At 73.4% G+C, this 164,930-nt stretch carries 148 protein-coding genes and 1 tRNA gene; 70 read left to right on the top strand and 79 right to left on the bottom strand.

From position 1 onward, the window contains the following. Window positions 1-46: 46 nt before the first annotated feature. Window positions 47-127, bottom strand: a tRNA-Tyr gene (locus tag ACIRST_RS25080). Window positions 128-344: 217 nt separating this feature from the next. On the opposite strand from ACIRST_RS25080, the gene ACIRST_RS25075 reads away from it, so the two are divergent. Beyond that, window positions 345-833 (top strand): YajQ family cyclic di-GMP-binding protein, encoded by a 489-nt coding sequence (locus tag ACIRST_RS25075; RefSeq protein WP_350521529.1) that lies wholly within the window; start codon window positions 345-347, stop codon window positions 831-833. A 123-nt stretch (window positions 834-956) separates the two neighbouring features. Here ACIRST_RS25075 and ACIRST_RS25070 read toward each other — a convergent pair whose 3' ends face one another. Both ACIRST_RS25070 and ACIRST_RS25065 read right to left on the bottom strand, forming a co-directional pair. Continuing rightward, entirely contained in the window at window positions 957-1,586 is a 630-nt protein-coding gene (locus ACIRST_RS25070; protein WP_402804431.1) for a hypothetical protein, read from the bottom strand. Between the two features lie 106 nt (window positions 1,587-1,692). Further along, a complete protein-coding gene (locus ACIRST_RS25065; protein WP_396549101.1) occupies window positions 1,693-2,181 on the bottom strand; it encodes a hypothetical protein in 489 nt (162 codons plus the stop codon). Window positions 2,182-3,006: 825 nt separating this feature from the next. Here ACIRST_RS25065 and ACIRST_RS25060 point away from each other — a divergent pair. From ACIRST_RS25060 to mug, 4 genes are all read left to right on the top strand, one after another. Next, complete coding sequence (locus tag ACIRST_RS25060) at window positions 3,007-4,395, top strand: dipeptidase (protein ID WP_402804429.1); 1,389 nt, start codon at window positions 3,007-3,009, stop codon at window positions 4,393-4,395. 98 nt (window positions 4,396-4,493) lie between these two features. Then, window positions 4,494-5,573 (top strand): aminopeptidase P family protein, encoded by a 1,080-nt coding sequence (locus tag ACIRST_RS25055; protein WP_402804435.1) that lies wholly within the window; start codon window positions 4,494-4,496, stop codon window positions 5,571-5,573. A gap of 190 nt (window positions 5,574-5,763) precedes the next feature. Further along, window positions 5,764-6,684, top strand: coding sequence for a phosphatase PAP2 family protein (locus tag ACIRST_RS25050; protein WP_402804428.1), 921 nt, complete (start codon window positions 5,764-5,766; stop codon window positions 6,682-6,684). Next, window positions 6,681-7,259: a G/U mismatch-specific DNA glycosylase gene (gene mug / locus ACIRST_RS25045; protein ID WP_402804426.1), complete on the top strand. Its 579-nt coding sequence runs from the start codon at window positions 6,681-6,683 to the stop codon at window positions 7,257-7,259. The genes ACIRST_RS25050 and mug overlap by 4 nt, the downstream gene beginning before the upstream one ends. Here the strand turns inward: mug and ACIRST_RS25040 are convergent. Beyond that, window positions 7,181-8,206, bottom strand: coding sequence for a LysR family transcriptional regulator (locus ACIRST_RS25040; protein ID WP_402804425.1), 1,026 nt, complete (start codon window positions 8,204-8,206; stop codon window positions 7,181-7,183). The genes mug and ACIRST_RS25040 overlap by 79 nt on opposite strands. A 145-nt stretch (window positions 8,207-8,351) precedes the next feature. Between ACIRST_RS25040 and ACIRST_RS25035 the strand changes: the two genes are divergently transcribed. Further along, the gene (locus tag ACIRST_RS25035) at window positions 8,352-9,356 is read left to right on the top strand and encodes an NADP-dependent oxidoreductase (protein ID WP_402804423.1); all 1,005 of its coding nucleotides are present in this window, start codon (window positions 8,352-8,354) and stop codon (window positions 9,354-9,356) included. Between the two features lie 136 nt (window positions 9,357-9,492). Here ACIRST_RS25035 and ACIRST_RS25030 read toward each other — a convergent pair whose 3' ends face one another. Beyond that, a complete protein-coding gene (locus ACIRST_RS25030) occupies window positions 9,493-10,479 on the bottom strand; it encodes a sigma-70 family RNA polymerase sigma factor (RefSeq protein WP_402804422.1) in 987 nt (328 codons plus the stop codon). A gap of 74 nt (window positions 10,480-10,553) precedes the next feature. Between ACIRST_RS25030 and ACIRST_RS25025 the strand changes: the two genes are divergently transcribed. Continuing rightward, window positions 10,554-11,243: an NAD(P)H-dependent oxidoreductase gene (locus ACIRST_RS25025; RefSeq protein WP_350521536.1), complete on the top strand. Its 690-nt coding sequence runs from the start codon at window positions 10,554-10,556 to the stop codon at window positions 11,241-11,243. Window positions 11,244-11,293: 50 nt separating this feature from the next. Here ACIRST_RS25025 and ACIRST_RS25020 read toward each other — a convergent pair whose 3' ends face one another. The 3 genes from ACIRST_RS25020 to ACIRST_RS25010 form a co-directional block, all read right to left on the bottom strand. Continuing rightward, window positions 11,294-12,268 carry a M48 family metalloprotease gene (locus tag ACIRST_RS25020; protein WP_402804420.1) on the bottom strand — a complete coding sequence of 325 codons (975 nt, stop codon included), beginning with the start codon at window positions 12,266-12,268 and terminating at the stop codon, window positions 11,294-11,296. 3 nt (window positions 12,269-12,271) lie between these two features. Continuing rightward, the gene (locus ACIRST_RS25015; RefSeq protein ID WP_350521538.1) at window positions 12,272-12,697 is read right to left on the bottom strand and encodes a BlaI/MecI/CopY family transcriptional regulator; all 426 of its coding nucleotides are present in this window, start codon (window positions 12,695-12,697) and stop codon (window positions 12,272-12,274) included. Window positions 12,698-12,865: 168 nt separating this feature from the next. Further along, window positions 12,866-13,774: a DMT family transporter gene (locus tag ACIRST_RS25010; protein WP_402804418.1), complete on the bottom strand. Its 909-nt coding sequence runs from the start codon at window positions 13,772-13,774 to the stop codon at window positions 12,866-12,868. Between ACIRST_RS25010 and ACIRST_RS25005 the strand changes: the two genes are divergently transcribed. After that, window positions 13,773-15,227, top strand: a complete 1,455-nt coding sequence (locus ACIRST_RS25005) for a PLP-dependent aminotransferase family protein (protein ID WP_402804416.1) — start codon at window positions 13,773-13,775, stop codon at window positions 15,225-15,227. The two genes, ACIRST_RS25010 and ACIRST_RS25005, sit on opposite strands and share 2 nt — an antisense overlap. A gap of 99 nt (window positions 15,228-15,326) precedes the next feature. Here ACIRST_RS25005 and htpX read toward each other — a convergent pair whose 3' ends face one another. The 11 genes from htpX to ACIRST_RS24950 all read right to left on the bottom strand — a co-directional run bounded on the left by htpX (window position 15,327) and on the right by ACIRST_RS24950 (window position 26,619). After that, window positions 15,327-16,190 (bottom strand): zinc metalloprotease HtpX, encoded by an 864-nt coding sequence (gene htpX, locus ACIRST_RS25000; protein WP_350521541.1) that lies wholly within the window; start codon window positions 16,188-16,190, stop codon window positions 15,327-15,329. A gap of 214 nt (window positions 16,191-16,404) precedes the next feature. Further along, complete coding sequence (locus tag ACIRST_RS24995; protein ID WP_402804414.1) at window positions 16,405-17,973, bottom strand: NADH-quinone oxidoreductase subunit N; 1,569 nt, start codon at window positions 17,971-17,973, stop codon at window positions 16,405-16,407. Window positions 17,974-18,029: 56 nt separating this feature from the next. Further along, a complete protein-coding gene (locus ACIRST_RS24990) occupies window positions 18,030-19,610 on the bottom strand; it encodes an NADH-quinone oxidoreductase subunit M (RefSeq protein ID WP_350521543.1) in 1,581 nt (526 codons plus the stop codon). A gap of 53 nt (window positions 19,611-19,663) precedes the next feature. Continuing rightward, a complete protein-coding gene (locus ACIRST_RS24985) occupies window positions 19,664-21,724 on the bottom strand; it encodes an NADH-quinone oxidoreductase subunit L (RefSeq protein ID WP_402804412.1) in 2,061 nt (686 codons plus the stop codon). Further along, complete coding sequence (gene nuoK, locus ACIRST_RS24980; RefSeq protein ID WP_396549074.1) at window positions 21,721-22,095, bottom strand: NADH-quinone oxidoreductase subunit NuoK; 375 nt, start codon at window positions 22,093-22,095, stop codon at window positions 21,721-21,723. Before nuoK ends, ACIRST_RS24985 begins: the two co-directional genes overlap by 4 nt. After that, the gene (locus ACIRST_RS24975; protein WP_402804410.1) at window positions 22,095-22,847 is read right to left on the bottom strand and encodes an NADH-quinone oxidoreductase subunit J; all 753 of its coding nucleotides are present in this window, start codon (window positions 22,845-22,847) and stop codon (window positions 22,095-22,097) included. Before ACIRST_RS24975 ends, nuoK begins: the two co-directional genes overlap by 1 nt. Further along, window positions 22,844-23,416, bottom strand: a complete 573-nt coding sequence (locus tag ACIRST_RS24970) for a NuoI/complex I 23 kDa subunit family protein (RefSeq protein ID WP_402804408.1) — start codon at window positions 23,414-23,416, stop codon at window positions 22,844-22,846. The genes ACIRST_RS24975 and ACIRST_RS24970 overlap by 4 nt, the downstream gene beginning before the upstream one ends. Further along, on the bottom strand, window positions 23,413-24,372 hold the full coding sequence (gene nuoH, locus ACIRST_RS24965; protein WP_402804406.1) for an NADH-quinone oxidoreductase subunit NuoH: 960 nt from the start codon (window positions 24,370-24,372) through the stop codon (window positions 23,413-23,415). Before nuoH ends, ACIRST_RS24970 begins: the two co-directional genes overlap by 4 nt. Then, window positions 24,369-25,532 (bottom strand): NADH-quinone oxidoreductase subunit C, encoded by a 1,164-nt coding sequence (locus ACIRST_RS24960; protein WP_402804403.1) that lies wholly within the window; start codon window positions 25,530-25,532, stop codon window positions 24,369-24,371. The genes nuoH and ACIRST_RS24960 overlap by 4 nt, the downstream gene beginning before the upstream one ends. Next, window positions 25,529-26,212, bottom strand: a complete 684-nt coding sequence (locus ACIRST_RS24955) for an NADH-quinone oxidoreductase subunit B (RefSeq protein WP_396549066.1) — start codon at window positions 26,210-26,212, stop codon at window positions 25,529-25,531. The genes ACIRST_RS24960 and ACIRST_RS24955 overlap by 4 nt, the downstream gene beginning before the upstream one ends. Beyond that, window positions 26,203-26,619 carry an NADH-quinone oxidoreductase subunit A gene (locus ACIRST_RS24950; RefSeq protein ID WP_350521727.1) on the bottom strand — a complete coding sequence of 139 codons (417 nt, stop codon included), beginning with the start codon at window positions 26,617-26,619 and terminating at the stop codon, window positions 26,203-26,205. The genes ACIRST_RS24955 and ACIRST_RS24950 overlap by 10 nt, the downstream gene beginning before the upstream one ends. A 316-nt stretch (window positions 26,620-26,935) precedes the next feature. Between ACIRST_RS24950 and ACIRST_RS24945 the strand changes: the two genes are divergently transcribed. Continuing rightward, window positions 26,936-28,159 (top strand): sensor histidine kinase, encoded by a 1,224-nt coding sequence (locus tag ACIRST_RS24945; RefSeq protein WP_402804401.1) that lies wholly within the window; start codon window positions 26,936-26,938, stop codon window positions 28,157-28,159. A 162-nt stretch (window positions 28,160-28,321) separates the two neighbouring features. Here the strand turns inward: ACIRST_RS24945 and ACIRST_RS24940 are convergent, their stop codons facing one another. Further along, window positions 28,322-29,398 (bottom strand): S1C family serine protease, encoded by a 1,077-nt coding sequence (locus tag ACIRST_RS24940; RefSeq protein ID WP_402804434.1) that lies wholly within the window; start codon window positions 29,396-29,398, stop codon window positions 28,322-28,324. A 221-nt stretch (window positions 29,399-29,619) separates the two neighbouring features. On the opposite strand from ACIRST_RS24940, the gene galE reads away from it, so the two are divergent. Further along, complete coding sequence (gene galE / locus ACIRST_RS24935; protein WP_350521550.1) at window positions 29,620-30,606, top strand: UDP-glucose 4-epimerase GalE; 987 nt, start codon at window positions 29,620-29,622, stop codon at window positions 30,604-30,606. Window positions 30,607-30,691: 85 nt separating this feature from the next. Here galE and ACIRST_RS24930 read toward each other — a convergent pair whose 3' ends face one another. After that, the gene (locus ACIRST_RS24930; RefSeq protein WP_402804398.1) at window positions 30,692-33,064 is read right to left on the bottom strand and encodes a PQQ-binding-like beta-propeller repeat protein; all 2,373 of its coding nucleotides are present in this window, start codon (window positions 33,062-33,064) and stop codon (window positions 30,692-30,694) included. 424 nt (window positions 33,065-33,488) lie between these two features. Between ACIRST_RS24930 and ACIRST_RS24925 the strand changes: the two genes are divergently transcribed. Continuing rightward, the gene (locus ACIRST_RS24925; RefSeq protein ID WP_030055725.1) at window positions 33,489-34,136 is read left to right on the top strand and encodes a TetR family transcriptional regulator; all 648 of its coding nucleotides are present in this window, start codon (window positions 33,489-33,491) and stop codon (window positions 34,134-34,136) included. Window positions 34,137-34,379: 243 nt separating this feature from the next. On the opposite strand, the gene ACIRST_RS24920 is transcribed toward ACIRST_RS24925, so the two are convergent. The 6 genes from ACIRST_RS24920 to ACIRST_RS24895 all read right to left on the bottom strand — a co-directional run bounded on the left by ACIRST_RS24920 (window position 34,380) and on the right by ACIRST_RS24895 (window position 40,363). Further along, window positions 34,380-35,324 (bottom strand): beta-ketoacyl-ACP synthase III, encoded by a 945-nt coding sequence (locus ACIRST_RS24920; RefSeq protein WP_402804396.1) that lies wholly within the window; start codon window positions 35,322-35,324, stop codon window positions 34,380-34,382. 140 nt (window positions 35,325-35,464) lie between these two features. Further along, window positions 35,465-36,793 carry a L,D-transpeptidase family protein gene (locus tag ACIRST_RS24915; RefSeq protein ID WP_402804394.1) on the bottom strand — a complete coding sequence of 443 codons (1,329 nt, stop codon included), beginning with the start codon at window positions 36,791-36,793 and terminating at the stop codon, window positions 35,465-35,467. Between the two features lie 127 nt (window positions 36,794-36,920). Then, window positions 36,921-38,084, bottom strand: a complete 1,164-nt coding sequence (mqnE, locus tag ACIRST_RS24910; RefSeq protein ID WP_350521554.1) for an aminofutalosine synthase MqnE — start codon at window positions 38,082-38,084, stop codon at window positions 36,921-36,923. Window positions 38,085-38,135: 51 nt separating this feature from the next. Continuing rightward, window positions 38,136-39,098, bottom strand: a complete 963-nt coding sequence (locus ACIRST_RS24905; RefSeq protein WP_402804391.1) for a threonine/serine dehydratase — start codon at window positions 39,096-39,098, stop codon at window positions 38,136-38,138. 3 nt (window positions 39,099-39,101) lie between these two features. After that, the gene (locus ACIRST_RS24900; protein ID WP_030055719.1) at window positions 39,102-39,560 is read right to left on the bottom strand and encodes an Lrp/AsnC family transcriptional regulator; all 459 of its coding nucleotides are present in this window, start codon (window positions 39,558-39,560) and stop codon (window positions 39,102-39,104) included. A gap of 119 nt (window positions 39,561-39,679) precedes the next feature. After that, window positions 39,680-40,363 carry a UbiX family flavin prenyltransferase gene (locus ACIRST_RS24895; RefSeq protein WP_350521556.1) on the bottom strand — a complete coding sequence of 228 codons (684 nt, stop codon included), beginning with the start codon at window positions 40,361-40,363 and terminating at the stop codon, window positions 39,680-39,682. Between the two features lie 67 nt (window positions 40,364-40,430). Here ACIRST_RS24895 and ACIRST_RS24890 point away from each other — a divergent pair, with 67 nt between their 5' ends. The 6 genes from ACIRST_RS24890 (at window position 40,431) to ACIRST_RS24865 (ending at window position 47,506) form a co-directional block, all read left to right on the top strand. After that, entirely contained in the window at window positions 40,431-41,183 is a 753-nt protein-coding gene (locus tag ACIRST_RS24890) for a cyclase family protein (RefSeq protein WP_350521557.1), read from the top strand. 75 nt (window positions 41,184-41,258) lie between these two features. Next, window positions 41,259-41,975 (top strand): MOSC domain-containing protein, encoded by a 717-nt coding sequence (locus ACIRST_RS24885; protein ID WP_402804389.1) that lies wholly within the window; start codon window positions 41,259-41,261, stop codon window positions 41,973-41,975. 188 nt (window positions 41,976-42,163) lie between these two features. Next, window positions 42,164-42,550: a glycine cleavage system protein GcvH gene (gene gcvH / locus ACIRST_RS24880; RefSeq protein ID WP_350521559.1), complete on the top strand. Its 387-nt coding sequence runs from the start codon at window positions 42,164-42,166 to the stop codon at window positions 42,548-42,550. 70 nt (window positions 42,551-42,620) lie between these two features. After that, the gene (locus ACIRST_RS24875) at window positions 42,621-43,376 is read left to right on the top strand and encodes an alpha/beta hydrolase (protein ID WP_350521560.1); all 756 of its coding nucleotides are present in this window, start codon (window positions 42,621-42,623) and stop codon (window positions 43,374-43,376) included. A gap of 359 nt (window positions 43,377-43,735) precedes the next feature. After that, entirely contained in the window at window positions 43,736-46,168 is a 2,433-nt protein-coding gene (locus ACIRST_RS24870) for a HelD family protein (RefSeq protein ID WP_402804386.1), read from the top strand. 102 nt (window positions 46,169-46,270) lie between these two features. After that, complete coding sequence (locus tag ACIRST_RS24865) at window positions 46,271-47,506, top strand: MFS transporter (RefSeq protein ID WP_402804384.1); 1,236 nt, start codon at window positions 46,271-46,273, stop codon at window positions 47,504-47,506. 62 nt (window positions 47,507-47,568) lie between these two features. Here the strand turns inward: ACIRST_RS24865 and ACIRST_RS24860 are convergent, their stop codons facing one another. The 7 genes from ACIRST_RS24860 to ACIRST_RS24830 form a co-directional block, all read right to left on the bottom strand. Then, complete coding sequence (locus ACIRST_RS24860) at window positions 47,569-48,519, bottom strand: hypothetical protein (protein WP_350521563.1); 951 nt, start codon at window positions 48,517-48,519, stop codon at window positions 47,569-47,571. Window positions 48,520-48,557: 38 nt separating this feature from the next. Next, window positions 48,558-48,974 carry an aspartate 1-decarboxylase gene (panD, locus tag ACIRST_RS24855; protein ID WP_402804382.1) on the bottom strand — a complete coding sequence of 139 codons (417 nt, stop codon included), beginning with the start codon at window positions 48,972-48,974 and terminating at the stop codon, window positions 48,558-48,560. Between the two features lie 94 nt (window positions 48,975-49,068). Continuing rightward, window positions 49,069-49,710 carry a methyltransferase gene (locus tag ACIRST_RS24850; RefSeq protein ID WP_350521565.1) on the bottom strand — a complete coding sequence of 214 codons (642 nt, stop codon included), beginning with the start codon at window positions 49,708-49,710 and terminating at the stop codon, window positions 49,069-49,071. A 31-nt stretch (window positions 49,711-49,741) separates the two neighbouring features. Beyond that, window positions 49,742-51,073 carry a hypothetical protein gene (locus ACIRST_RS24845; RefSeq protein WP_350521566.1) on the bottom strand — a complete coding sequence of 444 codons (1,332 nt, stop codon included), beginning with the start codon at window positions 51,071-51,073 and terminating at the stop codon, window positions 49,742-49,744. Then, window positions 51,070-52,251 (bottom strand): hypothetical protein, encoded by a 1,182-nt coding sequence (locus ACIRST_RS24840; protein ID WP_350521567.1) that lies wholly within the window; start codon window positions 52,249-52,251, stop codon window positions 51,070-51,072. Before ACIRST_RS24840 ends, ACIRST_RS24845 begins: the two co-directional genes overlap by 4 nt. 55 nt (window positions 52,252-52,306) lie before the next feature. Further along, entirely contained in the window at window positions 52,307-53,665 is a 1,359-nt protein-coding gene (locus ACIRST_RS24835; protein WP_402804380.1) for a DUF6002 family protein, read from the bottom strand. Between the two features lie 383 nt (window positions 53,666-54,048). Continuing rightward, on the bottom strand, window positions 54,049-55,092 hold the full coding sequence (locus ACIRST_RS24830; protein ID WP_350521569.1) for a methyltransferase: 1,044 nt from the start codon (window positions 55,090-55,092) through the stop codon (window positions 54,049-54,051). Between the two features lie 266 nt (window positions 55,093-55,358). Here ACIRST_RS24830 and ACIRST_RS24825 point away from each other — a divergent pair, with 266 nt between their 5' ends. The 14 genes from ACIRST_RS24825 (at window position 55,359) to ACIRST_RS24760 (ending at window position 71,761) form a co-directional block, all read left to right on the top strand. Continuing rightward, on the top strand, window positions 55,359-56,510 hold the full coding sequence (locus ACIRST_RS24825; RefSeq protein WP_350521570.1) for a glycine amidinotransferase: 1,152 nt from the start codon (window positions 55,359-55,361) through the stop codon (window positions 56,508-56,510). 107 nt (window positions 56,511-56,617) lie between these two features. Beyond that, entirely contained in the window at window positions 56,618-57,748 is a 1,131-nt protein-coding gene (locus tag ACIRST_RS24820) for a cytochrome P450 (protein WP_350521730.1), read from the top strand. 23 nt (window positions 57,749-57,771) lie between these two features. Further along, window positions 57,772-57,969, top strand: coding sequence for a ferredoxin (locus tag ACIRST_RS24815; protein WP_350521571.1), 198 nt, complete (start codon window positions 57,772-57,774; stop codon window positions 57,967-57,969). 44 nt (window positions 57,970-58,013) lie between these two features. Then, window positions 58,014-59,156, top strand: coding sequence for a glycine amidinotransferase (locus ACIRST_RS24810; protein ID WP_350521572.1), 1,143 nt, complete (start codon window positions 58,014-58,016; stop codon window positions 59,154-59,156). A 39-nt stretch (window positions 59,157-59,195) separates the two neighbouring features. Further along, complete coding sequence (locus ACIRST_RS24805) at window positions 59,196-60,494, top strand: cytochrome P450 (protein ID WP_350521573.1); 1,299 nt, start codon at window positions 59,196-59,198, stop codon at window positions 60,492-60,494. Beyond that, window positions 60,491-63,580, top strand: coding sequence for an amino acid adenylation domain-containing protein (locus ACIRST_RS24800; RefSeq protein ID WP_350521574.1), 3,090 nt, complete (start codon window positions 60,491-60,493; stop codon window positions 63,578-63,580). Before ACIRST_RS24805 ends, ACIRST_RS24800 begins: the two co-directional genes overlap by 4 nt. After that, window positions 63,577-64,326, top strand: a complete 750-nt coding sequence (locus ACIRST_RS24795) for an alpha/beta fold hydrolase (protein ID WP_350521575.1) — start codon at window positions 63,577-63,579, stop codon at window positions 64,324-64,326. The genes ACIRST_RS24800 and ACIRST_RS24795 overlap by 4 nt, the downstream gene beginning before the upstream one ends. 62 nt (window positions 64,327-64,388) lie before the next feature. Then, window positions 64,389-65,801: an enoyl-CoA hydratase/isomerase family protein gene (locus ACIRST_RS24790; protein ID WP_402804378.1), complete on the top strand. Its 1,413-nt coding sequence runs from the start codon at window positions 64,389-64,391 to the stop codon at window positions 65,799-65,801. A 121-nt stretch (window positions 65,802-65,922) separates the two neighbouring features. Further along, window positions 65,923-67,047 (top strand): pyruvate dehydrogenase (acetyl-transferring) E1 component subunit alpha, encoded by a 1,125-nt coding sequence (pdhA, locus tag ACIRST_RS24785; protein WP_402804377.1) that lies wholly within the window; start codon window positions 65,923-65,925, stop codon window positions 67,045-67,047. Window position 67,048: 1 nt separating this feature from the next. Next, complete coding sequence (locus ACIRST_RS24780; RefSeq protein WP_402804375.1) at window positions 67,049-68,065, top strand: alpha-ketoacid dehydrogenase subunit beta; 1,017 nt, start codon at window positions 67,049-67,051, stop codon at window positions 68,063-68,065. Continuing rightward, window positions 68,062-69,348: a dihydrolipoamide acetyltransferase family protein gene (locus ACIRST_RS24775; RefSeq protein WP_402804373.1), complete on the top strand. Its 1,287-nt coding sequence runs from the start codon at window positions 68,062-68,064 to the stop codon at window positions 69,346-69,348. Before ACIRST_RS24780 ends, ACIRST_RS24775 begins: the two co-directional genes overlap by 4 nt. Before the next feature lie 88 nt (window positions 69,349-69,436). Continuing rightward, entirely contained in the window at window positions 69,437-70,525 is a 1,089-nt protein-coding gene (locus tag ACIRST_RS24770) for a branched-chain amino acid aminotransferase (RefSeq protein WP_402804372.1), read from the top strand. Then, on the top strand, window positions 70,522-70,773 hold the full coding sequence (locus ACIRST_RS24765; protein WP_402804371.1) for a hypothetical protein: 252 nt from the start codon (window positions 70,522-70,524) through the stop codon (window positions 70,771-70,773). Before ACIRST_RS24770 ends, ACIRST_RS24765 begins: the two co-directional genes overlap by 4 nt. Window positions 70,774-70,954: 181 nt before the next feature. Beyond that, a complete protein-coding gene (locus ACIRST_RS24760; protein WP_402804369.1) occupies window positions 70,955-71,761 on the top strand; it encodes a nucleoside-diphosphate sugar epimerase in 807 nt (268 codons plus the stop codon). A gap of 39 nt (window positions 71,762-71,800) precedes the next feature. Here the strand turns inward: ACIRST_RS24760 and mqnP are convergent, their stop codons facing one another. Together mqnP and ACIRST_RS24750 are read right to left on the bottom strand one after the other, a co-directional pair. Beyond that, window positions 71,801-72,697, bottom strand: a complete 897-nt coding sequence (gene mqnP / locus ACIRST_RS24755) for a menaquinone biosynthesis prenyltransferase MqnP (RefSeq protein ID WP_350521583.1) — start codon at window positions 72,695-72,697, stop codon at window positions 71,801-71,803. After that, entirely contained in the window at window positions 72,694-74,151 is a 1,458-nt protein-coding gene (locus ACIRST_RS24750; RefSeq protein WP_402804368.1) for a menaquinone biosynthesis decarboxylase, read from the bottom strand. Before ACIRST_RS24750 ends, mqnP begins: the two co-directional genes overlap by 4 nt. A gap of 92 nt (window positions 74,152-74,243) precedes the next feature. On the opposite strand from ACIRST_RS24750, the gene ACIRST_RS24745 reads away from it, so the two are divergent. From ACIRST_RS24745 to ACIRST_RS24730, 4 genes are all read left to right on the top strand, one after another. Continuing rightward, on the top strand, window positions 74,244-74,663 hold the full coding sequence (locus ACIRST_RS24745) for a PLD nuclease N-terminal domain-containing protein (RefSeq protein ID WP_350521585.1): 420 nt from the start codon (window positions 74,244-74,246) through the stop codon (window positions 74,661-74,663). A gap of 452 nt (window positions 74,664-75,115) precedes the next feature. Beyond that, a complete protein-coding gene (locus ACIRST_RS24740; protein ID WP_350521586.1) occupies window positions 75,116-76,717 on the top strand; it encodes an acyl-CoA carboxylase subunit beta in 1,602 nt (533 codons plus the stop codon). A 73-nt stretch (window positions 76,718-76,790) separates the two neighbouring features. Then, complete coding sequence (locus ACIRST_RS24735) at window positions 76,791-77,000, top strand: acyl-CoA carboxylase subunit epsilon (protein WP_350521587.1); 210 nt, start codon at window positions 76,791-76,793, stop codon at window positions 76,998-77,000. Between the two features lie 223 nt (window positions 77,001-77,223). Beyond that, window positions 77,224-77,835 carry a ScbR family autoregulator-binding transcription factor gene (locus ACIRST_RS24730; RefSeq protein WP_402804365.1) on the top strand — a complete coding sequence of 204 codons (612 nt, stop codon included), beginning with the start codon at window positions 77,224-77,226 and terminating at the stop codon, window positions 77,833-77,835. 106 nt (window positions 77,836-77,941) lie between these two features. Here the strand turns inward: ACIRST_RS24730 and ACIRST_RS24725 are convergent, their stop codons facing one another. After that, entirely contained in the window at window positions 77,942-78,577 is a 636-nt protein-coding gene (locus ACIRST_RS24725; protein ID WP_350521589.1) for a ScbR family autoregulator-binding transcription factor, read from the bottom strand. A 349-nt stretch (window positions 78,578-78,926) separates the two neighbouring features. Between ACIRST_RS24725 and ACIRST_RS24720 the strand changes: the two genes are divergently transcribed. Beyond that, window positions 78,927-80,024 carry a ScbA/BarX family gamma-butyrolactone biosynthesis protein gene (locus ACIRST_RS24720; RefSeq protein WP_402804363.1) on the top strand — a complete coding sequence of 366 codons (1,098 nt, stop codon included), beginning with the start codon at window positions 78,927-78,929 and terminating at the stop codon, window positions 80,022-80,024. A 79-nt stretch (window positions 80,025-80,103) separates the two neighbouring features. Here ACIRST_RS24720 and ACIRST_RS24715 read toward each other — a convergent pair whose 3' ends face one another. The 7 genes from ACIRST_RS24715 to hemL all read right to left on the bottom strand — a co-directional run bounded on the left by ACIRST_RS24715 (window position 80,104) and on the right by hemL (window position 87,298). Then, window positions 80,104-80,511, bottom strand: coding sequence for a hypothetical protein (locus ACIRST_RS24715; protein WP_350521591.1), 408 nt, complete (start codon window positions 80,509-80,511; stop codon window positions 80,104-80,106). Between the two features lie 125 nt (window positions 80,512-80,636). Continuing rightward, window positions 80,637-81,770, bottom strand: a complete 1,134-nt coding sequence (gene ccsB / locus ACIRST_RS24710) for a c-type cytochrome biogenesis protein CcsB (RefSeq protein ID WP_350521592.1) — start codon at window positions 81,768-81,770, stop codon at window positions 80,637-80,639. A gap of 3 nt (window positions 81,771-81,773) precedes the next feature. Beyond that, on the bottom strand, window positions 81,774-83,570 hold the full coding sequence (locus ACIRST_RS24705; RefSeq protein ID WP_402804360.1) for a cytochrome c biogenesis protein ResB: 1,797 nt from the start codon (window positions 83,568-83,570) through the stop codon (window positions 81,774-81,776). Window positions 83,571-83,572: 2 nt separating this feature from the next. Next, window positions 83,573-84,346, bottom strand: coding sequence for a cytochrome c biogenesis protein CcdA (locus tag ACIRST_RS24700; RefSeq protein WP_350521594.1), 774 nt, complete (start codon window positions 84,344-84,346; stop codon window positions 83,573-83,575). Continuing rightward, the gene (locus ACIRST_RS24695; protein WP_350521595.1) at window positions 84,343-84,960 is read right to left on the bottom strand and encodes a TlpA disulfide reductase family protein; all 618 of its coding nucleotides are present in this window, start codon (window positions 84,958-84,960) and stop codon (window positions 84,343-84,345) included. Before ACIRST_RS24695 ends, ACIRST_RS24700 begins: the two co-directional genes overlap by 4 nt. 302 nt (window positions 84,961-85,262) lie before the next feature. Beyond that, window positions 85,263-85,913: a histidine phosphatase family protein gene (locus ACIRST_RS24690; RefSeq protein WP_350521731.1), complete on the bottom strand. Its 651-nt coding sequence runs from the start codon at window positions 85,911-85,913 to the stop codon at window positions 85,263-85,265. Window positions 85,914-85,975: 62 nt separating this feature from the next. Beyond that, window positions 85,976-87,298 carry a glutamate-1-semialdehyde 2,1-aminomutase gene (hemL, locus tag ACIRST_RS24685; RefSeq protein ID WP_402804358.1) on the bottom strand — a complete coding sequence of 441 codons (1,323 nt, stop codon included), beginning with the start codon at window positions 87,296-87,298 and terminating at the stop codon, window positions 85,976-85,978. Between the two features lie 466 nt (window positions 87,299-87,764). On the opposite strand from hemL, the gene ACIRST_RS24680 reads away from it, so the two are divergent. Next, complete coding sequence (locus tag ACIRST_RS24680) at window positions 87,765-88,247, top strand: hypothetical protein (RefSeq protein WP_078589103.1); 483 nt, start codon at window positions 87,765-87,767, stop codon at window positions 88,245-88,247. A gap of 151 nt (window positions 88,248-88,398) precedes the next feature. On the opposite strand, the gene ACIRST_RS24675 is transcribed toward ACIRST_RS24680, so the two are convergent. Beyond that, a complete protein-coding gene (locus ACIRST_RS24675; protein WP_350521597.1) occupies window positions 88,399-88,887 on the bottom strand; it encodes a MarR family transcriptional regulator in 489 nt (162 codons plus the stop codon). A 63-nt stretch (window positions 88,888-88,950) separates the two neighbouring features. Next, window positions 88,951-90,246, bottom strand: coding sequence for a glycosyltransferase family 39 protein (locus tag ACIRST_RS24670; RefSeq protein ID WP_402804356.1), 1,296 nt, complete (start codon window positions 90,244-90,246; stop codon window positions 88,951-88,953). Window positions 90,247-90,405: 159 nt separating this feature from the next. Here ACIRST_RS24670 and ACIRST_RS24665 point away from each other — a divergent pair, with 159 nt between their 5' ends. Beyond that, window positions 90,406-90,993 (top strand): DUF4291 domain-containing protein, encoded by a 588-nt coding sequence (locus ACIRST_RS24665; protein ID WP_402804354.1) that lies wholly within the window; start codon window positions 90,406-90,408, stop codon window positions 90,991-90,993. 19 nt (window positions 90,994-91,012) lie between these two features. Here ACIRST_RS24665 and ACIRST_RS24660 read toward each other — a convergent pair whose 3' ends face one another. Next, window positions 91,013-92,656 (bottom strand): RICIN domain-containing protein, encoded by a 1,644-nt coding sequence (locus tag ACIRST_RS24660; protein WP_402804352.1) that lies wholly within the window; start codon window positions 92,654-92,656, stop codon window positions 91,013-91,015. Between the two features lie 262 nt (window positions 92,657-92,918). Then, window positions 92,919-93,158 carry a chaplin gene (locus ACIRST_RS24655; RefSeq protein ID WP_350521601.1) on the bottom strand — a complete coding sequence of 80 codons (240 nt, stop codon included), beginning with the start codon at window positions 93,156-93,158 and terminating at the stop codon, window positions 92,919-92,921. A gap of 574 nt (window positions 93,159-93,732) precedes the next feature. Here ACIRST_RS24655 and ACIRST_RS24650 point away from each other — a divergent pair. The 3 genes from ACIRST_RS24650 to ACIRST_RS24640 all read left to right on the top strand — a co-directional run bounded on the left by ACIRST_RS24650 (window position 93,733) and on the right by ACIRST_RS24640 (window position 94,851). Next, window positions 93,733-93,975 (top strand): chaplin, encoded by a 243-nt coding sequence (locus tag ACIRST_RS24650; protein ID WP_350521602.1) that lies wholly within the window; start codon window positions 93,733-93,735, stop codon window positions 93,973-93,975. Window positions 93,976-94,084: 109 nt separating this feature from the next. Continuing rightward, entirely contained in the window at window positions 94,085-94,354 is a 270-nt protein-coding gene (locus tag ACIRST_RS24645; RefSeq protein ID WP_350521603.1) for a chaplin, read from the top strand. 116 nt (window positions 94,355-94,470) lie between these two features. After that, complete coding sequence (locus ACIRST_RS24640) at window positions 94,471-94,851, top strand: hypothetical protein (protein WP_402804350.1); 381 nt, start codon at window positions 94,471-94,473, stop codon at window positions 94,849-94,851. A gap of 109 nt (window positions 94,852-94,960) precedes the next feature. Here the strand turns inward: ACIRST_RS24640 and ACIRST_RS24635 are convergent, their stop codons facing one another. Beyond that, complete coding sequence (locus tag ACIRST_RS24635) at window positions 94,961-95,680, bottom strand: hypothetical protein (protein WP_350521605.1); 720 nt, start codon at window positions 95,678-95,680, stop codon at window positions 94,961-94,963. A gap of 298 nt (window positions 95,681-95,978) precedes the next feature. Between ACIRST_RS24635 and ACIRST_RS24630 the strand changes: the two genes are divergently transcribed. From ACIRST_RS24630 to ACIRST_RS24620, 3 genes are all read left to right on the top strand, one after another. Then, on the top strand, window positions 95,979-96,323 hold the full coding sequence (locus tag ACIRST_RS24630; protein WP_350521606.1) for a rodlet layer protein: 345 nt from the start codon (window positions 95,979-95,981) through the stop codon (window positions 96,321-96,323). 82 nt (window positions 96,324-96,405) lie between these two features. Further along, complete coding sequence (locus tag ACIRST_RS24625; protein WP_350521607.1) at window positions 96,406-96,750, top strand: rodlet layer protein; 345 nt, start codon at window positions 96,406-96,408, stop codon at window positions 96,748-96,750. Window positions 96,751-96,962: 212 nt separating this feature from the next. Beyond that, on the top strand, window positions 96,963-97,229 hold the full coding sequence (locus ACIRST_RS24620; RefSeq protein ID WP_350521608.1) for a hypothetical protein: 267 nt from the start codon (window positions 96,963-96,965) through the stop codon (window positions 97,227-97,229). Between the two features lie 70 nt (window positions 97,230-97,299). Here the strand turns inward: ACIRST_RS24620 and hemB are convergent, their stop codons facing one another. The 7 genes from hemB to ACIRST_RS24585 form a co-directional block, all read right to left on the bottom strand. Continuing rightward, a complete protein-coding gene (hemB, locus tag ACIRST_RS24615; protein ID WP_350521609.1) occupies window positions 97,300-98,280 on the bottom strand; it encodes a porphobilinogen synthase in 981 nt (326 codons plus the stop codon). A 76-nt stretch (window positions 98,281-98,356) separates the two neighbouring features. After that, window positions 98,357-100,006: a bifunctional uroporphyrinogen-III C-methyltransferase/uroporphyrinogen-III synthase gene (locus tag ACIRST_RS24610; protein ID WP_350521610.1), complete on the bottom strand. Its 1,650-nt coding sequence runs from the start codon at window positions 100,004-100,006 to the stop codon at window positions 98,357-98,359. Beyond that, window positions 100,003-101,010, bottom strand: coding sequence for a hydroxymethylbilane synthase (hemC, locus tag ACIRST_RS24605; RefSeq protein WP_350521611.1), 1,008 nt, complete (start codon window positions 101,008-101,010; stop codon window positions 100,003-100,005). The genes ACIRST_RS24610 and hemC overlap by 4 nt, the downstream gene beginning before the upstream one ends. A 41-nt stretch (window positions 101,011-101,051) precedes the next feature. Beyond that, window positions 101,052-102,395 (bottom strand): glutamyl-tRNA reductase, encoded by a 1,344-nt coding sequence (locus ACIRST_RS24600; protein WP_402804345.1) that lies wholly within the window; start codon window positions 102,393-102,395, stop codon window positions 101,052-101,054. Between the two features lie 25 nt (window positions 102,396-102,420). Then, window positions 102,421-103,317: a redox-sensing transcriptional repressor Rex gene (locus tag ACIRST_RS24595; protein ID WP_350521732.1), complete on the bottom strand. Its 897-nt coding sequence runs from the start codon at window positions 103,315-103,317 to the stop codon at window positions 102,421-102,423. Window positions 103,318-103,424: 107 nt separating this feature from the next. Then, window positions 103,425-104,171 (bottom strand): exonuclease domain-containing protein, encoded by a 747-nt coding sequence (locus tag ACIRST_RS24590; RefSeq protein ID WP_402804343.1) that lies wholly within the window; start codon window positions 104,169-104,171, stop codon window positions 103,425-103,427. A gap of 161 nt (window positions 104,172-104,332) precedes the next feature. Continuing rightward, on the bottom strand, window positions 104,333-104,608 hold the full coding sequence (locus ACIRST_RS24585) for a glutaredoxin family protein (RefSeq protein WP_402804341.1): 276 nt from the start codon (window positions 104,606-104,608) through the stop codon (window positions 104,333-104,335). A gap of 112 nt (window positions 104,609-104,720) precedes the next feature. Between ACIRST_RS24585 and ACIRST_RS24580 the strand changes: the two genes are divergently transcribed. The 3 genes from ACIRST_RS24580 to ACIRST_RS24570 all read left to right on the top strand — a co-directional run bounded on the left by ACIRST_RS24580 (window position 104,721) and on the right by ACIRST_RS24570 (window position 108,727). Then, entirely contained in the window at window positions 104,721-105,758 is a 1,038-nt protein-coding gene (locus ACIRST_RS24580) for an HAD family hydrolase (protein ID WP_402804339.1), read from the top strand. Window positions 105,759-106,282: 524 nt separating this feature from the next. After that, on the top strand, window positions 106,283-107,161 hold the full coding sequence (locus ACIRST_RS24575) for an ECF subfamily RNA polymerase sigma factor, BldN family (protein WP_402804337.1): 879 nt from the start codon (window positions 106,283-106,285) through the stop codon (window positions 107,159-107,161). A gap of 270 nt (window positions 107,162-107,431) precedes the next feature. Continuing rightward, a complete protein-coding gene (locus ACIRST_RS24570; RefSeq protein WP_402804335.1) occupies window positions 107,432-108,727 on the top strand; it encodes a DUF5667 domain-containing protein in 1,296 nt (431 codons plus the stop codon). 119 nt (window positions 108,728-108,846) lie between these two features. Here the strand turns inward: ACIRST_RS24570 and ACIRST_RS24565 are convergent, their stop codons facing one another. The 5 genes from ACIRST_RS24565 to ACIRST_RS24545 all read right to left on the bottom strand — a co-directional run bounded on the left by ACIRST_RS24565 (window position 108,847) and on the right by ACIRST_RS24545 (window position 113,054). Next, a complete protein-coding gene (locus ACIRST_RS24565; RefSeq protein ID WP_402804333.1) occupies window positions 108,847-109,854 on the bottom strand; it encodes a lysophospholipid acyltransferase family protein in 1,008 nt (335 codons plus the stop codon). Window positions 109,855-109,861: 7 nt separating this feature from the next. After that, complete coding sequence (locus tag ACIRST_RS24560) at window positions 109,862-110,971, bottom strand: NAD-dependent epimerase/dehydratase family protein (protein WP_350521734.1); 1,110 nt, start codon at window positions 110,969-110,971, stop codon at window positions 109,862-109,864. Between the two features lie 151 nt (window positions 110,972-111,122). Continuing rightward, complete coding sequence (locus ACIRST_RS24555) at window positions 111,123-111,221, bottom strand: 30S ribosomal protein bS22 (RefSeq protein ID WP_003948845.1); 99 nt, start codon at window positions 111,219-111,221, stop codon at window positions 111,123-111,125. 190 nt (window positions 111,222-111,411) lie between these two features. Further along, the gene (locus ACIRST_RS24550; RefSeq protein ID WP_045699258.1) at window positions 111,412-111,621 is read right to left on the bottom strand and encodes a helix-turn-helix domain-containing protein; all 210 of its coding nucleotides are present in this window, start codon (window positions 111,619-111,621) and stop codon (window positions 111,412-111,414) included. Between the two features lie 236 nt (window positions 111,622-111,857). Further along, window positions 111,858-113,054, bottom strand: a complete 1,197-nt coding sequence (locus ACIRST_RS24545) for an acetoin utilization protein AcuC (protein WP_350521618.1) — start codon at window positions 113,052-113,054, stop codon at window positions 111,858-111,860. A 178-nt stretch (window positions 113,055-113,232) separates the two neighbouring features. Here ACIRST_RS24545 and ACIRST_RS24540 point away from each other — a divergent pair, with 178 nt between their 5' ends. Then, on the top strand, window positions 113,233-113,763 hold the full coding sequence (locus ACIRST_RS24540; protein WP_402804329.1) for a hypothetical protein: 531 nt from the start codon (window positions 113,233-113,235) through the stop codon (window positions 113,761-113,763). 58 nt (window positions 113,764-113,821) lie between these two features. Here the strand turns inward: ACIRST_RS24540 and ACIRST_RS24535 are convergent, their stop codons facing one another. Then, window positions 113,822-115,021, bottom strand: a complete 1,200-nt coding sequence (locus ACIRST_RS24535) for an MFS transporter (RefSeq protein WP_402804327.1) — start codon at window positions 115,019-115,021, stop codon at window positions 113,822-113,824. Window positions 115,022-115,136: 115 nt separating this feature from the next. After that, window positions 115,137-115,964: a pyrroline-5-carboxylate reductase gene (gene proC / locus ACIRST_RS24530; protein ID WP_350521621.1), complete on the bottom strand. Its 828-nt coding sequence runs from the start codon at window positions 115,962-115,964 to the stop codon at window positions 115,137-115,139. Window positions 115,965-116,228: 264 nt separating this feature from the next. Between proC and ACIRST_RS24525 the strand changes: the two genes are divergently transcribed. Both ACIRST_RS24525 and ACIRST_RS24520 read left to right on the top strand, forming a co-directional pair. Further along, window positions 116,229-116,678, top strand: coding sequence for a hypothetical protein (locus tag ACIRST_RS24525; RefSeq protein ID WP_350521622.1), 450 nt, complete (start codon window positions 116,229-116,231; stop codon window positions 116,676-116,678). Window positions 116,679-116,812: 134 nt separating this feature from the next. After that, on the top strand, window positions 116,813-118,141 hold the full coding sequence (locus ACIRST_RS24520) for a hypothetical protein (protein WP_350521623.1): 1,329 nt from the start codon (window positions 116,813-116,815) through the stop codon (window positions 118,139-118,141). 28 nt (window positions 118,142-118,169) lie between these two features. Here ACIRST_RS24520 and ACIRST_RS24515 read toward each other — a convergent pair whose 3' ends face one another. The 9 genes from ACIRST_RS24515 to ACIRST_RS24475 form a co-directional block, all read right to left on the bottom strand. Continuing rightward, on the bottom strand, window positions 118,170-118,736 hold the full coding sequence (locus tag ACIRST_RS24515) for a hypothetical protein (RefSeq protein ID WP_350521624.1): 567 nt from the start codon (window positions 118,734-118,736) through the stop codon (window positions 118,170-118,172). Window positions 118,737-118,829: 93 nt separating this feature from the next. After that, window positions 118,830-120,674: a dihydroxy-acid dehydratase gene (gene ilvD, locus ACIRST_RS24510; protein ID WP_350521625.1), complete on the bottom strand. Its 1,845-nt coding sequence runs from the start codon at window positions 120,672-120,674 to the stop codon at window positions 118,830-118,832. A 214-nt stretch (window positions 120,675-120,888) separates the two neighbouring features. Further along, window positions 120,889-121,659: a class I SAM-dependent methyltransferase gene (locus ACIRST_RS24505; RefSeq protein ID WP_350521626.1), complete on the bottom strand. Its 771-nt coding sequence runs from the start codon at window positions 121,657-121,659 to the stop codon at window positions 120,889-120,891. Window positions 121,660-121,708: 49 nt separating this feature from the next. Next, window positions 121,709-122,512, bottom strand: coding sequence for a sugar phosphate isomerase/epimerase (locus ACIRST_RS24500; protein ID WP_350521735.1), 804 nt, complete (start codon window positions 122,510-122,512; stop codon window positions 121,709-121,711). A gap of 679 nt (window positions 122,513-123,191) precedes the next feature. Further along, entirely contained in the window at window positions 123,192-124,154 is a 963-nt protein-coding gene (locus ACIRST_RS24495) for a Ppx/GppA phosphatase family protein (protein WP_350521627.1), read from the bottom strand. Window positions 124,155-124,310: 156 nt separating this feature from the next. Next, complete coding sequence (locus ACIRST_RS24490) at window positions 124,311-125,588, bottom strand: SUKH-4 family immunity protein (RefSeq protein WP_402804323.1); 1,278 nt, start codon at window positions 125,586-125,588, stop codon at window positions 124,311-124,313. A gap of 792 nt (window positions 125,589-126,380) precedes the next feature. Continuing rightward, window positions 126,381-126,851 carry a DUF5959 family protein gene (locus ACIRST_RS24485; RefSeq protein ID WP_402804322.1) on the bottom strand — a complete coding sequence of 157 codons (471 nt, stop codon included), beginning with the start codon at window positions 126,849-126,851 and terminating at the stop codon, window positions 126,381-126,383. Between the two features lie 105 nt (window positions 126,852-126,956). Then, window positions 126,957-129,863 (bottom strand): toxin glutamine deamidase domain-containing protein, encoded by a 2,907-nt coding sequence (locus tag ACIRST_RS24480; RefSeq protein WP_402804320.1) that lies wholly within the window; start codon window positions 129,861-129,863, stop codon window positions 126,957-126,959. A gap of 26 nt (window positions 129,864-129,889) precedes the next feature. Next, window positions 129,890-130,345 (bottom strand): hypothetical protein, encoded by a 456-nt coding sequence (locus ACIRST_RS24475; protein ID WP_402804319.1) that lies wholly within the window; start codon window positions 130,343-130,345, stop codon window positions 129,890-129,892. Between the two features lie 266 nt (window positions 130,346-130,611). Here ACIRST_RS24475 and ACIRST_RS24470 point away from each other — a divergent pair, with 266 nt between their 5' ends. Further along, entirely contained in the window at window positions 130,612-131,601 is a 990-nt protein-coding gene (locus ACIRST_RS24470; protein ID WP_402804317.1) for a hypothetical protein, read from the top strand. 7 nt (window positions 131,602-131,608) lie between these two features. Here the strand turns inward: ACIRST_RS24470 and ACIRST_RS24465 are convergent, their stop codons facing one another. Together ACIRST_RS24465 and ACIRST_RS24460 are read right to left on the bottom strand one after the other, a co-directional pair. Further along, window positions 131,609-132,778, bottom strand: coding sequence for an NADH-quinone oxidoreductase subunit D (locus tag ACIRST_RS24465; RefSeq protein WP_350521632.1), 1,170 nt, complete (start codon window positions 132,776-132,778; stop codon window positions 131,609-131,611). A gap of 37 nt (window positions 132,779-132,815) precedes the next feature. Next, complete coding sequence (locus tag ACIRST_RS24460; RefSeq protein WP_402804316.1) at window positions 132,816-133,808, bottom strand: SAM-dependent methyltransferase; 993 nt, start codon at window positions 133,806-133,808, stop codon at window positions 132,816-132,818. Window positions 133,809-133,937: 129 nt separating this feature from the next. On the opposite strand from ACIRST_RS24460, the gene ACIRST_RS24455 reads away from it, so the two are divergent. The 15 genes from ACIRST_RS24455 (at window position 133,938) to ACIRST_RS24385 (ending at window position 152,074) form a co-directional block, all read left to right on the top strand. Then, on the top strand, window positions 133,938-135,170 hold the full coding sequence (locus ACIRST_RS24455; RefSeq protein WP_350521634.1) for a sensor histidine kinase: 1,233 nt from the start codon (window positions 133,938-133,940) through the stop codon (window positions 135,168-135,170). A gap of 28 nt (window positions 135,171-135,198) precedes the next feature. Next, entirely contained in the window at window positions 135,199-135,888 is a 690-nt protein-coding gene (locus ACIRST_RS24450; protein WP_350521635.1) for a response regulator transcription factor, read from the top strand. Between the two features lie 150 nt (window positions 135,889-136,038). Then, on the top strand, window positions 136,039-136,968 hold the full coding sequence (locus ACIRST_RS24445; protein ID WP_350521737.1) for a DUF2520 domain-containing protein: 930 nt from the start codon (window positions 136,039-136,041) through the stop codon (window positions 136,966-136,968). Next, the gene (panC, locus tag ACIRST_RS24440) at window positions 136,968-137,873 is read left to right on the top strand and encodes a pantoate--beta-alanine ligase (protein WP_402804314.1); all 906 of its coding nucleotides are present in this window, start codon (window positions 136,968-136,970) and stop codon (window positions 137,871-137,873) included. Before ACIRST_RS24445 ends, panC begins: the two co-directional genes overlap by 1 nt. Before the next feature lie 54 nt (window positions 137,874-137,927). After that, window positions 137,928-138,389 (top strand): aspartate 1-decarboxylase, encoded by a 462-nt coding sequence (gene panD, locus ACIRST_RS24435; RefSeq protein WP_350521637.1) that lies wholly within the window; start codon window positions 137,928-137,930, stop codon window positions 138,387-138,389. Between the two features lie 3 nt (window positions 138,390-138,392). Further along, window positions 138,393-140,066, top strand: coding sequence for an L-aspartate oxidase (locus tag ACIRST_RS24430; RefSeq protein WP_402804313.1), 1,674 nt, complete (start codon window positions 138,393-138,395; stop codon window positions 140,064-140,066). 4 nt (window positions 140,067-140,070) lie between these two features. Next, window positions 140,071-141,039 carry a carboxylating nicotinate-nucleotide diphosphorylase gene (gene nadC, locus ACIRST_RS24425; protein WP_402804311.1) on the top strand — a complete coding sequence of 323 codons (969 nt, stop codon included), beginning with the start codon at window positions 140,071-140,073 and terminating at the stop codon, window positions 141,037-141,039. Window positions 141,040-141,086: 47 nt separating this feature from the next. Next, the gene (locus ACIRST_RS24420) at window positions 141,087-141,872 is read left to right on the top strand and encodes a type III pantothenate kinase (protein WP_402804310.1); all 786 of its coding nucleotides are present in this window, start codon (window positions 141,087-141,089) and stop codon (window positions 141,870-141,872) included. A 155-nt stretch (window positions 141,873-142,027) separates the two neighbouring features. Beyond that, the gene (locus ACIRST_RS24415; protein ID WP_350521641.1) at window positions 142,028-142,777 is read left to right on the top strand and encodes a hypothetical protein; all 750 of its coding nucleotides are present in this window, start codon (window positions 142,028-142,030) and stop codon (window positions 142,775-142,777) included. A 95-nt stretch (window positions 142,778-142,872) separates the two neighbouring features. Continuing rightward, window positions 142,873-144,429, top strand: a complete 1,557-nt coding sequence (gene lysX, locus ACIRST_RS24410) for a bifunctional lysylphosphatidylglycerol synthetase/lysine--tRNA ligase LysX (protein ID WP_402804309.1) — start codon at window positions 142,873-142,875, stop codon at window positions 144,427-144,429. 305 nt (window positions 144,430-144,734) lie between these two features. Continuing rightward, window positions 144,735-145,205 (top strand): BlaI/MecI/CopY family transcriptional regulator, encoded by a 471-nt coding sequence (locus tag ACIRST_RS24405; protein ID WP_350521643.1) that lies wholly within the window; start codon window positions 144,735-144,737, stop codon window positions 145,203-145,205. Window positions 145,206-145,214: 9 nt separating this feature from the next. Beyond that, window positions 145,215-145,751 (top strand): amino-acid N-acetyltransferase, encoded by a 537-nt coding sequence (locus ACIRST_RS24400; RefSeq protein ID WP_350627584.1) that lies wholly within the window; start codon window positions 145,215-145,217, stop codon window positions 145,749-145,751. 91 nt (window positions 145,752-145,842) lie between these two features. Continuing rightward, window positions 145,843-146,193 (top strand): Lsr2 family protein, encoded by a 351-nt coding sequence (locus tag ACIRST_RS24395; RefSeq protein WP_350521645.1) that lies wholly within the window; start codon window positions 145,843-145,845, stop codon window positions 146,191-146,193. A 673-nt stretch (window positions 146,194-146,866) separates the two neighbouring features. Continuing rightward, window positions 146,867-149,386, top strand: a complete 2,520-nt coding sequence (locus ACIRST_RS24390) for an ATP-dependent Clp protease ATP-binding subunit (protein WP_350521646.1) — start codon at window positions 146,867-146,869, stop codon at window positions 149,384-149,386. Window positions 149,387-149,728: 342 nt separating this feature from the next. Continuing rightward, entirely contained in the window at window positions 149,729-152,074 is a 2,346-nt protein-coding gene (locus tag ACIRST_RS24385; RefSeq protein WP_402804307.1) for an immune inhibitor A domain-containing protein, read from the top strand. Window positions 152,075-152,211: 137 nt separating this feature from the next. On the opposite strand, the gene ACIRST_RS24380 is transcribed toward ACIRST_RS24385, so the two are convergent. Continuing rightward, on the bottom strand, window positions 152,212-153,399 hold the full coding sequence (locus ACIRST_RS24380; protein WP_350521648.1) for a beta-eliminating lyase-related protein: 1,188 nt from the start codon (window positions 153,397-153,399) through the stop codon (window positions 152,212-152,214). 375 nt (window positions 153,400-153,774) lie between these two features. Between ACIRST_RS24380 and ACIRST_RS24375 the strand changes: the two genes are divergently transcribed. Continuing rightward, complete coding sequence (locus ACIRST_RS24375) at window positions 153,775-154,833, top strand: M23 family metallopeptidase (RefSeq protein WP_402804305.1); 1,059 nt, start codon at window positions 153,775-153,777, stop codon at window positions 154,831-154,833. 7 nt (window positions 154,834-154,840) lie between these two features. Here the strand turns inward: ACIRST_RS24375 and ACIRST_RS24370 are convergent, their stop codons facing one another. Continuing rightward, entirely contained in the window at window positions 154,841-155,671 is an 831-nt protein-coding gene (locus ACIRST_RS24370) for a TetR/AcrR family transcriptional regulator (protein WP_402804303.1), read from the bottom strand. Between the two features lie 223 nt (window positions 155,672-155,894). On the opposite strand from ACIRST_RS24370, the gene ACIRST_RS24365 reads away from it, so the two are divergent. Beyond that, a complete protein-coding gene (locus ACIRST_RS24365; RefSeq protein ID WP_350521651.1) occupies window positions 155,895-157,487 on the top strand; it encodes an MDR family MFS transporter in 1,593 nt (530 codons plus the stop codon). 83 nt (window positions 157,488-157,570) lie between these two features. On the opposite strand, the gene ACIRST_RS24360 is transcribed toward ACIRST_RS24365, so the two are convergent. After that, window positions 157,571-158,500, bottom strand: a complete 930-nt coding sequence (locus ACIRST_RS24360) for an A/G-specific adenine glycosylase (protein ID WP_402804301.1) — start codon at window positions 158,498-158,500, stop codon at window positions 157,571-157,573. 308 nt (window positions 158,501-158,808) lie between these two features. On the opposite strand from ACIRST_RS24360, the gene ACIRST_RS24355 reads away from it, so the two are divergent. After that, a complete protein-coding gene (locus ACIRST_RS24355) occupies window positions 158,809-159,687 on the top strand; it encodes a hypothetical protein (RefSeq protein WP_402804299.1) in 879 nt (292 codons plus the stop codon). A gap of 221 nt (window positions 159,688-159,908) precedes the next feature. On the opposite strand, the gene disA is transcribed toward ACIRST_RS24355, so the two are convergent. Both disA and radA read right to left on the bottom strand, forming a co-directional pair. Then, window positions 159,909-160,967, bottom strand: coding sequence for a DNA integrity scanning diadenylate cyclase DisA (disA, locus tag ACIRST_RS24350; protein ID WP_350521739.1), 1,059 nt, complete (start codon window positions 160,965-160,967; stop codon window positions 159,909-159,911). 201 nt (window positions 160,968-161,168) lie between these two features. Then, window positions 161,169-162,704, bottom strand: a complete 1,536-nt coding sequence (gene radA / locus ACIRST_RS24345) for a DNA repair protein RadA (RefSeq protein ID WP_350521653.1) — start codon at window positions 162,702-162,704, stop codon at window positions 161,169-161,171. A 150-nt stretch (window positions 162,705-162,854) separates the two neighbouring features. Between radA and ACIRST_RS24340 the strand changes: the two genes are divergently transcribed. Further along, on the top strand, window positions 162,855-164,855 hold the full coding sequence (locus ACIRST_RS24340) for a sigma-70 family RNA polymerase sigma factor (protein WP_402804297.1): 2,001 nt from the start codon (window positions 162,855-162,857) through the stop codon (window positions 164,853-164,855). Window positions 164,856-164,930: the final 75 nt, after the last annotated feature.

Here is a 164,930-nt window from a genome sequence, read left to right as displayed (position 1 = left end):
GCCCCTGATCTGCGTTTCCGCAGATCAGGGGCTGTTTTCTATCCTGTGGCTGGTGCAGGGTTCGAACCTGCGTAGCTTGCGCGACAGATTTACAGTCTGCTCCCTTTGGCCGCTCGGGCAACCAGCCAGGATGTTCGTCGTCCGGGGTGTTCGCCCCGTTCGACTTGGTAAACCATACCCGATGCCGGGGGGTGCTTCGCCACTCGGTGGATCACCCGACGATCAAGGAACACCGGGCAGTCGTCGCGGGCGAGGGCGGGGTGGCGCTGGATAGGCTGGGGCGGCGGGCGCCCGGTGGGGCGGGCCGTGTCAGTGAAGCCAGAGCATCAAGGAGACCAACACCCATGGCCGACTCCAGTTTCGACATCGTCTCGAAGGTCGAGTGGCAGGAGGTCGACAACGCGATCAACCAGACCTCCCGTGAGATCGCGACGCGCTTCGACTTCAAGGGCGTGGGCGGCGAGATCAGCCGCTCCGGCGAAAAGATCGAGATGAAGGCCAACGGCGAGGAGCGCGTGCGCGCCATCCTCGACGTGCTGCAGACGAAGTTCGTCAAGCGCGGCCTGTCGCTGAAGGCTCTGGACGCCGCCGAGCCGCAGCTCTCCGGCAAGGAGTACAAGATCTTCGCCAACGTCAAGGAGGGCATCACCACGGAGGACGCGAAGAAGGTCGCGAAGATCATCCGTGACGAGGGCCCGAAGGGCGTCAAGGCTCAGGTCCAGGGCGACGAGCTGCGCGTCAGCTCGAAGAGCCGCGACGACCTCCAGGCCGTGCAGGCCCTGCTCAAGGGCAAGGACCTGGACTTCGCGATCCAGTACGTGAACTACCGCTGATCGCGGACCACGCCTGACCACGGACCACGCCCGGTCGTGGTCCGCCGTCGGCCTCCGGCCGGCGGGACGAACGGTACGGCCCCGCTCCCGGGTTCGGGAGCGGGGCCGTTCGCGTCGCCGGAGTCAGCCGGCGGCGGGGTGGGTACGGGCCGCCGCGGTCAGTGCCTGGGCCCGGGCCCGGAGGGCGTCGAGCTGCTGCTGCACGGTGGCCGCGGAGGGCGGGGTGGCGGTGTCGGGGAGCCTGGACGGCGCCGGGGCGGGCAGCGACGGGAGGGCCGGGAGCTGCCCGATCAGGCCCTGCAGGGCGGCCTGGAGAGCAGCGATGAGCTGCTGGAGGGCTCCGAGGTCGGGAACGGCGGAGGTCACCGTCGAGAGCAGGTCGGTGACCAGCTTGACGATGTCGTCCACCGCCCCGAGCGCCGCGCTCGGGTCCGGTGTCGCGGGGAGGGCCGGGAGGCTCGACGTGTCGGGGAGCGCGGACTTGGCGGGGAGGGCCGACGTGGCCGGGGCCGCCGGTTCGGAGGCCGGGAGGGTGCTCGGCAGGGCCGGGACCGTCACGGGGGCGACGGACAGCGCGGACAGGCCGAACAGGCCCGGCACGGCGGACAGACCGGGCACGGCGGGCACGGCCGCGCCGGGAACGGTGGTACGGGTGGCCGCGGCTCCGTTGCCGGCGGCGGTGGCGGACGACGTGGCGACAGTGGTCAGCGCGAACGCTGCGGTCAGCACGACGGCCATCCGGGTGGCACGCATGGGTACTGCTTCCTCTCGCTGTGGATCAGGCGAGATCGCCTGATCACACGGTCGGGCAGTCCTCGGGACGCGGCCACCGCGCCTACGCCGAACGGTGCGTGACGGCTCAGTCGATCCCGGCCCACCCTCCGGTGCTGCGGTACGCCCCCAGGCCGACCGAGTCGAACTCGTCCACCCGGCCCTCCTCGGTGCGCACGCCGAGCCGCCGAAGGGCTTGGGAGATCGGTGTGTCGGCCGGTGCGGGCTCGAACTCGCCGATGGCGAGCGGGCCGAGGACGATCCGGCCGTTCTCCCAGACCACGGCGCGCTGGGTGCCGCTGCCGCCGTAGTACTCGGCCTCGACGCAGGCGATCGGGCCGGCCTTCGACCAGGCGGCCAGCCGGAGTTCGAAGCCGTCGGAGTGCCAGCCGAATCCGGATCCGCCGACGGGCTTCAGCACGCTGCCGTCGCCCTGGAGCGCGGCGAGGACCCCGGAGGTGACCGGTATCAGCGCCATCCCCTGCGCCAACGCCACCACCCGGGCCGCCGGAACCTCCGCCGCTGCCACCCTGAGCAGCTCCAATGTTCCTATCAGCGCCTGGAGTTCGTAGGACATGCCGGTCATGGTGTCCCACCGCACCGACAGTCGGCCCGGAATTTATGATTCCGTGCCCGGTCGGAGACCGTAGAGCAGACTGAGCACCGTCAAGCACCGGGCCGCGGCGCCGAACGCGCCGACGCCCGCGGCCGGTCACCCGCTCGGGCGCGTGCCGCATGCGGCGGCCCCGGCATCCGGATGGACTGGCCGGGTACGGCCCGCCACGGGGCCCTTCCCCCGGCTCCCGCGCCATCGGCCGACGCCTACCGCCACCGGCCGACGACGACCGACGACCGACGACCGACGACCGACGACGGCCGCAGTCTGCCGCGGCCCGGCGTGGGCGGCCGCTTCCACCCGCAGTCGAGCGCAGTCGAGCGGGGCCGTACCGGAGGAGGATCGGATGAGTTCCACGGACGCGACGTCCTGGGTGCTGCTCGCGCTCGCGGCGACCGCTTCGGTGGCCGCTTCAGTGGCCGCTTCTGTGGCCGCTTCGGTGGCCGGTCTGCGCTCCGCCCCCGCCGCGGCGGTCCCCGGCCTGGCCCGCGCCCTCCTCCGCCCCGTCCCGCCGGTCGGGTTCGACGACCGCGGGGATCGCGGGCGGCGGTCCGCCGGTGCCCGGCCCGCTCGCGCACCTCTTCCGCCCGCCGCGCAAGCCGGGTCGGCGCTCTCCGGACACGACCAGGGGCACGGCAACGGACACCGACAGGACCACGGGCACGGCCACGGTCGCCGGACCGGCGGCGCAGCGGGCGTACGGACCGCGCGGCCCCGCGGCGACCCGGTGCGGGACCGGACCCGACAGGCGACACCGCCCGCAGCCCGACCCCAGGGAGCCTCCGCATGAGCAACACCGCGCACACCGGCCCGAGCAGCGACGACAGCGACGAACTCGCGCGCCGGATCGCCGGGTTGATGCCCCGCGCGCGGGATGACCTGGCCGAGCTGGTGGCCATCCCGTCGGTCGCCGACCCCCGGCAGTACCCGCCGGAGAAGTGCCGCCAGGCCGCCGAGTGGGTCGCCGCCACCTTCACCGAGGCAGGCCTGCGCGACGTCCACCTGGAGGAGACCCCGGACGGCAGTCTCGCCGTGATCGGCCACCGCCCGCCGCCGCCCGGCGCCCCGACCGTGCTGCTCTACAGCCACTACGACGTCCAGCCCCCGCTGGACGAAGCCGCCTGGGACTCACCGCCGTTCGAGCTGACCGAGCGCGACGGCCGCTGGTACGGGCGCGGCGCCGCCGACTGCAAGGGCAACATCGTCATGCAGCTCACCGCGCTGCGCGCGCTCGACGGGGACGTGCCGGTCGGCCTCAAGCTGGTGGTCGAGGGCTCCGAGGAGCAGGGCACCGGCGGTCTGGAGCGGTACCTGCCGCCGCACGCCGGGGAGTTGCACGCGGACGCCCTGCTGATCTGCGACACCGGCAACGCGGCCGTCGGCGTCCCGACCGCCACCACCTCGCTGCGCGGGGTCACCGAGGTGGTGGTCACCGTCCGGACGCTCGCGGGCGACCTGCACTCCGGCATGTTCGGCGGCCCGGCCCCGGACGCCCTCGCCGCGCTGATCCGGATGCTCGACTCGCTGCGCGACGCCGACGGCGGCACCCGGATCGACGGACTGGACCACGGCGGGACGTGGAGCGGCGTCGGCTACGACGAGAGCGCCTTCCGCACCGACGCCGGTGTCCTGGACGGCGTCCGGCTGACCGGCTCCGGCACGGTCGCCGACCGGCTCTGGGCCCGCCCCTCCGTCACCGTGCTCGGCATCGACTGCCCGCCCGTGGTCGGCTCGGCCGCCGCCGTCCCGGCCGCCGCCCGGGCCCGGGTGAGCCTGCGGGTGCCGCCCGGCACCGGGGCCCGCGCCGCCCAGGACGCGCTGGTCGCGCACCTGGAGGCCGCCGCGCCGTGGGGCGTGCTGGTGGACGTCGAACGGGAGGGCGCCGGATCGCCGTTCCGGGCCGCCACCGGCGGGCCCGCGTACGCCGCGCTCGACCGGGCGATGCGGGAGGTCTACGGCGCACCGGTCTCCTTTCTGGGCCAGGGCGGCTCGATCCCGCTCTGCGACGTCCTCGCCACCACCTACCCCGACGCGGAGATCATCCTGATGGGCGTCGAGGAGCCGCGCTGCCTGATCCACGCGCCGAACGAGAGCGTCGACCCGGACGAGATCGCGCACATGGCCCACGTCGGGGCGCTGTTCCTCCGGCACTTCGCCGACTCCGGGAGGCGCTGAGGGAATTCGAGGACGATGGAGTCCCAGCAGCGCCCGTCCGCCCCCGAGGAGGAACCGCCGTGCCCCGACCCTTCACCGTCGAGGACCACACCGCCCGGATGACCCGGGCCGCCGCCGAGGCGGCCGCCGCCGGGCTGGCCGGCCTGGTCGTCGCCCCCGGCCCCGACCTCTCCTACCTGTGCGGCTACACGCCCACCGCGATCACCGAGCGGCTGACCGCCCTCGTCCTCACCGCCGGGCGCGAACCCGTCCTGGTCGTCCCGAGGTTGGAGCGCCCGGACGCCGAGAAGGCGGTCGGTGCCCGGGCCGTCCGGCTGCTCGACTGGTCCGACGGCGAGGACCCGTTCGCCACCGCCGGCCCGCTGCTCGATCCGGCCGGGCGCTACGGCGTCTCCGACAACGCCTGGGCGATGCACCTGCTCGGTTTCCAGGCGGCGCTGCCCGGCGCCTCGTTCACCTCGCTCACCGAGACCCTGCCGATGCTGCGCGCGGTCAAGGACGACGAGGAGCTGGACCGCCTGGCCGCGGCCGGCGGCGCCGCGGACGCCGCCTACCGCGGGATCCTGGAAGTCGACTTCGCCGGCCGCCGGGAGACCGACGTGGCCGCCGACCTCGGCGCGCTGCTCATCCAGTACGGCCACAGCCAGGTGGACTTCACCGTGGTGGGTTCCGGCCCCAACGGCGCCGATCCGCACCACGAGGCCGGTGACCGGGTCATCCGAACGGGTGACACCGTGGTGCTGGACTTCGGCGGTCTCAAGGACGGCTACGGCTCCGACACCACACGGACGGTGCACGTCGGTACGGACGTCCCGACCGAGGTGCGGAAGGTGCACGAGCTGGTCCGGCGCGCCCAGCAGACCGCCTTCGACGCGGTCCGTCCCGGTGTCGGCTGCCAGGAGATCGACCGGATCGCCCGGCGGGTGATCACCGAGGGCGGCTACGGTGAGCACTTCATCCACCGCACCGGCCACGGCATCGGCACCACCACGCACGAACCGCCGTACCTGGTCGAGGGTGAGGAACGGCCGCTGGTGCCCGGGATGTGCTTCTCGATCGAGCCCGGGATCTACCTGCCCGGCCGGTTCGGGGTGCGGATCGAGGACATCGTCACCGTCACCGCGGCCGGCGGCCGCCGTTTCAACAACACCCCGCACGAGCTGGGCATCGTGGCGTGAACGCGATGCCCAGGACGACGCCGACAACGGCGCCGACCGGATCTGACGTTCTTACGATCTGGTCATATTTCATCCAGAGTCCTCCAAGTTTCGATTGCTAGTTTCGGTGCGCATGACCAAGACCCTCCCCCCGGCCCCGCCCCGCGCGCGGGCCGGGCGACCGCGCCCGGTGCCTCGACCCCGCCCCCGCGTGACGGGCTGGTCGAGACTCCGCTTCCTGGCCTGGCCGCTCTACCTCACCGGCCTCCTCTGGTTCCTGAGCGACGAGGGCATCCCGGCCGCCAATGACGTGCTGTTCCTCTGGCTGATCGGCGCCCTGCTCACCGGCGCCGTGCACAGCGGGCACGGCCCCCGCGGCTTCGTCCTGGTCCTGCGCGACTGGGTGCCGGTGATGGCCGTGGTCTGGACGTACTCCCTGCTGCGCGGCTACGGCGCGCACACCCCGTGGGCCCCGCACTGGCTGCCGCAGCTGCGCTTCGACGAGGTGCTCGGCTTCGGCGAGACCTGGACGGTCCGGCTCCAGCACGCCCTCTACACCCCCGGCTCACCGCACTGGTACGACTACGCGGCGGTGGGCGTCTACCTGTCGCACTTCTTCGTCGTCTTCCTGCTGCTCGCGGTGCTCTGGCGACGCGCGCACCACCGGTTCCGACAGCTGCTCGCCTGCTACCTGACGCTCACCTTCGCGGGCTTCGCCACCTACCTGCTCTACCCGGCCGACCCGCCGTGGCTGGTCGCCCAGCAGGGCAACCTGCCGCAGGTGTCCCGGGTGGTCTGGGAGGTGATCTCGGTGAGCGGGCTGCCGCAGGCCGACTCGCTGCTGGAGAACGGCAGCCAGTTCGCCAACGACGTCGCCGCGATGCCCTCGCTGCACTCCGCCTACCCGGCGATGCTGCTGTTCTTCCTCTGGCCCACCGCCCGTCCCTGGCTGCGGGCGGTCCTGGTCGCCTACCCGCTCGCGATGACGTTCACCCTGGTCTACGGCGCGGAGCACTTCATCATCGACGTCTTCGTCGGCTGGGCGTACGCGGCCGTGGTGGTGTTCGGCCTGCGGTGGCTGCGCAGCCGCCGCACGGCACCGGCGGAGGGCACGGCAGACTTGGCCGGGTGAAGCCGCACCCGCCGACGAAACCCACCGCCGAACAGCTGCTGGCCGCCGAGGACGCCACCATCCCGGACGTCTCCGGGCCGGGGCTGCGGGTGCTGTTCTGCGGCATCAACCCGGGCCTGTGGTCCGGCGCCACCGGGCACCACTTCGCCCGGCCCGGCAACCGCTTCTGGCCCGCGCTGCACCGCTCCGGCTTCACCGGGCGCCAGTACCGGCCGGACGAGCAGGAGCAGCTGCTCGCACTCGGCCTGGGCATCACCAACGTCGCCCCGCGCACCACGGCCAAAGCGGACGAGCTGAGCGCCGAGGAACTGCGCGAGGGCGGGGCCGCGCTGCGCGAGCGGGTGCTGCGGCTGCGCCCGCGGGTGCTGGCCGTCCTCGGCATCGGCGCCTACCGGACGGCCTTCGGGCACCGGCGGGCCGCCATCGGGCGCCAGCCGGAGGGCATCGGGGACACCGAGGTGTGGGTGCTGCCCAACCCCAGCGGCCTCAACGCGCACTACACGCTGGACGCGCTGGCCGGGGAGTTCCGCAAGCTCCGGGAGGCCGTCGAGGGCGAGCCTGCGGCCGGGGACTGAGTCGGCGTCGAGGACGGGCCCGCGACCGGGGGCCGAGCCGACGCCACAGGCCGGGCAGGTGCCAGTCCCGCCGGCAACCGCACCTCGCGCAGCTCGCGGATCACCGCCCGGACGGCGGCCGTCCCGGCCAGCTCGGGCGTGGTGACGTACCCGACCGAGCGGCTCGGCGGGCACGGCCCGAGATCCGCGACGGCGAGGCCGGGCGGGGCGCCGAGCAGCGCCGTCCGGGGCATGATCGCCATGCCGAGGCCCTGGGCGACCAGCGAGAGGGCCACCGTGTCGTCCTCCACGTCCACGGTGGCGGGCGGGATCCAGTCCTGCCGCTGCCACCAGTCCCGGGTGTACGAGCCGCAGTTCTCGTCCCAGTCGACCAGCGGGAGCTCACGCGGCGCCGGGTGGCCCTGCGGGTGCGCGAGCGCGTACGACTCCTCGTACAGGCGTACCGCGACCAGGCCCGGGACGGGCGGCGGACCGCCGGCGTCCAGGGTGGCCAGCCCGAGGTCGGCGCGGCCGTCGGCGACCTCCCCGGCGCTGCCGCGACCGATCTCCCGGACGATCCGGACGTGCGTGGCGAGCCCCGGGTGCCGCTCGGCGAGCCGGGCCAGGACGGGCGGCAGCAGATGGGCGGCGGCGCTGCGGAAGGCGGCGATCCGCAGCGTGCCGGTCAGCGGGCCGTCGGCGCCCGCGCCGCGCACCTCGGGACCCATCGCGTCCAGCAGCCGCAGGATCCGACGGGCGTACGCCACGGCCCGGGCGCCGGCATCGGTGGGGCGTGCGCCGTGGCGCCCGCGGTCGAAGAGCACCGCACCGAGCTTCCGCTCGCAGGCGCGCACGGCGTGCGAGACGGCGGACTGGGTGGTCTCCAGGCGCGTGGCAGCCGCCGTGAAGCTCCGCTCCTCGTCGACGGCGACCAGGATCCGCAGCTCGTGCGGGGCGAGATCGGTCATGCGCCCGAATCTAGTCCCGGACGTGTCGATCCATCGATCCGGCTCATGGAAGCCGCCGTTCCATCGACCACGGCCCCTGCCCGGCCGCTCCCCCGCTTCCTACGGTGATCACGTCCCGCCCGTCCTCACCCGTCCGGAGCACCCGATGTCCCGCCCCACCGCCCACGCCGTCCACCTGGTCTCCCGCCCCGACGGCGCGCCGACCGCCGCGAACTTCGCCTTCGTCGAGGAGACCGTCCCGGCGCTCGCGGCGGGCGAGGCCCTCGTCGAGAACCTCTACCAGTCCGTCGACCCGTACATGCGCGAGGAGATGGACGAGGGCGGCTGGGCGCTGCACGCGCCGCTGGAGGGCCGCACCCTCGGCCGGGTGGTGGAGTCCCGGGCCGACGCCCTGCCCGTCGGGGCGCTCGTCCACCACCGCCAGGCCTGGCGGACCCACTCGGTGGTCACCGCCGAACGGGCGAGCCTGCTGCCCGACTTCGCCGGGGTCCCGCTCAGCGCCCACCTGTCGGTGCTCGGCGGCACCGGCCTGTCCGCCTGGGTCGGCCTGACCCGGATCGCCCGCCTCCAGCCCGGCGAGACCCTGTTCGTCTCGGCGGCCGCCGGCGGCGTGGGCACCGCCGCCGGACAGCTCGCCCGACTGCTCGGTGCCGGACGGATCGTCGGCAGCACCGGCTCCGCCGCCAAGGCCGCCCACCTCACCGAACACCTCGGCTTCAACGCCGCCTTCGACTACCACGACGCCCCGATCGCGGAGCGCCTGCGCGAGGCCGCCCCCGAGGGGCTGCACGTGTACCTCGACAACGTCGGCGGCGACCACCTGGCGGCCGCCATCGGCGCGCTGCGCGACCACGGCCGGATCGCCTGGTGCGGCGCCGTCGCCCAGTACGACCACCCGCAGGCCCCGCCGGCGGCACCGCGCAACCTCTACGACGTGGTCGGCAAGAGCCTGCGGCTGGAGGGCTTCCTGGTCCGCAACCACCTCGACGCCCGGCCCGAGCTGTACGACTTCCTCGTCCCGCACCTGCGGTCGGGCGCCGTCGTCCCGGACGAGACGGTGGTGGACGGCTTCGAGCACGTGGTGGACGCCTTCCTCGGCATGCTGCGCGGCGCCAACACCGGGAAGATGCTGGTCCGGATCGCCGACTGACCCGTTCGCCGACTGACCCGTTCGCCGTCCGACGCGTACGACGAGCGGCCCGTCCGACGGCCGACCCGTCGACGACCGGACGCATCCGCCGACCGGGCGCGCGTCCGACGACCGGACCGCGCCCGGTCGGCGAAGGTCACCCCGGCAGCACGGCCAGGTCGAGGGCGGCGAGCCGGGCCGGGTCGGCGACCACCTCGTAGCCGGCCACCCGGCCGTCCGCCACCGCCACCCGCAGCACCAGCCACAGCCGCCCGCCCGGCGCGATCAGGATGCCGGGCACCCCGTCCACCAGGGCCACCGCACCGTGCCGGGCCCGGCGGCCGAGGACGGTGGTCTCCCGGGCGACCGTCGCCGCGCCCCGGGCCACCGGGGAACGCCCGGGCGGCAGCGCCGCCGGATCGGCCCGGCGCACCACGTCCGGGGCCAGGACGGCCAGCAGCCCGGCCAGGTCCCCGTCGCGGGCCGCGGCCAGGAAGGCCTCCACCACCCGCCGGTGCCCGGCCAGCGGCTCCGGGGGCAGCGCGGCCGTGCCGCGGACCCGCTGCCGGGCGCGGCTGGCCAGCTTCTTGGCGGCGACCGGGGTCCGTCCGACGATCGGCGCGATCTGGTCGAAGGGCACCGCGAAGCCGTCGTGCAGTACGAAGGCGACCCGCTCGGCCGGGCCCAGCCGGTCCAGCACCACGAGCAGCGCCCGGCCCACCGACTCGACCAGCAAGGCCTCCCGTTCCGGATCCGCGCCGCCGCCCGCCGCGTCCGGCAGTGCCTCATCGGTCGGCTCCTCGCGGCGCGCGGCGCGGGCCCGCAACAGGTCCAGGCAGATCCGGGAGACCACGGTGGTCAGCCAGCCGGGCAGGTTGTCGATCTCTACCGGGTCGGTCCGGACCAGCCGCAGCCAGGCCTCCTGCACGGCGTCCTCGGCCTCACCGGTCGATCCGAGCATCCGCCGGGCGATCGCCAGCAGCCGCCCGCGCTCGGTCTCGAACCGCGCCGCCGTCCCCTCGGGCGTCGCCCCGCCGGCGCCCGTCCCCTCCGCGGTCGGCCCCTCTGCGGTCGGCCCCTTCGCGCCCGGCCCCTTCGCGGCTGCGCTCTCGGGGGTCGCTCCCGTCGTCCCGTCCCGGTCCATCGGTCACCTTTCCTCGGCCCGGCCCGTCACCGCTATGACGATCCGTCCGCCCCCGAGGTGACAAGGAGACCGCCATGACCTCCGCCACGCTGCTCCACCTGGACTCCGGCATCAGCCCGACCGGCTCGGTCAGCCGCGCCCTGACCGACCGCTTCGCCACCGCCTGGCGCGCCCGGCACGGCGACACCGCCCGGCTCCGGTACCGCGACCTCGCCGCCGACCCGGTGCCCGCGGTGGGCGCCGCCTACGAGACCCTCGGCCGCCGGACCGAGCGCAAGGGCCCGCTCCCGCCGGAGGACGTCGCCGCGCTGGCCGAGAACCCGGACGAGGCGCGCGAGTGGGCGCTCAGCCGCCCGCTGATCGAGGAGCTGCGGGCCGCCGACACCCTGCTGCTCGGCAGCCCGATGTACAACCTCACCGTCTCGTCCGGCCTCAAGGCGTGGATCGACCGGGTCTCCTTCCCCGGCGCCTACGTCGATCCGGGCACCGGCGAGCGGCTGCTGCGCGACACCCGCGTGGTGGTCGTCGCCGTCCGCGGCGGAGGCTACGGGCCCGGCACCCCGCGCGAGCACGTCGACTTCCAGGTCCCGTACCTGCGGGCGTACTTCGGCAACCTCGGGGTCACCGCGCAGCACCTGCACGTCGTCACCGCCGAACTCACCCGGGCCGCGGACGTCCCCGCGCTGAACGGCCTGGAGCCGCTCGCCGTCGAGTCCCTGGCGGCAGCCGAGGCCGCCGTCGACGAACTGGCCGCGGCGCTCTGAGCCGCACCGGCCCGCACCGGCCCGCACAGCCCGCACGGCCCGCACCGGCCCTACAGCGGGGTGACGGCCTTCAGCACCAGCAGCAGGGCCACGGCGGCGTTGAGCGCGCACAGCGCCGACGCCGCCGTGCCGACGGCGGCGACCATCGCCGCCAGGCCCGCCGGGGTCTTGGCCGGCGGCCAATTGCGGGAGGTCGGCACCGGGCCGAGCAGTGCGGCGACCCTGCGCGGCACCGGGCCGGCCGCCGCAGCAGCCGCGGCCGGGGAGGTCGGGGAGGCGAAGGCCGCGAAGCCGGGCGCCGGGGCCGCGTGCGAGACCAGCGCCGCCCGGGCCACCGCCCGCGCGGTGATCCGGCGGTCCCCCACGGCCTGCGCCGAGTCCTCGTCCGCCCACCGCTCCGCGCTGTACGCGACCGCCGACTGCAGCGGCCGAAGGAAGGGGTTGACGCAGGCGGCGAGCTGGGTGGTCAGCAGGTACCGGTGGTGACGGTGGCGCAGGTGGGCCCGCTCGTGCGCGAGCAGCGCCTCCCGTTCGTCCGCCGCCAGACCGTCCAGCATCCCGGTGGAGACCACCACCCGCCCGGGCGAGCCCGGCAGCGCGTAGGCGTACGGGCTGCGGTCCGGCAGCACCGCGAGGTCACCGACCGTCTCCGGTCCTTCGGGCAGCCCGGACAGCGCCCGCCGGGCCCGGGCGCGCACCCGCAGGTGCCGGACGACCGTCCGGGCGCAGGCGAGGCCCACCAGCGCCAGCAGCCACATCGCGGCCGTCCCGACGCTCTCGTGGTAGGGCAGCGCGGCCCGCACCTCCGGGTCGGACCAGCTGTCCGGCAGCGGGTTGCCGGGGATCTGCGCGGTGCCCACCACGCCGATCAGTCCGAGGCAGAGCACGCTGCACACCGCCATCACCGCGCTGATCGCGGTCATCAGCCGGGCCGCGCCGCGCGGGTGCAGGTGCTGCTCGGTCAGGCGCGCGATCGGAACCGCGGTGAGCGGCAGGACGAGCGGGAGGAAGACGAAGAAGCCCACGGGTCAGCTCTCGCGGTCGGTCGCCGTCGGATCGGCGGAGGCCGCGTCGAGCAGCGCCCGCAGCAGGTCCTCGTCGTGCGGCAGCAGCGCGCTGACGAAGCTGGCCAGGACGGCGTCCCGGTCCGCCTCCCCGTCGAGCATCCGCCGCATCCGCAGCGCCGCCAGCCCGGCGGCGTCGGAGGAGGCCTGCCACAGGTAGGACCGGCCGGAGCGGGAGCGCGAGACGGCGTTCTTGGCGTGCAGCCGGGACAGGATGGTCATCACGGTGGTGTACGCCAGGTCGCCCTCCAGGCGCTCCTGGACCCACCCCGCGGTGGCCGGGCCGGGCGCCTGCTGGAGCACCGCCAGCACCTGCGCCTCCAGTTCGCCCTGGCCGCGTCGTCGGGCCGGCGCGTCCCCGGCCGCCGGGGCGTGCCTCTCGTCTGCCATGACGGCCCACTCCCTCCGGATGCCGCGCCCGGACCGACGGGCGCGGCTTCATCCTAACGAGCGCAGGACTGCTCCGAAGCGGTCGGCGCGGGGGTTCGGGGGCGTACGGTCGGCCGCGTCCGGGCCTCCCGTCCGCCGTCCCGTCCGCCGTCCCGTCCGCCCTCCGGATCAGGCCCGGGCCCGCTGGGTCACGGCGATGCAGACCAGCACCACCGCCGCCGTGACCGGTGCGGCGGCCGGCAGGTCCTCACCGAGCAGCAGCACCGACCAGACCAGCGTCAGCAGCGGCTGACCGAGCTGCAGCTGACTGGCCCTCGGCACGCCGATGGCGGCCATCCCCCGGTACCAGAGCACGAACGCGCCGAACTGCGACACCGCCGCGACGTACGCCAGTCCGACCAGCGCCTTCGCGCCGAACCGCACCGGCTCGGTGGCCAGCCCGAACGCCGAGGTCAGCAGCATCACGGGGAGCGCGGCCAGCACCGCCCAGGCGATCACCTGGGCGCCCGGGAGGTCCCGGGAGAGCCGCCCGCCCTCCGCGTACCCGGCCGCGCAGACCACCAGGCCGACGAACAGGTAGAGGTCGGCGAGGGACGGCCGGCCGTGGCTCTGCAGCAGGGTGAACACCAGGACGGCCGCCGCCCCCGCCAGCGCCGCCGCCCAGAACGCCCGGGACGGCCGCCGGCCGGTCCGCAGGGCCGAGACCACCGCCGTGGCCAGCGGCAGCACCCCGATCACCACCGCCGAGTGGGCGGTCGAGGAGGTACGCAGGGCGAGCGTGGTCAGCAACGGGAAGCCGAGGACGCAGCCGCCGGAGACGACCAGCAGGGCGGGCCAGTGCCGCCGCTTCGGCAGCGGGGCCGCGGCGGCCAGCAGGTAGAGCGCCGCCAGCACCCCGGCCAGGACACCGCGCAGGCCGGTCACGGACCACGGGCCGAAGCCGGTCAGGGACCACGCGGTGGCCGGGAAGCTGAGCGAGAAGGAGGCCACCCCGAGGGCGGCGAGGGCGGTGCCGGAGGCCGCGGCCTGCTTCGGTGCTATCGCCCGAGGAAGAGTAGCGCTATCTTGTACCGTCATGAATGAGCGTAGCAGTGTGGCCGAACTCGCCGATATCCTCCGGCGAGAGGTCGAGCGCTACCCGGAGGGACGGAAGCTGCCCGCCAGTCGGGCGCTGACGGAACGCCACCAGGTCAGCCCGGTGACGGTCTCCCGGGCCATCGCGGTGCTCGTCGCCGAAGGACTGGTGGTCTCCCGGCCCGGCGCCGGGGTCTTCCGGGCGGCGGCCTTCGCCGCGGCTCCGACCGCCCCCGCCGCACCGCCCGGGCGCACCGGCGACCTCTCCTGGCAGGAGATCGCGCTCAGCGCCGAGTCCGGCCCGCGCGACCTGCTCGCCGCCCCGGTGTTCGCCACCCTCCGGGTGCCGCCGCCCGACGTCATCGACCTCAACAGCGGCTACCCGCACGCCTCGCTGCTGCCCGAACGCCTGCTCGCCACCGCCCTCGCCCGGGCCGGCCGGCGCCCCGGCGCCTGGGACCGCCCGCCCGTCGACGGCCTCACCGAACTGCGCGGCTGGTTCGCCCGCGACATCGGCGGCCACGGCGGCCCGATCGGCGCCGGGGACGTCCTGATCACCGCCGGCGGCCAGAGCGGGCTCACCGTCGCCATGCGCTCGCTGGCCGCACCCGGCTCGGCGGTCCTGGTGGAGTCACCGACGTACCCGGGCATCCTGGCGGTCGTCCGGGCCGCCGGGCTGCGGCCCGTACCCGTCCCGATCGACGCCGACGGCGTCCGCACCGACCTGCTGGCGGACGCCTTCGCCGCCACCCGGGCCCGGGTCTTCGTCTGCCAGCCGCTGTTCCAGAACCCCACCGGCGCGGTGCTCTCCCCCCGGCGGCGGGAGGAGGTCCTGCGGATCGCCCGCGCGGCCGGGGCGTTCGTGATCGAGGACGACTTCGCCCGGCTGCTGGCCCACACGGACGCCCCGGCACTACCGCGCCCGCTCGCCGCCGACGACCGGGACGGCGTCGTGGTGCACCTGCGCTCGCTGACCAAGGCCGCCTCGCCCAACCTGCGGATCGGCGCCCTCACCGCCCGGGGCCCGGCCCTGGCCCGGCTGCGGGCCACCCAGGTGGTGGACAGCTTCTTCGTGCCCCGCCCGCTCCAGGAGGCGACGCTGGAACTGGTCGCCGACCCCGCCTGGGCCCGCCACCTGCGCACCCTCGGCGCCGAGCTGCGCGACCGCCGCACCGCCGCCGTCGCCGCCCTGCACCGCGAGCTGCCCGGACTCCTCACCATCCACCGCCCGGGCGGCTACCACCTGTGGCTGCGCCTGCCGGACGGCACCGACGACAGCGCCCTCGTCGCGGCCGCCCTGCGCACCGGCGTCCAGATCACCCCCGGCCGGCCGTACCACGCCGCCGAACCCCCGGCCCCCCACCTGCGCCTCAGCTACGCCGCCGCCGAGAGCCCCGCCCAGGTGGCCGAGGGCATCCACCGGCTGCGCCTGGCCTACGAGGAGACGACGAGCTGACAACCGGGGCGACGGACCACGGACGGCTGACGGCTGACGGCTGACGGCTGACGGCTGACGGCTGACGGCCCGAGCGGCGCGCCCCGGGCAGCGGACCGCCTACCGCCCGTGACCCGCCATCCGCTCCAGGCGGGCGATGCGCTCCGCCATCGGGGGGTGGGTGGAGAACAGCCTGGCGCCGGCCTCGCCCGGGCGGAACGGGCTGGCGATCATCATGTGGCTCGCCGTCTGGAGCTGCGGCTCGGGCGGGAGGGGGAGCCGACGGGTGCCGGCGTCGAGCTTGCGCAGGGCGCCGGCGAGGGCGAGCGGGTCACCGGTGATCCGGGCGCCGTCGGCGTCGGCCTGGTACTCGCGGGAACGGCTGACCGCCATCTGGATCAGTCCGGCCGCGAGCGGCCCGAGGATCATGATGGCGAGCATCCCGAACAGCCCCGGCCCGTCGTCGTCGTCGGAGCGGCCGAAGGGGATCAGCCAGGCGAAGTTCACCAGGAACATCACGACCGAGGCGAGTGCCCCGGCGACCGAGGAGATCAGGATGTCCCGGTTGTAGACGTGGCTCAGCTCGTGGCCGAGCACGCCCCGCAGCTCCCGTTCGTCCAGGATCTGCAGGATGCCCTCCGTGCAGCAGACCGCCGCGTTGCGCGGGTTGCGGCCGGTGGCGAAGGCGTTGGGCGCCGGGGTCGGGGAGATGTAGAGGCGGGGCATCGGCTGACGGGCGGCCGTGGAGAGCTCGCGCACGATCCGGTACAGCTGCGGAGCCTCGAACTCGCTGACCGGCCGGGCCCGCATGGCCCGCAGCGCGAGCTTGTCGCTGTTCCAGTACGCGTAGGCGTTGGTCCCGAGGGCGATCAGCAGGGCGATGATGAAGCCGGTGCGGCCGAAGAAGCTTCCGATCACCAGGATCAGCGCCGAGAGGCCGCCGAGCAGGACGGCGGTCCTCAGTCCGTTGTGCCGGCGGTGCACGTCAGGCCCTCCAGTGGTGCGGTGGGGAAGCCCTTTCTGCCTCGTCCCTCTTGCCCCGTCAACGGGCGGGGCCGGGGACCTTGTTCCCTTGTGACCGACGCGACACCGACGCGGTACCGCAGCACAGCCCCGGCGCACCGCGCCGCCGGTGCCGGGCGCCGATGCCGGCGCCGCACCACGCCGTGGGCACCGGCCGGCCCACCCGGGTGCGGGCTCAGAACAGCGAACCGCCCGCGACCTGCAGCACGAGCTGCGGTGCCACCGACAGGACCACCGCCGCCGAGGCGGTGAGCCCCAGGGTCGCGGACAGGCTGACCGGCAGCCGGCGCTCGGTCTCGACGGCGACGCCCGCCGGCGCCTCGGCCGCCGGGGCGAACAGCCGCGCCGTCCACAGCAGGTAGTAGTACAGGGCGACGACCACGTTGACGGCCATCACCACGGCCAGCCAGCCCAGCCCGGCGTCGACGGCCGAGCGGAACACCACGACCTTGCCGAACAGGCCGATCACGCCCGGCGGCAGCCCGGCCAGGCAGAGCAGGAAGAAGGCGAGCGCGAGCGCCGTCCAGCGACGGCGGGCGAAGAGGCCGCGGAAGTCGTCCACGCTGGTCCCGGCCCGGCGGCCGACCGCCGCGACCACCCCGAAGGCACCGAGGTTCACCACGCCGTAGATCAGCGCGTACGCGGCGGTGGCGCCGAGCTGGTCGGCCCCGGTCGGCGCGTAGCCGGCCGCGGCGAGCGGCACCAGCAGGTACCCGGCCTGGCCGACCGAGGACCAGGCGAGCAGCCGGACCGCGCTGTACCGGGTGTCGAAGCGCTGGCGCAGCGCGCCGACGTTGCCGACGGTCATGGTGACGGCGGCCAGCACCGCGAGCACCAGGCCCCAGGTGTGCGCGTAGGGCCGGAAGGCGACGGTGGTGGCGAGGGCGAGCCCGGAGAGGCCGGCCGCCTTTCCGACCACCGAGAGGTAACCGGCCACCGGCAGCGGGGCGCCGGTGTAGGTGTCGGGGACCCAGAAGTGGAACGGGACGGCGGCGACCTTGAACGCGAAGCCGACCAGGGTCAGCACCGCGCCCGCCTCGGCCAGCGGCTTGAGCTGTCCGGGGGCGTGCTCCAGGCCCTGGGCGACGGCGCCGAGGTGCAGGCTGCCGCTCGCCGCGTAGACGAAGCCGATGCCGAGCAGCATCACGGCGGTCGCGGTCACGGAGGAGACGAAGAACTTGAGCGCGGCCTCCGCGCCCCGGCCGTCCCGGCGCAGCGCGACCAGGGCGAAGGCGGGCAGCGAGGCGACCTCCAGGGCGATCACCATGGTGGCGAGGTCGCGGGAGGCGGGCAGCAGGGCGGCGCCGGTGGCGCTGGAGAGCAGCAGGAACCAGTACTCGCCCCGGGGGAGCTTCTCGTCGTCCACCGTGTGGATCGACAGCAGCGCCGCGATCAGCGCGCCGCCGAGGGCGAGCAGCTGGAACACCAGCGCGAAGTGGTCGGCGACGTAGGAGCAGCCGGCCGCAGCGGCGCCGATCGGCGGAGTGTCAGTGGCTCCTGTTACGTTCTGCACGCAGAAGGTCGCTCGGGGCGACCCACCGGTGAGGGGAAGGAGCGCGATGAGGGCGAGGGCGAGTCCGGCCGCGGTGAGGCGGCCGAGCCACTTCTTGTGCCGCTCGGGCAGGAACAGGTCCGTGACCAGCACGGCGAGGGCGGCCACGGCGGCGATCAGCGGGGGCGCGATCGCCACCCAGTCCACGGACTGGATCAGGCTGCCCGGGTTGGCTACGGCGAGGGAGGTCACAGTGTGCTGCCCCGTGGAGTGAGGTCCGAGTGCGGCGGTCTGGGCTGCGAGCACGGTCAGCCACCCCCGAGGAGGTGCTTGACGGCGGGGTTCGAGAGGCCGAGCAGCAGCGCGGGCCAGAGGCCGGCGAGCAGGGTGAGCGCGGCCAGCGGCGTCCAGCTGACGGCCTCGTACGGGCGCACGTCGGCCACCTCGGCCACCGGCGCGGGCTGCTCGGGGTCGCCCATGCAGACGCGCTTGACCATGATCAGCAGATAGGCGGCGGTGAGGAGGGTGCCGAGACCGGCCAGGACCATGTAGGTGACGAAGGCGGGGCGCGACAGGCCCTCGGCCGGGTCGAACGCGCCGAACATGGCGAGCACCTCACCCCAGAAGCCGGCCAGGCCGGGCAGGCCGAGGCTGGCCACGGCGGCGAAGGCGAGCAGTGCGCCGAGCCGTGGCGCCCTGCCGTACAGCGCGCCGCCGGTGGCGCCGGCGAGGGTGTCGAGGTCGGCCGTGCCGTAGCGGTCCTTGAGCGCGCCGACGACGAAGAACAGCAGGCCGGTGATCAGGCCGTGGGCGATGTTGGCGAACAGCGCGCCGTTGACGCCCACCGGAGTGAGGGAGGCGATGCCGAGCAGCACGAAGCCCATGTGGCCGACGGAGGAGTAGGCGATCAGGCGCTTGAGGTCGCCCTTGGCGCCGGGGCGGGCCAGCGCCAGGCAGGCCAGTGAGCCGTAGACGATGCCGACGGCCGCGAACGCGCCCAGGTAGGGGGCGAGCGTCGTGGTGCCGTCCGGCACGATCGGGAGGAGGACGCGGACCAGACCGTACGTGCCCATCTTCAGCAGCACGCCGGCGAGCAGCACCGAGCCCACCGTCGGGGCGGCGGTGTGCGCGTCGGGGAGCCAGCTGTGCAGCGGCCAGGCGGGGGCCTTGACCGCGAGGCCGAGCAGGATCGCGAGCCCGGCGATCACCTGGGTGGTGTGGCTCATCCCGCTGCCGTGCGCGGCGGCCAGCGCCTGCATGTCGAAGGTGCCGGTCCTGGTACCGATCAGCAGGAAGCCGAGCAGCATCACCGCCGAGCCGAGCAGCGTGTAGAGGATGAAGCGGTTGGCGGCCGGGGCCTTCGCGCCGCTCCCCCAGCGGGCGATCAGGAAGTACATCGGGATCAGCACGATCTCGAAGGCCAGGAAGAAGAGCAGGAGGTCCAGCACCGCGAAGGTGGCGAGCATGCCGACTTCGAGGAGGAGGAACAGCCCGACGAAGGCCTGCGCGGACGGACGGGGCTCGTCAGGGGCTCCGCCCCGGGCGTCCCCGTTCGGCAGCCGCTTCTCCGAGTACAGCGCGCAGAGGAAGGTGAGCAGCGCGGTCAGCACGATCAGCGGCAGCGAGACGCCGTCCACGCCGAGGTGGAGGCGCACGTGCAGGGCCGGGATCCAGGACACGTCGGTGGTGGCCTGCATCCGGGCGGGCTCGTCCTGGTCGAAGCCGGCCGCGAGGGCGATGGCGAGCAGGAGCGCCACGCCGGTGACGACGGTGTTCAGCCGCAGCGCCCGGCGGTCGGCGACGGCTCGCTCCGGGCCGAACACCGGCGCCAGGGTGAGCGCGGCGCCGAGCAGCGGCAGCACCAGGAGGGCGATGAGGACTGCGTTCATCGGGGGCTCCTACGTGCGGCGGTCGAGGGGACGGGGGTGAAGGACAGCACCGGCTACACCGCCACCAGGACGGTCAGCAGGACGACGGCGGCCAGCAGGGCGCTGAGGTAGGTCTGCGCGTTGCCGGTCTGCGCGAGCCGGACGGCCCGGCCGAGCAGGTTGGCGCCCACGCCGCTGCCGCGCACGTAGGTCTCGATGACCTCGCGGTCGAGGAAGCGGACCAGTCGGGCGGCGGCGACCACCGGTCGGACGAACAGCACGTGGTACAGCCGGTCGACGCCGAAGCCGTGCCTGGCCGGTCCGAACAGCGGGCCGAGCAGGGTGCGCCCGGGGTCGGCGACGATCACCTCGACGGCTGGGGATCCGGCCTGCTCCGGCACCCGGCCCGCTGCTGCCGGGGCGGGCCGGCCGGCGCCCAGCCGGGCGGTCGCCGAGCGCCAGGCGCCGTACGCGGCGAGCATGCCGACCACGGCGAGCGTGGTCCCGGTGACGGCGGTGACCCCGGAGGGCCGCAGCGAGCCGCCGTCCAGCAGCGCGGGCAGCCAGTCCGTGCGCAGGCTGGTGACGCCGAAGGCCATGGTCGGGACGGCCAGCACCCAGAGCGGCCAGCGCATCGCGGGCGGCTCGGCGGTGGCCGGGTCGGCCTCGTCCAGCTCGGGCGAGTACGGCGCGTCCGCCTCGTGGTCGGCCACGACGGTGGCCCCGTCCGCGGCGGGCAGCACCTGCGGTGCGGCAGCGGCGGCACCGGCCGGGCTGTGGAAGGCGACCAGGAAGAGCCGGGTCGCGTACGCGGCGGTGAGCAGTGCGGTGAGCGCGGCGGAGATCAGCACGACCCACCCGGCCGCCTCCGGCACCGCCGAGGCCGGGCCGAGCCCGTTGGTGAGCGCCTCGCCGTTGGCGGCGTGCTCGGCGGCGGTCAGCACCGCCTCCTTGCTGAAGAAGCCGGAGAACGGCGGCAGCCCGATCAGGGCGACCAGCGCGATGCCCATCGTCCAGTAGGCGTCCGGGACGCGCTTGCGCAGCCCGGGCATCCGGGACATCGCGGAGATCGAGTTGGTGTGGGCGGCGTGGATCACCACACCGGCGGCCAGGAACAGCAGCGCCTTGAACGCGCCGTGGCTGACCAGGTGGAAGACGGAGGCCTCGCGGTCGCCGCTGGCCAGCGCGCCGGCCATGTAGCCGAGCTGGCCGACGGTGGAGTAGGCGAGCACCCGCTTGAGGTCGTCCTGGGCGAGCGCGCACAGCGCCGAGCCGATCATCGTCACGGCGGCCATCACCGCGAGCACGACCAGCGCCGCGCCGGACAGCAGGAAGACCGGCAGCAGCCGGGAGACCAGATAGATGCCGGCCGCGACCATGGTGGCGGCGTGGATCAGCGCGGAGACCGGCGTCGGGCCGGCCATCGCGTCCGGGAGCCAGGTGTGCAGCGGGAACTGCGCGCTCTTGCCGGCGACCCCGCCGAGCAGCAGCAGTGCGATCAGCGTCGGGTGGCCGAGCCGGCCCTCGGTCGCGGCGGCCAGCACGTCGGTGATCCGGAAGCTGCCGGCGTCCGCGCCCAGCAGGAAGATCCCGAACAGGAAGGGCACGTCGCCGAGCTTGGTGACCAGGAAGGCCTTGAGCGAGGCCGAGCGGGCGTCCTCGGTCTCCCAGTGGTGACCGATCAGGAAGTACGAGCAGACGCCCATGACCTCCCAGCCGACCAGCAGCACGATCAGGTCGCCCGAGTAGACCACCAGCAGCATGGCCGCGGTGAACAGCGAGACCAGTGCGGCGTACGAGGGGTAGCGCGGGTCCTGCTTGAGGTACGCGGTCGAGTAGACCTGGACGCAGGTGGCGACCAGGCCGACCAGCACCGAGATCAGCGAGCTGTAGCCGTCCAGGTAGAAGCCGAGGGAGATGTCCGGGCCGCCGGTCGGGGTGAGCCGGGTGGCCACGTCGAGGGTCTGGCCGGTGCCGAGCTGGAGGGCGACCACCAGCGCGAGCACGGCCGAGACGGCGACCGGGACGATCGCCAGCGGCCGGGCCAGCCCGGGCGCCTTCTTGCCGGTGGCCAGGGTCGCGGCCGCGCCGAGCGCGGGCAGCGCGGGGACGAGTGCGGGCAGGGCGAGGTTCATGCGGCGGCCTGGCCCTTCAGCGCCTCGGCTCCGTTCGGCGCCTCCTCGACGGCGAGCGACTCGGCCGGATCGCCGAGCGCGGTGGCCCGGTCGATGTCCGCGGTGCCCCGGGCCCGGAACAGCAGCAGGACGATGGCGAGCCCCAGGCCGATCTCGGCGGCGGCGACGGTGATGGTGAACAGGGTGAGCGCCTGCCCGGCGTGCAGCGAGTCGCGCAGCCAGGCGTCGAAGGCGACCAGGTTGAGGTTGACGGCGTTGAGCATCAGCTCGACCGACATCAGCACCAGGACGGCGTTGCGCCGGGCGAGCACGCCGTACACGCCGACGCTGAACAGCAGCGCGGCGAGGACGACGGGGTAGGCAAGGTGCATCAGCTCTCCTCCGGCGCGGACGGCGCGGACGGCGCGGGCGCAGCGGCTCCCGGAGCGGCGGCCCCGGCGGCAGTCCCCGGAACGGCGGCCTCCGGCGCGGTACGGGGCGCGGTCGCGGCGACCGTCCCGTTCGACCCGACCGGCCGCCCGGCGCGCAGCCTGCCCGCCCGGGGCGCCGGCACCCGCCGCTTGTCCCCGCGCGACAGCACGATCGCGCCGACCAGAGCCGCCAGCAGCAGCACGGACAGCGCCTCGAAGGGCAGCACCCAGTGCCGGAACAGACTGGCCCCGGTGACGGCGGCCGAGCCACCTCCCGTACCGAGGTCGATCCAGGAGGTCCGGAAGGCGTCGACCACCAGGGTGACCAGCGTCCCGGCCGAGGCCAGCGCCACGACCAGGGCGACCCAGCGGTTCTTGGAGTCGGCGTCCGGCGAGCGCCCGATCGGCGCCTTGGTGAGCATCAGCCCGAACAGCACCAGGACGACCACCGAGCCGAGGTAGATCAGCACCTGTACCCAGGCGATGAACTCGGCCGTGAGCAGCAGGAACTCCACCGCCAGCCCGCCGAGCGCGACGACCAGCCAGAGCGCGGCGTGCACCAGCTGCTTGGTGGTGACGGCGACCACAGCCGAGCCGAGCACGGCGATGCCGACCAGCAGGAAGACGATCTCCTGGCCGGTCGGGGACAGGAAGGAACGGGCGGCCGGCTCCAACGAGCCGGTCGCCGCGAGAAGCGTGGCGGCGGTGCTCATGCGTCGTCACCCTTCCCTTCCGATTCCGGTGCCTGCGGTGCCGCGGCCGCGGCCGCGGCCAGTTTGTCCGCGGCCTTGCGCGCGGTGGTGATCTCCTTGGGTTCCTCGGCCGCCGGGTCCAGCGCCGGCGGCGCCGGGACGGTCCACATCCACTCGCGGAGCTTCTCCCGCTCGTGGGTCAGCTCGTGGATGTCCGTCTCGGCGTACTCGAACTCCGGCGACCAGAACAGCGCGTCGAAGGGGCAGACCTCGATGCAGATCCCGCAGTACATGCAGAGCGAGAAGTCGATGGCGAACCGGTCCAGCACGTTGCGGGTGCGGGCCCGGGCGTTCGGCTCGGCCGCCGGCAGCGTCTCCTTGTGGGAGTCGATGTAGATGCACCAGTCGGGGCACTCGCGCGCGCAGAGCATGCACACCGTGCAGTTCTCCTCCAGCAGCGCGATGACGCCGCGCGAACGCGGCGGCAGCACCGGCTGCACGTCGGGGTACTGCGCGGTGACGCTCTTCTTCGTCATCGTCCGCAGCGTCACGGCCAGGCCCTTCGCCAGGCCGACACCGGGAAAGCTCATGAGATCGCCACCTTGATGATGCCGGTGAGGGCCAGCTGGACCAGGGCGAGCGGGATCAGCCCGATCCACGCGAAGCGCATCAGCTGGTCCTCGCGCAGACGCGGGTAGGTGACCCGCAGCCAGATGACCACGAAGGCCAGCGCGAAGGTCTTGAGGAGCATCCAGAGCCAGCCGAGCTGGTCCGACATCGGCCCGTGCCAGCCGCCCAGGAAGAGCACCGCGGTCAGCGCGGAGATCACCAGGATGCCCACGTACTCGGACAGCAGGAACAGCGCGAACCGCAGACCGGTGTACTCGGTGTACGCACCGAAGATGATCTCCGAGTCGGCGATCGGCATGTCGAACGGCGGGCGCTGCAGCTCGGCCAGGCCGGCCGTGAAGAACACGAACGCGCCGATGATCTGCCACGGCAGCCAGTACCACTGCCAGGAGTCCACGATCCCGGGCAGCGACAGCGTGCCGGCGGCCATCGCCACCGAGGCCGCCGCCAGCACCATCGGCAGTTCGTACGACATCAGCTGCGCGGCCGTGCGCAGACCGCCGAGCAGCGAGAACTTGTTCGCCGAGGCCCAGCCGGCCATCAGCTTGCCGATCACACCGACGCCCATCACGGCCAGCACGAAGAACAGCCCGGCGTCGATCGCCTGACCGACGAAGCCGTTCGGACCGACCGGGATCGCCAGCAGCACGAAGAGGTACGGCAGCAGCGAGACGGCGGGGGCCAGCTGGAAGATCCGGCGGTCCGCCCCGGCGGGGACGATGTCCTCCTTCTGCGCGAACTTCACGCCGTCCGCGACGAGCTGCGCCCAGCCGTGGAAGCCGCCGGCGTACATCGGGCCGAGCCGGCCCTGCATGTGCGCCATGACCTTGTGCTCGGTCTGGCCGATGACCAGCGGGAACACCAGGAAGACGACGAGGGTGGCGACGCAGCGCAGCACCGTGTCGAGCAGGTTCACGCGCCGTCTCCGTCCCGGTCGGCCGGGGCGGCCGCCGTCTCGTCCTTCTGCTCCGGTTCGGCCGGCTGCTCCGCGGGCCGGTCACCCGACGGGGCCGCGGGCTCGCGGCCCGGCGTCTCCTCGTCGTGGGCCGGCACCGGGTTGTGCCAGGGCGCGTCGGAGGACGAGGGCCGCGCCGGAGCCGGACGCTCCGGTTTCGGCTCGTCGGCGGTCTGGCTGACCGACCCGTCGGAGACCGACCTGGTCCGCCGCGGCCGGTCCGCCCGCACCGCCGGCGCACCCTCGGCGGGAGCACCGGCACCCGCAGCAGAGGCACTGGCGCCGGAGGCACCGGCAGCGGAGGCAGCGGAGGCAGCGGAGGCAGCGGGCGCCTCGGCGGGAGCCGCCTGGCTCGCCGAGCCCTCCGCCACGGAACGCGTCCGCCGCGGCCGGTCCGCCCGCACCGAGGGCGCGCCCTCGGCGGGGGCACCGGCAGCAGCGGCACCGGCAGCGGGGGCCCCGGCGGCCGCACCGGCGGCCGCGGCCGCCCGGGGCGTGCGCGCCGCCGCGCCCGCCGCCCGTGCACCGCGCGCGGGCCGCTCGGCGACCGGCGGCAGGGTGCCCTTGAGCGGCCCCCACTCGTTCGGGTCCGGCACACCGGCCGGCTGCATCTTGCGCCGGGCCGGCCCGCCCCCGTGGTCGGACTCGCCCGGCTCCTTGGCGCCCGGCCAGTCCTTGGCGACCCGGGCCGCGAGCACGAACTCCTTGCGCAGCGGGTGCCCCTCGAAGCCGTCCGGCAGCAGCAGGGTGGCCAGGTAGGGGTGCCCGGGGAAGTCGATGCCGAACATCTCGTGCGTCTCGCGCTCGTGCCAGGCGGCACCGGCGTAGACGGGGACGGCGGTCGGCAGCGCCGCCTTGTCGCGGGGCACCCTGGTGCGCAGCGCGAGGTGCCGGACGCCCGGCGCCTCGACGGCGGCCAGGTGCGCGACCACGGCGAAGCCCTCGCCGAGCTCGTCGACGGCGCTCAGCCAGTCGAAGAAGCCCAGGCCCAGGACGTCCCTGGCGTTGGTGAGCGCCTCGATCCAGTTCTCGGCCGGGACGTCGACGGTGATCAGCCCGTACGCCTCGGCGCCGGTCGCCCACTCCCCGACCGACGCCGCGTACTGCTCCGCCGTGGTCACGAGACCCCTCCCTCACTCGAAGACCCGGCCGCGGACCCGGCCGCGGGCCCGGCTGCGGAATCCGCCGACGGCCCCGCCACCAGCGGACGGCGCAGCGCCGCCGCGGGCGCGGCGTAGCGGCCGGGCAGGGACTCCTCGGCGATCTTCTCCTGCAGCTTGAGGATGCCCTGGAGCAGCGCCTCGGGCCGGGGCGGGCAGCCGGGCACGTAGACGTCGACCGGGATGATCTGGTCCACGCCCTTGGTGACCGAGTACGAGTCCCAGTAGGGCCCGCCGGAGTTGGAGCAGGCGCCGAAGGAGATGACGTACTTCGGCTCGGGCATCTGCTCGTAGAGCCGCTTGACGGCCGGCGCCATCTTGTCGGTGACCGTCCCCGAGACGATCATCAGGTCCGCCTGACGGGGGCCGGGCGCGAACGGGATGACGCCCATCCGGATGAAGTCGTGCTTGGCCATGGACGCGGCGATGAACTCGATCGCGCAGCAGGCCAGGCCGAAGTTGAAGCACCAGAGGCTGTAGCGGCGGCCCCAGTTGAGCACCACCTTGACCGGGTCCGGCGCGAGCCGGGCCAGCGGTCCGAGGCCGCGGCGCTCGACGGCGCCGGGGCGTGCGGGGTCCGGCAGCCCGAGCGGGACGGGACCGCCCTGGGCGCCGTGCGAGTGGGAGTGCGTCACGTCCATTCCAGAACGCCCTTCTTCCAGGCGTAGAGCAGCCCGACCGCGAGGAAGCCGATGAAGAGGAACATCTCGATCAGCGTTCCGGTGCCGTACCCGGCGGCGGCGAAGACGGTCGCCCACGGGAACAGGTAGATCGCGTCGACCGCGAAGATCACGTACAGGAAGGCGTACACGTAGTAGCGGATCTGGGTGTGCGCCCAGTCCTCGCCCACCGGGTCCACGCCGCACTCGTACGCGAGGAGCTTCTCGGGTGAGTGGACCACCGGCCGCAGCAGGCGGTTGGCGGTGAACGCCACGGTCACGAAGAGCACCCCGACGACGGCCAGCAGGCCCATCGCGGCGTACGCGTCGAAGTAGCCGCTGCCGACCGCCGGGTCGGCCACGACGGCAGCCGCCTGCTGCCCCTCCATGCCCTTCGCCTCCACCTCGGCCGTGAACCAGCCCCTCAAGGCAGTTCTACGACGTTTCCTCGCGCGGTCATAACCACGGTCACAACCACGGCCACAACCATGGCCAATGCGTGAGTCTAAGGGGACGGCTCCGCTCCGCCCGAACCCTGCCCGCTCCGCAAGACGTCCCGTGGACACCCCGGTGAACACCCGGCGCCCGGGACGGGGGGTGGGGATAACCCCCGACCGGGAAGATGTATCACCCCCATGGCATCCACCGCCCCCGGTTCGGGAAGCTTGCTCCCGTCACACGAACCGAGAGGGACGGTAGATCCGGATGAAGCCGCTGCACCGCCGCGCCGTGGGCGCCGTCAAGGAGCAGGACGCTCGGATGGAGCGCCCGCCGCTGTACGGCGCGCGGATGTGGCACCGGGCCGGGCACCTGCTGCTCAACCTGCCGCTCGGCATCGCCGGGTTCGTCCTCGCCGTCACCACGCTCTCGGTCGGCCTGGGGCTGTCCGTCACCGTGGTCGGCCTGCCGCTGCTGGCGGTGGGGCTGGCCGCCCAGCGTTCCCTGGGCGCGCTGGGCCGCCGCCGGGCGCGGGCGGCGTACGGCTCCGGGATCGACGAGCCGGGGCCGGTGCGCCCGCGCCGCCCGGGTGTGGTCGGCTACACCATCGCGCACCTGACCGACCTGCTGAACTGGCGCACCGCGCTCTACAACGTGCTGATGCTGCCGTGGGGCATCCTCAGCTTCACCCTGACCCTGGTCTCGGTCGTGGTGCTGTGGCCGGTGCTGCCCTGGGTGATCCGCGGCATGGCCGCGACCGACCGGATCCTGATCGAGTCGCTGCTCTTCCCCGGGGCGCTGTCCGAGCGGGTGCGCGAGCTGGAGGACGACCGCGGCACGGTGGTCGACACCGCCGCCGCCGACCTGCGCCGGATCGAGCGCGACCTGCACGACGGCGCCCAGGCCAGGCTGGTGGCGCTCGCGATGGACCTCGGCATGGCCAAGGAGCGGCTGCGCGAGGTGGAGACCGAGCAGGACGTGGCGGCCGCCGCGAAGATGGTCGACAACGCCCACGGCGAGGTGAAGCTGGCCCTGCAGGAGCTGCGCGACCTGGCCCGCGGCATCCACCCGGCCGTGCTCACCGACCGCGGCCTGGACGCCGCGCTGTCGGCGGTCGCGGCCCGCTGCACCGTCCCCGGCGGGGTCAAGGTGAACGTCGACCTGACCGGCCGGGACGGCGAGCCCGAGCGTCCGGACTCGGCGGTCGAGGGCATCGCCTACTTCACCGTCAGCGAGTTGCTGACCAATGTCTCCAAGCACGCCGGCGCCCGTACCGCCTCGGTCGACGTCTGGCGCTCCGACCACCAGCTGATGGTGCTGGTCCAGGACGACGGCAAGGGCGGCGCGGCCCCCTACCCGGGCAGCGGCCTGGCCGGGCTGGCCGAGCGGGTCCGCGCGGTGGACGGGGTCTTCCTGGTGGACAGCCCGGACGGCGGCCCGACCACCGTCACCATCGAGCTGCCCTGGCACACCCGCACCGCCCGCCGCTGACCTCGCGCCCTGCCGCCGATCTGCCCGGCCCGCCGCCGACCCGCGGACACGGCAAGGCGCCGGGCCCCCGTCGAGGCAGTGACGGGGGCCCGGCGCCGGTCCGGTACGGAGGCGGCCCGCGGAACCCTTGCGCGGCGTGCGGCCCGGCGCGCCGTACCGGGGCTACGGGGACTGCAGCGTGCCGAGGGTGACGTCGGCGGTCTGGGTGTTGCCGTCCCGGGTGTAGGTGACGGTGGTCTTGGTGCCCGGAGTGAGCGAGGCCAGCGCGGTGGTCAGCGCGTTCAGCGAGTCGACCGGGGTGTCGCCGATCTTGGTGATGACGTCGCCGGGCTGCAGTCCCGCCGAGGCGGCCGCGCCGCCCGGGCTGACCGCCACGATCACCGCGCCGGCCGGCTGGAACTGCTGGTTGAAGGTGGTCCGGGCGGTGATGCCGAGCGCGGCCCGGCCGGAGTTGGTGACCTTGCCCTGCTTGATCAGCTGGTCGGCGATGTTGGTGATGGTGGACGCCGGGATGGCGAAGCCGATGCCGGGGGCGGCCGCGCCGTTGGTCTCGGGTTCGGTGGCGGCGAGCGTGTTGATGCCGATCACCTGGCTGTCCAGGTTGACCAGTGCGCCGCCGCTGTTGCCCGGGTTGATCGCGGCCGAGGTCTGCACCATGTTGCCGATGGTGGCGCCCGGCGAGCCGCCGCCCTGGGGCTCGGCGACGGTCCGCCCGGTGGCCGAGACGATGCCCTGGGTGACGCTGCCGGCGAGCCCGAGCGGGCTGCCCATGGCGAGGGTGATCTGGCCGAGTTCGACCTTGCTCGAATCGCCGAAGACCGCGGGCTTGACGGCGCTCGGCGGGCTGTTCAGCCGGATCACCGCGAGGTCGGAGTCGGGGTAGCTGCCGACCAGGCCGGCGTCCAGCGCCTTGGTGCTGTTGGCGAGGGTGACGGTGAAGGTGGTCGCGGAGCCGACCACGTGCGCGTTGGTGACGATGTCGCCCTTGTCGTCGTAGACGATCCCGGAGCCGAGGCTGTCGCCGGTGACGATCTGCACCACCGAGGGCAGCACGTCGGCGATCACCTTCTGGTACGCGTCCTGCAGCTGGTTCCCGCTCTGCGCGGGGGCCGGGGAGGCCTGCTTGGAGGCGGAGGAGGCGCCGGCCGCGGGCGAGGACGGGGCGGAGGAGGACGAGCCGCCGCTGCACCCGGTCAGGGCCAGCGCGGCGGCCACCGCGACCGCTCCCGTCGCCGGCAGCCGGGTGTGCGCGGCCTTGGGGCCGGTCGGCCGCGGCCCGGCGGGGAGGGGTCGGGTGTGTTCCTTCTTGCGGCTCACCTGGCTGCCTCCGATTCGTCACCACGCCGGGAGCGCGGGTGTGGGAGCACGGAAATCTTTGTCAGCATTTCACCGGTTTGTCCGGTTCGCTGGCCGGACTCGCCCGGAAGGCCCACCCGAACCGGGCGCCTAGGATTCGCCGCATGACTTGGTTGATCACCGGCGGTGCCGGATACATCGGCGGGCACGTCGTCCGCCAGCTGCTCGATGCCGGTGAGCGCGTCGTCGTCCTGGACGACCTGAGCACCGGCGACGCGTCCCGCCTCCCGGCCGGTGTTCCCCTGGTCCAGGGCTCCACCCTGGACCGCGCCGTCCTGGACGCCGCGATCCGCGAGCACGGCGTCCGGGGCGTCCTGCACTTCGCCGCCAAGAAGCAGGTCGGCGAGTCGGTCGAGCAGCCGTTCCTGTACTACCGCGAGAACATGATCGGCCTGCAGACCGTCCTGGAGGCCGCCGCCGGGGGCGGGGTCGAGCGCTTCCTGTTCTCCTCCTCCGCCGCGGTCTACGGCATGCCCGACGTCGACCTGGTCACCGAGTCCACCCCCTGCGCCCCGATGAGCCCGTACGGCGAGACCAAGCTCGCCGGCGAGTGGCTGGTCGCCGCGGCCGGGAAGGCCCACGGCATGTCCACCGTGGCCCTGCGCTACTTCAACGTGGCCGGCGCCGCCTCCCCCGAGCTCTCCGACGCCGGGGTGTTCAACCTGATCCCGATGGTCTTCGAGCGGCTCACCGCCGGCGAGGCCCCGCGGGTCTTCGGCGCCGACTACCCGACGCCGGACGGCACCTGCGTACGCGACTTCATCCACGTCGCCGACATCGCCTCGGCCCACGTGGCGGCCGCGAAGCGGCTGGCCGCGGACCCGGCCGGGGCCACCGCGCTGGTGCTCAACATCGGCCGCGGCGAGGGCGTCAGCGTCCAGGAGATGCTGGCGGTGATCGGCAAGGTCACCGGCTACGACACCACCCCCGAGGTGACCCCGCGCCGCCCCGGCGACCCCGCCCGGGTGGTGGCGTCCGCCGACCTGATCCACCGCGAGCTGGGCTGGAGCGCGCGCCACGGCGTGGAGGAGATGGTCGCCTCCGCGTGGGACGGCTGGTGCAGCCGCCACCCGGAGGCCCGCAGGGCCTGACGGGCCCGGGGCCGAGCTGCCCCGAACAGGCGTGCCGGTGGCGGCGGGGCAGGTGCTCCGCCGCCACCGGCACGTGTGCCCCGCCTCAGCGGGCGGGCACCGCCGTGCCGTAGAAGGCGTCCAGCGCGTACACGCAGCGGTCCTTGGAGCCGACGAAGACCCGCCCGCCGACGGCCACCGGCGAACCGGTGAGCTCGCCCTTGGTGCCGAGCTCCCAGCGCAGCTGACCGCTCGCCAGGTCCAGGGTGTGCAGCGAGTGGTCCCGGCTGCCCAGGTGCACCAGGCCGTCGGCCACCGCCGGGGAGCCGACGATCTCGCCGCGCGCGGTGTAGCGCCAGCGCTCCCGCCCGGTCGCCGCCTCGAAGGCGTACAGCACCTCGCCGCTGCCGACCAGCACCATGCCGTCGCTGACCACCACGGGCTCGCCGCCCTGACGGCTGCCGGTGACCCCGCGCCAGCGGTCCAGGCCGGTGGCCGCGTCCAGCGCGTAGACCGTGCCCAGGTAGTCGGCGACGTAGACGGCGTCGGCGTCCAGCGCGGGCGGGGTGAACAGCACCACCGGCGCCTCGAAGCGCCAGCGCTCGGCCCCGCTCGCCGCGTCCAGCGCGTACACCCGGGTGCCGGCGGTGACGTACAGCACGCCCCCGCGCTCGACCGGGTGCGAGGGCACGTCCTCGCCGACCGGGAAGGACCAGCGCAGGCCGGCGCCGCGCGGGTCGATGCAGCGCAGCCGCCCGGCGCCGTAGTAGTAGGCGGCGCCGCCCACCAGGACCGGGCCGGACTGCGGGTTCTCGTAGTCCTGCTGGGCGTCGTCGGCGCGCCACAGCTCGGCGCCGTTGGCCGCCGAGCGCAGCTGGACGCCGCCGCCCCTGATGCCGCAGCAGAGCACGCCGTCGGCGGCCGAGAGCGAGTAGACCCAGCCGTCCAGCGAGGTGCGCCAGCGCTCGGTGCCGTCCGCGGCGTCCACGGTGTACAGGTGCGGGCCGTCCGCGGCGTGCACCCGGCCGGCGTCCACCGCGAGCGCCCAGGCGACGTCCCGGGTCTTGTAGCGGCGCTCGCCGGAGCCGATGTCCAGCGCGTGCACCTCGAAGCTGGAGACGAAGAGCGTGCCGTCGGCGACCACCGGGGTGCCCCAGACGTCGTTGGACATCCGGAACCGCCAGGGGCGCCAGCGGGCGGCCGGAACCGGCGGGGGCGGCGGGGTGGGGGCCGCCCGGCGGACCCAGTCGGTCGCGGCCGGGGCGGTGTTCGGGCCGGGCTGCTCGTGCTCGGCCCGCGGCCCCGGGCCTATCCGCACCGAGGCGCCGGAGAGCTGCACCTCGACGGCGCCGGCCGGCGCGCGGTGCCGGTTCGGGGAGGCGATCTTCGCGGTCGGGATCTCGGCGTCGGAGGCCTGGCCCGGCCGCGGCGAGGCGTGCACCGGCCCGGCCGGCGGCTGGGCGTGCCGGCCCGGGTTGGTGCGCGGGTCGGCCGGCCCGTGGGGCTGCGGCGGGACCTGGGGGTGCGGCGGCGGGGGCGGCTGCGGCGGCTCCGCCGGGCCCTGGGGCGCGCGGGCCGGCGGGGCCGGGCGTCGGCCGCGCTTGCGCTCGATCAGCTCCAGCGCGTTGGCCGGCAGCCAGTCCCCGGCCTCTCCGGAGGCGTCGTCCCGGGAGAAGAGGTGCGGGGCCAGCTCGGCCTGGATCTGTGCCGGGGTGGGCCGGTGCTCGGCGGCCTGCTGCATGCAGGCGCGCACCAGGTCCATCAGCTCGGGCGGCATGCCGGTCAGGTCCGGCTCCTCGCGCAGCAGCTGGAACACCGTCTCGACCGGGTTGGAGCCGCGGTACGGCGGGTGCCCGGTGGCGCAGAAGACCATCAGCGAGCCGAGCGAGAAGACGTCGCTGGCACCCCGGACGGTCCGGCTGTCCCGGGCCTGCTCGGGGGACATGTAGGCGGGGGTGCCGACGGCGACGTTGGTCATGGTGAGCCGGGTGCTGGAGACCCCGGCCGCGATGCCGAAGTCGATCACCTTCGGGCCGTCCTCGACCACCAGGACGTTGGAGGGCTTGAGGTCGCGGTGGATCAGCCCGGCCGCGTGGATGGACTGCAGGGCCTCCGCGATCCCGGCGACCAGCCATCGGGTGGCCTCCACCGGCAGCGGGCCGCACTCCTCGACCAGGTCCTCCAGCGAGGGCGCCGGGATGTACGCGGTGGCCAGCCAGGGCACCCGCGCGTCCGCGTCGGCGTCCACCACGGCGGCCGTGTAGAAGCCGCCGACCGTCTTGGCGGCCGCGATCTCCCGCGCGAAGCGGACCCGGAACAGCTCGTCCTCGGCCAGCTCCCCCCGGACGGTCTTGATGGCCACCCGTCGCCCGGACGCGGACCGCGCCAGGTAGACCAGCCCCATCCCACCCGCGCCGAGCCGCCCCAGCACCTCGAAGGGCCCGATCCGCCTCGGATCGTGCGCCGTCAGCTGGTCCACTCCGCTGCCACCTCCCCGTTTCCGCACCCGCCGCGTGGTGCCGGACCCGATTCTCCAACGCCGCCCGGCGCATCTCCAACCTCCCCCGCCCGGAGAGCACCGTCGAGCGCCCCCGGGCCGGCGGGAACGGAACGGCCGGATTCTGACGCCCGCTCCGGCTGCGGCTTGCGCTCGGCGCCCCGGACCGTCCACTTCGGAACGATTCAGGACGCACCCCGAGTCGTCACGCTCCGTCACCCGACCACCCCTCAGCGGACTCGCCGTCACGCTGTGAGATCAAAGGCACACGGGGGGGCTTCAACAGGGGCTTCGGAGCCCGGTGAATATCCGTCCGAAGTGGTTCATGCCGCTATAGCGACCCCCGTGCGGAGTAATAGTCGCATCACCGAATCGCGCCAAGATCGTGCCACGGTAAGCTGACGGCATGACAGGACAAGTTCGCACCGTCGACGGTCGCGTCGCCGGGCGACGCGGACAGGAGACGCGGCAGAAGCTGCTCGACTGCCTCCGCGAGATGCTCAGCACGTCGCCCTATCGGGACGTCAAGGTCATCGACGTCGCCCGTATGGCGGGTACCTCCCCCGCGACCTTCTACCAGTACTTCCCGGATGTCGAGGGCGCAGTCCTCGAAATCGCCGAGGAAATGGCCAAGGACGCCGACACCCTCAAAGAGCTGGTGGCCGGAAAGTCCTGGGCAGGGAAGTCCGGACCGACCACTTCGGAAGAACTGGTCGACGGATTCCTCGCCTTCTGGCGCAAGAACGACGCCATTCTCCGAGTGGTCACGCTCGGTGCCGCCGAAGGGGACAAGCGGTTCTTCAAGATCCGCATGACGGTCCTCAACGCGGTCGCCAAGCCGCTCGCGGAAGCCGTCAAGGAACTCCAGGCGAAGGGTCAGGCCGACAAGTCGCTCGACCCGAACGCCGTGGCCGGGGCCCTGGTCTCGCTGCTCGCTTCGGCGGCCGAGCACCAGAAGGCCTTCACTTCCTGGGGCGTCAAGGTCAAGGACCTCAAGCCCAACCTCGCTCCCCTGGTGTACCTGGGCGTCACCGGCAAGAAGCCGCCCAAGTAGACCGATCCCCACACCCACCATCCGCTCCGCGCGCAGCCCCGGCCTCCTGTCCGGGGAACGACGGACGGCGGCCGTGTCCTCGGGGGAGGTCCGCCGACGTACCGCACCGCGCGCCAGACATGCCGGTGGGCGGGCACCCGTACGAGGGTGCCCGCCCACCGGCATTCGTCGTTCGCGGAGCCTTCCGGCCGTGGCCGGGGCCCCGTCTTCGGGACCCGGGCCTGCGGAGGCTTGAGAGGGGTCTCAGGGGCAGCGCACGACCTGTCCGGCGTACGCCAGGCCGCCGCCGAAGCCGAAGAGCAGGACCGGGTCGCCGGGCGAGAGCTCGCCGCGCTCGACCAGCTTGGAGAAGGCCAGCGGGATGGAGGCCGCCGAGGTGTTCCCGGAATCGACCACGTCCCGGGCCACCACCGCGTCGGCGAGGCCCAGCTTGCCGGCGATGGCGTCGATGATCCGCAGGTTGGCCTGGTGCGGGACGAAGCCCTTCAGCTCGGCCGGGTCGATCCCGGCGCGCTCGCAGGCCTGCCGGGCGAGCGGGGCGAGCTGGGTGGTGGCCCAGCGGAACACCGACTGGCCCTGCTGGCTGATCACCGGGTCCCAGCCGGTGATCACCACGGCGTCGCCCTTCTCCGGCTCGGTGCCCCAGACCACCGGCCCGATACCGGGCTCGGCGCCCTCCTCCTGGGCCTCGACCACCGCGGCGCCCGCGCCGTCGCCGAAGATCACGCAGGTGGAGCGGTCGGTCCAGTCGAGCGTGTCGCTCATCCGCTCGGCGCCGATCACCAGCGCGCGGCGGGCCGCGCCGGCCCGGATCGCGTGGTCCGCGGTGGCCAGGGCGTACGAGAAGCCGGAGCAGACCGTGTTGATGTCGTACGCGGCGGGCGAGCGCACCCCGAGCCGGGCGGCCACGGCGGCCGCGGTGTGGGGGCTGCGCTCGATCGCGGTACAGGTGGCGACCACCACGAGGTCGATCTCCGCCGCCGTCCGACCGCTGTTGGCGAGCGCCTTCTGCGCGGCCTCGGCGGCGAGGTCGACCAGGCTCTCGCCTTCGGCGATGTGCCGGGTGCGGATGCCCACCCGGCTGCGGATCCACTCGTCGTCGGTGTCGACCAGCGCCCTCAGGTCGTCGTTGGTGAGGACCTTGGGGGGCTGGTAGTGCCCGAGTGCCACAATGCGCGAACCGCTCATGCTGCCATGGAACCGGGTTACCCGCTGGTCAGCGGGGCACGACCGGCGACAGGATCCGCGCTCATGATCTGTAGGGGATCGACAAGGACCGTTGGGGGGACCGGGTCCGGTCCCCGCGTCCGGGCGCGGACGGCGGGGGGTCAGGTGGCCAGGGTGGCGGTGTCGCCCATCACGATGACCGGGTGGGCGGCCGGGTCCAGGGTACGGATCAGCTGGGCCATCTTGTCCTCGGGGATCGACACGCAGCCGTGGGTGGGGCCGTCGTGGTCCACGTGGAGCCAGATGCCGCCGCCCTTCTTGGCGCCCATCGGGCGGCGCGCGTCGAGCGGGGAGTTACCCGCGACCCGGTTGTAGTTGATCGCGACCACGTAGTCGAAGGATCCGGCCAGCTGGTCGCCGAAGAAGCCCGTGCCGGAGACCACGAAGCTCGGGTCCTTGTCGTACGGGAGCTTGCTGCCCGGGTCGGCCAGGCGGCCGCCCGCGTCGCTGAGGCCGAAGACGCCGATCGGGCTGCGCAGGTCGCCCTCGTTGTGGTCGGTGGTCCAGCCGTTCTTGCCGTTGTGGCCCTGCCAGGTCTCGCCGGCCAGCCAGCGCCCCTCGGGGGTGCGGGTCCACAGGACGACGGTGTTCTTGTCGGTGTTCTTGTCCGCGCCGGAGGCGACCACGACCTGGTTGGTCTCGGCGGGGATCTTCGCGGTGAAGGTGGCACCGAGGCCGGGTATCGCGGCCACCGAGGCGTCCGGGCGGGCCTCGCCGCGGGCGGCGGCCTGGGGCGCTGCCTGCCGGGCGGAGGCGGCCTGGACGGCCGCGGGGGCCGGGGCGGGCTGGTCGGGCTTGCTGACGCCGTCGGGGCCGGGGCCGTCGGCCGCGGCGAGGCCGGGCTTGGCGCCCTCCTGGCCGACGGTGTACCAGCCGGCGGCAGCCGCCACCAGCAGGGCGGTGCCGGCCATCACGGCCTTGCCGTGACGTTTCTTCTGCTTCGCCTTGCGCCGTCGGCCCCGGGCCGCCGCCCGACCGCCCGCGACGGGCGTGGCAGCGGGCACCACGGGCGCGAGCGGCGCGAGGGGCACGGCGGCCGACTCCTGGACGGCCGGCTCCTGCACCGGCTCGTACGGCCCGAACGGCTGCGCGTACGCCTCGGAGTACCCGTCAGCGGTCTGCTCGTAGGACGAGTCGTACGGCTGCTCGTGGACGTGCTCGCCGGACTGCTCGTACCCGGGCTCGTAGGACTGCTCGTAAGGCTGCTCGTAGGACGTCTCATACGACTGCTCGTAGGACGTCTCGTACGGCTGGTACACGCCCTGGCCGTAGTCCTGCCCGGCGGGCTCCGGGTACACCTGCCCGACCGGCTGCGGGTACGGCTCGTACGTGCCGTACGGCGCCTCCTGCGACTGCTGCGGCACCCCGTACACCGGCTCCTGCATCGGCTCGTACGGCGGGTACTCGGTGGCGCGATGAGAACCGGACATGTCGTCGATCCTGCCAAACGGCATACCGGTTGGTAAACCCGGGTCGCGTGCGGAGGCCGTGAAGGCACCGCCGCCCGGGCCGGAGTGCGGCCCGGGCGGCGGGGAAGTGCGCAGGTCGGAGGGTGCGTCAGAGACGCATCGCCTGCGGCGACTCACGGCGCATCGGGTCCGGGCCCTCGTACTCGCGGATGATCTCGTAGCGGGTGTTGCGCTCGACCGGGCGGAAGCCGGCGTCGCGGATCAGGCCCAGCAGGTCGTCACGGCCGAGCTTGTTCGGGGTGCCGAAGTTGTCCGCGTCGTGGGTGATCTTGTACTCGACCACCGAGCCGTCCATGTCGTCCGCGCCGTGGCTGAGCGCCAGCTGCGCGGTGGTGACGCCGTGCATCACCCAGAAGACCTTGACGTGCGGGACGTTGTCGAAGAGCAGCCGGGAGACGGCGAAGGTCTTCAGCGCCTCGGCGCCGGTGGCCATCTCGGTGCGGGCCATCAACCTGTTGCGCACGACGCCGTCCTTGGAGTCGTGGAAGTCGTGCTGGTAGCGCAGCGGGATGAAGACCTGGAAGCCGCCGGTCTCGTCCTGCAGCTCGCGCAGCCGCAGCACGTGGTCGACCCGGTGGCGGGGCTCCTCGATGTGGCCGTACAGCATGGTGGCCGGCGTCTTGAGGCCCTTGGAGTGCGCGAGGCGGTGGATCCGCGACCAGTCCTCCCAGTGGGTGTCGTGGTCGACGATGTGCTGCCGGACCTCCCAGTCGAAGATCTCCGCGCCGCCGCCGGTCAGCGACTCCAGGCCGGCGTCGATCAGCTCGTCCAGGATCTCGTCGGCGGACAGGCCGCTGATCTTCTCGAACCAGTGGATCTCGGTGGCGGTGAAGGCCTTCAGCGAGACGTTCGGCAGGGCCGCCTTCAGCTCCCGCAGCGAGCGCGGGTAGTAGCGCCACGGCAGGGTCGGGTGGAGGCCGTTGACGATGTGCAGCTCGGTGAGGGAGTCGACCTCCATCGCCTTGGCGAGGCGGACGGCCTCCTCGATGCGCATCGTGTAGGCGTCCTTCTCGCCCGGCTTGCGCTGGAACGAGCAGTACGCGCAGGACGCGCTGCACACGTTGGTCATGTTGAGGTGGCGGTTGACGTTGAAGTGGACGACGTCGCCGTTCTTCCGCGTCCGCACGTGGTGGGCCAGCCCACCCAGCCAGGCCAGGTCGTCGCTCTCGTAGAGCGCGATCCCGTCCTCGCGGGTCAGCCGCTCACCCGCGTAGACCTTCGCCTCCAGCTCGCGCTTGAGCCCTGCGTCCATGCGGTGCCCCGCCTCCTCCGACTTCGATTCCTTGCCGGAACGAGGTTACGCCTATGCCGAGAGCAGCTCCGCGAGCAGTGCGGGTTCGATGTTCCCGCCGCTGACCACGGCCGCCACCGACTGGCCGCCGGTCTCGGCGGCGCGGTGGAAGTACGCGGCGGGGGCGACCGCCCCGGAGGGCTCGGCGACCAGCCGGCCGCGCCGGGCCAGCAGGGCGACGGTGGCGCGGATCTCGTCCTCGGTGACGGTGACGATGTCGTCCACGTAGGCGGTGATGTGCTCGTACGGCAGCACGCCGACGGACGGCGTGCGCAGGCCGTCCGCGATGGTGCGGTAGGTGTCGGCGACCGGCCAGGAGAGCCGTCGGCCGGCCCGCAGGCTGGCCTGGGCGTCCGCCGCCAGCTCGGGCTCCACCCCGATCACCCGGATGCCCGGGCGGGTGAGCTTGAGCGCGGCCGCCGTGCCGCCGATCAGGCCGCCGCCGCTGACCGGCACCAGGACGGTGTCCAGCCCGGCCGGGGCGTCCTCGGCGATCTCCAGGCCGACGGTGCCCTGGCCCGCGATGATGAACGGGTCGTCGTACGGGGGGACCCAGACGTAGCCGTGCTTCTCGGCGAGCTCGCCGGGCAGGGTGTCCCGGTCCTCGGGCGACACCAGGACCACCTCGGCGCCGAAGGCCCGGGTGGCGTCCACCTTCACCGCCGGCGAGGTGTCCGGCATCACGATCACGGCCTTGATGCCGAGCAGCCCGGCCGCGTACGCCACCGCCTGCGCGTGGTTGCCGCTGGACTGGGCGACCACGCCGCGGGCCCGCTCGTCCGCGGTGAGCGCGGCCAGCCGGTTGTAGGCGCCGCGGGTCTTGAACGCACCGGTCGGCTGGAGGTTCTCGGGCTTCAGCCAGAGCTGCCGCTCCCCCTCGGCCGCCCAGGGGGCGGGAACCAGCGGGGTGCGCACGGCGACCCCCGCGATCCGCTGCCGAGCCGCGCGCAGCTCCTCCAGTCCGACCAGTGCCATGCGTCACTCTCCTACAGGAGGAAGTTCACTCACCCGGTTCTCCCACTTCGTGGAGAGTACGACCGTGGTGCGGGTCCGGGCCACGCCTTTTGTGCCCGAGATCCGCTTCACCACCGACTCCAGGCCCGCCACGTCGGCCACCCGGACCTTGAGCATGTAGGAGTCGTCACCTGCGATGAACCAGCAGTCCTCGACCTCGTTGAGGTCCTTCAGCCGGAACGCCACGTCCTCGTGGTCCGCGGCGTCCGTGAGCTGCAGGCCGATCAGGGCCGTGACGCCGAAGCCGAGCGATGCCGGGTTGACCGTCGCCCGGTAGCCGGTGATGACCCCGGCCTGCTCCAAGCGGTTGATGCGGTCCGTGACGCTCGGGCCGGAGAGTCCGACCAGCCGGCCCAGCTCGGCGTAGGACGCACGGCCGTTCTCCCGGAGCGCCTGGATGAGCTGTCTGTCCACCGTGTCCATATACCGTCCGCGTCCTTCCGAACCTCTCCAGACCCACAGATCATTATCCGGATTCAAAGGCGCTGTGCGCCGACCGACCCGGATATCGCAGAGAACATACTCTCCCGCCCTCGGTCTCCTTACTCCCCCTCAGCCGGAGCGCCGTCCCCGCCGCCGGTCCGGCGGGCCGCCGCCCCCAACTCCCCTTCCCAGCGCAGGTACAGGGAATGCGGTACGCCGACGGCGTCGAGCACCCGTCCGGCGACGAAATCCACGAGTTCGCGCACGGTGGAGCCGCCGGCGTAGAAACCGGGCGAAGCGGGCAGGACGACCGCGCCCTGCGCGTCGAGTTCCACCAAGTGCTTCAACGTCACCCCGTTGAGTGGCGTCTCGCGGACGCACACGACGAGCGGCCGGCGCTCCTTGAGGGTGACGCTGGCGACCCGCTGCAGCAGGTCCTTGCTCAGCCCCAGGGCGATCCCGGCCACCGCACCGGTGGTCGCGGGCACCACCAGCATGCCCTTGGCGGGGTACGAGCCGCTGGACGGGCCGGCCGCGAAGTCCCCGGCGGGCCAGTAGCGGACGTCGCCCAGGCCGTCCTCGGGGCCCTCGACGCCCAGCCAGGCGGCCAGGTCGGCGCGCCAGTGGGCGTCCCGGAAGGAGATGCCGGTCTCGTCCAGGATGGTCAGCCGGGCGGCCCGGCTGACGATCAGGTCCACCGCCTCCCCCGCGGCCAGCAGTCCCCGGATCACCGAGGCCGCGTACGGCGTCCCCGACGCGCCCGAGACCCCTACCACCCACGGTTGACGCTTCGCATTTCCCATGGGGCATTTCTATCCGGCTTCCCCCGGTCCGGCCGCATCCGCGGTCGCCCCTGGAAGGATGGGGGCCATGGCAGCGACCCTCGTCGACCTCACCCATCAGGTGACCACCGCGATGCCGGTCTACCCCGGCGACCCGGCCGTCGTGCTGACGCCCGCGCTCACCACGGCCACCGCCGGGGTGAACGTGCTGGCCCTGCACCTCGGCTCGCAGTCCGGGACGCACGTGGACGCGCCGTACCACGTGGACGTCACCTGGCCGACCCTGGACGGGCTGCCGCTGGAGCGGTTCACCGGCCCGGCCGTGCTCGCCGACCTGCGCGGGCTGGAGCCCCGGGCGGCCGTCACCCCCGAGTTGCTCGCCCCCGCGCTGGAACGGGCCGCGGACTCCGGCGAGGGCACCGTCCTGCTGCTGGCCACCGGCTGGGCCCGGCACTGGGGCACCGACGCCTACCTCGCCCACCCGAGCCTGACGCCGGCCGCCGCGGAGGCCATCGTGGCCGCCGGGGTGCGCACGGTCGGGGTGGACGCGCTCAGCGTGGACCCGACGCCCGACCCGGGGCCGGGTGACCCCGCGGTGGCCGCGCTGCTGGCCGACCTCACCGACGAGCACGACCCGGACGCCGCCGACGAACCGTCGCTCGCCGCGCACCGGGTGCTGCTGGGGGCGCCCGGCGGCGGAGTGATCGCCGAGAACCTGACCGACCTGCGGGCGCTGCTGGAGGCGCAGGAGGCCGGCCGCCCGGTGACCGTCTCGCTGTTCCCGCTGCGGCTGGTCGCGGCCGACGGCGCCCCGGTACGGGCGGTGGCCCGGCTGGGCTGAACCGCGCCGATCGCCGCCGCCCGTACGCCACTTGGTCTAGACCATCCCCCGGTGGCGGCAGTACGCTGTCCGCCCATGGCTGAGATCATCGGAGTGATCGAGCGACTCTGGCGCTACCCCGTGAAATCCACCGGCGGCGAGCGGCTCGACTCCGTCGAGGTGGACCGGCGCGGCCTGGCCGGCGACCGCCTCTACGCCGTCCGCGACGCGACCGGGAAGCTCGGCTCCGGCAAGAACACCCGCCGCTTCCGCCGGATGGATGGCCTGCTGCGCCTCTCCGCCCGCCTCGGCCACCGGATCGACGGCCCCGAGCTCTTCGACCCGCTCGGCCGCCCGGTCGACCGGCCGACCGCCTTCCTGCGGGCCTACCTCCAGCGCGCGGACGTCGAACTCGCCCGCGAGGACGCCGTCCCGCACTTCGACCGGCTGCCGGTCAGCCTGCTCACCACCGCCACCCTGGACTGGGTCCGCGAGACCGTCCCCTTCGCGGTCGTCGACGAGCGCCGCTTCCGGCCCAACATCGTGCTGCGCACCCCGCCCGGCACCCCGCCGTTCGTCGAGGACGCCTGGTTCGGCCGCCGGGCCCGCGCCGAGGCCCCGGGCAGCGCCCGGCTCGCCTTCGTCACCTCCAGCGAGCGCTGCGCGATGACCGGCGCCCCGCAGCCGGGGCTGCCACACGCGCCCGAGATCCTCAAGGCCGTCGTGCACGCCCACGACGGCCGCCTCGACGCCCTCGCCGAGGTCGCCACCCCGGGCCGGCTCCGGGTCGGCGACCGCCTGGTCCTGGACTGACACCGACTCACTTCGCCGTGCAGGGAGGTCCGATCGGGCAGAACGGGTGTCCGGCCGGGTCGGCGCGGCGCAACGCCCGATTCTCACTCTTTCGGGTGACCGTCACGGCGGCGGACGTCGGGCTGTAGCAGGCTGAAACACCGGAACTGACGATTCGTCAGTCGAACGCCGATCCCACGGAGGCCGCGATGTCCGCAATCCCGAACAACCTCAAGTACACCGAGGATCACGAGTGGGTGGACCTCTCGACGAAGGGCAAGGCCCGCATCGGCATCACCGACTACGCGCAGAAGCAGCTCGGTGACATCGTCTTCGTCGAACTCCCCAAGAAAGGGCAGAAGTTCACGAAGGGCGACGCGTTCGGCACGGTCGAGTCGGTCAAGTCGGTGAGCGACCTGTTCGCACCGATCCCCGGGACGGTCGCCACGTTCAACGAGGAGCTGGAGAGCGATCCCGAGCTGATCAACAGCGACCCGTACGGTGACGGCTGGATCATGGAACTCACCCTGGACGGGTCCGCGGCGCCGACCGAGCTGCTCACGGCCGCCCAGTACAAGGCCCACCTCTCCGAGTAGCGGGCGAGCGGACCGGACGCCCCGCGAACCGGCCGTTCGGGCGGGCGGGCCGAGGGGAACGACCCATGGCATGACGATCCCTCACCGCACGACCGGCACCGGCGACCACCACGTCCTGGTCCTGCACGACTGGTTCGGCACCAGCGCGGGCTGGGGCCCGTTCCTCGACTACCTCGACGGCGGCGCCTTCGGCTACGCCTTCCTCGACTACCGCGGCTACGGCGAGCGCAAGGACGTGACCGGCGACTACACCCTCGCCGAGATCGCCTCCGACGCGCTCGCCCTGGCCGACCAGCTCGGCTGGGACCGCTTCTCGGTGGTCGGCCACTCGATGGGCGGCAAGGCGGCGCAGCAGGTGCTCGCCGAGGCGCCGCTGCGGGTGCGCAAGCTGGTCGGCCTGGCCCCGGTGCCCGCCGGGGCCTACCCGCTGGACGAGGCCGGCGAGGCGCTGTTCCACGGCGCCGCCGGGGACCGGGAGAAGCGCCTCGCGATCCTCGACCTGGTCACCGGGCAGCGGGCCGGCCGGGTCTGGCTGGACCGGATGGTCGACCAGTCCCTGCACCTGTCCACGCCCGAGGCCTTCGGCGGCTACGTCCGCGACTGGACCACCGCCGACCTGGAGCGCCGGATCAGCGGCAACCCGGTGCCGGTCAAGGTGATCGTCGGCGCGCACGACCTCGCCCTGACCGCCGACGTCATGCGCGCGACCTGGCTCACCCACTACCCCAACGCGGAGCTGGAGGAGCTCGGCGGCAGCGGCCACTACCCGATGTACGAGACCCCGGTGGCCCTGGCGGCGTCCCTGGAGGGCTTCCTGCACGACTGACACCCGCCGGCGGCGCGCGGGAGGTCGGCCGGGCCGGCTTCCCGCGTCCGGCCCGGGGAAGCCGCCCCGAACAAGTCTGCTATACTGCCCGCAGGTTCGTGATCTCCGAACCGGCTTCCCGAGGCGCTGCACGGTGGCTCCGCCACCCCGCCTCTCCCGCTCGCTCCCCGGCTCGACGGGTGCACCGCGGCGGACCGCAGGACACAGCACAGCAGCCCGACGACGCGATTCCCGGCCTCCGGGACCCACGATCGTCGACCCCGACACCCTCCAGGCCACCGGCCGGGAGGGTGTTCGTCGTTTTCCGCCCCCGTCACCGGCGCGCCACCGGGCACGCCGGCCTTCGCCATGGAGCCGCTATGACGTCTTCCCCACCGGAGCACCCGGCCGAGCCGGCCGAGCTCCACCGTGAGCAGAACCAGCTCGACCTGCTCTACCGTCAGATGGACGTCCTGCGCGAGGAGACCGGCCGGGAACTGCGCGACGTACTGCACGAGTCCACCGGCACCGCACAGGCGCGGGTGGAGCGCGGGGCCACGGCGGCGCGGCTCGGCCGGCGGCTGGCCGCCCTGGAGGCCGCCGAGCACGGCCTGTGCTTCGGCCGGCTCGACCGGGCGGCCGGTGACCGGCTCTACATCGGCCGGATCGGCGTCCCGGGCATCGGTCCGGACGACGACCCGCTGCTCATCGACTGGCGCGCCCCCGCCGCCCGGCCGTTCTACACCGCCACCGCCGCCGCCCCCCAGGGGGTCCGGCTGCGCCGCCACCTGCTGACCCGCAACCGCCGGGTCCTGCGGGTGGACGACGAGGCGTTCGACGACCTCGCCACCGTTCCCGACGACACCCTGCAACTCTCCGGCGAGGCCGCGCTGCTGGCCGCCCTGCGGCAGAGCAAGACCGGCCGGATGAAGGACGCCGTCGCGACCCTCCAGGCCGAGCAGGACCGCATCATCCGCGCGCCGCACGCGGGCGTCCTCGTCGTCCAGGGCAGCCCGGGCACCGGGAAGACCGTCGTCGCCCTGCACCGCGCCGCCTACCTGCTCTACACCCACCAGCGCCTGGAGCGCACCGGAGTCCTGGTGGTCGGTCCGAACCCGGTCTTCCTCGACTACGTCGGCCAGGTCCTGCCCGGCCTCGGCGAGACCAGCGTGCTGCTGTCCTCCGTCGGCGGGCTGTACCCGGGGCTCTCGGCCGTCGGCGAGGAGCCGCCGGGCGCCGCCGAGGTCAAGGGGCGGCTGGCCATGGCCGACGTCCTGGCGGCGGCCGTACGGGCCCGTCAGGCGGCCGTCACCGAGCCGGTCGAGGTGGTGGTCGGCGGCGAGTTCATCCGGCTGACCCCCGAGTTCCTGGCCGAGGCCGCAGCCGGTGCGATCGGGGACGGCGTCCAGCACAACCTCGCCAGGCCCGCGTTCCGCGAGGCCCTGTTCGACGAACTGGCCGACCGGCTGGCCCGGGTGATCGGCGAGATCGAGGCCGGTTTCGAGGACGTCCTGGCCGGTCAGCTCGACGTCTCGGCACTCGACCGGTCCATCCAGGAGGACCTCGCGAGCGTCTTCGGCGAGGGCGTCGCCGCGTACGACCTCAAGGCGCAGGAGCCGGTCGAGTTCGCCGAGCGGAAGGCCCACTGGCTGGACGCGCTGCCCCGCGACCCGGTGGCCCGCAAGCTGCTGGACTCGCTCTGGCCGCTGCTCACCCCGGAGCAGCTGCTCACCGAGCTGTTCGCCGACCCCGGCCTCCTCGCCGAGGCGGCGCCCCGACTCGGCGACGCCGAACGGGCCCTGCTGCGACGCCCTCCGGCGGCCCCCTGGACCCCCGCCGACGTCCCGCTCCTCGACGAGGCGGCCGAACTGCTCGGCCACGACGACCGGGCCGAGACCGCGCGGGAGGCCGCCCGGCGGGAGGAGCAGAACGACTACGCCCAGGGCGTCCTGGACATCGCGCGCGGCTCCCGCGACCGGGACGGCTCGGCGGAGGACTCCGAGCGGCTGCACGTCTCCGACCTGCTCAGCGCCGAACAGCTGGCCGCCTGGCACACGGAGGCCGATTCGCGCACCATCGCGGAACGGGCGGCGTCCGACCGCTCCTGGGTCTTCGGCCACGTCATCGTCGACGAGGCGCAGGACGTGTCGCCGATGACCTGGCGCCTGCTGGTGCGCCGCTGCCCCACCCGCTCGTTCACCATCGTCGGGGACGTGGCGCAGCGCAGCGAGGCCGCCGACTCGGTCTCCTGGCAGCAGGTCCTCGAACCGGTCTTCGGCACCCGCTGGCGGATGACCGAACTGACCGTCAACTACCGCACCCCCGTGGAGATCATGGCGGCCTCGCACCGGGTGCTGGCGGCGATCGCCCCGGACCTCACCCCGGCGCACGCGGTCCGCGACGGCGCCGAGCCGCCCCGGTACGAGCGCACCACCCCCGAGGAGTTCCCGGCCCGGCTGGCCGAGGTGGCGGCCGGGGCGGCCCGCGGCAGCGCGGGTGCGCGGGTCGCCGTGATCGTGCCCACGGGCGAGCTGGAACGGCTCGCCACGGCCGTCGCCGCGGCGGTCCCCGGCGCCTCCTGGGGCACGGACCCCGACCTGCAGAAGGACGTCGCCGTCCTGAGCGTCCGGCAGGCCAAGGGGCTGGAGTTCGACTCGGTCGTGGTGGCCGATCCCCAGGGGATGCTGGACGGCTCCCCGCGCGGACTCAGCGACCTCTACGTGGCACTGACCAGGGCCGGCCGGAGCCTGCACGTGCTGCACCCCGGCCCGCTGCCGGCCGTCCTGGACCTCCGCGACCGGCAGCCCTCCTGACCGGCCCGCCGGCGCCCGCACCCTCCCCCGCCCCTCCGTCCCCCTGCCCCTCCGTCCCCCTGTCCTCCGTACGCCCGCCCGGATAAGGAATCCACCAACGACATGTCGACCACGCTGACCGTCCCGCTCCGCCAAGTCGCGGGGTTCCGGAACTTCTGGCTCTCCCGCGCGGTGTCCGGCCTCGGGTCCGCCATCACCACCGTCGCGCTGCCCGTCCTGGTCTTCCAGGAGAGCGGCTCGCCGCTGCTGGTCTCGCTGGTCGCGGCCTCCGCGACCCTGCCCTACCTGGCCTTCGGCCTGATCGCCGGGGCGGTCTCGGACCGGGTGGACCGCCGCACCCTGATGATCGTCACCGACGTCCTCAACGCCCTCTGCATCGGCTCCGTCCCGCTGGCCTGGGCGATGGGCTGGCTGACGGCGGGCCACGTCGTCGCGGTGGCCTTCCTGTCGTCGAGCCTCGCCCTGTTCTTCGACGCGGGGGTGTACGGCTTCGTGCCCGACATCGTCGGGAAGGAGAGCCTGACCCAGGCCAACAGCGCGATCTACGGCGCGGAGACGGTCGTCCGCATCGCCGGCAACGCGGTGGCGGGCGGGCTCATCGCGCTGTTCCGCCCGGCCGGCACGCTCGCCCTGGACGCCCTGAGCTTCGCCGTCTCGGCGCTCTTCATCCGGGCCGTCACCAGTGTCGCGGCCCGGATCGCACCCGCGGGCACGCGGCCGGGCTTCAAGGAGTCGATCAGCGAGGGCCTGCGCTTCCTCGCCGGCCACCCCACGCTGCGGGTCATGACGGTGGTCGGCACCCTCCAGTCGTTCTCCGGCGGTGCCATCGTCGGCCAGCTGGTGGTCTTCGCCGACCGGGTGCTGGGCATCCACGGCTCGGACGGGCGCATCGGCCTGCTCTACATGGCGTGGAGCGCCGGCGGCATCGGCGGGTCCATGCTGCTGCCCCGGCTGCGGCGCCGCTTCGACGCCTTCCCGCTGCTGCTGTGGGTGCTGCCGGTCGGGGCGCTGCTCGGCCTCGTCGTCGTCCTCACCACCGACTGGCGGATCGCTCTGGTGGCGCTCGCGGTGTGGGGCACGGCCTACCTCGTCGTCCTGGTGAACACCATGACGTACTCCCAGGAGGTCACGCCGTCCGAGCTCCAGGGCCGGGTCAACACCACCCGCCGGATGCTGTCCTCGGGCCTGGGCGTCCCGCTCGGCGCGCTGGTGGCGAGCACCATCACCCTGTCCGTCGGCATCCGGGCCGGGATGGCCACCGCGGTCGTCTCGATCACCCTCGCCGCCGTGGTCGTGTGGGCGGTGCAGCTGCGCCGTCGGCTGAGCCCGGCGCAGTGAGCAGACGGAGGCCGCGCCGCCCAAGAGGGCGGCGCGGCCTCGTCATCGTGGCCGGAACCGGTTCACCGGCCGGGCTGCTCCTCGAACCGGCGGCGGATCCAGCCGAAGAAGGCGTCCGCGACCTTGCCGAGCTCCGGCTCGGGCATCATGGTGAAGCCGCCGTGCGCGGTGCTCCACTCGTTGAGCACCGGGCCGGATTCGGTCATCAGCCAGTCGATGCACATCCATTCGGCCCGCAGGTCCTGCGCCATCCGGCCGCAGAACTCGGCGACCTCGAAGTGGTCCTCGTTCACCTCGATGCTCCCGCCCTGGCTGACGCTGGCCAGGTAGCCGCCGGGCCGGGGACGGCGGGTCAGGGAGGAGACGACCTTGCCGTCGGCCACGAAGACCCGCATGTCGCCGAGGTGTTCGATCAGGGGCTGCACGATGTAGCCGGAACCGGCCTGGGCGGCGATGTCGATCGTCGCCGCGAGCTGCTGGTCGGAGTCGACCCGCAGGACACCGAAACCACCGGTCATCTCACGCGGCTTGACGACGTACGGTCCGTCGCCGAGCTCCCGCCGCACCTCCTCGATCGCCCGGCGGGCGTACCTGCCGGGGGGCACGGTGACGGTCGGCGCGGTCGGTATGCCCAGGCCGGCGGCGTGCTGGAGCTGGGCGAGCTTGTCGCGCTCCAGGTAGTCGGGGCCGTCGAACGAACGGTTGAGCAGCACCGATCCACTGGCCTCGATGGTGCGGTAGACGGCGCGCAGCGCCTGCAGGCCCTGCGGGTCGGTGGCCATGTCCTCCACGATGAAGCACTGCCGCTGCTCCAGCAGGTCCTCACCGCCGTGGCGCAGGACGGGTCGGCCCACGCAGGACGGCACCAGCTCCGTCGCCCTGATCACCCGGAAGTCGAAGCCGCGGGGCTGCGACAGCACCGAGTAGCGCCGGGTGATGCTCTCCTCGAACGCCTCCACCTCCGCCGGATCGGAGTCCTCGGACTGGTAGATCCATGAGATCACCGGGTTCATACGCGTGAGTCCTTCTCTCGCTGGTGAGTGGGCCACCGCTACCGGGACACCCGGTTGCCGGGCGTCAGACCGAAGCCGGCCGGGACCTGCGCCGGGTCGCTGTCCTGGCTCACGATCCGGTTGTCGCCGTCCACGAAGACCACCCGGGGCTTGAGGTCCCGGGCCTCGTCGTCGGTGACCGTTCCGTACGCGATGAGGATGACCAGGTCCCCGGGGCTGATCAGGCGGGCGGCGGCACCGTTGATGCCGATGACCCCGGAGTCGCGGGGGCCCTCGATGACGTACGTGCTGAGCCGGGCCCCGTTGTCGATGTCCACGATGTCGACCTGTTCGCCCGGGAGCAGGTCGGCGGCCTCCATGAGGTCGGCGCTCACGGTGACCGAGCCGACGTAGTGGAGGTCCGCCTGGGTCACGGTCGCGCGGTGGATCTTGGACTTCATCATGGAACGCAACATGATGCGGTCTCCTTGCATGGTGTCTTGGGGGTGAACTGCCAGGGCCCGTCTTCAAGCCCCCGCCTGCGGGGCGACGGGGGTCTGAACACGGGTCCTAGACCGGTTCGGGCAGTCGGGACCAGACGAAGTAGTAGTCCTCGTAGCCGTCGCCGCACTCGAAGGCGCCGACGACCTCCAGGCCCGCCTTCTCGGCCATCCCGGTGAAGTCCTCCGGGGCGGAGAACCGGTGGTTCTCCTGGACGACGACGGACCCGCCGGGCCGCAGCCGCTCCGCCGCCGCGTCGTAGAACTCCCGGTGGATGGCCCAGTCGGTGTCCTTCCAGATCAGCGGGGAGTGGCTGTGCTGGTACTCCGAACCGGCCGCGACCGCGTTGACGTGCGGCGGGTTGCCGATCATCAGGTCCCAGCGAAGGTCGCCGGGCACGTCGTCGAAGCCGTCCGACAGGTGGAACCGCACCTTCCCGTCGAGGTCGTTCGCCTCGACGGTCCGCGCGACCGCCGCCCCGGCGTCGGGGTTCACGTCGCCCAGGTCGAGGCGGTCGCAGAGACCGGCCGCCAGCAGGGAGAAGCCGATGAATCCGGGGCCGGCACACCACTCGAAGACCGAGCCGACCCGGCCGAAGCGGGACCGGACGAACGGCTCGTAGGCCCGCCCGAAGGCGTTGCCGCCACCGTCGAGTTCGGCCGTGTAGGACACCGAGAGCGGTCCGTACCGGGCCTGCGCGTAGGTCGTCATGCCATCCTCCTGGGAAGGGTTCGGGTGCCGGTCACCGGAGGGCGAGCGCCACGTTCGACAGGGCGCCGTGACCGTGGATGCTGACCACGCCGTCCCGGTCCGGCGGCAGGTAGCGCACCATGCAGCCGGCGTCCCGCCGGTCGAACAGGAACGGGCTGAACACCGGGACCACGTCGGCCTCGTGGCCGCCGGATCCGTCCGGCCCGGCGAACTCCATGCGGTACGGCACCGGTTCCACCAGCTCCTGCGCGATGTGGTCCTCCGCCGCGACGGCCGCGGCGACCACGGCCCGCCAGGTCCGCGGCGGGCACGAGCGGCCCACCACGACCTGGGCGCCGCTCATCCCGATGGCGGGCTTCAGCACGAAGTCCTCCTGCCGGTCCAGCAGCAGCTCCGGCAGCGGCACGGTACGGCCGTGCCGTTCGACCGGACGGTCCCCGACCACCCGGGTCCACGGCAGGTAGCGGGCGACGACCTCCCGGTCCCGGTCCGTCATCCACGGCCGCCCCTCGGAGACCCAGCCGAGCACCTTCTTGTTGGCGATCAGGTAGGCCGTCTGGCTCGCGATCAGGTGGACGCCGGCGTCCAGCGCGGTCCGCACCGGCGCCAGGTCGATGCCGTGCTCGCGCCATTCGAGGATGGTGAAGTGGCGCAGGCCGAGCCGGAAGCGGGGTTCGCCGGGCAGGCCGAGCCCTTCCAGCAGGTCCTCGGGCTCGAACACCTCGGCCGCCAGGCCGCGCCGGCGCAGCGACTCCGCCTGGACCTCGAAGTAGCGGCCGTTCCCCCCGACGTCGCGCAGGGTGCCGACGATCGCCACCGCGGGCGGGACGCCGAGGTCCCGGACGGCGCGGACGAAGAGGTCGTCGCGCACCGCGAGCGGGTCGACGGCGTCGAAGGGCATCCGCCCGGGGCCGCCGAACGCCGCCACCCAGGCGGCGGTGTGCAGGGCGGTGTCCACCACCCCGCCGATGCCGGACCCGATGTTGAACTCCACGAACTTGGGGCCGTCCGCGCCCACCATGACGTCGGGCCGGGCGATGCAGGTGGCGTAGTCCTCCTCCACCGGGCCGGCCGTGAACAGGGGGTACATCCGCTCGTCGGCGCCGAGGGCGGCGATCCGCCCGGCCGCCGTGGGTGCGCGTTCCAGCAGGGTCCGCCGCAGCAGGCCCAGCAGCGCCGCGGTGGCGGTGAACAGTTCGTCGTAGGAGGACCGCGGCAGCAGGACCGGCCGCAGCGATGCCGTGGAGGCCACCACGTGGGCGTACTCGCCGTCCGCCAGCCGGGCCAACTCCGCTTGCACGGCGGCCGGTTCGGCCCGATTGCCGAGCGGCAGCGGCTCGCTGCCGTACCACCGGACGGTCACGAGCCGGCCCTTCCGGTGCGCCGGCCCGCCACCGGGGCGAGGAACCGGTCGAGGTCCACCTCGCGCACCCCCGCCACCCCGGGGGACTTGGCGGAGTAGTCGAGCCGTGGGGCGCGCTGCGCGTCGTGGAAGTAGACCGCCTCCAGGGAGCCGTCCGGGGCCTCGGCGAGCAGCGGGTTGGCGACCAGGTAGTCCCGCACCTCGGGGGTGTCGCTGCGGACCTGGAACCACAGCCGCTTGTGGCCGAAGTGGTTCGGCGGCAGGACCACGCTGGTGCCGAAGCGCCGCTTCCACTGGTAGGTGCCCTTGCTGAGGAAGGGCTCGGTGCCCTGGAAGTCGAGCCGGCGCACGCCGTGGCGGGCGCACCAGTCGATCAGGAGGTGGTAGATCGCCTTGAACGCGCCGCTGTCGTAGTGCTGCTGCGCGCCGTCGGCCACGCCCAGCAGGCGCAGAGTCATGGTGCGGGAGGCCCGGTCCCAGTGGCAGAGCGCCCCGCCGATCCGCTCGCCGCCCTCGGAGAGGACGAACATCCGGCCGTTCCGGAAGAGGCACTCGTAGGAGACGTCCCTGGTCTCGGTGCGCTCCCGGGCCCCGTGCCGCTGGAACATGGTGGGGCGGTAGTGGCCGTCGTAGAAGCGGTCGAACCAGGCCGGGTCGCGGTCGAGGCCCCAGGTCCAGTCGTGGCCCTTCAGGTCGCGCCGGAACTGCTGGCGCTCCCGCCTGGAGATGCGCTGCTGGGCGCTCTCCGGGTCCCCGTCGAAGTCGATCACGAAGTGGACCCGCATCGGCACGACCAGGGAGGCGGCCGCCGGCAGTTCGCGGGCGTGCGCGGCACTCGTGCCGACGATGACGATGTCCGCGTCCGGCAGCCGCTCCGGCGCGCGGAGGGCCGCGCCGGTCAGCCGGCCGGTCCGGCGCGCGGCCCCGAGCCGGTCGGCGTCCCGCCGCAGTTCGGTGAACTCCAGGGTGTACGCGAGGCCCTCGGCCAGGCCCGCGTAGCTCACCGACAGGCCGCCGACCTCGGAGCGGACGGCCGGGACGCCGGCACCGCCCCGGACGTCCCACGCGGCCCGCGCGGTCGCGAGGACGTGGTTGCCGCTGTTGCGCCAGTGGTAGCCGGCGTGCATGCGCAGCCGCTGGTGCAGCGGGGAGCGCGGGGGCGGGACGGCGGGAAGCACGTCGGATCTCACCTCGGCAGGTCGTCGGTTCGTGCGGGCGGTACGGGAGCGGCGGTCACGAGGAGGACGTGGCCTTCAGCACCACGTTCTTGAGGTCCTCGGCGTCCTCCACCGGGTGCAGGTCGCGGACGGTGAGGTGGCCGTAGTCCCGGGCCGTGTAGCTGCCGGACCCGTGGACCAGGATGTCGGTCTCGGTCACCAGCCCGCGGTCGACCGCGTTCAGGACGCCGGTCACCGCCATGGTCAGCGACCACTCGCGCAGCTCGGTGGGGTTCGCCGGCAGCTGCACCCCCGCCGCGCCGAGCATCGCGCGGACCTGCCCGTAGCGGCTCAGGCACTCGGCCAGCGAGACCACGATGCCGGCGCCGCCCTGGCTGTGGATGATCTCGTTCATCCGCGGGGAGGTCGGCGGGTTCCGGGTGTAGAAGGTCGGGTCGAGCGTCTCGCCCGGGTCGAAGGTCGTGGCCGGGTAGTGCGGGTCGGCGCCCTGGGCGTACAGCCCGGTCTCGGCGTCGAGGGCGTACGCGGGGAGGTTGGCGGTGTCGGTGGAGCCGTCGTTGTACAGGCTGAGCACCATGTCGGGCGCGCCCAGGTGCTGGACCAGGAGGTAGCGCGGCGGCAGGGTCCGCGCCCGGACGTCCTCGGGGAGCCGGCTGCGCCCGTACGCGTGGCCGAGCAGGCCGTACGCGCTGGACACCGCGTGGACGTGCAGCCGGGCCTCGTCGGGCGCCGAGGGGAACAGCTCGGCCTCGGCCAGCGCCCTGACCACGTCCGCAGCCAGGTAGTTCTCCAGCTGCAGGGTGTACCAGAGGTTGGTCTCGCCCTCCTTCTCCACCTGGCCCCGGAACTGCTCGGCGAGCCCGAGGGCGATGGTCTTCACCGTGCCGGGCGCTTCGCCGCCGTAGACCGCTATCGGGTTGCGCGCCCGCAGGGCGGGGTCGGTGAACAGCTCCGAGGAGCGCAGCTTGGCCACCGAGCCCTCGGGGACCACCGTGACCACGTTGAGCCGGTCGGCGTCGACCAGGCCGGTCCGGATGGCCCGCAGCACGGCGTCGCGCATGGCGATGGCCTTGTTGGCGGAGGACGGCGTGACGATGGTGACCCGCCGGCCGGTGTCCTGGATGAAGCGGATCGCCCTGGCGACGATGACCAGCGACGCGAAGGTCTTGGTGGTCATGGTGGCCGGGTTGCGGGTGAGGTCGAGCAGTGCGAGGCGCCGGCCCCGGTACGACGGCATTCCGACGTGGCCGAGGGCGGAGACTGACAGGTACTCGCGCATGGCGGGGGTGAGTTCGGGCAGTTCGACGCCCGGGGTGAACCCGTCGGTGTCGTTGTCGTCCCGGTCGCCCAGGAGGTCCCGCAGTGTCGCTCGGATCTCGTCGTAGTACTGGACAAGAGCGTTGTCGAGAACCACTTTTCCGTACCTTTCGGATACTGTTCCCGGCCACGGACCGGCATGTTCGGCCGACGAGTTCTTCGTCCGTGACGGGGTGGACGTCCGCAGTCCGCGCGCGTGGTCGCCGCCTGCTTGGCTCGGCCGTCGTGGTCGACCGCCTCACGCGCCGGACCGTGCCCTGGGGGAGGCCGCGAGCGCCAGGCGCCGGTGGGCGCCGGGCCACGGCAGCGGACGCGCGTTCATGGTGTCGCAGACCGGACGGACCACCGAACGGCCGACGTGCGGCGGGGGGGCGGCCCACGGAATTCCACGTCGCCGCTGTTTCCCAACGCTCCGCGAGACGGTGGCACGGCCTGCTCCCGGAAGCCTCAGCAGGTCGTGCCACCCGTTTTACGCGTCTACTACGGCTTGACGCCGATGTGGAAGCCGTGCTCGTAGTCGAGTTCCCCGACGGTCCTGACGTCGACGAATCCGACCTTGCTCAGCCAGCCCTCGAAGTCCTCCGCGGGATAGGCCATTCCCGTACCGCTGGCGAGAATGTTGAAGTAGAGGCCGAGCCGCGCGCCGTAGATTCCGGTGGTCTCTTCATTCGTGACGTTGTAGTCGTAGATGAAGATCCGGCCGCCGCTGGGCAGCACGTCATAGGCCTTCTTGAGAAGGGTGACGATCTGCTCCGGGGAGAAGATGCCCAGCACGTGGCTGAAAAGCACCGAATCGGCACCCTCGGGGAAGGGGGTGTCGAAGAAGTCGCCGGTGACCAGGTCGATCCGGTCGATGAAGGCCTGTGCTTCCTTGCCGTGGGCGAGCTCCGAGACGCTCGGCTGGTCGAAGACCGTCGAGCGCATGTTCGGGTAGCGGGCGAGCAGGCGGGCCGTGGTGGTGCTGTCGCCGCCGCCGATGTCCAGCAGGTGGCTGACGGTGCCGAACTCCTCGCGCTCCACCAGGTCGTTGATCGACGCGAGGGTGAAGGCCGCCATCGCCTTGTGGAAGACCGCTTCCAGCTCGGGGTTGCGGGTCAGCCGCTTGTAGAGCGTGGGCTCGTCGCCGGGGTAGCTCTCCAGCGCGGTGTTGGTGCCGGCCTTCAGGGCCTTGGTCATCTGGCCGAAGGCGGGGTAGTAGATCTCCTTCCAGCCGATGAGGGTGTGCGCCCAGCTGTCGGGCTCGTCGGACGCCAGGAGGTCCTCGGCGACGGCGGAGTTGCGGTACTTCCCGTCGGTGCGCTCCATCAGACCGGCCGCGCAGATCCCCTGCAGCAGCACGCGGAGCTGGTGGGCCGGGACGCCGGAGAACTCGCGCAGCGCCTCGAAGTCGGAACCCGGGTTCTCCGACAGGTAGATGAACAGACGCAGCTCCGCCCCGGTCGCGGCGGCGTTGAAGAGCGCCGGCGCGTTCATGAGGAAGTCGAACTGCTGATAGTCAGGGCCACTCTTTTGCTGGCTTGGCATTGCCTCTGAGCCTCCGCACCGGAACTCTCGTGAAGATCCGGATGGTTGGGTGGATTCGCGCCATCTGATGACGTAGCAGCTACGCAAACCGGAGTATTGATCGATTGCGTGGACACCGTCAACCACCCGCCGATGTGACGCAGGTTACACCGACCCGCCTCACGGGTGACGTTGCGTCACAGAGTTCACTGTGCTTAGCATGACAAAAGTTTGTCGTGTAACTTGCCTTCCCTTTCGGTCAGTGCACACATATACGGGGAGCGTCAGTGCGGCTGAATAGCTTTGATGAATGGTCACCCCTGAGGGAAATAATCGTAGGCTCGGCCGAGAACTATGTTTCACACGAGCGTGAGCTTTCTTTTGAACTCTTTTTCCATGACAACATCGCCGGGGACAACCGCTCCGAGTGGTACTACCCGCGCCTGACGTCCCGCAGCGGCGACCCGACCGCCGGCGGCACCCGGATCCCGGTCAAGCAGCGCTACGTCGCCGAGCTGAACGAGGACCTGCAGGGCCTGGTCGACACCCTCACCTCCCTCGGAGTGACGGTGCACCGGCCGACCGACGTCGCCCCGGAGACCGCAGAGGTGCGGACCCCGGCCTGGTCTGCCTCGGTGGTCCCGCCGCTGAACCTGCGCGACAACACCCTGATAGCCGGGGACGAGATCATCGAAACCTCGCCGATGATCCGCTCCAGGTACTTCGAGACCCAGCTGCTGAAGCCGGTGTTCCAGGAGTACTTCCGGCGCGGCGCCCGCTGGTCGACCATGCCCCGGCCGCTGATGACCGACGCCTCCTTCGACCTGTCGTACGCGCGCTCCAGCAAGGCCGGCGGCCCGATGGAGCCGATCGAGGACCCGCAGTCGTCGCCCTACGACGTCGGCCACGAGATGCTCTTCGATGCCGCGCAGTGCCTGCGCCTCGGCCGGGACATCGTCGCCAACATCGCGACGGAGAACCACGCCCTCGGCGTCGACTGGCTGGAACGGCACCTGGAGGGCCGCTTCCGCATCCACCGCGTCCACAAGCTGAGCGACAGCCACATCGACAGCATGGTGCTGGCCCTGCGCCCGGGCACGCTGCTGTGCCGCTCGCAGGCCGTGGTCGACCTGCTGCCCAAGCCCCTGCGCAGCTGGGACGTCATCATCCCGCCGGCTCCGGAGACCTACAACTTCCCCGAGTACGCGGACGACGACCTGATCCTCACCAGCCCGTTCATCGATCTCAACGTGCTCTCGGTGAGCCCCGACACCGTCCTGGTCAACGAGGCGTCCCCCGAGCTGATGCGCGAGCTGGAGCGCCACGGCTTCACCGTCGTGCCGGTGCGCCACCGCCACCGCCGGCTCTTCGGCGGCGGCTTCCACTGCTTCACCCTCGACACGGTCCGCGAGGGCGGTCCCGAGGACTACCTCGACTGATCGACCGGCAGCGCCTCTCACACGAAAGGAGGTCGACCGTGCCCACGGACCCCGTGCCATCCCATCCGACCGAGCGCGTCCGTCCGTTCGATCCGCCCGTGGACCTGATGCAGTGGCAGGCCGACGAGCCGCTGCGGCGGATGAGCTACCCGGACGGCCACGTCGGCTGGGTGGTGACCAGCCACCAGCTGGCCCGCCAGATGCTCACCGATCCCCGCTTCAGCGCCCGTTCCGAGTTCAAGCGGGCGCCGGTGTACCGGCCCGGCGCGGATCCGTTCTTCGGTGTCCCCGCGCTGCCCGGCTGGCTGGTCGACATGGACCCGCCGGAGCACACCAGGCTGCGGCAGCAGCTGGCCGGCCAGTTCACCGCGCGCCGGATGCGGGAGATGCGGCCGCAGATCGACCGGATCGTCGACGAGCTGCTGTCCGGCCTGGAGCGCTCCGGCCCCGGGACGGACCTCGTCGAGGCCTTCGCCCTGCCCCTGCCCTCGCAGGTGATCTGCGAGCTGCTCGGTGTCCCGTACCACGAGCGCGCGGAGTTCCAGCACAACAGCAAGCGGCTCTTCGACCTGGAGTCCACCGCGGCCGAGACCTCCGCCGCCATGGACCAGCTGTACGCCGTGGTGCGCGAGATCGCCGCGGGCCGCTCGAAGGACGAGACCCCCGGTCTGCTCAGGTCGCTCGCCGAGGACGGCACGCTGGACACCGAGGAGATCGCCGGCGTCGGGGTGCTGCTGCTGACGGCGGGCCACGACTCCACCATGGGCTCGCTCGGGCTCAGCGTCCACGCCCTGCTGTCCCACCCCGACCAGCTGGCCAGGCTGCTCGCCGACCCGTCGATCGTGGACAACGCGGTGGAGGAACTGCTCCGCTACCTGACGATCTTCCACTTCGGTGTGCCGCGGACCCCGCTGGAGGACCTGGAGTTCGGCGGACAGCACCTCAAGGCCGGCGACTCCGTCACCGTGTCGCTGTCCGCGGCCAACCGGGACCCGAATTGGTTCCAGGACGAGGCCGACCGGCTGGACCTCGGCCGGCGCACCACCGGCCACCTCGCCTTCGGCTACGGCATCCACCAGTGCCTCGGCCAGAACCTCGTCCGCATGGAGATGCGCGCGGCACTCCCCGCGCTCTTCCACCGCTTCCCGACGCTCGAACTGGCGGTTCCGGCCGACGAAGTCCCGCTCGCCACCGACCGGAGCGTGTACGGCGTGCACCGCCTGCCCGTCACCTGGTGACGCCGACCGCACCGGAGGACACCATGCGCGTATCCGTGGACACGCACACCTGCATCGGAGCGGGCCAGTGCGCCATGGCCCTGCCCGAGGTCTTCGACCAGGACGACACGGACGGCCTCGTCGTCCTGCTGGACGAGACGCCGCCCGAGGATCTGCACGACGCCGTGGACGAGGCGGTCAGGCGCTGTCCGGTGCAGGCGATCACGACCACCGACTCCTGACCGCCACCCCTGACCGCCACCCCGCCGAGAAGGGCACCGCTCCCATGCGACTCAACAGCTTCGACGACTTCACCCCGCTCAAGGAGATCATCGTCGGCTCCGCGGACGGGTACGCCGACCGCATCCGCGACCTGTCGTTCGACATGTTCATCAGCGACAACCTGTCGGGCACCCGGGGCTACTTCCCGAGCCTGTCGACCTGGCGCGACAGCGAGGCCCGCCGGCTGCGCAACGAGCCCGACCGCCTGGCCCTCAAGGAGCGCTTCCTCCGGGAGCTCATCGAGGACGTGGAGGGCGTGGTCGAGCAGCTGGAGGCCCTGGGAGTGACGGTGCACCGCCCGCTGGAGCCCGCCGCCGACCTCACCCGGGTCACCACCCCCGCCTGGGACGCCGCGGTGGTGCCCCCGCTCAACCTGCGCGACAACACCCTCGTCATGGGCGACGAGATCATCGAGACCCCGCCGACCCTGCGCGCCCGGTACTTCGAGAACCAGTTCCTCAAGCCGACCTTCATGGGCTACTTCGCCCAGGGGGCGCGCTGGACGGTCATGCCGCGGCCGATGATGACCGACGCCTCCTTCGACCCGGACAACGACAACCCCGCGCCCAACATCGAGGTCCCGGAGAACCCGCAGCCGTCCCCGTACGACTCCGGCCTGGAGCCGATGATCGACGCCGCGAACTGCCTCCGGCTCGGGCGCGACCTGATCGTCAACGTCGCCAACCGCAACCACGCACTGGCCTACGACTGGCTGGAGCGCCACCTCGACGGGCGCTTCCGGGTGCACCGCATGAACAAGCTGACGCAGAGCCACATCGACAGCGTCGTGGTGCCGCTGAGGCCGGGCACGCTGCTGCTCCGCTCGGCCGACGTGCTGGACTACCTGCCCGAGCCGCTGCGCACGTGGGACGTGATCGTGCCGCCGGCGCCGCAGATCAGCGACTACCCGCAGTACGAGAACGGCGACCCCATCCCGCCCAGCCCGTACATCGACCTCAACGTGCTCTCCATCGACGAGAACACCGTCATGGTCAACGACGCCTGCAAGACGCTGATCCGGACCCTGGAGGAGCACCGCTTCACCGTCGTCCCGGTCCGCCACCGCCACCGCCGGCTGTTCGGCGGCGGCTTCCACTGCTTCACCCTCGACACGGTCCGCACGGGCGGTGCCGAGGAGTACATCTGACCCGGTCCTCCCCCACTCGTGTCGTAGGGAAGCAGAACCATGCGCATAACCTCTGGCGGGGCCGCCGCGGACGACGAGCCCGGACCGGACCTCTCCGATCCGCACTACTTCGGCACCGGGGACCCCCACCCGGTCTGGACCCACCTGCGCGCCCACGATCCCGTCCACCGCCAGTGCCCGATGGGCGGCAAGCCGGAGTTCTGGGCGGTCACCCGGTACGCGGACGTGTCCCGGGTGCTCTCCCAGCACGGCGAGTTCACCGCCACGCGGGGCAACATCCTGACGACCCTGGGGCAGACCGACATCGCCGGCGGGAAGATGCTCGCGGTCACCGACCCGCCGCAGCACAAGCGGCTCAAGGACCCGCTGTCCCCGCACCTGACCAGGCAGGCGGTCCAGGCGTACGAGCCCGCGCTGCGGGAGTTCTCCCGCCGCCTGCTCTCGGTCGGTGCCCGGCAGGACACCTGGGACTTCGCGGCCCAGGCCGCGTACTACCCGATCGCGATCGCGGGGCTGCTGCTCGGCATCCCGGAGTCCTCCTGGAACCGGCTGAGCCACTTCACCTACGCGGCGGTCGCCGAGTCCGACCCGGACTACGCCGGAACCGGCGACTCCCGCTCCGCCGTGCTCAACCGGGCGCACTCCGAGATCTTCCTGTACTTCCACACCGAGGTGTCCCGCCCCGGCCGGGAGGAGGCGGACGACCTCATCGGGGCACTGCTGCGGGCCGCACCGGAGGGCGAGCAGCTGAGCCGCGAGGAGGTCCTCCTCAACGCCTACAGCCTCCTCATCGGGGCGACCGTCACCACCTCCCACGCGGCCGCCGCCGGCCTGCTCGCCCTGCTGGAGAACCCCGCCGAACAGGAGCGCTGGCTGGCGAGCGGGGACACCGAGTCCCTGGTGGAGGAGATCCTGCGCTGGTCCTCACCCGCCAACCACGCGCTGCGGCACACGACCGGAGAGGTGCGGATGGGCGACACGACCATCGGCGCCGGCCGGCCGGTCACCGCGTGGCTGGGCTCCGCCAACCGCGACGAGACCGTGTTCGACGAGCCCTTCCGCTTCCGGGCCGACCGGACCCCCAACCGTCACATCGCGTTCGGCGTGGGCGCCCACCGCTGCATCGGGACCCACCTGGCCCGGCTCGCCCTGACCGTCCTGTTCGACGAGATCGCCAGGAACTTCGAGCGGATCGAGTCGGCCGGGGAGCCGCGCCACCTGCACTCCACCTTCATCGCGGGGATCAAGAGCCTCCCCGTGCGAACGGTCCTGCGACCGGACGGAGCCGGGCTCCGCGACCTCCCACCACTCGGCGACACCTCTGAGGAAGCACTGTGACAGCCCCGGCACACCCGACGTCCGCCCCGCTCGAACCGGGCCCGGCCCCCTGGTCGCACCCCTCCCACCACGTGGTCCGGTGCCTCCGGCTCACCGGGGAGTTCGACCCCGCGGCGGCGCACCGCGCGCTGCAGGAGCTGACCGCGCGGCACGCCGTCCTGCGGACCGTGCTCCCCGCGTCCACCGGACCGGCGGTGCCGCAGCCCGCCGCGCCGGACACCGCAGGCGCGGCGCAGGCCGACTTCGCCGCGGTCCGCGTACCGCCGGAGGAGGAGGCGACCGCGCACGCCGCCCGGCTGGCCGCCGAGCCCTTCGACCTCGCCCGCGGCCCGCTGCTGAGGGTCCGTGCGCTGCGGGTCGGCGAGCAGGAGTGGCTGCTGCTCGCCGTCGCGCACCGGCTGGCGCTCGACCCGGTCTCCCTGGACGCCCTCCTCGTCGAGCACGCGCTCGCCCACACCGCCGTACGGCGGGGGGAGCCGCTCCCCGCCACGCAGGCCCCGGAGCTCCGCTGGCCCTCCGCCGCGGAGGCGAGCGTCGAACTCGACCACTGGCTGGACCGGCCGGAGGCGCTCCCCGTCGTCGACCTGCCGACCGACCGGCCCCGCCGGCCCCGGACCTCCCGCCCCGGCGGCGTGGAACACTTCTCCCTTCCGGCCGGCCTCGCGCCGCGCCTGCGCGAACTGTCCGGAACGGCCGACGCGTCCAGCGCCCTGTGCGCCGCCGCACTCGCGCTGCTCGCCCGGCAGACCGGACAGCAGGCCGTCCCGCTCCTGGTCCCGGTCCGCCCCGACCCGGACACCCCGCTCGGCCGGCCGGAGACCGACGTCGTCCTGGACCTCCGACTGGACGGCAAACCGACCTTCCTGGACGTCGTCGAGCAGGCCCGGGCGGAGCTGGCCCGGGCCCGCGCGCACGCCACCGCCCTGCCGCCGGGAGCCCTGGCCGGGCCGGCCGGAGCCTGCGGCGACCCGGCCCGCCAGCCGGTGCCGGTCAGACTCGCCGCCCGGAACTTCGGCACCGCGCTGCCGGACTATCCCGGTGCCACCTGCACCCCCGTCGACCTGCACCCGGGCACGGCCGCCCGGGACCTCTCGCTCGTCTTCGAGCTGCGCGGGGACGACCTGCGCGGAACGGTCGAGTACGACGCCGACCTGTTCGAGCCGGTCACCGCGCGGCGGCTGGCGCGGCGGATCGAGCTGCTGCTCACCGCCGCCACGGAGAACCCGCACACACCGGTCGCCGCCCTGCCCGCGCTCCCGCCCGAGGAGCGCGCCCTCGTGGTGACCGAATGGAACCGCACCGGGCGGGACTTCCCGCGCGACCGCACCACCGCCGCCCTGTTCGAGGAGCAGGTCCGCCGCGACCCCGCGGCGACCGCCCTCGAACACGAGGACGTCCGGCTCGGCTACGGCGAACTGAACACCCGGGCGAACCGGCTGGCCCACCGCCTGATCGCGTGGGGCGTGGGCCCCGACGTCCCGGTCGGCATCTGCCTGCCCCGGTCCGTCGACATGATCGTGTGCCTGCTGGCCGTGCTCAAGGCCGGCGGCGCCTACCTCCCGCTCGACCCGGACCACCCCGCGCAGCGGCTCGCCTTCGTGGTCGGCGACGCCGGGGCCCCGGTCGTCCTCACCGACACCGCCCACGCGGAGGCCTTCGCCGGGTCCGCCGCCCGGGTGCTCCGGCTCGACGCGCCGGACGACACGGAGCCGACGGACGGCCTGCCGGCGACCGACCCGGTCGTCCCGGCGGCCACCGCCGAGCACCTCGCGTACGTCATCTACACCTCGGGCTCCACCGGCGCCCCCAAGGGCGTCGCCGTCACCCACCGGGCCCTCAGCCGACTGGTCAAGGGCGCGGACTACGTACGGCTCGGGCCCGACGAGGCGCACCTGCAGCTCTCCCCGCTCACCTTCGACGCCTCGCTGATCGAGCTGTGGGGCGCGCTGCTGAACGGCGGCACGCTGGTCCTGCCACCGTCCGGGCTGCCCTTCCCCGACCTGCTCAAGGTTGCGCTGCAGCGCCACCGGATCACCACGCTGCTGCTCGTCTCGCCCCAACTCCACGTGGCGGCCGAACAGTTCCCCGAGGAACTGGCCCGCGTCCGACAGCTGATGGTCGGCGGTGACGTCCTCTCGCCGGCCAGCGCCGCGCAGCTGCTGCCGCACCTGACCGACACCAGCTTCCTGCACGTGTACGGCCCCACCGAGTGCACCCTCTTCGCCACCTGGAAGCCCATCGAGGCCGCCGACACCACCCGCCCCACCATCCCCATCGGCCGTCCGATCGCCAACACCCAGACCTACGTCCTCGACGAGGACCTGGCACCGCAGCCCGTCGGCGTCGCCGGTGACCTCTGGCTCAGCGGCGACGGCCTGGCCCGGGAGTACCTGGGCCGCCCCGACCTCACCCGGGAACGGTTCCTGCCCGACCCGTTCGGCCCTCCGGGCAGCCGGATCTACCGCACCGGCGACCTGGCCCGCTGGCTGCCGGACGGCAACCTCGAATTCCTCGGACGCGGCGACGACCAGGTCAAGATCCGGGGGTACCGGATCGAGCTGGGCGAACTGGACGCGGCCCTCGCCGCGCACCCCGACGTCCGGGCCGTGGCCACCGTGGTCCGCGACGACGCGCCCGGCGGGCCGGCCCTGGCCGCCTACCTGGTGGGCGACGCGCGGCCCGACCACGCCCAGCTGCGGGAGTACATGGCGGCCCGGGTGCCGTCCTACATGATCCCGGCGGCCTTCGTCTGGCTCGACGAGATCCCGCTGACCGCGAACGGCAAGCTCGACCGCAAGGGCCTGCCCGCACCGGAGTACGACTCCGGGGCCGGCCCGGACACCGCCCCGCGCACCCCGGTGGAGGAACGGGTCCTGTCCGTCATGGCGCAGACCCTCGAACGCGAATCCGTCGGCCCCGACGACGACTTCTACGCGCTCGGCGGCAACTCGCTGCTGCTGGTCACGCTCTTCACCCACCTCCAGTCGGCCTTCCCCGACGCCGGGTTGAGCCTCGTGGACCTGCTGGACAACCGCGCCGGCGGGCAGATCGCCGCACTGCTGGAAACCCGGCGGGGCACCGCGTGACCGCCGACCCGACGCCCTGGCTGCTGGGCTCCCCGGCCGGCCGCGGGGCCGGGGAGCGGCTGTTCTGCTTCCCGCACGCGGGCGGCGGGGCGAGCGCCTTCGCCTCCTGGCGCCCGCACCTGCCCGACTCGGTGGACCTGCGCCCGGTCCAGCTCCCGGGCCGGGAGAACCGGGTCGGCGACCCCCTGCCGGCCACGCTCGAAGAACTCACCGTCCAGGTGGCCGGGGCCCTGCTCCCGCTGCTCGAACCGCCGTACGTCCTGTTCGGCCACAGCTTCGGGGGTCTGCTCGCCTACTCGCTGACCAGGCACCTGCACGAGCACGGCCACCCGCTGCCCCGGGCCCTGCTGATCTCCGGTGCCCGGCCGCCGCACCTGGCCGCCGACACCGCGTACCACGCGCTGCCCCACGACGAACTCCTCGACTTCCTGCGCGCCACCAACGGAGTTCCCGACGTCCTCCTGCAGCACGAGGAGTTCGTCCGCCGACTGCTGACCGGCCTGCGGGCCGACCTCGCACTCGCCGCCGAGTACCGGCCCGCCCCCGCCGCACCCCTGCCGTGCGACGTCCGGGTCTTCGCGGCGACGGAGGACCCGGTGGTCCCGCCCGCCGCCCTGGAGGGCTGGCGGGCCTACGCCGGCGGGGAGTTCACCGTCCACCGGCGGCCGGGCGACCACCACACGGTCTACGAGCCCTCCGGCGGCCTGTTCGACGCGATCGTGCGCTCGGGGCTGACCCGCCCATGACGGCCCGCGCCGGTACGGACCGGCCACGTGCCGCGAGAACACCCACGAGGAGATGACCCAGCATGCACACACCCGTGCCGACCCAAGCAACGGCGGCGCAGCCCGACCCGTCCCGCGGCGCGGCGTCCCGTGCCACCGGGGTCCCGCGCTTCCGCGGGGACCACCCGGCGGACACCCGCCTGCTGACCGCCTGTCTCGACGCCTTCGCGGACCAGACCGCGGCGCTGCCGCCGCGCGCCGAGCGCACCCCCGCCGAGCGCGACAGCGCGGAGCACGTCGCGCGCGCCGCCCGGCAGGCCCGGCACCAGTTCCTCGACCTGCACGCGGGCCGCGTCTACGACGAACTCACCACCGGCCGCCGCCGCCAGGTCCGGGTGGACGACCTCGCGTTCGCGGCGGCGGAGGCCTACCCCGGGCTGGTCCCCAGCCGCGCGCAGATCGCCGCGGACCGCCTGGTCCCGCAATCCGCGAAGTCCGGCGGGGAGCTCGACCAGGGCGTCTTCTTCACCCACCTGCTGGGCCTGCGCGACACCGGCGAGCACCTGCTGCGGTCGATGCTGGCCCCCACGCCCCGGGCCCTGGAGCTGCTCCCCGAGTTCCGCCGGACCGGCCACCTGGACCTCGGCCAGGCCACCGTCCGCCGCGACGGCTTCGTGGCCGAGGTGACCATCTGCAACCAGCACGTCCTCAACGCCGAGGACGACGCGGTGGTCGAGGCCCTGGAGACCGCCATCGACCTGGCCCTGCTCGACGACGAGGTCGCGGTGGGCGTGCTGCGCGGCAGCGAGCTCTCCCACCCCCGGTACCGGGGCCGGCGGGCGTTCGGGGCCGGCATCAACCTGACCCACCTCTACGAGGGGAAGATCTCCTTCGTGGACTTCATGCTCCGGCGCGAGCTGGGGTACATCCGCAAGCTGATCCACGGACTGAGCAGCCCGGGGGACGACCTGCTCGACCTGCCCGGCGGCAAGCCGTGGATCGGCGCCGTCGAGACCTTCGCGATCGGCGGTGCGACCCAGGTCGCGCTCGTCCTCGACCGGGTCGTCGCGGGATCCGACGCCTACTTCTCGCTGCCCGCGCTCAACGAGGGCATCATCCCCGGCGCCGCCAACCTGCGGCTGGGCCGGGTGGTCGGGCGGCGGATGGCGCAGCGCCTGATCTTCCACGGCGAGCAGGTCCCGGCGGACAGCCCCCAGGCGCTGGCGCTCTGCGACGAGGTCGTCAAGCCCGACGAGGTCGACGCGGCCGTGGCCTCGGCGGCCGACCGGCTGGCCGACCCGGCCGTACCCGCCAACCGCCGGATGATGCACCTGGCCGAGGAGTCCGACGACCTGTTCCGGACCTACCTGAGCCGGTACGCACTGGAGCAGTCCGTTCGGATGCACAGCGCGGACGTGGTGGCGAAGCTGGAGCGCACCTGGGTCAACCGGCGGGCGTCCGCGAAGCCGGACGGGGACTCCGCCGCGCAGGCCTGACGGACCGCCGTCCCTCCTCCGCCACCGGCCGCCCGGCATCGGCCGCCCACCACCGCAGAGAACCCGAAGCGAACCCGCAGAGACCCCGCAGAAACCACGCAGAGAAAGCGAGCCCCTCCCCATGTCCGCCACGGCCACAGCGTCCGAGCAGGGCCTCCGACCGGCGGCGACGGCGCTGCTGCCGTCCGCCACCCCGGTCCGGCTGGTCACCGAGGCCGGCACCGCGGCCACGACCCCCTCGGGGTACCAGGCGCCCCCGGCGGAGCGGCTCCGCGAGGCGTACCGGCGGATGGTGGTGGGGCGGCGCTTCGACCAGCAGGCGACCGCACTGACCAGGCAGGGCCGGCTCGCCGTCTACCCGTCGAGCCGGGGGCAGGAGGCCTGCCAGATCGCCGGCGTCCTCGCCCTGCGGGACGGGGACTGGCTGTTCCCCACCTACCGCGACACCGTGGCCCTGGTCGCGCGGGGCGTGGACCCGGTGGAGGCCCTGACCCTGCTGCGCGGCGACTGGCACTGCGGCTACGACCCGACGGCGGTCCGGGTCGCGCCCCAGTGCACGCCGCTGGCCACACAGCTGCTGCACGCCGTCGGCATGGCCGACGCCGTGCGCCGCAAGGGCGAGGACGGCGTGGTGATGGCCTTCGTCGGGGACGGCGGGACGAGCGAGGGCGACTTCCACGAGGCGCTGAACTTCGCCGCGGTGTTCCGTTCCCCGGTGGTCTTCCTGATCCAGAACAACCAGTACGCGATCTCCGTGCCGCTCGCGCGGCAGACCGCCGCACCGGCCCTCGCGTACAAGGGGGTCGGCTACGGGGTGCGCTCCGAACAGGTCGACGGCAACGACCTGGTGGCGGTGCTGTCGGTGCTGGACGCGGCCGTCGAGCACGCCCGGTCCGGTCAGGGCCCGTTCCTGGTGGAGGCCCACACCTACCGCGTGGACGGACACACCAACGCCGACGACCCCGGCCGCTACCGGGACGAGGAGGAGGTCCGCCGCTGGGACGCCGCGGACCCGCTGGACCGCCTGGAGACCTACCTGCGCGGCGCCGGGCTGCTCGGCGAGCAGGACGTCGACTCCGCGCGGGAGGCGGGCGACGCCCTGGCGGTGGACCTGCGGGCCCGGATCGACGTCGAGGAGCAGCCGGACCCGCTCGAACTCTTCGAGCACGTCTACGCCGAGCCCACCCCCCAACTGCGCGAGCAACGCGACCAGCTGGCCGCCGAGTCGGCCGACACGGAGAACTGACATGGGAACGGCCACGATGGCCCAGGCGCTCAACGCGGCGCTGCGGGACGCGCTGCGCGAGGACGAGCGGGTGCTGGTGTTCGGCGAGGACGTCGGCCGGCTCGGCGGCGTCTTCCGGATCACCGACGGGCTGACCGCCGAGTTCGGCGAGCACCGCTGCTTCGACACGCCGCTCGCCGAGTCGGGCCTGGTCGGGCTGGCCGTCGGGCTGGCGATGGGCGGGTTCCGGCCGGTGGTGGAGCTCCAGTTCGACGCCTTCGCCTACCCGGCGTTCGAGCAGATCGCCTCGCACGTGGCGAAGATGCGCAACCGCACCCGGGGGCGGGTCTCCCTGCCGATGGTCCTGCGCATCCCGTACGGCGGCGGGATCGGCGGCGTCGAGCACCACAGCGACTCCAGCGAGGCGTACTACGCGCACACCCCGGGGCTGAAGGTCGTCACCCCGGCGACCGTCGAGGACGCCCACTGGCTGCTGCGGGACGCCGTGCGGGATCCCGACCCGGTCGTGTTCCTGGAGCCCAAGAAGCAGTACTGGTCCAAGCAGGACGTCGACCTGGAACGGCGCGGGGCGCCGCCCTTCGGCCGGGCGGCGGTCCGCCGCGTCGGACGCGACGCCACGCTGATCGCCTACGGCCCCGCCGTCCCGGTCGCGCTCGCCGCGGCGGCCGAGGCGGCGCTCGACGGCATCGAGCTGGAGGTCGTGGACCTGCGCACGCTCGTGCCCTTCGACGACGACACGGTGACGGCGTCGGTGCGACGGACCGGCCGCTGCGTGGTCGTCCAGGAGGCGCAGGGGTTCGCCGGCGTCGGCGCCGAGATCGCCGCGCGGGTGCAGGAGCGCTGCTTCCACTCGTTGGCCGCACCCGTCCTGCGCGTGGCCGGGTTCGACATCCCTTACCCGCCACCGAAGTTGGAGCACGCCCACCTGCCCGGGGTGGACCGGGTGCTGGACGCCGTCCACCGCCTGCAGTACGACGACGAGCCGGACACCCGGCACCTCGCGCGGGTGGCCTCGTGACCGCCGCGGCCGGGCCCCGGGTCTTCCTGCTGCCCGACCTGGGCGAGGGCCTCACCGAGGCGGAGGTCGTCGGCTGGCGGATCGCCGCCGGGGACACCGTCGAGGTGGACCAGGTGGTCGTGGAGGTCGAGACGGTGAAGGCGGCCGTCGAGGTGCCCGTGCCGTACGCCGGGACGGTGCTGGAACTGCACGCCGAGGTGGGGGCGGTGGTCGCGGTCGGGGCGCCGCTGGTCTCCGTCGCTGCGGCCGTACCCCCCTCCTCCGAGCCGTCTCCCTCCTCCGAACTGCGCCCCTCCTCCGAGCTGCCTCCCGCGCGGGAGGCCCACGGCGAGGAGGCGCCGGCACCGAGCGGCAACGTCCTGGTCGGCTACGGGACGCGGCCGGTCCCGCCCGGCCGCCGCCGCGGCCGCGGCGCCACCAGCCGGACCGGGGCGCCGGAGCGGTCCGCCGCCCCGCTGGTGATCTCCCCGCTGGTCCGCGCGCTCGCACGCGAGCACGGCGTCGACCTCACCCGGCTCACGCCCAGCGGGCCGCACGGCGTCATCCTGCGCCGTGACGTCGAACGGGCCCTGCGGCCCGCGGTGGATCCCGCTCCGCGGGAGCGCATCCCGCTGAGCGGCCTGCGCCGGGCCGCGGCCGAGAAGCTGACCCGCAGCAGTGCGGTCCCGACCGCCACCACCTGGGTCGACGTGGATGCCACCGGCCTGCTCCAGGCCCGGGACACCCTCCGGGACGCCACCCCGGACCGGCCGATCGGGCTGCTCGCGCTGCTGGCGCGGATCTGCGTCGCCGCGCTCCGCCGGTTCCCCGAGCTGAACTCGACCGTGGATGCGGCGCGGGAGGAGATCGTCCGCTTCCCCCACGTGAACCTGGGCTTCGCCGCGCAGACCGACCGCGGTCTCGTCGTGCCCGTGGTGCGGGACGCGCACCTGCGGACGACCGCCGAACTGGCGGCCGAACTCGTCCGGTTGACCGCTCTGGCGCGCTCCGGCAGCCTGCCGCCGGGGGAGCTGACCGGCGGCACCTTCACACTCAACAACTACGGCGTCTTCGGTGTCGACGGCTCCACGCCGCTCCTCAACCACCCCGAGGCCGCGATCCTCGGCGTCGGACGCGTCGTGGACAAGCCCTGGGTCACGGACGGCGAGCTCGCCGTCCGCAAGGTCACCCAGCTGTCCCTCACCTTCGACCACCGGGTCTGCGACGGGGCGGTGGCCGGCGGTTTCCTGCGCCATGTCGCGGACTGCGTGGAGCGCCCGGCCCTGCTCCTCGCCGCCCTCTGACCACCGCCGCCGCCCCGCCCGCACCGTCCCGCCACCGCAGCACCCCGCCCAGCACCGCCCGATCCGCACCCCTCCGCAGGAGTTGACGATGAGCCCGGCCTTCCCCCTGGTCCGCACCACGAGTCCGGTGCCGGAGGCGGAACGCGCGGCGATCCTGGCCGCACCGGAGTTCGGCCGGCACTTCACCGACCACATGGCCCAGGCCCTCTGGACACCGGAAGCCGGCTGGCACGACCGCTCCGTGGGCCCGCTGAAGCCGTTCTCCCTGCACCCCGGCACGGCCGCGCTGCACTACGCCCAGGAGGTCTTCGAGGGGCTCAAGGCCTACCGGCACGCCGACGGCAGCGTCTGGCTGTTCCGCCCCGAGCGCAACGCGCGCCGCTTCGCCCGCTCCGCGGCGCGGATGGGCCTGCCCCCGCTCCCGGAGGAGGACTTCCTCGCGAGCGTCGAGGCCCTGGTCCGCGCGGACGAGCCCTGGGTGCCGGTGACCGCGGGCGAGGAGAGCCTGTACCTGCGGCCGTTCATGTTCGCCGCCGAGACCTTCCTCGGTGTCCGTCCGGCCGAGCGGGTCGCCTACTCCGTGATCGCCTGCCCCACTCGGCCGTACTTCTCCGCGGGCACCGGCGGCGTGGCCCTGTGGGTCAGCACGACGTACACCCGGGCGGGCAGGGGCGGCACGGGCGCCACGAAGTGCGGCGGCAACTACGGGGCGAGCCTGGCCGCGCAGGCGGAAGCCCTGCAGCACGGCTGCGACCAGGTCCTCTACCTCGACAGCACGGACGAGGAGGGCTGCATCGAGGAGTCCGGGGCGATGAACCTCTTCCTGGTCACCGCCGCCGGCGAGCTGGTCACCCCGGCACTCGGCACCATCCTGGAGGGCGTCACCCGCGACACCGCGCTCACGCTCGCCCCCGACTTCGGCCTGGCTCCGGTCGAACGCCCCGTCACCTTCAAGGAGTTCCGGGCCGGCCTCGCCGACGGCACCATCACGGAGGTCTTCGCGGCGGGCACCGCCGCCGTCCTCACCCCGGTCCTCGGCATCAAGGGCGAGGGCTACGCCCTGACCGTCGGCGACGGCACACCCGGCCGGCTCACCACGGCCCTGCGCGAGCGGATGCTCGACCTCCAGTACGGCCGGGCCGAGGACACCCACGGCTGGCTGCGGCGCGTCCTGTGAGCACCGTCGTCCTCGTCCTGCTCGGCCTCCTCACCACGGCTCTCGGCTCCCTCTGGGCCGCCGACTTCCGGGGGATCGTGACCCGCCTCCACCGCCGCCAGCTCGCCGAGCGCGCCGGCCTCCCCCCGCACCTGCGCCGTGCCGCCCCTCCCCCGACCGCCCCCGCCGCCCAACGCGCCCTCGGCGCCCTCCTCGCCCTCGTGGGCCTCACCCTGCTCCTCACCGGCCTCCACACCCTCACGTCCTGACCGCCGGGGCCCGGGCGGTGGCGCGGTACTCCCCCGGCGGGCGGCCGGACACCGACGAACTGCCGGCGCTCGACGCACCGGAGGGGCGTACGGAAGTCGGTGCGCGCCGGGTAGACGATGGCGCATGGACCCGAGACCCGTGCGCATTGGGCGTCTCATCTTCGTCACCTACGTTCTAGGCATGACAGAAAAGCGAGTTGACGATGCGTCGGCCGTGCTGGTGGTCGGCGTCTCCGGGACGGTCGGGCGGCACGTCGGGCTGCAGCTCGCGGCCGCCGGGGCACGGGCGCGGACGCTGACGCAGCGGGACCTGCTCGACCCGGCGTCCCTGGAGGCGGCGGCGCAGGGCGTCGACGCGGTGCTGCTGGGGTGGCCGCACCCGACGGCGGAGGCGGCGACGGACGCGGTGGGCGTGCTGGCCCGGGAGGTCGGGCGGGTGGTCTTCCTCTCCTCGGCGGCCGTCCGGGACGTCCCCGAGCAGCCGGAGGGCGAGATCGAGGCGCTGCTCGCCCGGAGCGGGGTGCGGTACACCGTGCTGCGGGCGTACGGGTTCGCGGCCGCGCTGCAGTGGGCGGAGGAGATCCGCGCCGGGGACGCCGTGCGGGGCTACGGCGGTGCGGCCGAGCTGAACCCGGTGGACGAGCGGGACATCGCGGCGGTCGCCGTCCGGGCCCTGGTCGAGGACGGCCACGTCGGCGCCCGGTACGTGCTGACCGGCCCGGAGTCGCCGACCCAGGCCGAGCAGGTGGGCATCATCGGGGAGGCGGCCGGCCGGCTGGTGGCCTGGGAGGAGATCCCGCGCGAGGCCGCCCGCCACCGCATGACGGCCACCGGCCGGCCCGGGGCGGCGATCGACAGCACGCTGGACTTCATCCACGCCCGCATCGCCGACCCCGAGCCGGCCACCACCACCGTCCAGGACCTCACCGGCCACCCGGCCCGCAGCTTCCGCACCTGGGCCGCCGACCACGCCGCGCTGTTCCGCTGAAGCGGCGCCGCCCGCGGCCCGCAGCCGGGCCCGTCGGGATCAGATCCCGAGGCCGCGGATGATCAGGTCCAGCAGGGCGAAGCAGAACAGCGAGATGCCCACGAACCCGTTGGTCTGGAAGAACGCCCGGTTCAGCTTCGACAGGTCGTTCGGCTTCACGATGGTGTGCTCGTAGACGAAGGCCCCCGCGACGACCGCCAGGCCGACCCAGAAGGCCGCCCCGGCGTGTGTCAGGACCGCGAACCAGCCCAGCAGCAGCGTGGTCAGGACGTGGCAGACGCGCGCGCCCCGGATGGCCGCGGGGATGCCGAACCGGGCCGGCACCGACCGCACCTTGCCGTGGCGGTCGGACTCGACGTCCTGGCAGGCGTAGATGAGGTCGAAGCCGCCGATCCAGATGCCGACGGCGACACCCAGGACCACGGCCTCCCAGGACCAGCTGCCCGTGACCGCGAGCCAGGCACCGACCGGGCCCATGGCCTGGGCCAGGCCGAGGATCGCCTGCGGGAAGTCCGTGAAGCGCTTGCCGTACGGGTAGACCACCATCGGCACCACGGCGACCGGCGCGAGCGCCAGGCAGAGCGGGTTGAGCATGGCCGCCGCGCCGAGGAAGACCACCAGCGCGACCGCCGAGCCGATGTACGCCGTCCTCAACGACACGGCGCCGGTGACGAGTTCGCGCCCGGCCGTGCGCGGGTTGCGGGCGTCGATCTCGCGGTCGATGATCCGGTTCGCCGCCATCGCGAAGGTCCGCAGGCCGACCATGCACACCGTCACGACGAAGAGCTGGCCCCAGTGCACCCGCTTGTCGGCGAGGAACATCGCGGTCAGCGCGGCGATGTACGCGAAGGGCAGGGCGAAGACCGAGTGCTCGATCATCACCAGGCGCAGGAACGCCTTCGTGCGCCCCGGGGTTTCGACGGCCGCCGTGCTCACAGTCCGTACTCCTTCCAGCGGCGGGACACCAGTGCGGCGGTGGCCGGGTCCGAGGACACCATCTCCGGCCAGCCGCCGTCGCGGGTGTAGCCCTCCTCGGGCAGCTTGCGGGTCGCGTCGATGCCCGCCTTGCCGCCCCAGAACTGCTGGTACGAAGCGTGGTCGAGGTGGTCGACCGGGCCCTCGACCACGGTGAGGTCCCGGCTGTAGTCGACGTTGCCGAAGGCCCGCCAGGCGACTTCCTGGTAGTCGTGCACGTCGCAGTCGGCGTCCACCACGATGATCAGCTTGGTCAGCGACATCATGTGCGCGCCCCAGATCGCGTGCATCGTCTTCTGGGCGTGCTTGGGGTACTTCTTGTCGATCGAGACGATCACGCAGTTGTGGAAGCCGCCGGCCTCGGGCAGGTCGTAGTCGACGATGTCCGGGATGATGATCTTCAGCAGCGGCAGGAAGAACCGCTCGGTGAACTTGCCCAGCGGGCCGTCCTCCGTCGGCGGGCGGCCGACCACGATGGACTGCAGGATCGGACGGCGGCGCATCGTCACGCAGTCGATCTTCAGCGCCGGGAACGGCTCCTGCGGGGTGTAGAAGCCGGTGTGGTCGCCGAACGGCCCCTCGGGCAGCATCTCGCCGGGCTCCAGCCAGCCCTCCAGGACCACCTCGGCGTCGGCCGGGACCTGCAGCGGGACGGTCTTGCAGTCGACCATCCGCACCCGCTCCCCGGCGACGAAGCCGGCGAAGAGGTACTCGTCGATGTCGCCCGGCAGCGGTGCGGTGGCCGCGTAGGTGACGGCGGGCGGGCAGCCGAAGGCGATCGCGACCGGCAGCCGCTCGCCCTGCTTCGCCGCCACCGCGTAGTGGTTGCGGCTGTCCTTGTGGATCTGCCAGTGCATGCCGATGGTGCGGCGGTCGTGCCGCTGGAGCCGGTAGAGGCCCAGGTTGCGGACGCCGGTGTCCGGGTCCTTGGTGTGGGTGAGGCCCAGGTTGAAGAAGGAGCCGCCGTCGAGCGGCCAGGTGAAGAGGGCGGGCAGCGCGTCCAGGTCGACGTCGTCGCCGGTGAGCACGACCTCCTGGACGGGGGCGTCGCCGGGCTTCACGTGCCGCGGCGGGACGTGCGCCATGGAGGCGAGCTTGCCGAAGGCGTCGCGGAAGCCGGTGAAGCCCTGCGGCAGCTCCGGCTTGAGCAGGCCGGCGATCTTCTCCGAGATGTCGTCCGGGCCCTTGAGGCCGAGCGCCTTGGCCAGGCGCCGCTCGGTGCCGAAGACGTTCATCGCGAGCGGCATCGACGAGCCCTTGACGTTCTCGAAGAGCAGCGCGGGGCCCTTGGCCTTCTGCACACGGTCGACGATCTCGCCGATCTCCAGGTGGGGGTCCACCTCCGCCTTGATGCGCTTGAGGTCGCCCTCGCGGTCGAGGGCCCGGAGAAACGAGCGGAGATCGTCGTATGCCATGCCTGTCAGTATCCGCCACCCGATAGCCTGGCTTGCGTCAAGGGCCCCGGCAAGGCGCCCGCCACGCCGCCCGCTGGGGGAAGATCGCAGCCATGTTGCGGATCCTGCTGACCATCGTCCTTCCGCTCGCGTTCTGGGTCTGGGCGTTCGTCGACTGCCTGACCACGCCCGAGGACGAGGTGAAGCACCTGCCGAAGGTGGTCTGGGTGCTGATCGTGCTGCTGTTCCCGCCGCTCGGGCCGATCGCGTGGCTGATCGCCGGCAAGCAGCGCGGCTTCCTGCGGGCCGCGACCCCCGACGGCCACCCGGGGCACCCGGCGGCCGACCCGGGGCGCGCCCCCGGGCGCGGCGGGCGGCCGCTCGCGCCGGACGACGACCCCGAGTTCCTCGCCTCGTTGAAGAGGAACGACAAGGACCACGAGGACATGCTCAAGCAGTGGGAGGCCGATCTGCGCCGCCGCGAGCAGGAGCTGCGCGACCGGGACGAGCCGGAGGACGGCCGCAGGAGCTGATCACGGGGGCGGCGCGGGGTACCTCCAACAGCCCACCCGGGCGATCTCGGGTGGGCTGTCGCCTTTTTGGCGCTTCCCTACGACTGGACGCCGCCCCACCCTGACATCCGCCCGCCGGGCCCCCGGCTTGAGCGGACCTTGAGCAGCACCCAAGACGACCGGCCTACATTACTGAGGGACGGCCCTGACCTGCGCTTTCCTTCACGCTCAGATCATCGGACCATCATCTGTCCGACAACCCCCGGTATTCGAACGAACACCGAGCGCACCGGCTCCGACCCGACCGCTTCTGTGCAGGCCTCACAGCTAAACGAACCCGACCTTGTACGGAATCGACGCCGAAACCAGCGCACGGCCCCTCGTACAGTCATAAGTGAAGAAAGTGATTCGCGGCCGGGGGCACAGCAGACGTTGGCTGTCGGACAGTTCCCTCACCCTTGGAGTGGTTCGAGATGACGGTTGTGCATGAGGCGCCGGTCGACGGCGAGGTCCACGAGGTCCCGGCCGACGCCCGCGGGCGGGTCGCCGAGCTGCACGAGCTGCGCGAGAAGGTCCGCCGCGGCCCGAGCGACAAGGCCACCGAAGCCCAGCACGCCAAGGGCAAGCTGACCGCCCGCGAGCGCATCGAGCTGCTGCTGGACGAGGGCTCCTTCCACGAGGTCGAGCCGCTGCGCCGGCACCGCGCCCAGGGCTTCGGCCTGGAGGCCAAGAAGCCGCACACCGACGGCGTCGTCGTCGGCTGGGGCACCGTGCACGGCCGCACCGTCTTCACCTACGCGCACGACTTCCGGATCTTCGGCGGCGCGCTGGGCGAGGCCCACGCGCAGAAGATCCACAAGATCATGGACATGGCCATCGCGGCCGGTGCGCCGCTGGTCTCGCTGAACGACGGCGCCGGCGCCCGCATCCAGGAGGGCGTCACCGCGCTGGCCGGCTACGGCGGCATCTTCCAGCGCAACACCAAGGCCTCCGGCGTCATCCCGCAGATCTCGGTGATGCTCGGCCCGTGCGCCGGCGGCGCCGCGTACTCCCCCGCGCTGACCGACTTCGTCTTCATGGTCCGCGAGACCTCGCAGATGTTCATCACCGGCCCGGACGTGGTCCAGGCGGTGACCGGCGAGAAGATCACCCAGAACGGCCTCGGCGGCGCGGACGTCCACGCCGGCGTCTCCGGCGTGGCCCACTTCATCTACGACGACGAGCAGTCCTGCATCGAGGAGGTCCGCTACCTCCTGTCGCTGCTCCCGCAGAACAACCGCGAGATGCCGCCGTCCGTGGTGAGCGAGGACCCGGTCGAGCGGCGCAACGACAGCCTGCTGGACCTGGTGCCCGCCGACGGCAACCGCCCGTACGACATGCGCAAGGTGATCGAGGAGATCGTCGACCACGGCGAGTACCTGGAGGTCCACGAGCGCTGGGCCACCAACGTGCTGTGCGTGCTGGCCCGGGTCGACGGCCACGTCACCGGCATCATCGCCAACCAGCCGCAGTCGCTGGCCGGCGTGCTGGACATCAACGCCAGCGAGAAGGCCGCCCGCTTCGTGCAGATGTGCGACGCCTTCAACATCCCGCTGGTCACCCTGCTCGACGTGCCCGGCTTCCTGCCCGGCGTCGACCAGGAGCACGGCGGCATCATCCGCCACGGCGCCAAGCTGCTGTACGCGTACTGCAACGCCACCGTGCCGCGCATCTCGCTGATCCTCCGCAAGGCCTACGGCGGCGCCTACATCGTGATGGACTCCCGCTCCATCGGCGCCGACCTCTCCTACGCCTGGCCGACCAACGAGATCGCCGTCATGGGCGCCGAGGGCGCGGCCAACGTCATCTTCCGGCGCGAGATCAACGCCGCCGAGGACCCGGACGCCATGCGCGCCCAGAAGATCAAGGAATACAAGAGCGAGCTGATGCACCCGTACTACGCGGCCGAGCGCGGCCTCGTGGACGACGTCATCGACCCGGCCGAAACCCGCCAGGTGATCGCCTCCGCCCTGGCCATGCTCCGCACGAAGCACGCCGACCTGCCGAGCCGCAAGCACGGCAACCCGCCGATGTAGCAGCGCGGTCCACCGCAGCAGGCCGTACCGAGAGCCGACCCACACCACAATCCACCGGGGGAGAAACCAGGACATGACCGCTTCCGCCGAACCCCTCGTCCGCATCGTCCGCGGCAGCCTCACCGACGAGGAACTCGCCGCCCTGACCGCCGTTCTGATGGCCCGCGCCGCCGCCGCGCAGCAGGCCGCCGGCAACGCGCCGATCGAGCCGATCGCCAACTGGCAGCGCCTGGAGCGCCGCCCGGCCTACTACTCGCCGGTCAGCTGGCAGCAGGCCGCCTGACGGTCCGCGGCTTCCGCCGACGGCCGGTCGCCCCGTCCGGGTGACCGGCCGTCGGCCGTTCCCGGGCGGCGCACGCCCGCTTCGCGCCCGTCCGTTCCGCGCGGGCCGGACCGACCGCCGGACGGCTCGGTAGGATGCCTACCGGTCGGTGTGCCTCCGCCGCCCCGTCGGCCCCATGGGATCGGTCGCTGCCGAGGTACCAGAACTTTCCAGGGAGGCTGCGATGGCCAGGCAGGCCCGCGCGCTGGCGACCCGCCAGGCGGTACTCCTCGCGGCTGCCGAGGTGTTCGACGAGCGGGGTTACGCCGCCGCCACGATGTCCGAGATCCTGGACCGCGCCGGCGTCACCAAGGGCGCGCTGTACTTCCACTTCCGCTCCAAGGAGGAGCTGGCCCTCGCCGTCATCGAGGGGCAGGGCGCCTGGATCGCCGGCTGGGAGCCGTCCTCGGACAGCTCGGTGCAGAACCTGATCGACCTCGGGTACGCCTTCGCCCGCGCGCTCCGGGAGGACCCGCTGGTGCGCGGCAGCATCCGGCTGACGATCGAGCACGGCAGCTTCACCCAGCCGCAGATCGCGGCCTACCAGGGGTGGATGGACCTGGTCCGGGAGCTGCTGGAGCAGGCCCGGGACGCCGGCGACCTCCACCCGGGGATCGACCTGGCCGCGGCCTCCGGGGTGATCACCGGGGCCGTCACCGGGATCCAGCTGAGCTCCCAGGTGCTGTCCGGCCGGGAGGACCTGATCCAGCGGATGGCCGATCTGTGGACGCTGCTGCTGCCCGGCCTGGTCCAGCCGCACGCGCTCGCCCGGCTGAGCGTGGCCGAGCGCGCCTGACGACCGGCGCACCCGACGGACGAGCGCGCCTGACGACCGGCGCACCTGACGGACGAGCCCGCCTGACCGCCGGGCAGGGCCGCGCCCGGCCGGCGAGCGGCGCGGATCAGACCCGGTAGCCGGCCCGGTTCTCGGCCGCCACCAGGGCGGGCAGCGCGGCCGTCCAGACCCGCCGCACGGCCTCCACCCGGGGCCGGTCGGTCTCCTCTCCCGCCAGCAGCACCTGGCCGGCCGCCACCGCGGTGAGCAGTTCGGCGGCGGCCCGGCGGTCCACCCCTGGGCACAGTTCGCCGGCCTCGGCGGCGCGGTCCAGCAGGCGGTGGACGACCGCGGTGAGACTGCGCCAGGTGGCGTCCGGGCCGGGCGGGCCCGGCGGGCCGTCCCGGTTCTCGTCCCGGCGCGGGACCTGGCGGCCGAGCCGGACGCCGGCCCGCACCACCACGTCCTCGCGTAGCATCCGGGCCAGCTCGTGCGAGAAGTCGATCAGCCCCTGGAGCGCCGGGCCGTCGGCGCGCAGGGCCCGCAGCGCGGCCGAGCCGATCTCCCGCCCGGCGGCGCCGCGCACGCCGTCCGCGAGGGCCTGCTTGGACACGAAGTGGAAGTAGAGCGCGCCCTTGCTCACCCCGGCCCGGCGGCTGATGTCGACCAGGCTGGCGGCCTCGAAGCCCACCCGCGCGAAGGTCTCCGCCGCGGCGAGCAGCACGGCCTGCCGGGTCCGCCCAGCCCGTTCCTGCTTGACCACTGGCCCCCTCCGGACTCGACCGGGCGCGTTCCCTCCCCCGGCCCGGCTGCTGTCGGCGCACCCCCTGCCGGGAGCGGCGCTCGCATGCGGACGGCTGCGACCGAAACCGCATGGTTGGTATCTAATCTAGCGCCTGCGTCGCCCCCGCCGTCCAGCGGGGACGGCCCCCCGCCCAAGGTCTGCGGTCATCCGTAGGGCATTGCCCCAGCCCACGGGGCGGGTAGCGTGAACGGGCCGGGCTGCGCGGCCGGGGCACCCCAGTCGCCGAACACAAACCGGGTGGTATGTATGTTTTGCTCGGGCGTCCATGGCGGCCGCCCGACCGACACCCTGGGAGCGGGGGCCAGTCATGCCATCGATCGTAGAGCCGGACCCCCACGGCGCTTACGCGCACCCCGGGCCCGGGCCCGGCCCCGGTACCGGCCCCGGGGCCGGCTACGACTTCCACGACCGGACCGTCTCCCGGCACCTGGTGCACCGCTCCTCGGTCTCCGAGGTCCTCCTCACCGGCTGGCAGGCCACCGGCCCGTACGACTTCCTGCTCGGCGCCCAGTGGCCCCGGCTGCACGGCTTCTACCGGCTGCCCGGGGACCGCTACCACGACCCGGTGCTGATGGCCGAGACCGTCCGGCAGGCCGGGCTGCTGATCGGCCACGCCGGGTTCGGGGTGCCGCGCGGCCACCACTTCGTGATGGAGGACCTCTCCTACGCCCTCGGCGAGTCCGGCCTGCCCGGTCTGGCCGTCGGCGCGGGCCCGGCCTCCCTCATGCTCGCCGTCGGCTGCGAGGACGTCCGGATGCGGCACGGACAGCTCGCCTCGCTGCGGGTGCACGCCGAGATCACCCGGGACGGCCGGCCGATCGGCCGGGGCTCGGGCCAGCTGCGCGTGCTGTCCCCCGGCTCGTACGCCCGGCTGCGCGGTCCGGGACGGCACGCCGTCGCGCCGCGGCCGCCGGCCCCCACGGCGCCCGAACTCGTCGGCCGTGCGCAGCCCGCCGACGTGGTGCTCAGCCCGACCCTGCGGCCGGACACCTGGCTGCTGCGCGCCGACGCCGCGCACCCGGTGCTGTTCGACCACGAGCTGGACCACGTGCCCGGGATGCTGGTCCTGGAGGCGGCCCGGCAGGCCGCCCAGCGGCTGCGCCACCCCGAGCCGGTGGTGCCGGTCGAGCTGGTGACCTCCTTCGACCACTACATCGAGCTGGACCGGCCCTGCTTCGTCCGGGCCGTCCCGGAACCGGCCGCCGACGGCCGCCGGCTGCCCGTACGGGTGCAGCTGGTCCAGGAAGGGCGGACGGCGGCCGAGTGCCGGCTGCTCACCGAGCCGCAGGACGGGCCGTTGGACGGGCCCGCGGAGCGGCCGACGGTGCCGGCCCGGCGGGACGCCCTCGACGGCCGCCCCGCCGCGCCGGGCCTCGGCAGCACCCGGCTGCCGCTGGCCAGCTGACCGGCCCCGCCGCCCGGGCCGCTGGGCCGCCGGCAGCGCCGGGGCGTCAGGCGGCCGACGGCCGACGGCTCCGGGGGCGTCAGGCGGCCACCAGCGCCGAGGACGGCCGCCCGGCGTGCATCACGCTGAGGTTGGTCGCCAGTCTGACCGGGTCCTGCGCCAGCCAGAGCCGCAGTGCCGCGCCCAGGGCGGCGCTGGCCGACTCGATCCGGACGTCGGTGATCTGCGCGATCCGGGCCGCGCCGGGCACCAGCAGGTCGGCCAGCGCGGTCGGCAGCCAGACCGTCAGGGCGCACGGCGCCGGCATCGCGAGCGCGCCCAGCAGCCGGTAGGCGTCCCCCGGCGCGCTGAGCGTGGGGATGATGTCCAGCAGGGCGTCCGCCACCACCTCGGACACGTCGCTCCGGTGTCCCTGGGCGAGCCGGCGGAGCAGCAGCTGCTCGCCGGCGGTGATTCGGACGGTCAGCATGACCTCGTCGCACTCCATTGCGCGATTTCCTCCTCAGTTCCTCCCCGTACCGGCGCGGACGCGGCCGGCACGAACTACCCCTGTCGCACCTCGGCCCGGCCACCTCCTGCGGAAAGCCGGGCCGTCGGGTGACTGCGCCCCGGTCAGATCCCCGCGTAGGAGTGCTTGCCGGTGACGAAGATGTTCACGCCGTAGTAGTTGAAGAGCCAGCAGGCGAAGGCCGCCAGCGCCAGGTAGGCCGCCTTGCGGCCCTTCCAGCCGGCCGTCGCACGGGCGTGCAGGTAGCAGGCGTAGGCGACCCAGGTGATGAACGACCAGGTCTCCTTCGGGTCCCACTCCCAGTACTTGCCCCAGGCCGCCTCGGCCCAGATCGCGCCCGCGATGATGGTGAAGGTCCACAGCGGGAAGACCAGGGCGTTGATCCGGTAGGACAGCTTGTCGAAGGTCGACGCGGCGGGCAGCCGGCGCCAGATCGACGCCGAGGTGCCCAGCGGTCCGGTGGTCAGGCCGGCCGCCGTCCGCTTGTCGAAGGAGTCCTTGCCGAGGTACAGCAGCGTGGCGATGAACGCCGCGTAGAAGGCGCCGCCACAGAAGATCGCGGTGGACACGTGGATCGCCAGCCACGGCGAGTGCAGCGCCGGGACGAGCTGCTCCGAGTCGGTGTACAGCACCGTGGTGGCGATGCCGAGGGTCAGCAGCCCCGCGAGGACGACCGGCAGGCCGAGCCAGCGGACGTTCTTCTTCGTCGCCAGCAGCACCAGGTAGGCGGCCGTCATCGCGAAGGCGAAGGCGCAGGAGAACTCGTACATGTTGCCCCACGGCCAGCGGGACACCGACAGGCCGCGGGCGACGATGCCGCCGCCGTGCAGCAGCAGCCCGAGGACGGTCAGCGAGACGGCGATCCGGCCGGCCATGTCGGCCTTCTCGTTGGTGCCGGCCGCGCCCGGACCGTCCTCCTCCTCGGCGCCGCGGCCGCTGGTGACCACCGTCGCGCCCTCGCCCGCGATCGCGGTGCGGGTGAGCGTGGTGGTACCGCCGCCGGCCCCCGCGACGGTGACGGTGACCGTCTTCGCGGCCTTCTTCCCGTCGGCCGCGGCGACGGTCTCGCCCAGGGTGCCCGCCTGTTCCTTGGAGCGGACGGCGACGGCGCCCTTGCTGCCGAACGTCCACTCGATCATGTGGGCGAACATGGCGAGCGTGTAGACCACCATCGCCGAATAGATCAGCTTGTTGGAGAGGTCGGCCAGCTGTGGGTCGACCGCCGAGGCGAGATGCACCGTCTACTCCTTGGAGTTCTGGTCGGCAGGGACTGCGGGGTCCGAGGCCTCGGCCCCGGGGTCGTCGGGCACGGCGGGGTCGTCGGGCACGGCGGGCTCCCCGGCGGGGGAGGCGGCTCCGTCCTCCGGCTCGGTGGCCGGGGCGTCGTCCGCCTCGGTGGCCGGGGCGTCGTCCTGGAGGTCCACCGCGAGTTCGGCCAGCTCCTCGGCGATCTTCGCCGACTCGCTGCGGGCCAGCCCGGCCAGCTCCACCTGGGTGCCGCCGCCCGGCAGGGCGACCGCCCGCACCCAGATCCGGCGGCGCTGGATGAACAGCGAGCCGATCAGGCCGAGGATCGCCAGCACGGCGCCGGTCAGCGCAATCGCGTTGCCGGGGCGGTGCGAGACGTTGAAGCTGGCCCACTGCTTGTAGCCCTCGAAGGTGACGGAGCCGTAGCCGTCGGGGAGGGTCCAGCCCTGGCCGGGCTTGAGCCGGGCCTTGGCCGGCTGGCCGTCCTGGGTGAGCTGGGTGAGCTTGCGGGTGTTGAGCTGGTAGACGTTCTGCGGCAGGCCGGAGTCGGTGCCGAGGTCGCCCGCGAAGGCGTTCAGCACCAGCTCGGGGGCGGCGTCGCCGGGGAACAGCGAGACCGGGCCGGTGCCCTCGAAGCTCAGCGGGGCGGTCGGCAGGAAGAAGCCGGAGAAGCCCATCTGGGTCTTGGTGCCGTCGGGGCCCGTGCCGTAGTCGGACACCTTCACGACGCCGGTGGAGGTCAGGTTGGCGTCCTGCGGCAGGAAGGGGACGGCTCCCTGGTAGACGACGTCGCCCTGCGCGTTGCGGACGGTGATCACCGGGGCGTAGCCGTGGCCGATCAGGAAGACCTTGCTGCCGCCGATCTCCAGCGGGTGGTTGACCTCGATCGTGGACTTCTTGAGCTTCGACGAGTCGCTGCCGGAGTAGTACTCGACGTTCGCGGTGAACTGCCGGGCGGCGCCGATCTGGTCGCCCTTGGTCTGGAACTTCGACGTGAAGCCGTCCAGCTTCAGGTAGAACGGGTCGAGGTCCTGGTTGCCGTAGAACCGGGTGCCGTTGAAGTCGTCGAGCTGGGTGATGGTGTTCGAGTAGCCCTCGCCCTCGACCATCAGCTTGCCGCCCGTACCCGACGCCAGGCTGGCCCAGGCGAAGCCGCCGAGCAGCGCGAACAGGGACAGGTGGAAGAGCAGGTTGCCGACCTCGCGCAGGTAGCCCTTCTCGGCGGCCACCGCGCCGCCGGACAGGTTGGCGCGGAAGCCGCGCTTGCGCAGCAGCCGGTGCGCGGCGGCGTTCACCGCGGCGGCGTCCGCCTCGGTGCGCCACACCGCGTGCACCGGCATCCGGGTCAGGTTGCGCGGCGCGGCCGGCGGCTGGGAGCGCAGCACGCCGACGAACTGCCAGGTGCGCGGGACGATGCAGCCGGCCAGCGAGACGAACAGCAGGATGTAGATCGCGGAGAACCAGACCGAGCTGTAGACGTCGAACAGCTGGAGCTTCTCGTAGATCGGCGCGACGGTGCCGTGCTGCGCCTTCCACGCCTCGACCTTCAGCTGCCCCTGGCCGTTCTGGTACTGGGGGATCAGCGAGCCCGGGATGGCGGCCAGCGACAGCAGGAAGAGCAGGATCAGGGCGACCCGCATCGAGGTCAGCTGACGCCACATCCAGCGTGCCCAGCCGAACGCGCCCATGCCGGTCGGTCCGTCGGACTCGACCGGGGCGGTGCTGAGCCGCTCGGCGGCGGCGTCTTCCGGCGCCGGCGGCTGCTCGGTCTCGGTCGTGGTGTTGCTCACGGTCAGATTCCGATCGAGGAGTCGGCGGTCCAGGACTGCAGTTCGCTCATCCAGGAATCCCAGATCCCGGTGACGAGCAGCAGACCGACCGCGACGAGCATGCCGCCGCCGATCCGCATCACGAGCGGGTAGTGCCGCTTGACCCACCCGAAGGCGCCCAGCGCCCGGCGGAAGGCCACCGCGGCCACGATGAACGGTACGCCGAGGCCCAGGCAGTAGAAGGTCATCAGCATGGCGCCGCGTGCCGCGTCGGCCTGGTTCAGGGCCAGGTTCTGGACGGTCGCGATGGTCGGGCCGAGGCAGGGCGTCCAGCCGACGCCGAAGACCACGCCCAGCAGCGGTGCGCCCAGCAGGCCGACCGCCGGGCGGCGGTGCGAGCGCACCTCGCGCATGCTCAGGCCGGGGACGAGGCCCATGAAGGCGAGCCCCATCACGACGGTCACCGCGCCGAGCACCATCGAGATGACCCGCTTGTGCTCCTGCAGGGTGTCGCCGAACTGGCCGAACAGCGCACCGCCGGAGACGAACACCGCGGTGAAGCCGAGGATGAAGAGCGTCGCGCCGAGCGCCATCCGGCCGCGCCGCACGCCGCGCGCGTCCGCGAGGTCGGCCGCGGAGAAGCCGGTCACGTACGACAGGTAGCCCGGGACGAGCGGCAGCACGCACGGGGAGAAGAACGACACCAGCCCGGCCGCCAGGGCGATCGGCGCGGCCACCAGCAGCGCCCCGCTCTGGAGCGTTCCGGTGTTGTCGGCGAGTTGCTGGGGCAGGCTCACTGCTTCTGCTCCGCGACCACCGGCTGGAGGATCGACTCCAGCGCGTCCTGGGTCGTGCCGCCGATGGCGCGGGCGGCCAGCTTGCCGTCGCGGTCGACGATCAGGGTGGTCGGGATGGACTGCGAGTTGAGGCTGCCCTTGGGGAACCTGAGCAGCTGGGTGCCGGCCGGGTCGAAGATGCTCGGGTAGGTGACGCCCTGCTCCTGCTCGAAGCGGACGGCGTTGCCCTTCTCGGTGTCCCGGGTGTTGATGCCGAGGAACTGGACGTCCTGGTCCTTGTACTTGTCCGCGACGGCCTGCAGGCTCTTCGCCTCCGCCCGGCACGGCCCGCACCAGGAGCCCCAGACGTTCAGCACGACGACCTTGCCGCGGTAGTCGGAGAGCTTGGCCTGGCCGCCGTCCAGGGTGTCCCCGGAGATGTCCGGCGCGTCCCCGCGCTTGCCCGCGTCCACCTTGGACAGGTTGGTGCCCTTGACCGTGACGAAGCCGACCTGGCCGTCGCCGCTACCGGACGAGCCCGCGGAGGAGCAACCGGTGAGGGCGAGCGCAGCGGCCGCGGCGGTGGCGACGGCGGCTGCGGCGACACGGGGACGGGGGCGCGTCATGGCAGACATGTGAAAAGTTTCGCATGGAGTTCCAGGCAGGTTCGGGGGGGTCCTGCCTTGCGCGTCGCACCCCCTCTGACCTGCGACGAAATCGGGTCACCCGGCGTACGCCGGGTGACCCGAAGTCATACTTACGCACCACTTACCCGCCGTGCGCGCGGGCGTGTGACGCCGCTCGCACGCCCCCGTGTGACGCCGGTCGCCCCCAGGGGTGACGCGGGTCGCACGCCGGGGGTGACGCCGGTCGCAGGCCGGGGGTGACGCCGGTCGCAGGCCGCCGGGCGGCGCCGCTCGGCCGCCCGTGCCGGAGGCTAGGCGCCGAAGCTCTTGCCCACCGGCTTGTCGCCCTTGCGGCCCTTGCCCACCAGGTGCGCGGGCAGCAGGTCGCGGGCCGGCTCGCGGTAGCCGACCGAGACGATCCGGTCGCCCTCGAAGGTGAAGCTGGTCAGCGAGGCCAGCGAGCACTGCCGGTTGCGCGGGTCGTGCCAGAGCCGACGGCGCTCGACGAAGGAACGGACGATCCAGATCGGCAGCTGGTGGCTGACGCAGACCGCCTCGTGCCCGCGCGCGGCGTCCCGGGCGGCGCCGATCGCGCCCATCATCCGCACGACCTGGTCGAGGTACGGCTCGCCCCAGGAGGGCTTGAACGGGTTGGTGAGGTACTTCCAGTAGCCAGGGTTGCGCAGCGAGCCGTCGCCGACGCCGAAGGTCTTGCCCTCGAAGATGTTCTCCGCCTCGATCAGCCGCGCGTCCGCCGCGACGTCGAGGCCGTGCGCCTTGGCGATCGGCTCGGCGGTCTCCTGTGCCCGCTCCAGCGGCGAGGCCACCACGTGGGTGATGTCCCGGCCCGCCAGGTCCTCGGCCACCCGGTCGGCCATCTGCCGGCCCAGCTCGGACAGGTGGTAGCCCGGCAGGCGTCCGTACAGGACGCCCTCCGGGTTGTGCACCTCGCCGTGCCGCATCACGTGGACGACGGTGATCTCTTTGGCGCTCACTTCTCGACTGCTCCTGGGCTCGTAAGGGACTAGGCCGTGGCGGCTGCGCGGGCCGCGGCCGGCAGCGCGGCGGCGATCCGCTCGATCGCCCGCTCGTCGTGGGACGCCGAGACGAACCAGGACTCGAAGGCGGACGGCGGCAGGTAGACGCCCTCGGCCAGCATCGCGTGGAAGAAGGCGGTGAAACGGTACGCCTCCTGGGTCTTCGCCTCGTCGTAGTTCGTGACGGCGGCCTCGGTGAAGAACACCGAGAACATGTTCCCGGCGGTCTGCATCCGGTGCGCCACGCCCTCCTTGGCGAGCGCCTCGGAGACCAGGCCGGAGACCTCGGCGGCCACGGCGTCCACCCGCGCGTACACCTCGTCGGTGCAGCCGCGCAGCTGGGCCAGGCCGGCCGCGGTGGCGATCGGGTTCCCGGACAGGGTGCCCGCCTGGTAGACCGGGCCGGCCGGGGCCAGGTGCGCCATCACGTCGGCGCGGCCGCCGAAGGCCGCGGCCGGGAAGCCGCCGCCCATGACCTTGCCGAAGGTCAGCAGGTCCGGCGCCCAGCCCTCGTTGGCGGCCTCCAGGCCGTACCAGCCGGCCTTGGAGACGCGGAAGCCGGTCATCACCTCGTCGGAGACGAACAGCGCGCCGTTGTCCCGGCAGAGCCGGGCCAGGCCCGCGTTGAAGCCGGGCAGCGGCGGGACGACGCCCATGTTGCCGGGCGAGGCCTCGGTGATCACGCAGGCGATCTCGCCCGGGTGGGCGGCGAAGGCCTGCTCGACGGCGGCCAGGTCGTTGTACGGCAGCACGATGGTGTCGCCGGCCTGGGCGCCGGTGACGCCCGGGGTGTCGGGCAGGCCGAAGGTCGCCACGCCGGAACCGGCGGCGGCCAGCAGGGCGTCCACGTGACCGTGGTAGCAGCCGGCGAACTTCACGACCTTCGCCCGGCCGGTGAAGCCTCGGGCCAGCCGGATCGCGGACATGGTGGCCTCGGTGCCGGAGGAGACGAGGCGGACCTGCTCGACCGGGGCGACCCGGGCGACGATCTCCTCGGCCAGCTCGACCTCGCCCTGGCCGGGCGTGCCGAAGGAGGTGCCGTGGGCGACGGCCCGCTGGACGGCGTCGATCACCGCGGGGTGCGCGTGGCCGAGGATCATCGGACCCCACGAGCACACCAGGTCGACGTACTCGCGGCCGTCGGCGTCGGTGAGGTAGGGGCCGGTGCCGGACACCATGAAGCGCGGCGTGCCGCCGACCGCGCGGAAGGCACGCACCGGGGAGTTGACGCCGCCGGGCGTCACCACGGAGGCGCGATCGAACAGCGACTGGGACTGGGGGGCTTCGTAGGGGTAGCTCACGGGAGACATGGTCTCAAATCGTGTCCTTGCCCTCTGCATGTCGGACCCGATCATCTGGAACGATGATCCGGGCACTCGTTGTCTGTACGGTTGTCCGTACAGTCCGTACGGACGGGGGCGCTGACTGCTCCCGAGCACGGACCAGTCAGACTGTGCACACAGAGTGCGCGAGTGCTCCGGTTGTGTGCAGGGGTGTGAAGAGGACTGCTGTGCGCCGCTGGTGGGTACGGCCCGCGAGTGGGTACGGCGGCGCATGACGGGTAAGGAGCACGTCCGGAGGGACGCCGGGCGTGCGGGGGTCTGTCGATTCCGGCGAATTCCGGTGAGGATGGTCCGAGTGTCCGAGGCGCAGGACGGCTACGACGAGGCCGCGGGGGGCTCCCGCCGGCCTGCCGAGGCCGCACGCGGGGGTACGGGAGCGGGTACGGGACGTGGTCGCCGCGGCGGCGAGAGGCGGGGTGAGGGACGCGTGGGGGTGACGTACAAGTACTTCGGCGCCCCTGACCGCGCGACCGCCGCCAGGGTTCCCACCGCCCTCGGCCCGGGCGGGCTCGGTCTGGACGCCGGGGAACTCGGCTCGCTGGGGCGGCTCGGCGACCTGATGGAGACCAGCGGCTCCCCCACCGGCCACCTCTCCACCAAGATCAAACCGGAGACCATGAGCGCCATGGTCCTCACCGGCATCCAGGGCGTGCCGCTGCACCAGGTGCCCCCGCTGGAACTCGTCGTGCTGCACCCGGACTACGCCGTCGTACAGCTCCCCCACAACGTGGTCGAGCCGCTCCGCAAGGCCGACGAGACCGAGCTCGGCGCCGCCGCCTTCATCTGGTCCACCGTCCCGGACCGGCGCGGGCCGCGGGACGCCTTCGTCATCTACAGCATGCTGCACGAGTGGCAGGACTTCGCCAACCGGCTGCACGAGGCCGGCCACCAGCTGTACTGCCTGGTCTGGCCCTGACGCCCGCTCGGCCACCCGCCCGGACTCCGGCGCCGACGAACTCGGCGCAGGACGAGGTGGGTTGACGGTCCGTCGGCTCTTGACGGGCGATCGGGGCACGGCGGCGGCGGGCTGCCCGGCAGCTGGCCCAGGACGTGCCCCGGCGCGGCCCTCAGCCCCGGGCCCGGCGGGCGCGGCGTACGGTGCGTTCGCTCTCCACCGGCTCCGCGAGGTGGCCGCCCACGAGGTGCGTCAGCGCGGAGACGAAGACCTCGCGCTCGGACTGCGGCAGCGACTCCAGCAGCTCGCGGTGCACCCGGTCGGCGATCGCGCTGCCCTCCGCGACGGCGCGCTCGCCCGCCTCGGTGACCGAGATGATCCGGGCCCGGCGGTCGGTCGCGGACGGGCGGCGCTCGGCCAGGCCCGCCTTCTCCAGCTCGTCGACGGTGACCACCATGGTGGTCTTGTCCAGGTCCGCCAGCTCGGCCAGCTGGATCTGGGTGCGCTCGGCCTCCTGCGCGTGGAACAGCACGCAGTACGCGCGCGGGGTGATCCCGAGCTCGGCGAAGGCGGCCGCCATCCTGGTCGCCAGCACGTGGCTCGCGTGGTCCAGCAGGCCGGAGATGTCGCGGATCTCGCGCACGGGCGGGGTCGTCGTCATACGTCCGAGATTAGCAACGGCCCGTCTGCTGCCGGATGATCCCGTTGACAACCAACGCCGGGTCTACGGGATGCCCAACTCGAACAGCGCATAGCCGGCGTACCAGCCGGCCGCGATGGCGGGCATCGCGAACAGCCCGACCAGCGAGGAGGTCCGCACCCGGCGCAGCGCGAACGCCAGGCCGATGCAGAGCGGGAAGGCCGGCAGCAGGTAACGCGAGATGTTGCCGAAGATCTGGTTGCTGCTCAGCGCGGTGGCGATGGTGAGCGCGGTGTAGACCCACAGGACCAGCGGCGGCCGGGCGCGCCACAGCAGCACCAGCAGGCCGGGCAGGGCCATCAGCAGGGCGATGGCGATCAGGTCCGGGACGGGGTTGGACTGCCAGAAGTCCCAGTGCCCGGTGATCACGTCCATGATCGTGCGGAGCGTGGAGGCGCCGCCGTCGAAGTAGCGGTTCCACGCGCCCCGCTGGAGCTTGAAGTAGCCGCCCCAGTCGCCCATCTTCCAGCCGACCCAGGCGACGTAGCCGATCAGGCCCCAGGGGGTGATCAGCATCGCGGTCAGCGGGCGGGCCACCCCGTCGGTGCGGCGGACCAGCGCGACCAGCGCGGCGATCGAGACGGCGGCGATCAGTGCGGCGGCGGTCGGCCGGTTGAGTCCCGCCACCAGCGCCAGCACGCCGGCGGTCAGCCAGCGGCGGGTCATCACGCAGTAGCAGGCCCAGGCGGACAGCGCGACGAACAGCGAGTCCGAGTAAACCGCCCACTCCACGCCGGAGCCCGGGAACAGGGCCCAGAGCGCCGCGGCCGTCACGCCCGCCCGGAAGCCGCCGAGCCGCTCGGCGATCGCGAAGATCCCGGCCGCCGCGACCAGCGAGGCGAGCACCGAGACCACGATTCCGGAGCCGTACGAGCCGAGCCCGGTGACCGTGCCGACCAGCCGCATCAGCCAGGGGTAGAGCGGGAAGAAGGCGGCCGAGTTCTCGTAGTACGTGGCCAGCGGGAAGCCGTGCAGCGGGATCAGCTGCGGGTGGTAGCCGTTCTCGGCGATCCGCTGGTACCAGACGCCGTCCCAGGTGCTCAGCACGTCCCAGGGGTTGGCGCCGCCGCCGCGGCCGGGCTGCTTGTTCAGGTAGTCGCCGGTGTGCGAGAGCAGCAGCATGAAGACGGTCAGGCCGATGGCCTTGACCACCGCGTACGCGCCCAGCGCGGGCGCGAAGCGGTCCACCAGTGCCCCGAACCGCCCGGGCGCGCGGCCCGTCCGGTCCTCGGACGGCGCCGCCGTCGCCGCGGCGGGCGACGTGGGCTCGGTGCCGGGCGACTCGGTGCCGGACGACTCGGTGCTCGATGCCGTGCTCATCTGCTCTGGGTACTCCCCCGCCCCGCCCGTGGTCCGCGCGGCTCCGGCGCAACGATTTTCCCGTGAGCCTACGGCACGTCCCGGACCGGGCCGGCCGTCCCCCGCCACGGCGGGAAAACCGATGGCACCCCGACGGCGGCGCCCGCGACGATTGCGGACATGCCGAACACTCCGTCGACGCGCCGGATCCGGGCCGCGCACACCGCCGCGACGATCACGGTCTACCAGGCCTTCCCGCCGGCGATCGCCGGACCCGCGGCGGCCGAAGGGCGCTTCCCGGCGGCGTTCGAGCGCGACCGGATGACCTGGATCAAGCCGTCCTTCCTCTGGACGATGCACCGCAGCGACTGGGGGAGGAGCGCCGGGCAGGAGCGGGTGCTGGCGCTGGAGATCAGCCGGGAGGGCTTCGACTGGGCGCTGGAGCGGGCGGTGCTCAGCGCCTACACCGGCCGGGTGCACGAGTCGCGGGCGGCGTGGAAGCGGGAACTGCGGCAGAGCCCGGTGCGGGTGCAGTGGGACCCGGACCGCGACCTCCGCCTGCAGCCGCTGGACCACCGGGCGATCCAGGTCGGGCTGCGCGGCGAGGCGGTGCGGCGGTACGCGGACGAGTGGATCCGGCGCATCACGGACGTCACCGCGCTGGCCGAACGGGTGCGGCTGGAACGGGACCCCGCCCTGCTGCCGGCCGAGACGCCGTACCCGACGAGCGCGGCCGTCGCCGCCGGGTTGGGGGCGGCGACGGCCTGAGGGGTGCCGAGGGGGCGGGTCAGCCCTTGACGTAGACGATGCCGAGCTTGGTGAGCTGCCAGAGCTGGTCGGCGGAGCCGGTGTCGGTGGCGAGCTGGACGTAGGGGTTGCCCTTGGCGTCCACGGTGCTGCCGGCGGCCAGGACCTTGCCCGGGTCCTGGGAGTCGGCGATCTTGTAGCGGCCGTCGCCGGCCGGCTCGAACACCCAATGCTGGTTGCCGCCGCCGTTGCAGCGCCACTGCTGGATCCGGGTGCCGGGGGCGGTGGAGGCCGCGTTGGCGTCCAGGCACATGTCGCGGTTGCCGCTGAAGTCGAGCTCGTAGCTGCCGCCGGCCTTGGCCTCCAGCACGAAGGACTGGTTCAGCCCGCCGCCGGCCGGGTAGCTGATGGCGGCCCGGCCGTTGGTCGAGTCGCCGTAGGTGCCGCCGCCGGTGAGGTCCAGGACGTTGCCGGTGGCCGCGTTGGTCAGCTGGTACCAGGCGCCGTCCTCGGGGACGTCCCCGAAGGGCTTGCCCGGGGTGAGCGGCTGGATCGACGTGGTGTTCTGCTGGTTGAGCGAGCAGTAGGCCTGGCTCAGCTCGGGCCGGGCGTAGAACTGGCCGAGGCAGACGCCCTCGCCGCGGTAGCCGGCCACCCGCAGGTGGTACGACTGGCGGACCATGTTCATGCACAGCCCGGGGATGCCGATCTGCGAGTCGCAGCCGTTGCGCGCCCACTCGGAGAGGTTGATGACGTCCCCGTTGCTGTACTCGTACGGGGAGCTGGTCCACTCCGCGCAGACCTCGTGCCCGAAGGCGACCCGCCGCTGGTCCAGGTACCGGACGCCGGGGACCTGCTCGGCGGCGCCGCGCAGCGCGTCGCTGAAGGTCGGGACCACCCAGTTGTGGCCCCAGGCGAGGTCCTCGGGGAAGGCCGGGCAGCCGTCGGCGATCTTGCCGAGGTAGTCGTTGCGCCGGATGTCCGGGGTGATCGGATTGAAGTACGACTGGTAGACCAGCTGGTACGCGGAGTCGGCGTAGCCCGCCTTGCGCATGGTCTGACGGATGTTCTGCAGCGCCGCGACGACCTTGGGCTGGACGCCCTCGGCCCGCCGGCGGATCTCGTCGCTGCCGATGGTGTCGCGGCAGCCCTGGTCCTTGGGGATCGGGAAGTACTGCGCCAGGCAGTGCATCATGACGCCGCTGAAGTCGAAGTCGTCGTTGGCGCCGATCGTCACCACGACCAGCTTGACGTCGTACTTGGACGCCACGTCGGCGAGCTTGACGTCCTGCTTGGGCTCGCCGAAGTCGCCGCTGCCCGGGCCGGTGACCTTGGCCAGCTCGGGGTCGCTGACCAGGTCGCCGGTCTGGGCGCCGGAGCAGGCGAGGTCGATCGGGGTGACACCGGGGATGTCGGTGACGAAGATCTCCGACTTGGGGTGCCGGTGGCAGTAGTTGGTGGGGCTGTCGGTCTCCGGGAAGTAGCCGTCGTTGGTGTCGGTGCCGGCGCCCTCCCCGGAGATGGCGCTGTCGCCGAGGGCGACGACCGCGGCCGGTCTGGCGGCGCCGGGTGCCGGGGCCGGGGCGGGTGCGGGATCGGCGAGGGCGGCGGGGGCGCCGGCCAGCCCGAGGGTGACGACGAGGGCGCCGGTGGCGAGCGCCGCCGACAGGCGGGACCTGATCACACGCGACTCCTTGCGGGGGGGTGGGGGGACCGCCCGGGCGGGGGCGCCGAGCGGCGCGGAGCAAGGGAGGAGCTGAAAAGGTGAGCAGGACTCGGATTCTAGGAACTGACAAGTAACACAACAAGGCTTAGGACGAAGCCGGGACCTGACGGGCCGACGGATTCCCGGCACGACGATTCCGGGCACGACGAAGAGCCGCCGCCCCGCGCCCCAGGAGGGAAGCGCGGAACGGCGGCTCGCACCGGCCGAACCGGGTGCGGGATCAGCCCACGTTGGCGCAGTGGTTGCCGAACGCCGGGTTCAGCAGGCCCACGATGTCGATGGTGTTGCCGCACAGGTTGACCGGCACGTGCACCGGAACCTGGATCTGGTTGCCCGAGATGACACCGGGGGAACCGGCGGCGACGCCCTCGGCGCCGGAGCTGGCCATCGCGGTGCCGGCGCCGGCGGCCACGATGCCCACCACGGCCGCGCCGACGGCGGCGGTCTTCTTGATGCTCATGCGAGCCTCCTGACTGTTCAACAGAGATGCACGGGGAGTGCGACATCAAGAACGACACCCGCCCGGACCGGTTGCGACGGTGCGCCCACTGTCACCCGTCCGGAGCAACGGCGCCCCCGGTCGGCATTCGGGTGATCGGCTTCGGACGGGCCGTTTCCCCGCGCGCCGTGCCTCGTTCTCCCTGACGGAACCCGGTCCATCCGGCCCCCTACACACGAATCGAGCACGTCCATGCACCACCTCGCCCACGGCCCCGTCGGCACCGCGGCCACCGGCGGCTCGATCGACGTGGCGGGCCCCACGAACGCGGCGTCCGGCAATCCCCGCCGGAACGTCTGACCGGGAATTCCGCCCGGTCGCGCCTTTGTCCGAGCCATTCCCGGCCGTGCGGGAGCGGTTTCGAGAGGCGCTGCAACACGGCGGCTGCGTCCACGCCCGAGCCATGGGCGGAACGCGCCGGTGTGCGCCGTCCGAGTGACAAATCACGGCAATCCCTGAAACCAGCGGGCGAGTATTCGTGCTCGCCCGGATCCCGACAATTCCCTTCCGTCGGGCAGAAATCGGAGGAAGAACGATGCGTAACTTCAAGAAGGCCGCCGTGCTGTCCCTGGCCACCACCGGCCTCGTGCTCGGTGCCGCCGGCGGCGCGTTCGCCAGCTCCGGTGCCCAGGGCGTGGCCGCCGGCTCCCCCGGCGTGCTCTCCGGCAACCAGATCCAGATCCCGGTGCACATCCCGCTCAACGTCTGCGGCAACAGCATCGGGGTCATCAGCATCCTGAACCCGGCGTTCGGCAACTCCTGCGCCAACATCGGCTGAACCCGCGGTCGCCGCACCGGCGACAGCTGATTCACCGAGCCCTTGCCGCGCCCCGCACTGCCGGGGCGCGGCACGCTCCCCCCGTGTGTGATCGAGGAGATCAACCCCCATGCAGAACGTGAAGAAGGCCGCCGTCCTCTCCGCCGCCGCTGCCGGCCTGGTGCTGGGCGCCGCGGGCTCCGCCGCCGCGAGCTCGGGCGCCGAGGGCGTCGCCGCCGGCTCCCCCGGTGTCGCCTCCGGCAACCAGATCCAGGTTCCGGTGCACATCCCGGTCAACCTGTGCGGCAACTCCATCGACGTGATCGGCCTGCTGAACCCCGCGTTCGGCAACAGCTGCGCCAACGTCGAGCTGCCCCCGCCGCCCGCGGACAACTGCTGATCCCCGATCGGCACGTGTTCCGGCCGTCCTGCCCCCCGACCAGTCGGCCGGGGGGCAGTTCGGCATCCCCGGACGGCCGTCCGGGACCCCCGATCCACCGAAGGGTGATGATCCGCATGGTTTCGAAGAAGAGCGGGGCCGGCCTGGCCGCCGCCGTCGGTGCCGCGGTGCTGCTCGGCGCGGGCTCGGCGCAGGCCGCCACCGCCCCGGCGGGCCAGGCGCCCGCCGGCCCGGCCACGCTGGCCAGGACCGACGTCGGCCAGGCGCTGAACGGGACGACCTCCGGTCTCGGCTACGGCGTCGCGCCGATCAAGAGCCTGCGCCTGGACCCGTGGGCCAACTCCTCCGCCGACGTGCTCAACAACGGCGCGACCGTCCAGCCGGACCAGGGCCTGGCCCCGGTCGGCACCGGGACGCTGACCGGCCCGCTGAGCGCGGGCGGCGGGGTCAAGGACCTCCCGCTGGTCGGCGGCCTGACCGGCGTCCTGCCCGGCTGACGGGCGCCGCGTCCGACCGGGCGGCGCACGCGCCGGAGCCCGGCACCCCGCGCGGTGAGCGGGGTGCCGGGCTCCCGTCGTGCCGGGCCCCTGGCGTGCCCGGCGCCGGTCAGAGCCGGGTCAGGTCGGTCAGCCCGGCCTGCCGGAGCACGCCGGTGGCGGTGGCGGTGGTGGCCGCCGGGTCGGCCAGTCCGCTCTGGCCCACCACCTCGGTGGCGGTGGCGGCGGTGGTCGTGGTCAGGTCGTTCACCTCGTCGGTGACGGAGAGCCGGTGGTCGTCGCCGCCGAGGCTGGCGTTGGCCCCCGGGACGGCCTGCACGGCACCGGTGAGCAGGCGCGGGTCGACCTCGTCGACCTTCAGCCGACCGCCGGCGAGCTGGCCGGCGCCGTCCTGGGCGAGCGAGAGCGGCTTGCCGAGGGTGACGCCGGGGGTGTCGGCGTGCAGCGGGGCGGCCGGGGCGTCCAGCAGCACCTGGCCGAGGTCGGCGCCCTGGTCGAGCAGCGGGAGCGGCAGCTCGGCCTTGGCGCTCGGGCCGACCTTGCCGGTGCTCAGCTGGGGGACGATCCGCTCCGGGATCAGTTCGGTGCTGGTGCTGGTGGTCCGGCCGGGCACCGGCGGCATGAGCAGCGAGGTCGGGATGCCGGCCGACAGCCGGCTGCCCAGCGGGGTGAGCGGCACCTCCGCCGGGACCTGCTGGGTGGCCAGCGCGTCCTCCAGGGCTCCGACCTGGTCGGGGCCGACCGGGGCGGCGGAGGCCGGCCCCTGGGAGGCGAGCATGCCCGCACCGACCGCCAGCAGCATCGCGCCGGCCCGCTTGGAGAACTTCATGCTTTTCACCGTTCTGCTGTCCGTACTGGGGATCACTGAGGAAGGCTGCGCGGGCGCAGCCGGAAAGCAATCTGCTCAACGAGTGACCGGGAGTGCGGATTGCGCCGGTTAGCCGGTTCGGCCTAATAATCCGACCGGAAACCATCCTTCGTCGCGCCTCCCGGACTCTTTTCAAAAATCCCCGTAACCTTCCGTGCCGTCATTCTTTGATCTGGACGTCAGTGACTGCAGACCGGGTCTGAGCGTTCTACGCGTTGTACGCAAGGAATCCAAGAGCATTTCAGAGAGGGATCTCCCCATGATCCAGAAGTCCTTCGCCGCTGCCGGCCTGGCCGTCGCCGCGCTGGCCGCCGCCGCCGCGCCCGCCTCGGCCATCGGTGACGCGGACGGCGCCGCCGCCTCCATCGAGGGCAACGGCGGCTCCAACTTCACCGGGACGGTCGGGAACAACAGCCCGAACTTCCACTTCCTGGACAACGCGAACGTCTGCCTCCCCGAGATCCACAACATCGCCGTCGGCGTGCTCGGCGTGGCCGTCCCGGTCGAGGTCCCGATCGCCAACAGCGGCGGCAAGCAGTACTGCACCCAGGGCCAGGGCACCCAGAGCCACGGTGACGCGGGCGTGTCCCACCTGATCGGCTGACGCTCCGTTCAGCTCCCTGCACCACCCCTCCGATCCACCCTACGAATCGCTCCCCGATTCACCCCCGAGAGGAAAACCGGAAATGATCAAGAAGTCCCTCGCCGCCGCCGGCCTGGCCGCCGCCGCCATCGCGATGTCCGCCGGCTCGGCCTCCGCCATCGTCGACTCGGACGGCGCCGCCACCTCCGTCCAGGGCAACGGCGGCACCAACCAGACCGGCACCCACGGCAACGGCAGCCCGAACTTCCACACCCTGGACAACCCGAACATCTGCCTGCCGGAGGTCCACAACATCGCCGTCGCGGTCATCGGTGTCGCGGTTCCGGTCGAGGTCCCGGTCCTGAACAGCACCCCGAAGCAGATCTGCAACGTCGGCCAGAACACCCAGTCCTCGGGCGACGCGGGTGTCTCGCACCTGATCGGCTGATCAAGGGGCATGGCACGGACGGAGGGCCCGGGGAGGAAGGTCTCCCCGGGCCCTCCGGGCTTGCGGGCCGAGAAGTCCGGACGGGCGCCCGGCCCGACCGGGTGACCGTCCGTCCGGCCGGGCGCGTGGGGCGCCGGGCGGGACGGACGGGCTGTGATCACGAGTCAGACGCAGAGCGCCCGCGGGGGCGCTCCCAGAGAGAGGGCAGATCCATGAAGAGCAAGCTGGCCAAGGCCGCCCTGACCGCCACCGCCGCGCTGGCGCTCGCGGGTGCCGCCACCCCGGCGTTCGCCCACGTCGGCCTCGCGGGCGGCGGGGGCATCGCCGCCTCGGCCGACCAGCCGTTCGTGGCCGGCGGGGGCTGGGGCGTCGCCCACACCTCCGACATCGCCGCCGGCGGCTTCGGCGGCGGCGCGGCCACCTCCACCGACCTGGTGGGCGGCGGCGAGGGCTTCGCGCACATCGCCGGCTGGAACTAGCCGGACGCGGAAGGCCGGGCCGCTCCCGTGGGAGCCGCCCGGCCTTCCGTACGCCCTGCTACCGCGCCGGCTACTTGAGCATCGCGGCGGCCTCGACGGCCCAGTAGGTGAGGATCTGCTCGGCGCCGGCGCGGCGGATCGAGGTGAGCGTCTCCATGATCATCCGCTCCCGGTCGATCCAGCCGTTCGCGGCGGCCGCCTCGACCATCGCGTACTCGCCGGACACCTGGTAGGCGGAGACCGGCACCGGGGAGGCGTCGGCGACCTGGCGCAGGATGTCCAGGTAGGCCATGGCCGGCTTGACCATCACCAGGTCGGCGCCCTCGGCGAGGTCCTGCTCCAGCTCGCGCAGCGCCTCGCGGGCGTTCGCCGGGTCCTGCTGGTAGGCCTTGCGGTCGCCCTTGAGCGAGGAGCCCACGGCCTCGCGGAACGGGCCGAAGAAGGCCGAGGCGTACTTGGCGGTGTAGGCGAGGATGCCCACGTCCTGGTGGCCCGCCTCGTCCAGCGCCCGCCGGACGACGCCGATCTGGCCGTCCATCATGCCGGAGGGGCCGACCAGGTGGACGCCGGCGTCGGCCTGCACCCGGGCCATCTCGGCGTAGCGCTCCAGGGTGGCGTCGTTGTCCACGCTGCCGTCGGCGGCCAGCACGCCGCAGTGGCCGTGGTCGGTGTACTCGTCCAGGCAGAGGTCCGACATGACCACCAGCGAGTCGCCGACCTCGGAGACCACGTCCCGGATCGCCTGCTGCAGGATGCCGTCCGGGTTGGTGCCCTCGCTGCCGATCGCGTCCTGCACCTCGGGGACGCCGAACAGCATGACGCCGCCCACGCCCGCCTCGGCCGCCTCCACGACGGCCTTGCGCAGGGTGTCCCGGGTGTGCTGGACCACGCCCGGCATCGAGCTGACCGGGACGGGCTCGCTGACGCCCTCGCGGACGAACAGCGGCAGGATCAGCTCCGCCGGGTGCAGCCTGGTCTCGGCCACCAGGCGGCGCATCGCCGGGCTCTGGCGCAGCCGACGGGGGCGTACGTACGGGAATTCAGCGGACACGGCTTCTCTCTCCGAACGGTTGTGCAGTGCCGGGGGCGACGGCTCGCCACCCCCGGCCGGGGGTCGGGGCAGGCCCTCAGCGGGCCTTGCGGCGCGAACCCGGACGGCGCTCGCTGGGCCGGTAGACCGGCTCGCCCGCGGCCGTCGCGGTGTCACGGCGCTTCGCCCCGAAGTCTGCCAGTGCCTGGGCCAGCGCGGCCGCCGACGGCGCGGGGGCCATCACGTCGACCCGCAGGCCGTGCTCCTCGGCGGTCTTGGCGGTGGCCGGGCCGATGCAGGCGATGACCGTGACGTTGTGCGGCTTGCCCGCGATGCCGACCAGGTTCCGGACGGTCGAGGACGAGGTGAACAGCACCGCGTCGAAGCCGCCGCCCTTGATCGCCTCACGGGTCTCGGCCGGCGGCGGCGAGGCGCGCACCGTCCGGTACGCCGTCACGTCGTCGACCTCCCAGCCGAGCTCGACCAGGCCGGCCACCAGGGTCTCGGTGGCGATGTCGGCGCGCGGCAGCAGCACCCGGTCGATCGGGTCGAAGACCGGGTCGTACGGCGGCCAGTCCTCCAGCAGACCGGCGGCGGACTGCTCGCCGGAGGGCACCAGGTCGGGCTTCACGCCGAAGTCCACCAGGGCCTGCGCGGTGGTCTCGCCGACCGCCGCGACCTTGATCCCGGCGAACGCGCGGGCGTCCAGGCCGTACTCCTCGAACTTCTCCCGGACGGCGCGCACCGCGTTCACCGAGGTGAACGCGATCCACTCGTAGCGGCCGGTGACCAGGCCCTTGATGGCCCGCTCCATCTGCTGCGGGGTGCGCGGCGGCTCGACCGCGATGGTCGGCACCTCCTGCGGCACCGCGCCGTACGAGCGCAGCTGCTCGGACAGGCCGGTGGCCTGCTCCTTGGTGCGCGGCACGAGGACGTTCCAGCCGAACAGCGGCTTGGTCTCGAACCACGAGTGCGAGGCCCGGTGGGCGACCTGCTCGCCCACCACGGCTATCACCGAGGTGGCCGGGTCGACCGGCGCGGAGACCGGCGAGGGCAGCACCCGGGCGGCCTTCAGGTCGGCCGCGATGGCGGACAGCGTGGAGGTGAAGGTCCGCTGGCGGGTGGTGGTGCCGGAGAGCGTCGCGCTGAGCGCGGACTCCGGCTTGCGGCCGTTGGAGACCAGCGCGGCGGCCGTGGCCGGCAGCTGGCCCAGGGTGGTGCGGACCACCAGGGTGGTCTCCGGCGCGCCCAGGTCCACCGGGCCGCCGGACAGCAGCTGGGCACCGTCCACGAAGCGCACGTCGGTGCCGGCCCCGGCCCGCAGCGGGACGCCGGCGTAGGCCGGGACGCCGACCGACTGGGCGACGCCCGGGATCACCTCGAAGGGGATCCCGTCGCCCGCGCAGCTGAGCATCTCCTCGGCGGCGCAGCCGTCCAGGCCCGGGTCGCCGTCGACGGTGCGGACCACGTGCTTGCCCGAGCGGACCGCCTCGGCGACCACCTTGGCCAGGTCGAGCTCGGCGCCCTCGGCGGCCGGGTCGTGCACCTGCACGGCGGCCGGGCAGTGGCTGCGCACGGCGGCGGCGGTCAGCGGGTCGGCGACCAGGACGTCGGCCGTGGACAGCACCTCGACCGCGCGCAGGGTCAGCAGGCCCGGGTCCCCGGGGCCCGCGCCCAGGAAGGTGCACCGTCCGGTGGCGGGCTGCCCGGCGGGGAACAGGGCATCGGTGGCGGCGGTGGGGCTCATCGGGCTCGCTCCCCCATCAGGGCGGCCGCGCCCCCGTCGAGCAGCCGGTCAGCCAGCGCGCGGCCGAGGGCCGCCGCCTGCTGCTCGGCGGACTCGTCGAGGACGATCGGACCGTTGGCGGACATCTTCAGCAGGGCGGAGCCGTCGGGGTTGCCGACCACGCCGTCCAGCCGCAGTTCGTTCTGCCGGCCCCAGGTGGCCAGCGCGGCCACCGGTGCCGAGCAGCCGGCCTCCAGGGTGGCCAGCAGGGCGCGCTCGGCGGCCACGGCGACCCGGGTGGGGGCGTGGTCCAGGGCCGCGAGCGCGGCGGTCAGTTCGGTGTTCGCGGTGGTGCACTCGATCGCGAGCGCGCCCTGGCCGGGGGCCGGGATCATCAGCTCGGGGTCGAGGTGCTGGGAGATCTCGGCGCTGCGGCCGAGCCGGTTCAGACCGGCCGTCGCCAGCACCACCGCGTCCAGCTCGCCGCCGGTCACGTAGCCGATCCGGGTGTCCACGTTGCCGCGGATCGCGACGGTCTCCAGCTGGGCGCCGCGGGCGGCGGCCCAGGCGTTCAGCTGCGCCATCCGGCGCGGCGAGCCGGTGCCGATCCGGGCCGGGCGGCCGGAGCCGGCCAGCTTCTCCACCAGCTCGTCCAGGGTCAGGCCCTCGGCCGCGACCAGGGCGTCCCGGACGTCCTCGCGCTCGGGGACGGCGGCCAGCACCAGGCCCTGGGGGGCGGCGGTGGGCAGGTCCTTGAGCGAGTGCACGGCGAAGTCGATCCGGCCCTCCAGCAGTGCGTCCCGCAGCGCGGAGACGAACACGCCGGTGCCGCCGATCTGCGCCAGCGCCTCCCGTGAGGTGTCGCCGTAGGTGGTGATCTCGACCAGCTCGACGGGGCGCCCGGTGACCCTGGTCACCTCGCGGGCCACCATGCCCGACTGGGCCATGGCGAGGGCGCTGCGCCGGGTGCCGAGCCGCAGGGGTGCGGCGGCCGAGGGCTGCTCCGTGATCGGTTGACCATTCATGGGGTGATCGTCCCGGTGGTACTCGTGGGATGGCTGACGGTTCATCTGGTGCCCCCGGCGGAGGGCTGGGGCGCGCCGCCGACGGGCGTCCCGGACACCGCGTGCACGGCGGCCGGGTCGAGGTCGAACAGCTCGCGCAGGGCCTCCGCGTAGGAGGCGCCGCCGGGCTCGGCGGCCAGCTGCTTCACCCGGACGGTCGGGGCGTGCAGCAGCTTGTCGACGACGCGGCGGACGGTCTGGCCGATCTCGGCGCGGGAGCGGTCGTCCAGGTCGGGCAGCCGGGCCTCCAGCCGGCCGAGCTCGGCGGCGACCACGTCGGAGGCCATCGAGCGCAGCGCGACCACGGTCGGCGCGATCCGGGCGGCCCGCTGGGCGGCGCCGAAGGCCGTCACCTCGTCGGCGACGATCCGGGTGACCTGGTCGACGTCGCCGGCGCCGGGGGTGGCGGCGTGCGCATGGGACAGGCTCTCCAGGTCGACCAGCAGGGCGCCGTCCAGCTCGTGGACGGCGTGGTCGACGTCGCGCGGCATGGCCAGGTCGAGCAGGGCGAGCGGGCCCCGGCCGGCCGGGCGCAGGGCGACGGCGGCGGCCACGTCCTCGGCCTTGACCACCACGCCGGCCGCGCCGGTGCAGGAGATCACCAGGTCGACGTCGGCCAGCGCCTCCGGCACCTTGGCGAGGTCGAGGGCGCGGGCGACGTCCGGGCCGAGGATCTCGACCAGCCGCTCGGCGCGGGCGGCCGTCCGGTTGGCGATCAGCAGGTCGGTCACGCCGGAGCGGACCAGGGTGGCGGCGGCCAGCGAGCTCATCGAGCCCGCGCCGACGACCAGCGCGCGCTTGCCGGCGATCTCGCCCGCGCCCGCCGCGACCTGCTCCAGGCCGAAGGTGACCAGCGACTGGCCGGCCTTGTCGATGCCGGTCTCGCTGTGCGCCCGCTTGCCGACCCGCAGCGCCTGCTGGAACAGCTCGTTCAGGTCGCGCCCGGCAGTGTGCTCCTCCTGGGCCTTGGCCAGGGCGTCGCGCAGCTGGCCGAGGATCTGGCCCTCGCCGACCACCATCGAGTCCAGGCCGCAGGCCACCGAGAAGAGGTGGTGGACGGCGCGGTCCTCGTAGTGGACGTACAGGTGGGAGGTCAGCTCCTCCAGGTCCACCCCGCTGTGGTGGGCGAGCAGCAGCGACAGTTCGGCGACGCCGGCGTGGAACTTGTCCACGTCCGCGTACAGCTCGATCCGGTTGCAGGTGTTCAGCAGCGCGGCCTCGGCGACGGTCGCGGTGGCGGCCGCGTCGTGCAGCAGCCGGGTCGGCACGTCGCCGGTCAGCGCGGCGCGCTCCAGCACCCCGACCGGGGCCGTGCGATGGCTCAGCCCTACGACGAGAAGGCTCATGCCCGCCCCCCACAGCTCTCGGTGTTCATGCGGGCATCACCGCGGAGAGATCCCCGTCGCCGCCCTTGGCGGCCTTTCCCTTGGCCTGCTCGGCCTGGTCCTTCGCCGTCGACTCGGCGGTGCCGCGGCCCTTGCCGTTGCCGCCGGCCGCACGCCGCAGCTTGGCGGCGGCGGCGCGGACCGGGCCGGGAGCGCGGTCGAGCACCGACTCGGCGCGGTCGTCCGGCTCCTCGCCGGCCTTGCGCTGCTCGTGGAAGGCCAGGATCTGCAGCTCGATGGAGAGGTCCACCTTGCGCACGTCCACGCCGTCCGGAACGGTCAGCACGGTCGGGGCGAAGTTCAGGATGCTGGTGACGCCCGCCTCGACCAGCCGGTCGCAGACCTGCTGGGCGGCACCGGGCGGGGTGGTGATCACACCGATGGAGACGTGCTGGCTCTCGACGATCGACTCCAGCTCGTCCATGTGGCGCACCGGCAGCCCGGCCGCGCTGCTGCCGACCACGTTGGGGTCGGCGTCGAGCAGGGCGGCCACCCGGAAGCCGCGGGAGGCGAAGCCGCCGTAGTTGGCGAGGGCGTGGCCGAGGTTCCCGATGCCCACGATGACGACCGGCCAGTCCTGGGTCAGGCCGAGCTCGCGGGAGATCTGGTAGACGAGGTACTCGACGTCGTAGCCGACGCCGCGGGTGCCGTAGGAACCGAGGTAGGAGAAGTCCTTGCGGAGCTTGGCCGAGTTCACGCCGGCCGCGGCGGCCAGCTCCTCGGAGGAGACGGTCGGCACCGAGCGCTCGGAGAGCGCGGTGAGGGCCCGCAGGTAGAGGGGCAGGCGGGCGACAGTCGCCTCCGGGATGCCCCGGGCACGCGAGGGTCGGCGCGCGGCGCCCTGGTCGGGCGTCTGCGAACTGCTCTGTGGTGATCGGCCGATTGCCACGGTGCTCCTGTGGGTGAAGCTGGGCTTTGGCAGCCAGGCTATGCGTTTGTGAACGTGTGCACAAAGATGGTGTCCGATTTGTCCCCGCACAGTGATGCGCATCACGCCATCGAGCCCATAGCACCGGCGTGCGTCAGCACGACCTCCGGGGCCTGCGCACCGGGCAGCCAGGGGCCGTACGGGGCCTCCCGGCGCAGCAGCGGGACGGCCGCGCCGGACGGGCCGGAGCGGGCCCCGCCCAGCCGCGGCCAGGGCACCCGGGCCGCCTCGCGCAGCGGGCCCGCCCAGTCGCCCGGCGGGCAGGAAGGGGCACCCAGGCAGTGCCGCAGCAGCTCGGCCGTCACCCGGGCGTCGCCGAGGGCGGTGTGTGCCGGGTACCAGCCCAGGCCCGCCGCCTCCACGCAGGCCGCCAGGCCGTGGCTGCGGGCCTCCGGCAGGTGGGCGCGGGCCAGCCGCATCGTGCACAGCAGCGGGACGGGCGGCAGCGGCACCCCGATCCGGGCGAACTCGCGGTCCAGGAAGGCGTGGTCGCAGCTGACGTGATGGCCGACCAGCACCCGGCCGGCCAGCAGCTCCAGCAGCTGCGGGGCGATCTCGCGGAAGCGCGGGGCGCCCTCGACGTCGCACTGGCGTATCCGGTGCACATGGGTCGGGCCGACCGGGCCCAGCGGGTCCAGCAGGGTGGCGAACTCGCCCTCCGGGCACAGCCGCTCGTCGAGCAGGACGACCGCGACCTCGACCACGCGGTGCCGCCACGGACTGCGGCCGGTCGCCTCCACGTCCACCACGGCGAAGCCCCCGGCCCCGGACGGGGCTTCGGGCGTGCCGGGGATCGGACCGGGAAGCATGGCGACACTCCTCGTGTGCTCAGCCCCCCACGGGCGCAAACGCGTTCGATCGTAAGCCGACCAAGGCGCCCCGGCCGGGGCCGAAACGGAGTGTCTTTGGCAACGATTCGGCGAAGCGCCCCCGCCGAGTGGCGGGGGCGCGAGCGCCCGCGCGCGGGCCGTCAGCCGCCCAGGGCCGCGCGCAGCCGGCGCTCGTCGACCCGCCAGAAGTCGTGCTGGCGCCCGTCGACCAGGGTGACCGGGATCTGCTCCCAGTAGCGGCGGTACAGCTCCTCGTCCTGGGTGACGTCCTTCTCCTCGAAGGACGCCCCCAGCTCGCCCGCCACCCGGACGATGACCTCGCGGGCCTCGTCGCACAGGTGGCAGCCGGGCTTGCCGACCAGGGTCACGGTACGGTCCGCGGGATCGGGGCTCTTACGTCGCAGCAGTGGGCTCACCGCCCCATTCTGCGCTCACGGGGCGCCCGCCCCCGCGCGCGGTGGAGCTGTTCACCTCACGGGCACGGCACCGTCACGGCCGCTCCGCGCCCGGCTGGCTATGCTCGGTGCCATGGCCGTGCTCCGAAGGCTCACCCAGGCAAGACGTTCCACCAGCGAGCGGAGCGCCCTGGCGGGCGAGGCCGCGGCCGAGGCGGCGGAGGCCGCGCTGCGGGCCGAGCCCGGAGCGGCGGACGCCCCCGCGGCGGACGCGCAGGCCGCCGGGGACACCGCGGCCACCGGGGACGCGCCGGCCGCCGCGGACGGCCAGGCTCCGACCAAGCCCGGGAAGGCGCCCAAGGCCCCGGCCGGGAACCACACCCCGGACCAGGACGACCCCCGCGCCGCCGCCTTCTTCGACTGCGACAACACCATCCTGCGCGGCGCCGCGATCTTCTACCTCGGCGTCGGCCTCTTCCGCCGCGGCTTCCTCACCCGCCGCGACATCGCCCGCTTCGCCTGGCAGCAGGCCTGGTTCCGGCTGCACGGCGCCGAGGACCCGGACCACATCTCGGACGCCCGGACCACCGCCCTCGGCATCGTCGCCGGCAAGCGCACCGCCGACCTGGAGGAGATCTGCGAGGAGATCTTCGAACCGGTCGTCGCGGACAAGATCTGGCCGGGCACCCGGGCGCTGGTCCAGATGCACCTGGACGCCGGCCAGCGGGTCTGGCTGGTCACCGCCGCCCCGCTGGAGGTGGCCCGGATCATCGCCCGGCGGCTCGGCATGACCGGCGCGCTCGGCACCGTCGCCGAGGCCCGGGACGGCCTCTACACCGGCGGACTCGTCGGCGACATGCTGCACGGCCCGGCCAAGGCCGCCGCCGTCCGGGCGCTGGCCCGCCGCGAGCGCCTCGACCTCGACCGCTGCGCCGCGTACAGCGACTCGGCCAACGACATCCCGATGCTCTCGCTGGTCGGCCACCCGTACGTGGTGAACCCGGACGGCGCGCTGCGCCGCCACGCCCGGGCCCAGGGGTGGCGGGTGCGGGACTTCCGCACCGGCCGGAAGGCGGCCAAGGTGGGGCTGCCGGCGGCGGCCGCGGTCGGGGTGCTGGCGGGCGCGACGGCGGCCGCCGTGGCCCTGCACCGGCGACGCCGGCGCGCCTGAGACCACCACCGCACTCCGCCGCACTCCGCCGCCGGAGCCGTCACACGGGCTCCCGCAGCGTCACCCGACGCGCTCGCCCGCGCGGGTGACCGGACGTCAACAAGGGCCCTGACCTGGCCGCTCGTACGGGCGAACTCCCTTCCGGCGCAACACGGTCAAGGGCCGATGCACGAACCTGTCAGCCGGTGACCGGTTCTGATCGTTCGCCAGACCGGGAAAGTCAGGGGTTGCCGAGCCCCAAGGCTGGGAAACGGCCCCCCGGACCGCCGAATTGGTCACCCTGAGCGCCTGTTCGATCACGTTGAGCCGGATGAACGCCGACAGCTCCGGTCAGTGTCAGCCGAATATGCGCAACAAATGGATCCCAAACGACCACTTCGACCACACGGTGTAGCTGTCATTGCACAAAGCGTTATTCTCTCCTGGATGCACGTCTCCACACGTCCCGCTCGAACGGACGCTTCGGGGAGTGCTCTCCGCGCAGGCGGAGGTGATCCGTCCACAGTTCTGCCTCTGGGAGTCCCGTGTACCCACCCGTCCGGAACGACGCGCCTGCACCCTCCCGCCCGTCGTCCGCGCCCCTGCGCCCCCGCACCGGCCACCACGACCGGCCCACCGCCGAGCGGCAGATCTCCACCGGCCTGGACCTGCTGCGCAGCCTGCTCCGCAGCCAGCTCGCCGCCTCGCCCCAACTCGTGCCCGCCGGAGGGTCGTTCGGCCACCCGCACGGCCCCGGCCTGGCCCTGCGCACCACCGCCGCCGGCTCGGCCGGCACCGGCTCGCGCGGTCGCACCGGCGGTGCCGGCCTCGGGCGCGGCCGCTCCCGGACCGCGACCGGCCCCGGCTACGAGACCGAGCACAACCCGATCATGGAGCTGGTCGAGCGGGCCCAGGCCGGCGAGAGCGAGGCCTTCGGCCGGCTCTACGACCACTACGCGGACACCGTCTACCGGTACATCTACTACCGGGTCGGCAGCCGGGCCACGGCCGAGGACCTCACCAGCGAGACGTTCCTGCGCGCGCTGCGCCGGATCGGCACCTTCACCTGGCAGGGCCGGGACTTCGGCGCCTGGCTGGTCACCATCGCCCGCAACCTGGTCGCCGACCACTTCAAGTCCAGCCGCTTCCGGCTGGAGGTCACCACCGGCGAGATGCTCGACTCCAACGAGTGCGAGCGCAGCCCGGAGGAGTCGGTGCTGGAGTCGCTCTCCAACGCCGCCCTGCTGGACGCGGTGCGCCGGCTCAACCCGCAGCAGCAGGAGTGCGTCACCCTGCGCTTCCTGCAGGGGCTCTCGGTCGCGGAGACCGCCCGGATCATGGGCAAGAACGAGGGCGCCATCAAGACCCTCCAGTACCGCGCCGTACGGACGCTGGCGCGGCTGCTGCCGCCCGACGCCCGATGAGCCGACCGTGACCGCGGGGGACACAGCCGGAGGGCCGCCCGGCCGGCCGTCACCGTCCACGCCCGACCGACACGTCAGAGTGAACGGTCGGTCCGATGATCAGCCGTGCGTAACCGACCGCCCGCACCGATCGTTGGCCAGCGTGCAAGCCTCCACCAGGCGTACGGTCAAGCCGAATTGCGACCCGTCACCCGATGGAGTGGCTTTGGCCAGCCGGGGCAACCGTCCGGCGGGCCAGGGTGTCGACAACGACGAAGGGAGGTGTGGCCCGTGACGGCAAACGTGCTGGAGCACCGGCGGGCGAAGGCCTTCGCCGAGGCGCTGGAGGCCCACCGGACGGAGCAACGCGCTGCAACCGACGCGGAATCGGCCAACACCGCAGGCGCCGGCCCCGGTTCGGCCGCGATGGCCGAACTGGTCGGCCTGACCGACGTGCTGGGAGCGCTGCCCGGACCGGTGCTGGACCGGGAGGTCCGGACGGTCCAACGCGCCCAGCTGATGGCCGCGTTCGAGCAGGCCTTCGCCGGCGGACCGGGCGCCGCGGTGCCCCGCCAGCGCCGCCACCGGGCGATCCGGTCGGCGCCGCGCGGCCGGTGGAGCCGCCGGTTCGCGATCGGCGGACTCGTCGCCGGGCTCGCCGTCGGCAGCCTGGCCGGTGCCGCCGCCGCGAGCACCGGAGCGGTTCCCGGGGACACGCTGTACGGCCTGAAGCGCGGCCTCGAAGGGCTGCGGCTCGACTTCGCCGGCTCCGACGCCGAGCGCGGTGAGCTGCTGCTCGACAACGCCGCCACCCGGCTCGGCGAGGCCAAGGTCCTGGTCGGCCGCACCGGCCCGGCCGGCGCACTGAGCCCGGCCACCGTCGAGCAGGTCCGCCGCGCCCTGGACGACATGCACGCGGACGCCCTCAAGGGCCGCGAGCTGCTGCGCTCGGTCTACCGCAGCAACGGCTCGCTCGACCCGATGCGCGCGCTGGCCGGCTTCGCCCACGACGAGGACGGCCGCTGGACCGAGCTGCAGGGCAAGCTGCCCTCCCAGCTCACCCAGCAGGCCTCCCTGGTGAGCCAGCTCTTCGACGACATAAGCGAGGACGTCGCGCCCCTGCGCCTGGTCCAGCCCGCCGGCAAGAACGGTGGGTCGCCCGGCTCCGGAGCGGGCGGCGGCTCCGCCGACTCGACGGGCGGCTCCCCCGCCGGCGCCCCGGCCGACGGCTCCGGCGCCACGCAGGACGGCGGCCAGGCCCCGGACAGCGGCGCCACCGGCGGCAACCGCCCCGGCGCCACCGCCCCGGTCGGCCCCGGTGCCGGCGTGACCGGCAGCGGCGGCAAGGGCGCCGGCCTGCCGAGCACCCTGCCCACCAGCGCCCCGGACGCCGTCAACGGGCTGGTCGGCGACCTCACCAACGGGCTCACCGGCGCCAAGCCCTCGCCGAGCGCCGACGCGGCCCCGCCGCAGGTGCCGCAGCCGTCCGGCACCCCCGGTGTCCCGGACGGGGCCCGGCAGCAGGGCGTCGAGGTGCCCCCGCTGGTCCCGGGCCTGCTGCCCGGGCTGCGGATCCTCGGCGGCTGACGGCACACCGACGGCACGGAGCGGGCCCTGCGGAGTGCGATATCCGCCGGGCCCGTTCCGTGCTCCCGTACGGCGGTCCTTCCGGCCTCCCGTACGGGGAAGGCGGTCAGGGGAAGGGGTCAGAAGAACACCGAGCGCCGCTGCACCAGCAGCTGGTAGAGCGAGTGCTGGATGGTCTCGCGCACCTCGTCGGCCAGGTCGAAGACCAGCATCGGGTCGTCCGCCGCCTCCGCCGGGTACCCGTCGGTGGCGATCGGCTCGCCGAAGCGGATCGTCCACTTGGTCGGCAGCGGCAGCACCCCGAGCGGGCCCAGCCAGGGGAAGGTCGGCGTGATCGGCACGTACGGCAGGCCCAGCAACCGGGCCAGCGTCTTCACGTTGCCGATCATCGGGTAGGTCTCCTCCGCCCCGACGATCGAGCACGGCACGATCGGCACCCGCGCCCGCAGCGCCGAGGCCACGAAGCCGCCGCGGCCGAACCGCTGCAGCTTGTAGCGCTCGGAGAAGGGCTTGCCGATGCCCTTGAAGCCCTCCGGCCAGACCCCGACCACCTCGCCGCGCTCCAGCAGCGCCTGCGCGTCCTCGTTGCAGGCCAGGGTGTGGCCGGCCTTGCGGGCCAGCTCGTTGACGCCGGGCAGCACGAAGACCAGGTCGGCGGCGAGCATCCGCAGGTGCCGCCGGTTCGGGTGGTGGTCGTGGATGACCACCTGGGTCATCAGCGCGTCCAGCGGGATCGTCCCCGAGTGGTTGGCGACGATCAGCACGCCGCCCTCGGCCGGGATGTTCTCCACGCCCTGGACGTCGATCCGGAAGTACTTCTCGGCGAGCGGGCGCAGCAGGGAGAGCAGCACCTCCTCGGTGAGCTCGCGGTCGAAGCCGAACTCGTCCACCTCGTAGTCCCCGGTGACCCGGCGGCGCAGGAAGGCCAGCCCCTCGGCGGCGCGGCCCTCCCACCCCTTGCCGAACAGCCGGGCGGCCGCCGGGCCGAGCGGCCCCGACAGCGCCCCGCCGACGGCCCCGGCGAGCCGGTCGGCCAGGCCGGGGCCCTCGGGTCCGGTCCAGCTGGGGGCGGATTCGATCGGGATCACCTTGGCCTCGCCCGACGCGTTCTCGGCTGCGGCACTCATCGCGGGTTCAGCTCCTCGGTCGGCGGGGGCGGTTCGGTACGGCGCCCGGCGCGGCGGGGTCGGCCCCCTCCGGGCCGAGCAGCGCGGCCAGCCGGTCGGCGACGGCGGCCAGCCGCTCGGGCGGCAGCAGGCCCGGGCCCACGGCGGCGGCGAAGTCGGCGAAGGCCTCGGGCGTGGTGAACGCCGGGCGGTAGCCGAAGGTCTCGCGCAGCCGCGTGGTGTCCACCACCCGGCCGTGGGTGAGCAGCCGCAGCTGCTCCGGCGAGACGTCCACCAGCCGGGTCTGGCGGGCCAGGACGGCCATCCAGCTGACCGCGGGCAGCAGCAGCGGCAGGGTGGGCCGGCCCAGCCGGCGGGCGCACTGGGAGAGCAGCAGGACGCCCTCCCCCGCCACGTTGAAGGTACCGGTGTTGACGGTGCCCGGCTCGGGCTCGCCGACGGCCCGGCAGAGCACGGCGACGGCGTCGTCCTCGTGGACGAACTGCAGCCTGGGGTCGTAGCCGAGGACGGTCGGCAGCACCGGCAGCGCGAAGTACTCGCTGAGCGGGGTGTCCGGGTTCGGGCCGACGATGTTGGCGAAGCGCAGCACCGTCACCGCGACGTCCGGGCGGCGCCGGGAGAAGCCGCGGACGTAGCCCTCGACCTCCGAGGCGTCCTTGGCGAAGCCGCCGCCGGGCGGGGTCTTCGGCTGGATCCGTTCGCTGAACACCGCCGGGTCGCGGGGGGCGGAGCCGTACACGCCGGTGGTGGACTTCACCACCAGCCGGCGCACCCCGGGCGCCTTCTGGCAGGCGCCGAGCAGCTGCATGGTGCCGATGACGTTGGACTCCTTCACCGCGGAGCGGTTGGTGGAGCCCAGGCCGGTGGCGCTGACGCTGAGGTGCACCACGGTGTCCACCTGGTGCTCGGCGAGCACCCGGGACAGCGCCGGTCGGCGCAGGTCGAGCTGGTGGAAGCGGTACGGGGCGGCCGGGCCGGGCGGCTCCTCGGCCGGCGTCCCGGGCGGCTGCACGTCCACGCCGACGACCAGGTCCACACCCGGACGGCGGCGGACCTCGGCGACGAAGCGGGCACCGAGATGGCGTGCCACGCCGGTGACGAGCACGACCACGCCCACGGTGCTGCACCCCATTTCCCTCGACCCGAGCGGCCTGCGTGCACCGTACCGCGCCGCCCCGCCGGGCCGTGAAACGACACCGCCCGCCCGGGCCGCGAGGGCCTGGGCGGGCGGTGGAAGCGCTGGGCGCGCTGGGCGCGGCCGGGGGCGCTTACTTCTTGTTGCGACGCTGAACGCGGGTCCGCTTCAGAAGCTTGCGGTGCTTCTTCTTGGCCATACGCTTGCGACGCTTCTTGATGACAGAGCCCACGGAACAACCCTCGCTCACTGAGACTCTCGTCCGTGAGAGACGGAGTCCATACGACTGACGTGAGGGCCTAGCCTACCGTCCGCGTGGCCGGGGCTGTAAATCGCACTCCCGGCAACCGGGAAACTCGCGGGAAATCCGGGGCGAACGGAGCCGGATCCGCGGCTGCGGATCCGGCCCCGCCGGCCCGGTGCTACGCGCTCTCAAGCCGCACGTACGACTCCTTGAGGTACTCGTGCACCGCCTGCTGGGGCACCCGGAAGGACCGTCCGACCCGGATGGCCGGCAGCTCGCCGCTGTGCACCAGGCGGTACACCGTCATCTTGGACACCCGCATGACCGCGGCGACCTCCGCCACGGTCAGGAAGACGACTTCCTGCAGGGGACGCTCCACGGAACTCATGACCATCACCCGACCCTTACCCGTGTGCAAGGCACCGGCTTCCCCTCCGGTGACTCCACCGGCACACGTGTATCCCCAGAGTAGTTATGCGTGGTACCAGTGGGAAGAGGGGAGGTGCAGTCCTCGTACGGTGAGAGATAGGACTGTTGCAGTACGTAGCCGATCGGCGGATCGGACCGCCCCGCGTACGCACGGCCCGGCCGGTGCCCCGCGGGCGCCCAGCCGGGGCGCCGGGTTCAGGCCAGGAGGCCGTGGTGGGGGAACACCGCACGGCGGCTGGCAAGAATGGCCTGATCGAGCCGGTCGGCCGGATCGTAACCCGCGTCGAAGTCGCGCCAGGCCGGGCGGGCGCCGTCGGTCATCCGCAGCGGGGCCGGGCGGCGGGTGCGGCGGTAGACCTCGGCGCGCCAGGACTCGGGGGTCTCGGTGGCCGGGTCGACGGGCCGTCCGGCGGCGGTGGCGACCAGGTGGGTCCAGGTGCGCGGGACGACGTCGACCACCGCGTAGCCGCCCCCTCCGGTGGCCACCCAGCGGCCGTCGGCGTGCCGGTGGGCGAGCTCGTGCAGTTCCTCCGCGATCAGCCGCTGGGCGTCCACGGTGACGGCGAGGTGGGCGAGCGGGTCCTCCAGATGGGTGTCCGCGCCGTGCTGGGTGACCAGGACCTGCGGCCGGAAGGCGTCGAGCAGCTCGGGCACCAGGGCGTGGAAGGCGCGCAGCCAGCCGGTGTCGCCGGTGCCGGCCGGCAGCGGCAGGTTGGCGGCGGAGCCGGGGGCGTCCGGGCCGCCGGTCTCCATCGGCCAGCCGGTCTGCGGGAAGAGCGTGGCGGGGTGCTCGTGCAGGGAGACGGTGAGCACCCGGGGGTCGTTCCAGAAGGCCTCCTGGACGCCGTCGCCGTGGTGGACGTCCACGTCGACGTAGGCGACCCGCTCGGCACCGAGTTCGAGCAGCCGGGCGATGGCCAGCGCGGGGTCGTTGTAGACGCAGAAGCCGGAGGCCTTGCCGGGCATCGCGTGGTGCAGCCCGCCGGCGAAGTTGACGGCGTGCGGGGTCTCGCCGCGCCAGACCGCCTCGGCGGCGGCCACCGACTGGCCGGCGATCAGCGCGGAGGCCGTGTGGACCGCGGGGAAGGCCCAGTTGTCGTCGGTGCCGAGGCCGTGCCGGGTGTCGGTCAGCTCGGGATGGGCGGCGGCGTGCTTGACCGCCTCGACGTACTCCCGAGTGTGCACCAGCTGCAGGGTGGACTCGCCGGCGGGCGGTGCGGACCGGACGCTCACCCCGGGGCCGCCGTTCAGCCCGAGCGCCTCGACCAGGCGCATGGTGAGGGCCAGCCGGGTCGGGTCCATCGGGTGGCCGGGGCCGAAGTCGTAGGCGGTGACGGCCTCGTCCCAGAAGAGGTGCAGGCCGCAGGGGGTGTCACGCTCGGCTTCGGGCATGGCCTCCACCGTAGCGGGTGGCGGCGGGCGGGCCGCCGTCAGGGCGCGCCGGGGCGGCGGCGGGGCTCCGGTTGCGCGGCCGGGGTACGGCAGTTGTGGTGCAGCTGTGCGGCAGTCGTGGAGGTGCTTTGTTGAGGCGGTACAGACAAACGCTCCGCGCCTCCATATCCTCTCCGCCATGAAGCCATTCAGCGTGCAACGCCTTGGGGTAATTCTCGCTGCAATACTGGGACTTGGCCTGCTCTTCGCCGCCCAGCCGGCCTCCGCCGCGGTCAGCGGGACCGCCTTCGCCGTCGACAGGTCGACCGCGAAGGCCGGCGACCAGCTGACCCTGACGCTGTCGCTCACCAATACCGAGACCAGCGACATCTACTTCGCCTACGAGGCCGTCCAGCCGACCTGGCCGGCCAACTCGCAGGCCGGCGCCTTCACCGTCACCGGCTGCACCGGCGACACCGTCGACTGCGTGATCAACGGGAACAGCGCCAACTTCCACTTCGACGCGCCGATCGCACCGGGCGCCACCAAGACCGTCACGCTCACCGTGAAGATCTCCGACACCCCGCCGTGGAGCGCCAACACGCCGTACACGGTGAACTGGGCGCCGTACGTCTACTACGAGTTCGGCCAGGTCGGCGGCACCACCTCGGCCAAGGACCAGGGCTGGCCCTACGGCGTGACCGGGACGGAGACCACGATCCTCGGCTGATCCCGGCCGACCTCGTCCGGCGGGTGCGACCGCCGCCCCGCCGCCCCCGCTCCCGCCCTCACCCGGCGGGGGCGGGAGCCAACACCGGCGCCGGGGCGAAACGGTCGGCCAGCGGCAGCACGACGAGCACCAGCAGCATCGGGGCGAGCAGGGCCCAGCGGTACGAACTCGCGTCGGCGATCGCCCCGACCAGCGGCGAACCGAGCAGGAACCCCACGTAGTTGAAGAGGTTGAGCCGGGCCACCGCGGCGTCCGAGTCGGCCGGGAAGAGCCGGCCGCCCGCCGCGAAGACCTGCGGGATGATCGCGCAGATGCCGAACCCGAGCAGGGTGAAGGCGGCGATCCCCGCCCAGGGGGCGGGCGCGACCGCCGCCAGCCCGAACCCGAGCGCGGCCAGCGCCGCACCGCCCCGGACCACCGGGACGGCGCCGAAGCGCTGCACCGCGCGGTCGCCCGCCGCGCGGCCGAGCAGCATCGCGACCATGTAGCCGAGGTAGGAGAGCTTGGCGAGGTCCTCCCGGCTGCCCAGGCCGTCGGTGAGGTACTTGACGCTGTAGTTGGAGACCGAGGCGTCGGCGATGTACGCGAAGGCCATCGCCAGGCAGAGCGGCAGCAGCGGCCGCCAGGGGACGGACCGGGCGGCGGCCTCGGCGGCCTCCCGGACGGCGTCACCGAGCTCGGCCGGGCCGGCGAAGCGCGTGCCGGTGACCACCGCGAGCGGGGCGACCACCGCGGCGGCCGAGCCGAACAGCACCGGCAGCCCCAGGTCGTAGTGCGAACCGAGGCCCGCCAGGACGGCGCCGACGATGCCGCCCAGGCTGAACGCGGCATGGAAGCCGATCATGATCGAGCGGCCGTAGCGGTGCTGCAGGCCCACCCCGAGCATGTTCATACTGGCGTCCAGCGCCCCCACCAGCAGCCCGAACGCCCCCAGGGCGAGGGCGAGTTGCCACAGGGCGTCGCCGAGCCCGACGGCCGCCAGACTCAGGCAGACGGCCGGCTGGACCACTCTCAGCACCGCCCGCGCGCCGGTGCGCTTCACCAACTGCTCGGAGGTGATCGAGCCGACCCCGGCCAGGATCGGCACGGCCGCCAGGAAGACCGGCAGCAGCCCGTCGCTCAGCCCGTACCGGTGCTGGATCTCCGGGATGCAGGTGACCAGCAGCGCGAAGGTGGTGCCCTGCAGCAGGAAGCTGACGGCGAGCGCGGCCCGCCCGACCCTCAGGCCGGGCGGGACGTCGGACGGCGCGGCACTCATACGGACCTCCACACGGGCCTCCTGGCATCCTCGCTACCGGCCGGTAGGACGATGTTGGCGAGAGCGTAGGCGGTGCGCCGCGATTGCGGGAGGGGTCGCGCAGGGTCCGGGCGTACTACTTCCCGCCGGAGGCCAGCTCCCGGGAGCGGTCCCGGGCCGCCTCCAGGGCGGCCAGCAGCGCGGCCCGCACGCCGTGGTTCTCCAGCTCGCGGATGGCCGAGATCGTGGTGCCGGCCGGGGAGGTGACCGCCTCGCGCAGCTTCACCGGGTGCTCGCCGGAGTCCCGCAGCATCACCGAGGCGCCGATCGCGGACTGCACGATCAGGTCGTGCGCCACCTGGCGGGGCAGGCCGAGCAGGATGCCGGCGTCGGTCATCGCCTCGACCAGGAAGTAGAAGTAGGCCGGGCCCGAGCCGGAGAGCGCGGTGGCCGCGTCCTGCTGGGACTCGGGCAGCCGCAGCGCCTTGCCGACCGAGCTGAAGATCTCCTCGGTGCGCGCCAGGTGCTCCTCGGTGGCGTGCGAGCCGCCGGAGATGACGCTCATCCCCTCGTCCACCAGGACCGGCGTGTTGGGCATCACCCGGACCACCGGGGTCCCGGCGGCGAGCCGCTCCTCGAACCAGGCGGTCGGAACGCCGGCCGCGGCCGAGATCACCAGCCGGTCCGCGCCGACGTGCGGGGCCAGCTCCTCCAGCAGGGTGCCCATGTCCTGCGGCTTGACCGCGAGGATCAGGGTGTCGGCGAGCTTGGCGGCCTCGGCGTTGGAGACGGCCACCACCCCGTACCGGGCGGCGAGTTCGGCCGCACGCTCGGGGCGGCGGGCGGTCACCAGGACGTCCGCGGGGCTCTTGCCGGCCCGCAGCAGACCGGAGAGCAGGGCCTCGCCGATCTTGCCGGTGCCCAGGAAGGCGATCTTCTGTCCGTGTGCTGCGCTGCTGCCCATGGTCCGCTCCTTGCCTCGGTACTGCGGCCATCCTCGCACCGCGCGGCGGGGCCCGGCGGGACCGTCCGGTCCGTGGTCGCCCGGTTCGGGGCGGGGTGGGCGGCGGGGCCCTGGCGGGGTGCGCGGCCGGGCCGGGCGGGGTGCGCGGCCGGGCCGGGCGGGATGAGGGAAGGGCGGCGGGGGCCCACCGCCCGTGCGCCCCTAGGGAGAAAACCAGGGGGTTCCCCTATGGCCTCCGGGGCCGGGCGGGCGCACCGTTGAACCATGGCACACGACGAAATGTCCCGACGTGAGAACCGGCAACTCGCCGTCGCCTCGGCGACCGTGGGCCCGTGGCGGACGGCCGCGGGGGTCGGTGCGGTGGTGGGGGCGACATCCCTGGGGATCGAGGCGATCTCCGGGAACTGGTCGCTGAGCATGCTGGCCGGACCGGCCGGCTGGGCCCTGTTCTTCTTCTTCCTGGTCGGCACCGTCGGCGGGCAACTGCGCCGCGACACCGCCGACCGACGACTGCGCCGCTGGGCGAACGACCACCCGTGGCAGTCGGCGCTCCCGGCGGCCGGCGGGCTGCTCGTCCTGAACACCCTGGCGCAGCTGTTCCTCGGCGACGCCGGCCTGTTCGGCGCCTTCTTCATCTCGCTGCTCCCGGCCGGCATCCTGCTGGCGATCGCCGGGGTGGTGGGCTCGGTCAAGCAGGCCCGGGGCAAGGACTGACGCCCGGCGCGGTTCCGGGCGGGCCGGGGTGAACCCGGGCGAAACGGGCTGAACCACCACCCGGTGCGCACGCGTTCACCACCCGGTGTGCCCCCGATCGACGCATCGTCACCCCCCGTCGTCATACTGGCGCGATGCCGATAGCCGAAGATCCGGAACCGCGCCCCACCAGGGGCGACGAGCCGGGCGGGTCCGACCCGTCCGGAACGGGTGCGAAGGACCCGTTCGCCGACCTCGTCCTGGACGAGGAGTTCGTCCGCAACGCCACCGTCGCCGAGCAGAGCGGGCGCACCCGCATGCTGGCCGCCCGGTGGAAGCACACCCCGCCGGTCGACCCGGGCGGCCGCCGCTCGGTCAACGACGGCCCGGCGCCCGCGCGCCGTTTCGGCCGCAAGCCGAAGCAGCCGGCGCTCGACCCCTGGGGCAACCCGCGCCCGCGCCGCCGACCGCAGTGGCGCACGCCGCTCTACGTCGTGCTGACCGTCGCCGTCCTGCTCGCGGCACTGAACATCGACGGGCTGCGCCGCTGGTACTCCGACCACTACGGGGGCAACTCGTCCTCGGCCGGACCGGTGCCGACCGTCGCCCCGGAGACAGCCAGGCCGACCTCGGCGCCGCCGACCGCCCCCGACGACACGCCGACCGTCGACCACCCGTGGAAGGGCTCCCCCGCCGAGGGCTGGCCGAACGGCGCGGAGGCCTTCGTGCTGCCCGACGCCAAGGCCATCGGCGTCTTCTCCGCCGACGAGGTCGCCGCCCAGCTCCAGTCGGTCAAGGCCTACCTGACGGCCGCCGACCTCGACCCCCAGGTGATCGCCGGCGCCCGCCCGGAGGCCGCCCTGGCGATGCTCGACCACGAGGAGCGGGCCTCCGCCGTCGCCGCCCTCGACCACCCCGGCAAGGACACCGACCCGACGGACTGGTTCACCCGCTTCGACCCGCGCGAGGCGGCCCTGGTCGGCGGCACCGTCAAGGTCCAGGGCCGGATGAGCATCGAGGGGGACGGTGACGGGGGCGTGCTGGTGCACACCGACTTCACCTTCGTCTACCCGCTGCAGCCGGGCCCCGACGCGGAGAAGCTGGCCTCGGCCCGCCGCCGCACGCAGGGCGCCACGCCGCCCGGCACCGCCCCGACCGGCACCGCCAAGCCCGTCGGCCTGGTCGTCCCGGCCGCCGACAACACGGGCAGCACCTGGACGGCCCGCACGATCGTCCGCAAGGTCGACGACTTCCGCTTCTACGACCCGAAGCGCTACAAGGTCGACGCGAAGAAGCTGGTCTTCGCCAAGACGCAGTCCGACGTGGGCAACAGCTCCTGCGACATCTACGACGGCTTCCTGCACCCGCAGTTCCAGCAGTTCGCCGATCACGACCCGGCACCGACCGGACCGACCAGCGACCCGTACGACCGGAGCAAGGACATCGCGCCGAACGAGCAGTGCGGGACGGCGAGCCGCAGCTGAACCCCGGCCGGGGCGCAGCCGGGCCGCGTCAGCGCTTGCGCTTGGCCCGGCTCGGCGGCGCGTCGGAGGGCCGGCCGCTACGGCCGGCCCGGCGCTTCTCGTACCGGGCCACGGCCCGCTGGTAGGAGGCGCGCTGCACCGCCTCGCCGGGCGCCTCGACCAGGCTGCGGGCGAAGTAGGCGGCCAGGGCGCCGGCGCTGCCGATGAGCCAGACCGCGCCGAGCGACTTGTCCTCGGCCATCCAGCCGGTCAGCTGGTCCTTGCCCTCGGTGAGCAGCTTCCAGGTGCGCCGAACGGACATCATCGAGCAGACCGCGATGGCGACGGTCATCAGCCCGTTGACGAAGGTCCCGTTGTCGGAGAGGGCGATGCCCTCGACGCCGAAGCGCAGCAGCAGCACCACCGCGGCCGTCGAGACCAGCGCACCGACGGACACGGCGACCCGGCGCAGCCAGTAGCCGCCGTCCCGGTTCAGCCAGCTGGTGCCGAACCAGCGGATCGGTTCCGGCTCGGGGCCGCCGACGGCCCTGGGGGCCGCGGCCGCCACGGGGGCTCCGGCGGCCTCGGGGGCGGGGGTGGGGGGCTGCTCGCTCACGCCGTCGATTATCACCCGACCGCCGCGAACGACGGAGGAGCCGTCCCGGCTTGCGGGACGGCTCCTCCTCGTACCGGCGGGTCCTGCCCGGTCTCAGCCGAGCTTGGTCACGTCGCGGACGGCGCCCTTGTCGGCCGAGGTGGCCATCGCGGCGTAGGCGCGCAGGGCCTGGCTGACCTGGCGCTCGCGGTTCTTCGGACGGTAGCCGCCCGCGGCCTCCAGGGCGCGGCGGCGCTCGGCCAGGACCTCCTCCGGGACCTCCAGGGAGATCGTCCGGCCGGGGATGTCGATGGCGATGGTGTCGCCGTCCTCGACCAGGGCGATGGTGCCGCCGGAGGCCGCCTCCGGGGAGGCGTGGCCGATGGACAGACCCGAGGTGCCGCCGGAGAAGCGGCCGTCGGTGACCAGCGCGCAGGCCTTGCCGAGGCCGCGGCCCTTGAGGAAGGAGGTCGGGTAGAGCATCTCCTGCATGCCCGGGCCGCCCTTGGGGCCCTCGTAGCGGATGACGACGACGTCGCCCTCCTTGACCCGCTTGGCCAGGATCGCCTCGACCGCGTCGTCCTGGGACTCGACCACGACGGCCGGGCCGCTGAACGTCCAGATCGACTCGTCCACGCCGGCGGTCTTCACGATGCAGCCGTCCTCGGCGAGGTTGCCGTACAGCACGGCCAGGCCGCCCTCGACGGAGTAGGCGTGCTCGACGCTGCGGATGCAGCCCTTGGCGGCGTCGGTGTCCAGCGACTCCCAGCGCTCGGACTGGGAGAAGGCCTCGGCGGAGCGGACGCAGCCGGGCGCGGCGTGCCACAGCTCGACGGCCTCGGCGGAGGGCGAGCCGCCGCGCACGTCCCAGGTCTTCAGCCACTCGGCGAGCGAGTCGGCGTGGACGGTGTGGACGTCCTCGTTGAGCAGCCCGCCGCGGTACAGCTCGCCGAGGATCGCGGGGATGCCGCCGGCCCGGTGGACGTCCTCCATGTAGTACGAGCCGTTCGGCGCGACCTTGGACAGGCAGGGCACCTTGCGGGAGATCGCGTCGATGGCCCGCTGGTCGAAGTCCAGCTCGGCCTCCTGGGCGGCGGCGAGCAGGTGCAGGATCGTGTTGGTCGAGCCGCCCATGGCGATGTCCAGGGCCATGGCGTTCTCGAAGGCGGCGCGGGTGGCGATCGCGCGGGGCAGGACGGAGGCGTCGTCACCGCCGTAGTAGCGGTTCGCGATCTCGACGACGTTGTGCCCGGCCCGCTCGTACAGCGCCCGGCGGGCGGTGTGGGTGGCGAGCACCGAGCCGTTGCCGGGCAGCGAGAGGCCGATGGCCTCGGTGAGGCAGTTCATCGAGTTGGCGGTGAACATGCCGGAGCACGAGCCGCACGTCGGGCAGGCGTTCTCCTCGATGATCGCGATGTCCTCGTCGGAGACGTTCTCGTTGACGGCCTGCGAGATCGCGTCGACCAGGTCGAGCTTGCGCACGGTGCCGTCGACCAGGGTGGCCTTGCCGGCCTCCATCGGGCCGCCGGAGACGAAGACGGTCGGGATGTTCAGGCGCAGCGCGGCCATCAGCATGCCCGGGGTGATCTTGTCGCAGTTGGAGATGCAGATCAGGGCGTCCGCGCAGTGCGCGTTGACCATGTACTCGACCGAGTCGGCGATCAGGTCGCGCGAGGGCAGCGAGTAGAGCATGCCGCCGTGGCCCATCGCGATGCCGTCGTCCACGGCGATGGTGTTGAACTCGCGCGGGATGCCGCCCGCCTGCTTGATCGCCTCGGAGACGATCCGGCCGACCGGCTGGAGGTGGGTGTGGCCGGGGACGAACTCGGTGAAGGAGTTGGCGACCGCGATGATCGGCTTGCCGAAGTCCTCGCGGGCTACGCCGGCCGCCCGGAGAAGCGCCCGGGCGCCTGCCATGTTGCGACCGTGGGTGACCGTACGGGACCTCAGCTCGGGCACTGTGCTCCACTCCTTCGGGCTCTCGCCGGCGCCCCGCCGGTGGGAGGGTGCGGGGGCCGCTGTGGCTACCGAGCCTACGCCCGCCGTCCGGGCGGCCGACGGGCCGTCCGCGATGCGGTCAGACGGCGAGTCGCGGGCGGGTGCACGGGTGCGGGCGGGTGGGGGTGGGTGTACGGGTGCGGCCCGGCGCGGGTGCGGCCCGGCGCGGGTGCGGTCAGCTCGGGGTGACGGCCACGGTGAGGTCGAGGGCGAACGGCTCGACCACGACGCCGTCCGGGAACTCGGTGAACATGGCCTCCCGCTCGGCCGCCAGCACCGGCGCGCGTTCCTCGGGCGTCAGCGACGCCAGGTACGAGCGGGAGGTGAGGTCGGTCAGCACGTGGTCGACGGTGACCCGCCGCTCCCAGTGCAGCACCGTCCGCTCGACCGCGAGGCCGGCCGGCTCGAAGTGGCCGGTGAAGCTGCTGATCCCGCCGTAGCCGCGGTAGCGGGCGGGCAGTGCGGCTGCCATCCGCCGGTCCCGGGCGCGCACCCACGGCACGGTCTCGTCGTGGACGTTCCACCAGACGGCGACGGCGCCGCCCGGCCGCAGGACCCGGACCGCCTCCGGGACCGCCCGCTCCGGGTGCGTCCAGTGGAAGGCCTGGGCGTAGGTGATCAGGTCGGCCGAGCCGTCGTGGAAGGGCAGGTCGTCCCCGCCGCCGCGGACCAGCGGCAGCGTGGGCGAGGAGGCCAGGAACTGCGCCGCCATGCCGGAGCTGGGCTCGACGGCGACGACCTCCGCGCCCCGGGCGGCCAGCAGTCGGGTGGCGATGCCGGTGCCCGCACCGACGTCCAGGACCCGCGCTCCCTTGAGGCCCCGGCCCCACAGCCGCTCCAGCGCGTCGAACAGCTCCGCGGGGTAGCCGGGACGGGCCCGGTCATACTCGGCGGCCACCGCCCCGAAGCTCCTGGCGGCCTCACGGTAGTCCTGCTCCTCCGTCATCTCTCCCCCTCCTTGCGGAAGTTCGCACCCGCAGCGGGGCGCACGGGGCTCAGCGTACGTGCGACGGGGTGGCCAGGTGCAAGCGGGTGAAGGCCAGTGCCTCGGCCAGATCGGCCTCCCGTTCGGCGGGCGACGCGGAGCGGCGGGTGTTGACCTCCAGCACCACGTGGCCGTCGAAACCGGTGCGGGCGAGGTGCTCCAGCAGCTCGGCGCAGGGCTGCTTGCCGCGGCCGGGGATCAGGTGCTCGTCCTTGCCGGATCCGCTGCCGTCGGCCAGGTGCACGTGGGCGAGCCGGTCGCCCATCCGCTCGACCATGGCGAAGGTGTCGATCCGGGAGGTCGCGACGTGCGACAGGTCGATCGTGAAGTGCCGGTACTCCTCGTCGGTGACGTCCCAGCCGGGCGCGTACGCCAGCACCTCGCGGTCGCGGTAGCGCCACGGGTACATGTTCTCGACGGCGAAGCGGACGTCGGTCTCGCCCGCCATCCGGTTGATGCCCTGGACGAAGTCCCGGGCGTACTGCCGCTGCCAACGGAACGGCGGGTGGACGACGACGGCACTCGCGCCGAGCTTCTCGGCCGCCGCCCGGGCCCGGACCAGCTTGGTCCACGGGTCGGTGGTCCACACCCGCTGGGTGATCAGCAGGCAGGGCGCGTGCACGGCCAGGATCGGCATCCGGTGGGCGTCGGAGAGCCTGCGCAGGGCCTCGATGTCCTGGCTGACCGGGTCGTTCCAGACCATCACCTCGACCCCGTCGTAGCCGAGCTTGGCGGCCAGCTCGAACGCCACGGCGGTGCTCGCCGGGTACACCGAGGCGGTGGACAGGACCACCTTGGTGTCGGGGATGTGCAGGGCCGGGTGCCTGGGCAGCACCAGCCGGTCGGTGGTGCGCAGCAGCGGCGGGCGGGCGGCCTCCCGGCGGGCGGCCTTGACCGAGCGCACCGACTGGACGGCCGCCTTGGCGGCGCCGGCGGCCCGGGCGGTGCGGGTCTCCTTCGGTGCGGCCTTGGCGGCGGCCCTGCGGGGGGCGGCCGTCGCGGTCGGGGTTGCGGTCGGACTTGCGGTCACGGACCGGCTCGGCTTCCCCGTCGGCCGCTCCGTCGCCTTCGGCTCGGCCTGGTTCGGCTCGGCCTGGTTCGGCTCGGCCTGGTTCGGCTCGGCCTTCCTCGGCTCGGCTTTCCTCGGCGCGGTCCTGTGCGGCGTGGAGTTCTTCGGCACGGTCCTGCCGGACGCGGTCCCCTCGGCGGTGTCGTCCTTCTTCGCGGCGGACGTCTTCGTGGCGGACTTCTTCGCGGCGGACGTCTTCGCGGTGGCCTTCTTCGCGGTGCGCTGGGCCGCCTTGGCGGCCTTGGCGGCCTTGGCGGCCTGCGCGGCGGTGGCGCCCTTGACCGCCTTGCCGAGCCGGCGGCGCGGGCCGTCCGGCCGCGACTGCCCGTCCCCGGGAGCGCGATCCTCCCGCGTTCCGTCCTCGCCCGCTGGTTGCACCACGGGAGACAGCGTAAGCGGAGCGCGCCCCGAACGGGACGCCGTCCTAGGGAGTGAGCTCCGGTCGGCGCCGGTCGGTGGGGCTGTCCATGGCGTCCAGACGGCGCAGGATGATGCCCTCGCGCAGCGCCCACGGACAGACGTCCAGCTCTTCGAGGCCGAACAGGTCCATCGCGGCGTCGGCGACCAGCGCACCGGCCAGCAGCTGCTTGGCGCGGCCCTCGGAGACACCGGGGATCTGCGCGCGCTCGGCGACGGTCATCGTGGCCAGCCTCGGCAGCCAGGCGGCCAGCCCGCTGCGGGTGAGCCGGCGGTCGGCGTACGGTCCGGCGTCGGCGGGGGCCGCGCCGGTCATCCGGGCCAGCTGCTTGAAGGTCTTGGAGGTGGCGACCGCGTGCTGCGGCGGCCCGAGCCGGGAGATCTCGCCGACGACGGTGGCCATCTCGGCCCGGATGTGGCGTCTCAGCTCGCGCAGCCCGTCCGGGTCCGCGACGTCCCCGGGCAGCCAGCGCCCGGTCAGCCGCCCGGCCCCCAGCGGCAGCGAGCAGGCGACGTCCGGCTGCTCGTCCAGACCGCAGGCGATCTCCAGCGAGCCGCCGCCGATGTCCAGGTTGAGCAGTCGGCCCGAGGACCAGCCGAACCAGCGGCGGACCGCCAGGAACGTGAGCCGGGCCTCGTCCTGCCCGGACAGCACCCGCAGCTCGACGCCGGTCTCGGCGGTCACCCGGCGCAGCACCTCCTCGCCGTTGGCGGCCTCGCGCACGGCGGAGGTGGCGAACGGCAGGATGTCGACGACACCCTTGTCCTCGGCGACCCGCAACGAGGACGCGACGTGGCCCACCAGCCGCTCGACGCCGGCCTCGCTTATCGCGCCGTCCGCGTCCAGCAGCTCGGCCAGGCGCAGTTCGGCCTTGTGGGAGTACGCGGGCACCGGGGCAGCACCCGGATGGGCGTCCACCACGAGGAAGTGGACCGTGTTGGAACCTACGTCGAGAACACCGAGTCGCATAAGTCTCCACGCTACGCGATCCGTGCCGGGGCGAGGGGGGTTGCGGTGGTGTTCGCGCTGGTCCGGCAGGCGCGGGGGCCTCGGGCGGGGCAGCCGTACCCGGTGATCCGAGGCGCCCGAGGGCCCTGTGGCGACGTCAGGTTCCCGGGCGCCCCGTCACAGCAAGCCGTCCCACAGCTGCTCCACGATGACGGCCCACCAGTTCTCGGGATCGGCGAAGACCGTGCCGTCCACCTCCACCAGGGCTCGCTGCAGGCGGTCCACCGCCTCGCCCGCGGCCACCGGGTCCAGCCCGCGCAGGGCGGGCCACCAGCCGGCGAACGCCTCCAGGCAGCGGACGAAGGCGCGCAGGTCCGCGTTGCAGTGGCGGACGGTCGCGTAGTCCGGGTCCACCGCCCGGACGGCGCCGTCCGCCGTGTCGAGCGCCACCACGGCCCAGCCGTCCGTCCCCAGCACCAGCTGCCCGGCGAGCGCCGACCGCTCGCGCTCCGCCACCCGGGCTCCCCGGCCGAGCGCGGCCAGGTGCGCGGCCAGCGGCGGCAGGACGGTGCCGGGGCGGGTACCGTCCGCGATCGCCTCCGTGCCGGGGTGGTGCAGCGCGAAGAACCCCGGCACGGCCGTCGGCACACCCACGGCCTGCAGCAACGCGGCCGCCTCGCCGGGGAGTTCGGCCCGCATCACGTCCGCCGCACCGAAGCGCTGCACGCCCGCCGGGCCGAACCGGTGCGCGAGCCGCGCGGCGAGCGCCGCGTCGGGCCCGGCCGGCTCGGTCAGTTCGACCGGCTCGACCGGCTCGACCGGACCGCTGCACGCCGGACCGTTCCGCACCGGACTGCCGTTTCGCACCGGGCGGGGGAAGGGCACCCGGTTGCGGGCCGGCCCGTCCGGGGGCGCGGGCAGCGCCCGTACGGCGGCGGCGCGGTGGTCGAACCGCGGGCCGTACGACAACGCGAAGTCCATGCGGACGTGCGGGAGTTCGGCGGCCAGCGCGTGGGCGCAGTAGCCACCGGGCAGGGCGCTGGGCCGCAGGTCGCCCCGGACGGCGAGCACGCCCTCGGCCGCCACCCCCTGCTCGCGCAGCCACCACCAGCCGCGCAGCGCCGGATGCGGCAGGCCCGCCGCCGAGCGCAGCGCCAGCGACCGCTCCTCGCCCGTGCCGTCCCGGTACGTCAGCTCGACGCGGGCGCCCCGGCCGGTCACCGGCGGCCGGGTCGGGTCGTACCCGCCCGCGCCGACGTAATCCCGGTACAGCCCGACCACTTCGTCCACCGGCACCGAGGGCCACACCGTGAACCGACCGCTCTCCCGGTCCACCACGGCACAGGCCGCCCCGACCTCCTCGGGCGCCCGCCGCTCACCGGTCCGCGGATCCACCGCCACCCGTGCGGGCTCCGCCCACACCACCCAGCCGAGCTCGAACTCGTGCGCGCACACCCGCCTGAGCGCCCCGGACCCCTGCGGCAGATCCCCGTTGATCCACCGGTGCCCCGCCTCCACCGCCTGCGCCCGCGAAACCACCCGGCCACCCCCGTCCCCGACACCCAACCCGACCGCGCCCCGACCCTACGCCCCCACCCAGCCCCTACTCCCCCGTCCACCCCAGGCGCGAATATGACGACCGGTCTACATATCCACCCGAATCCAGCGGCCCAGGGGGCGTCAACAGCGCGCGCAGAAAGTCGGCCCACCCGACTTCCTGCGCAAGCCGCCCGCTCTCGGCGGCACGAATATGAAGACCGGTCTACTGATTTGCTGCGGACCCCCGCCTCACACGCACAGAAAGTCGGCCCGACCGACTTCTCACGCAACCTCGCCCACCCCGAGCCCAGAATTATGATGCCTGGTCTACATAATCCCCGGGGCGCGGCCCCACCTGCACAGAAAGTCGGCCTGGCCGACTTCTCGCGCAACCCACCCACCGCTCGCTCAAAACTATGACGACCGGTCTACATATCCGGGCAGGGCCCGACGCCGCACCTCACCAGAAGTCGGCCCGGCCGACTTCTCGCGCAAGCCGCTCCCGATCCCGGACGCAGGGAATATGAAGACCGGTCTACATAACTGACCGCCGGCCTGCCCAAGATTGTCGAGCGCAGGAAGTCGGTCTGGCCGACTTCCTGCGCGAAACCTGCTCGGTGAACCCGACAGCGGGCCTGGCCGCCGGATGGAATGCGGCCGCGGGGACGTGCACTGTGATGTCGGCGCGGCGGGGGCGGGCGGCGCTGTTCAGCTCCGGCGGGGTGGGCGCCATTCGTACGTCATGGGGGCCGTCTCCACGACGTCGCTGGGCCAGGTCTGCCGGACCCGCTCCAGTCGGTCGTGGTGCTCGTCCGTCCAGTTCTCCGGCGGACGGATCCAGAGCATCGCGCTGAGCCGGTCGGGATCGTCGATCGTCACGGCCAGGGAGCGGTCCTCCTGCATGTGGAGGGCCAGGCTGAGCCCACGGTCTCCGCCGATGGTCGCGTCCGTTCCCGGGGCGAGGCGGCCGAGGTCCTGCTGCCAGGAGTCGAGGTCTCGCTGCGAGAGGTAGAGCTCCAGGCGGGCGTCGACGAAGTCGGTGTGCGCCAGGACCTCGGCCCGGAGCAGGTCGTGGCCGGTCGGCACGCCCGGCTGCAGGCGGCCGGTGACGCGCACGATGCAGTGGTCGCCGTCCGCGTCCGCCAGGTGGATCAGGTCCACCGTGTCCTGTTCGGTCACCGTCGGCCTCGCTCTCTCGTGCTGGTCCGGCGCGCATCCTCCCGCATCGCCGCTCTCACGGTCCGACCGCCCCATGACATCGCCCGCCCCACGACATCGCCCGGATCACGTCCGGCAGCCCGCGGGTGTGAGGTCGAGGGGGCGGCCTTCCGGGCCGAGGGCGATCGCCCAGAGGCCTTGGGTGGCGGGGTGGAGGGGGGTGGAGGCCTGGCGGGCGAGTTGGTGGTCGAGGTAGGTGACCGTGTCCCGGTGGTTGACGGCGTTCCAGGCGTGCGGGCGGCCGTAGGCGTCGAGGGTGAGGAGGACGGCCTGGGAGCCGTGGCCGGCGCGACGGAGGTCGTCGGCGAGGCGGTCGAAGGCCTGGCCGCTGTCGCCCAGGTCCCGGAAGGGGGCGCCGAGTTCGCGTTCGGCGCGGTCCCGGCCGCCGCGTTCGCCGGCGTCGCCCTCGGTGGGGACGCGCGGGGCGGCGCAGGTGGGCCGGCCGGTGTAGCACTCGACCGCGGAGAGGGCGATCTCCAGGCTGTTGTTGGCCCGGCCGGGTTCGCGGTGGCCGCCGTCGTTGACGGCCTCCGCCCAGCCGCCGACGGCCGGATCGGGGTGGCGGACGGGCAGTCCGTCCCCGTCGCGGGGCGCACGGCGTTCGAGCTCGGCCTGGTGTTCCGGGTCGACGGGGCCGAGCCCGCCGGGCAGCCCGTACGGGCGGCTGTCGGCGATGCTGCGCAGCCAGGTGGCCGGGTCTTCGGGGTGGGCTCCGTGTCGTGCGCGCAGGGCGAGTTGGAGGGCCATCGCGTGGGCGGTCGCGACCGGGACCGCGCCCCAGGCGAGGGTGGGGTCGGCGACGGTGGCGGCGGTGTCCCGGCGTCGGGCGTCCCCGTGGTGCGGCTCGGGTCGGCCGGGTACCGGGGTGGTGCCGACGAGCGGCGGCGCGGTCGGGGCCGGCGGTTCGGCGTGGGCCGGCGGGGGACCGAGGACGGGCGGCGGCGCGGCACCGACCGGAGGCCGCGGTGCGGGAGCGCCCGGCCGGGGTTCGGCGGAGCCTGCCCCGGCCGCCCCGGCCGCCCCTGCCCCACCAGCCCCTGCCCCACCGGCTCCCGACCCGCTGCCGCCTGCCCCGACACCGCTGCCGAACGGCGCCGCCGCGTTCGCGGGCCCACCCCCGCCCGCGAGCGGTCCGGGCCCGACGGCACCGATGGCACCGACGGCGCCGATGGTTCCGGTCATGCCGGCCGTACCGGCGGTACCTGCCAGGGGGTACCCGGCACCGTACGCCGCTGTCCCGAAGTGCCCGGCGACCCCGACCGGCCGGATCGCGGACGGAACGTCCACCGCCGGCCCGGGCGCGGCACCGGGCGCGGCACTCGGCACAACACCGGGCACGACGCCGGGCGACGAACCGGGCGCGGGCGGTGCGCTCACCGAGTCGGTCCGTACGGTCACCGGCCCGCCGCCGTGCGCCGGAGCGGAGCCGCCGGCCGCGGGGGCCTGGAGCGGGTAGTCCCCGTCCGACCCGCCCGCCGGGCCGCCGCCCTGGCGGACCGGCGCGGCAACGGACCGCCCGGACGCCCCGTCGTCCCGCGCGGGCGGCGTCCAGTCGCCGCCTCCGGCCGCCGCCCGGTGCTGGCTCTGCCACCCCCCGGTCGCGTACGAGGCCCCCGAGGCCACCGCACCGGCAGGCGCGCCCGCGGCGACGGCGGTGTCCACCCCACCCGCGCTCGCCCCGCCCGGCGGCCCCGCGACCGACCCCGCCGGGTCCGCCACGACGGTCGAGGCCACGGTCACTGCGCCGGGCACCGCGCCGGGCACCTTCGGATCGGCCGTCCCGTCCACGCCCGGGCCGTCGAGCGGCTTCCCGTCCCGGCCGGCCAGGGTGTCCGGCGCCGCCGGCCCGGCGAGCGGCACCCCGTGGATCTCCTTGCCGTGCTCGTCGGTGAGCACCGGCTGCCCGTGCTCGTCCAGCCGGACGGCCAGGTCGGCCACCCCGACGACCGGCTTGCCGTCCGGCCCGGGGACGACCAGCAGCCCGGAGGCGTCGTCCACCGGCGTGCCGTCGGCGCGGAGGATGACCGGCCGACCGTCCTGGCCGAGGACGGGCTGCCCGTGCTCGTCGAGCCTGACGGTGAGCCCGGGCACGCCGACCAGCGGCTTGCCGTCCCTCCCCGCGAGCAGGACCAGCCCGGAGCCGTCCGCGCCGAGCACGCCCGGTTCACCGAGGGCCACGGGCAGTCCGGCGGCACGCGGGTCGAAGGCGCCGGTGCGGTACGAGGCGGCGGTGACCCCGGTGCCCCGCGCGGTGCCGAGCCGGAGCAGGGCGACGGCGGCCGGCTCCTTGAGGGCTGCGGAGAGGGCGTCCTTCATGGCGCGGCCGAGTTCGCCGAGCAGCCCGCCGATCTTCAGCGCGGCAACCTCGACGGCGATCGCCGCCACACCCGCCGCGACCTGTTCGGTGGCGGTGTTCTTCACGTCGGCCGCGAGACCGCCGACGGCCTTCCTCAGCCCGCCGACCACCCCGTCCGCCCCTGCGCCTGTCCCCGCGCCCGCGCCTGTCCCCGCGCCCGCCGCGGTCCCCGTCCCCGGACCGGCGTCGGCCGCCGCGGCGACCTTGCCCGCCGCCTCCTTGGCCGCGGCGGCCCGCTGCTCGGCCTGCGCGAGGTCGGCGGCGAGCTGCTGCAGGGTTGCGATGATCTCGGCCTTGCAGGTGTCCACGGCCCTGGCGGCCGTGTCGAAGGCGGCGGCGACCAGCGCGACCGCGGCGTGCGCGTCGTCCAGGTGTCCCTTGCCGCCGCCGCTGAGGGTCTGCCAGTACGCGCCGAAGGACTCGACGGCGTGGCCGGAGTTGTCGGCGGTGACGCGCCGGACGGACTCGCCGCAGCGGCGGGTGAGGCGGTCGGCCTCCTTGCCGAACTCCCGCCAGACCCCGGCCGCCTTGCGCAGGCCCTCCTCGTCGGCCTGCGGCCACGGGTGGCCGGTCCTGGCCAGCACCGGCACCAGTTCTTCGGGCAGTTTCCGGGACACGCGCTTCCCCCTCCGAGCCGGGTCCGTCAGACCGACATGTCCGTGGGGACGGCGGGGGCCGCCCCCGGGGTTGCCCCCGTCGTCGAGTAGACCGCGGAGACCGCCGACGGTCCGGGCCCGACCCCTGTCCCGCCCTCGACCGCGGCGCCGAACCCGCCGGCCGCCGAGGTGTCCGTGTCCGTCGTCCGCTCGGCCATCGTGTGCAGCCCGGTCCCGACCTTGCCCACCTGCCCGGCCAACCCTCGCAGCCCGCCGACGAGTTCGCCGTGCGCCGGGCCGTACACGGCGGCGAAGCCGCTGCCGGGCGCGTCCGTTCCCCAGGGGGTGCCGAGCGCGGCGAGGTCCCGTTCCAGGGCGGCCACGGCCTTCGTCAGCTCACCCCCGAGCTTCTCGAACTCCCGCCCCTCGCCGTGCAGTTCCCACGGCTTGAGGACGAACCCGCCACCCGCACGGTCGGACGCCCCGGTGCTGCCGCCTGCCATCCCCGTACCTCCCCGTAGCGGACCGGCCGCCATCCTAGGCACGCCCGGGCCTCCGCCCGCAGCGCCCGCCGGACCTCTTCACCCCGCCTTCACCCGCACCGAGCCCGGCGCCCACCACCACGAGCCCACCGCCCACCGACCACCCCCGCGACGGCCCCGCACCCGGCCTCCACCCAGCCCCCCACCCACCGCGACCACCCCCGCCCGTAACCGCCGCCACGCCCTCAGCCCCGCCACCACCCCCGCGGAAGCTCTACCCTTGCCGGGTGGCACCAGCAGAAACGTCCAAGAAGAAGGCCAAGGCGAAGCCCGAGGCCTCCCCCGCCCCCGTCGACCTCGCGATGCCGACCCTGCGCCGCGAGATCCCGCGCGACGAGGTCCCGCTCGACTTCCCGCGCGCCTGGGTCGAGTTCGCCGACCCCGCCGACGAGGAGCAGGTCTTCCGCTGCGACCTCACCTGGCTGACCTCCCGCTGGTCCTGCGTCTTCGGCCAGGGCTGCCACGGCATCCGCGAGGGCCGCGGCGAGTCGGACGGCTGCTGCACGCTGGGCGCGCACTACTCGGACGAGGACGACGAGCAGCGCGTCCTGGGCCACGCGGCGCGGCTGACCCCCGAGCTGTGGGAGAACTTCGCCGAGGGCACGGACGCCAAGGGCCGGCTCGTCTCCGACGGCGGCATCACGATGCTGGACGAGGACGGCGACCGCCAGACCCGCCGGGTCAACGGCGCCTGCATCTTCGTGAACAGCCCGGACTTCGCGGGCGGCGCCGGCTGCGCCCTGCACGCGCTCGCCCTCAAGGAGGGCCGCGAGCCGCTGGAGACCAAGCCGGACGTCTGCTGGCAGCTGCCGATCCGCCGTACCTACGACTGGATCGACCGCCCGGACGACACCCGCTACCTGCAGGTCTCGATCGGCGAGTACGACCGCCGCGGCTGGGGTCCGGGCGGCCACGACCTGCACTGGTGGTGCACCGGCGCCCCGGCGGCCCACCAGGGCGCGGAGCCGGTGTACGTCAGCTACCGCCCCGAGCTCACCGAGCTGATGGGCCGGGCCGGGTACGACGTGCTGGCCCGCCTGTGCGAGGAGCGGATCGCCACCAAGGGGGACCGCAAGGTCGCCCCGCACCCGGCCGACCCCACCACGAAGGCCGCTGCCACGAAGGCCGCCACCACCGAGGCCGCGACCACAAAGGCCACCGGCAACAAGGCAGGGAAGGCCGGGAAGCCCGGGAAGACCGGAAAGGCCGGGAAGTAGGACCGACCTACTTGTCGATGTCGCCGACCACGAAGAACATCGACCCCAGGATCGCCACCATGTCCGCGACCAGCGTCCCCGGCAGCAGCTCGCCCAGCGCCTGGATGTTGTTGAAGGACGCCGAGCGCAGCTTGAGCCGCCACGGCGTCTTGTCGCCGCGCGAGACCAGGTAGTAGCCGTTGATCCCGAGCGGGTTCTCGGTCCACGCGTAGGTGCTGCCCTCGGGTGCCTTGAGCACCTTGGGCAGCCGCTGGTTGACCGGCCCGGCGGGCAGGGTGGCGAGCTTGTCGAGGCAGGCGTCGGCGAGGTCGAGCGAGTTGAGGGTCTGCTCCAGCAGGCACTCGAAGCGGGCCAGGCAGTCGCCCTCCTCGCGGGTGACCACGGTGAGCACCTGCCGCAGCTCCTCGGAGCCGTACGCGAGGTAGGGCTCGTCGCGGCGCAGGTCGAGGTCGAGGCCGCTGGCGCGGGCGATCGGGCCGCTGACGCCGTACGCCTGGGCCTGCGCCCGGGTGAGGACGCCGACGCCGGCGGTGCGGGCGCGGAAGATCTCGTTGCCGAGGACGAGCTCCTCGAAGACGGGCATCTGCGAGCGGACGGTCGCGACGGCGGTGCGGACCCGGCCGAGCCAGCCGGCCGGGAGGTCCTCCTTGAGGCCGCCGACCCGGTTGAACATGTAGTGCATCCGGCCGCCGGAGGCCTCCTCCAGCACGTGCTGGAGGTCCTCGCGGCCGGTGAAGGCGTGGAAGATCGGGGTGATCCCGCCCAGCTCCAGCGGGTAGGAGCCGAGGAACATCAGGTGGTTGAGCACCCGGTTGAGCTCGGCGAGCAGGGTGCGGATCCACACCGCCCGCTCGGGGACCTCCATGCCGAGCATCCGCTCGACGCCGAGGACGACGCCGAGTTCGTTGGAGAACGCGGAGAGCCAGTCGTGCCGGTTGGCCAGCATGATGATCTGCCGGTAGTCGCGGGCCTCGAAGAGCTTCTCCGCGCCCCGGTGCATGTAGCCGATCACCGGCTCGGCGGTGACGATGCGCTCGCCGTCCAGCAGCAGGCGCAGCCGCAGCACGCCGTGCGTGGCCGGGTGCTGCGGGCCGATGTTGAGCACCATGTCGGTGGTGCCCGCCTCGCCGGTGAAGTTCTCGGCTCCCGCCCCGATGCCGACCGTGGTCTCCCTCATGTCCCCAGAGTCTGCCATCCCGGCGGGGGCTCCCGGATCAGTGCCCCTCGAAGATCTCAAGGGGCGACATGCCGACGGCCTGGAGCAGCCATCCGAACCCGCCCAGCCCGTTCGGGTCGGTCAGCTCGGCCGCTTCCCCCGCCCGGCTCAGCGCCCGCAGGTAGCCCGCGGGGTCGGTGGAGGCGAGGGCGAGCGGCGGGCGGCCGCCGCTCACGCCGAGCGCGCGCAGGGCCTCGCGCTGCGTCGTCCACAGGCTGTGGAGGGCGGGCGCGGCGACGGCGTCCAGGGCCACGTGCGCGGTGACGTCGCAGGAGCCGTCCGGCACCGGGGCGACCTCCCTGCCGTCCCGGAAGCCGGTGAAGGTGCCGAAGGGCGGCCGCCGCCCCGCCGTGTGCCCGTAGTCGACCGCGACGGCCAGGCCGCGCTCCAGCCCGGCGACGGCCCGCGCCCAGGCGGCGTCCCGGGATCCGCCGAACTCGACCACCTCCCCGGGCTCGGCGACCGGCCACCAGCGCTCGGCCCAGGCCGAGTCCGCCTCCGACACCTCGGCGCCCGGTCGCACCGCGCCGGTCGCGGTGTCCACCTCGACGTAGCGCAGCACCCCGCCCTCGTCCACCTCGCCGGCGTCCAGCGGCACGTTGTCCAGCCACTCGTTGGCGAACAGCAGCCCGGTCACGCCCTGCGGCAGCTCGTCCGTCCACAGGGCTGTGGACGGAAGTCCGTCCGGGCGCCGCGCGATCTCCACGCCGTACGGGCGCAGCCGCGCCAGCACCCCGGCGGGCAGCTCGGCCAGCACGCCGGTCAGCAGTTCCCCCCGCCCGGCCCCCACGTCGACGAAGGCCAGCTCCTCCGGACGACCGAGGGCCGCGTCAACCTCAAGGAGCAGCCGGGCCACCGCACGGGCGAACCCGGGCGAGGCGTGCACCGAGGTGCGGAAGTGCCCGGCGGGGCCCTCCGGCCTGCGGTAGAAGCCCCGCTCGGGGTCGTACAGGGCCTGTTCCATGGCGGGCGCCCACCGCATCCAAGTCATGGGGCGGGACGCTACCCGGCGGTTCGTGGACCCTCCCAATCGGAGCGGGTGCTTCTCCGACCTACGGAGTAGGACGGATCGCCCTACCGGCGGACCTGGACACACTGAGCGACTGCCTACGCTGGACACGTGCATCGACTCAACGCCTGGCTCCGCCGTCACCCCATGGTGGTCGACTCCGCCTGGGCGGCGATGGTGCTCTTCATCGGCCTGGTGCCGAACGACAACATCCCCGACGACGGCTGGCGCTTCGGCGCGGACGTCCTGGTCGCGCTGGTGCTGCCCGCGCTGATGGTCTTCCGGCGCCGCTACCCGGACGTCACGGTGGCCGCGGCCGCCGGCCTGGGCGTCAGCCAGGTGCTCGCCGACGTCGAGCCGGGCGGGTCCTCGATCGCCTACCTGGTCTTCGCCTACACCGGCGCCGCCTTCGGCCAGAAGTGGACGTCCCGGCTGGCGCTGACCGCCGGGCTGGCCGCCGGGCCGCTGGTGTTCTGGCAGATGCACCCGGTGAAGACGGTCCGCGAGAGCGCCGGCCACTACGTCAGCCGCTCGTACGGCCTCGGCGAGGCGGCACTGATCATGCTGCTGATGAGCACGCCGTTCATCCTGTGCTGGGCGTGGGGCCGGCTGACGAGGGTGCGCCGCGCCTACCTGACCGAGCTGGAGGACCGCGCCGCCCGGCTGGAGCGCGAGCGGGACGCCCAGGCCAAGGTGGCGGTGGCCGCCGAGCGGGCCCGGATCGCCCGCGAGCTGCACGACGTGGTCGCGCACAACGTCTCGGTCATGATCGTCCAGGCCGACGGCGCCGCGTACGTCCTCGACAACTCCCCGCAGCAGGCGAAGGAGGCGCTCGGCACGATCGCCTCGACCGGCCGTCAGGCGCTGGTCGAGATGCGCCGCCTGCTGGGCGTGCTGCGCACCTCCGACACCACCGCCGAGGAGTACGTGCCGCAGCCCGGCGTGGAGGAGCTGCCGGAGCTGCTGGAGCAGGTCCGCACCGCCGGGCTGCAGGTGGACTACGCGACCTCCGGGCACCCGCGCGAGCTGCCGCGCGGGGTCGAGCTGACGGTCTACCGGATCGTCCAGGAGGCGCTCACCAACGTCCGCAAGCACGGCGGCCCCGATGTGCACGCCCGGGTCGCGGTCGACTTCGGCGAGCGCGAGCTGGCCGTGCTGGTGGAGGACGACGGCCGCGGCAGCACCGACGAACAGCTGGCCTCCGGCGGCACGGACGGCCTCGGCCACGGCCTGATCGGCATGCGCGAGCGGGTCGGCATGGTCAGCGGCCGGCTCGACGTGGGCCCCCGCCCCGGCGGTGGTTTCCGGATCCGCGCCGTCCTGCCGCTGAAGGCCGCACACTGATCCTCCGCCCCACTTTCTAGGAGCCACCTTGACCATCCGCGTGATGCTCGTCGACGACCAGGAACTGCTGCGCACCGGGTTCCGGATGATCCTGCAGTCGCAGGGCGACATCGAGATCGCCGCCGAGGCGGGTGACGGCGCGCAGGCCGTGGAGCTGCTGCGGCACACCAAGGTGGACGTGATCCTGATGGACGTCCGGATGCCGCGCCTGGACGGCGTGCAGGCGACCCGCCGGATCTGCCTGGCCGAGGACGGCAGCCCGCTGCCGGGCGCCCCGCACGTGCTCATCCTCACCACCTTCGACCTGGACGAGTACGCCTTCGCCGCGCTCAAGGCCGGCGCCAGCGGCTTCCTGCTCAAGGACGTCCCGCCGACCGAGCTGGTGGCCGCGATCCGCGCGGTGCACGGCGGGGACGCGGTGGTGGCCCCGACCACCACCCGCCGGATGATCGACCGCTTCGCCGAGGTGCTGCCCACCCCGCAGAGCGCGCCCGGCTCGAACGTCCTCGGCCCGCTGACCGAGCGCGAGCGCGAGGTGTTCCTGCTGGTCGCCCAGGGCCTGTCGAACGGTGAGATCGCGGCGCGGCTGGTGCTCTCCGAGGCGACCGTGAAGACCCACGTCGGCCGGATCCTGGCCAAGCTCGGCCTGCGCGACCGGGTCCAGGCCGTGGTGCTGGCGTACGAGGCCGGGCTGATCCGGGCCGGGGCCACCGACTGAGCCGGCGGCTGAGTCTCCCTGGCTCCTCGGCGCCGACCGTAGACTGGGGCGGTACGTCCGGTACCCGACGAGTGGACCGGAACGGTCATTCAGGACAAGGGTGGATGCGTGGATCCGTCCGACTTCGCCGGTTCCGGCGAGTTCGCCCCGATCGCCGACGGCCTCGGCGACCCCGCTTTCGGAGATCCCGGTGATCCCGGCAACCGCCCGGCCCGGCTCGCCGTCGGCGTGGTCGGCACCGGCCGGGTCGGCCCCGCGCTGGGCGCCGCACTGCAGCTCGCCGGGCACACCGTGGTCGCCGCGTCGGGGGTGTCCGCCACCTCGCGCCGCCGCGCCGAGGCGCTGCTGCCGGGCGTGCGGATCGTCACCCCGCCGCAGGTGCTGGCCGCCGCCGACCTGGTCCTGCTGACCGTCCCGGACGACGCCCTGGCCGACCTGGTGGCCGGGCTGGCCGCCACCGGCGCCGTGCGCCCCGGCCAGCTGGTCGTGCACACCTCCGGCGCGCACGGCGTGGCCGTCCTGGAGCCCGCCACCCGGGCCGGGGCGCTGCCGCTGGCCCTGCACCCGGCGATGACCTTCACCGGCACCTCGGTCGACCTGGACCGGCTGGCCGGCTGCCCCTTCGGCGTGACCGCCCCCGAGGAGCTGCGGCCGGTCGCCGAGGCGCTGGTGGTGGAGATGGGCGGCGAGCCCGAGTGGGTGCCCGAGGAGGTCCGCCCGCTCTACCACACCGCCCTCGCGCACGGCGCGAACCACCTGGTCACCCTGGTCGCCCAGGCGATCGAGCTGCTGCGCACGGCCGGCGTCGCCGAGCCGGGCCGGATGCTCGGCCCGCTGCTGGGCGCCGCCCTGGACAACAGCCTGCGCTCCGGCGACGCGGCCCTCACCGGCCCGGTCGCCCGGGGCGACGCGGGCACCGTGCGGCGCCACCTGGCGCAGCTCAGTACGGTGTCCCCCGACATCCCGGCGGCCTACCGCGCGATGGCCCGCGCCACCGCACAGCGGGCACTCGCCAACGGAACGATCGACGAAACGTCGGCGGCGGCGCTGCTGGACGTACTGAACGAGGAGACGCGCTAATGGCACGCGGCAAGCAGCCGAACAAGCCCCAGCGGACGCCGAAGGTCCACCGGGCCGTCGTCACCCGCACCGTGGACGACTTCGAGGCCGCGTTCTGGCCGGACGAGCAGCCGGTGGACAACGCCGTGGTGATGACCATGGGCGCGCTGCACGAGGGCCACGCCGCGCTGATCCGGGCCGCCCGCAAGCAGGTCGGCCGGGACGGCCGGGTCGCGGTGACGGTCTTCGTCAACCCGCTGCAGTTCGGTGCGGGCGAGGACCTGGACCGCTACCCGCGCACCCTCGACGCCGACGTGAAGCTGGCCGAGGAGAACGGCGCCGACGTCGTCTTCGCGCCGTCCGTCGAGGAGGTCTACCCGAACGGCGAGCCGCAGGTGCGCCTGGTGGCCGGCCCGATGGGCGAGCGCTTCGAGGGTGCCACCCGCCCCGGGCACTTCGACGGCGTGCTGACCGTGGTCGCCAAGCTGCTGCACATCACCGACCCGGACTTCGCCCTCTTCGGCGAGAAGGACGCCCAGCAGCTGGCGCTCATCCAGCGGATGGTCGCCGACCTGGACTTCGACGTCGAGATCGTCGGCGTGCCGACCGTCCGCGAGGAGGACGGCCTGGCGCTGTCCTCGCGCAACCGCTACCTCTCGGAGGAGGAGCGCACCCGCGCGCTGGCCCTGTCCCGGGCCCTGTTCGCCGGCCGGGACGTCGCCGCGCAGGGCCCGAAGGCCGTGCGCGAGGCCGCCTCGGCCGTCCTGGACGGCGCCGAGGGCGTCGCCCTCGACTACCTCGCCCTGATCGACCCGCACGACTTCTCGGAGGCGGCGGACGACTTCCAGGGCGAGGCGGTGCTGGCCGTCGCCGCGAAGGTGGGCGAGACCCGCCTGATCGACAACGTCCGCATCATCGTCCGGTAGTCCCGGCAGTTCCGACCCCCCTCAGGCATGCACTCACAGGAGGCGTGACCCGCAATGCTCCGCACCATGCTCAAGTCCAAGATCCACCGGGCCACCGTGACCCAGGCCGACCTGCACTACGTCGGCTCCGTCACGGTGGACGAGGACCTGCTCGACGCCGCCGACCTGCTCCCCGGCGAGCTGGTCCACATCGTCGACATCGACAACGGCGCCCGGCTGGAGACGTACACCATCGCCGGCCCCCGCGGCTCCGGCGTGATCGGCATCAACGGCGCCGCCGCCCGTCTGGTCCACCCCGGCGACCTGGTCATACTCATCGCCTACGGGCAGATGGACACGGCCGAGGCCAAGGGCTACGAGCCGAAGATCGTCTTCGTGGACGAGCAGAACCGGATCACCGGCCTGGGCGGGGACCCCGCGGAAGCCCCGGAGGGCAGCGGACTGCTCCGCGGGGACGCGGCGTACCGTGACGAGGACGGCGCGGCCACCGCGGCCACGCGCCGAAGGAGCCGCTGAGTCATGTCCGTCACCCACCGCCTCACCGCCCCGGCCCCGGGCTGGACCGCCACCACCGACGTGGTCGTGGTCGGGTCCGGCATCGCCGGCCTCACCGTCGCCCTCAACGTCCGCAAGGCCGGCCTGCGGGCCATGGTGGTCACCAAGGCGGTCCTGGACGAGGGCTCGACCCGCTGGGCCCAGGGCGGCATAGCCGCGGCCCTGGGCGAGGGCGACACCCCCGAGCAGCACCTGGACGACACCCTGGTCGCCGGTGCCGGCGTCTGCGACGAGGCGGCCGTCCGCACCCTGGTCACCGAGGGCCCGGACGCCGTCCGCCGGCTGATCGCGGTCGGTGCGGCCTTCGACCGCGGCGAGGACGGCGAGATCCTGCTCACGCGCGAGGGCGGCCACCACCGCCACCGGATCGTGCACGCGGGCGGGGACGCCACCGGCGCGGAGGTCTCCCGCGCGCTGGTCGCCGCCGTCCGCAGCGACCCCGACCTCGAACTGATCGAGCACGCCCTCGTCCTCGACCTGCTGACCGACGCCGCGGGCCACACCGCCGGGCTGACCCTGCACGTGATGGGCGAGGGCCAGCGCGACGGCGTCGGCGCCGTCCGGGCCCGCGCGGTGGTGCTCGCCACCGGAGGCCTGGGCCAGGTCTTCTCCGCCACCACCAACCCGGCCGTCTCCACCGGCGACGGCGTGGCCCTGGCCCTGCGGGCCGGCGCCGCCGCCGCCGACCTGGAGTTCGTCCAGTTCCACCCGACCGTGCTCTGGCTCGGCGCGGACGCCGCGGGCCAGCAGCCGCTGGTCTCCGAGGCCGTGCGCGGCGAGGGCGCCCACCTGGTGGACGCCGACGGCGTGCGCTTCATGGTCGGGCAGCACGAGCTGGCCGAACTCGCCCCGCGCGACATCGTCGCCAAGGCGATCACCCGGCGCATGCAGGAGAAGGGCGCCGACCACATGTACCTGGACGGGCGGCACTTCGGGGCCGCGATGTGGGAGCACCGCTTCCCCACCATCCTGGCCTCCTGCCGCTCCCACGGCATCGACCCGGTCACCGAGCCGATCCCGATCGCCCCGGCCTCGCACCACGCCGCGGGCGGCGTCCGCACCGACCGGCACGGCCGCACCTCCGTCCCCGGCCTGTACGCCTGCGGCGAGGTCGCCTGCACCGGCGTGCACGGCGCCAACCGGCTGGCCTCCAACTCCCTGCTGGAGGGCCTGGTCTTCGCCGAGCGGATCGCCGCCGACCTGGCCGAGCGCCACGCGGCCGGCGAACTGCCCGAACGCACCGTGGACGTCGCCGCCGCGCAGGCCGCCGTGGCCGTGCCGCTGCCGGCCTCCGAGTCGCGCGCCGAGATCCAGCGGCTGATGTCGCGCGGCGCGGGCGTGCTGCGCTCGGCCGCCTCGCTGGCCGACGCCGCGGCCGGGCTGGCCCTGCTCGCCGAGCAGGCCCGGTCCCACATGGCCGAGGAGAAGCCGGCCGACCCCCGGGTGGAGACCTGGGAGGCCGCCAACCTCCTGCTGGTCGCCACCGCCCTGGTCGCGGCGGCCGCGCAGCGCGAGGAGACCCGCGGCGGCCACTGGCGCGAGGACTTCCCCGAGCGTGACGACGCCCACTGGCGACGCCACCTGATCACCACCCTCGCCGCCTCCGGCGACCCCGTCAGCACCCCCGAGGAGCAGTAGAACCATGACCCACGCGCACGAGGAACTCCCCCTGGCCGAGCAGGGCGGCTGCGGCGACGGCTGCGCCTGCGGGGACGGCGAGGGCTACGAGACCGGCCTGGACCCGCAGCTGGCCGAGCTGCTGGAGGAGGCCGGGCTGGACCCGATCGAGGTCGAGGACATCGCCACCCTGGCGCTGGCCGAGGACCTGGCCGGCGGCGAGGACGTCACCTCGGTGGCCACCGTGCCCGCCGACGCGGTCGCCACCGCCGACTTCACCGCCCGCGAGGCCGGCGTGGTGGCCGGCCTGCGGATCGCCGAGGCGGTCGTCTCGCTGATCTGCGAGGAGGAGTTCGAGGTCGAGCGGCACGTCCAGGACGGCGACCGGGTGGAGGCCGGCCAGGTGCTGCTGTCGGTGCGCTCGCGCACCCGCGACCTGCTGACCGCCGAGCGCAGCGCGCTCAACCTGCTCTGCCACCTGTCCGGCATCGCCACCGCGACCCGGGCCTGGGCGGACGCCCTGGAGGGCACCGGCGCGGTCGTCCGGGACACCCGCAAGACCACCCCGGGCCTGCGCGCGCTGGAGAAGTTCGCGGTGCGCTGCGGCGGCGGCGCCAACCACCGGATGGCGCTCTCGGACGCGGCCCTGGTGAAGGACAACCACGTGGTCGCCGCGGGCGGCGTGGCTGAGGCCTTCCGGGCCGTCCGGGCCGCGTACCCGGAGCTGCCGGTCGAGGTCGAGGTGGACGAGCTGGCGCAGATCCAGCCCGTCCTGGAGGCCGGCGCGGACCTGATCCTGCTGGACAACTTCACCGTCGAGCAGCTGAAGGAGGCCGTCGCGCTGGTGGCCGGCCGGGCGAAGCTGGAGGCCTCCGGCGGACTGACCCTGGTCAGCGCGCGCGAGGTCGCCCAGACTGGTGTCGACTACCTGGCCGTGGGCGCGCTGACCCACTCCTCGCCGATCCTGGACATCGGCCTGGACCTGCGCGCCTGACCGTCAGGAGCAGAGCAGACCCGTCCCGACTCGCAGAAAGCGTCCCCGTGCTCCTCACCATCGACGTCGGCAACACCCAGACCACGCTCGGCCTGTTCGACGGCGAGGAAGTGGTGGAACACTGGCGGATCTCCACCGATCCGCGCCGCACGGCCGATGAACTGGCGGTGCTGCTGCAGGGGTTGATGGGCAACCACACCGCGGTCCGGGCGGCCTCGGTGGAGGGTCTGGCGATCTGCTCCTCCGTCCCCGCCGTGCTCCACGAGCTCCGCGAGGTGACCCGCCGCTACTACGGCGACGTCCCCGCGGTGATCGTGGAGCCCGGCGTGAAGACGGGCGTCCACGTCCTGATGGACAACCCCAAGGAGGTCGGCGCCGACCGGATCGTCAACGCGCTGGCCGCCAACCACCTGTACGGCGGCCCGTGCATCGTGGTCGACTTCGGCACCGCGACCACCTTCGACGCCGTCAACGCCCGCGGCGACTACGTCGGCGGCGCGATCGCCCCCGGCATCGAGATCTCCGTCGAGGCGCTCGGCGTCCGCGGCGCCCAGCTGCGCAAGATCGAGCTGGCCCGGCCGCGCAACGTGATCGGCAAGAACACCGTCGAGGGCATGCAGTCGGGCATCCTCTACGGCTTCGCCGGGCAGGTCGACGGCCTGGTCGAACGGATGGCCCGCGAACTCGCCAAGGATCCGGACGACGTCCAGGTGATCGCCACCGGCGGCCTCGCCACCCTCGTCCTCGGCGAGGCCACCACCATCGACGTCCACGAGCCCTGGCTGACCCTCATCGGCCTGCGCCTGGTGTACGAGCGCAACCGGCCGAGCTGAGCGGCGCTCAGCGGGCCGTCCCGGGCAGCCGCGAAGTCCCGGAGGTCCTCGTCCCGCCGCCGACCGCGCGGCGCCTCCTTTCCCGGCGGGCCGATCGTGCGGACTTCGGCGCGACGTTACCGACAAATCGGATATTCCTCACGTAGTGTCAGTCCATGCCTACGCCACACGGATCGCGCGGCGGCATGGCCTTCAGCGCCGACGAAGTCCGCGTGCTGCGCCGCGCCCTCGCCCAAGCCCTGCACCCCGCCGTTCCCTTCCACCTCCAGGTGCCCGACCGGCCGGCACTCGCCGGTCCGGGCGCCGAACTCTGGGCGGAGGACGTCCAGGACGCGCTGCGCCTGACCGAGGCGATCGACGAGGCCGTCCAGGAGGGCGGCCGGCTGCGCGCCTTCCTGCTCGCCGACCTCGGCCGCTACCGCTCCGCCCTGCCCGGCAGCGCGCCCGGGTACCTGGAGCGGCTGGAGGAGGCGGTGTCCGACGGCTACCTGCCCGGGCCCGAGGACCTCACCGCGCTGCGCGGGCTGACCCGTCAGCCCTGCGGCCACGGCGAGCGCTCGCGCCGCTCGCGGCTGGCCGGGCGCTGCCACGCGCTGGCCGAGGCCGCCGTCCGCGAACGCCTCGCCCTCGCCACCGGCCAGCCTCGCCACCTGGTGGCCGTACCGAGCCCCGCCGCACCCCCGAGCAGTCACCCCACCCCTGTAGGAGGACGGACCACCATGAGCAGCACCGACTCCCGCCCGGAGCAGCCCGCCGAGCCCGCCGCCGCGAAGACCCCGCCCCGCCCCCACCGGATGCCCACCCCGGCCGAGCTCTTCGGCCGCCGCCCCAAGCCCCCGGCCAGGCCCGCCCCGCCCGCCGAGGAGGCCCCCGAGGAGATCGAGCTCGCCACCGGCACCGGCTGAGCCGCACCGGCCCGTGAGGGGAGACCGCCGCCGCGGTCTCCCCTCACGCGCAATCCGGTCGCGGAGCACGGTGTACGGCTGGCTACCCTTGTGGGGTGAGCGATCAGAGCCTTGTTCCCGCGACCGACGACCTTCCCGAGCAGATGCGCGTCCGGCGCGAGAAGCTGGACCGGCTCCGGGCGGCCGGCGTCGACCCGTACCCGGTCGGATTCCCCCGCACCAGCACCATCGCGGACCTCCGTGCCAAGCACCCGGACCTGGAGCCGGACACCGCCACCGGCGAGCGCGCCGGCATCACCGGCCGGGTGATCCTCTCCCGCACCGGCGGCAAGCTGTGCTTCGCCACCCTGCGCGACGGCACCGGCGACCTCCAGGTGATGTTCTCCCTGGACAAGCTGGGCGCGGAGCGGCTGGCGGCCTGGAAGTCCGACATCGACCTCGGCGACCAGGTCGGCGTCGAGGGCGAGGTGATCACCTCCAAGCGCGGCGAGCTGTCCGTGATGGTGGACCGCTGGGAGCTCACCGCCAAGTGCCTGCGCCCGCTGCCGGACAAGCACAAGGGCCTGACCGACCCGGAGGCCCGGGTCCGCCAGCGCTACGTGGACCTGATCGTCAACCCCGAGGCCCGCGAGATCCTGCACCTGCGCAGCCGCGTGGTCCGCTCGATCCGCCGCACCTACGAGGACCGCGGCTACATCGAGGTCGAGACCCCGATGCTGCAGCCGGTGCACGGCGGCGCCAACGCGCGTCCGTTCAAGACGCACATCAACGCGTACGACATCGACCTCTACATGCGCATCGCCCCCGAGCTGTACCTCAAGCGGCTGGTGGTCGGCGGCGCCGAGAAGGTCTTCGAGATCAACCGCAACTTCCGCAACGAGGGCGCGGACTCCACCCACAACCCGGAGTTCACCTCGCTGGAGTCGTACGAGGCCTACGGCGACTACGACACCCAGGCCGAGCTGATCCGCGCGACGATCGTCAACGCGGCCCGGGACGCGCTGGGCACCACGGTGATCAAGGGCGTGGACGCGCACGGCGTCGAGCACGAGATCGACCTGGCCGAGCCGTGGGAGGAGGTCAGCGTCTACCCGGGCATCTCCGCGCACCTGGGCGTCGAGGTCACCCCGCAGACGACCGTCGAGGAGCTGCGCAAGCTGGCGGCCGAGCACGGCATCCCGTTCGAGAAGGACTGGGGCCACGGTCAGATCGTGCTGGAGATGGTCGAGCGCCTGCTGGAGGAGAACGCCGTCCGGCCGACCTTCATCAAGGACTACCCGACCGAGGTCTCCCCGCTGACCCGCGAGCACCGCTCGATCCCGGGCGTGGCCGAGAAGTGGGACCTGGTGATCTTCGGCACCGAGATCGGCACCGCCTACTCGGAGCTGGTCGACCCGGTCGAGCAGCGCGCCCGCCTGACCGCCCAGTCCCTGCTGGCGGCCGGCGGCGACGTCGAGGCGATGCAGGTGGACGAGGACTTCCTGCGCGCGCTGGAGTACGCGATGCCCCCGACCGGCGGCCTCGGCCTCGGCGTGGACCGCCTGATCATGCTGCTGACCGGCAAGAACATCCGGGAGACCGTGCTCTTCCCGCTGGTCAAGCCGGAGCCGAAGGCCTCCGCCGCGACGGCGGAGAAGACCGAGGAGGAGTGACCTGATGGACTACGTCAGCGCGATCGTGCCGCCGCTGGTCATGGCGATCGGCTTCGGGTTCCTGGTGCGGGCCATCATCCGCAGCCAGGGCGGGAGCCGGAAGGCCAAGGAGGACTTCGACTGATCCCCCTGGGGGTCCGGGCCGTCCCCGAGCCCCCGACGACCTGCGGGCGGACCCGCGACCGACGCCGTCAGCCGCCCCGAACGACCGGCGCGCCGCCATTCCCGAATCCCGGGGGTGGCGGCGCGCCGGTTTGGCGCACTTCACAAGATTTGCCCCATTCACTCCCTATCCTGGCCGCACTATGGTCCGGCAACTCGGCGAACTTGAGAACGCCATCATGACCCGGGTGTGGCAGTGGAACCGACCGGTGACGGTTCGCGAGGTTCTCCTGGATCTGCAGTCGGAACGCGAAATCGCGTACACCACGGTGATGACCGTCCTGGACAAGCTCCACAGAAAGGGCTGGCTGCGCCGCGAGCGGGCCGGCCGGGCCTATCGATATGAACCGGTCTCCTCGCGTGAGGCGTACACGGCGGCCCTGATGAACGACGCCTGGGCCACCAGTGACAATCCGGCGGCCGCCCTGGTGCACTTCTTCGGCCTGATGTCGCCCGAGCAACGCGAGGCACTGCGGGACGCGTTGCGGGTCGCCGCTCTGTTCCCGCCCGATCCGCCGGGGGCGGATTCCGCACCGGCGGACGGCCCGGATACCGCCGAGGCGGATACCGGCGGACCGGATACCGGTGGGACCGCACCCGGGGCGACGCGATAACGTCCCGCCATGGAGGTCACCATCCGCCGCGCACGGACCACGGACGTGCGGGCAGTACGCAGGCTCATCGACGCCTACTCGCGCGACGGCATTCTGCTGGACAAGCCCACTGTCACACTGTTCGAATCCGTCCAGGAGTTCTGGGTCGCGGAACGCGACGACAACGGCGCGGTGGTGGCCTGCGGAGCCCTGCACGTGATGTGGGAGGACCTCGCCGAGGTCAGGACGCTCGCGGTCGATCCGGTCTGCCAGGGCTTCGGCATCGGGCACCTGCTGCTGGAGAAGCTCGTGCAGACGGCCCGCTGGCTCGGCGTCCGTCGGATTTTCTGCTTGACGTTCGAGGTCCCGTTCTTCGCGAAACACGGTTTCGTCGAGATCGGGGAGGTCCAGGAAACCGATGATGGTACGACAGACCCGGCGGCGATCGCTACGGATGTCTATGAAGAACTCCTCCGCTCGTACGATGAAGGCGTCGCCGAGTTCCTCGACCTGGAGCGCGTGAAGCCCAACACACTGGGCAACTCGCGCATGCTGCTGCACCTCTGACCGGCTCCGCCCGGGTCAAGGGTTTGTGTTTTCCGGAGAAAAGCGCTTTCCTTTCCTTAGGCAATGGGTCGTTTAGCGGAAAGGGAAGCCCGTGGCACAGAGGGTGCAGGTCATTCTTGAAGACGATCTCGACGGTGGTTCGGCGGACGAGACGGTGACGTTCGCGCTCGACGGCGTTGCCTACGAGATCGACCTGAAGAGCGCCAACGCGGACAAGCTCCGCGGCCTGCTGGCGCCGTACGTGGAGAAGGGCCGCAAGCAGAGCGGCCGGCTCGCCGGCGCCCGCCGCCCGGGCCGCGGCGCCGCCCAGCGCCCCTCCGGCAGCGCTCCGGACACCGCGAAGGTCCGCGCGTGGGCCAAGGAGCAGGGCATGGACGTCAACGACCGCGGCCGCGTGCCGAGCACGGTCCGCGAGGCCTACGACAAGGCCAACGCGTCCTGACCCCGGCGCCGCCGGCACGCCGGAGCGGATGCGGGGCCCCGGCTGCCGCGCACGGCACCGACGACACACGCGCGGGGCGCGGAGGAGTCTCCTCCGCGCCCCGCGGCGCGTGCCCGGACGACCGCGGCGCGTGCCCGGACGGCCACGGCGCCACCGGCGCCGGGAGGCGTCCGGGGTGCGGGCTCGGGCAGCGGAACAATCACGAGCTGTGCAACGCTGTAGGGGCGAAGCGGTAACGCGGACACCACCGGGATGGCGTACCGACCATCCGGGCCGCCGTTGAACCACCGTCACCGCGGCCCGACTTCTCGCCAGGCGAACACCGCCACCGCGGAAACTGCGCGAGAACCGCCCCGATACCGGGTATGAATGCAGGTGGACGGGTTCTCGGACCCGTCCAGGGGCAGTATGCGCGACCGGTCGGAGAGGGTCCGGGCGCGCCCCGGCGGCGCTTGTTCGCCGATGGCGTAGCGGATTCCGGTGCATCCGGCCCACCAGTGGGAACACCGTTTCCCAGCATCAGGTTGGGATTGGTGTCGGCTGGTCGCGCAGCATCTCTCTCCTCTACCGGGGAGTGAATCCGTGGGCCGCGCCGCTGAGCGGGACTAGCATGCGGAAGGACAGGGCGGGGACGGACCCCGAACTGCCCGACCGCTCTGAGGAGCGATAAACGATGTTCGAGAGGTTCACCGACCGCGCGCGGCGGGTTGTCGTCCTGGCTCAGGAAGAAGCCCGGATGCTCAACCACAACTACATCGGCACCGAGCACATCCTCCTGGGTCTGATCCACGAGGGCGAGGGCGTCGCCGCCAAGGCCCTGGAGAGCCTCGGGATTTCTCTTGAGGCCGTTCGCCAGCAGGTCGAGGAGATCATCGGCCAGGGCCAGCAGGCCCCGTCCGGTCACATTCCCTTCACGCCCCGGGCGAAGAAGGTCCTGGAGCTGTCGCTGCGGGAGGCCCTGCAGCTCGGCCACAACTACATCGGCACCGAGCACATCCTGCTCGGCCTGATCCGCGAGGGCGAGGGCGTCGCCGCCCAGGTCCTGGTCAAGCTGGGTGCCGACCTCAACCGGGTGCGCCAGCAGGTCATCCAGCTGCTCTCCGGCTACCAGACCAGCGGCGGCAAGGAGTCGGCCACGGCCGGCGGGCCCGCCGAGGGCACCCCGTCGACCTCGCTGGTCCTGGACCAGTTCGGCCGCAACCTCACCCAGGCCGCCCGCGAGGCCAAGCTCGACCCGGTCATCGGGCGCGAGAAGGAGATCGAGCGGGTCATGCAGGTGCTGTCCCGCCGCACCAAGAACAACCCGGTGCTGATCGGTGAGCCCGGCGTCGGCAAGACCGCCGTGGTCGAGGGCCTGGCGCAGGCGATCGTCAAGGGCGAGGTCCCGGAGACGCTCAAGGACAAGCAGCTCTACACGCTGGACCTGGGCGCCCTGGTGGCCGGCTCGCGCTACCGCGGTGACTTCGAGGAGCGCCTGAAGAAGGTGCTCAAGGAGATCCGCACCCGCGGCGACATCATCCTGTTCATCGACGAGCTGCACACCCTGGTCGGCGCGGGCGCCGCCGAGGGCGCAATCGACGCCGCCAGCATCCTCAAGCCGATGCTGGCCCGCGGCGAGCTGCAGACCATCGGTGCCACCACCCTGGACGAGTACCGCAAGCACCTGGAGAAGGACGCCGCGCTGGAGCGCCGCTTCCAGCCGATCCAGGTCGCGGAGCCGTCGCTGCCGCACACCATCGAGATCCTGAAGGGTCTGCGCGACCGCTACGAGGCCCACCACCGGGTCTCCATCACGGACGCCGCCCTGGTCGCCGCCGCCACCCTGGCCGACCGGTACATCTCGGACCGCTTCCTGCCGGACAAGGCGATCGACCTGATCGACGAGGCCGGCTCCCGGATGCGCATCCGCCGGATGACCGCGCCGCCGGACCTGCGCGAGTTCGACGAGAAGATCGCCGACGTGCGCCGCGAGAAGGAGAGCGCGATCGACGCGCAGGACTTCGAGAAGGCCGCGTCCCTGCGCGACGACGAGAAGCAGCTCCTGCAGGCCAAGGCCAAGCGCGAGAAGGAGTGGAAGGCCGGCGACATGGACGTCGTCGCGGAGGTCAACGAGGAGCTCATCGCCGAGGTCCTGGCCACCGCCACCGGCATCCCGGTCTTCAAGCTGACCGAGGAGGAGACCTCGCGCCTGCTGCGCATGGAGGACGAGCTGCACAAGCGGGTCATCGGTCAGAAGGACGCCATCAAGGCGCTCTCCCAGGCCATCCGGCGCACCCGTGCGGGCCTCAAGGACCCGAAGCGCCCCGGCGGTTCGTTCATCTTCGCCGGCCCGTCCGGTGTCGGTAAGACCGAGCTGTCCAAGACGCTCGCCGAGTTCCTCTTCGGCGACGAGGACGCGCTGATCGCGCTCGACATGTCCGAGTTCTCCGAGAAGCACACCGTCTCCCGGCTGTTCGGCTCCCCGCCCGGCTACGTGGGCTACGAGGAGGGCGGCCAGCTGACGGAGAAGGTCCGCCGCAAGCCGTTCTCGGTCGTCCTCTTCGACGAGGTCGAGAAGGCCCACCCGGACATCTTCAACTCGCTGCTGCAGATCCTGGAGGACGGTCGCCTGACCGACTCCCAGGGCCGCGTGGTCGACTTCAAGAACACCGTCATCATCATGACGACCAACCTCGGCACCCGGGACATCTCCAAGGGCTTCAACCTGGGCTTCGCGGCCACGGGTGACACCCAGACCGGGTACGAGCGGATGAAGGCGAAGGTCGGCGAGGAGCTCAAGCAGCACTTCCGCCCCGAGTTCCTGAACCGTGTCGACGACATCGTGGTGTTCCACCAGCTGTCCGAGGACGACATCATCCAGATCGTCGACCTCATGATCGCCAAGGTGGACGAGCGGCTCAAGGACAAGGACATGGGCCTGGAGCTCAGCGTCGAGGCCAAGAAGCTGCTGGCCAAGCGCGGCTACGACCCGATCCTGGGTGCCCGTCCGCTGCGCCGCACCATCCAGCGCGAGATCGAGGACCACCTCTCCGAGAAGATCCTCTTCGGTGAGCTGCGGGCCGGTCACATCGTCGTCGTCGACGTCGACGGCGAGGGCAAGGAAGCCAAGTTCACCTTCCGCGGCGAGGAGAAGTCGGCCGTCGCGGACACCCCGGCTGCGGTCGCCTCGTCCGGTCCGGACCTGACGAAGTAGCCAACTTTTAACAGACAACTTCACAGCCACCGAGCCCCCGGCGTTCACGCCGGGGGCTCGGTGCGTTCCGCCCCGTCGGAGCGCCTGCCGCCGCGGACTCGGACGGGCGGCTTCCGGGCTGGTTGGTACGGGTGCGGTCGATTTCTCAGCCAGGTTTAACGAACATACGGTTGACAGACGGTCAGCTGATGGGAAGTCGCGGAGCATAGCGCCGTGACCATGTCACGGTCAAGGTCTATCTTTTTTATGCACGCTTGTATCAAATGACGTCCACCTGTCTTTCATTTTGGTTTGCCGGGCTTTGGCCAAGAGCTGGCCCCGGTCGGGGAGGACGTCACAACGTTGAAGAACACCAGGAGAACCGCTGCGGCTGCCACGGCCGCAGCGGTCATAGTCACGCTCGGCGCAGGCCTGTTCCCGGCCACCGCCGTCGCGGCCGGCTCGGCCCCCGTGCCGAAGGACCCGGCTGAGGCCGTCCAGAACACCGAGCACAACATCCCGGGCCCGCTGACCGCGAAGGTGGAGGCCGAGCAGAAGGCCGCCACCGAGAAGCTGCTCAACGGCACCGCCCAGGTCGAGCAGCACAACGGCAGCACCAGCGTGAAGCTCGGCAAGGACAAGTACGTGGAGCTCGCCCGCGAGCGCACGGACAAGATCTTCACCATCCTGGTCGACTTCGGCGACCAGGTGGACAACACCACCAAGACGCCGGACGGCAAGGTCAAGTACGGCGGCGAGGCCGGTCCGAAGCACAACGAGATCGCGCAGCCGGACCCGGCCACCAACAACTCGACCGCGTGGCAGGCCGACTACAACCAGCAGCACTACCAGGACCTGTACTTCTCCAAGGACAAGCCCTCGCTGAAGACCTTCTACGAGAAGCAGTCCTCGGGCCGCTACTCGGTCGACGGCGTGGTCTCGGACTGGGTCCGCGTCCCGTGGAACGAGGCCCGGTACGGCTCCGACTACTGCGGCTCCAACGTCTGCGCCAGCGCGCAGGACCTGATCCGCGACGCCGTGGACATCTGGTACAAGGACCAGCTGGCCAAGGGTCAGACCGACGCCCAGGTCAAGGCGACGCTGGCCCAGTACGACCAGTGGGACCGCTACGGGTCGCACCACGACGGGAACTTCAACCAGCCCGACGGGTACATCGATCACTTCCAGATCGTGCACGCCGGTGAGGACAAGTCGGCCGGCGGCGGCAAGCAGGGCACCAAGGCCCTGTGGGCGCACCGCTCCTACGTCTACGGCAACCTGACGGGCCAGGCCGGCCCCGAGGGCAACAAGCTCGGCGGCGTGCAGGTCGGCAACTCCGGTCTCTGGATCGGCGACTACACGATGCAGCCGGAGAACGGCGGCCTCGGCGTCTTCGCGCACGAGTACGGCCACGACCTCGGTCTGCCGGACCTCTACGACACCGCCGGCAAGGGCATCGACAACTCGGTCGGCTTCTGGTCGCTGATGTCCTCCGGTTCCTGGCTGGGCGAGGGCAAGAACAGCATCGGCGACATGCCGAACGACCTCGACGCCTGGAGCAAGTACCAGCTCGGCTGGCTGAAGGTCGACCGCGCCAAGGCCGGCACCGAGTCGACGCACCACATCGGCCCGGTGGAGTACAACACCGACCTGCCGCAGGCGCTCCTCGTCGACCTGCCGAAGAAGAGCATCACCACCGACATCAACAAGCCGTTCGCGGGCGGCAACGAGTGGTGGAGCGGCAGCGCCGACAACCTGAACGTCACGCTCACCCGTGACGTCGACCTGACCGGCAAGACCAAGGCCAGCATCAACGCCAAGGCCTGGTACGAGCTGGAGCCGGACTTCGACTACGCCTTCGGCGAGGTCTCCACCGACGGTGGCAAGACCTGGACCGTCGTGGACGGCACCTGGAACGGCACCGCTCTCCCCCGCGAGAACGACCGTCCGGCCGTGAACGGCCTGGCCGCCACCTGGGGCGACCTGTCCTTCAACCTGGACGCCTACGCGGGCAAGCAGATCAAGTTCCGCTACCACAACACCACCGACGGCGGCCTGCACTACCGCGGCCTGGCGCTGGACAACATCGCGGTGGTCGCCGACGGCGCCACCCTGTTCAGCGACGACGTGGAGAACGGTGACAACGGCTGGGCCGCCACCGGCTTCACCCGCTTCGGCGGCTCGTACACCAAGGACTACGCGCAGTACTACATCGCGGAGAACAAGCAGTACGTGTCGTTCGACCAGACGCTGAAGACCGGCCCGTACAACTTCGGCTTCGCCGACAAGCCGGGCTGGGTCGAGCACTACGCGTACCAGCCCGGTCTGCTGATCTGGTACTGGGACACCTCCCAGACCGACAACAACGTCAGCGCCCACCCGGGTCACGGCCTGGTCCTGCCGGTCGACTCGCACCCGACCCCGATCAAGTGGAGCGACGGCACGCTGATGCGTCCGCGCATGCAGGGCTTCGACTCCACCTTCGGCTCGCGCCGCGTCCCCGCGCTGACCCTGCACAAGGCCAGCGTCGAGACCGTCGTCCCGAAGTCGAAGGGCGTCGACGAGTTCTCCGACCTGAAGTCCTGGTGGTCCAAGGACAACCCGTACTCCGGTGTCGACGTGCCGAAGACCGGCACCAGCATCGAGGTCGAGAACGAGTCCTCGAACTACCTGGAGACCTGGATCCGGGTCCGCCCGGTCGACAACTGATCGAGCCCGTAGCGATCAGCCTGTGACCAGGCAGCTCTGACGGAACCACGTCCGGCCCGTCCCCGCACCGCGGGGGCGGGCCGGACGCTTTGCCCGGTCTCCCTCCGGGCCGGCCGCCCGTCAGGGCCGGCGCCTGGTCAGGGCCGGCCGGCGCGGGTCCGCAACCGGTCCAGGAAGGCCGCGGCTGCCACCTCGACGTCGGCGCCGGTCCAGTCGAGGGCGGGCGAGGCGACCGTGACCTCGGTCATCGCCAGGCCCGGCAGCTCGCGTTCGCGCCAGGCCCCGAACAGCCCGATCCCGGTCTCCTCGGCCTGCTCCAGCGAGACCTCCTCCAACTCCTCGGCCGGGTACGGCAGCCAGAGCCGGAACTGGTGGGTGTGCGGCGGGGCCGGGTGCACCCGGGCGCCGGGGACGGCGGCAAAGGCCCGGGCCAGCGCCTCGGCGACCGTCCGGGCGTGCGCCACGTACCCCTCCAACAGCGGCAGTTCGCGCTCCAGACCGGCCAGCGCGGCCAGCGCGAACGGCCACTGCTGGAAGAGCTGCCCGCCGTAGCGGTGGCGCCAGGCCCCGGCGGTGCGCACGAAGCCCGCCGAACCGGCCAGCGCGGCACCGCTGATCCCGCCGAGTGTCTTGTAGAAGGAGACGTAGACCGAGTCGGCCAGGGCGGCGACCTCCGGCAGCGGGCGGCCTAGCGCGACCGCGGACTCCCAGATCCGCGCACCGTCCAGGTGCAGCGCCGCGCCGTGCTCCTCCCGCACCACCGCGGCCAGCGCCCGCAGCCGCTCCCAGTCGGGCAGCACGAACCCGGCGTCGCGCAGCGGCAGTTCCAGGCTCAGCGCGGCGTACGGCTCGTCCAGGGCGCGCACCTCCTCGGCGGTGGGCTGGCGCGGCGCGACGGTCGGCCAGAGGCTGCGCAGACCGGTGAGGACGCCCAGCGCGTGCCGCTCGTGCCGGTCGGTGTGGGCCAGCGGGTGGGTGGCGACGGTGCGCAGCCCGGCGGCCTCGGCGTGGATCCGCAGGGCGACCTGCTGGGCCATCGTGCCGGTCGGGAAGAAGGCCGCGTCCTCGGTGCCGAGCAGCCCGGCGACCCGCAGCTCCAGGGCCCGGACCACGCCGTCGCCGTACTGGTCCGGCCGGTCGTCCAGATCGGGGGCGGCTCCCTTCCCGTCCGGAGGCGGATCGGCCAGGTCCGCGAGGCGTTCGCGGATGGTCCGCGGCCGGACGCCGGACAGGATGCGCTCGCAGCCGCGCAGGGCGGCGAAGCGGCGGTCCGCCGGGCTCGGGCGGTCACCGGCGTCGGGGTCTTCGCTCCTGTTGCCATACATGGGTCGATGGTCCCGCAGCGGGCCCGACCGGTCATCGGTGCGGACGCAAGCGGTTCGGACGGAGGCGGTTCGCGCCCGTCAAACCCCGGCCGCGGGTGGTACTGGTCACAGGCCCTCGCCCCGGTACGACCGGCGGTAGTAGCGGGGCCGGACGGGCCGGTGAGCCGTCCGGGAGCGGTCGTGGGCGACCGGACCCCGTGATCGTCGCCCCGCCGGTCCGGGGATCCGGCGTCGCACCGACTAGCCGCGGTAGTACGTCACACCGTTTGGGAGTGCGCCCGGTGCCGGTTAGACCTGTGTGGTCCCCCGCTCAGCACGCGCCCCGGACGGGCCCCGTCGTGCTGCCCCGTCTCGACCCGTGAGGTACGGCCACCGATGTCCACCGTCCCGCCCGTGGGGCCGACCCTGCGCCGGCTCGCCGCCCGTACGGCGGCCCAGGCGGCGGCCTGGCAGCCCCGGCTCGGCCACGCCGTCCGCACCCGCGTCACGCCGCTGCGCACGACCTGGCAGCCCCGAATCGACAACGCCGTCCGCATCCGCGTCACGCCGCTGCGCGCGACCTGGCAGCCCCGGCTCGACAACGCCGTCCGGGCCCATGTCGCGCCGCTGCGCACGCTCGCCACGCCCCGGCACACCACCCTGCCGGGCAGCCGTCAGCGGGCCGAGCACGACCACGCGCTGGCCTCGGTCGGAGCGGCCGCGGCGCTGCTGGCCGGCGTGCTGCTGGTCGCCGCGCCCGGCAGCGCCTCGGCCCAGACCGTACGGCCCACCACGCCGGGCAGCTCGGCCTTCACCGCGCCGCAGGCGGAGGTGCCCGCACCGGGACTGGTCCAGGTGGCCGGCCCCAGCGCGTACAAGCTGCCCGGGGACGGTCCCTCGGCCCAGCAGTCCGTGGCGGTGGCGGCCAACCTGCTGCCCGCCGATCCGCCCGCCCCGGCCGCGGCCGCGCAGCCCGAGCCGGTCGCCGCGCCGGCGCCCGAACCGGAGCCCGCCCCGGCCCCGGCGCCCGCCCCCGCCCCCGCCCCCGAGTGGTCGGCGCCGGTGCCGAACGCGCCGACCAGCAATCCGTACGGGGTGGCCAACCGCGAGTACGCGGCCGGGTACCACACCGGGGTGGACTTCGCGGTCTCCCCGGGCACGCCGCTGCTGGCGGTCGGCAACGCGACCGTGGTGTCGGCCGGTTGGGACGGCGCGTACGGCAAGGAGGTCGTGCTGCGGCTCGCGGACGGGCACTTCGCGCAGTACGCGCACATGTCCTCGCTCGCGGTCTCGGCCGGCCAGCACGTGTCGGCCGGCCAGCGGATCGGGCTCTCGGGGAGCACCGGCAACTCGACCGGACCGCACCTGCACTTCGAGATCCGCACCAGCAACCGCTACGGCGCGGTGGTCAACCCGGTCGCGTACCTCTCGGGGCACGGCGTCACGAACTTCTGACCGTCCCTCACGGACCGACGGGGGCGGACGCGGGCGGTGCCGGCGGGGCCGGAGCAGGTGCGGGCGGCGCCGGCGGAACCGGGGCAGGCGCTGCCGGCGGAGCCGGGGCGGGCGCGGGCGGCGGGGCCGGGGCGGGCGCTGCCGGCGGGGCCGGGGCGGGCGGCGCCGGCGGAGCCGGGGCAGGCGCTGCCGGCGGGGCCGGGGCGGGCGCGGGCGGTGCGGGGTGGCTGATCCGGCCGCCGATCTCCAGCGCGATCTCCCGGGCCGCCCGGATCGCCTCGTCCAGCGTGGCCGCCGTGTCCAGCGGCTCGCCCCAGACGTTCTCGGCGTGGCCGCAGTCCGCGGTGTCCTGCTTGAGCAGGAACAGCGACGAGTGGACGGTGAACAGCGCCATCGCCGCCCGCAGCCGGTCCGGGAAGTCCGCGTTCGGCCCGTGCACCAGCTGCATCATGGTGATCATGCGGTCGCGGAAGGCCAGCCCGGCCGGCGACTCGCGCAGCGCGGGCTGGTTCTCGTGGAAGAAGCGCAGCAGCGGGGCCCGCTCGGCCATCCCGTCCGCGAAGCGGCGGATCAGCTCGTCGCGCATCTCCGGGCTCCAGGACTGCTTGCGGCCCCACTCGATGGTCTCGTCGATCGGCGCGGCCATCCGCTCGACGATGCCCAGGACGATGTCGTCCTTGGTCTTGAAGTGGTAGTAGAGCGCGGCCTTGGTGACACCCAGGCGGTCGGCGATCTCGCGCAGTGAGGTCTGCTCGTACCCCTGCTCGGAGAAGAGCTCCAGCGACACCTCGATGATGCGAGCCCGGGTGTCGCTGCGGGGGCTGTGCGGAGTGCCCATGGCCTGCCTCATGACTGCGTCGGTGACTTCTGCGGATCCCCGGGGTGGCGTCCGCCCCGGGCACATTCTCCCTGCCCAGGTGGCCGGTTCGGAAACTGGCTTGACGACCGGCTAGGGAACAACTTACCGTGCCGACGTTACAAGAAACTAGCCGGGCGTCAAGTAAGTAGCCGCCGAGCGGCGCGGATGCGCGTCCCAAGCACCCTCCGGGAGACCCCACCTCATGTCACAGTCCAAGACCGCCGCTCCGGTGCCGGAGGACAAGACGGCCGAGGAGGAGCAGCCGCGGTCACCCCGCGAGATCCGCCTCGTCATGGTCGGCCTGGTCGTCACCATGCTGCTGGCCATGCTCGACAACCTGATCGTCGGCACCGCGATGCCGACGATCGTCGGCGACCTCGGCGGCGCCGAGCACCTGTCCTGGGTGGTCACCGCGTACACCCTGGCCACCGCCGCCTCGACCCCGATCTGGGGCAAGCTCGGCGACATGTACGGCCGCAAGGGCACCTTCCTCACCTCGATCGTGATCTTCCTGGTGGGCTCGGCGCTGTCCGGCCTGTCGCAGAACATGAACGAGCTGATCGGCTTCCGCGCCGTGCAGGGCCTGGGCGCCGGCGGCCTGATGGTCGGCGTCATGTCGATCATGGGCGCGCTGGTTCCGCCGCGCGACCGCGGCAAGTACCAGGGCATGTTCGCCGCGGTGATGGCCCTCGCCACCATCGGCGGCCCGCTGGTCGGCGGCTTCATCACCGACCACCTGAGCTGGCACTGGACCTTCTACATCAACCTGCCGCTCGGTGTGGTCGCGCTGGCCGTGGTCATCGTGACCCTGAAGCTGCCGAAGGTCCGCAGCACCGCCAAGATCGACTACCTGGGCGCCATCCTGCTCACCGTCGGCATCACCTCGCTCGTGCTGATCACCACCTGGGGCGGCCAGCAGTACGCCTGGGGCTCCAAGCAGATCCTCGGCCTGGCCGCGCTCGCCGCCGCCTCGCTGATCGCCTTCTGCTACGTGGAGCAGCGGGTCGAGGAGCCGATGCTCCCGCTGACCCTGTTCAAGAACCTGAACTTCACCCTGGTCTCGATCATCGGCTTCATCGTCGGCTTCGTGATGTTCGGCTCGACCGTCTTCCTGCCCCTCTACCAGCAGATCGTCCAGGGCGCGTCGGCGACCAACTCCGGCCTGCTGCTGATGCCGATGATGTTCGGCATGCTGGTCGTCTCGCTGGTGGTCGGCCAGGCCGTCACCAAGACCGGCAAGTACCGGATCTACCCGATCATCGGCACGATCGTGATGACCGCCGGCATGGTCCTGCTCTCCACCATGGGCGTCGGGACCAGCAGCTTCACCTCGGCCTGCTGGATGGTCGTGCTCGGCGCCGGCATGGGCTTCCTGATGCAGATCACCATGCTCGTCGCGCAGAACAGCGTCGAGCTCAAGGACATGGGCGTGGCCAGCTCCACCGCCACCCTGTTCCGCACCATCGGCGGTTCCTTCGGTGTCGCGCTGTTCGGCGCCCTGTTCAACAACCGGGTGACCGACACCATGAAGGAGAAGCTCGGCGAGCAGGCCGCCGGCGGCGGCGTGAAGGACCCGGGCCAGATGAGCCCGGCCGCCCTGCGCAAGCTCCCCGAGAACATCCAGGACGCCTACCACCACGCGGTGTCCAACGGCATGCACACCGTCTTCCTGTGGGGCGCCGGGGTGGCCGTGATCGCGATCGCCGCCGCGCTGTTCCTGCGCGAGGTGCCGCTGCGCGGCACCGGCAAGGGCGAGAAGCCGGCCGAGGCCTCGCTGGAGGCGGCGGCCGTCTGACGGTCCCCGCTCCGCACCGCACGACCCGGCACGACCGCGGCGCCCCCGGGAGGTCCTCCTCCCCGGGGCGCCGTCGTTCCGTCCTACTGCGGCAGGCGGTAGACACCCTGCTCGACCGGCTCGACCAGGCCGTCCGCGACCAGGCCGTCCAGGGCCCGGGCCCGCTGCACCGCGTCCGGCCAGACCGCGTCCAGCCGGGCCTGCTCGACCTCGCCGTGCGCCTCCCGCAGCACCGCGAGCAGCTTGCCGCGCACCTGGCGGTCCGTCCCCTCGTAGGACTGCCCGCGCCGGGCCGGACCCTCGTACGGCGGGCGGCCGGCCCGCTGCCAGGCGCAGCCGGCGAACAGCGGGCACTCCCCGCACTCCGGGCCGCGCGCGGTGCAGACCAGGGCGCCCAGCTCCATGACACCGACCGCCCAGGTGGCGGCGGTCCCGGCATCGGCGGGCAGCAGCACGGTGGCGGTACGGCGCTCGGCGGCGGTGGTGGCCTGGGCCGGGTACTCGACGCCGGTCACCGCACGGGCGAAGACCCGCCGGACGTTGGTGTCCAGCACCACGTGCCGCTGGCGGAAGGCGAAGGAGGCGACCGCGGCGGCGGTGTACTCCCCCACCCCGGGCAGCGAGAGCAGCGTGGCGTGGTCGTCCGGGACCTCGCCGCCGTGCTCCTCGGTGATCGCCACCGCGGCCGCGTGCAACCGCAGCGCGCGGCGCGGGTAGCCCAGCCGGCCCCACATCCGGACCGCCTCGCCGGCCGCCTCGGCGGCGAGGTCGGCGGGGGTCGGCCAGCGGGTCATCCACGCCTCCCAGGCGGGCAACACGCGCTTGACCGGGGTCTGCTGGAGCATGAACTCGCTCACCATGACCGCCCAGGGCGTCGCGTCCGGGGCCCGCCAGGGCAGGTCACGCTTGGTCGCCTCGTACCAGTCCAGGACGGTCGAGTGGAACAGCGGCAGGGGCATCGGGAGCCGGGCGTCGTCGGTCCCGGCGGCGGCGGTGGCGGTGATGGCAGTCATGGCCCTTCGATCCTCCCACGCCCTCCGACCCGGCCGAAGTGGAGCAGAGGGGTCCGGACCACCGGAGGACCATCGAAGGACCATCGGAGGACCCTCCGGCGGCATCACGGAGACCACGCCGGTGATCACCGCGGAGGTCACGCCGGCGAACGTTTCGGAGAACGTCCCGGAGAAGTTCCGGAGAAGTTCCGGACAATCAGCCCTTCGGGGCTCCCTCGAACGGATCAAATGGCGGATCATGTGAAGGAAGGGACGACTGTGCGGTGTTGGTGAGTCAATCGCCACACACAGTCTCGTAGAGTTTGGTCGTGCCCTCTCTGCGTCAACCCGTGGGACCGCTGCCGGCCTCGATCTACTGGCGTCGGCGCGTCGTCGTGCTCGCCGCCGTCGCGGCGGTCATCGCCCTGATCGCCTGGCTGATGACCGATCAGGGCGGAGGCGGTGACGGCGGCTCACAGAGCAAGGCCGCACAGGCCGTTCCGTCCCAGAGCCAGACCCCTGCCCAGGCCATCACGCCCGGCGCCTCACCGAGCGGCCCCGCCGCGCGCCCGGGCGGCGGCTCGGGCGGTTCCGGCGGCGGCCCGGTGGCCGGCGGCGGCGGCACCGAGGTCAACCTCAGCGGCGGCTCGACCGGCGGCGCCAACCCGGCTCCCGCCGGCGGCTCGGGTGGCTCCGGCGGTGCCGGTGGCACCGGTGGCGGCGCGGCGGGCGGATCCGGCGGCTCCGGTGGCTCCGGCGGTGGCGTCCCGGCGTTCAACACGCCCGAGGTCATGGCGCTTCCGGTCTGCGCCTCCTCGCAGGTCGCCCTGGAGCTGGCCGGCACCCAGAACTCGTTCCAGCCCAAGGACAAGCCGCGGCTCGCCCTGACGGTCAAGAACTCCACCGGCGCCAACTGCCGGGTGGACCTGGGCCGGATCGCCTCCGCGATCACCGTGAGCGCCAGCAACGGCGAGCGGGTCTGGTCCTCCGGCGACTGCCCGGCCGACAAGGGCAGCATCTGGGTGCAGCTGGCGGCGAACGGCAGCCAGACCGAGACCTTCACCTGGGACCGCAGCCGCAGCAAGCCGCAGTGCGCGACCGCCGACCCGACGCCGCCGTCGAACGGCACCTACGTGGTGCTCGCCGAGCTCACCGGGCTCTCCGGGGACAAGGTCTCGGCGCGGACCTCGATCCGGCTGGACAACTGAGGGTCGGTCGACTCCGTTCGGGAGCCCCCGGTCGCCGCGGCGGCCGGGGGCTCCGGCGTTCCGGGGCCACGGGGTTGCGGAGCTACGGGGTTACGGAGCTACGGGGTTACGGGGTTACGGGGTTACGGGGTCACCGAGCTCCCGGAACGGTGACCCCGGGGCCCGGACGCGGGACGGCCCCCGGGGAAGCGTTCCCTGGGGGCCGTCCGCACGTCGTCGGATCAGACGTAGCGTTCCAGGATGGACGATTCGGCAAGGCGGGACAGGCCCTCGCGGACCGAGCGGGCCCGGGTCTCGCCGACGCCCTCGACCGTCTGGAGGTCGTCGATGCTCGCGGCGAGCAGCTTCTGCAGGCCGCCGAAGTGCTCGACCAGGCGCTCTATCACCGTGTTGGGCAGGCGCGGGATCTTCGCCAGCAGACGGTAGCCGCGCGGCGAGACGGCGGAGTCCAGGGACTCCGGCGTGCCCGAGTAGCCGAGCGCCTTGGCGACGGTCTGCAGGTCCAGCAGCTCGGCGTGGGTGAGCGCCTCCAGGTCGGCCAGCACCTCGTTGACCGTCCGGCCCTTCTTGGCGGCCCGCTCCGGGAAGTAGTCCCGGGCGACCAGTTCGCGCTCCGGCTCCACGCCCGCGATCAGCTCGTCCAGCTGCAGCGAGAGCAGACGGCCGTCGATGCCGAGTTCCAGCACGTAACCGGCGATCTCGGTGGCGATCAGCCGCACCATCTCCAGGCGCTGGGCGACGGCCGTGACGTCCCGGACCGTCACCAGGTCCTCGATCTCCAGCGCGGAGAGCGTGCCGGCCACCTCGTCCAGGCGCAACTTGTAGCGCTCCAGGGTGGCCAGCGCCTGGTTGGCGCGGGACAGCACGGTGGTGGAGTCCTCCAGCACCCGGCGGGTACCGTTGACGTACATCGCGATCAGCCGCATCGAGTGCGAGACCGCGACCACCGGGTAGCCGGTCTGCCGGTTGACCCGCTCGGCGGTGCGGTGGCGGGTGCCGGTCTCGTCGGTGGGGATGGTCGAGTCCGGCATCAGGTGCACACCGGCGCGGACGATCTTGGTGATGTCCTTGTCGAGCACCACCGCACCGTCCAGCTTGCACAGCTCGCGCAGCCGGGTGGCGGTGAACTCGACGTCCAGGACGAAGCCACCGGTGCACAGGGACTCGACGGTCTTGTCGATGCCCAGCACGATCAGGCCGCCGGTGTTGGCCCGCAGGACCCGCTCCAGGCCGTCACGCAACGCCGTGCCGGGCGCGATGGCGGTGAGGGAGGCCCGCAGCAGGGCCTCCTCACGGGAGGCCTTGTCCGCCCCCCGGTCGCTGGCTGCCACGTGACTCCTCCGGTCGACCCCGTGCCGCGCGCCTCGCGCCGTGCGCCGGTCCGCGGTCTGTTGCTCTGTCGCTCAGTACCGCTCGGTACTGCCTTCTGGCCAATGAGACTGGGGAAAGTCTAACTGCGTGCGGCTGCGGCAGGGCTTGGGTCAGCGCAGTTCGTCGGAGTCGAGCGGCTCCCAGCCGTCCATCAGCTCCTCCGGGTAGGCCGCGACCCGGGCCGAGCGCGGGGCCGGCGGCGCCGACGGTGCCTCAGCACGCCCCTCGGCACGCCCCTCGGTACGCCCCTCGCCGCGCGGCTTGGCGGCGGCCCGGCGGCGGCCCGGGATGGCCCGCAGCGCCTCGCCGATGTCGGACACCTCGACCACCTTCATGCCCGGCGGCACCTTGCCCGGGTCCGGCGGGACCAGGGCGTGGGTGAAGCCCAGCCGGTGCGCCTCGGCGAGCCGGCGCTGCACGCCCGTCACCCGCCGCACCTCGCCCGCCAGGCCGACCTCGCCGATCGCCACCAGGTTGCTGGGCAGCGGGGTGTCGGTGGAGGAGCTGGCCACCGCGAGCGCCACCGCGAGGTCGGCGGACGGCTCGCTCAGCTTCACGCCGCCCACCGTCGCGGTGTAGATGTCCTGCTTGCCGAGCTTCACCCCGCCGTGCCGCTCGACGACGGCCAGGATCATCGCGATCCGGGGCGACTCCAGGCCCGAGGTGGTCCGGCGCGGCGAGGGGATCTGCGAATCCACCATCAGCGCCTGCACCTCCGCGACCAGCGGGCGCTTGCCCTCCAGGGTGACGGTGAGGCAGGTGCCCGGGACGGGCTTGTCACGCCTGGTCAGGAAGAGGCCGGACGGGTCGGCCAGGCCGACGATGCCCTCGTCGTGCAGCTCGAAGCAGCCCACCTCGTCGGTGGCGCCGTAGCGGTTCTTGACCCCGCGGATGAGGCGGAGCCGGGCGTGCCGGTCGCCCTCGAAGCTGAGCACGACGTCCACCAGGTGCTCCAGCAGGCGCGGGCCGGCGATCTGGCCGTCCTTGGTCACGTGGCCGACCAGCAGGGTGGCCATGCCGCGCTCCTTGGACGCCCGGATCAGCGCGCCCGCCACCTCGCGGACCTGGGCCGGGCCGCCGGGGGCGCCGTCCAGCTCGGCGGAGGCGATGGTCTGCACCGAGTCCAGGATCAGCAGGCCGGGGTTGACCGCCTCGATGTGCCCCAGCACCGCGCCGAGGTCCTGCTCGGCGGCGAGGTAGAGGTGCTCGGAGAGGGCGTTGATCCGGTCGGCGCGCAGCCGGACCTGGCCGGCCGACTCCTCGCCGGTGACGTAGAGCGTGCGGTGCCGGTCGGTGGCCGCCTTGGCCGCGACGTCCAGCAGCAGGGTGGACTTGCCGACGCCGGGCTCACCGGCCAGCAGCACCACCGCGCCGGGCACCAGCCCGCCGCCGAGCACCCGGTCCAGCTCCGGGACGCCCGTCGAGCGGGCCGTCGCGACCTGGCCGTCCACCTGGGCGATCGGGCGGGCCGGGGCGCTGACCGGACCGGCGGCCGTCGTCCGGATCGGCACCGCGCCGTACTCCTCGACCGTCCCCCAGGCGTTGCACTCCGGGCAGCGGCCGACCCACTTGGGCAGCTGGTTGCCGCACTCGGTGCAGCGGTACGCGGGGCGCGGCTTGGCGGTGGTCTTGGAACGCGGAGGCATGCGGCCCACGGTAGCGCCTGGGTACGACAGCGGCGGTCCGCCACCGGGCTCGCCGCGCGTCCACACAGATGGGCGATGTTGTTACCCGAAAGAAGTACATACGCGGCGAATGGCGGGGTCGGGCGGTCCGGCTTCCCTACCGTCGGAGGGGTGACAACGCGAACTGTTGGGCCGGCCGGGCCGCAGGCCTCCGCCGTGCTCGCGGCGTACGACCGGCAGGTGGACGGCCTGTTCACCTACTGCCTCTCGGTGCTGTGCGAGCACGACGCCGCCGCCGACGCCCTGCGCGAGGTCCGTGAGCTGGCGCAGCGGCACGGCGCCCGGCTGGCCGAGCCCGGGCTGGTACGGGCCTGGCTGTTCTCACTGGCCCGGTACTGCTGCCTGCGGCGACTCGCGGACGGGGCCGGGGTGGTGGACGGTGGTGGGGGCGCGGGCGGTGGTGGGGCTCCGGGCGGTGGTGGAGCCTCGGGCGGCGGTGGGGCCCCGAGCAGCGATGGGGGCACGGCCTGGGCCGGGGTTGCGGCCGGGGGCCGGGCTGCGGCCGGGTTCGGACGGGTGGCCGGGCGGGCGCCGGGGGCCGAGCCGAGCGAGATCGAGACGGCCCGGCGGCGGCGCGAGCTGGCCTCGCTCGCCTGGCCGGAGGCGGCCGGCACCGACCCCGAGCAGCGCGAAGCACTGGAGCTTTCCGTCCGGCACCGGCTGACGCCACTGGAGGTGGCGGCGGTGCTGGGCCTGCCGTTCGAGCGGACCCGTGTGCTGCTGGTCGGCGCGGAGGCCGAGGTCGCCCGGACCAGGGCGGCGCTGCTGGTGCTCGGCGTGGGCAGCTGCCCGGAGCTGGACCGGCTCGGCGGGGCCGGGGCGGAGTCCTGGCGGGACTGGGTGCTCGGCCCGGCGCTACGGCGGGAGCTGGTGCAGCACGTGGTGGACTGCCCGACCTGCCGGGGGACGGCGGAGCGGGTGGCCGACGAGGCGGCGAAGGGGGCGGCGGGGCTGTCCGGGCTGCCGCTGCTGGCTGCTCCGACGGGCGCAGTGGGCGGCGTGGGCGCAGTGGGCGGCGTGGACGCTTTGGGTGTCGTTGGTGGGGCGGGCGTCGCCGGTGTCGCGGGTGCCGCGGGTGGCTTCGGCCGTGTGGTGGCCGAGCCCGGGCTGCGGTTCGACCAGAGCGGCTTTCCCCGGCACCGGGCCCCGGACGCGGGGCGCGGACTGGCGGTCCGTCGGCGGGTGGTGACCACGGGTGTGCTCGCGGCCGTGCTCGCTGCGCCGGTGGTCGCGCTCTGGGCCGGGCACCGGGGTGGCGGGTCGGGGGCGGCGGCCTCGGTGTCCGCGGTGCAGGTGAACGAAGCAGGCCCGGCGGCCGGACAGCGGTCACCACAGCCGTGGCCGGGGAGCGGAAGCCAGGTCGGCCAGGGCGGACCGGGGGTGCCGGGGCTGGAGTTGGCCGGGACGGGCGGGGGCAACGCTGCAGAAACGTTGCTTCCCGGTTTTCCTCGACTGACCTTTCAGGGCGCCGTGGTCCCCGTCCCGGCCCACGGCGCCACCCCGCTCGGCAGCCCGACCCTGGTCGCCGCCCCGGCCCCCGTCCTCGAACGGACCTCCGGACCGGGTGCGCCCGACCCGGCCCCGGCCGGACTGCTCACCGTCGAGGCCGGCGAGTACGGCAGCCGTACGGTCCTCACCCTCACCAACTCCGGCACCACGGAGATCCGCTGGCACGCGGTGACGGACGCCGGCTGGCTCCGGCTCAGCCGCGACTCCGGCACGCTCGCGCCCGGCCAGCGGATCACCGTGATCGTCACCGTGGACGAGGACCTCGCACCGACCACGCACTGGACCGCCCGGATCGCACTGCCGCCCTCGCAGGCGGTGGTCACCCTGGAGGGCGGCCCGCAGAACCGCGGCGGCTCGGCCTCCTCCCCTCCCGCCCCATCCCCGACGACGTCCGCCCCGCCGACGGACTCCCCCTCGCCGACCGCCACGGGCGCACCCTCCCCGTCGGGCTCGCCGTCGACGACACCGCCGGCCGGCACGCCGTCCGGCTCCCCGTCCCCCTCGGGCACCCCGACGGCTCCCGCGACGAACAGCCCCTCGCCGCGCCCGACCGGGGCGGGAACACCGACGGCGTCGCCGACGGCATCGACGGCGACGCATTAGAGGCGGCGTCGTTCCGGCAGTGCCACCCGAGGTAGGCGTGAGGGGTGGGGGGGGGGGGGGGTGGGGGGGGCGGGC

The organism is Kitasatospora sp. NPDC101447 (assembly GCF_044767225.1).
GTDB lineage: Bacteria > Actinomycetota > Actinomycetes > Streptomycetales > Streptomycetaceae > Kitasatospora.
The sequence above is the reverse complement of the archived record's forward strand: the minus strand, read 5'-3'. Positions and strand labels throughout refer to the sequence as shown.

Coding starts and splice junctions, on each gene's coding strand:
- ACIRST_RS25075 (WP_350521529.1), top strand. CDS start 345: ATGGCCGACTCCAGTTTCGACATCGTCTCGAAGGTCGAGTGGCAGGAG.
- ACIRST_RS25070 (WP_402804431.1), bottom strand. CDS start 1,586: ATGCGTGCCACCCGGATGGCCGTCGTGCTGACCGCAGCGTTCGCGCTG.
- ACIRST_RS25065 (WP_396549101.1), bottom strand. CDS start 2,181: ATGTCCTACGAACTCCAGGCGCTGATAGGAACATTGGAGCTGCTCAGG.
- ACIRST_RS25060 (WP_402804429.1), top strand. CDS start 3,007: ATGAGCAACACCGCGCACACCGGCCCGAGCAGCGACGACAGCGACGAA.
- ACIRST_RS25055 (WP_402804435.1), top strand. CDS start 4,494: ATGACCCGGGCCGCCGCCGAGGCGGCCGCCGCCGGGCTGGCCGGCCTG.
- ACIRST_RS25040 (WP_402804425.1), bottom strand. CDS start 8,206: ATGACCGATCTCGCCCCGCACGAGCTGCGGATCCTGGTCGCCGTCGAC.
- ACIRST_RS25035 (WP_402804423.1), top strand. CDS start 8,352: ATGTCCCGCCCCACCGCCCACGCCGTCCACCTGGTCTCCCGCCCCGAC.
- ACIRST_RS25030 (WP_402804422.1), bottom strand. CDS start 10,479: ATGGACCGGGACGGGACGACGGGAGCGACCCCCGAGAGCGCAGCCGCG.
- ACIRST_RS25025 (WP_350521536.1), top strand. CDS start 10,554: ATGACCTCCGCCACGCTGCTCCACCTGGACTCCGGCATCAGCCCGACC.
- ACIRST_RS25015 (WP_350521538.1), bottom strand. CDS start 12,697: ATGGCAGACGAGAGGCACGCCCCGGCGGCCGGGGACGCGCCGGCCCGA.
- ACIRST_RS25005 (WP_402804416.1), top strand. CDS start 13,773: ATGAATGAGCGTAGCAGTGTGGCCGAACTCGCCGATATCCTCCGGCGA.
- ACIRST_RS25010 (WP_402804418.1), bottom strand. CDS start 13,774: ATGACGGTACAAGATAGCGCTACTCTTCCTCGGGCGATAGCACCGAAG.
- ACIRST_RS24990 (WP_350521543.1), bottom strand. CDS start 19,610: ATGAACGCAGTCCTCATCGCCCTCCTGGTGCTGCCGCTGCTCGGCGCC.
- ACIRST_RS24985 (WP_402804412.1), bottom strand. CDS start 21,724: ATGAACCTCGCCCTGCCCGCACTCGTCCCCGCGCTGCCCGCGCTCGGC.
- nuoK (WP_396549074.1), bottom strand. CDS start 22,095: ATGCACCTTGCCTACCCCGTCGTCCTCGCCGCGCTGCTGTTCAGCGTC.
- ACIRST_RS24975 (WP_402804410.1), bottom strand. CDS start 22,847: ATGAGCACCGCCGCCACGCTTCTCGCGGCGACCGGCTCGTTGGAGCCG.
- ACIRST_RS24970 (WP_402804408.1), bottom strand. CDS start 23,416: ATGAGCTTTCCCGGTGTCGGCCTGGCGAAGGGCCTGGCCGTGACGCTG.
- ACIRST_RS24955 (WP_396549066.1), bottom strand. CDS start 26,212: ATGGACGTGACGCACTCCCACTCGCACGGCGCCCAGGGCGGTCCCGTC.
- ACIRST_RS24950 (WP_350521727.1), bottom strand. CDS start 26,619: ATGGAGGGGCAGCAGGCGGCTGCCGTCGTGGCCGACCCGGCGGTCGGC.
- ACIRST_RS24945 (WP_402804401.1), top strand. CDS start 26,936: ATGAAGCCGCTGCACCGCCGCGCCGTGGGCGCCGTCAAGGAGCAGGAC.
- galE (WP_350521550.1), top strand. CDS start 29,620: ATGACTTGGTTGATCACCGGCGGTGCCGGATACATCGGCGGGCACGTC.
- ACIRST_RS24925 (WP_030055725.1), top strand. CDS start 33,489: ATGACAGGACAAGTTCGCACCGTCGACGGTCGCGTCGCCGGGCGACGC.
- ACIRST_RS24920 (WP_402804396.1), bottom strand. CDS start 35,324: ATGAGCGGTTCGCGCATTGTGGCACTCGGGCACTACCAGCCCCCCAAG.
- ACIRST_RS24915 (WP_402804394.1), bottom strand. CDS start 36,793: ATGTCCGGTTCTCATCGCGCCACCGAGTACCCGCCGTACGAGCCGATG.
- mqnE (WP_350521554.1), bottom strand. CDS start 38,084: ATGGACGCAGGGCTCAAGCGCGAGCTGGAGGCGAAGGTCTACGCGGGT.
- ACIRST_RS24905 (WP_402804391.1), bottom strand. CDS start 39,098: ATGGCACTGGTCGGACTGGAGGAGCTGCGCGCGGCTCGGCAGCGGATC.
- ACIRST_RS24900 (WP_030055719.1), bottom strand. CDS start 39,560: ATGGACACGGTGGACAGACAGCTCATCCAGGCGCTCCGGGAGAACGGC.
- ACIRST_RS24895 (WP_350521556.1), bottom strand. CDS start 40,363: ATGGGAAATGCGAAGCGTCAACCGTGGGTGGTAGGGGTCTCGGGCGCG.
- ACIRST_RS24890 (WP_350521557.1), top strand. CDS start 40,431: ATGGCAGCGACCCTCGTCGACCTCACCCATCAGGTGACCACCGCGATG.
- ACIRST_RS24885 (WP_402804389.1), top strand. CDS start 41,259: ATGGCTGAGATCATCGGAGTGATCGAGCGACTCTGGCGCTACCCCGTG.
- gcvH (WP_350521559.1), top strand. CDS start 42,164: ATGTCCGCAATCCCGAACAACCTCAAGTACACCGAGGATCACGAGTGG.
- ACIRST_RS24875 (WP_350521560.1), top strand. CDS start 42,621: ATGACGATCCCTCACCGCACGACCGGCACCGGCGACCACCACGTCCTG.
- ACIRST_RS24870 (WP_402804386.1), top strand. CDS start 43,736: ATGACGTCTTCCCCACCGGAGCACCCGGCCGAGCCGGCCGAGCTCCAC.
- ACIRST_RS24865 (WP_402804384.1), top strand. CDS start 46,271: ATGTCGACCACGCTGACCGTCCCGCTCCGCCAAGTCGCGGGGTTCCGG.
- ACIRST_RS24860 (WP_350521563.1), bottom strand. CDS start 48,519: ATGAACCCGGTGATCTCATGGATCTACCAGTCCGAGGACTCCGATCCG.
- panD (WP_402804382.1), bottom strand. CDS start 48,974: ATGTTGCGTTCCATGATGAAGTCCAAGATCCACCGCGCGACCGTGACC.
- ACIRST_RS24850 (WP_350521565.1), bottom strand. CDS start 49,710: ATGACGACCTACGCGCAGGCCCGGTACGGACCGCTCTCGGTGTCCTAC.
- ACIRST_RS24830 (WP_350521569.1), bottom strand. CDS start 55,092: ATGCCAAGCCAGCAAAAGAGTGGCCCTGACTATCAGCAGTTCGACTTC.
- ACIRST_RS24820 (WP_350521730.1), top strand. CDS start 56,618: ATGCAGTGGCAGGCCGACGAGCCGCTGCGGCGGATGAGCTACCCGGAC.
- ACIRST_RS24815 (WP_350521571.1), top strand. CDS start 57,772: ATGCGCGTATCCGTGGACACGCACACCTGCATCGGAGCGGGCCAGTGC.
- ACIRST_RS24810 (WP_350521572.1), top strand. CDS start 58,014: ATGCGACTCAACAGCTTCGACGACTTCACCCCGCTCAAGGAGATCATC.
- ACIRST_RS24805 (WP_350521573.1), top strand. CDS start 59,196: ATGCGCATAACCTCTGGCGGGGCCGCCGCGGACGACGAGCCCGGACCG.
- ACIRST_RS24790 (WP_402804378.1), top strand. CDS start 64,389: ATGCACACACCCGTGCCGACCCAAGCAACGGCGGCGCAGCCCGACCCG.
- pdhA (WP_402804377.1), top strand. CDS start 65,923: ATGTCCGCCACGGCCACAGCGTCCGAGCAGGGCCTCCGACCGGCGGCG.
- ACIRST_RS24780 (WP_402804375.1), top strand. CDS start 67,049: ATGGGAACGGCCACGATGGCCCAGGCGCTCAACGCGGCGCTGCGGGAC.
- ACIRST_RS24770 (WP_402804372.1), top strand. CDS start 69,437: ATGAGCCCGGCCTTCCCCCTGGTCCGCACCACGAGTCCGGTGCCGGAG.
- ACIRST_RS24760 (WP_402804369.1), top strand. CDS start 70,955: ATGACAGAAAAGCGAGTTGACGATGCGTCGGCCGTGCTGGTGGTCGGC.
- ACIRST_RS24750 (WP_402804368.1), bottom strand. CDS start 74,151: ATGGCATACGACGATCTCCGCTCGTTTCTCCGGGCCCTCGACCGCGAG.
- ACIRST_RS24745 (WP_350521585.1), top strand. CDS start 74,244: ATGTTGCGGATCCTGCTGACCATCGTCCTTCCGCTCGCGTTCTGGGTC.
- ACIRST_RS24740 (WP_350521586.1), top strand. CDS start 75,116: ATGACGGTTGTGCATGAGGCGCCGGTCGACGGCGAGGTCCACGAGGTC.
- ACIRST_RS24735 (WP_350521587.1), top strand. CDS start 76,791: ATGACCGCTTCCGCCGAACCCCTCGTCCGCATCGTCCGCGGCAGCCTC.
- ACIRST_RS24730 (WP_402804365.1), top strand. CDS start 77,224: ATGGCCAGGCAGGCCCGCGCGCTGGCGACCCGCCAGGCGGTACTCCTC.
- ACIRST_RS24720 (WP_402804363.1), top strand. CDS start 78,927: ATGCCATCGATCGTAGAGCCGGACCCCCACGGCGCTTACGCGCACCCC.
- ACIRST_RS24715 (WP_350521591.1), bottom strand. CDS start 80,511: ATGGAGTGCGACGAGGTCATGCTGACCGTCCGAATCACCGCCGGCGAG.
- ACIRST_RS24695 (WP_350521595.1), bottom strand. CDS start 84,960: ATGTCTGCCATGACGCGCCCCCGTCCCCGTGTCGCCGCAGCCGCCGTC.
- ACIRST_RS24690 (WP_350521731.1), bottom strand. CDS start 85,913: ATGCGGCACGGCGAGGTGCACAACCCGGAGGGCGTCCTGTACGGACGC.
- hemL (WP_402804358.1), bottom strand. CDS start 87,298: ATGTCTCCCGTGAGCTACCCCTACGAAGCCCCCCAGTCCCAGTCGCTG.
- ACIRST_RS24675 (WP_350521597.1), bottom strand. CDS start 88,887: ATGACGACGACCCCGCCCGTGCGCGAGATCCGCGACATCTCCGGCCTG.
- ACIRST_RS24670 (WP_402804356.1), bottom strand. CDS start 90,246: ATGAGCACGGCATCGAGCACCGAGTCGTCCGGCACCGAGTCGCCCGGC.
- ACIRST_RS24665 (WP_402804354.1), top strand. CDS start 90,406: ATGCCGAACACTCCGTCGACGCGCCGGATCCGGGCCGCGCACACCGCC.
- ACIRST_RS24655 (WP_350521601.1), bottom strand. CDS start 93,158: ATGAGCATCAAGAAGACCGCCGCCGTCGGCGCGGCCGTGGTGGGCATC.
- ACIRST_RS24650 (WP_350521602.1), top strand. CDS start 93,733: ATGCGTAACTTCAAGAAGGCCGCCGTGCTGTCCCTGGCCACCACCGGC.
- ACIRST_RS24645 (WP_350521603.1), top strand. CDS start 94,085: ATGCAGAACGTGAAGAAGGCCGCCGTCCTCTCCGCCGCCGCTGCCGGC.
- ACIRST_RS24640 (WP_402804350.1), top strand. CDS start 94,471: ATGGTTTCGAAGAAGAGCGGGGCCGGCCTGGCCGCCGCCGTCGGTGCC.
- ACIRST_RS24635 (WP_350521605.1), bottom strand. CDS start 95,680: ATGAAGTTCTCCAAGCGGGCCGGCGCGATGCTGCTGGCGGTCGGTGCG.
- ACIRST_RS24630 (WP_350521606.1), top strand. CDS start 95,979: ATGATCCAGAAGTCCTTCGCCGCTGCCGGCCTGGCCGTCGCCGCGCTG.
- ACIRST_RS24625 (WP_350521607.1), top strand. CDS start 96,406: ATGATCAAGAAGTCCCTCGCCGCCGCCGGCCTGGCCGCCGCCGCCATC.
- ACIRST_RS24620 (WP_350521608.1), top strand. CDS start 96,963: ATGAAGAGCAAGCTGGCCAAGGCCGCCCTGACCGCCACCGCCGCGCTG.
- ACIRST_RS24610 (WP_350521610.1), bottom strand. CDS start 100,006: ATGAGCCCCACCGCCGCCACCGATGCCCTGTTCCCCGCCGGGCAGCCC.
- hemC (WP_350521611.1), bottom strand. CDS start 101,010: ATGAATGGTCAACCGATCACGGAGCAGCCCTCGGCCGCCGCACCCCTG.
- ACIRST_RS24600 (WP_402804345.1), bottom strand. CDS start 102,395: ATGAGCCTTCTCGTCGTAGGGCTGAGCCATCGCACGGCCCCGGTCGGG.
- ACIRST_RS24590 (WP_402804343.1), bottom strand. CDS start 104,171: ATGCTTCCCGGTCCGATCCCCGGCACGCCCGAAGCCCCGTCCGGGGCC.
- ACIRST_RS24580 (WP_402804339.1), top strand. CDS start 104,721: ATGGCCGTGCTCCGAAGGCTCACCCAGGCAAGACGTTCCACCAGCGAG.
- ACIRST_RS24565 (WP_402804333.1), bottom strand. CDS start 109,854: ATGAGTGCCGCAGCCGAGAACGCGTCGGGCGAGGCCAAGGTGATCCCG.
- ACIRST_RS24550 (WP_045699258.1), bottom strand. CDS start 111,621: ATGAGTTCCGTGGAGCGTCCCCTGCAGGAAGTCGTCTTCCTGACCGTG.
- ACIRST_RS24545 (WP_350521618.1), bottom strand. CDS start 113,054: ATGCCCGAAGCCGAGCGTGACACCCCCTGCGGCCTGCACCTCTTCTGG.
- ACIRST_RS24540 (WP_402804329.1), top strand. CDS start 113,233: ATGAAGCCATTCAGCGTGCAACGCCTTGGGGTAATTCTCGCTGCAATA.
- ACIRST_RS24535 (WP_402804327.1), bottom strand. CDS start 115,021: ATGAGTGCCGCGCCGTCCGACGTCCCGCCCGGCCTGAGGGTCGGGCGG.
- proC (WP_350521621.1), bottom strand. CDS start 115,964: ATGGGCAGCAGCGCAGCACACGGACAGAAGATCGCCTTCCTGGGCACC.
- ACIRST_RS24525 (WP_350521622.1), top strand. CDS start 116,229: ATGGCACACGACGAAATGTCCCGACGTGAGAACCGGCAACTCGCCGTC.
- ACIRST_RS24520 (WP_350521623.1), top strand. CDS start 116,813: ATGCCGATAGCCGAAGATCCGGAACCGCGCCCCACCAGGGGCGACGAG.
- ACIRST_RS24505 (WP_350521626.1), bottom strand. CDS start 121,659: ATGACGGAGGAGCAGGACTACCGTGAGGCCGCCAGGAGCTTCGGGGCG.
- ACIRST_RS24495 (WP_350521627.1), bottom strand. CDS start 124,154: ATGCGACTCGGTGTTCTCGACGTAGGTTCCAACACGGTCCACTTCCTC.
- ACIRST_RS24475 (WP_402804319.1), bottom strand. CDS start 130,345: ATGGCAGGCGGCAGCACCGGGGCGTCCGACCGTGCGGGTGGCGGGTTC.
- ACIRST_RS24465 (WP_350521632.1), bottom strand. CDS start 132,778: ATGAGGGAGACCACGGTCGGCATCGGGGCGGGAGCCGAGAACTTCACC.
- ACIRST_RS24460 (WP_402804316.1), bottom strand. CDS start 133,808: ATGACTTGGATGCGGTGGGCGCCCGCCATGGAACAGGCCCTGTACGAC.
- panC (WP_402804314.1), top strand. CDS start 136,968: ATGGCACGCGGCAAGCAGCCGAACAAGCCCCAGCGGACGCCGAAGGTC.
- panD (WP_350521637.1), top strand. CDS start 137,928: ATGCTCCGCACCATGCTCAAGTCCAAGATCCACCGGGCCACCGTGACC.
- ACIRST_RS24430 (WP_402804313.1), top strand. CDS start 138,393: ATGTCCGTCACCCACCGCCTCACCGCCCCGGCCCCGGGCTGGACCGCC.
- nadC (WP_402804311.1), top strand. CDS start 140,071: ATGACCCACGCGCACGAGGAACTCCCCCTGGCCGAGCAGGGCGGCTGC.
- ACIRST_RS24415 (WP_350521641.1), top strand. CDS start 142,028: ATGCCTACGCCACACGGATCGCGCGGCGGCATGGCCTTCAGCGCCGAC.
- ACIRST_RS24405 (WP_350521643.1), top strand. CDS start 144,735: ATGGTCCGGCAACTCGGCGAACTTGAGAACGCCATCATGACCCGGGTG.
- ACIRST_RS24400 (WP_350627584.1), top strand. CDS start 145,215: ATGGAGGTCACCATCCGCCGCGCACGGACCACGGACGTGCGGGCAGTA.
- ACIRST_RS24390 (WP_350521646.1), top strand. CDS start 146,867: ATGTTCGAGAGGTTCACCGACCGCGCGCGGCGGGTTGTCGTCCTGGCT.
- ACIRST_RS24380 (WP_350521648.1), bottom strand. CDS start 153,399: ATGTATGGCAACAGGAGCGAAGACCCCGACGCCGGTGACCGCCCGAGC.
- ACIRST_RS24375 (WP_402804305.1), top strand. CDS start 153,775: ATGTCCACCGTCCCGCCCGTGGGGCCGACCCTGCGCCGGCTCGCCGCC.
- ACIRST_RS24370 (WP_402804303.1), bottom strand. CDS start 155,671: ATGGGCACTCCGCACAGCCCCCGCAGCGACACCCGGGCTCGCATCATC.
- ACIRST_RS24365 (WP_350521651.1), top strand. CDS start 155,895: ATGTCACAGTCCAAGACCGCCGCTCCGGTGCCGGAGGACAAGACGGCC.
- ACIRST_RS24360 (WP_402804301.1), bottom strand. CDS start 158,500: ATGACTGCCATCACCGCCACCGCCGCCGCCGGGACCGACGACGCCCGG.
- radA (WP_350521653.1), bottom strand. CDS start 162,704: ATGCCTCCGCGTTCCAAGACCACCGCCAAGCCGCGCCCCGCGTACCGC.